Origin of the sequence: Enterococcus sp. DIV1937 (genome assembly GCF_050535975.1) — a bacterium.
Lineage (GTDB): Bacteria > Bacillota > Bacilli > Lactobacillales > Enterococcaceae > Enterococcus > Enterococcus faecalis.
This window is the reverse complement of record NZ_CP172909.1, coordinates 1,248,701-1,479,386: the sequence shown is the minus strand read 5'-3', so window position 1 is coordinate 1,479,386 and position 230,686 is coordinate 1,248,701. Positions and strand designations below refer to the sequence as shown.

At 37.7% G+C, this 230,686-nt stretch carries 224 protein-coding genes, 3 pseudogenes and 3 riboswitches (2 of these 230 cut by a window edge); of the genes and pseudogenes, 133 read left to right on the top strand and 94 right to left on the bottom strand.

The features are described from left to right. Positions 1–39, bottom strand: partial view of a GIY-YIG nuclease family protein gene (locus IGL13_RS07185; RefSeq protein ID WP_430604575.1) — the 5' portion only. The gene continues 924 nt to the left of window position 1, outside the view; 39 of the gene's 963 nt are visible here — the first part of the coding sequence; the start codon lies at positions 37–39; the stop codon falls past the left edge of the window. 209 nt (positions 40–248) lie between these two features. Between IGL13_RS07185 and hprK the strand changes: the two genes are divergently transcribed. The 6 genes from hprK to IGL13_RS07155 all read left to right on the top strand — a co-directional run bounded on the left by hprK (position 249) and on the right by IGL13_RS07155 (position 5,246). After that, complete coding sequence (hprK, locus tag IGL13_RS07180; protein WP_002357309.1) at positions 249–1,184, top strand: HPr(Ser) kinase/phosphatase; 936 nt, start codon at positions 249–251, stop codon at positions 1,182–1,184. A gap of 17 nt (positions 1,185–1,201) precedes the next feature. After that, positions 1,202–2,035 (top strand): prolipoprotein diacylglyceryl transferase, encoded by an 834-nt coding sequence (lgt, locus tag IGL13_RS07175; protein ID WP_002381830.1) that lies wholly within the window; start codon positions 1,202–1,204, stop codon positions 2,033–2,035. Between the two features lie 68 nt (positions 2,036–2,103). Further along, complete coding sequence (locus IGL13_RS07170; RefSeq protein WP_002357312.1) at positions 2,104–3,126, top strand: NAD(P)H-dependent glycerol-3-phosphate dehydrogenase; 1,023 nt, start codon at positions 2,104–2,106, stop codon at positions 3,124–3,126. Positions 3,127–3,137: 11 nt separating this feature from the next. Next, the gene (gene galU / locus IGL13_RS07165) at positions 3,138–4,034 is read left to right on the top strand and encodes a UTP--glucose-1-phosphate uridylyltransferase GalU (protein ID WP_002360159.1); all 897 of its coding nucleotides are present in this window, start codon (positions 3,138–3,140) and stop codon (positions 4,032–4,034) included. Between the two features lie 177 nt (positions 4,035–4,211). Then, positions 4,212–4,643 carry a DUF948 domain-containing protein gene (locus tag IGL13_RS07160; RefSeq protein WP_228076861.1) on the top strand — a complete coding sequence of 144 codons (432 nt, stop codon included), beginning with the start codon at positions 4,212–4,214 and terminating at the stop codon, positions 4,641–4,643. Positions 4,644–4,658: 15 nt separating this feature from the next. Next, complete coding sequence (locus IGL13_RS07155) at positions 4,659–5,246, top strand: YtxH domain-containing protein (RefSeq protein WP_002381831.1); 588 nt, start codon at positions 4,659–4,661, stop codon at positions 5,244–5,246. Between the two features lie 120 nt (positions 5,247–5,366). Here the strand turns inward: IGL13_RS07155 and IGL13_RS07150 are convergent, their stop codons facing one another. After that, entirely contained in the window at positions 5,367–6,470 is a 1,104-nt protein-coding gene (locus IGL13_RS07150; RefSeq protein ID WP_002361926.1) for an aminopeptidase P family protein, read from the bottom strand. Positions 6,471–6,684: 214 nt separating this feature from the next. Here IGL13_RS07150 and ccpA point away from each other — a divergent pair, with 214 nt between their 5' ends. From ccpA to IGL13_RS07135, 3 genes are all read left to right on the top strand, one after another. After that, on the top strand, positions 6,685–7,686 hold the full coding sequence (gene ccpA, locus IGL13_RS07145; RefSeq protein WP_002357319.1) for a catabolite control protein A: 1,002 nt from the start codon (positions 6,685–6,687) through the stop codon (positions 7,684–7,686). A gap of 189 nt (positions 7,687–7,875) precedes the next feature. Next, positions 7,876–8,568, top strand: a complete 693-nt coding sequence (locus tag IGL13_RS07140; protein ID WP_002378389.1) for an ATP-binding cassette domain-containing protein — start codon at positions 7,876–7,878, stop codon at positions 8,566–8,568. After that, positions 8,561–9,661: an ABC transporter permease gene (locus IGL13_RS07135; RefSeq protein WP_002378387.1), complete on the top strand. Its 1,101-nt coding sequence runs from the start codon at positions 8,561–8,563 to the stop codon at positions 9,659–9,661. The genes IGL13_RS07140 and IGL13_RS07135 overlap by 8 nt, the downstream gene beginning before the upstream one ends. A gap of 185 nt (positions 9,662–9,846) precedes the next feature. Here the strand turns inward: IGL13_RS07135 and IGL13_RS07130 are convergent, their stop codons facing one another. Beyond that, positions 9,847–12,243 carry a transglycosylase domain-containing protein gene (locus tag IGL13_RS07130; protein ID WP_002394503.1) on the bottom strand — a complete coding sequence of 799 codons (2,397 nt, stop codon included), beginning with the start codon at positions 12,241–12,243 and terminating at the stop codon, positions 9,847–9,849. A gap of 184 nt (positions 12,244–12,427) precedes the next feature. Between IGL13_RS07130 and tyrS the strand changes: the two genes are divergently transcribed. The 10 genes from tyrS (at position 12,428) to ybaK (ending at position 21,478) form a co-directional block, all read left to right on the top strand. Continuing rightward, positions 12,428–13,690 (top strand): tyrosine--tRNA ligase, encoded by a 1,263-nt coding sequence (gene tyrS / locus IGL13_RS07125; protein ID WP_002357324.1) that lies wholly within the window; start codon positions 12,428–12,430, stop codon positions 13,688–13,690. 4 nt (positions 13,691–13,694) lie between these two features. Next, complete coding sequence (locus tag IGL13_RS07120; protein ID WP_002365741.1) at positions 13,695–13,874, top strand: hypothetical protein; 180 nt, start codon at positions 13,695–13,697, stop codon at positions 13,872–13,874. Further along, positions 13,871–14,533, top strand: coding sequence for a YdeI/OmpD-associated family protein (locus IGL13_RS07115; protein WP_002369298.1), 663 nt, complete (start codon positions 13,871–13,873; stop codon positions 14,531–14,533). The genes IGL13_RS07120 and IGL13_RS07115 overlap by 4 nt, the downstream gene beginning before the upstream one ends. After that, entirely contained in the window at positions 14,533–15,000 is a 468-nt protein-coding gene (locus tag IGL13_RS07110) for a DUF1801 domain-containing protein (RefSeq protein WP_002378382.1), read from the top strand. Before IGL13_RS07115 ends, IGL13_RS07110 begins: the two co-directional genes overlap by 1 nt. A gap of 10 nt (positions 15,001–15,010) precedes the next feature. Beyond that, positions 15,011–15,904 carry a deoxyribonuclease IV gene (locus IGL13_RS07105; protein WP_002361913.1) on the top strand — a complete coding sequence of 298 codons (894 nt, stop codon included), beginning with the start codon at positions 15,011–15,013 and terminating at the stop codon, positions 15,902–15,904. A gap of 193 nt (positions 15,905–16,097) precedes the next feature. Beyond that, positions 16,098–16,316, top strand: coding sequence for a YneF family protein (locus IGL13_RS07100; protein WP_002357397.1), 219 nt, complete (start codon positions 16,098–16,100; stop codon positions 16,314–16,316). Positions 16,317–16,513: 197 nt separating this feature from the next. Next, positions 16,514–18,265, top strand: coding sequence for an ABC transporter ATP-binding protein (locus IGL13_RS07095; RefSeq protein WP_194180171.1), 1,752 nt, complete (start codon positions 16,514–16,516; stop codon positions 18,263–18,265). Further along, on the top strand, positions 18,265–20,049 hold the full coding sequence (locus IGL13_RS07090) for an ABC transporter ATP-binding protein (RefSeq protein ID WP_002374713.1): 1,785 nt from the start codon (positions 18,265–18,267) through the stop codon (positions 20,047–20,049). Before IGL13_RS07095 ends, IGL13_RS07090 begins: the two co-directional genes overlap by 1 nt. Positions 20,050–20,204: 155 nt before the next feature. Then, the gene (gene aroD / locus IGL13_RS07085; RefSeq protein ID WP_002357400.1) at positions 20,205–20,966 is read left to right on the top strand and encodes a type I 3-dehydroquinate dehydratase; all 762 of its coding nucleotides are present in this window, start codon (positions 20,205–20,207) and stop codon (positions 20,964–20,966) included. Then, positions 20,963–21,478 carry a Cys-tRNA(Pro) deacylase gene (gene ybaK / locus IGL13_RS07080; protein ID WP_002382387.1) on the top strand — a complete coding sequence of 172 codons (516 nt, stop codon included), beginning with the start codon at positions 20,963–20,965 and terminating at the stop codon, positions 21,476–21,478. The genes aroD and ybaK overlap by 4 nt, the downstream gene beginning before the upstream one ends. Positions 21,479–21,607: 129 nt before the next feature. On the opposite strand, the gene IGL13_RS07075 is transcribed toward ybaK, so the two are convergent. Further along, positions 21,608–22,015, bottom strand: a complete 408-nt coding sequence (locus IGL13_RS07075) for a ribonuclease HI family protein (protein WP_002364051.1) — start codon at positions 22,013–22,015, stop codon at positions 21,608–21,610. 99 nt (positions 22,016–22,114) lie between these two features. Between IGL13_RS07075 and IGL13_RS07070 the strand changes: the two genes are divergently transcribed. Further along, positions 22,115–22,576 (top strand): EbsA family protein, encoded by a 462-nt coding sequence (locus IGL13_RS07070; RefSeq protein WP_002357403.1) that lies wholly within the window; start codon positions 22,115–22,117, stop codon positions 22,574–22,576. Between the two features lie 104 nt (positions 22,577–22,680). Here the strand turns inward: IGL13_RS07070 and IGL13_RS07065 are convergent, their stop codons facing one another. Continuing rightward, positions 22,681–22,887 carry a cold-shock protein gene (locus tag IGL13_RS07065; protein WP_002357404.1) on the bottom strand — a complete coding sequence of 69 codons (207 nt, stop codon included), beginning with the start codon at positions 22,885–22,887 and terminating at the stop codon, positions 22,681–22,683. A gap of 178 nt (positions 22,888–23,065) precedes the next feature. Between IGL13_RS07065 and IGL13_RS07060 the strand changes: the two genes are divergently transcribed. The 16 genes from IGL13_RS07060 to IGL13_RS06985 all read left to right on the top strand — a co-directional run bounded on the left by IGL13_RS07060 (position 23,066) and on the right by IGL13_RS06985 (position 40,605). Then, positions 23,066–24,736 carry a formate--tetrahydrofolate ligase gene (locus IGL13_RS07060; protein WP_002378379.1) on the top strand — a complete coding sequence of 557 codons (1,671 nt, stop codon included), beginning with the start codon at positions 23,066–23,068 and terminating at the stop codon, positions 24,734–24,736. Between the two features lie 104 nt (positions 24,737–24,840). Beyond that, on the top strand, positions 24,841–25,545 hold the full coding sequence (locus IGL13_RS07055; RefSeq protein ID WP_002360173.1) for a CBS domain-containing protein: 705 nt from the start codon (positions 24,841–24,843) through the stop codon (positions 25,543–25,545). A gap of 5 nt (positions 25,546–25,550) precedes the next feature. Then, the gene (gene lspA / locus IGL13_RS07050) at positions 25,551–26,027 is read left to right on the top strand and encodes a signal peptidase II (protein WP_002360174.1); all 477 of its coding nucleotides are present in this window, start codon (positions 25,551–25,553) and stop codon (positions 26,025–26,027) included. Next, positions 26,014–26,919, top strand: coding sequence for an RluA family pseudouridine synthase (locus IGL13_RS07045; RefSeq protein ID WP_002378378.1), 906 nt, complete (start codon positions 26,014–26,016; stop codon positions 26,917–26,919). The genes lspA and IGL13_RS07045 overlap by 14 nt, the downstream gene beginning before the upstream one ends. A 338-nt stretch (positions 26,920–27,257) precedes the next feature. Continuing rightward, positions 27,258–27,797 (top strand): bifunctional pyr operon transcriptional regulator/uracil phosphoribosyltransferase PyrR, encoded by a 540-nt coding sequence (pyrR, locus tag IGL13_RS07040; protein ID WP_301280621.1) that lies wholly within the window; start codon positions 27,258–27,260, stop codon positions 27,795–27,797. A 16-nt stretch (positions 27,798–27,813) separates the two neighbouring features. Beyond that, positions 27,814–29,094, top strand: a complete 1,281-nt coding sequence (locus tag IGL13_RS07035) for a solute carrier family 23 protein (protein ID WP_002357410.1) — start codon at positions 27,814–27,816, stop codon at positions 29,092–29,094. A gap of 13 nt (positions 29,095–29,107) precedes the next feature. After that, positions 29,108–30,034 carry an aspartate carbamoyltransferase catalytic subunit gene (locus IGL13_RS07030; protein ID WP_002357411.1) on the top strand — a complete coding sequence of 309 codons (927 nt, stop codon included), beginning with the start codon at positions 29,108–29,110 and terminating at the stop codon, positions 30,032–30,034. Positions 30,035–30,042: 8 nt separating this feature from the next. Further along, positions 30,043–31,326 (top strand): dihydroorotase, encoded by a 1,284-nt coding sequence (locus IGL13_RS07025; protein ID WP_002364044.1) that lies wholly within the window; start codon positions 30,043–30,045, stop codon positions 31,324–31,326. Positions 31,327–31,328: 2 nt separating this feature from the next. After that, positions 31,329–32,408 carry a carbamoyl phosphate synthase small subunit gene (locus IGL13_RS07020; protein WP_002378377.1) on the top strand — a complete coding sequence of 360 codons (1,080 nt, stop codon included), beginning with the start codon at positions 31,329–31,331 and terminating at the stop codon, positions 32,406–32,408. After that, positions 32,408–35,590, top strand: a complete 3,183-nt coding sequence (gene carB, locus IGL13_RS07015; protein ID WP_002378376.1) for a carbamoyl-phosphate synthase large subunit — start codon at positions 32,408–32,410, stop codon at positions 35,588–35,590. Before IGL13_RS07020 ends, carB begins: the two co-directional genes overlap by 1 nt. Positions 35,591–35,697: 107 nt before the next feature. Next, complete coding sequence (locus IGL13_RS07010) at positions 35,698–36,489, top strand: dihydroorotate dehydrogenase electron transfer subunit (RefSeq protein ID WP_002365731.1); 792 nt, start codon at positions 35,698–35,700, stop codon at positions 36,487–36,489. Further along, entirely contained in the window at positions 36,486–37,424 is a 939-nt protein-coding gene (locus tag IGL13_RS07005) for a dihydroorotate dehydrogenase (protein WP_002369312.1), read from the top strand. The genes IGL13_RS07010 and IGL13_RS07005 overlap by 4 nt, the downstream gene beginning before the upstream one ends. Beyond that, positions 37,414–38,127, top strand: a complete 714-nt coding sequence (pyrF, locus tag IGL13_RS07000) for an orotidine-5'-phosphate decarboxylase (RefSeq protein ID WP_002374722.1) — start codon at positions 37,414–37,416, stop codon at positions 38,125–38,127. Before IGL13_RS07005 ends, pyrF begins: the two co-directional genes overlap by 11 nt. A 1-nt stretch (position 38,128) precedes the next feature. After that, entirely contained in the window at positions 38,129–38,761 is a 633-nt protein-coding gene (gene pyrE, locus IGL13_RS06995) for an orotate phosphoribosyltransferase (protein ID WP_002357418.1), read from the top strand. 182 nt (positions 38,762–38,943) lie between these two features. After that, positions 38,944–39,657 (top strand): carbonic anhydrase, encoded by a 714-nt coding sequence (locus tag IGL13_RS06990; protein ID WP_002401371.1) that lies wholly within the window; start codon positions 38,944–38,946, stop codon positions 39,655–39,657. 18 nt (positions 39,658–39,675) lie between these two features. Continuing rightward, positions 39,676–40,605, top strand: a complete 930-nt coding sequence (locus IGL13_RS06985; protein ID WP_002361904.1) for a LysR family transcriptional regulator — start codon at positions 39,676–39,678, stop codon at positions 40,603–40,605. A gap of 48 nt (positions 40,606–40,653) precedes the next feature. On the opposite strand, the gene IGL13_RS06980 is transcribed toward IGL13_RS06985, so the two are convergent. Next, on the bottom strand, positions 40,654–41,700 hold the full coding sequence (locus tag IGL13_RS06980; RefSeq protein ID WP_002374726.1) for a GntR family transcriptional regulator: 1,047 nt from the start codon (positions 41,698–41,700) through the stop codon (positions 40,654–40,656). A gap of 156 nt (positions 41,701–41,856) precedes the next feature. Between IGL13_RS06980 and IGL13_RS06975 the strand changes: the two genes are divergently transcribed. The 4 genes from IGL13_RS06975 to IGL13_RS06960 all read left to right on the top strand — a co-directional run bounded on the left by IGL13_RS06975 (position 41,857) and on the right by IGL13_RS06960 (position 48,189). Then, on the top strand, positions 41,857–43,146 hold the full coding sequence (locus tag IGL13_RS06975) for a glycoside hydrolase family 125 protein (RefSeq protein WP_002357422.1): 1,290 nt from the start codon (positions 41,857–41,859) through the stop codon (positions 43,144–43,146). Between the two features lie 11 nt (positions 43,147–43,157). Beyond that, entirely contained in the window at positions 43,158–45,848 is a 2,691-nt protein-coding gene (locus tag IGL13_RS06970; RefSeq protein WP_002401370.1) for an alpha-mannosidase, read from the top strand. 161 nt (positions 45,849–46,009) lie between these two features. Next, complete coding sequence (locus IGL13_RS06965) at positions 46,010–47,188, top strand: pyridoxal phosphate-dependent aminotransferase (RefSeq protein WP_002378373.1); 1,179 nt, start codon at positions 46,010–46,012, stop codon at positions 47,186–47,188. 110 nt (positions 47,189–47,298) lie between these two features. After that, the gene (locus tag IGL13_RS06960) at positions 47,299–48,189 is read left to right on the top strand and encodes a phosphate ABC transporter substrate-binding protein PstS family protein (RefSeq protein WP_002357425.1); all 891 of its coding nucleotides are present in this window, start codon (positions 47,299–47,301) and stop codon (positions 48,187–48,189) included. 41 nt (positions 48,190–48,230) lie between these two features. On the opposite strand, the gene pnpS is transcribed toward IGL13_RS06960, so the two are convergent. After that, positions 48,231–50,006: a two-component system histidine kinase PnpS gene (pnpS, locus tag IGL13_RS06955; RefSeq protein ID WP_002378371.1), complete on the bottom strand. Its 1,776-nt coding sequence runs from the start codon at positions 50,004–50,006 to the stop codon at positions 48,231–48,233. Then, positions 50,003–50,713, bottom strand: a complete 711-nt coding sequence (locus IGL13_RS06950) for a response regulator transcription factor (RefSeq protein ID WP_002357427.1) — start codon at positions 50,711–50,713, stop codon at positions 50,003–50,005. Before IGL13_RS06950 ends, pnpS begins: the two co-directional genes overlap by 4 nt. Positions 50,714–50,875: 162 nt before the next feature. Here IGL13_RS06950 and IGL13_RS06945 point away from each other — a divergent pair, with 162 nt between their 5' ends. The 3 genes from IGL13_RS06945 to ffh all read left to right on the top strand — a co-directional run bounded on the left by IGL13_RS06945 (position 50,876) and on the right by ffh (position 53,185). Continuing rightward, on the top strand, positions 50,876–51,340 hold the full coding sequence (locus tag IGL13_RS06945; protein ID WP_002364031.1) for a DUF523 domain-containing protein: 465 nt from the start codon (positions 50,876–50,878) through the stop codon (positions 51,338–51,340). Between the two features lie 83 nt (positions 51,341–51,423). Further along, a complete protein-coding gene (locus tag IGL13_RS06940) occupies positions 51,424–51,762 on the top strand; it encodes a putative DNA-binding protein (protein ID WP_002357429.1) in 339 nt (112 codons plus the stop codon). A 4-nt stretch (positions 51,763–51,766) separates the two neighbouring features. Beyond that, the gene (gene ffh / locus IGL13_RS06935) at positions 51,767–53,185 is read left to right on the top strand and encodes a signal recognition particle protein (protein WP_002360194.1); all 1,419 of its coding nucleotides are present in this window, start codon (positions 51,767–51,769) and stop codon (positions 53,183–53,185) included. Between the two features lie 74 nt (positions 53,186–53,259). On the opposite strand, the gene IGL13_RS06930 is transcribed toward ffh, so the two are convergent. Both IGL13_RS06930 and IGL13_RS06925 read right to left on the bottom strand, forming a co-directional pair. Further along, positions 53,260–54,015, bottom strand: coding sequence for a MerR family transcriptional regulator (locus tag IGL13_RS06930; protein ID WP_002357431.1), 756 nt, complete (start codon positions 54,013–54,015; stop codon positions 53,260–53,262). Between the two features lie 117 nt (positions 54,016–54,132). Further along, entirely contained in the window at positions 54,133–54,687 is a 555-nt protein-coding gene (locus tag IGL13_RS06925) for an NADPH-dependent FMN reductase (protein ID WP_002357432.1), read from the bottom strand. Positions 54,688–54,828: 141 nt separating this feature from the next. Here IGL13_RS06925 and IGL13_RS06920 point away from each other — a divergent pair, with 141 nt between their 5' ends. The 9 genes from IGL13_RS06920 (at position 54,829) to IGL13_RS06880 (ending at position 62,409) form a co-directional block, all read left to right on the top strand. After that, a complete protein-coding gene (locus tag IGL13_RS06920; RefSeq protein ID WP_002378368.1) occupies positions 54,829–55,632 on the top strand; it encodes a GNAT family N-acetyltransferase in 804 nt (267 codons plus the stop codon). A 146-nt stretch (positions 55,633–55,778) separates the two neighbouring features. After that, a complete protein-coding gene (gene rpsP, locus IGL13_RS06915) occupies positions 55,779–56,054 on the top strand; it encodes a 30S ribosomal protein S16 (RefSeq protein WP_002357434.1) in 276 nt (91 codons plus the stop codon). A gap of 11 nt (positions 56,055–56,065) precedes the next feature. Continuing rightward, entirely contained in the window at positions 56,066–56,311 is a 246-nt protein-coding gene (locus IGL13_RS06910; RefSeq protein ID WP_002357435.1) for a KH domain-containing protein, read from the top strand. Between the two features lie 120 nt (positions 56,312–56,431). Continuing rightward, positions 56,432–56,998 (top strand): hypothetical protein, encoded by a 567-nt coding sequence (locus tag IGL13_RS06905; RefSeq protein ID WP_002357436.1) that lies wholly within the window; start codon positions 56,432–56,434, stop codon positions 56,996–56,998. Between the two features lie 214 nt (positions 56,999–57,212). After that, on the top strand, positions 57,213–58,154 hold the full coding sequence (gene rnz, locus IGL13_RS06900) for a ribonuclease Z (protein WP_002361891.1): 942 nt from the start codon (positions 57,213–57,215) through the stop codon (positions 58,152–58,154). Further along, positions 58,155–58,943, top strand: coding sequence for an SDR family NAD(P)-dependent oxidoreductase (locus IGL13_RS06895; protein ID WP_002361890.1), 789 nt, complete (start codon positions 58,155–58,157; stop codon positions 58,941–58,943). A gap of 16 nt (positions 58,944–58,959) precedes the next feature. After that, positions 58,960–59,427 carry a LapA family protein gene (locus IGL13_RS06890; RefSeq protein ID WP_002357439.1) on the top strand — a complete coding sequence of 156 codons (468 nt, stop codon included), beginning with the start codon at positions 58,960–58,962 and terminating at the stop codon, positions 59,425–59,427. Positions 59,428–59,581: 154 nt separating this feature from the next. After that, positions 59,582–61,894 carry a single-stranded-DNA-specific exonuclease RecJ gene (gene recJ / locus IGL13_RS06885; protein ID WP_002401367.1) on the top strand — a complete coding sequence of 771 codons (2,313 nt, stop codon included), beginning with the start codon at positions 59,582–59,584 and terminating at the stop codon, positions 61,892–61,894. Between the two features lie 2 nt (positions 61,895–61,896). Next, positions 61,897–62,409: an adenine phosphoribosyltransferase gene (locus IGL13_RS06880; protein ID WP_002357441.1), complete on the top strand. Its 513-nt coding sequence runs from the start codon at positions 61,897–61,899 to the stop codon at positions 62,407–62,409. Positions 62,410–62,513: 104 nt separating this feature from the next. On the opposite strand, the gene IGL13_RS06875 is transcribed toward IGL13_RS06880, so the two are convergent. Both IGL13_RS06875 and trhA read right to left on the bottom strand, forming a co-directional pair. After that, on the bottom strand, positions 62,514–62,711 hold the full coding sequence (locus tag IGL13_RS06875; protein WP_002360203.1) for a hypothetical protein: 198 nt from the start codon (positions 62,709–62,711) through the stop codon (positions 62,514–62,516). A 193-nt stretch (positions 62,712–62,904) separates the two neighbouring features. Further along, positions 62,905–63,558, bottom strand: coding sequence for a PAQR family membrane homeostasis protein TrhA (gene trhA, locus IGL13_RS06870; protein ID WP_002357443.1), 654 nt, complete (start codon positions 63,556–63,558; stop codon positions 62,905–62,907). Positions 63,559–63,689: 131 nt separating this feature from the next. Between trhA and IGL13_RS06865 the strand changes: the two genes are divergently transcribed. The 14 genes from IGL13_RS06865 to IGL13_RS06800 all read left to right on the top strand — a co-directional run bounded on the left by IGL13_RS06865 (position 63,690) and on the right by IGL13_RS06800 (position 74,921). Next, positions 63,690–64,532: a DegV family protein gene (locus IGL13_RS06865; RefSeq protein WP_002357444.1), complete on the top strand. Its 843-nt coding sequence runs from the start codon at positions 63,690–63,692 to the stop codon at positions 64,530–64,532. Positions 64,533–64,635: 103 nt separating this feature from the next. After that, positions 64,636–65,535, top strand: a complete 900-nt coding sequence (locus tag IGL13_RS06860) for an SGNH/GDSL hydrolase family protein (RefSeq protein WP_002365717.1) — start codon at positions 64,636–64,638, stop codon at positions 65,533–65,535. After that, entirely contained in the window at positions 65,528–66,181 is a 654-nt protein-coding gene (locus IGL13_RS06855) for a YpmS family protein (RefSeq protein ID WP_002357446.1), read from the top strand. Before IGL13_RS06860 ends, IGL13_RS06855 begins: the two co-directional genes overlap by 8 nt. 16 nt (positions 66,182–66,197) lie before the next feature. After that, on the top strand, positions 66,198–66,713 hold the full coding sequence (msrA, locus tag IGL13_RS06850; RefSeq protein ID WP_002357448.1) for a peptide-methionine (S)-S-oxide reductase MsrA: 516 nt from the start codon (positions 66,198–66,200) through the stop codon (positions 66,711–66,713). A 5-nt stretch (positions 66,714–66,718) separates the two neighbouring features. Next, entirely contained in the window at positions 66,719–66,937 is a 219-nt protein-coding gene (locus IGL13_RS06845) for a YozE family protein (protein ID WP_002364020.1), read from the top strand. A gap of 87 nt (positions 66,938–67,024) precedes the next feature. Then, a complete protein-coding gene (locus IGL13_RS06840) occupies positions 67,025–68,467 on the top strand; it encodes a S41 family peptidase (protein WP_002378365.1) in 1,443 nt (480 codons plus the stop codon). Positions 68,468–68,485: 18 nt separating this feature from the next. After that, on the top strand, positions 68,486–69,040 hold the full coding sequence (lepB, locus tag IGL13_RS06835) for a signal peptidase I (RefSeq protein ID WP_002382369.1): 555 nt from the start codon (positions 68,486–68,488) through the stop codon (positions 69,038–69,040). A gap of 114 nt (positions 69,041–69,154) precedes the next feature. After that, the gene (locus IGL13_RS06830; RefSeq protein WP_002357452.1) at positions 69,155–69,604 is read left to right on the top strand and encodes a hypothetical protein; all 450 of its coding nucleotides are present in this window, start codon (positions 69,155–69,157) and stop codon (positions 69,602–69,604) included. A 148-nt stretch (positions 69,605–69,752) separates the two neighbouring features. After that, the gene (locus tag IGL13_RS06825) at positions 69,753–70,121 is read left to right on the top strand and encodes a GntR family transcriptional regulator (RefSeq protein WP_002357453.1); all 369 of its coding nucleotides are present in this window, start codon (positions 69,753–69,755) and stop codon (positions 70,119–70,121) included. Continuing rightward, complete coding sequence (locus IGL13_RS06820) at positions 70,118–70,972, top strand: ATP-binding cassette domain-containing protein (RefSeq protein WP_002364016.1); 855 nt, start codon at positions 70,118–70,120, stop codon at positions 70,970–70,972. Before IGL13_RS06825 ends, IGL13_RS06820 begins: the two co-directional genes overlap by 4 nt. Position 70,973: 1 nt before the next feature. Next, a complete protein-coding gene (locus tag IGL13_RS06815) occupies positions 70,974–71,705 on the top strand; it encodes a hypothetical protein (RefSeq protein ID WP_002366744.1) in 732 nt (243 codons plus the stop codon). 192 nt (positions 71,706–71,897) lie between these two features. Beyond that, positions 71,898–72,578 carry an ABC transporter ATP-binding protein gene (locus tag IGL13_RS06810; RefSeq protein ID WP_002357457.1) on the top strand — a complete coding sequence of 227 codons (681 nt, stop codon included), beginning with the start codon at positions 71,898–71,900 and terminating at the stop codon, positions 72,576–72,578. Further along, the gene (locus IGL13_RS06805; RefSeq protein WP_002378364.1) at positions 72,579–73,862 is read left to right on the top strand and encodes an ABC transporter permease; all 1,284 of its coding nucleotides are present in this window, start codon (positions 72,579–72,581) and stop codon (positions 73,860–73,862) included. Between the two features lie 90 nt (positions 73,863–73,952). Next, positions 73,953–74,921, top strand: a complete 969-nt coding sequence (locus tag IGL13_RS06800) for an NADP-dependent oxidoreductase (protein ID WP_002415541.1) — start codon at positions 73,953–73,955, stop codon at positions 74,919–74,921. 79 nt (positions 74,922–75,000) lie between these two features. Here the strand turns inward: IGL13_RS06800 and IGL13_RS06795 are convergent, their stop codons facing one another. The 4 genes from IGL13_RS06795 to IGL13_RS06780 form a co-directional block, all read right to left on the bottom strand. Next, positions 75,001–75,603: an alpha/beta hydrolase gene (locus IGL13_RS06795; protein ID WP_002378362.1), complete on the bottom strand. Its 603-nt coding sequence runs from the start codon at positions 75,601–75,603 to the stop codon at positions 75,001–75,003. 12 nt (positions 75,604–75,615) lie between these two features. Continuing rightward, complete coding sequence (locus IGL13_RS06790; RefSeq protein WP_228081666.1) at positions 75,616–76,578, bottom strand: ring-cleaving dioxygenase; 963 nt, start codon at positions 76,576–76,578, stop codon at positions 75,616–75,618. A gap of 10 nt (positions 76,579–76,588) precedes the next feature. After that, the gene (locus IGL13_RS06785; RefSeq protein ID WP_002366740.1) at positions 76,589–77,017 is read right to left on the bottom strand and encodes a MarR family winged helix-turn-helix transcriptional regulator; all 429 of its coding nucleotides are present in this window, start codon (positions 77,015–77,017) and stop codon (positions 76,589–76,591) included. Between the two features lie 128 nt (positions 77,018–77,145). Next, positions 77,146–77,940, bottom strand: coding sequence for an SDR family NAD(P)-dependent oxidoreductase (locus IGL13_RS06780; protein ID WP_002364009.1), 795 nt, complete (start codon positions 77,938–77,940; stop codon positions 77,146–77,148). A gap of 196 nt (positions 77,941–78,136) precedes the next feature. On the opposite strand from IGL13_RS06780, the gene IGL13_RS06775 reads away from it, so the two are divergent. Together IGL13_RS06775 and IGL13_RS06770 are read left to right on the top strand one after the other, a co-directional pair. Then, positions 78,137–78,889: a DUF7006 family protein gene (locus IGL13_RS06775; RefSeq protein WP_002385886.1), complete on the top strand. Its 753-nt coding sequence runs from the start codon at positions 78,137–78,139 to the stop codon at positions 78,887–78,889. A 104-nt stretch (positions 78,890–78,993) separates the two neighbouring features. Next, the gene (locus tag IGL13_RS06770) at positions 78,994–79,716 is read left to right on the top strand and encodes a TraX family protein (protein ID WP_002357468.1); all 723 of its coding nucleotides are present in this window, start codon (positions 78,994–78,996) and stop codon (positions 79,714–79,716) included. Positions 79,717–79,775: 59 nt separating this feature from the next. On the opposite strand, the gene IGL13_RS06765 is transcribed toward IGL13_RS06770, so the two are convergent. Further along, positions 79,776–80,810 (bottom strand): YdcF family protein, encoded by a 1,035-nt coding sequence (locus IGL13_RS06765; RefSeq protein WP_002382358.1) that lies wholly within the window; start codon positions 80,808–80,810, stop codon positions 79,776–79,778. Positions 80,811–81,092: 282 nt separating this feature from the next. Between IGL13_RS06765 and ptb the strand changes: the two genes are divergently transcribed. The 8 genes and pseudogenes from ptb to IGL13_RS06725 all read left to right on the top strand — a co-directional run bounded on the left by ptb (position 81,093) and on the right by IGL13_RS06725 (position 88,959). Further along, the gene (ptb, locus tag IGL13_RS06760) at positions 81,093–81,914 is read left to right on the top strand and encodes a branched-chain phosphotransacylase (RefSeq protein ID WP_002374765.1); all 822 of its coding nucleotides are present in this window, start codon (positions 81,093–81,095) and stop codon (positions 81,912–81,914) included. Positions 81,915–81,932: 18 nt separating this feature from the next. Then, positions 81,933–83,015 carry a butyrate kinase gene (gene buk / locus IGL13_RS06755; RefSeq protein WP_002378360.1) on the top strand — a complete coding sequence of 361 codons (1,083 nt, stop codon included), beginning with the start codon at positions 81,933–81,935 and terminating at the stop codon, positions 83,013–83,015. 5 nt (positions 83,016–83,020) lie between these two features. Beyond that, complete coding sequence (lpdA, locus tag IGL13_RS06750; RefSeq protein WP_010710191.1) at positions 83,021–84,430, top strand: dihydrolipoyl dehydrogenase; 1,410 nt, start codon at positions 83,021–83,023, stop codon at positions 84,428–84,430. Between the two features lie 10 nt (positions 84,431–84,440). Next, positions 84,441–85,433 carry a thiamine pyrophosphate-dependent dehydrogenase E1 component subunit alpha gene (locus IGL13_RS06745; protein ID WP_002360226.1) on the top strand — a complete coding sequence of 331 codons (993 nt, stop codon included), beginning with the start codon at positions 84,441–84,443 and terminating at the stop codon, positions 85,431–85,433. 21 nt (positions 85,434–85,454) lie between these two features. Next, positions 85,455–86,441 carry an alpha-ketoacid dehydrogenase subunit beta gene (locus IGL13_RS06740; protein WP_002357475.1) on the top strand — a complete coding sequence of 329 codons (987 nt, stop codon included), beginning with the start codon at positions 85,455–85,457 and terminating at the stop codon, positions 86,439–86,441. Between the two features lie 23 nt (positions 86,442–86,464). Continuing rightward, positions 86,465–86,635, top strand: a pseudogene (locus tag IGL13_RS06735) (biotin/lipoyl-containing protein); the annotation flags it as partial. A gap of 192 nt (positions 86,636–86,827) precedes the next feature. Continuing rightward, positions 86,828–87,763: pseudogene (locus IGL13_RS06730) on the top strand (dihydrolipoamide acetyltransferase family protein); the annotation flags it as partial. A gap of 143 nt (positions 87,764–87,906) precedes the next feature. Continuing rightward, complete coding sequence (locus IGL13_RS06725) at positions 87,907–88,959, top strand: PTS sugar transporter subunit IIC (RefSeq protein ID WP_002384478.1); 1,053 nt, start codon at positions 87,907–87,909, stop codon at positions 88,957–88,959. An 8-nt stretch (positions 88,960–88,967) separates the two neighbouring features. Here IGL13_RS06725 and IGL13_RS06720 read toward each other — a convergent pair whose 3' ends face one another. Further along, positions 88,968–89,858, bottom strand: a complete 891-nt coding sequence (locus IGL13_RS06720) for a LysR family transcriptional regulator (protein ID WP_002378358.1) — start codon at positions 89,856–89,858, stop codon at positions 88,968–88,970. A 176-nt stretch (positions 89,859–90,034) separates the two neighbouring features. On the opposite strand from IGL13_RS06720, the gene IGL13_RS06715 reads away from it, so the two are divergent. The 12 genes from IGL13_RS06715 (at position 90,035) to IGL13_RS06660 (ending at position 103,036) form a co-directional block, all read left to right on the top strand. Further along, positions 90,035–90,976, top strand: coding sequence for a 2-dehydropantoate 2-reductase (locus IGL13_RS06715; RefSeq protein WP_010711720.1), 942 nt, complete (start codon positions 90,035–90,037; stop codon positions 90,974–90,976). A gap of 275 nt (positions 90,977–91,251) precedes the next feature. Next, complete coding sequence (gene ylqF, locus IGL13_RS06710; protein ID WP_002357480.1) at positions 91,252–92,103, top strand: ribosome biogenesis GTPase YlqF; 852 nt, start codon at positions 91,252–91,254, stop codon at positions 92,101–92,103. A 1-nt stretch (position 92,104) separates the two neighbouring features. Further along, entirely contained in the window at positions 92,105–92,872 is a 768-nt protein-coding gene (locus IGL13_RS06705) for a ribonuclease HII (protein ID WP_002357481.1), read from the top strand. Positions 92,873–92,932: 60 nt separating this feature from the next. After that, a complete protein-coding gene (gene dprA, locus IGL13_RS06700) occupies positions 92,933–93,796 on the top strand; it encodes a DNA-processing protein DprA (RefSeq protein WP_002382350.1) in 864 nt (287 codons plus the stop codon). Between the two features lie 90 nt (positions 93,797–93,886). Beyond that, a complete protein-coding gene (locus IGL13_RS06695) occupies positions 93,887–94,540 on the top strand; it encodes a CPBP family intramembrane glutamic endopeptidase (protein ID WP_002407055.1) in 654 nt (217 codons plus the stop codon). 184 nt (positions 94,541–94,724) lie between these two features. After that, positions 94,725–96,803 (top strand): type I DNA topoisomerase, encoded by a 2,079-nt coding sequence (gene topA / locus IGL13_RS06690; RefSeq protein ID WP_002357484.1) that lies wholly within the window; start codon positions 94,725–94,727, stop codon positions 96,801–96,803. A 107-nt stretch (positions 96,804–96,910) separates the two neighbouring features. Next, entirely contained in the window at positions 96,911–98,218 is a 1,308-nt protein-coding gene (gene trmFO / locus IGL13_RS06685) for an FADH(2)-oxidizing methylenetetrahydrofolate--tRNA-(uracil(54)-C(5))-methyltransferase TrmFO (RefSeq protein ID WP_002357486.1), read from the top strand. Positions 98,219–98,429: 211 nt separating this feature from the next. Then, the gene (xerC, locus tag IGL13_RS06680; RefSeq protein WP_002357488.1) at positions 98,430–99,329 is read left to right on the top strand and encodes a tyrosine recombinase XerC; all 900 of its coding nucleotides are present in this window, start codon (positions 98,430–98,432) and stop codon (positions 99,327–99,329) included. A 28-nt stretch (positions 99,330–99,357) separates the two neighbouring features. Then, positions 99,358–99,906, top strand: a complete 549-nt coding sequence (hslV, locus tag IGL13_RS06675; protein ID WP_002357489.1) for an HslVU peptidase proteolytic subunit — start codon at positions 99,358–99,360, stop codon at positions 99,904–99,906. A gap of 14 nt (positions 99,907–99,920) precedes the next feature. After that, on the top strand, positions 99,921–101,324 hold the full coding sequence (gene hslU / locus IGL13_RS06670) for an ATP-dependent protease ATPase subunit HslU (protein ID WP_002360239.1): 1,404 nt from the start codon (positions 99,921–99,923) through the stop codon (positions 101,322–101,324). 20 nt (positions 101,325–101,344) lie between these two features. Beyond that, on the top strand, positions 101,345–102,127 hold the full coding sequence (gene codY, locus IGL13_RS06665) for a GTP-sensing pleiotropic transcriptional regulator CodY (protein WP_002357492.1): 783 nt from the start codon (positions 101,345–101,347) through the stop codon (positions 102,125–102,127). 33 nt (positions 102,128–102,160) lie between these two features. After that, positions 102,161–103,036 (top strand): aldose 1-epimerase family protein, encoded by an 876-nt coding sequence (locus IGL13_RS06660; RefSeq protein ID WP_002363997.1) that lies wholly within the window; start codon positions 102,161–102,163, stop codon positions 103,034–103,036. Positions 103,037–103,077: 41 nt separating this feature from the next. On the opposite strand, the gene plsY is transcribed toward IGL13_RS06660, so the two are convergent. Then, complete coding sequence (gene plsY / locus IGL13_RS06655) at positions 103,078–103,707, bottom strand: glycerol-3-phosphate 1-O-acyltransferase PlsY (protein ID WP_002360243.1); 630 nt, start codon at positions 103,705–103,707, stop codon at positions 103,078–103,080. Between the two features lie 205 nt (positions 103,708–103,912). Next, positions 103,913–104,072, top strand: a riboswitch (cobalamin riboswitch). 118 nt (positions 104,073–104,190) lie between these two features. Here plsY and IGL13_RS06650 point away from each other — a divergent pair. The 29 genes from IGL13_RS06650 to IGL13_RS06510 all read left to right on the top strand — a co-directional run bounded on the left by IGL13_RS06650 (position 104,191) and on the right by IGL13_RS06510 (position 133,555). After that, positions 104,191–105,219 (top strand): ABC transporter substrate-binding protein, encoded by a 1,029-nt coding sequence (locus tag IGL13_RS06650; protein ID WP_194180196.1) that lies wholly within the window; start codon positions 104,191–104,193, stop codon positions 105,217–105,219. Further along, on the top strand, positions 105,212–106,219 hold the full coding sequence (locus IGL13_RS06645; RefSeq protein WP_002361862.1) for a FecCD family ABC transporter permease: 1,008 nt from the start codon (positions 105,212–105,214) through the stop codon (positions 106,217–106,219). The genes IGL13_RS06650 and IGL13_RS06645 overlap by 8 nt, the downstream gene beginning before the upstream one ends. Continuing rightward, on the top strand, positions 106,216–106,983 hold the full coding sequence (locus IGL13_RS06640; RefSeq protein ID WP_002365688.1) for an ABC transporter ATP-binding protein: 768 nt from the start codon (positions 106,216–106,218) through the stop codon (positions 106,981–106,983). The genes IGL13_RS06645 and IGL13_RS06640 overlap by 4 nt, the downstream gene beginning before the upstream one ends. A gap of 141 nt (positions 106,984–107,124) precedes the next feature. After that, positions 107,125–107,568 carry a EutP/PduV family microcompartment system protein gene (locus tag IGL13_RS06635; RefSeq protein ID WP_002365687.1) on the top strand — a complete coding sequence of 148 codons (444 nt, stop codon included), beginning with the start codon at positions 107,125–107,127 and terminating at the stop codon, positions 107,566–107,568. After that, positions 107,565–108,146 carry a cob(I)yrinic acid a,c-diamide adenosyltransferase gene (locus tag IGL13_RS06630; protein ID WP_002371113.1) on the top strand — a complete coding sequence of 194 codons (582 nt, stop codon included), beginning with the start codon at positions 107,565–107,567 and terminating at the stop codon, positions 108,144–108,146. Before IGL13_RS06635 ends, IGL13_RS06630 begins: the two co-directional genes overlap by 4 nt. 44 nt (positions 108,147–108,190) lie before the next feature. After that, positions 108,191–108,340: riboswitch (adenosylcobalamin (AdoCbl) riboswitch) on the top strand. A gap of 292 nt (positions 108,341–108,632) precedes the next feature. Next, positions 108,633–109,763 carry a 1-propanol dehydrogenase PduQ gene (locus IGL13_RS06625; protein ID WP_002378260.1) on the top strand — a complete coding sequence of 377 codons (1,131 nt, stop codon included), beginning with the start codon at positions 108,633–108,635 and terminating at the stop codon, positions 109,761–109,763. Positions 109,764–109,922: 159 nt separating this feature from the next. Next, complete coding sequence (gene eutS, locus IGL13_RS06620) at positions 109,923–110,270, top strand: ethanolamine utilization microcompartment protein EutS (RefSeq protein ID WP_002345864.1); 348 nt, start codon at positions 109,923–109,925, stop codon at positions 110,268–110,270. Between the two features lie 27 nt (positions 110,271–110,297). Continuing rightward, on the top strand, positions 110,298–110,870 hold the full coding sequence (locus IGL13_RS06615) for an ANTAR domain-containing response regulator (RefSeq protein WP_002357503.1): 573 nt from the start codon (positions 110,298–110,300) through the stop codon (positions 110,868–110,870). Then, positions 110,871–112,304 (top strand): sensor histidine kinase, encoded by a 1,434-nt coding sequence (locus tag IGL13_RS06610; RefSeq protein WP_002357504.1) that lies wholly within the window; start codon positions 110,871–110,873, stop codon positions 112,302–112,304. Between the two features lie 66 nt (positions 112,305–112,370). Beyond that, positions 112,371–113,819 carry an ethanolamine ammonia-lyase reactivating factor EutA gene (gene eutA, locus IGL13_RS06605; RefSeq protein WP_194180166.1) on the top strand — a complete coding sequence of 483 codons (1,449 nt, stop codon included), beginning with the start codon at positions 112,371–112,373 and terminating at the stop codon, positions 113,817–113,819. A gap of 17 nt (positions 113,820–113,836) precedes the next feature. Beyond that, positions 113,837–115,201 carry an ethanolamine ammonia-lyase subunit EutB gene (locus IGL13_RS06600; RefSeq protein ID WP_002357506.1) on the top strand — a complete coding sequence of 455 codons (1,365 nt, stop codon included), beginning with the start codon at positions 113,837–113,839 and terminating at the stop codon, positions 115,199–115,201. A 17-nt stretch (positions 115,202–115,218) separates the two neighbouring features. Next, a complete protein-coding gene (gene eutC / locus IGL13_RS06595; protein WP_002363986.1) occupies positions 115,219–116,130 on the top strand; it encodes an ethanolamine ammonia-lyase subunit EutC in 912 nt (303 codons plus the stop codon). Positions 116,131–116,143: 13 nt separating this feature from the next. Further along, the gene (gene eutL / locus IGL13_RS06590; protein ID WP_002357509.1) at positions 116,144–116,797 is read left to right on the top strand and encodes an ethanolamine utilization microcompartment protein EutL; all 654 of its coding nucleotides are present in this window, start codon (positions 116,144–116,146) and stop codon (positions 116,795–116,797) included. Between the two features lie 13 nt (positions 116,798–116,810). Next, positions 116,811–117,329 (top strand): BMC domain-containing protein, encoded by a 519-nt coding sequence (locus IGL13_RS06585; RefSeq protein WP_002357510.1) that lies wholly within the window; start codon positions 116,811–116,813, stop codon positions 117,327–117,329. Continuing rightward, a complete protein-coding gene (locus IGL13_RS06580) occupies positions 117,320–118,798 on the top strand; it encodes an acetaldehyde dehydrogenase (acetylating) (RefSeq protein ID WP_002357511.1) in 1,479 nt (492 codons plus the stop codon). The genes IGL13_RS06585 and IGL13_RS06580 overlap by 10 nt, the downstream gene beginning before the upstream one ends. Before the next feature lie 123 nt (positions 118,799–118,921). Beyond that, positions 118,922–119,212: a BMC domain-containing protein gene (locus IGL13_RS06575; protein WP_002357513.1), complete on the top strand. Its 291-nt coding sequence runs from the start codon at positions 118,922–118,924 to the stop codon at positions 119,210–119,212. A gap of 67 nt (positions 119,213–119,279) precedes the next feature. After that, complete coding sequence (locus IGL13_RS06570; RefSeq protein WP_002378263.1) at positions 119,280–119,849, top strand: hypothetical protein; 570 nt, start codon at positions 119,280–119,282, stop codon at positions 119,847–119,849. A gap of 3 nt (positions 119,850–119,852) precedes the next feature. Further along, on the top strand, positions 119,853–120,488 hold the full coding sequence (eutD, locus tag IGL13_RS06565) for an ethanolamine utilization phosphate acetyltransferase EutD (RefSeq protein ID WP_002357516.1): 636 nt from the start codon (positions 119,853–119,855) through the stop codon (positions 120,486–120,488). 14 nt (positions 120,489–120,502) lie between these two features. Further along, positions 120,503–121,102, top strand: a complete 600-nt coding sequence (locus IGL13_RS06560) for a TIGR02536 family ethanolamine utilization protein (protein ID WP_002363982.1) — start codon at positions 120,503–120,505, stop codon at positions 121,100–121,102. 12 nt (positions 121,103–121,114) lie between these two features. After that, positions 121,115–121,378, top strand: coding sequence for a EutN/CcmL family microcompartment protein (locus tag IGL13_RS06555; RefSeq protein WP_002378264.1), 264 nt, complete (start codon positions 121,115–121,117; stop codon positions 121,376–121,378). A gap of 12 nt (positions 121,379–121,390) precedes the next feature. Continuing rightward, a complete protein-coding gene (eutH, locus tag IGL13_RS06550; RefSeq protein WP_002357520.1) occupies positions 121,391–122,491 on the top strand; it encodes an ethanolamine utilization protein EutH in 1,101 nt (366 codons plus the stop codon). 12 nt (positions 122,492–122,503) lie between these two features. Then, positions 122,504–122,947, top strand: a complete 444-nt coding sequence (locus IGL13_RS06545; protein WP_002357522.1) for an ethanolamine utilization protein EutQ — start codon at positions 122,504–122,506, stop codon at positions 122,945–122,947. Between the two features lie 87 nt (positions 122,948–123,034). Further along, positions 123,035–123,463, top strand: coding sequence for a CoA-binding protein (locus IGL13_RS06540; protein WP_002363980.1), 429 nt, complete (start codon positions 123,035–123,037; stop codon positions 123,461–123,463). A 204-nt stretch (positions 123,464–123,667) separates the two neighbouring features. Then, a complete protein-coding gene (parE, locus tag IGL13_RS06535) occupies positions 123,668–125,725 on the top strand; it encodes a DNA topoisomerase IV subunit B (RefSeq protein ID WP_002401497.1) in 2,058 nt (685 codons plus the stop codon). A gap of 12 nt (positions 125,726–125,737) precedes the next feature. Further along, positions 125,738–128,200 (top strand): DNA topoisomerase IV subunit A, encoded by a 2,463-nt coding sequence (gene parC, locus IGL13_RS06530; RefSeq protein WP_002357527.1) that lies wholly within the window; start codon positions 125,738–125,740, stop codon positions 128,198–128,200. 289 nt (positions 128,201–128,489) lie between these two features. Then, positions 128,490–130,736: a formate C-acetyltransferase gene (pflB, locus tag IGL13_RS06525; protein WP_002357529.1), complete on the top strand. Its 2,247-nt coding sequence runs from the start codon at positions 128,490–128,492 to the stop codon at positions 130,734–130,736. Between the two features lie 76 nt (positions 130,737–130,812). Further along, positions 130,813–131,577: a pyruvate formate-lyase-activating protein gene (gene pflA, locus IGL13_RS06520; RefSeq protein WP_002357530.1), complete on the top strand. Its 765-nt coding sequence runs from the start codon at positions 130,813–130,815 to the stop codon at positions 131,575–131,577. Between the two features lie 95 nt (positions 131,578–131,672). Next, positions 131,673–132,599, top strand: a complete 927-nt coding sequence (locus IGL13_RS06515; protein WP_002360265.1) for a manganese-dependent inorganic pyrophosphatase — start codon at positions 131,673–131,675, stop codon at positions 132,597–132,599. A gap of 71 nt (positions 132,600–132,670) precedes the next feature. Further along, a complete protein-coding gene (locus tag IGL13_RS06510; protein WP_002378265.1) occupies positions 132,671–133,555 on the top strand; it encodes a DUF1803 domain-containing protein in 885 nt (294 codons plus the stop codon). A gap of 58 nt (positions 133,556–133,613) precedes the next feature. Here IGL13_RS06510 and IGL13_RS06505 read toward each other — a convergent pair whose 3' ends face one another. After that, a complete protein-coding gene (locus IGL13_RS06505) occupies positions 133,614–134,165 on the bottom strand; it encodes a DUF2179 domain-containing protein (RefSeq protein WP_002378266.1) in 552 nt (183 codons plus the stop codon). A 180-nt stretch (positions 134,166–134,345) separates the two neighbouring features. Between IGL13_RS06505 and cls the strand changes: the two genes are divergently transcribed. From cls to IGL13_RS06485, 4 genes are all read left to right on the top strand, one after another. Next, positions 134,346–135,806 carry a cardiolipin synthase gene (gene cls / locus IGL13_RS06500; protein WP_002371124.1) on the top strand — a complete coding sequence of 487 codons (1,461 nt, stop codon included), beginning with the start codon at positions 134,346–134,348 and terminating at the stop codon, positions 135,804–135,806. Between the two features lie 282 nt (positions 135,807–136,088). Then, positions 136,089–137,969, top strand: coding sequence for a beta-glucoside-specific PTS transporter subunit IIABC (locus IGL13_RS06495; RefSeq protein WP_002365677.1), 1,881 nt, complete (start codon positions 136,089–136,091; stop codon positions 137,967–137,969). After that, the gene (locus tag IGL13_RS06490) at positions 137,969–139,378 is read left to right on the top strand and encodes a glycoside hydrolase family 1 protein (protein ID WP_002360277.1); all 1,410 of its coding nucleotides are present in this window, start codon (positions 137,969–137,971) and stop codon (positions 139,376–139,378) included. The genes IGL13_RS06495 and IGL13_RS06490 overlap by 1 nt, the downstream gene beginning before the upstream one ends. Positions 139,379–139,486: 108 nt before the next feature. Then, entirely contained in the window at positions 139,487–139,648 is a 162-nt protein-coding gene (locus IGL13_RS06485) for a hypothetical protein (RefSeq protein ID WP_002361843.1), read from the top strand. A gap of 59 nt (positions 139,649–139,707) precedes the next feature. Here the strand turns inward: IGL13_RS06485 and IGL13_RS06480 are convergent, their stop codons facing one another. Both IGL13_RS06480 and IGL13_RS06475 read right to left on the bottom strand, forming a co-directional pair. Then, positions 139,708–140,688, bottom strand: coding sequence for a LacI family DNA-binding transcriptional regulator (locus tag IGL13_RS06480; protein ID WP_002363973.1), 981 nt, complete (start codon positions 140,686–140,688; stop codon positions 139,708–139,710). 18 nt (positions 140,689–140,706) lie between these two features. Then, complete coding sequence (locus IGL13_RS06475; protein WP_430604643.1) at positions 140,707–142,167, bottom strand: sucrose-6-phosphate hydrolase; 1,461 nt, start codon at positions 142,165–142,167, stop codon at positions 140,707–140,709. Between the two features lie 242 nt (positions 142,168–142,409). On the opposite strand from IGL13_RS06475, the gene IGL13_RS06470 reads away from it, so the two are divergent. The 4 genes from IGL13_RS06470 (at position 142,410) to IGL13_RS06455 (ending at position 148,748) form a co-directional block, all read left to right on the top strand. Beyond that, positions 142,410–144,083, top strand: coding sequence for a glycoside hydrolase family 13 protein (locus tag IGL13_RS06470; RefSeq protein ID WP_002397320.1), 1,674 nt, complete (start codon positions 142,410–142,412; stop codon positions 144,081–144,083). 16 nt (positions 144,084–144,099) lie between these two features. Next, positions 144,100–146,028, top strand: coding sequence for a sucrose-specific PTS transporter subunit IIBC (locus IGL13_RS06465; RefSeq protein WP_002397318.1), 1,929 nt, complete (start codon positions 144,100–144,102; stop codon positions 146,026–146,028). A gap of 272 nt (positions 146,029–146,300) precedes the next feature. After that, positions 146,301–147,182 carry a helix-turn-helix domain-containing protein gene (locus IGL13_RS06460; RefSeq protein ID WP_002378272.1) on the top strand — a complete coding sequence of 294 codons (882 nt, stop codon included), beginning with the start codon at positions 146,301–146,303 and terminating at the stop codon, positions 147,180–147,182. A gap of 132 nt (positions 147,183–147,314) precedes the next feature. Then, positions 147,315–148,748 carry a cryptochrome/photolyase family protein gene (locus IGL13_RS06455; protein WP_002378273.1) on the top strand — a complete coding sequence of 478 codons (1,434 nt, stop codon included), beginning with the start codon at positions 147,315–147,317 and terminating at the stop codon, positions 148,746–148,748. Positions 148,749–148,960: 212 nt separating this feature from the next. On the opposite strand, the gene IGL13_RS06450 is transcribed toward IGL13_RS06455, so the two are convergent. The 5 genes from IGL13_RS06450 to IGL13_RS06430 form a co-directional block, all read right to left on the bottom strand. Next, positions 148,961–150,397, bottom strand: a complete 1,437-nt coding sequence (locus IGL13_RS06450) for a catalase (RefSeq protein ID WP_002379460.1) — start codon at positions 150,395–150,397, stop codon at positions 148,961–148,963. Between the two features lie 302 nt (positions 150,398–150,699). After that, positions 150,700–151,710 carry a hypothetical protein gene (locus tag IGL13_RS06445; protein WP_002378275.1) on the bottom strand — a complete coding sequence of 337 codons (1,011 nt, stop codon included), beginning with the start codon at positions 151,708–151,710 and terminating at the stop codon, positions 150,700–150,702. A gap of 139 nt (positions 151,711–151,849) precedes the next feature. Continuing rightward, positions 151,850–152,275, bottom strand: coding sequence for an 8-oxo-dGTP diphosphatase (locus tag IGL13_RS06440; RefSeq protein ID WP_002394459.1), 426 nt, complete (start codon positions 152,273–152,275; stop codon positions 151,850–151,852). An 88-nt stretch (positions 152,276–152,363) separates the two neighbouring features. Then, entirely contained in the window at positions 152,364–154,142 is a 1,779-nt protein-coding gene (locus IGL13_RS06435; protein ID WP_002378276.1) for an ABC transporter ATP-binding protein, read from the bottom strand. Then, a complete protein-coding gene (locus IGL13_RS06430; RefSeq protein ID WP_002357553.1) occupies positions 154,135–155,883 on the bottom strand; it encodes an ABC transporter ATP-binding protein in 1,749 nt (582 codons plus the stop codon). The genes IGL13_RS06435 and IGL13_RS06430 overlap by 8 nt, the downstream gene beginning before the upstream one ends. A gap of 136 nt (positions 155,884–156,019) precedes the next feature. Here IGL13_RS06430 and IGL13_RS06425 point away from each other — a divergent pair, with 136 nt between their 5' ends. Next, positions 156,020–156,838 carry a helix-turn-helix transcriptional regulator gene (locus IGL13_RS06425; protein WP_002357554.1) on the top strand — a complete coding sequence of 273 codons (819 nt, stop codon included), beginning with the start codon at positions 156,020–156,022 and terminating at the stop codon, positions 156,836–156,838. Between the two features lie 54 nt (positions 156,839–156,892). Here the strand turns inward: IGL13_RS06425 and IGL13_RS06420 are convergent, their stop codons facing one another. Together IGL13_RS06420 and IGL13_RS06415 are read right to left on the bottom strand one after the other, a co-directional pair. Continuing rightward, the gene (locus IGL13_RS06420; protein WP_002361836.1) at positions 156,893–157,420 is read right to left on the bottom strand and encodes a GNAT family N-acetyltransferase; all 528 of its coding nucleotides are present in this window, start codon (positions 157,418–157,420) and stop codon (positions 156,893–156,895) included. Positions 157,421–157,439: 19 nt separating this feature from the next. Continuing rightward, a pseudogene (locus IGL13_RS06415) lies at positions 157,440–157,544 on the bottom strand (GNAT family N-acetyltransferase); the annotation flags it as partial. Positions 157,545–157,777: 233 nt separating this feature from the next. Between IGL13_RS06415 and IGL13_RS06410 the strand changes: the two are divergent. Next, positions 157,778–158,386: an NUDIX hydrolase N-terminal domain-containing protein gene (locus IGL13_RS06410; protein WP_002361834.1), complete on the top strand. Its 609-nt coding sequence runs from the start codon at positions 157,778–157,780 to the stop codon at positions 158,384–158,386. Between the two features lie 50 nt (positions 158,387–158,436). Here IGL13_RS06410 and IGL13_RS06405 read toward each other — a convergent pair whose 3' ends face one another. The 4 genes from IGL13_RS06405 to IGL13_RS06390 all read right to left on the bottom strand — a co-directional run bounded on the left by IGL13_RS06405 (position 158,437) and on the right by IGL13_RS06390 (position 162,678). Next, on the bottom strand, positions 158,437–159,777 hold the full coding sequence (locus IGL13_RS06405) for an NADH oxidase (protein ID WP_002361833.1): 1,341 nt from the start codon (positions 159,775–159,777) through the stop codon (positions 158,437–158,439). A 297-nt stretch (positions 159,778–160,074) separates the two neighbouring features. Then, entirely contained in the window at positions 160,075–160,518 is a 444-nt protein-coding gene (locus IGL13_RS06400; RefSeq protein ID WP_430604636.1) for a Fur family transcriptional regulator, read from the bottom strand. A 138-nt stretch (positions 160,519–160,656) separates the two neighbouring features. Beyond that, positions 160,657–161,589, bottom strand: a complete 933-nt coding sequence (gene cysK, locus IGL13_RS06395; protein ID WP_002357561.1) for a cysteine synthase A — start codon at positions 161,587–161,589, stop codon at positions 160,657–160,659. Positions 161,590–161,817: 228 nt separating this feature from the next. Beyond that, positions 161,818–162,678, bottom strand: coding sequence for a glucosaminidase domain-containing protein (locus IGL13_RS06390; RefSeq protein ID WP_002357562.1), 861 nt, complete (start codon positions 162,676–162,678; stop codon positions 161,818–161,820). Between the two features lie 354 nt (positions 162,679–163,032). Between IGL13_RS06390 and IGL13_RS06385 the strand changes: the two genes are divergently transcribed. After that, positions 163,033–164,238 carry an MFS transporter gene (locus IGL13_RS06385; RefSeq protein ID WP_002401500.1) on the top strand — a complete coding sequence of 402 codons (1,206 nt, stop codon included), beginning with the start codon at positions 163,033–163,035 and terminating at the stop codon, positions 164,236–164,238. A gap of 36 nt (positions 164,239–164,274) precedes the next feature. Here the strand turns inward: IGL13_RS06385 and tkt are convergent, their stop codons facing one another. Both tkt and IGL13_RS06375 read right to left on the bottom strand, forming a co-directional pair. Further along, entirely contained in the window at positions 164,275–166,269 is a 1,995-nt protein-coding gene (gene tkt / locus IGL13_RS06380; protein ID WP_002378279.1) for a transketolase, read from the bottom strand. Positions 166,270–166,340: 71 nt separating this feature from the next. Continuing rightward, positions 166,341–166,583: a DUF896 family protein gene (locus IGL13_RS06375; protein WP_002384502.1), complete on the bottom strand. Its 243-nt coding sequence runs from the start codon at positions 166,581–166,583 to the stop codon at positions 166,341–166,343. Positions 166,584–166,733: 150 nt separating this feature from the next. Here IGL13_RS06375 and lexA point away from each other — a divergent pair, with 150 nt between their 5' ends. Beyond that, positions 166,734–167,354 carry a transcriptional repressor LexA gene (gene lexA / locus IGL13_RS06370; RefSeq protein WP_002357566.1) on the top strand — a complete coding sequence of 207 codons (621 nt, stop codon included), beginning with the start codon at positions 166,734–166,736 and terminating at the stop codon, positions 167,352–167,354. A gap of 13 nt (positions 167,355–167,367) precedes the next feature. Here the strand turns inward: lexA and queG are convergent, their stop codons facing one another. The 23 genes from queG to IGL13_RS06255 form a co-directional block, all read right to left on the bottom strand. Next, a complete protein-coding gene (queG, locus tag IGL13_RS06365; protein WP_002366694.1) occupies positions 167,368–168,537 on the bottom strand; it encodes a tRNA epoxyqueuosine(34) reductase QueG in 1,170 nt (389 codons plus the stop codon). 23 nt (positions 168,538–168,560) lie between these two features. Then, entirely contained in the window at positions 168,561–169,055 is a 495-nt protein-coding gene (gene dfr / locus IGL13_RS06360) for a trimethoprim-sensitive dihydrofolate reductase (RefSeq protein ID WP_002357568.1), read from the bottom strand. Between the two features lie 17 nt (positions 169,056–169,072). Beyond that, positions 169,073–170,020, bottom strand: coding sequence for a thymidylate synthase (locus IGL13_RS06355; protein WP_002378281.1), 948 nt, complete (start codon positions 170,018–170,020; stop codon positions 169,073–169,075). Between the two features lie 17 nt (positions 170,021–170,037). Then, entirely contained in the window at positions 170,038–171,927 is a 1,890-nt protein-coding gene (locus IGL13_RS06350; protein ID WP_002378282.1) for an ABC-F family ATP-binding cassette domain-containing protein, read from the bottom strand. 110 nt (positions 171,928–172,037) lie between these two features. Further along, positions 172,038–174,092, bottom strand: a complete 2,055-nt coding sequence (locus IGL13_RS06345; RefSeq protein ID WP_194180163.1) for a cation:proton antiporter — start codon at positions 174,090–174,092, stop codon at positions 172,038–172,040. 35 nt (positions 174,093–174,127) lie between these two features. After that, positions 174,128–174,460 carry an ACP phosphodiesterase gene (locus tag IGL13_RS06340; protein WP_002357572.1) on the bottom strand — a complete coding sequence of 111 codons (333 nt, stop codon included), beginning with the start codon at positions 174,458–174,460 and terminating at the stop codon, positions 174,128–174,130. 77 nt (positions 174,461–174,537) lie between these two features. Then, a complete protein-coding gene (locus IGL13_RS06335; protein ID WP_002357573.1) occupies positions 174,538–175,014 on the bottom strand; it encodes a hypothetical protein in 477 nt (158 codons plus the stop codon). A gap of 11 nt (positions 175,015–175,025) precedes the next feature. Continuing rightward, positions 175,026–175,220 carry a hypothetical protein gene (locus tag IGL13_RS06330; protein WP_002357574.1) on the bottom strand — a complete coding sequence of 65 codons (195 nt, stop codon included), beginning with the start codon at positions 175,218–175,220 and terminating at the stop codon, positions 175,026–175,028. Positions 175,221–175,413: 193 nt separating this feature from the next. Beyond that, positions 175,414–176,262: a DegV family protein gene (locus IGL13_RS06325; protein WP_002382324.1), complete on the bottom strand. Its 849-nt coding sequence runs from the start codon at positions 176,260–176,262 to the stop codon at positions 175,414–175,416. Between the two features lie 75 nt (positions 176,263–176,337). Next, positions 176,338–177,510: an LCP family protein gene (locus IGL13_RS06320; protein WP_002374848.1), complete on the bottom strand. Its 1,173-nt coding sequence runs from the start codon at positions 177,508–177,510 to the stop codon at positions 176,338–176,340. Positions 177,511–177,653: 143 nt separating this feature from the next. Beyond that, positions 177,654–178,502 (bottom strand): prephenate dehydratase, encoded by an 849-nt coding sequence (gene pheA, locus IGL13_RS06315; RefSeq protein ID WP_002377412.1) that lies wholly within the window; start codon positions 178,500–178,502, stop codon positions 177,654–177,656. 7 nt (positions 178,503–178,509) lie between these two features. After that, complete coding sequence (locus tag IGL13_RS06310) at positions 178,510–179,016, bottom strand: shikimate kinase (protein WP_002366687.1); 507 nt, start codon at positions 179,014–179,016, stop codon at positions 178,510–178,512. Between the two features lie 19 nt (positions 179,017–179,035). Then, positions 179,036–180,322, bottom strand: a complete 1,287-nt coding sequence (gene aroA / locus IGL13_RS06305; protein WP_002378283.1) for a 3-phosphoshikimate 1-carboxyvinyltransferase — start codon at positions 180,320–180,322, stop codon at positions 179,036–179,038. Positions 180,323–180,328: 6 nt separating this feature from the next. Beyond that, positions 180,329–181,423, bottom strand: coding sequence for a prephenate dehydrogenase (locus IGL13_RS06300; protein WP_002378284.1), 1,095 nt, complete (start codon positions 181,421–181,423; stop codon positions 180,329–180,331). 33 nt (positions 181,424–181,456) lie between these two features. Further along, on the bottom strand, positions 181,457–182,623 hold the full coding sequence (aroC, locus tag IGL13_RS06295) for a chorismate synthase (protein ID WP_002357582.1): 1,167 nt from the start codon (positions 182,621–182,623) through the stop codon (positions 181,457–181,459). A 1-nt stretch (position 182,624) separates the two neighbouring features. After that, positions 182,625–183,701 (bottom strand): 3-dehydroquinate synthase, encoded by a 1,077-nt coding sequence (aroB, locus tag IGL13_RS06290; RefSeq protein WP_002378285.1) that lies wholly within the window; start codon positions 183,699–183,701, stop codon positions 182,625–182,627. A 22-nt stretch (positions 183,702–183,723) separates the two neighbouring features. Next, on the bottom strand, positions 183,724–184,749 hold the full coding sequence (gene aroF, locus IGL13_RS06285) for a 3-deoxy-7-phosphoheptulonate synthase (RefSeq protein ID WP_002363948.1): 1,026 nt from the start codon (positions 184,747–184,749) through the stop codon (positions 183,724–183,726). Positions 184,750–184,785: 36 nt separating this feature from the next. Further along, a complete protein-coding gene (gene aroE, locus IGL13_RS06280; RefSeq protein ID WP_002378286.1) occupies positions 184,786–185,652 on the bottom strand; it encodes a shikimate dehydrogenase in 867 nt (288 codons plus the stop codon). 488 nt (positions 185,653–186,140) lie between these two features. After that, positions 186,141–186,596 carry a hypothetical protein gene (locus IGL13_RS06275; protein ID WP_002357586.1) on the bottom strand — a complete coding sequence of 152 codons (456 nt, stop codon included), beginning with the start codon at positions 186,594–186,596 and terminating at the stop codon, positions 186,141–186,143. 89 nt (positions 186,597–186,685) lie between these two features. Then, positions 186,686–187,060 carry a thioesterase family protein gene (locus tag IGL13_RS06270; RefSeq protein ID WP_002361804.1) on the bottom strand — a complete coding sequence of 125 codons (375 nt, stop codon included), beginning with the start codon at positions 187,058–187,060 and terminating at the stop codon, positions 186,686–186,688. After that, complete coding sequence (locus tag IGL13_RS06265) at positions 187,060–188,280, bottom strand: CCA tRNA nucleotidyltransferase (RefSeq protein ID WP_002378288.1); 1,221 nt, start codon at positions 188,278–188,280, stop codon at positions 187,060–187,062. The genes IGL13_RS06270 and IGL13_RS06265 overlap by 1 nt, the downstream gene beginning before the upstream one ends. Further along, entirely contained in the window at positions 188,277–189,056 is a 780-nt protein-coding gene (gene dapB / locus IGL13_RS06260; RefSeq protein ID WP_002357591.1) for a 4-hydroxy-tetrahydrodipicolinate reductase, read from the bottom strand. Before dapB ends, IGL13_RS06265 begins: the two co-directional genes overlap by 4 nt. Next, positions 189,049–189,399, bottom strand: a complete 351-nt coding sequence (locus IGL13_RS06255; RefSeq protein WP_002363944.1) for a nucleotide pyrophosphohydrolase — start codon at positions 189,397–189,399, stop codon at positions 189,049–189,051. The genes dapB and IGL13_RS06255 overlap by 8 nt, the downstream gene beginning before the upstream one ends. 123 nt (positions 189,400–189,522) lie before the next feature. Here IGL13_RS06255 and IGL13_RS06250 point away from each other — a divergent pair, with 123 nt between their 5' ends. Then, on the top strand, positions 189,523–190,407 hold the full coding sequence (locus IGL13_RS06250; RefSeq protein WP_002357595.1) for a YitT family protein: 885 nt from the start codon (positions 189,523–189,525) through the stop codon (positions 190,405–190,407). A 37-nt stretch (positions 190,408–190,444) separates the two neighbouring features. Here the strand turns inward: IGL13_RS06250 and IGL13_RS06245 are convergent, their stop codons facing one another. The 10 genes from IGL13_RS06245 to IGL13_RS06200 all read right to left on the bottom strand — a co-directional run bounded on the left by IGL13_RS06245 (position 190,445) and on the right by IGL13_RS06200 (position 201,035). Next, positions 190,445–190,984, bottom strand: a complete 540-nt coding sequence (locus tag IGL13_RS06245; RefSeq protein ID WP_002360333.1) for a ReoY family proteolytic degradation factor — start codon at positions 190,982–190,984, stop codon at positions 190,445–190,447. A 9-nt stretch (positions 190,985–190,993) separates the two neighbouring features. Then, positions 190,994–192,250, bottom strand: coding sequence for a tetratricopeptide repeat protein (locus tag IGL13_RS06240; RefSeq protein WP_002378289.1), 1,257 nt, complete (start codon positions 192,248–192,250; stop codon positions 190,994–190,996). A 9-nt stretch (positions 192,251–192,259) separates the two neighbouring features. Continuing rightward, positions 192,260–193,300, bottom strand: coding sequence for a hypothetical protein (locus IGL13_RS06235; protein ID WP_002401502.1), 1,041 nt, complete (start codon positions 193,298–193,300; stop codon positions 192,260–192,262). A gap of 306 nt (positions 193,301–193,606) precedes the next feature. Continuing rightward, positions 193,607–193,882 carry an HU family DNA-binding protein gene (locus IGL13_RS06230; protein WP_002357604.1) on the bottom strand — a complete coding sequence of 92 codons (276 nt, stop codon included), beginning with the start codon at positions 193,880–193,882 and terminating at the stop codon, positions 193,607–193,609. A 247-nt stretch (positions 193,883–194,129) separates the two neighbouring features. Beyond that, entirely contained in the window at positions 194,130–195,440 is a 1,311-nt protein-coding gene (gene der, locus IGL13_RS06225) for a ribosome biogenesis GTPase Der (RefSeq protein WP_002357608.1), read from the bottom strand. Between the two features lie 173 nt (positions 195,441–195,613). After that, entirely contained in the window at positions 195,614–196,825 is a 1,212-nt protein-coding gene (gene rpsA, locus IGL13_RS06220; RefSeq protein WP_002360341.1) for a 30S ribosomal protein S1, read from the bottom strand. Positions 196,826–196,938: 113 nt separating this feature from the next. Beyond that, positions 196,939–197,619, bottom strand: coding sequence for a (d)CMP kinase (cmk, locus tag IGL13_RS06215; RefSeq protein WP_002357612.1), 681 nt, complete (start codon positions 197,617–197,619; stop codon positions 196,939–196,941). Positions 197,620–197,855: 236 nt separating this feature from the next. Then, on the bottom strand, positions 197,856–198,482 hold the full coding sequence (locus IGL13_RS06210; RefSeq protein WP_002360346.1) for a LysM peptidoglycan-binding domain-containing protein: 627 nt from the start codon (positions 198,480–198,482) through the stop codon (positions 197,856–197,858). A gap of 75 nt (positions 198,483–198,557) precedes the next feature. After that, positions 198,558–200,000, bottom strand: a complete 1,443-nt coding sequence (locus IGL13_RS06205; protein ID WP_194180161.1) for a RecQ family ATP-dependent DNA helicase — start codon at positions 199,998–200,000, stop codon at positions 198,558–198,560. After that, positions 200,001–201,035, bottom strand: a complete 1,035-nt coding sequence (locus IGL13_RS06200; protein ID WP_002378295.1) for a helix-turn-helix domain-containing protein — start codon at positions 201,033–201,035, stop codon at positions 200,001–200,003. A 35-nt stretch (positions 201,036–201,070) separates the two neighbouring features. Here IGL13_RS06200 and IGL13_RS06195 point away from each other — a divergent pair, with 35 nt between their 5' ends. Then, positions 201,071–201,289, top strand: coding sequence for a ferredoxin (locus tag IGL13_RS06195; RefSeq protein ID WP_002357617.1), 219 nt, complete (start codon positions 201,071–201,073; stop codon positions 201,287–201,289). Positions 201,290–201,311: 22 nt separating this feature from the next. Here IGL13_RS06195 and IGL13_RS06190 read toward each other — a convergent pair whose 3' ends face one another. The 8 genes from IGL13_RS06190 to IGL13_RS06155 form a co-directional block, all read right to left on the bottom strand. After that, positions 201,312–202,643, bottom strand: coding sequence for a zinc ribbon domain-containing protein (locus IGL13_RS06190; protein WP_002398763.1), 1,332 nt, complete (start codon positions 202,641–202,643; stop codon positions 201,312–201,314). A gap of 255 nt (positions 202,644–202,898) precedes the next feature. After that, the gene (locus IGL13_RS06185) at positions 202,899–203,564 is read right to left on the bottom strand and encodes an ECF transporter S component (RefSeq protein WP_002384530.1); all 666 of its coding nucleotides are present in this window, start codon (positions 203,562–203,564) and stop codon (positions 202,899–202,901) included. Between the two features lie 71 nt (positions 203,565–203,635). Next, positions 203,636–203,755: riboswitch (FMN riboswitch) on the bottom strand. A 152-nt stretch (positions 203,756–203,907) separates the two neighbouring features. After that, complete coding sequence (locus tag IGL13_RS06180) at positions 203,908–204,624, bottom strand: pseudouridine synthase (protein ID WP_002357624.1); 717 nt, start codon at positions 204,622–204,624, stop codon at positions 203,908–203,910. Between the two features lie 3 nt (positions 204,625–204,627). Next, positions 204,628–205,233 carry an SMC-Scp complex subunit ScpB gene (gene scpB / locus IGL13_RS06175; RefSeq protein WP_002357625.1) on the bottom strand — a complete coding sequence of 202 codons (606 nt, stop codon included), beginning with the start codon at positions 205,231–205,233 and terminating at the stop codon, positions 204,628–204,630. Then, on the bottom strand, positions 205,230–206,024 hold the full coding sequence (locus IGL13_RS06170) for a segregation/condensation protein A (RefSeq protein WP_002381915.1): 795 nt from the start codon (positions 206,022–206,024) through the stop codon (positions 205,230–205,232). The genes scpB and IGL13_RS06170 overlap by 4 nt, the downstream gene beginning before the upstream one ends. Positions 206,025–206,088: 64 nt before the next feature. Next, on the bottom strand, positions 206,089–206,979 hold the full coding sequence (xerD, locus tag IGL13_RS06165; RefSeq protein ID WP_002360354.1) for a site-specific tyrosine recombinase XerD: 891 nt from the start codon (positions 206,977–206,979) through the stop codon (positions 206,089–206,091). Between the two features lie 169 nt (positions 206,980–207,148). Next, positions 207,149–208,078 (bottom strand): alpha/beta hydrolase, encoded by a 930-nt coding sequence (locus IGL13_RS06160; protein ID WP_002357629.1) that lies wholly within the window; start codon positions 208,076–208,078, stop codon positions 207,149–207,151. A gap of 194 nt (positions 208,079–208,272) precedes the next feature. Continuing rightward, the gene (locus IGL13_RS06155; RefSeq protein WP_002357630.1) at positions 208,273–209,364 is read right to left on the bottom strand and encodes a DUF871 domain-containing protein; all 1,092 of its coding nucleotides are present in this window, start codon (positions 209,362–209,364) and stop codon (positions 208,273–208,275) included. A gap of 181 nt (positions 209,365–209,545) precedes the next feature. On the opposite strand from IGL13_RS06155, the gene IGL13_RS06150 reads away from it, so the two are divergent. Then, positions 209,546–210,295: a peptidylprolyl isomerase gene (locus IGL13_RS06150; RefSeq protein WP_002374887.1), complete on the top strand. Its 750-nt coding sequence runs from the start codon at positions 209,546–209,548 to the stop codon at positions 210,293–210,295. Between the two features lie 43 nt (positions 210,296–210,338). Here IGL13_RS06150 and IGL13_RS06145 read toward each other — a convergent pair whose 3' ends face one another. From IGL13_RS06145 to obgE, 5 genes are all read right to left on the bottom strand, one after another. Beyond that, positions 210,339–210,713, bottom strand: coding sequence for a YxeA family protein (locus IGL13_RS06145; protein ID WP_002357632.1), 375 nt, complete (start codon positions 210,711–210,713; stop codon positions 210,339–210,341). Positions 210,714–210,855: 142 nt separating this feature from the next. Continuing rightward, positions 210,856–211,401: a TetR/AcrR family transcriptional regulator gene (locus tag IGL13_RS06140; RefSeq protein WP_002357633.1), complete on the bottom strand. Its 546-nt coding sequence runs from the start codon at positions 211,399–211,401 to the stop codon at positions 210,856–210,858. A 218-nt stretch (positions 211,402–211,619) separates the two neighbouring features. After that, entirely contained in the window at positions 211,620–212,918 is a 1,299-nt protein-coding gene (locus IGL13_RS06135; RefSeq protein WP_002363934.1) for a PTS sugar transporter subunit IIC, read from the bottom strand. Between the two features lie 26 nt (positions 212,919–212,944). Next, positions 212,945–213,247, bottom strand: a complete 303-nt coding sequence (locus IGL13_RS06130) for a hypothetical protein (RefSeq protein ID WP_002371168.1) — start codon at positions 213,245–213,247, stop codon at positions 212,945–212,947. 138 nt (positions 213,248–213,385) lie between these two features. Next, on the bottom strand, positions 213,386–214,702 hold the full coding sequence (gene obgE, locus IGL13_RS06125) for a GTPase ObgE (protein ID WP_002384537.1): 1,317 nt from the start codon (positions 214,700–214,702) through the stop codon (positions 213,386–213,388). Positions 214,703–214,989: 287 nt separating this feature from the next. Here obgE and gap point away from each other — a divergent pair, with 287 nt between their 5' ends. Then, entirely contained in the window at positions 214,990–216,000 is a 1,011-nt protein-coding gene (gap, locus tag IGL13_RS06120) for a type I glyceraldehyde-3-phosphate dehydrogenase (protein WP_002357638.1), read from the top strand. 50 nt (positions 216,001–216,050) lie between these two features. Here gap and IGL13_RS06115 read toward each other — a convergent pair whose 3' ends face one another. From IGL13_RS06115 to IGL13_RS06055, 13 genes are all read right to left on the bottom strand, one after another. After that, positions 216,051–216,500, bottom strand: coding sequence for a Fur family transcriptional regulator (locus IGL13_RS06115; protein WP_002357640.1), 450 nt, complete (start codon positions 216,498–216,500; stop codon positions 216,051–216,053). A 115-nt stretch (positions 216,501–216,615) separates the two neighbouring features. Then, entirely contained in the window at positions 216,616–217,497 is an 882-nt protein-coding gene (locus tag IGL13_RS06110) for a CvfB family protein (RefSeq protein WP_002361792.1), read from the bottom strand. Positions 217,498–217,570: 73 nt separating this feature from the next. Next, a complete protein-coding gene (locus IGL13_RS06105; RefSeq protein WP_002401504.1) occupies positions 217,571–219,655 on the bottom strand; it encodes a cell division site-positioning protein MapZ family protein in 2,085 nt (694 codons plus the stop codon). Between the two features lie 151 nt (positions 219,656–219,806). Beyond that, positions 219,807–220,913 carry an RNA polymerase sigma factor RpoD gene (gene rpoD / locus IGL13_RS06100; protein ID WP_002360364.1) on the bottom strand — a complete coding sequence of 369 codons (1,107 nt, stop codon included), beginning with the start codon at positions 220,911–220,913 and terminating at the stop codon, positions 219,807–219,809. A gap of 120 nt (positions 220,914–221,033) precedes the next feature. Next, a complete protein-coding gene (gene dnaG, locus IGL13_RS06095) occupies positions 221,034–222,908 on the bottom strand; it encodes a DNA primase (protein ID WP_002378297.1) in 1,875 nt (624 codons plus the stop codon). A 316-nt stretch (positions 222,909–223,224) separates the two neighbouring features. Continuing rightward, the gene (locus IGL13_RS06090; protein ID WP_002378298.1) at positions 223,225–225,561 is read right to left on the bottom strand and encodes a cation-translocating P-type ATPase; all 2,337 of its coding nucleotides are present in this window, start codon (positions 225,559–225,561) and stop codon (positions 223,225–223,227) included. A gap of 128 nt (positions 225,562–225,689) precedes the next feature. Then, positions 225,690–226,307 carry a lysozyme family protein gene (locus tag IGL13_RS06085; protein WP_002357646.1) on the bottom strand — a complete coding sequence of 206 codons (618 nt, stop codon included), beginning with the start codon at positions 226,305–226,307 and terminating at the stop codon, positions 225,690–225,692. 290 nt (positions 226,308–226,597) lie between these two features. Beyond that, complete coding sequence (gene alsE, locus IGL13_RS06080) at positions 226,598–227,287, bottom strand: D-allulose 6-phosphate 3-epimerase (protein WP_002371172.1); 690 nt, start codon at positions 227,285–227,287, stop codon at positions 226,598–226,600. 137 nt (positions 227,288–227,424) lie between these two features. Further along, positions 227,425–228,525 carry a PTS fructose transporter subunit IIC gene (locus IGL13_RS06075; RefSeq protein ID WP_002369426.1) on the bottom strand — a complete coding sequence of 367 codons (1,101 nt, stop codon included), beginning with the start codon at positions 228,523–228,525 and terminating at the stop codon, positions 227,425–227,427. Between the two features lie 109 nt (positions 228,526–228,634). Beyond that, positions 228,635–229,084 (bottom strand): PTS sugar transporter subunit IIA, encoded by a 450-nt coding sequence (locus IGL13_RS06070; protein ID WP_002365638.1) that lies wholly within the window; start codon positions 229,082–229,084, stop codon positions 228,635–228,637. 19 nt (positions 229,085–229,103) lie between these two features. After that, entirely contained in the window at positions 229,104–229,421 is a 318-nt protein-coding gene (locus IGL13_RS06065) for a PTS fructose transporter subunit IIB (RefSeq protein WP_430604632.1), read from the bottom strand. After that, complete coding sequence (locus tag IGL13_RS06060) at positions 229,421–229,873, bottom strand: PTS sugar transporter subunit IIA (protein ID WP_002365637.1); 453 nt, start codon at positions 229,871–229,873, stop codon at positions 229,421–229,423. The genes IGL13_RS06065 and IGL13_RS06060 overlap by 1 nt, the downstream gene beginning before the upstream one ends. Beyond that, positions 229,863–230,686: the 3' portion of a BglG family transcription antiterminator gene (locus IGL13_RS06055; RefSeq protein ID WP_194180159.1), read on the bottom strand. The gene runs 658 nt beyond the window's last position; the window shows 824 of its 1,482 coding nt (coding positions 659–1,482); the start codon falls outside the window, past its right edge — the gene reads right to left on this strand; it ends in the stop codon at positions 229,863–229,865. The genes IGL13_RS06060 and IGL13_RS06055 overlap by 11 nt, the downstream gene beginning before the upstream one ends.

Below are 230,686 nucleotides of genomic sequence, written 5' to 3'. Positions count from 1 at the left end.
CGGTAATTGATGGGCTTTTTCCTTTAAATATTCTTTCATAAGTTTCCTCTTTTCTTAAAAGGATCGGCTTCAAGTATACAAAGTTTTCTGAAATAGTCAAGTAACAGAAATAGCATAGGTAATTTCACTGAAAAATAGTTTCATTTTTTTGAAATATGATAATTCTAGGAATTATCTAGTGAATAGCTAGAAACTTGTATTTTTAAATGATAAAATATAACAAGTAGCAGAAAGGACTGACATTCGATATGACAGAAGTGGTAAAGATTTATCAACTGGTAGAAAATCTTTCTTTAGAAGTAGTATACGGAGATGAAGAAAGCTTAAATAGAACAATTAAAACTGGTGAAATTTCCCGGCCAGGTTTAGAATTAACTGGGTATTTTAATTATTATTCCCATGACCGTTTACAATTATTTGGGAGCAAAGAAATTACCTTTGCAGAACGAATGATGCCTGAAGAGCGTTTATTAGTGATGCGCCGTTTATGTGCGAAAGATACTCCAGCCTTTATAGTATCCAGAGGACTAGAAATCCCCGAAGAATTAATTACAGCAGCAAAAGAAAATGGGGTTTCTGTATTACGTTCACCGATTTCAACTTCCCGTTTACTAGGGGAACTATCCAGTTATTTAGATGGCCGTTTAGCTGTTCGGACAAGTGTCCATGGGGTTTTAGTTGATGTTTATGGACTTGGTGTTTTGATTCAAGGAGATAGCGGTATTGGTAAAAGTGAAACAGCTTTAGAGCTTATTAAACGTGGACATCGGCTAATCGCAGACGATCGTGTCGATGTTTATCAGCAAGATGAATTAACCGTGGTTGGAGAGCCACCAAAAATTTTGCAGCATTTAATTGAAATTCGTGGTATCGGAATTATTGACGTCATGAACCTGTTTGGAGCTAGTGCTGTCCGTGGCTTTATGCAAGTTCAATTGGTCGTTTATTTAGAGGCATGGGAAAAAGACAAGAAATATGATCGCCTCGGTAGTGATGATGCAATGGTTGAAATAGCTAACGTTGATGTCCCTCAGATTCGTATTCCTGTTAAGACCGGCCGAAATGTGGCCATTATCATTGAAGTAGCAGCAATGAACTTCCGCGCGAAAACAATGGGCTATGATGCAACAAAAACGTTCGAAGAGCGCTTAACCCGTTTGATTGAAGAAAATTCAGGAGAATAGAAGGAGAAGATGTGATGATGTTAGCTCAAGTAAATTCAATTGCATTTCGCCTTTTCGGTATTCCCGTCTATTGGTATGCAATTATTATTGTTTCAGGGATTGCTTTAGCTGTTTGGCTAAGTAGTCGTGAAGCCGTTCGTGTTGGTTTAAAAGAAGATGATGTCTTTGACTTTATGCTCTGGGGATTACCTGCAGCAATTGTTGGCGCGCGCTTGTATTACGTCGCTTTTCAATGGCAAGACTATGTAGACAATCCGATTGAAATTTTCTTTACTCGAAATGGTGGCTTAGCGATTTATGGTGGTCTTATTGGTGGGGGACTGGCGCTGTTTTTCTTTACGCGTCATCGTTTCATTTCTACATGGACTTTTTTAGATATTGCTGCACCAAGTGTGATTTTAGCGCAAGCAATTGGTCGCTGGGGCAACTTTATGAATCATGAAGCCTATGGGCCAGCGACCACCAGACAATTTTTAGAAAATCTCCATTTACCAACGTTTATCATTGATAACATGAATATCAACGGAACGTATCATCAACCAACATTTTTATATGAATCTGTCTGGAATGTTTTAGGCTTTATCGTTTTAGTGTTATTACGCAAAAAGCCACACTTTTTAAAAGAAGGCGAAGTCTTTTTAGGTTATATAATATGGTATTCTTTCGGCCGTTTCTTCATCGAAGGCTTACGGATGGACAGTTTGTATGCGTTTAGTAACATTCGTGTCTCACAATTGTTGTCTTTAGTGATGTTCGTAGCAGCAATTGTTATTGTGATCGTTCGTAGAAGAAATCCCAATTTGAAATTTTACAATCGGGAGAAACAAAAGAAAAAAATAACAACTTCTTAATCCAACTTGATTGAAGAATATGGTAAACTAAAGAAGTAACGTTGTTTAGCGAAAGGAGAGTTTCACCGATGAAACAAAAAGTCGCTGTTTTAGGTCCAGGTTCCTGGGGGACAGCTTTAGCTCAAGTATTAGCCGAAAATGGACACGAGGTCTGTATTTGGGGAAATAAACCAGAGCAAATCGATGAAATAAATACAAAACATACCAACAAACATTATTTACCAGAATTAATCTTACCTACTTCAATTCAGGCAACCACTGATTTAGCCACTGCTTTAGTAGATGTGGATGCGGTACTGTTTGTGGTACCAACTAAAGCCATTCGTTCAGTAGCACAAGAAGTGGCCCAACATTTAAAAACAAAACCAATTATTATTCATGCAAGTAAAGGGCTCGAACAAGGTACACATAAGCGGATTTCAGAAGTGATAGCGGAAGAGATTCCAGCAGAAAAACGGCAAGGGATTGTGGTTTTATCTGGTCCAAGCCATGCAGAAGAAGTCGCTGTTCATGACATCACAACCATTACAGCAGCAAGCGAAAATTTAGCAGACGCTGTGTATGTGCAAGAGTTGTTTATGAATGATTACTTTAGAATTTATACGAACGATGATGTGATTGGTGTAGAAACAGGGGCGGCCTTAAAAAATATTATTGCTTTGGGCGCCGGAGCGATTCATGGCTTAGGCTTTGGTGATAATGCCAAAGCGGCAATTATGACTCGTGGTTTAGCAGAAATTAGTCGTTTAGGGGTTGCGATGGGAGCAAACCCATTAACATTTATTGGTTTAAGTGGTGTTGGGGATTTAATTGTTACTTGTACAAGTGTCCATTCTCGAAATTGGCGTGCGGGTAATTTATTAGGAAAAGGCCATAAGTTAGATGAAGTCTTAGAAAACATGGGTATGATTGTGGAAGGTGTTTCAACAACTAAAGCAGCCTATGAATTGGCACAACAACTAGAAGTCGAAATGCCAATCACAGAAACAATCTACAATGTCTTGTACAATGACGAAGATGTACAACAAGCAGCAAAAGAAATCATGTTGCGCGATGGCAAAACCGAAAACGAATTTACACTTGATTTTTAGGAGGAAAAAAGATGAAAGTTAAAAAGGCAGTTATTCCAGCAGCTGGGTTAGGAACACGTTTCTTGCCGGCTACCAAAGCGATGGCAAAAGAAATGTTACCGATTGTTGATAAACCAACGATTCAATTTATCGTAGAAGAAGCACTGGCTTCAGGAATCGAAGATATTTTAATTGTGACAGGCAAAGCCAAACGTCCGATTGAAGATCATTTCGATTCAAATGTTGAATTAGAAAATAATTTAAAAGAAAAAAATAAAACCGATTTATTGAAATTAGTCGAAGAAACAACGGATGTTAATTTACATTTTATTCGTCAATCCCATCCGAAAGGCTTAGGACACGCTGTTTTACAAGCGAAAGCATTTGTTGGCAATGAACCTTTTGTCGTGATGTTAGGCGACGATTTAATGGAAGATAAAGTGCCATTAACGAAACAATTAATGGATGATTACGAAGAAACACATGCTTCGACAATTGCGGTAATGAAAGTACCCCATGAAGATACTTCAAAATATGGTATTATCAATCCAGAAAAAGAAATCGAAAAAGGACTATACAATGTCGAGAATTTTGTTGAAAAACCAAAACCCGAGGAAGCACCAAGTGATTTAGCGATTATCGGCCGTTATTTATTAACCCCTGAAATTTTTGATGTACTTGAAAATCAAAAACCAGGCGCTGGTAACGAAATTCAGTTAACAGATGCGATTGACACTTTAAATAAAACACAACGCGTTTTTGCTCGTGAGTTTAAAGGAGAACGTTACGACGTTGGCGATAAATTTGGGTTTATGAAAACAAGCATTGAATATGGTTTGACTCATCCAGAAGTAAAAGATAATTTGCGAGAATACATTATTAATTTAGGTGCTCAATTAGCGAAAAAAGAGCAACCAAAAGAAAAATAAATAAAAATAAGCGTAAAATTTCAATTCGTTAGAAGGAAATTTTACGCTTATTTTCTTAAAGAAAAGGGCATGAGAATTTTATAAAATAAATTGTCATTCTTAGCTTTATGAGTTGTGAAAAATATAAGTTGGTGTTATCCTAAGATTATAAATAAAATTTCAGAGGGGAGTAATGATATGTCAGGTGGGGAAATTGCTGCCTTAATTGCAGCGGTAGCATTTGTTGTTTTAGTCATCTTTTTAGTACTTGTGTTATATAAAGTCTCTCAAGTTGTTTCAAAAATTGAAGATACAATTGATGAAACAAATACAACAATCAAAGTCGTGACTAGCGATGTGAATGTATTGAGTCGCCAAGTGGAAGGCTTGCTTGTTAAAAGTAATGAACTATTGACAGATGTGAATCAAAAAGTGGCAACGATTGATCCGTTGTTTATGGCCGTTGCTGATTTAAGCGAAAGTGTCTCTGAATTGAACACCTCAAGTAAACATTTGATTACAAAGGTAGGAACCGTAGGGAAAGGCACAGCGAAAGCTGGTTTAGTGAGTAAAGTAGGCGGTTCTGCTTTTAGAGCAATGCGTTCAAAAAATAAAAAAACAAATAACTAATTGGAGGAGATTTTTATGGCTAAAAAAGGCGGATTTTTCTTAGGAGCAGTAATTGGTGGAACAGCAGCAGCCGTTGCCGCATTATTACTTGCACCAAAATCAGGTAAAGAATTACGTGATGATTTATCAAATCAAACAGATGATTTAAAAAACAAAGCGCAAGATTACACAGATTATGCTGTTCAAAAAGGAACAGAATTAACAGAAATCGCAAAACAAAAAGCCGGCGTTTTATCAGATCAAGCCTCTGATTTGGCAGGTTCTGTCAAAGAAAAAACAAAAGATTCATTGGATAAAGCACAAGGTGTTTCTGGCGACATGCTTGATAACTTTAAAAAACAAACAGGTGATTTATCTGATCAATTTAAAAAAGCAGCTGACGATGCTCAAGATCACGCAGAAGATTTAGGTGAAATTGCCGAAGATGCAGCAGAAGATATCTATATTGACGTTAAAGATTCTGCGGCAGCGGCCAAAGAAACTGTTTCTGCTGGTGTCGATGAAGCAAAAGAAACCACCAAAGATGTTCCTGAAAAAGCTGCAGAAGCAAAAGAAGATGTTAAAGATGCAGCGAAAGACGTAAAAAAAGAATTTAAAGGGTAACAAGCGTTTAGCTTATGAAAGTTAGCAACGGATCGTGTTGCTTTTGTTCAGCGGCTTACCTTAAAATTTAGAAATGAGGCCATCAGTCCGGTTGACTGATGGCCTCATTTTATTTTTATGCTATTGAATAATTTGCAATTCTTTGGTTGTCTTAGTGAATGGTTCGGAGCCTGTTTTCGTTACGTGTAAACAATCTTCAATACGAACGCCTACTTTTCCAGGAATGTAAATACCGGGCTCAATAGAGAAACACATACCTTCTTCAATGACTAAATCATTGCCATGAACTAGCGATGGGTATTCATGGACAGTGGTTCCAATGCCATGGCCTAAGCGATGGTTAAAGTATTCACCATAACCAGCTTTTGTAATTACACCTCGGGCAATATCATCTAATTCGCCTGCTGTAACACCAGGTTTCACCGCTTCAGTTGCTGCTAATTGTGCTTCTAAGACAATTCCATAAATTTCTTTTTGGAAATCAGAAGGTTCCAAGTAGCTGACTGTTCGTGTGGCATCACTACAATAGCCATTATGAACGACACCTAAATCAAATAACACTAAGTCATGGGGCTCAATTTTTGTTTCGCCAGGTACCCCGTGAGGACTAGCTCCGTTTTTTCCTGTTAAGACTAACGTATCAAAACTCATTGAGCGAATACCTTGACGTTTTAATTGATACTCGATTTCTGCAACAATTTCTTGTTCCGCAACGCCTGCTTGAATTGCTTTGAAGCCAATCTCAAAAGCGACATCAGCCCAACTACCAGCTTCTAGTAAACGTTGAATTTCAGGTTCTGTTTTAATTAATTGAAGTTTTTCAATTAAAGGCGTAACATCATGCGAAAAATCGCTAGCTGGGAAATAGGTTTTCAATTGATCGAAACGAGCTAAAGAAAGAGCTTGTTTTTCTAAAGCAAAGCGTGGTGTGCCTTGTGTTCGTTTATTTAATAAAGCCGCAATTTTTTCCCAAGGATTTTCGCTATCTAAATAACCATAAACGGGATAAGTCCAACTACTCTTTTCGGCATCTTCGACTTCCAATGCAGGTGTAAATAAAAATGATTGGTCGTCCGCAGCGATAAACAAAGCTAACACGCGTTCATGAGGTTCGCTTTCGTAACCGGAAAAGTAAGCGATATGACCAGGATCACTAATATAAGTGAAGTCAATCTTTTCTTGGTGCATCCAATTTTTTAAATCGGCAATTTTTTCTTGATTCATAAAACATCCTTCTTTCTTTTATTCTGAAGTGAATCACAGTACTATCATAACATGAAATGACAAAAAGTTCCTTTTGAAATGGAAAGTAAATTTTCATGAAAAAACGATAAAACGGTTGCAAAAATAGAAGAATTTTGATATTCTAGGCTAGGATAGAAATGTAAACAGTGTTTTCAGAAAATGAGAACAAATTCATATTTATAGGAGAAGAAACATGGAAAAACAAACAATTACAATTTATGATGTTGCTAGAGAGGCAAATGTATCTATGGCTACTGTTTCTCGTGTTGTCAATGGTAATCCCAATGTAAAACCAGCAACGCGTAAAAAAGTCTTAGAAGTGATTGATCGCTTAGATTACCGTCCTAACGCAGTCGCACGTGGTTTAGCAAGTAAAAAAACGACAACAGTGGGTGTCATTATTCCAGATGTTAGTAATGCATTTTTTGCTTCATTAGCACGTGGCATTGACGACGTGGCTACAATGTATAAATACAATATCATTTTAGCTAATTCAGATGGAGACGATCAAAAAGAAGTTACTGTATTAAACAATTTACTTGCCAAGCAAGTAGATGGGATTATCTTTATGGGTCATCGCATTACAGATGATATTCGTGGTGAATTTTCACGTTCAAAAACGCCTGTTGTCTTAGCAGGTTCAATTGATCCAGATGAACAAGTCGGTAGCGTTAATATTGATTACACAGAAGCAACGAAAGATGCAACAGCGACTTTAGCGAAAAATGGGAACAAAAAAATTGCTTTTGTTAGTGGTGCATTAATCGATCCAATTAATGGTCAAAACCGGATGAAAGGCTACAAAGAAGCTTTAGCGGAAAATGGCTTGTCTTATAATGAAGGCTTAGTTTTTGAATCTGAATATAAATTTAAAGCAGGTATTAATTTGGCTGAGCGTGTCCGTAACAGTGGAGCAACAGCTGCCTTTGTTACAGACGATGAGCTAGCGATTGGTTTATTAGATGGGATGCTAGATGCTGGTGTGAAAGTTCCAGAAGAATTTGAAATCATTACAAGCAATAACTCATTGCTTACAGAAGTCTCTCGTCCACGTCTATCAAGTATTACACAACCTTTATATGATATCGGTGCCGTGTCAATGCGCTTATTAACAAAACTAATGAACAAAGAAGAAATTGAAGAAAAAACAGTTGTTTTACCTTATGGAATTGATCAAAAAGGTTCAACAAAATAAGAGAAAATTCTACTAGAAATGCAAAAAAGTACAAGAAGAAATCATGAAAATGATTTCTTCTTGTACTTTTTTGCATTCTGCTATTAATACACAGTAAGATTGAAAATTAAAATAAGATTAAGTTGATTAGAAAATCGGTCGGTAAAGCATTGCTTATGGTATCTTTAGATTAAAAAAAGAGGTGTTTCTATGAAGGTAAAAGAATTAACTGTCGAGTATGGTAATAGAACAATTATAGAAAATTTATCTATGGAAGCTGAATTTGGTGAAATAATTGGCTTAGTTGCTCCTAATGGAACTGGAAAAACCACGTTCTTTAATGCTATATCTGGTTTAATCCCTAAAAAAAATGGAAATATTAGTTTAAATAAGATTGATTACAATAGTAGAGGTGCAACGTATTTAAAAGAACTATTTTTTCTTGAAAGTAGTAAAAATTTATATGATTATTTGACGCCGAAAGAACATCTTGAATATATTAAAGCCGCTTGGAAAAGTAATAGCGATATAGAGCATATTTTTGAACAATTAAAGATGAAAGAATATCAAAATAGAATAATAAAAAAATTATCTCTCGGAATGAAACAACATGTATTATTAGCGATGTACCTAGCAAGTGATGCAACAATACTTTTGTTAGACGAACCTTTTAATGGCTTGGATCCTACTAGTGTTAGTTTATTCATAATGTGCTTAAAAGAAATAGTTTCCAAAGATAAAATAGTTATTTTATCTTCTCATGATTTGTATAATGTTGAACACACATGTACACGTATTTTATTTATGAAAAATAAAAAGCTGGTTGAGAATGATCAACGTAACCTTTCTTTACGTGAACAATATGATAACTTATATTTAAGAGGAGAAGAAAGAAATGCTTAAGATAGAAACGATAAAAATATTGAAAGAGAAGAGTCTGTGGTTTGTGTTTGTAGCCTTTATTTTAATGTTAATTTATCCGCTGCTAGCTCAACCCCAACAACTTTCTTTTAAAGAAATGCAATATGAAAACCGAATCAAAAATAACGAACAAGCGAAAGAAAAAATGAAAAATGAACCTGCAGCAAAAGAAACTTTAAATGAGATAGAAGATGAAAGTGAGCAATTAAGGAAAGCAATTAATGCCATCAAAATTGGTGATGAATGGGCTTTATTAGAAGCTGAGAAAAAATTGGAAGAAAGTAATTTAAACGCAATGTTAAAAGGAACGTTGTACAGTATACCAATTATTGAGCAACAAAAAAGAGTCAAAGAATTGCAATATTTATCTGAAAACAGGATCAAACAAGTTGATTCTTCTGAAGTTGCTAAAATGCCTGCTTTGAATTACCTAGGTTTTCTTTTATCGATGGATTTTCCGTATACATTATTATTAATTATCCCTAGTTTAATGATTATAGCGCTCGCAACTTTAGAAAAAAGAAAAAATACTGTTTCTTTATGGAATGGCCTTCCCTTAAAACTATGGAAAAAATATTCTATTAAAATAAGTAGTATTTTGTTTACAGTCGGATTGGTTTCTTATCTGTCAATCTTTCTTTCTGTAATCAGTGCATTTTTCAAAAATGGTCTGGGAAACCCTGATTATCCAGTCGCGATTATTGAAAAGGGACAAAGTGTTACAATCATTTCTCTTTCTAACTATTTGTCGAGAAGCCTAATTATGTTTGGTATGCTGTTATTAGCATTGACAGTATTCAGTTTCTTGCTTTCGCTGTTTACTGGAAATTTGATTGTTCATAGCTTGCTAATTGTTGGTGTGGTATTATCTTCAGGAGTTAGCCTGATTTCCAATAAATTTTTCTTTACATCTTATATGAATTTTCCCAAAATTATTAATGGAGGAAATGGGTATGAGCCGATGGATGAGATAGGTCTCACATTTGATTTTTCTTTAAAGATGATAGTTGTCTATGTATTAATAAGTTTAATAGTATCTGCTATTGTTTTGAGAAACAGAAAGGGATTATTTTAGTTAAAATAGGTTGATTGCTGCATATTATTTCATTAAATGTAGGAGCTATTTTTGAATAGCTCGAGCTAGTATCGATGGTAAAGAATAAGAGAAACAATAAAAGTAGAGACGTAATCCATCAATTGATGAATTACGTCTCTACTTTTTTACATAATTTTGGTTGCAAGCTTAACTTACCAAATTCTTTAGTTGTTCTTTTTATTGTTATTGTTGTTGTTATTATTTGTAGTGGCACGTGGAGCAAGATTTCCCCAGTAAGAAGCGTAATTGCTGTCTGTTCCACCGATCCCAAATTTATAGGTACTTTGTGGTGCACCATCTTTGGCATAGTATGAAGTCGTTGTTTTGCCAGGTGTGTTGAACTTGGCACCATTATAGGTAATTGAGCCAGGCTTTTCACCAGTAAATTCAGAAACTTTTGATTTAATAACGCTTGGATCTAATTCAAATTTTTGACCAATGCCAAACAATTCTGGATTCGCATAGTACAGCGCATTAGCTAAGTTCGCCATATAATTCCCGTTATTGTCGCCGCTGGTCGTCGTCATTGGCGCTGGTAGATCATGTCCCGTCCAAGAACTTAGTGTCACAGTTGGAGTAGAGACAATCAGCCATGAATCTTTAAACTCATCAGTTGTCCCAGTTTTTCCGACCCAATCAGCACTGGCTAAATGAGGATTCAAGCCAGCTAACGTTGGTTTGAATTTTGTCGTATTCGCAGAATCCACCACTGAACGCAACAAGTCATTCATAATAGAAGCGGTCGCCGGTGAATAAACTTGCGTTCCTTCATCTTTGTGTTCGTAGACCACATGTCCGCTATTGTCTGTAATTTTTTCAATCATGTAGGCTTTTTGATATTTGCCTTTGTTAGCAAGTGCTTGGAAACCGTTTGTTTGAGTTACAACATTTGTTTCTACTGGACCCAAAGGTGCAGATTCGTAAGCCCAAGCATCTGAAGCTGGATAGTTCATTTTGCTTAAGTAGTGATTATAAGAAAAATTATCATCACCCATTTTTTTCCTTAGCTCATTATTAACATGAACGACAGGTATATTGAAAGACCAATTCAAGGCATTCCGAACAGTCACGAATTGATTTAAATCCACAGTTGTTGAGTTCACAAATTCACGACCATCAGCATAAGTCGTTGGGTAGTTGGCCAGACGACTTTCAGAACCAATGAGTCCTTGATCAATCGCAGGACCATAGACAGAAATTGGTTTAATCGTAGAACCAACTTGACGATCGGCATTAAAGGCATGGTTGTTTTGATTAATATCGAAGTTTCTGCCGCCGATAAAACCGAGGATACGACCAGTAGCGTTATCCATTAAAATATTGCCAGTTTCAATCATTGTATTCCCATTGACATCTGCAGTTCCATCATCAAGCAAATAACCATAATTTGCGACAGCGGTTTGCATCGTGTTATAAATGTTCTGATCAATGGTCGATTGGATTGTATAGCCTTGCGACTGGATTTCGCGACGTGCTTGTTCTTCATATTGATCTAAACCAACTTGATCTAAATCATCACGATTAACTTTAGCTTTTTTCATATCTAAATCCATGACAATCTCAACTGCTTTATCTAACACCGTGTAGTATAGATAGCCTTCTGTATTGACATTGGCCTGCTCTGTTGGTAAAAAGTCTTTTTTCAAGTCGTAAGCTTTGGCTTCTTCATATTCCTTTTGTGAAATAGCTTTTTCTCGGTACATACTGAAAAGAACAAAATCTTTTCTCTTCATTCCTAAAGACAAATCGTCTTTCAAGGCACCAGTGTTAGTATAGGGCGTGTAAACAATGGGACTTTGGGGAAGTCCTGCGATAAAGGCCGCTTGAGGAAGATTCAAGTCCTTGGCACTTTTACCAAAGAGTCCTTTGGCTGCTTCTTCCACGCCTGCAATATTTTCACCTTTGTTATTACGACCAAAAGGGGAGACATTTAGATAAGTTGTCACGATTTCGTCCTTAGAAAAGTATTTTTCAATACGTAAAGCTAATAAAATTTCGTTGGCTTTCCGTTTAAAGGTCGTTTCATCAGTTAAAATCTGTTGCTTGACCAATTGCTGAGTCAATGTTGAACCACCAGAAGAACCGCCGATACCTGTCGCATCAGAAATCAACGCTCGAACTAGCGCTTTTGGTACCACCCCATGATGTTCTTCAAAATATTCATCCTCTGTTGAAATAATGGCTTTTTTTAGCAATGGAGACATTTGATCGCCATTAATTCGTGTCCGAATTAAATCTGATTTGATGTTAGCAATCGGAGTACCATCTGCGTAAGTCATTTTTGACACTTCGGTAATATCACTGATTTCTTTTTGCAATTCTTCCTTCGTTGGGGGCTGTGTATCTTCAACTAGAAAAGCAAAATAGCCCATTCCAATACCTAAGCCAAGAGAGCCACCTAAGACAATCAGAATAACCCCAAAAACCACTAATGACTGAAAAACGCGAATAATGACATTTAAAATAAGTAAAAAGACATTGCCGCCAGAAGAGGTCGTTGGTTTTTGCTTATTGTTACTTGAATTATTTTTCAAAAGCTTCACCTCAATAAAATGATACATTCTGTGTTATTATAGCAAAAAAAAGCTTCTATGAATAGTTTCTACACCAATTGCCATTTTTTGTTGAAAAAACTTAAGAGAAAATAGGGAAATCTCATTTTTTGACTTTTCAAGTGTGACAGAATCGGTTACTATGAATAGGGGAATTTGATCTATTATTATGTTTTACTATAGGAGGAAAATCATGAATTCAGCTTTTTTTGAAGAATTAAAAGCCCGTGGGTTGGTCTACCAAGTCACAGATGAAGAAGCCTTACAAAAACAATTAAATGAAGAATCTGTTAAATTATATATCGGCTTTGATCCAACGGCAGACAGTTTACACATCGGGCATCTACTGCCAATTCTTATGTTACGTCGTTTCCAACAAAATGGTCATGTGCCCATTGCTTTAGTTGGTGGCGGAACAGGCATGATTGGTGATCCATCATTCAAAGATGCAGAGCGTAGTTTAAACACACTTGATACAGTGAAAGCTTGGTCTGAAAGTATTAAGGGCCAGTTGTCACGTTTTATCGATTTTGAAGATGAAAAAAATCCAGCGATTCTAGCAAATAACTATGATTGGCTTGGAGAGCTTTCATTAATTGATTTCTTACGTGATGTTGGAAAAAACTTTACAATTAACTATATGATGAGTAAAGAAAGCGTGAAACGCCGAATCGAAACAGGAATTTCTTATACTGAATTTGCGTATCAATTATTACAAGCGTATGATTTCTTGAAATTGTACGAAACAGAAGGTTGTTTATTGCAATTAGGCGGCAGTGATCAATGGGGAAACATTACTTCAGGGATTGAATTATTACGCCGAGAACAAGAAGTTCAAGGATTCGGCTTAACTATGCCTTTAATTACAAAAGCAGATGGTACCAAATTTGGTAAAACAGAAGGAAACGCAGTTTGGCTAGATGCGGAAAAAACTTCGCCATATGAATTTTATCAATTCTGGATTAACACAGATGATCGTGATGTCGTGAAATTCTTGAAATACTTTACTTTCTTAACATTGGATGAAATTGCAACAATTGAAGAAGAATTTACAGCGAACCCAGGTCAACGTGCTGCGCAAAAAGCGTTAGCCAAAGAAGTGACTACTTTAGTCCACGGTGAAGCAGCCTATCATCAAGCGGTTAAAATTTCAGAAGCTTTATTCAGCGGGGATATCCAAAGCTTAACAGCAGAAGAAATTAAACAAGGCTTTAAAGATGTACCGACGTATGAGGTGCAACCAGAGGATCAATTAAGTTTAGTCGACTTATTAGTTACCTCAAAAATAGAACCATCCAAACGTCAAGCCCGTGAAGATGTTCAAAATGGAGCGATTTACGTCAATGGAGAACGTAGACAAGATTTAGCAGCTGAATTGACAGAAACTGATAAAATCGAAGGACAATTTACTGTGATTCGTCGCGGTAAGAAAAAATATTTCTTGTTAAAATACTAAAAAAATGAAAGCTTGGGACGAAGGTCGTTTAGACAACAGGTTCCAAGCTTTCGCTTTTAAAAAAGATAAATTGGGATTAATTCTGTTACAAAAAACTCTTTTTTACTATTGGGCATATTCAATTACAGATAACTTGTGCTATGCTAGAATAAAAAGTGCAGTCGCTATAAGGAGTAGGTTATGAAATCAATTGTCGAAAAGTTAAACTTAACGAAGTATCAGCAACTAGTTATTTTAAATAGACCACAGGGAGAGTATCTATCTGAATTTGCTTCAGCCGCGCAGCAATTACCCTCAGAACCAGTTGAGCTGATTTTTGCATTTGTGAAAACAATGGCGGAATTTCAAGAGATTGTTTCAATGGTGATTGAAGGTCAACATTTAGTAGAAAATGGGTTGTTATATGTGGCTTATCCGAAAAAAGGCAATAAAATGTATCCAACCTTTGTCCACCGAGATGAAATTTTTCCAACATTACAAGTAAACGAGGCAGATGGGTATATTAAAGGCTCAACCTTAAAATTTAATCGCATGGTTAGTTTAGATGAGACTTTTACGGTTGTCGGCATGAAGAATGTTCTTAAAAAGCTAGCGAAGAATCAGACCAGTTCTGCTGTTGGGGATTATGTTCAATATTTACCGGAAATTGAAGCGTTGGTACAAACAGAACCAGCTGCTGCAGCGACATTCGCTGCATTAACGCCTGGTTATCAAAAAGAGTGGGCGCGGTATGTATTTAGTGCAAAGCGAGCGGAGACACGGAAAAAGCGGCAAACTGAAATGTTAGTCATTTTAAAAGAAGGCTATAAAACCAAAGCTCTTTATCAGCAAAGGAAGAAATAATGGCGCAGTCAATTGAAACAGTTACAGCATACATCGAAACAGTTGAACCAAAATGGCGAATTGCTTATCAGCAAGTATTAGACGTCGTTTCGCAAAATTTGCCAGCAGGATTTGAATTAACGATGCAATATGGCATGCCAACCTTTGTTGTGCCGCTTTCAGTATTTCCAGAAGGCTATCTTAACCGTGGTGATGAACCGTTACCATTTATCAGCTTAGGCGCTACTAAAAGGCAAGTAGCTTTATATCACATGGGATTAATGGGAAATGAAGCCGTCCGAAGTTGGTTTCAAGAAGCCTATCAGGAACAAGTGTCAACAAAGCTAAACATGGGGAAAAGTTGTCTTCGCTTCACTAATCCTAAGCGAATACCCTATGAACTAATTGGCGAATTAGTAACAAAAATCACGCTTGAAGAATGGCTGCAACAGTATCAACACTACCAAAAGAAAAAGAAGAATTATTAGGAGGAACCACATGTTATTAGGATCACACGTTAGTATGAGTGGCAAGAAAATGCTATTAGGCTCTGCCGAGGAAGCGGCTAGTTATGGCTCAACAACCTTTATGATTTATACAGGTGCGCCACAAAACACGCGTCGGAAACCGATTGAAGAAATGAATATTGAAGCTGGGCAAGCTTTTATGAAGGAACACAATTTAAGTAATATCGTCGTTCATGCCCCGTATATTATTAATTTAGGTAATACAATTAAAACGGAAAATTTCGGTTTTGCCGTAGACTTTTTGCGTCAAGAAATTGAGCGAGCACAAGCGTTGGGAGCAACGCAAATCACGTTACATCCAGGTGCGCATGTTGGTGCAGGTCCAGAAGCCGGCATTAAACAAATTGTTAAAGGTCTAAACGAAGTCTTGTGGAAAGAGCAAATCCCTCAAATCGCTTTAGAAACAATGGCTGGTAAAGGAACCGAAATCGGCCGTACGTTTGACGAACTAGCTGCGATTATTGACGGAGTTACGCTAAATGATAAGCTTTCTGTCACTCTGGATACTTGCCACATTAATGATGCAGGGTATAATGTAAAAGATGATTTTGATGGCGTATTAGTTGAATTTGATAAAATTATCGGATTGGATCGTTTAAAAGTTATTCATGTGAATGATTCTAAAAATCCTATGGGCTCACATAAAGATCGTCATGCCAATATTGGCTTTGGCACTATTGGTTTTGAAGCTTTAAACGGTGTGGTTCACCATGAAAAATTAGCTGCTTTACCAAAAATTTTAGAAACACCTTATGTCGGAGAAGACAAAAAAAATAAAAAGGCCCCTTACGGCTTTGAAATTGCGATGTTAAAAAATCAAACATTTGATCCAGAATTATTAGAAAAAATTCAAGGACAAAACTGAAGCAACAATCGCTCTTAAAGGTCCTATTGACATTTAAGAGCGTATATTTTTGACTTTTAATCACTATTTTGCAAAAAAATCAGACTTTTTTCATTATTTAAGAGAAATCCCGCAAAAAGAACTTTTCTTTTTTTGCTATTTCTAGTAAAATAATTCATTGAGAGCAAAACTATACGGAGAGGAGAGAGTTTCAATGGCAACAGGTTGGGTAGTATTAATCGCAGTAATCGCTTTATTAGTAGGCGCTGCAGGGGGCTTTTTCCTTGCACGCAAATATATGCAAGATTATTTCAAAAAAAATCCTCCCGTTAATGAGGATATGTTACGCATGATGATGGCATCAATGGGTCAAAAACCGTCAGAGAAAAAGGTTAGACAAATGATGCAACAAATGAAAAACCAAGGAAAATAGTAAAGGTTATTCAGGTAATCATGAATAAGTGTAAAAACGGGCTGATTTTCAGTCCGTTTTTTTGTTGTTTTGCGGGAGAATAGGATAATCTAGGAGGAAAAGAGCGAAACGTTTAATCAAAAACAACAATAACGAAGAAACCTTCTAGCTCGAAAGTAGTCTTCGTAGAACAACAAAGTAAAAGGAGGGACAACTGAATGTCCATATTCAAAAAATTAGGCTGGTTTTTTAAGCAAGAGAAAAAAAGTTATATTATTGGGGTTTTCTCATTAATGATGGTCGCTCTTGTTCAATTAGTCCCGCCCAAAGTTATTGGCGTCGTTGTAGATGAAATCGTTAACAAAGAAATTCGCTTAACGAAAATTATCGTGTGGGTTGCACTCTTGATTGGTGCTGGGCTTGCCCAATATCTTTTTCGCTATATTTGGCGGATGCATATTTGGGGGAGTGCGGCTCGTTTGGAAAAAGAGCTACGGACTCAATTATTTCATCATTTCACAAAAATGGATAGCATCTTTTATCAGAAATATCGGACAGGTGACTTGATGGCGCATGCAACCAATGATTTAAATGCCATCCAAAATGTGGCTGGAGCTGGGATTTTAACGTTTGCCGACTCTGTGATTACGGGAGGAACAACGATTATCGCAATGGTTCTATTTGTCGATTGGCGCTTAACATTAATTGCTTTATTACCGCTGCCTTTATTAGCCGTCACTTCACGAGTTCTAGGTTCTAAGTTGCATGATGCCTTTCGAGATTCACAAGCTGCTTTTTCAGCGATTAATGATAAAACACAAGAAAGTATTACTGGAATTAAAGTCATTAAAACATTTGGGCAAGAAAAAGAAGATCTTGCTGATTTTACAGAGAAAATTGATGATGCTATCGTCAAAAATAAACGAACGAACTTTTTAGATGCACTATTTGATCCGTTTATTACGCTGATTATTGGTGTTTCTTATGTTTTGACAATTATTATTGGTGGTCGTTTCATCATGAAAGGAACGATTAGTTTAGGTCAGTTGGTCTCTTTCATTGCCTATATTGGGATGCTAGTTTGGCCAATGTTTGCGATTGGGCGCTTATTTAATGTGTTAGAACGTGGGAATGCTAGTTACGATCGTGTGAACGAATTATTACATGAAAAAACGCATATTATCGAACGAAAAGATGCCATCAAAACAATGGCGCAAGGGACAATTTCAATGAAGATTGATTCTTTTTCTTATCCAAAAGAAGAGACGGTGGCGTTGGAAAATATCCAATTTTCGTTGCAAGAAGGAGAAACCTTGGGGATTGTTGGCAAAACAGGCGCTGGTAAAACCACTATTTTGAAATTGTTGATGCGTGAATATGACCAATACCAAGGAACGATTTCCTTTGGAAAACATAACATTAAAAATTACACATTAGATGCATTGATGGGTGCAATGGGGTACGTGCCACAGGACCATTTTCTCTTTTCCATGACGGTACGAGATAACATTCGTTTTGCTAAACCAGACTTGGAACAAGCAGCAGTTGAACAAGCGGCAGCATTAGCATTTATTAACCAAGAAATTAAAGCATTCCCTGAAGGCTATGACACAATGGTTGGGGAACGTGGCGTTTCGCTTTCTGGAGGACAAAAACAACGGATTTCTATTGCACGGGCCTTGATTGTTGAACCAGAATTGTTAATTTTAGACGATGCCTTATCTGCAGTCGATGCGAAGACTGAAGAGGCGATTTTATCAAATCTAAAAGAAACGCGCCAAGAAAAAACCACTATCATTACAGCGCATCGTTTAAGTAGTGTCATGTATGCAAAAGAAATCTTAGTGTTGGATGAAGGGAAAATTATTGAACGGGGGACGCATCAGGAGTTACTGGCTCAGAAGGGTTGGTATCAGCGGATGTGGGAAAAACAGCAATTAGAAGCGAAAATTGAAGGGAGTGAGAGTTAATGGAAGAAAAGTATCAATCCGAATGGTCCAGAGAGTTACCGCTGAAAGAACAATTAACGATTGTTCAGCGTTTGTTTCGTTTTGCCAAACCGTTTCGACGCATGTTTTACACAGCTATTCTCTTTGCATTTGGCTTATCAATTATCAATATTCTTTTGCCTAGAGTCATTCAAGTTTTTATGGATAATTATTTAACGCCTAAAACTGCTACAATGCAAGTGATTCTAACTTTTGCTGCTATTTATTTCTTTGGTGTCATTGTCAAAAGTATTGTTTGGTTTTTCCAATGGTATTTGTATTCGATGGCTTCTTTAAAAACGTATCAATATATACGAGTGAAATTATTTGAAAAATTACACACTTTAGGTATGCGTTATTTTGATCAAACACCAGCGGGTTCGACGGTGTCTCGTGTTACAAATGACACAGAAACATTGTTTGAATTCTGGTATGTATTCCTAATGGTGATTACAGGAATTTTTGCCGTAATCTCGTCATTTTTTGCAATGTTTCAACTCAGTCCAGAAATCTCATTTTATTGTCTAATTTTCTTGCCGATTTTATTAGTTGTGATTTGGTATTACCAAAAATTTAGTTCAAAATTATATCGCAGTATGCGGGAAAAATTAAGTCAATTAAACACCAAACTAAATGAATACATCTCTGGTATGCAAATCATTCAACAATTTCGCCAAGAAAAGCGTTTGGAAAAAGAATTTGAGGAAACCAATGATGATTATTTAAAAACACGAGTAGCAATGATTCGTATGAATTCGTTATTATTAAGTCCCATCATTAATTTGTTGTATACGTTAGCGATTGCATTGGCCTTAACTATGTTTGGCATCGATGCTTTACATTCTCCTGTAGAAGCGGGGATGATTTATGCTTTTGTAACGTATGTCCAAGCTTTTTTTAATCCGATGACGCAAATGATGGACTTCCTAAGTATCTTTACAGATGGGATTGTCGCAGGTAGTCGTATTTTAAAAATTATGGATACGGAAGAATTAACGCCGCAACAATCAGTAGGTGCGAATGGGGAAATTATTCGCGGGAAAATTGAATTTCGCAATGTTACTTTTTCTTATGACGGCAAAAACGAAGTATTGAAAAATATTAGCTTTGTCGCAAATCCCGGGGAAACCGTCGCTTTAGTCGGTCATACAGGAAGTGGTAAAAGTTCAATTATTAATGTACTCATGCGTTTCTATGAATTTTATGAAGGGCAGATTTTAATTGATGATCGAGACATTCGTGATTTTCCCATGACAGAATTACGGGAAAAGATGGGCTTGGTATTACAGGATGCTTTCATGTTTTATGGAGATATTGCTGGAAATATCCGTTTACTGAATCCCAATATTACAGATGAACAAATTAAACAGGCTGCGGAATTTGTTCAGGCAGATAAATTTATTCACACGTTACCCAATACCTATCATGCGAAAGTCATTGAACGAGGAGCGAGTTATTCTAGCGGGCAACGTCAATTAATTTCGTTTGCACGAACGATTGTGACTGATCCCAAAATTTTAGTTTTAGATGAAGCAACCGCTAATATTGATACAGAAACAGAAGGATTGATTCAAGAAGGATTAGCCAAAATGCGTCAAGGGAGAACGACAATTGCGATTGCGCATCGCCTTTCGACGATTCGTGATGCAAACTTGATTTTAGTTTTAGACAAAGGGCAGATTGTAGAACGAGGAACGCACGAAACGTTACTGGCAGAAGGTGGCCTTTATGCGGATATGTATCAGTTACAAAGTACGGAAGTTTAACGTAACAACAGAAAGAGTTAAATAACCCAAACAAAGGCATTTAGTGTTAGGAAATTCCTAATTCTAGGTGTCTTTGTAGCTCTTTAAATTGCAAAAAAGAATAGAAATGGTATGATATGAAGAGAGAAAAACAAACGAGGAAGTTAGGTGGAACTGTGAAGCCAGTTATAGTCAAAAATGTACGAATAGGTGAAGGGAATCCCAAAATTGTGGTGCCCATTGTTGCTCCAACAGCCGAGGATATTTTGGCCGAAGCAACGGCGAGCCAAACACTAGATTGTGATTTGGTAGAATGGCGTTTAGACTATTATGAAAATGTCGCTGATTTTTCCGATGTATGTAATCTTTCACAACAAGTAATGGAACGGTTGGGGCAAAAACCGTTATTGTTAACTTTTCGTACACAAAAAGAAGGCGGCGAAATGGCTTTTTCTGAGGAAAATTATTTTGCTTTGTATCATGAATTAGTGAAAAAGGGTGCGTTGGATTTATTAGATATTGAATTATTTGCGAATCCGCTGGCGGCAGATACGTTAATTCACGAAGCTAAAAAGGCGGGGATTAAAATTGTTCTCTGTAATCACGACTTTCAGAAAACACCATCGCAAGAGGAGATTGTCGCGCGGTTACGCCAAATGCAAATGCGTCAGGCAGATATTTGTAAAATAGCTGTGATGCCACAAGATGCGACAGATGTGCTTACGTTACTTTCAGCAACCAATGAAATGTACACCCATTATGCATCCGTTCCAATCGTTACTATGTCAATGGGACAGTTAGGGATGATTAGTCGCGTAACAGGTCAACTGTTCGGATCGGCACTAACTTTTGGCTCAGCCCAGCAAGCGTCTGCACCAGGCCAACTATCCGTACAAGTATTAAGAAATTATTTAAAGACATTCGAACAAAACAAGTGATTCAGAAGGTGAAAAAAGTGGCAAAGAAAAAAACACAACAAAAAACGAATGCGATGCGCATGGTAGAACAACATAAAGTACCATATAAAGAATATGAATTTGCTTGGAGCGAAGATCATTTAAGTGCAGAAAGTGTCGCTGAAAGTTTAGGTATTGAAAAAGGACGAATTTTTAAAACCTTGGTTACAGTAGGTAATAAAACAGGTCCAGTCGTGGCTGTCATTCCTGGTAATCAAGAATTAGATTTGAAAAAATTAGCGAAAGCTAGTGGCAACAAAAAGGTAGAAATGCTTCACTTAAAAGATTTAGAAGCAACCACAGGCTATATTCGTGGGGGCTGTTCACCAATTGGGATGAAAAAACAATTTCCCACCTATTTGGCTGAAGAAGCTCAACAATATTCTGCAATTATTGTTTCTGCAGGCAAACGTGGCATGCAAATTGAATTAGCTCCTGAAGCAATCCTTTCGCTAACCAATGGACAATTTGCGGAAATAACGACAAAAGAATAAGTGGCTATAAGAAGAAGTCGAGACAGAACCGTTTATCTGTTTTTAAACGTGGAGCAAAAATCACTTGGAATTTTTGCTCCACGTGTTTAATTATCAAATTAATAAAGGAAAAGCATTAAGTAAACAGTGCTACTTTTTATTGGAATAAAATTTTTGTAATGCTTGCCGTGCAAGCATATCGGCCGCTTTGTTTTGACTTTCAGGTAGCCATTTGATTAAGAGCAAAGGAAAATTCTTTTCTAGTTGTTGATATTCTGCTAAATAAGGCTGGTACTTTTCGTTTTTAGCATAGTTTTTTTCAATTGTTTGGACAACAATTTTACTATCTGAGTGGAGAAGAACGGTTTGTTGATTGTCTTCATTGGCAATCGCTTGTTTTAAAGCTTCAATCAGCACTTTAAATTCGGCTTCGTGATTACTAACAATGCCTAAAGGCACATGCAATTGTTGCCGCGATTGGTCGGTGAGGTAAACGATACCGCCGCCAGATTCACCTGGATTGCCTTTTGTTGCAGCATCTACATAAATTCTTAACATAAAATTACTCCTAATTTCTTTTTGTTCTTAAAAAAAGTATGTTACTATTATAACATATTAAATTTAGCGGCGTTGATCCAGAAGTAGTGAGGGCACTTTATGAAAAAACAGAAATTTTATTGGCAGCCAGAATTAGCATCAACAATTATTTACTGGTCTTGCACATTTTGTATATTATTTATTAGTTTAATTTTAGCATTGGAAAATAATGGTCCTTACTTGATTAGTAATCTGGTGATGGTTCCATTTTTTGTGTTTGCTTATCTAGGAATTGCGCGGTCTTTTAACATGACAGAAACATCTTTAATTGTCAGAGATGTTTTGTGGTTTCGCAAAAAAGCACTTCCACTTTCTCAGATAGAAAAAGTAACCTACAATGAAAAAAGCATCGAAATTTTTTCCTCAGAATTTAAGGAAGGCTCAAAAGTCTTTTTAATGAAAAAGAAAACGATTCCGTTATTTCTTGAGGCACTTAAGGTAAAAAAGCCTGAATTGAAGGTAGCAGAAGATCATTCTTTGGGCCTTCATAAAAAAGAAGAAAAAAACAAGAGTGAGTCATAAGTCGAAACGACTGGTGACCCACTCTCAAAATCTTAAAAGAATCAGCTGAAACAAACGCTACGTTTACTTACTTTTTGGAGCAAAGCGTTGATGGTTCAGCTTTTTTAGTTATCTATTTTTTTGACATGTGCTGCTTGTAGCCCACGATTGCCTTCCATTATCTCGAACTCTACAGATTGATTCTCATCAAGTGATTTGAATCCGTCACCTTCTATAGCAGTGAAGTGGACAAAAATCTCATCTTCTTCGTTGTAAACGATAAAACCATAACCTTTTCTGTTATCGAACCATTTGACAATTCCTTTTTGCATCCAATTCACGCTCCTTTTAGATTTGTAAAGACACTTTCATTATACGAGAAAAGGCTACCAAACGTCAATGGTTGGGTTGTTTAAAAAAGGTTATTCTAGCCATTCTATTCAATACAAGCTATAATTTAAAAGAAACAATGTGTCACAAAGACGATAAAGAATTGAAAAGGGGTCCGTTATGAAGACAGATATTAACATTGCACAAGCAGCAACATTAAAACCTATTCAAGAGATTGCCGAAACAATCGGTCTTTCAGAAGATTCGCTAGAACTTTATGGGAAATACAAAGCGAAAATAGATTTTCCAACGCTTCAATCCTTAGAAGCGCAACCAGAAGGTAAATTAATCCTCGTTACGTCGATTAATCCAACGCCAGCAGGAGAAGGAAAGTCAACCGTGACCATTGGTTTAGGAGATGCATTAAATCAAATCAATAAAAAAACAGTTATTGCCCTAAGAGAACCATCATTAGGTCCTGTGATGGGGATTAAAGGTGGCGCAACAGGTGGTGGTTACGCACAAGTATTACCAATGGAAGAAATCAATTTGCATTTTACTGGTGATATGCATGCGATTACGACAGCCAATAATGCCTTAGCTGCGTTACTAGATAATCATTTACAGCAAGGAAATGAATTAAAGATTGATTCTCGACGGGTGATTTGGAAACGGGCAGTGGATCTAAATGATCGTGCGCTCAGACAGGTCGTTGTTGGTTTAGGCGGTCCTTTCCAAGGTGTACCAAGAGAAGACGGTTTCGATATTACTGTGGCAAGCGAAATTATGGCGATTCTTTGTTTAGCGCAAAATTTAACGGACTTAAAAGAACGCTTAAGTCGGATTATTGTCGCCTATAATGACCAAAGAGAGCCGGTGACGGTTAAAGATTTAAACGTGGCAGGTGCCCTGACTTTATTATTAAAAGACGCCTTAAAACCTAATTTAGTTCAAACGATTGAAGGAACTCCAGCTTTTGTTCACGGTGGTCCTTTTGCCAATATCGCTCATGGATGTAACAGTATTTTAGCGACAAAAACAGCTTTGCATCTAGGGGATTATGTCGTAACAGAAGCAGGTTTTGGTGGCGACTTGGGTGGCGAAAAATTTTTAGATATTAAAGTACCTTCTTTAGGAAAAGCACCCGATGCCGTTGTGATTGTGGCAACGATTCGCGCGTTGAAAATGCATGGCGGTTTGGCGAAAGATCAGTTAGCAGAAGAAAATTTACCAGCGTTACAAAAAGGCTTTACCAACTTAGAAAAACATATTCAAAACATGCAACGTTATGATGTACCAGTAGTTGTTGCAATTAATGAGTTTACACAGGATACAGAGAAGGAAATTCAACTGTTGAAAGAAGCTTGCCAAGCGTTAGGCGTGCCCGTCGAGTTAACAAGTGTTTGGGCGCAAGGTGGCGCAGGTGGCACGAACCTAGCGAAAACAGTAGTAGCAGAGATTGAAGCCAATACAAAACAGTTTCAACCTTTATATAATCATCGCCAAACTATTGAAGAAAAAATTCAAGCCATTGTACAAACGATTTACGGCGGGGAACAGGCGATTTTTTCTCCGAAAGCGCAAAAGCAAATCGCAGACTTTACAAAAAATGGTTGGGATCAATTACCAATTTGCATGGCGAAGACACAGTATTCACTTTCTGACGATCCTCAAAAATTAGGACGGCCAGAAGGATTTACGATTACGATTCGTGAGCTAGTTCCAAAAATCGGTGCAGGGTTTATCGTGGCGTTAACGGGTGACATTTTAACGATGCCTGGCTTGCCGAAGGTTCCTGCTGCGTTAAATATGGATGTGGACGAAACGGGTCAAGCGAGCGGTCTCTTTTAAAGCCGCTCTTTCCTGAGACCTATTTTTAGTATATACTTGAAAGTAGCTCAATAAAAAATAATGACGGAAATTTATTGCGTAGTTTATTATAAGGAGCAACGACTATGGGGGAACGAGCAGATACATTTTTAGCACACTTTAATCGCATTGAAAAGTGGATGAGAGAGAGACTGAACAATCCTGTCAATATGGGATTCAGTGAAATGACAAGACGTCTTTCCCGAAAAGAAAAAGGACAGATTGCTCAATTTGAAGAGGATTTGCTTCAAATGGCTCAGTTAAGAAATGCCATCGTTCATGAGCGAATTGCTGATGATTTTGTAATTGCAGAGCCAAACGAATGGGCAGTTCAACGAATTGAAACGATTGAACAAGCTTTAACAAAACCAGAAAAAGTAGTGCCTAAATTTGCGAAACGTGTTACAGCTTTTGAAATCACCACTTCTTTAGAAACGTTATTAACGATTATTGCAAAAAAACAATATTCCCAATTTCCGATTTATGAAAAAGGTGTATTTAAAGGATTAATCACGGTTCGAGGGATTGGTGTATGGTTTGCCATTGAGAGCACCAAAGGCGAAGTTCACATTGCCAACCGAACGGTGCGAGAATTGTTGGCATCAAATTATAAACGCAGCAACTATCAATTTGTTTCAATTGAAGCAACCGTTTTTGAAGTTGAACAAATGTTTCGGGAGCAGCCACGCTTAGAAGCTGTGCTTATTAGTAAAAGTGGCCATCCTAATGGTGAGTTAGTAGGCATTGTTCGACCAAGAGATTTAGCAAGTATTCATAGAGAAAAGGAATGACGCGATTGTTAGTAGTATATTTTTTAATCAGTGCCTTATTAGTAGGGCTTGACCAATGGAGCAAATATTTGACGGTCCAAAACATTTCTTTGGGTGAAACAAAAGAATTCATTCCTGGATTTTTGTCGCTGACCCATTTAAGAAATACCGGAGCCGCTTGGAGCTTATTAGAAGGAAAGATGATATTCTTTTATGTCATCACAGTAATTGTTAGTGTCGTGATTATTTATTTATTAATTAAGAATTATAAAAAAAGTATCTGGTATTCTGTAGGTTTATCTTTTGTCTTAGCAGGTGCCATTGGGAATTTTATTGATCGTGTACGTTTAGGCTACGTGGTGGACATGCTCCAAACGGATTTTATGAATTTTCCTATTTTTAATGTTGCAGATAGTACGTTAGTGGTCGGCGTTATTTGTATATTTATTTATTTGATTTTAGATGAAAAAGCAGCAAAGGAAGGCAAAAATGGAACAAATTAACGTAACGATTCAAACAGAAAAAGGCCGGATTGACAAAGTATTAAGTGAACATTTACCCAATCATTCCCGCTCGCAAATTCAACAATGGTTAAAAGAAAAACACGTAACAGTTAACGGTGAAACGGTCCGCGCAAATTACAAAGTTACAGCAGGCGATGAAATTGTTGTAACAATTCCTGAACCAGAAGTTCTAGATATGGTAGCAGAGGATATTCCTTTGACCATTGTTTATGAAGACAATGATGTGATTGTCGTCAACAAACCTCAAGGCATGGTTGTTCATCCTTCGGTAGGGCATCCCAATGGTACATTAGTGAACGCGTTACTTCATCATGCGGATCACTTATCGGCGATTAATGATGTGGTGCGACCGGGAATTGTTCATCGAATTGATAAAGATACTTCGGGGCTATTGATGGTGGCTAAAAATGATCAAGCCCATGAATCATTAGCGAAACAGCTAAAAGAAAAAACATCATTACGTAAATACGTTGCCTTGGTCCACGGTGTTATTCCTCACGATAAGGGAGAGATAAATGCGCCTATTGGTCGTTCCAAGGTTGACCGCAAAATGCAAGCGGTCATTGAAGGCGGTAAAGAAGCAGTCACGCATTTTACTGTTTTAGAGCGTTTTGATGCATTTACCTTAGTTGAATTACAACTAGAAACAGGCCGGACACATCAAATCCGTGTTCACATGAAATATATCGGTTATCCATTAGCTGGAGATCCATTATATGGACCGAAAAAAACATTGCCTGGCAATGGACAATTTTTACATGCGAAGTTATTAGGCTTTACACATCCTACTACAGGTGAACAATTAGTCTTTGAAGCACCTTTACCAGAAGTTTTTGAAAAAACTTTACACCAATTAAGAAATAATCATTGATTTTTTTCTGAAGAAGAGGTAAACTCTTTTTTAAGAAGAAAAATAACTAAATAACTGTAACCTTTAAGTTTAGTCCCGTGAGGCTAAGAAGGAATCATGCAAAAGAACACTAGGTGCGCTTAGTTAGTAAGTTGTGTGGGCTACATGGTACCCTTGTACCTTTTTAAACTGTAACCAACATCCTCCTATCCTCATACGGGTAGGAGGATTTTTTGTTGGAAAAAATAACAGGACAATTTCAATAAAAATCCACTTATTTTTCAGCTGCTCAATTGAAGGAAGAATCGCTGACCCCAAGACAGCGAGGACGTAGATAAAAAAGAAATGAGGAGGAAATTATTATGCCAAAGAAAGAAGTTGTTGACGCAGTCACAATGAAACGAGCGCTTACTCGAATCTCGTATGAAATTATTGAAAGAAACAAAGGAATTCAAGACATTGTTTTAGTAGGAATTAAAACGCGTGGGATATACATTGCACAACGTCTAGCCGAACGCTTAAAACAATTAGAAGATATTGACGTGCCAGTTGGTGAATTAGATATTACTTTGTATCGTGATGATGTGAAAGATATGGAGGAACCTGAATTACATTCTTCTGACGTACCAGTCTCAATTGAAGGTAAAGAAGTTATTTTAGTGGATGATGTCTTGTACACGGGCCGGACCATTCGTGCTGCGATGGACGCTGTTATGGATTTAGGTCGTCCAAGAAAAATCTCTTTAGCAGTCTTAGTAGATCGTGGGCATCGGGAACTACCGATTCGTGCCGATTATGTAGGGAAAAATATTCCAACATCAAAAACTGAGGAAATTATTGTGGAAATGGAAGAGCGTGACGGCGCAGATCGTATTATGATCAGTAAAGGAAACGAATAAAAAGGAGTGAACAACGTTGTCAGAAAAAGAATTTCGAAATGAGGATGCAGTCTTAGATATTAAAGACAGACCGCAAGCTTTTCACTGGGTTGGCCTAAGTTTACAACATTTATTTACGATGTTTGGTGCAACGGTTTTAGTACCAATCTTAGTAGGAATTGACCCAGGGATTGCGTTAGTCAGTTCAGGATTAGGAACAATGGTCTATCTGATTACTACAAAAGGAAAAATCCCCGCTTATCTTGGCAGTAGCTTTGCTTTTATTGCAGCGATGCAGATGTTAATGAAGAGTGATGGTTATCCAGCCATTGCCCAAGGTGCTATGACAACCGGCTTGGTATACCTAATCGTTTCATTAATCATTAAAAAAATTGGTTCCGACTGGTTGGATAAAATTTTACCGCCTATCGTTGTAGGACCTGTCGTGATGGTTATCGGTTTAGGCTTGGCAGCTAATGCCGCAAATAACGCAATGTATAACAACAACGTTTATGATTTTAAATATATTGCCGTAGCCTTAATTACTTTAGGCTTAACCATTTTTTACAACATGTTTTTCAAAGGCTTCCTAGGATTAATTCCAATTCTTTTGGGAATTGTTAGTGGGTACCTAGTCGCTTTAGCTTTCGGAATTATTGACTTAACCCCTATTAAAGAAGCTGCTTGGTTTGCTTTACCGAATTTTGAAGTACCTTTTGTTCAATATGAACCGAAATTGTATTTAAATGCCATTACAACAATGGCACCAATTGCTTTTGTAACAATGACAGAACATATTGGTCATTTAATGGTCTTGAATAAATTAACCAAGCGCAACTTTTTCCAAGACCCAGGCTTATCTAAAACTTTAATGGGAGATGGCTTAGCGCAAATTGTAGCAGGTTTTGTTGGTGGACCACCAGTTACAAGTTATGGTGAAAATATCGGCGTGCTGGCAATTACAAGAGTACACAGTGTCTTCGTGATTGGTGGAGCCGCGGTGTTCGCTGTAGCTTTAGGATTTGTTGGAAAATTAAGTGCCTTGATTCTAAGTATCCCAGGACCAGTTATTTCAGGAATTAGTTTCGTCTTGTTCGGTGTGATTGCCGCAAGTGGTTTGAAAATCTTAATCGATAATAAGATTAATTTTGATAAGAAAAAGAATTTATTGATTGCTTCAGTAATTTTAGTCATCGGCATTGGTGGCTTAGTCTTCAAAGTAGGAACCTTTGAATTGTCTTCAATGGCATTAGCAACTGTCTTAGGAATTGTTTTGAATTTAATTTTACCGGAAAACGCACGTAGCGAAGAACAGTAGGAGGACTGTACGAATGATTATTACATCTGAACGAATTAGTTTAAAACATCTTTTAACTGCTGAGGCTTTAACCGACCGTGAAGTCATGGGGTTAATCCGTCGCGCAGGAGAATTTAAACAGGGGGCAAAATGGCACCCAGAAGAACGTCAATATTTTGCAACAAACTTGTTTTTTGAAAATAGTACTCGAACACATAAAAGTTTTGAGGTAGCTGAGAAAAAATTAGGCTTAGAAGTGATTGAGTTTGAAGCAAGTAGAAGTTCTGTTCAAAAAGGAGAAACGTTATACGACACAGTACTAACGATGTCGGCAATTGGTGTAGATGTAGCAGTCATTCGTCATGGTAAAGAAAATTATTACGATGAATTGATTCAAAGTAAAACGATTCAATGTTCTATTATTAACGGTGGGGACGGGAGTGGACAACACCCTACACAATGTTTATTGGATCTGATGACCATTTATGAAGAATTTGGTGGATTTGAAGGCTTGAAAGTGGCGATTGTGGGAGATATTACACATTCTCGCGTTGCTAAATCAAATATGCAGTTATTAAACCGTTTAGGCGCTGAAATTTATTTTTCAGGTCCAGAAGAGTGGTACGATCATCAGTTTGATGTCTATGGACAATATGTGCCATTAGATGAAATTGTTGAAAAAGTCGATGTGATGATGTTGCTTCGCGTGCAGCACGAACGTCATGATGGTAAGGAAAGTTTTTCAAAAGAAGGCTATCATTTGGAATATGGTTTAACCAACGAACGGGCAACTCGTTTACAGAAACACGCAATTATTATGCATCCAGCGCCAGTCAATCGGGATGTTGAACTGGCAGATGAATTAGTGGAAAGTCTGCAATCAAGAATCGTCGCGCAAATGAGTAACGGAGTCTTTATGCGCATGGCAATTTTAGAAGCAATTTTACATGGAAAGGCCTAGGTGGAGAAATGAAGACGTTAATTAAGAATGGAAAAATCATCAAAAAAGAGAATCAATTGATTGAGGCAGCACTTTGGCTAGAAAATGGTGTGATTCACGCAATCGGAGAATCGTTTGACGAAGCAGATTTTGAGCAAGTGTTTGATGCGAAAGGGCAACTAATCACGCCAGGCTTGGTGGATGTGCATGTTCACTTTAGAGAACCAGGCTTTACGTATAAAGAAACGATTAAAACGGGTAGTAAAGCTGCTGCTCGCGGTGGTTTTACTACGGTTTGCGCAATGCCCAATTTGAATCCAGTACCAGATACGGCTGAAAAATTAAGTGAGGTTTACGACTTAATTCAAAAAGATGCAGTCGTGAAAGTTTTACAATATGCCCCCATTACAGAAGAGCTACGGAGTGAAGTTTTAACCAATCAGAAGGCCTTAAAAGAAGCGGGCGCCTTTGCATTTACGAATGATGGTGTTGGTGTCCAAACGGCAGGAACGATGTACTTAGCCATGAAAGAAGCGGCTGCATTAAATATGGCGCTTGTTGCGCACACGGAAGATGAATCTTTATTATTTGGTGGTGTGATGCATGAAGGAGAAGTTTCTAAGAAATTAGGCTTACCAGGGATTTTAAGTGCAACGGAAGCTTCACAAATTGCTCGGGATATTACTTTAGCAAAAGAAACAGGCGTTCATTATCATGTTTGTCATGTTTCAACAGAAGAAAGCGTGCGCGTTATTCGAGATGCTAAAAAAGCAGGGATTCACGTAACAGCCGAAGTTTCGCCACACCATTTAATTTTAGTCGATGAGGATATTCCTGGTGACGAAGGGTTTTGGAAAATGAACCCGCCATTACGTGGTTTAGCAGATCGACAAGCATTGATTGACGGCTTGTTAGATGGCACGATTGACTGTATTGCTACCGACCATGCGCCCCATGGTTTAGAAGAAAAACAACAATCATTTTTAAACGCACCTTTTGGCATTGTCGGTAGTGAAACGGCCTTCCAATTGATTTATACGAACTTTGTCGAAACAGGCATTTTCACATTAGAACAAGTGATTGATTGGATGGCAGTGAAACCGGCAGAAATTTTTGGATTAAACGCAGGAACACTAACAATTGGTGCACCAGCAGACATTGCAGTTTTTGACTTAGCAACAGCTGCACCAATTGATGCAGAAGCATTTGAATCAATGGCTGTCAATACACCATTTACAGGGTGGACAGTCAAAGGAAAGACACTTATGACATTTGTTGACGGAGCATTAGCTTGGTCGGAGGAGGCGCAGTAGGTTTGAAAAGGTTATTGATTTTAGAAGACGGAACAGTATTTGAAGGAAAAGCGTTTGGTGCAGAAGGCAATGTAGTAGGAGAAGTTGTTTTTACTACTGGCATGACAGGTTACCAAGAAGCAATTACTGACCAAAGTTTTAATGGACAAATGATTACTTTTACGTATCCATTAGTTGGAAATTACGGGGTCAACCGAGATGATTATGAATCCATTGCACCAACCTGTAAAGGTGTCATTGTTAAAGAGCATGCGCGGGTTGCTTCAAATTGGCGTCAACAAATGACCTTGGATGAATTTTTAAAGCGCAAAGGGATTCCGGGAATTTCAGGAATTGATACGCGTGCGCTGACTCGTAAGTTACGATCAGTTGGAACAATGAAAGGGAGCATCATTGATGCCGTGGATGATTTGCCGCATGCGTTTGATCAATTAAAAGCGACAGTCATGCCGAAAAATCAAGTGGCACAAGTCTCCACCACTAAGCCTTATCCGAGTCCAGGTATTGGGCGTAATGTAGTCGTCGTTGATTTTGGGTTGAAACATAGTATTTTGCGAGAATTATCAAAACGGCAATGCAACTTAACCGTGTTGCCTTATAATACAACGGCCGAAGAGATTTTAGAATTAAGTCCCGATGGTGTCATGTTGACAAATGGGCCTGGAGATCCCAAAGATGTGCCTGAAGCTATTGAAATGATTCAAGCAATCCAAGGAAAAGTTCCAATTTTCGGCATCTGCTTAGGTCATCAGTTATTTTCATTAGCAAATGGTGCGGATACGTATAAGATGAAGTTTGGACATCGCGGTTTGAATCATCCTGTACGAGAAATTGCAACAGGACGCATTGATTTCACTTCACAAAACCACGGATATGCCGTAGATGAAGCAACAATTGATCCAGAAAAATTACTTGTGACCCACGTGGAAGTCAATGATGGAACGGTTGAAGGCGTGCGTCATCGAGATTATCCAGCTTTTACTGTGCAATATCACCCAGATGCGGCTCCAGGACCGCACGATGGTCTTCATTTATTTGACGAATTTATGGAATTAATGGATGCATGGAAGGAGCAAAACTAATGCCAAAACGAACGGACATCAAGAAAATCATGGTGATTGGTTCAGGACCAATCATTATTGGACAAGCAGCAGAATTTGACTATGCAGGCACACAAGCCTGTTTAGCGCTAAAAGAAGAAGGGTATGAAGTTGTCTTAGTAAACTCAAATCCAGCGACTATCATGACCGATAAGGAAATCGCGGATCATGTTTATATCGAACCGATTACTTTAGAATTTGTTTCAAGAATTTTGCGAAAAGAACGTCCTGATGCTCTTCTACCAACATTAGGTGGTCAAACTGGATTAAATATGGCGATGGAATTATCGGAATCAGGAATTTTAGATGAGCTAAATGTAGAATTGCTAGGAACAAAGCTCAGTGCGATTGACCAAGCGGAAGACCGTGATTTATTTAAACAATTGATGGAAGAATTAGAACAACCGATTCCAGAAAGTGAAATTGTCAATACGGTGGAACAAGCCGTGGCTTTTGCCAAACGAATTGGCTATCCAATTATCGTTCGTCCCGCATTTACTTTAGGTGGAACAGGCGGCGGCATGTGTGATACAGAAGAAGAACTCCGTCAGATTGCCGAAAACGGTCTGAAATTATCACCAGTTACACAATGTTTAATTGAAAAAAGTATTGCTGGTTTTAAAGAAATTGAATATGAAGTGATGCGTGATTCGGCTGATAATGCGATTGTGGTTTGTAACATGGAAAACTTTGATCCTGTCGGCATTCACACTGGGGATTCGATTGTTTTTGCTCCGAGTCAAACCTTATCAGATTATGAATACCAAATGTTGCGAGATGCGTCCTTGAAAATTATTCGTGCATTAAAAATTGAAGGTGGCTGTAATGTTCAATTAGCTTTGGACCCGCATAGCTTTAATTATTATGTGATTGAAGTTAATCCTCGTGTTTCTCGCTCATCTGCACTTGCTAGTAAAGCCACAGGGTATCCCATTGCGAAGTTAGCTGCAAAAATTGCTGTTGGTTTAACATTAGATGAAATGAAAAATCCAGTTACTGGAACCACTTATGCCGAATTTGAACCGGCTTTGGACTATGTTGTTTCCAAAATTCCTCGTTGGCCTTTTGATAAATTTGAAAAAGGTGCTCGAGAACTAGGAACGCAAATGAAAGCAACCGGGGAAGTCATGGCAATTGGCCGCAATATTGAAGAATCCTTATTAAAAGCAGTTCGTTCTTTAGAAATTGGTGCTTATCACAACGAGTTAGCAGAACTAAGTCATGTCAGTGATTTAGAATTAACGAAGAAAATGGTCCATGCGCAAGATGATCGATTGTTCTACTTATCAGAAGCCATTCGCAGAGGATATAGCATCGAAGAATTACAAAGTTTAACGAAAATTGATTTATTCTTCTTGGATAAACTTTTACACATTATCGAAATTGAAACGACCCTTGAAAGTCACGTGGACAACGTAGCTGTTTTGAAAGAAGCCAAACAAAATGGTTTTTCTGATCGGAAAATTGCGGCACTTTGGGGCCAAACAGAACAAGCCATCGCTGACTTCCGCAGAGCCAATCAAATTGTGCCCGTCTATAAAATGGTGGATACGTGTGCTGCAGAGTTTGAATCACATACGCCTTATTTTTATAGCACGTATGAAGTGGAAAACGAAAGCAATGTTTCGAAAAAGCCTTCTGTACTAGTATTAGGTTCTGGTCCCATTCGCATTGGTCAAGGGGTCGAGTTTGATTATGCAACGGTTCATTCTGTCAAAGCGATCCAAGCGGCTGGTTATGAAGCAATTATTATGAATAGTAATCCTGAAACAGTTTCAACAGATTTCTCTGTTTCTGATAAATTATACTTTGAGCCATTAACTTTAGAAGACGTCATGAATGTGATTGATTTAGAAAATCCGATTGGCGTGATCGTCCAATTTGGTGGACAAACAGCGATTAATTTAGCTGAGCCGCTCACAAAACAAGGCGTTAAAATTCTTGGAACAACGATTGAAGATTTAGATCGTGCGGAAAATCGTGATTTATTTGAACAAGCTTTGCAAGAGTTAGCGATTCCTCAACCACCAGGAGATACGGCCACAAGTGCAGAAGAAGCAATCGTGATTGCTGATCGTATCGGCTATCCCGTTTTAGTGCGTCCAAGTTATGTTTTAGGTGGTCGTGCAATGGAAATTGTCGAAAATCAAAAGGATTTGGAAGATTATATGCGACATGCAGTCAAAGCTTCTCCAGAACATCCTGTCTTAGTTGATAGCTATTTATTGGGACAAGAATGTGAAGTTGATGCCATTTGTGATGGTGAAACAGTACTAATTCCAGGGATTATGGAACATATTGAACGGGCTGGCGTTCATTCTGGTGATTCAATGGCGGTTTATCCACCGCAGTATCTTTCTCAAGAAATTCAAGCAACGATTGCCGATTATACAAAAAAACTGGCACTTGGTTTAAACTGTGTAGGCATGATGAATATTCAATTTGTTATTCATGAAAATCGTGTTTATGTGATTGAAGTGAATCCTCGTGCGAGTCGAACAGTTCCTTTCTTAAGTAAAATCACAGGGATTCCGATGGCCCAAGTTGCTACAAAAGCGATTCTTGGTGAGAAACTGACTGACCTAGGATATCAAGATGGATTATATCCTGAAAGTAAACAAGTTCATGTGAAAGCCCCTGTATTCTCCTTTACGAAACTACAAAAAGTAGATACGTACTTAGGGCCTGAAATGAAATCAACTGGGGAAGTTATGGGTAGTGATTATTATTTAGAAAAAGCCTTGTATAAAGCCTTTGAAGCATCTGGCTTGCATTTGCCAAGTTATGGGGCTGTACTTTTCACCATTGCTGATGAAACAAAAGAAGAGGCGTTAGAAATTGCTAAGCGTTTTTCAGCAATTGGCTATAGTTTAGTCGCAACGGAAGGAACCGCTGACTTTTTAGCGAAGCATCAGTTGCCTGTTAAGAAAGTGACGAAAATTTCTAATCCTGAAGGGGAAACCGTGCTGGATGTCATTCGTAATGGGAATGCACAAGTGGTAATCAATACCATGGATAAAAATCGTTCCAGTGCCAACCAAGATGGGTTTTCAATCCGTCGGGAAGCAGTCGAACATGGGATTCCATTGTTTACCTCGCTTGACACAGCGAATGCGATTTTAAAAGTTTTAGAATCAAGAGCCTTTACGACAGAAGCCATTTAAGCAAAAATCTGGAACAATCGTCTGAGGAGGACTGTTCCAGATTCTTTTACGAAGAAATAGAAAATCATTTATAGGGGAATCAGAGAATAAAGGAGTGAAGGATACTGATGCAGAGAAAGCAAGAAATGATGACCATTGTAGCTCAAAAACAGTTAGCGCCACGGATTTATCAGTTAGACTTACAAGGCGAGTTAGTGAAAGAGATGACACGACCTGGACAGTTTGTGCATATCAAGGTTCCGCGTGCAGATTTACTTTTGCGGCGACCGATTAGCATCAACCAAATTGATCATTCGAATGAAACCTGTCGTTTGATTTATCGAGTCGAAGGCGCTGGAACGGAAGTGTTTGCCACCATGAAGGCTGGTGAACAATTAGATATTTTAGGTCCTTTAGGAAACGGCTTTGATATAACTACCGTAGCAGCTGGTCAAACTGCTTTTATCGTTGGCGGAGGAATCGGGATTCCCCCATTGTATGAATTATCAAAACAACTCAATGAAAAAGGCGTGAAAGTGATTCATTTTCTTGGTTATGCATCAAAAGAGGTTGCTTATTACCAACAAGAATTTATGGCATTAGGAGAAACACATTTTGCCACAGATGACGGCTCGTTTGGCGCTCATGGCAACGTGGGCCGTTTATTGTCAGAAGCGTTAGCAAAAGGACGGATCCCTGATGCAGTGTATGCTTGTGGTGCGAATGGTATGTTAAAAGCAATTGATTCTTTATTTCCAACACATCCACACGTTTACCTTTCTTTAGAAGAACGGATGGCCTGTGGAATTGGGGCCTGTTATGCCTGCGTTTGCCATAAAAAAGGAGACACTACTGGAGCAAAAAGTGTCAAGGTCTGTGATGAAGGTCCGATTTTTAAAGCAAGTGAGGTTATCTTATGATGAAAAATCCTTTAGCTGTTTCAATTCCAGGTTTAACATTAAAAAATCCAATTATTCCCGCCAGTGGTTGCTTTGGGTTCGGGGAAGAATATGCTAACTATTATGACCTTGATCAATTAGGTTCAATTATGATTAAGGCAACAACGCCCCAAGCACGATATGGAAATCCCACACCACGTGTAGCTGAAACACCTAGTGGTATGCTAAATGCCATTGGATTGCAGAATCCAGGTTTAGAAGTGGTTATGCAAGAAAAATTACCGAAATTAGAAAAATACCCTAACTTACCGATTATCGCAAATGTTGCAGGTGCTTGCGAAGAAGACTATGTGGCTGTTTGCGCAAAAATTGGGCAAGCGCCTAACGTCAAAGCAATTGAATTGAATATTTCCTGTCCTAATGTGAAACATGGCGGCATAGCTTTTGGTACAGATCCAGAGGTTGCTTTTCAATTAACACAAGCAGTCAAAAAAGTCGCCTCTGTTCCGATTTATGTTAAACTATCACCAAACGTAACGGACATTGTGCCGATCGCCCAAGCAATTGAAGCAGGGGGCGCAGACGGTTTTTCTATGATTAATACATTGCTAGGGATGCGCATTGATTTAAAAACGAGAAAACCTATTTTAGCCAATCAAACTGGCGGACTATCTGGCCCAGCCATTAAACCTGTTGCCATTCGCTTAATCCGACAAGTAGCCAGTGTTTCTCAGTTGCCAATTATTGGAATGGGCGGTGTTCAAACAGTGGACGATGTCTTGGAAATGTTCATGGCAGGTGCTAGCGCTGTCGGGGTTGGTACGGCCAACTTTACAGATCCATATATTTGTCCGAAGTTGATTGACGGATTACCTAAGCGAATGGAAGAGTTAGGTATTGAATCGTTGGAACAATTAATTAAAGAAGTGAGAGAGGGGCAGCAAAATGCACGATAGACCAATTATTGCGTTAGATTTTCCCACGCAAAAAGAAGTGGCTGTTTTTTTAGAAAAATTCCCTAAGGAAGAAGCCTTGTTTGTTAAAGTGGGGATGGAACTTTTTTACGCAGAAGGACCAGCGATTGTTCGCTGGCTTAAAGAACAAGGACACGATGTTTTCTTGGATTTAAAATTACATGATATTCCGAATACTGTGGAAAAAGCGATGACAAATTTAGCAAAATTAGGCGTTGCCATTACCAATGTCCATGCAGCAGGGGGCGTTCGAATGATGCAAGCAGCTAAGGAAGGTCTAATCAAAGGGACTCAGCCAGGCGCTAAGGTTCCTGAGTTAATTGCTGTAACCCAGTTGACTTCTACTAGTGAAGAAGAGATGCAGCACGATCAATTAATCAACGTTCCTTTAGAGACAAGTGTCATTCATTATGCTAAATGTGCGGAAAAAGCGGGTCTGGATGGCGTGGTTTGTTCAGCATTAGAAGCACGTGGTATTCAAGAAGCAACCAAGCAAACGTTTATTTGCTTAACACCTGGTATTCGTCCAGCAGGAAGTGCAGTAGGTGACCAACAACGGGTCGTTACGCCGCAACATGCTCGCGAAATCGGGTCCACATATATCGTTGTTGGCCGACCTATTACCCAAGCAGAAAATCCTTATGAAGCCTATCAAGAAATCAAAAAAGACTGGAGCGGAAAGTAACATGACAAAAGTAGCAAAAAAGATTGCCAAAGATTTATTAGATATTGAAGCGGTATTTTTAAACCCTAATGAGCCTTTTACTTGGGCTAGTGGCATAAAAAGCCCGATTTATTGTGATAACCGTATCACGATGAGTTATCCTGCTGTGCGTAAAGAAATTGCAGAAGGCTTAGCGGCAAAAATTAAAGAGACTTTCCCAGAAGTCGAAGTGATTGCTGGGACAGCTACCGCAGGGATTCCACATGCGGCATGGGTAGCCGATATTTTAGGATTACCAATGGTTTATATCCGCAGTAAAGCCAAAGATCACGGCAAAGGGAATCAAATTGAAGGCCGAATTTCTGAAGGACAAAAAATGGTAGTTATCGAAGATTTAATTTCAACCGGCGGTAGCGTGTTAGAAGCGGCAGAAGCGGCGGAACGTGAAGGAGCAACGGTTTTAGGCGTTGCGGCAATCTTCACTTATGAGTTACCCAAAGGAACGGCAAATTTTGCAGATAAACAGATGACGTTACTAACGTTAACCAATTATTCAACTTTAATTGATGCTGCATTAGAAGCAAATTATATCGAAGAAAAAGATGTTACCTTATTACAAGAATGGAAAAAAGATCCTGAAAACTGGGGCAAATAACCGTTGAACTAAAGATAGTTCTTGTCGTCTGATTTTTAGTGTCATTTTCAGTAACCAGATTTAACGGTAGGAGAACTTAGGTCATTTGCCGAGGAGCGTAATGATCTAAGTTCTTTTGTTTGACGTAGAAAAGATGTTAGGATAGAGTTTTAACATGAGTTTTACCTGATTACTATGTGGAAATGAAGGAAGAGTGTATGAAAAAAATAAAAAATATGGACGTTGAATGGAGCTATACAGGCAACGATGGACCAGAACATTGGCATACGCTATGTGACTGGTTTGCAGAAGGTGCTAAGTTTGCTTATCAATCGCCAATTGCTTTAGAAAAAGAAAGTGCTGAGACAATAAATTCTCAGATTACGTTTCATTATAAAAAAGAAGAATTCACTGAAAAGGAATTCAAAAATACGTTTCATTTTGTACCACCAAATATGGAAAGTTACGTAATGTTTGAAAATGTTGCGTATCATTTAACCGATATCCATTTTCATATGCCTAGCGAACATTTGCTATCGGGAAAGCAGTATCCGCTAGAATTCCATTTGGTTCATATGAACGACGCTGGCGAAAATTTAGTTGTCGGTTGCCTGTTTACCATCACTGAGGAAGAAAATCGTTTTTCAGAAGCGAATCATCCGATGGACTGGGAAAACGGCACGCACCAACAATGGTTTAATCCGTCAATCTTTTTACCAGAGGAGCGTCTACACTACCATTATGTAGGCTCGTTAACAACACCGCCAACTAAGGGTCCAGTGAAATGGTTTGTATTTGATACCATTCAAAAAATGGATCAAGCTTTTTTAAATAAGATCAAGGAAGGTATGTTGGCCTTTAACAATCGGCCCCTTCAGCCGTTGAATGGGCGTAAGATTTATTTTTCAAATGATTAGTGTGTGGAGGAAAAAGTGTTGAATATTCAACAAATGAAGTATGTTGCTGCCATAGCTAACAATGGGAGTTTTCGGGAAGCAGCCAAAAAACTATTTATTACACAACCTAGCTTGTCAAATAGTATTCGAGAATTAGAAGAAGAACTAGGGATTTCCCTCTTTTTACGTACCAATAAGGGCGCTTTTTTAACAGAAGAAGGAATGGTTTTTTTAGAACAAGCAGAGAAAGTCTTAGTTCAAATGGAGTTATTGGAAAATCGCTATCGCGAGACAGTGACCAGCGAACGATTCTCCATCTCTTCGCAACATTACGATTTTTTAGGTGAGGTAATTGCCAAAGTTCTTAAAAAGTATGGGGATCAATATAAAGATTTTCGTGTCTTTGAAACCACAACCTTAAAAGTAATTGAAGACGTCAAAGGATTTCACAGTGAATTGGGGATTATTTATTTAAATGAACAAAATAGTGTCAGTATTGAACGGTATTTAGAACAAGCTAATCTAGCCTACGAGGTAATTAGTACCTTTAATACACACATTTTTTTAGGAAATCATCATCCTTTAGCCAAGCAAAAAGAAATTCATTTAGAGGAATTAGTTCCCTATCCACAAGTTCGCTTTAATCAAGAAGGAAGCAATTTTTCCTATTTTTCTGAAGATTTAGTTGAAATTCCTGAACAGGAATCGGTCATTCATACTACAGATCGTGGAACCTTGATGAATTTGTTGGTAGAAACCAATGCTTATGCTTCTGGTTCAGGAGTCGTAACGGGTTTTACGAAGAAAGAAATTCGGTTAGTGCCATTGGCGCCAGCTTTGGAAAATCGTATTTGTTTACTCTTTCCCAAAAATCGGGAAATCAGTCCAATTGGTCGCTACTTTATCAAAGAATTAAAAGCGTTGTTTAAAAAAGAGGTAGATACCAAAACATTTAGCACTAAGGAATAAAAAGAAGGGACTATCAGTGATTTGACTGATAGTCCCTTCTTTTTTGGCTCATTTTGAAACAGTAGAAATGGTTTCTCTTTCAATTAATGTGACAGGCACTTGAATGTCTTCTATGATTTGAAGGTCTTGTTGCATCGTTTGTAATAACACTTCACCAGCTAGTTTTCCCATTTCTTTAAAGTCTTGCGCCATGGTTGTTAATGGCGGTTCGACAAATGCTGCTGCTTGAATATCGTCAAAACCAATAATCGATAATTCTTCTGGCACATGAATACCTAGGTTTTTACAGTTTCGTAAACAATGTAACGCGCTGAAGTCATTATCGCAGACCACGGCTGTGAGTTGGTGTGCCTCAAAATACTGTTTAAAGTTGTGTTCATCTAAGAGATTGGTTTCCGTGATTGCTGTATGAAACGCCAGATTGGCTTCTTTTAAAGCTTGGAGATAACCTAAATAACGTTGCCGAACGGATTGTAGGGCTGGACTTCCTGAAAGGATATATCCAATTTTTGTATGTCCTAAGCCAATTAAGCGTTCGGTTGCTGTTTTACCACCAGCAAAGTTGTCTGATTGAATGGTTGCAAAAGGTAAATCATGGATCTTTTTATCCAAGACAACGACTGGAAAATTCATCAAAGCCAACTCAAATAATAAGTCGAGGTAGTCATTACTAGTAGCAGCATAATAGACAAGCCCGGCAAACTCATTCACAATGTCCGCAGCATTTTTCTCTCTCAAAAAATTAGGCGAGGTCATAAAGACTTCTAAACCAGCTGCTTGAATAGTAGGGGCCAAACCGCTATAGAAATTTCCTACTGATAAATCGTCTGCAAAAGGCAATAAAAAAAGAACTTTATTTAAAGAGGTATGAAGAGGATGCTTTGGTGCTTGAACAAAACTTCCTTTTCCTTGGTGACGTTGGATTACGCCTTGCGTTTCCAACTCAGTTAGCGCTCGTTTGGACGTAATTCTACTGACGTTAAACTGAGCCGATAATTCTTTTTCGGTAGGAACTTGCGCTCCAACAGGCAATCGCCCTGAATCAATTTCATTTTGTAAATAATCAATAATTTGTTGATATAATGGTTGCTTCATTCATTTCACCTCACAATAAGATATATCTTATTTATAGTTTACCATAAATTAATTGGTTTTAAAATGAAAAAAATGATTGAAATCACTAGACAAAATGAAATGTAAACGCTATAATTCAATTGTGAAATGATATATCAAATTTAAGAGGTGACGAGAATGGTTTATACAGAAGTTCCAAAATCCGTAGCAACATTTATGGAGACAATTACAGAAAAATGCGGTGAAGCACATCAAGATTGGGCAAAAAACTTTCAGGCGGCCTTTGCCAATACTTTACTAACAACAGTGAAACGTCAAGAAGATGGTACTACCTTTTTATTAACAGGCGATATTCCAGCAATGTGGTTGAGAGACTCAACAGCGCAAGTTCGTCCCTATTTAGTGATTGCGAAAGAAGACGAAGACCTTGCTCAAATGATTGCTGGGTTGGTTAAGCGCCAGTTTCGTTATATTTGCATTGATCCTTATGCCAATGCGTTTAATGAAACAGATAATCATGCAGGCCATCAAACTGATAAGACCGAAATGAATGGCTGGATTTGGGAACGGAAATATGAAATTGATTCATTATGTTACCCGGTCCAATTAGCCTATTTACTTTATAAAAATACTGGGATGACCGAACAATTTAATTCAGATTTTGTGGAAGGCGTCAAAAAAATTCTCAACGTTTTCACAACAGAACAAGATCACGCACAGTCACCTTATTTATTTGAACGAGATACGTGGCGTCAAGAAGATACGTTGGTTGAAGCAGGGAAAGGAACGCCAGTCGGCAAAACAGGGATGACATGGTCAGGCTTCCGTCCTAGTGATGATGCCTGCCAATATGGTTACTTAGTTCCTTCTAATATGTTTGCAGTCGTAATTTTAGGCTATATTCAAGAAATTTTCTCTGATGTTTTAGAAGATGCTACGATTGTGGCGATTGCTAAAAAATTACAAGAAGAGATTGAAGAAGGCATTCAAACATTTGGACGAACAAAAAATCAAAATAACGAAACGATTTATGCGTATGAAGTGGATGGCTTAGGCAATGCAAGCGTGATGGATGACAGTAATGTTCCCAATTTAGTAGCAGCCCCTTATCTGGGTTATTGTTCAACAGAGGATGAACAATATTTAACAACCCGTCAAACCTTATTAAGTAAAGAAAATCCTTACTTCTATGAAGGTAAATACGCGAAAGGGATTGGTAGCTCGCATACACCAGAAAATTACGTGTGGCCGATTGCTTTAGCAATGGAAGGAATGACAACCAAAGATAAAGCAGAAAAAGAACGGATTTTAGATTTATTAGTTGCCACAGATGCGGGGACTCATTTGATGCATGAAGGTTTTGACGTAGATAATCCTGAAAATTATACAAGAGAATGGTTTTCATGGGCTAATATGATGTTTTGTGAATTAGTTATGGATTATTTTGACATCCGAGTGGAAAAATAGGAGGAAAAGTGATGACAAAGAAAAAAGTCTATATTGTTTCCCATAGTCATTGGGATCGTGAATGGTATCTTCCTTATGAAGAACATCATATGCGCTTAATTGAATTAGTGGATAATGTATTAGATTTAATTGAAAATGATCCAGAGTTTAACAGTTTCCATTTAGATGGACAAACGATTATCTTAGACGACTATTTACAAGTTCGCCCAGAGAAAAAAGAAGCCGTAAAAAAAGCTGTCCAAGCAGGCAAACTAAAAATCGGACCATTTTATATTTTACAAGATGACTTTTTAATTAGCTCTGAATCCAATGTTCGAAACATGCTGATTGGGCATTTAGAAAGTCAAAAATGGGGAGCACCAGTTCAATTAGGTTACTTCCCGGATACATTTGGGAATATGGGTCAAACGCCTCAAATGATGCAATTAGCAAATCTGCCTGCGGCTGCCTTTGGACGCGGGGTGAAACCGATTGGCTTTGATAACCAAGTCTTAGAAAGCGACTATAGCTCACAATATTCTGAAATGTGGTGGGAAGGTCCTGATCAAACGAAAATTTTCGGCTTGCTTTTTGCTAACTGGTATAGTAATGGGAACGAAATTCCTTCAGAAAAAGAAGCAGCAATCGCTTTTTGGAAACAAAAATTGGCTGATGTGGAACGTTACGCTTCCACAGACCATTTATTGATGATGAATGGGGTCGACCACCAACCGGTACAAAGAGATATTACTAAGGCCATCGCTTTAGCCAATGAACTATTCCCAGAATATGAATTTATTCATTCCAATTTCGATGACTATTTGAAAGCTGTTCAAGAGGAGTTACCAGAAGATTTAGGAACAGTAACAGGTGAATTAACGAGTCAAGAAACGGATGGCTGGTACACATTAGCCAATACTTCTTCTGCTCGCGTCTATTTAAAACAGTGGAACACAAAAGTCCAACGCCAATTAGAAAATATCGCAGAACCTTTAGCAGCGATGGCTTACGAAGTAACTGGCGACTACCCACATGACCAATTTGATTATGCTTGGAAAACATTGCTTCAAAACCATCCGCACGATAGTATTTGTGGCTGTTCTGTCGACGAGGTTCACCGAGGCATGATGACTCGCTTTGAAAATGCCAATGATGTCGGGCATTTCTTAGCAGATGAAGCAACACGACAATTAACAGAAGCAATTGATACAAGTGTTTTCCCAGAAAAAGCGCACCCGTTTGTTTTATTTAATACTAGTGGCTATCAGAAAACGGAGGTTGTCACTGTGGAAGTGGAGATTGAACGATTGCCATTTTATACAGGAAAACCTGAAGATCTTTATCATGAATTAAAACAAAAAGCCACCCCAGATTATCAAGTGATTGATCCAACTGGAAAAGCCGTTGCAAGCCGTATTGTCAAAGAAGATGTTCGTTTTGGTTACGATTTACCTAAAGATGCTTTCCGTCAACCGTACATGGCCAAATACTTAACGGTCGAATTATCTGTCAAAGAAATGGCGCCATTCTCTTGGGATAGCTTTGCATTGATTCAAGGAGAAACGAAAGCTTTTGAAGGAAGTCTTTTGGCTCAACCAGCAATAAATGAAATGGAAAACGAATTTATTCAAGTGAAAATTGAAAACAATGGTAGCTTAACCATTGCTGACAAAAAAACAGGAGAAACATTTTCAAAATTGTTAACATTTGAAGATACTGGCGATATTGGGAATGAATATATCTTTTTCAAACCGACCGAAGACCAAGGAATTACAACTGAAAATGTAACGGCTGAAATTATGAATAAAGAAAATTCCCCTGTAAAAGCAAGTTATCAAATTAAACAAACCGTCATGTTACCAGTTTCAGCAGATGAACGATTAGAAGAAGAACAGAAGGCTGTTCGTGAGTTTAGAGAACGCCAAGCACAACGTTCAACGACGCTTCGCCCGTTCGAAATAACGACAGTGGTTACAATGATCAAAGAAAGTAACCAATTGTTCTTTGAAACAACCATTAATAATCAAATCAAAGATCATCGTTTACGCGTGCTTTTCCCAACTGGCATGGTCACAGAAACACACGAAGCGGATAGTATTTATGAAGTCGTGACACGACCAAATCAAGTAAGCGACACATGGGAAAATCCAACAAACCCGCAGCACCAACAAGCGTTTGTGAATGTTCATGACCAAAACAAAGGCGTGACTATCTTCAATGAAGGCTTAAATGAGTATGAAGTCTTAGCAGATGGAACCATTGCGGTCACATTAATTCGTTGTGTTGGCGAACTAGGTGATTGGGGCTATTTTGCGACACCAGAAGCACAATGCCAAGGAGAATATACCTTTAAATATGGTTTGTCATTGCATGGAAAACCAGAAGAACGCTTTGCTACGTATCAACAAGCCTATAGTGCACAAATTCCTTTTACTGCAGCTACTACTGCGCGTCATGAAGGTAAACTAGCACCGAACCATGTTTATTTGACAACGGCAGAAGGACCGATTGGTTGGACAGCCGTTAAACGTCAAGAGCAAACGAATCATTTAGTCGTTCGTGGCTTTAATCTAACAGCGCAAAATATTCCTTGTGAACTTCACAAAGAGACACAACCAGCGACTTGTTTAACAAATGTATTAGAAGAACCGTTGACACCAGCGATAGAAGTTGATGCACCATTACGTCCGTTTGAAATTCGGACATGGCGTTTCGAAAAATAAATAAATAGGAGAACTTTGTTGAAAAGGACAAAGTTCTCCTATTTTCTTCTCTGTCGTTTTTTTGAGATATTTATAATAAAAATCTAGCGAAACAATGAGAAAATCATTCATTTTACGGTCAATTTGTGCTACTATAACGTCAACTGAAGGAGTGAAGCTAAATGGATTTAACCAATCGTTTTAATCGTCAAGTAAATAAAATTGCTGTTTCTTTAATTCGTCAATTTGACGAACAAGTCTCAGGAATTGAAGGTATTTTAAAATTAACGCTAGGAGAGCCGGATTTTAACACACCTGAGCATGTCAAAAAAGCAGCCAAAGAAGCAATTGATGCGAATTTTTCTCATTATACAGGGATGTCTGGTTTATTAGATGTCCGTGAAGCAGCCGCTTATTTTATGAAAGAAAAGTACCATTTGACTTACCAGCCTGGGACAGAAATTTTAGTAACAGTTGGAGCAACAGAAGCGATTTCAGCTTCGTTATTAGCAATTTTAGAACAAGGTGACAAAGTGCTATTGCCAGCACCTATTTACCCAGGGTATGAACCAATTATTACATTGGCGGGGGCGGAACCGGTATATTTGGATACACGAGACAATGATTTTGTCTTGACCCCTGAAATGATTGAAGCGGCAATGGCCGAGCATGGGGAACAAGTCAAAGCAATTATTTTAAATTATCCTAGCAACCCAACTGGTGTCACCTATAACCGCCAAGAGTTGCAAGCAATTGCTGATGTTCTAAAAAAATACGACATTTTTGTGATTAGCGATGAAATTTATAGTGAGTTAACTTATGATGAGAGTCATGTTTCGATTGCTGAAATGTTACGTGACCAAACGATTTTAATTAACGGTTTGTCGAAATCACATGCCATGACAGGCTGGCGGATTGGCTTTATTTTTGCACCAGCGATTTTAACAGCGGAGATCATTAAAGTTCATCAGTATTTAGTTACTGCGGCTGCAACAGTGTCTCAAAAAGCGGCTGTTCGTGCCTTAATCGAAGGAATGCATGATGCTGAAATTATGAAAGAAGAGTATCGGAAACGGCGCGATTTTGTTTATGAACAGATGACTCAATTGGGGTTTGAGGTTGCACGTCCAAATGGCGCCTTTTATATTTTTGCTAAGATTCCTACTGGTTATGAACAAGATTCTATGAAATTTTGTATTGATTTAGCGCAAAAAGAAGCAGTAGCGTTGATTCCAGGTATTTCTTTTGGTCCAGAAGCAGAAGGATACGTCCGAATTAGTTATGCGTCCGATATGGATAAATTAACAACGGCCATGGAACGAATCGCACATTACATGGCGACACAACGCGTAACGCACTAGCCTTTATAGATTCTTTACACACCTTTACCTTTTATTTACATTTAATTGAAACAGAATTAACAGAGTCTTGGTAGACTAAACTTGTAACTAATTGAAAAGGAAGTGCAAAGATGAAAAAACGTGTAATTGCAGCAACTATGCTGAGTCTAGGGTTATTATTAACTGGGTGCGGAGCTCAAGGAGGCACAACTGAAAAATCCAGCGAAGCGGATAGTAACAAACCAGTTAAAATTGTCGCTGTTGGTTCCACCGCTTTACAACCGTTAGTAGATGCTGCGAAAGATCAATTTACACAAGAACATCCCAATTATACAGTTTCTGTCCAAGGTGGCGGCAGCGGAACAGGACTTTCGCAAGTTGCAGATGGCGCAGTGACCATTGGAAATTCCGATGTGTTTGCCGAAGAGAAAGATGGCGTGGATGCCTCTAAATTAGTTGATCATCGGGTGGCCGTGGTCGGTATGGGACCAGTGGTCAACAAAGAAGTCGGCGTGAAGAATTTAACGAAGCAACAATTGATTGATGTCTTTACTGGCAAAGTCAAAAACTGGAAAGAAGTGGGCGGCAAAGATCAAGAAATCGTCGTAATAAACCGCGCAAACGGAAGTGGCACCCGAGCAACATTTGAAAAATGGGGCTTAGATGGAGCTAAACCAGTTCAATCACAAGAACAAGATTCTTCGGGAACAGTTCGTAAAATTGTTGAACAAACACCAGGAGCAATCAGCTATTTAGCTTTTTCTTATATGGATGATTCCACCGTTGCCTTAAGCATTGATGGTGTTGAACCAAAAGAAGAACACGTGAAAGACAATTCATGGAAAATCTGGTCTTATGAACATATGTATACAAAAGGGGAGCCTAATAAAGAAGTAAAAGCCTTCTTAGACTATATGGTCACCGATGATGTTCAAAAAACAATTGTCAAAGACTTAGGTTATTTAGCCATCACAGATATGCAAGTAGAACGTGATGTAAATGGAAAAGTAACTGAAAAATAAACAAAAAAACTCAGCCAATAAACAGGATTGGCTGAGTTTTTTTAGGCTTCTTTTTTTGTTAAAGGCAAGGTGATTGTAAAAGTGGTCCCTAAGCCTAAGTGACTGTCAATGGCGATTTTACCGCCTAATAATTCTGTGTAATTTTGGACAATAGCTAGACCTAGACCGGTGCCACCAGAATGACGGCTACGTGCTTTATCGACACGATAGAACCGTTCAAAGATCCGTTCTTGGTCTTTTTGACTAATGCCAATGCCAGTATCTTGAACAGATAAACGTAATTGCTGATTTTCAATAGCATAAGAAATAGTAATCTGACCATTTTCTTGGGAATACTGAATGGCATTTTCAATTAGATTCTTCACGATTGGATAAAACAATTCGTATTTGGTGAAAAACTGGCTCTCTGGCAGACCATGAACGACTGTTTTCAGCTGTTTTGCTGCCAATTGTTGCTGATAAGAACCGAGAATTTCTGTAATAAATTTTTCTAAAGTAATTTCTTGTTCTGCATAAGGAATTGTTGCGCTGCCCCGAGAAAGTTCTAAAATTTCTTGAATTAATTGTTGCAGACGCTGGGCATCTTTTTGCATGATGTGCAAAAATTGATTAAGGACTTCCGGATCTTCTTTGGCACCGTCTATGAGTGTCTCGGTAAAGCCCAAAAGAGAAGTGACAGGCGTTTTTAATTCATGAGACACGTTTGATACAAAATCTTTTTGCATTTTTTCTAGTTGGCGAACGCGCGTTAAATCATAGGCAATTCCTAACACTTGATAATCATTGGCGCTTTGATCATCCAAGTAACGAAGAGAAAGATCTAATCGTAAAGGTGTTGGTCCTTGTGTCACAGTGATTTCTTGATGTAAACTGTTTTTTTCAGCGACGACTTGATGGATTAAATGAATCAAATCGGCGTCTTGAATCACTTCGAGATAATTGCTTTGCATATTTTTAGCAGAGAGTCCTAACATTTCCTGCATTTTAGGGTTCAACAGACGAAGCCGTCCTTGCGTATCAATGATAAAGACACCAATCATCAACTCATCTAAAAGTTCGTGAAATTGCTCATCCGCAGACGTATACGCTTTATACGTTTGACTTACTTGTTGACTCAGTAGGTTAATAGTTTCGTAAAGTTCATTCCATTCAGAAGATTGCTGGATAATGGATCGATTTTCATCTGGATGTTTAAGCATTCGTTTCAGAATCGGTAAGACAGTCACTAGCGGTTGATTTTTTTGCCGTAACAGTAAAAAGATAAACAAGGTAATTAGTAGGAACAAGATGCCAAATGTAAAGATAATATAGCGACGAAAAGATTGGATATTTTTAGAAAATAGCGCGGTTTGTTCCGAAATCCGAATAATGCCAACGATTTCTCCTGATTTTAAAACAGGCGTGGCAACGTACAGAAGTTCTTTATTTAACGTTTTACTCTTTCGTAAAGCTGAACCATAGGCAGCTCCTGATAGAACCGCAGCGATTTCAGGTCGTTTTTTGTGCGACTCTAGCGGTTCATTTTGGCTGCTGTCAAAAAAGACGGTACCATTTTTTTGCAACAAAGTTACCCGTTCTTCTGCATCATCTAACGCATGGGTGACAAGGAGTTGTTGTTGGTTTGTCAGTTGCCCTTTTTCGAAAACGGAAGGGGGCAACTGGTCTGTTAAAAGGGTATTTTTTCTTCTTAAATAGGTTTCTTGCTGAGCAACCATTTCTTTTTGAAAGAAAAAATTGGTCGCTGCAATACTTCCGACAAATAATAAAAGCATGACTGCCGCAACTAAAAAATATTCAATCCGCAGTCTCTTTTTCATCGTTTTGGCTCCTGAAAACGGTAGCCAAAGCCACGGACAGTTACTAAGTAAACGGGCCGTTTGGGATCGGGCTCGATTTTATCACGTAAATGACTAATGTGGACATCGACGATGCGACTTTGTCCAGCGAAGTCATATTGCCAAATTCGTTCCAACAAGGTTTCCCGATTAATGACCCGATCTTTGCGTTTCATGAAGTAAACGAGTAATTCAAATTCTTTCGGTGTTAGCTCAATGGGCTGATTGCGCACAAAGACTTCATAATTTTGTTCATCTACACGAATCTCGCCAATCACAAGCGGAGCTTTAGGTGTGTCCTCTTGAAGCGTTTCGGTCGTGGTAGGTTTTAAACGACGAAAAATAGCTTTCATGCGTGCTAGGACTTCTCTGGGACTAAAAGGTTTTGTTAAATAATCATCTGCCCCAATTTCTAAGCCGATGATTTTATCTACTTGTTCATCTTTGGCAGTTAAAATCAAAATAGGCGTGTCAATTTTTTCTCGACGAAGTGCTTTGGTAATTTCTAAGCCATCCATACCAGGAAGCATTACATCTAAAATTATAAAATCATATTGATTAGACAAAGCTAATTCGAAGCCGTTTTTACCATCTTCGGAAGTAGTCACCTGATAGCCTTCTTTTTCCAAATTAAAGGTTAACAAAGTTAAAATCGATGGTTCATCATCGACGACAAGAACTTTTTTCATTTACATAACTCCTTCAAGAAATTTCTGAAAATAAGTGTATATTTCACTATTGTTAGTTTAACATATTTTTAGAGGAAGAACGTACTTTAAAGTAAGCGAGAATGCTACTTTTGAGAAAAGTCAACTCATGGTATAATAGAGAAATGAAATGAGGAGAAGCGAATGATTGGTATTAGTAGTTGCTTAGGTGGGATTTGTTGCCGTTACGATGGAAAATCTCAAGAACAAGAAGCGTTAAAACAACTTGTAACTAATGGAAAAGCAATAATGATTTGTCCCGAAGTTTTAGGAGAGTTGCCTATTCCACGTCCGCCAGCAGAAATCATTGGCGGGGATGGCTTTGATGTTTGGGCGAATACTGCTTATGTATATACGGATAACGGGGAAGATGTGACTGAGGCATTTAAAGCAGGGGCACAACGCGCGTATCAAAAATTAAAAGCCCAACAAATTACAACCTTGATTTTGAAAGAAAAAAGTCCCAGCTGTGGCAGCCAGCTGATTTATGATGGACAATTTTCTGGCATTAAAAAAGCTGGAGTTGGAGTCGCAACTGCTTATTTTATTCAACAAGGAATGACCGTTTATTCTGAAGAAACATGGCAACTTGCGGACATTTCTTTTTAAAAGGTAAAAACTTAGTAAAAAAAGATTGACTATTCCCTATGAAATCGGTAACCTATAAGGGATTGAAGATGGGAGCACGGCTCATGGAAATGGAAAAAACAAACCGCATGAATGCGTTATTTGAATTTTATTCGACATTATTAACGGAAAAGCAGATGAATTATATGGAGCTTTACTATGCTGATGACTTTTCTTTAGGAGAAATTGCGGAAGAATATGAGGTTAGTCGCCAAGCGGTTTATGATAATATTAAACGAACCGAAAAAATTTTAGAAGAATACGAAAAAAAGTTACATCTTTATTCAAACTATGTTGTACGGAAAGAATATCTTGAACAACTACAGCAGTATGTTCAAGAAACTTATCCCAAAGATAGTGAAATCAAAAAATATATTGAACAAATTCAAGAAATAGAGGAATGAAACTATGGCTTTTGAGAGTTTAACAAACCGCCTACAACAGGCAATGAGTAAAATCCGTCGTAAGGGAAAAGTTTCCGAAGCCGACGTAAAAGAAATGATGCGAGAAATCCGTTTGGCTTTATTAGAAGCCGACGTTAATTTACAAGTGGTCAAAGATTTCACAAAACGCGTCAGAGAACGGGCAGTAGGAGTCGAAGTATTAGAAAGCTTATCACCAGCCCAACAAATTGTAAAAATTGTTGATGAAGAATTAACGAAAACGTTAGGTTCAGAAACGGTTGAACTGAATAAATCTCCAAAAATCCCGACAGTGATTATGATGACAGGGTTACAAGGGGCTGGTAAAACAACTTTTACTGGTAAATTAGCCAAACACTTAATGAAAACTGAAAACGCTCGTCCGCTTTTAATCGCTGGTGACGTTTATCGTCCAGCAGCGATTGATCAGTTGAAGGTTTTAGGTCAACAATTAGAAGTTCCCGTTTTTGATATGGGAACCGATGCTAATCCAGTGGAAATTGTTCGTCAAGGGTTAGCGTTAGCAAAAGAAAAGAAAAATGATTATGTCTTAATTGATACGGCCGGCCGTTTACACATTGATGAAGCTTTAATGGACGAATTGAAACAAATTAAAGAGTTGGCTAATCCCAATGAAATTCTGTTAGTTGTTGATGCGATGACGGGGCAAGATGCTGTCAACGTTGCAGATAGTTTTAATGAACAGCTTGGAATTACTGGGGTTGTTATTACCAAAATGGACGGCGATACTCGTGGGGGGGCTGCGCTGTCAATTCGGGCAGTAACGGGCGCTCCGATTAAATTTGTCGGTTCTGGTGAAAAATTAACCGATTTAGAAATTTTCCATCCCGATCGTATGTCGAGTCGTATCCTAGGTATGGGGGACATGTTGACGCTAATTGAAAAAGCGCAACAAGATTACGATGAGAAAAAAGCAGAAGAACTTGCTCAAAAAATGAAAGAAAACAGTTTTGACTTTAACGATTTTATTGAGCAATTGGATCAAGTTATGGGCATGGGACCGATTGAAGACTTATTAAAAATGATTCCTGGAATGAGTAACATGCCTGGTATTGAAAATGTCAAAGTCGATCCAAAAGATGTGGCACGGAAACGGGCGATGGTCTTATCAATGACCCCTGCAGAACGTGAAAATCCTGATCTATTAAATCCTAGTCGCCGCCGCAGAATTGCAGCTGGTTCAGGAAATAGTGTGGTTGAAGTCAATCGTATGATTAAACAATTTAAAGAATCCAAAAAAATGATGCAACAAATGTCCAAAGGGGATATGAACATTCCTGGTATGGATCAAATGTTAGGTGGCGGCGTTAAAGGCAAGCTAGGTAAAATGGCCATGAATCGTATGATGAAGAAAAACAAAAAGAAGAAAAAGAAAAAAAGATAAACAGGCTTTAGTTAATTATTGGAAGAAACAGAAAGTGCGCTATCAGTCGAAGAGACTGATGGCGCACTTTCTGTTTAAGCGTAGTTTTGGATAATTGCGTTTAACGCTTCGGCAAAACCAGCGCCGTGTTGTTCATAATATGACGTAAATCGTTCATCACCAACATACATAAGCCCTAACCCTTTATGTGCTTCTGGCGAATAGCTTGACCAAGAGTACATTAACCAATCTTTGTGTAATTGGAAAATTTCTTGCGCAAGTTGGCTAGTCAATTTGGGTGATTTTTGATACATGGCTAACTTAGAAAATAAATCTTTTTCCACGTTCTGCATTGCTTGCATGTCTTTTTCCGTCAAGTTTAAATATTTTTTGTTGGCTTGTTCAATCGTTTCGTTGCCATATTTTTCCCGAATCTCTTTACCATATTTTTCTTCGTTTTCTTGAACTTTTTGTTGTTTGAATGCTTCGAATTTTTGCTGATCTGACATGTTTATCTCTCCTTTGTAATGGTGTAAGGTTTGTTGAACAGAGGCTAAAAGACGATCAATTTCATTGCGCTTTTCCAATAGTTTTTGTTGATGCTCGTATAAAGCCTGTTCAACATTAAAGTCAGGTTGCTCCAAAATTTCTTTAATTTCATCTAGTTTCAGATCCAATTCACGGTAAAAAAGAATTTGTTGCAAACGATTCACCTCGGCTTGCCCGTAAATTCGATAACCAGAAGAATTAATTCTGGCTGGTTGAAGAAGACCAATTTCATCATAATATCGTAACGTCCGTGCACTGACGCCAGATAGTGAAGCCATTTTTTTAATTGTATATTCCATCATTCATTCCTCCTGACAAAATCTATCATAAACCTTTACGTAACGAGAGGGTCAAGCAAAAAAATAAAAAAAGTGAGACAACCTGTAAAAAGTTGCCTCACTTTTTCTCGATTGATTCAATTAGGCAGTTAAGCGATTAAAGAAATCCACGTAAGCATCTACAATTGATTGTAAGAAGCCAACAGTGCCATCAATAATTTTACCATCTTCACCAATTAAGTTCGTAATACCGCCAATATAGGCTTCAGGTTGTTGTAAAGTTGGAACATTTAAGAAGACTAATGATTGTCTTAAATGATGGTTTGCACCAAATCCGCTAATTGCACCTGGGGAAACACTCACCACAAGTCCTGGTTTTTTATCCCAAACGCTTTCGCCATACGGACGTGAACCGACATCCAATGCATTTTTTAAAACAGCTGGTACTGAACGGTTATATTCTGGTGTTACAAACATCACACCATCTACTTGTTTGACTTCTTCACGGAATGTTGTCCAAGCTTCGGTGGGGGTTCCTTCATCATCCAAATCTTGATTGTATAATTCTAAATCACCAATGTTAATAAAAACAGGTTCGAAATCAGCTGGAAATAAGTCCGCCATTGTTTTTGCTACCAATTTGTTAAATGAATCTTTTCTTAAACTCCCTACAAAAATACCAATTTTTTTTGTCATGTAAATCCCTCCATTTTTCTTTTACTTACTTTATGATAGTACTTTTTCAAAAAAAGCGCAAACGTTTTATCCTTGTACATTGTTGAACTTCGTAACTTCACGTATAATAGCTAGTAAAAGGATGAGTAAAGGAGCAACTGCTTGAATAAAAAAATAAATTGGCGCCGACAGTTAACACAGTTGGAGAAACAAACATTGACTGAATTAAAAAACAAGGAAATGATTAAACAAGGAACTTTTTATAAATTGGAACAAACATTTCCTGAGGAATCAGCTTATACTTATTATGGTTTATACAGGAAGGAACAAACCATACAAGCGTATATCGTAGGGTATTGTTTTGATGGGGAAACCTTGGAAGCGACGATTGTTGCGCCAAATGTAGGGCCATTTTTTGAAGAACTTGTTCAAGAACTCGAAAAGCAAGCAGCTTTGTGGGGAATGAAAGAAGTCTTTCTCGTGATGGACGACAAGCAATCTGTTGGCCTGAATTATTTTAATAGACAAGGAATTGTGCCAGCTTTTTCAGAACAGTATCTGGTTTTTCAAAGAGAAACTTACTCACAGGATTTGGCGAAGCTGACACTTCTCCGACCACAAGTGGCTGATTTGCATTCCTTGGCTAGGTTACTAGAAGGTACGCCTTTGCCGGAGGACCTTCAACGAACACTTATTTATAAAGAAAACAATCAACTTTTAGCCACGCTACGTTTGGATCATTTTGAAAACGAATGGGGGATTTATGGCTTTGTTGTGACAAAAACGCAACGAGGTCGCGGTCTTGGCCGTCAAGTGTTACAGTCTGCGCTCCGAATGATTTTAGAAAAGTCAGCCTCAGCGACTATTTTTTTAGAAGTTGAAACAGAAAATCAAGCAGCGCTTCATCTCTATCAAACAGAAGGCTTTCAAGTGAGAAACCAGTACAACTATTATCAAATTTTGTAAAAATTCTTCATTATTTCGTTTGTTTTCCTGCAAATTGGCTAAAAAAATTGAAAAAAAGTAAAGGTGTCAAGAAAAAACTCTTTACAGGTTGTTGTTAATCTGTTAAACTAACTCTTGTGATTAAGTTAATGGAGGTGTATTTAATAATGGCAGTTAAAATTCGTTTAAAACGTATGGGTTCTAAAAAGAGTCCTTTTTACCGTATTGTAGTAGCTGATTCTCGTTCTCCTCGTGATGGACGTTTCATCGAAACTGTAGGTACTTACAACCCTTTGAAAGACCCTGCAGAAGTAGTTTTAAAAGAAGATTTAGTTTTAGATTGGTTATCTAAAGGTGCGCAACCTTCTGATACAGTTCGTAACATCCTTTCAAAAGAAGGCGTTATGAAAAAACATCATGAAGCTAAAAACGTTAAGAAATAAGGTGATTGAATATGGCAGATGTGAAAGAGTTAATTTTAACTATTGTCCGTCCGTTAGTCAGTCAACCTGAAGCAGTCTCATTAGAAATTGAGGAATCAACTGATTTCCTCGAGTATAATTTGACTGTGGCCAAAGAAGATATTGGACGTATCATTGGTAAACAAGGGCGTGTTGCAAAAGCAATTCGGACAATTGTTTATAGTGTACGTATCGATGGTCCGAAAAAGGTCCGCTTAAATATTCTTGATGGTAAATAAGCATTAACAAGGAGGTAGCCTAGCTATCTTCTTTTTTTATACATAACCAAAAAGTTTTCATTGCTAGAGACAGGCCTTTCTTGCTAAAATAGATGTATCCAGAATAAAGGAGCGATTTGTATGGCAAAACGAATTATCATTATGAACTTTGATATTGAAAGTAAATCGTACCAAGCATTTTCCGAAATAAAAAAGATGCAGGCAGAAAGACAGCTTAAAGGTGAGCAAATGGCGGTTGTTACGCATGTTAATGATGGCCAGCATCAATTTAAAATCAATGATTTTATCGATTTTACAGGCAACAATCATACATCAAAAGATAGCATGATTGGGATGCTAGTAGGCATATTAGGTGGTCCTCTGGGCATTCTTTTTGGCTGGTTTGCTGGAAGTATGTATGGTGCAAGCAAAGACGCCAAAGAAATTCAAGAAGCACAAACGGTTTTTGAACATGTGATTCAAAAGATTGATGAAGGACAAACGGGATTATTATTAATTGCAGAAGAAGAAGACAACCGTCCGCTCAACCAATTGGTTATGTTTGACTTAGGTGGCGAAATCACGCGGCTTGATTTAGAGGAAGTCCAACAAGAAATTAACGATGCGAACGAAGTTGCAAATGAAGCGAAACAATCGTGGCAAGCAAAAAAAGAACAACACAAAGAAGCAACATCGAAAGAAGAATAAGGAGCAAAGACTGTTTTCTGAATAAAGGAAAACAGTCTTTTAAAATACTAAGAAATCACGGTTTTTTATGGTAGTTTGCTAATTTTTTGTTATTTTATCGTAAAATACGGTAAACTAAGAAGAAAACTTTGAGAAAATAGATAAATTATTATTTGCTAAAGGAGCAAACTTCTTCTAAAATAAAAAGGAAGTTTAAAAGAAAGTATGGTAGCAGATGGAAATACAATTTTTAGGAACAGGCGCTGGTGTACCAGCAAAACATCGCAATGTCACAGGAATTGCGTTGAAATTATTAGATGAACGAAATGCAGTTTGGCTCTTTGATTGTGGTGAAGGGACGCAATTGCAAATTTTAAAAAGTAGTATTCGCCCAAGAAAAATTGAAAAGATTTTTATTACACATTTACATGGGGATCATATTTTTGGTTTACCTGGTTTGTTAAGTAGTCGTTCTTTTCAGGGCGGGACAGAACCTTTAGAAATCTATGGACCAGTTGGGGTTGCTGACTTTGTCAAGACTTCTTTACGGGTCTCGCAATCGCGGTTGTCCTATCCACTGAAATTTATTGAATTAACGAAAGAAAATGACGTTATTTTTAAAGATAAACAATTCACTGTTCGCTGTAATATCTTGGACCATGGCATCACGAGCTTTGGCTATCGAATTGAGGAAGCAGCGCATGAAGGAGAATTACAAGTAGAGAAACTTCAAGCTTTAGGGATTCCTTCTGGGCCGTTGTATGGCAAACTCAAACGTGGTGAAACGATTGTTTTTGATGGACAGGAAATTAATGGACAAGCGTTTGTGGGAGAGCGTAAACCTGGACGAATCGTGACGATTTTAGGAGACACTCGCAAAACTAAAAATAGCGTAACCTTAGCACGACGAGCGGATGTTTTAGTCCATGAAAGTACGTTTAATAAACACGAAGCAAAAATGGCAAAAGCCTACTTCCACTCAACCAGTCAACAAGCAGCTGAAGTTGCAAAAGAAGCGCAAGTAAAACAACTTATCTTAACGCATATTAGTGCCCGTTATTTAACCAAAGAGGCCTATCAGCTTCAAGAAGAAGCCCAAGAAATTTTCCCCAATACAAAAATCGTAAAAGATATGGATATCATTGAGATTCCATTTGCCAATGAAGGAGGAGCTTAGATGGATTTAACAAATAAAGTCGTTGTCGTAACTGGAGGTTCAGCTGGTTTAGGTGAACAAATTTGTTATGAAGCAGCTAAACAAGGGGCGGTCGTCGTTGTCTGCGCCCGCAGAATTAATTTGATTGGTAAAGTTCGCGAGCAGTGTGCTGTTTTAAGCGGACGAGAAGCATTTTCTTATCAATTAGATATTGCCGATCCAGAAAGTGTTGAACGTGTGGTTGAAGCTATTTCAGCAGAAGTTGGTTCTATAGATGTTTTAGTCAACAATGCTGGTTTTGGCTTGTTTGAAAATTTTGTTGAAATTGACTTGGCTGTTGCACGCCAAATGTTTGATGTCAACGTTTTAGGAATGATGACGTTTACTCAAAAAGTAGCTATTAAAATGATTGAAGCTGGGCAAGGACATATTATCAACGTTGCTTCAATGGCTGGGAAGATGGCTACAGCTAAATCAACCGTTTATTCTGCAACGAAATTTGCTGTGTTAGGTTTTTCAAATGCTTTACGTTTAGAATTGAAACCGTTGGGTATAGCAGTAACGACTGTTAATCCAGGACCAATCCAAACAGAATTCTTTGATAAGGCGGACCCGACAGGCACTTATCTAGCTGCGGTGGATAAAATTGTTTTAGACCCTACGAAATTAGCGAGAGAAGTGGTTGGGAGTATGGGGACTTCTCGACGTGAGATTAATCGTCCGTTTGTCATGGAAGCGGCTGCCCGCTTTTATACATTGTTTCCACATTTAGGAGATTTCATAGCGGGAAATATTTTAAATAAAAAATAGAGGAGTCGATCAAGTCATGAAAAATCAATGGCGTGTTATTTTGGGCCTTGTGTTGGTCTTAATTGTTGTTATTTTTGCTGTTTTAAATAATCAAGCTGTTCCAGTAAACTTTGGTTTTACTAAAATTAGTGGACCGTTAATCTTAATTATTTTAGGTTCTGCAATTATTGGCGCACTAGTTGGATTACTAACCTCCACAACCACCATTTGGAACCAACGTAAGGAATTAAAAGCTGTACAAAAAGAGTTGGATATTTATAAAAATGATATGGATAAATTAGTCAAAGAAGAAACGGAAAAAGTTCAACGTTCTTTTGATAATCAATTGGCTGATTTGCAAGCCAAACAAGCGGCAGCACCACAAGTCGCAGAACCAGTGGTCAACGAACAAACATCAAACACAGAAGTAGACGCAACGCCTGTGTCAGGTAGTCGTATTGATCGTTATGTGAAACCTCGTGTGAATGAAGAGGAACAAAAATAAGGAAGAGACTTTATCACTAAGTTTCTTTTAAAATAAAACTGTGATATCTGCTATTTATCTAACAGATATCACAGTTTTTTTCTCAGATTTAAAAAAATGCTTTCTTTAGTTTTTGGAAAAATTTTGCTATAATTACTTGGTTAGGAGTGACGTCGTGAAAAAATCAAACTATCAATGGCAGTTACAGACAAAGACAGAATTACCTGTAGAATTTATAGAACAATTAAAAAAAGAACAAATTAATCCATTAATTGGCCAACTTTTATGGCACCGCAATATCCGGACAGAAGAAGCATTACGTAAGTTTCTACATCCGACTATCGAAGATATTTATGATCCGTTCTTAATGCATGATATGGAGAAAGCGGTAGCCCGCATCCAGCAAGCCGTCGAAGCGGGTGAACAAATCCTTGTCTATGGGGATTATGATGCAGATGGCATCACTAGTACCACGGTTATGAAAGAAGCAATCGAATTAGTCGGTGGCATGGTTCAGTACTTTCTACCGAATCGTTTTGTTCATGGATATGGGCCTAATAAAGACGTATTTGCTGAACAAATTGAACAAGGAGTCCAATTAATTGTAACCGTTGATAATGGTGTAGCCGGACATGAAGCAATTAACTACGCTATGGCTCAAGGGGTAGATGTAATCGTTACTGACCATCATGAATTGCCTGAACAATTACCAGAAGCCTATGCGATTGTCCACCCTAGACATCCGCAAGGAGACTATCCTTTTGGAGATTTAGCTGGTGTTGGTGTGGCTTTCAAAGTCGCTACTGCGTTACTTGGTGAATTGCCAATTGAGTTATTAGATTTGGTAGCAATTGGGACAATTGCTGACTTGGTTTCATTAACCGATGAAAATAGAACGTTTGTCAAAATGGGCCTTCAAATGATTCAAACTGGTGATCGAATTGGTTTAGACGTTTTACTACAAGAAGCGGGTGTGAAAAAGGAAGCTGTTTCAGAAGAATCAATTGGCTTTACCATCGGACCTCGTTTAAACGCGTTAGGTCGATTAGGGGAAGCCGCACCAGGTGTTGAATTAATGACTACATTTGATGAAGAGCAAGCGCTGGAAATCGCTAAATATATTGATCAACAAAACAATGAACGAAAAGACATTGTAACGACGATTGCCAAAGAAGCGCTGGATTTAATCGACCCGAATGCGCCGGTCCATATTTTAGCGAAACAAGGCTGGCATGAAGGCGTCTTAGGGATTGTCGCGGGCCGCATTATGCAAGAAACGGGGAAACCAACCATTATTTTAGCAATAGATGAATCTGGTACGACCGCTAAAGGCTCTGGACGTAGCATTAGCGCATTGAATCTCTATGAGGCGTTGAACGAAGTGCGTGAGCAATTCACTCATTTTGGTGGGCATCATATGGCAGCGGGAATGACTTTACCTGTTGAAAATATTCCTTTTGTTCAAGAACATCTGGTACACTTTATTGAAAAAAATCAAATTGATATGGCTAATGGACAAGAGTTACTCATTAGTGAGAGCTTAGCGGTTTCGCAGGCAACGACTGCTTTTATTGATCAATTGCGTATTTTGGCGCCTTTTGGGACTGATAATACTGTGCCAACTTTCGTATTTAAGGAAATCACGCCTACGCAAATTCGGCAAATTGGTGCAGATAATGCACATCTGAAATTTCAAATGAATCAAGAAGGGGCACAATTGGATGCAATTGCTTTTCAAATGGGGCCTCAAGCGGATGAACTAGCACAAGGAACCGCCGATGTGGCAGGCCAACTTTCCATCAATGAATGGAATGGTCGTAAGAAACCACAATTAATGGTGACTGATTTTGCTGTATCGGGAAGACAATTATTTGATTTTCGTGGCAAAAATAATCAAACGAAACCAATTCCTTCAGAAGCAACAGCTTATCTTTTGTTTGATGAAAAAAATCAAAAATTCATTTCAGATCCAACCGCTAATATTATTGTTTGGTCAAACCAAGAAGAATTGGTGGAAGCTGTTTCTCAAAATCAAATCGAACAACTGGTTTTTGTCGACTGTCCTGTGGAAGCAATCACGGTTAAAGAAATTGTTGAAGCAACTGAGATACAACGTATATACATGATGTTTATTTCACCAGAAGAAGCTTATTTAAACGGTATGGCTTCACGTGAACAATTTGCAACATTGTATAAATTTATTTTACAGCAAAAAGAAGTAAATCTACGTTCCCAGCTATCGAAGGTGGCAAATTACTTAAATATCCAAGAAAAATTATTAATTTTCATGATACAGGTGTTTTTTGACTTAGGATTTGTTACAATAGAAAGCGGTGTTTTAAACAGTATTGAGAAACCCGACAATCGACCATTGACTGAAAGTCAAGTGTACCAACAACGATTGAAAAAAATAAAAACAGAAGAATTTCTACTTTACAGTGATTGTCAAACAATACAACAATGGCTGTGGAATGAGGAGGACAAATAAAAATGGATTTAAGAGATTACATTGCAAGCATTCCAGATTATCCTGAGAAAGGGATCGTGTTCCGTGACATTTCTCCATTAATGGCTAATGGGGATGCCTATCGTGAAGCAACGAAACAAATCGTGGATTACGCGAAAGAAAAAAGAATTGATATGGTTGTAGGACCGGAAGCTCGTGGCTTTATTGTCGGCTGTCCAGTGGCTTATGAACTAGGGGTTGGCTTTGCTCCGGTTCGTAAAAAAGGAAAACTTCCTCGTGAAACCATCGAAGTGACTTATGACTTAGAATATGGTTCAGATACATTAACGTTGCACAAAGATGCCATCACACCAGGTCAACGTGTTTTGATTTGTGATGACTTGTTAGCAACTGGTGGTACAATTAAAGCAACCATCGAATTAGTCGAACAATTAGGTGGTATTGTGGTTGGTTGTGCGTTCCTAATTGAATTAATGGATTTACATGGCCGTGATAAAATTGATGGCTACGATATTGTTACCTTAATGGAATACTAATCTAATTTAATTAGAAAGAGCGAAGGATTTAATCCTTCGCTCTTTCTTTGACATATTTATAAAAACGGAGCATAGCTTGGGGGGACACACCGTTTTATTATTTATTAAGGGAACTTACGATAAACGTATCTTGCTTGCTGTTGTTTACGTGTACGTGTATAACGCTTCTCATCCCATGACATAAACCAAAGAATAAATAACGGCGTCACGATCATAAAAGCAAGACGTAATCCTAATGTTCCCAAAAAAATACCTATAACCAATACAAAAAATAAAAATCCAACACGACGAATTGCTTCCATGTGTATCACCTCTTCATTTGATTCGAACGAGTGTTCGTATTGTTATTATACGAATGTATGTTCGTTTTGTAAAGTCTTTTCTACTAATTTATGTTAAAATAATTCGAAAAGAAGAATAATCCTTTATAATAAAGAGATTTAGGGCAATAAAAGAACACGATGCTTTGAGCATCGTGTTCTTATTGTGCTGTGATTACGTATAAAAGAGAACAGAAAAATACATGAGGATCGCTGCAAGCATGACGAACAAATGCCAAACCACATGCATAAACCGCACATTTTTCAATGAATAGAAGGCTGCACCTAATGTGTAAGACACACCCCCTGCGACCAATAACGCTGTTCCTGTAAACCCAAGAGATTCATATAACGGACGAGCAGCGATGATACAGAGCCAACCTAAAACAATATAAATAATCGTTGAAATGTTTTTCACTGTTTCTTGTTTATGCAACGTGAGGGATTTATAGACAATACCGACGATGGCGATTAACCAAACTAAACTGAATAAAGTCCAACCTAACCAGCCGCCAATACTAATTAAGCAAAATGGCGTATAGCTACCAGCAATCAATAAGAAAATAGAACTATGATCGAAGACCTGAAAGACCTTTTTGGCTCTTGTAAAAATTAAACTATGAAATAACGTTGAAGATAAAAAAAGTAGAATCAACATGGAGCCATAAATAGCATAAGATACCACGTGAATCGGTGAGCCTAAACGAGCTCCTTTAACAAGTAAAATGACTAAGCCAGCAATACTTAAACCTGCGCCTATGCCATGTGTAACTGCATTCAAGACTTCGTTCACGATTAGGTATTTTTTTGAGAAATGCGTTTTTTCCAATAAATTCACTTCCTTTATTTTAATTTGATGAAAAATTCGGCAGTGTCTGTTATACTATAACTAGATAATTAACCGTTTAATGGTATTCTACCATGAAAACAGGTTCCTTTTAAAGAAAGAGTGATAAATTTATGACAAACGTTAAAATCGTAACGGATTCTTCATGTACGATGGAAAAAAGTCTTAGAGATGAATTAAATATCCATATGATGCCTTTATCAATTATGGTTGATGGCGTTGTTTATCCAGATGATGATCATTTGCCAGGCGAAAAATTTATGGACATGATGGCTAATGCGAAGGCCTTACCCAAAACGAGTCAACCACCAATTGGTGAATTTGTAGAATTATATGATCGCTTAGGTGAAGATGGCAGTGAAGTAATTTCGATTCACATGACAAAAGGCTTAAGTGGAACGGTTGAAGCGGCCCGTCAAGCTAGCAACTTATCATCAAGTAAAGTAACGGTGATTGATAGCGATTTTACAGACCAAGGTTTGTCTTTCCAAGTCATTCAAGCAGCAAAATTGGCACAAGCGGGAGCGGGTGTTCCAGAAATTTTAGCTGAAATTGAACGCGTCAAACAAAATACTAAATTATACATTGGCATTTCAACATTGGATAATTTGGTTAAAGGTGGACGAATCAGCCGTACAACAGGATTATTATCAAACATTTTTAATATGAAAGTTGTCATGGACTTTGAAAATACGGAATTGATTCCTGTAGCGAAAGGCCGCGGCGTTAAAACGTTTAATAAATGGTTTGACGAATTGAAATCAGAATTAAGTAAGATTCCAAATGTTCGACAAATTGGCATTTCTCATGCGGATGGGCTAGAACTAGCAAATGGATTCAAAGAAGGATTACAAGCAATCTTTAAAGACATGGATATTCCCGTATTACATACGAATCCAGTCATTGCAACACATACAGGAAAAAATGCCTTTGCTATTATGTACTATACAGACTAAGAAATAACGAGGTTGGGTCTCACTCTTAAATGAGTAGACGCAACCTCTTTCTAACAAGAAAAGGAAAATTTCTTGTTGGTTTATTTAAAAGGAAGTGACGAAGATGAAAAAACAAACACAGCATATTTTGCTGACCGTCTTAACACCTATCCTCATTGCGCTAGGTGTTTTTACATTGTTAAGTGTGGCCATCCCCAAAGCAAAGCCACTATTAAAGCAAGAGAAAGTGGCCACAACTGCTCAAAAAAATCAAAAAGAAGTCATTCATTATACAGCAATCGGTGATTCTTTAACTGAAGGAATTGGCGATTTGACGAATAGTGGAGGTTTTGTTCCTATTGTGGCAGATGATTTAAAAGAACACTACAACTTGAACGGTGTTCAAACAGACAATTTTGGGAAAAATGGGGATCGTAGTGATCAAATTTTAAAACGAATCAAAGAAAAACCTGAAATTCAAAAAGGCCTTGCCTCTGCGGACGTGATTACGCTAACGGTTGGCGGAAATGACTTAATGAAAGTAATTAGTAGTAATATTTTCGACTTGAAAGTCAGCTCGTTCAATCGTCCACAAAAAGCCTATCAACGCCGAGTAAGACGACTACTTGAAGAAATCCGAGAGTACAACGAGAAGGCCCCTATTTATGTCTTAGGAATTTACAATCCCTTCTACTTAAACTTTTCCGAAATTACAGAAATGCAAGAAATCGTTGATAACTGGAATCAAGCAACCGAAGAAATGGTTCAAGAGCAAAAACGAGCCTATTTCATTCCTATCAATGATTTACTCTATAAAGGTCGTGGCGATGAAGTTGGCGTAACTGGTGGTGACTCAGAAACTACAGGAAGTAGTGCTAGCAAAGAGGATTTAAACAATTTGTTATATGAAGAAGATCGCTTCCATCCGAATAATCTTGGCTACCAAATTATGGCCGGAGCTGTCCGGGATGAAATGGTCAAGACAGAGAAAGAATGGATAACCAAATCAGAAGGTAGTGAATAAAATGAATGAAGAAAAGCCAAAAACAAGTAAATCAATTAAAAAGACACAACCAACCAATCTTAAACGAAATCCCTGGAAAATCGCTTTTCTTGTTCTAGTGGGTTTAGTCATTGGTAGTGTAGCTTTCGTAACATTTCGAGCAACACAAGTTCGCGAACCAGATTTAAAGAAAATACCAGCAATTGTTGAAAAAGAAGGCGAGCCAGTCGTCACCATTCAGTCAAAAAAACAACAAGTGAACAAACTGATTGACTTTTATTTAGCCGACTTTCAAAAAGGTTCGGAGATCAAATATAAATTTTATTTAGAAAATGATGCTTTATTAAATGGAACATTTCAGGTGTTAGGGCATGACATTCCTTTTTACTTATATTTTGATCCTTACGTGATGGCGAATGGTAATGTACAATTAAAAGCAAAAAGTTTATCTATAGGAACGTTAGGCTTGCCAATTAAAGAAGTATTGAAATTTGCTAAACGTTCTTACAAACTACCTAAATGGGTTGAAATCAATCCAGATGATCAAACTGTTTTATTACGTTTAGATCAGTTTAGAATGCAAAATGGTCTATTTGTTCGAGCAGAAAAGATTAATTTAGTTGACGATGACATTCGGATGAATATATACTTGCCAAAAGAGAAATAAAAAAGGAGTGTTAGAGATGGAAGAAAAAGCAATTTTTGCAGGCGGCTGTTTCTGGTGTATGGTGCAGCCTTTTGATACACAACCAGGGATTATCTCAGTTGTTTCGGGTTATACAGGTGGGCACGTGCCTAATCCAACATATGAACAGGTTCTAACACACACAACAGGCCATACGGAAGCAGTAGAAATCACTTTTGATCCAGCGATTATTTCTTACGAACAATTAGTGGATATTTATTGGCAACAAACAGATCCTACTGATGCTTTCGGTCAGTTTCAAGACCGCGGCGATAATTATCGGCCAGTTATTTTTTATCGTTCCCAAGAACAAAAAGAAATTGCTGAGAAAAGTAAAGAACGTCTAGCTAATAGTGGCCGTTTTACAGAACCAATTGTTACCACCATCGAACCAGCAGCACCATTTTATCCTGCTGAAGAATACCATCAAGACTTTTATAAAAAAGACGCTTTGCGTTATGGATTGTCCCATCAACGTAGAAGTGAATTTATTGAAGAAAAATGGAGTGATTAATTTACATGAGACGAAGCTTTTACCATTACTTAATGACATTAAAAGGTCCGGCTAAAGATTCTGAAACTGATTTTGCCAATGAAGCGGCCAAAGATATTCAGTTTCCAAAACAAACCGAGGATTATCATGAACTTTCTTCTTATTTAGAAATGAATGCTGACTATTTAAGCAACATGGACATCTTTGATGAGTTATGGGAAAAGTACCTTGAAAACAATAAATAAATCCAGAGGAAAAGCAAACAAAGCTTTTCCTCTTTTTTCATTCATGTTATAGTAAACAAAAGTAGTGACGAATTTGTTAGAAATGAGATGAAATCTATGAAGAACAAACGAACTGTTCCTTTTTATCAATATATTATTTCGCTCCTCTGTGTCGCATTTTTAGCTGGAGGAAGTAGTTATATTTATTTTGATCATCGTGTTAAAAAGATGAGTCAAGAAGGGGCAATTACCAATGCTGATTTAAGCAAAGTGCAGGATTTATATAATGAAATTAGTACCAATTATGTAGGTGAAGTAGATAAAAATGAATTAGTTGAAGGCGCCTTAAAAGGCATGTCTGAAGCTATTGGAGACCCATACTCAACTTATCTAAATGAATCTGCTGCCAATGATTTAAACGAAAGCTTATCTGGCGATTTTGAAGGAATTGGTGCCACTATGACAATGAAAGATGGCGAACCAGTTGTAGCAGAGGCCCCTGTAGCAGATTCCCCAGCTGAAAAAGCGGGAATCAAAGAAGGCGATATTATTGAAAAAGTTGATGGTACAGCTACAAAAGGGATGAAACTAGCAGAAGTCGTCTCAAAAGTCCGAGGTAAAAAAGGAACTTCCGTTGAATTGACTATCCAAAGAGAGGGAGAAACTAAAAATATCTTAATCAAACGTGGGAAAATTCCCGTTAAAACAGTGACAGGTGAGTTAGACAAAAAAGATGCACAAATTGGCTCGATTAAAATTACGTCCTTTGGTAAAAAAACATATCAAGAATTGAAAGAAACAATCACGAATTTACGTGACAAAGGAGCTAAATCCTTTGTAATTGATGTACGCCAAAATCCTGGTGGACTGCTAGATCAAGCAGAGCGAATGGCCAGTATGTTTTTAAAAAATGGCGAAACAATTGTTCAATTTGAAGACAAAAAAGGTCGTACGATGAAAGAAGTTGCTTCCAAAGAATTAGACGACGGCTTTAAAGTAAAAGAACCTGTTGCAGTTATCATTGATGGCAATAGTGCCAGTGCATCCGAAATTTTTGCTGCAGCACTGCATGAATCTGCGAATGTCCCATTAATTGGAACGAAAACATTTGGCAAAGGAACGGTCCAAACGGTGAAGGATTTAAATGACCAAACCGAAATAAAATTGACTGTTTTAAAATGGTTAACACCAAAAGGCGAATGGATCAACGAAAAAGGAATTGAACCAACCATCAAAGCTGATTACCCCGAGTATGCCTATTTAAAATTGATTCCTCGCGATAAAACGCTAAAAGAAGGAGATCAATCTGAAGATATTCAGAACTTAAATGCTATTTTAGCTGTATTAGCGTATCCTGTTGATGAAAACAATGCAAACTACACCGCAGAAACAAAAGCAGCGGTTAGCGATCTTCAACAGAAAAATGGCTTGCCTGTAACTGGAGAAATCGACAATGAAACAGCCACAAAAATTGAAGCCACTTTAGGTAAATTAATTCTTGAAAATGACGCTGCCTACGATACAGCAGTCAAAGAAATTCAAAAAAACTAGAAAAAAGGTGGCACGAAGTTGAAGAAGAAACGTGATTATGTTGGGTATTTAATGTACTTTCTGAAAATCTTAGTACCAGCAATCGTAGCCGTTTTTATTTTAAGAGGATTTTTCCTGATTCCTGTTCGGGTGGATGGCCATTCCATGCAAAAAACCTTGAATCAAGGAGATATGATTGTGATGGAAAAATTCTCCGCCATTAAACGGTTTGATGTGGTGGTCTTTAAAACAGACACAGGATCGATTCTGATTAAACGCGTGATTGGTTTACCAGGAGAAGCTGTGCGTTACGAAAACGATCAATTATATGTCAATAATCAGCCAATCGCTGAACCCTATTTAACTAAAAACAGAAAAAAAGATCATGAAACGATGCCTTATACTACGAATTTTGATTCAAAAGAATTGTTAATGCAAGAAAAATTACCTAAAGATAGCTATTTTGTGCTTGGTGATAATCGCCGTATGTCCAAAGACAGCCGTTCTTTTGGTGCAATACATGCAGATCAAATCTTAGGGAAAGCACAATTTGTTTATTACCCACTCACTCATATGAAGATCATTCCTAAATAAGTAAGACCACTAGTTCGTTTATTTAAATAACGACTAGTGGTCTTTTCTAATCTGAAAAATTGTTCTCTTAGCTGAAAAATGTTAAGGTTAAAGTAATGATAGATGTAGGAGGTCATGCAAATGATTAGAAAAACAATTTTAGCAAGTTCTATCTTAGGCGTTGGGTTGCTAATTGGTGCATGTGGGAATCAAACCCAAACTCAAATGAATTCAACTAATACCAGTGAATCATCACAGCCTAAAGTAACCGAATCAAGTCGCAAGTCATCTGAAAGTGCGTCTAATAACGAAGGTGTATCAAGCGATTCTAGTAAATCCACAAGTTCCACTACAGAATCAGAAATCTTAAAAGGTCTGGCGGAAGAAAAAACGCTAAAAGAAAAAATCCCGTCCTTAAATCAAACAACGATTAAGAAAGTCACTGATAATGAGTATAAACGCATTCTTGTGATGGAAGAAAAGGCTACAGGAACGACCTATAAAAGTATTTTGATAAAAAAACAAAATCGCTTAAAAATTGTCAACGAAACAACCGATGAATTGTTGTACAATGGAACCCTATAAGAACGAAACCATTCAATAAATTCAAAAGTATAGCCATTGTTTTCAAAGAAAAATTTCTTTGGAAACAATGGTTTTTTTATTGACAAAAGAATTTCTAAGATATATAGTTAGTTACATAAGTAGTTAACCGTTTAAGCGAGGTGTAAAAATGGAATTTAATTTTTCGGGGGAAAAGCCTTTATTTCAGCAAGTAGCCGATCAGATTGCCGAAGGAATTTTTAATGGCGCTTACTTAGAAGGCGAACAAATTCCCTCAACCACAGAAATATCAAAAAGTTACCAAATCAATCCAGCCACCGTTTTAAAAGGAATGAATTTATTAGTAGAACGACAGTTGATTGAAAAGAAACGGGGGATTGGCATGTTTGTTTTACCAGGCGCTCAAGAGAGAGTAAGAAGTGCACGGAAAGAAGAATTTTTAAATAAAGAAGTCTTAGAAGTTGTCGCAGAAGCTAAAAAATTAGGGATTACAGCTGAACAATTAAAACAACTAATTGAAAGAGGGTATGACGCATGAGTTTGCGGGTGGAATCAGTAAGCAAAAAATATCATCAAAAAAAAGCACTAGATAATATTTCAATTACTTTTGAAAAAGAAACGATTTATGGGCTCTTAGGCAGAAACGGGGCTGGTAAAAGTACGTTATTAAATATCATAAATAATCGAAGTTTTGCCACTTCAGGTTCCGTTCAATTGGCGGGAGAAACAGTGACCGATAATGAGACTGCTTTGAATCATATTTACTTAATGAGTGAAGATAATTTGTTTCCTCCTCAGTTAAAAATTAAAGATATTTTTAAAACGACTGAAGGTTTTTATGGATCCTTTGACTGGTCTTTGGCCGAACAAATGTTAAGCGATTTTGGTTTAGATAGTAAAAAGACATTCAAAAAATTATCAACTGGTTATCGGAGTATTGCTAAATTAATAGTGGCGCTATCCGTCCCCTGTGAGTATATTTTTTTAGATGAGCCAGTCTTAGGTTTAGACGCCAATCATCGGGAATTATTTTATACTTATTTAATTGAGACATACCAAGAACGTCCCCGTACGTTTGTGATTTCTACCCATTTGATTGAAGAAATTGCGAATTTATTAGAAGATATTATCATCATTGATCAAGGAAAATTGATTCGCGCAGAATCTATTGAAACAATTTTGAAAAACGGTCGCATTGTTTCTGGGCCGAAAGAACAAGTAGAGCGCTATACTCAGTCATTGGAAATCTTAGGCATGGACACTTTAGGTGGGGCAGTTACGGCTTACGTGTACGGCGACTTGCCGACTGAAAAAGCAGAGGTTCAAATTGCGCCGCTAAATTTACAAACATATTTTGTGCAATTAACCAATAGAAAGAAGGAAAAGTAAAATGAAATTTAAAACAGCTTTGCAGTATCGTGTTATTTATCAAGTCCGTTCTTTAGCAATTTATTTTGGCTTTTATGCTTTGTTCGGCATTCTTTTTCCTCTTATTGGCTTGCTCTTTTCTAACGACGTAAATACTGTCAGCTCTGATGCAGTAATTCCTTGTCTGGTTTTTATGGGGATACTATCATTTTTAGGGGTAAACACAGATTTTAAACTGTTTATTCAAAACGGGCTTTCCCGCTGGACAATTTTTTTGGTGAATTTTGTAAGTAATGCTATTTTATCTTTGGTTGGATCCTTGGCTGTACTTGTACTGATTAAAGTATTTAGCGGCAATTTCATTTCTCATTTTCAATTATCAATGAAATTAATTGATGTCTATGCGCAAGGAGACTTTTTCATGTCGTGGTTGCTCTTTTTTATCTTACTAATGCTTAGCGGCTCACTTGGCTTGTTAGCAGGTGTCTTTAATGATCGGATAGATGGCGTAAAAAAACTCATTGTTTTATTGCTGTTATTAATGATTCCTATTTTACTGGGCACGATTGCACAATTAGGGGGGGCACCAATGCGCCTGAGAATGCTCCATGTCTTGCAAGCAATGGTTGGTTATCAATCCACTGGTTTTACTGTCCTACCACTTCTTCTGACAATCAGTTGCTTTGTGGGTATTAATCTTGGCTTGGCCTATTTATTGAATAAACATCGTGAAATTAAACGCGTAAATGCATAACTAATTAATAAGAACATGTTCAATGAGGTGAATTTGGAACATGTTCTTATTGTTTTAATTGAGAGATACATCGGAAGTACCATGACAAAGGAAAGGGCTTCCGTCAAAATAGAAAGAGAAGAAAGGAGTATGAAAAGAGTAAAAAACTTTGTAAATAAGTAAACGACAAAGAATGAAAAATGGAGGGGTAACATGGCGGTAATTGAAGCAAAAAATATTAAAAAAAGTTATGGAAAGAACGAAACAAAATTTGATGCGTTAAAAGGTGTTGATTTAAAAGTTGAAAAAGGTGAATCTGTGGCCATAATTGGTAAAAGTGGCTCTGGGAAATCAACATTTATGCACATTTTGGCATTGTTAGATCAACCAACTTCAGGAGATATTTATTTAAATGGTAAAAATGTTACTAGTATTAGAAAGAAAGTGCTGAATAAAACGAGAAATGAAGAATTTGGTTTTGTTTTTCAACAATTCTTTATGAATGCCAAGGATACAGTTTTAAATAATGTTCTTTTACCATTAAAAATTGGTGGGATTTCCGGTAGCAAGAGGAAAAAGATGGCTTTAGATGCGTTAAAAGCAGTCGGTTTGGAAGATAAAGTTCAAAATAAAGCGAATAATTTATCTGGTGGCCAAAAACAACGGGTATGTATAGCGCGTGCTTTAGTTAATAATCCGCAAATTATTTTTGCAGATGAACCTACAGGGAATTTAGATTCTGCCACTGGGAAGAAAATTGAAGAATTGTTATTTGATTTAAATAAAAATAAAGGAATTACCTTAATTATTGTGACACATGATCCAGACTTAGCAGCACGTTGTGATCGGCAAGTTCATGTTCGAGACGGCTTGATTGTAGGAGGAGATGAGTAAATGAAATTTAGAGATATTTTAAAATCAGCTAGTACCAATTTAATGCGTAATAAAGGTCGAACCGTATTGACCATTATTGCAATCTTTATTGGAGCATTTACCATAGCTTTAACTACAGGAGTCAATATTGGTGTAAATGATTATATTGACAAACAAGTCGGCAGTGTCGGTGGTGCAAATCAGCTATTTATTCAGCCAAAAATGGAGATGAATGTTGGTAACGGAACAGAACCAAGTAAATATAATCCAGAGAAAAAAACCAGTACGATTCAACAACAAAGTATGCTTGCTGAAAAAGATATTGAGAAGATTAAAAAAATCTCGGATGTTACATCAGTGGAACCAATGAAATCCGTTGCTATCGATTATATAAAAGGAGCAGATAAGTATAAATATGTATTTTCAGCTACTTCTGCGCTAGATGAGATGACCATTGATTTAGCGGCTGGCCGTAAAGTTTCGCAAACGAGCCAGGACTTCGAAATTAATTTGTCACCAGAATATGTAAAAGCGCTCGGCTATACATCTAGTAAAGCTGCCGTGGGAGAAACAGTTCAATTAGGTATCTCAAGTTCCTTGAAAGGACAAGAGCAAGTTATTGAAGCAAAAATTGTTGGCGTTAGAAATGCCAGTGTCATTCAAAATGGGCTCTCGTTGATGAATAAAGCATTGATTGATAAAGTTGTCTCAATCAATCAAGCAGATCTTCCAGAACATTTAAAAAATCAATACGCGATGATTATTGCTGAAGTTAAAAAAGACAGCACGCCAGAGCAGATTAAGGACATCAAAAAAGATTTAGACAAAGCTGGCTATTTAGCGACTACTGTCGAAGATGAAATTGGCATGATTCGTAATATAATCAATGCAATCACTGGCGTTTTAACCATGTTTGGTGCAATTGCCTTGTTAGCTGCAAGCTTTGGCATTATTAACACGCTGTATATGTCTGTCCAAGAAAGAACGCGAGAAATTGGTTTAATGAAAGCCATGGGACTTAGCAACGGGAAAGTCTTTACAATTTTTAGTGTTGAGGCGGCTTTAATTGGCTTTTTTGGCTCAATATTAGGCATTTTAGGAGCTGTTGGGGTTGGAAATTTAGTTAATCGTTTAGCAACGGATTCTTTTTTAAAGGCTTTAACAGGATTTAAATTAATTCAATTTTCATTGCCATCTTCACTAACGATTATCTTAGTTATTATGTTTATTGCTTTTTTAGCAGGAACTTTACCAGCTCGAAGAGCAGCAAAATTAGATCCAATTGAATCTTTACGTTATGAATAATAGACTAAAAACAGCCACTTTCTCTCAATTTAACTAAAGCATATTCTTATATAAAAAGAAGGCAATAGGCATATACTAAAAGTGTGAAAAATGAAACAAATGAGAGGAAGTTGGTTTATGAAAGCTGTTGTGATTAATCAGTACGGAAGTAAAGAGGTACTTGAAGAAGCAGAAGTAACACTACCGAAATTATCGGAACATCAAGTGTTGGTAAAAGAATACGCGACATCAATTAATCCGATTGATTGGAAATTGCGTGAAGGATATTTAAAACAGATGTTTGATTGGTCCTTTCCGATTATTCTTGGTTGGGATGTCGCTGGTGTGATTACAGAGGTGGGGAGTCAAGTAACGGATTGGCAAGTTGGCGATAAAGTTTTTGCTCGTCCTGAAACTACTCGTTTTGGTACCTATGCAGAAGTAACGATTGTGGATGATCATTTATTAGCAAAAATCCCTGAAACAATTAGTTTTGAAGAAGCTGCTGCCGTTCCGTTGGCTGGTTTAACCGCTTGGCAAGCATTGTTTGATCATGGTCACCTTAAAGAAGGAGAAACTGTTTTAATTCATGCTGGTGCAGGTGGGGTCGGTACTTATGCGATTCAACTAGCAAAAGAAGCGGGCGCACATGTCATCACGACCGCTAGCGCAAAAAATCATGCCTTACTGAAAAAAATTGGTGCAGATGAAGTGATTGATTATCATACAACGAATTTTGCAGAGGTATTAGCTGATGTTGATTTGGTTTTTGATACAATGGGTGGTGAGGTTCAAAAAAATAGTTTTGACGTCTTAAAACCAAACACAGGTCGTCTTGTTTCAATTGTGGGCATTGAAGATAAACAATTGGCAGCCGAAAAAAATATTACTGCTGAAAGTATTTGGCTTCAACCAAATGGAGAACAATTACAAAAAATTGCTGATTTGATGGCAGCTGGAAAAGTGAAATCAATTATTGGTGAAGTTTTCCCTTTTTCTAGACAAGGGATTTATGATGCACATGCACTCAGTGAAACGCACCATGCAGTTGGTAAAATAGTTGTTCAAATGGCAGAATAAAAAGAAGCTCAGACAGTGAATTATCTTAAAATAGAAAAAGTGGGTCCTAAGTCATTTCGACTTAGGACCCACTTTTTTGTTAAGAGGACAGATGTGCCAACCAAGTTTGTGTTTCCTTAATTTCTTGATAAGTTAATTGATGACTTTGTGTCCAAACCTCTTGTACGGTTGCTCCATGATTCTGAAATAGTTGAATCACACGCATACTCTCAGGAAGTGGGACAATCGGGTCATGCTCTCCTAGAGATAATAAAACAGAAGTGTCGGTCAAGTCTGGTTGATTGGTCAATTCAACAGGAAACATGGGATGATAGAGGACAGCTTGATGGTAGCTGTCGGGGTGAGTAAGCAATAATTGAATAGCGATATTGGCCCCATTTGAATAGCCAATAAAAATAATTTTATCCAATGAAAATTGATGCTCGTTAGCGGCTTGTTGAATAAACTTATGAAGCGCCTCGCCGCGTTTTTCTAGATCTTCTAAGTCATAATGACCTTCCGCTAGGCGCTTAAAATAACGATTCATTCCATTTTCTGAAACATCACCACGAATACTTAGCACAGTAGCTTGTTTATTTAGTTCTTGAGCAATTGGTAGGAGAGCTGTTTCATCACCACCTGTACCGTGAAGTAGCACAAAGACAGGTGCTTCAAGATGTCCTTTTTTAAAAATTGAATGCATGTTTTTTCCTCCTTAGGCTCGTTTTGTATTGAACGGCTTGATAACACTCTCAATATACTCACGACGGTTTTCTAAAAATGGCGCAAGAGATAACTTTTCTCCTAATGTTTCGTAAGGTTCGTCCCCCATAAATCCTGGTTCATCGGTGGCTAATTCGACTAAAATATGTCCAATGCGAACATACAATGATTCAAAGTAATAACGATCGACATAGCCAGAGTTTTGTAAGCCTAAATGATCAAAGAGCGCTTGCCAAGTCCCAAGTGATTTACGATCCGCTAGGCGGAATGCAACGTGATGTACTTCACCATATCCTTGTTGCGCTTGTGAGCTAGTATCATCGTCTACCAAAATGACTTGAGCACCATTGCCACCTTGGCCAACTTCTAGTAAATAGCGATTGCCTTCTTGTGCCACTACGTGAAAGCCTAGAATTTCTTCAAAGACTTCTTTGAATTCATGAAAATAGGAAATAGCTATTTCGACAGGTCCTAAGCCATAAATCGCAAATTCTGTTGGAACAGGTCCTTTTTTCCAAGGGATGCCCGCTGCAACGCCCTGATTTAATTCATCAGAGATTAATTGATACGCTTGATCATCAAAATCCCAAAAGCGAAGGACCTTTTTCCCGAATTCTTCAGAAATACCTGTGTGTTTGACAGCAAATTCATTGAAGCGATTTTCATAATAAGTCAAAGCTGCATCTGAAGGAACCCGGAACCCTGTTCTTGAAATTGTATTGGTTCCTTTTAATCCTTTAGGGTTATTGGAAAAATCGAAAAAGGTCATGGTTGTACCTGGTGTACCCAAATCATCGGCAAAATAGGTGTGGTAAGTATAGATATCATCTTGATTCACTGTTTTTTTGACTAAACGCATCCCTAAAACATCTGTAAAGAAGTGATAGTTTTTTTCTGCATCACTTGTCATAGCTGTAACGTGGTGGATTCCTAATAATTGATCTTCTTTTTTCATCATTATTTCCTCATTTCGTTTCATTTGTTATTTTTCGTAAAGTTTTTTGAAGAAGTGTTAATTCTTCGGAAGAGAGTTGTTCAAATGCTTCTGCAATTCGCTTTGCATGCGTCGGGAAAATTTCTTCAATTAATGTTTTTCCAGCTTCTGTTAATTCAACGTAAGTAATGCGTCGGTCTTTTTCACTGGGGGTGCGCGTTACATAGCCTTTTTTATGTAATTGGTCAATAACATAAGTGGTGCTACTGCTAGCGATTAAAATTTTCTCCTTAATTTTTTGGATGGTCTGAGGACCTTTATGGAGTAACAGCTCTAATACTGAAAATTCTGTAATGTTTAAGTCATAACAAGTGACATCTTGCTTGGCAAGTTGCTCTAGTCGATGGCTGGTTCTTAATAAACCGATATAGGCTTTTAAAGCTTCTTGCTGTTGGTTCATTGTTTCACCTCTTTTTATTTCGAATTCGAGATAAATATAACTTACTTTTGGTAAGTAATCAATTAATATGCTTAAAAAGACAGCCAGCAAAAAATGTGAATTTTTGCTGGCTGTCTTTTTTGTTTATTTTAGAAGATTGTTGGAACTAAGCCGCCATCGATTCTTAAGGCTTCTCCTGAGAAAGAAGAAGAATCTGGGCTGGCCACAAAGGTAACAAAACGACCAATTTCTTCTGGTCGAATGAGACGTTGGATTTGTGAACGAGAACGATGATTTTTCATGAAATCTTTTTCCCAATCCTCTTTGGGAATGTCTGAATCAGCGTACATATCTTCCAACATTTTTTCTACACCTTCGGTAAGGGTTGAGCCAGGCATAACCGTGTTAACGGTGACATGTGTGCCAACAGTTAAGTTGGATAAACTTTTAGCTAAAGAAAGATTCATCGTTTTTGTCATGCTATATTGGGGCATTTCGCCAGAAGGCATCACCGCTTCTTCGCTAGCGATGAAAATAATGCGACCAAAATCTTGTGCAAGCATTTTAGGTAGATAAGCTTTTGCTAATGCATTGCCTGACAACACGTTCACAGTAAAAAATTTTTCCCAAGTGGCGTCATCGATGTCCCAGTATTCCATTGGCTCAAAAATCCCCATATTGTTCACTAAAATGTCGACTTTAGGGAATTTTTCAAGCAAAGTAGCTCGTTGACTTTCAATGGAAATATCGGCAGTCCCTGCTTGAGGATGAGTGTCTGGAAACATTGTTTGTATTTCTTTAACAACTTTAGTTACTTCGGCTTCATTGCGCCCATTGATAATGACATCGGTCCCTTCACGAGCCATTTCAATCGCAATTGCTTTGCCAATTCCTTTGGTTGAACCAGTAATTAATGCTAATTTATTCGTTAAGTGTAAATCCATTTAAATCCCTCCAACGTTTGTCTATCTCTAGTGTAGGTCTTTTTCTGGACTTTTAAAAGGAAAAAGTTTTTTCGGCCCGCGAGAAACAAGCCCCAATAATTACTTAACAGCTGAGTTTTCACTTTTTGGGCGTAAAACGAGTAATTATTGTCAGTAAAAAAGCGTCACTTTTTTGATAGAATAACTAGAGACGAAATTGGCTAAGACCAATTTTGTAAAATTGTACATAAAAAAGAAGAGTGGGAATGCTATGAAGAAACAATATTACTGGAATATACCCGATAACTTATTAAACTCGTTAAAACAGCGGAAAAAGTTATACAACTTTTATAAAAATGAACAAAATAAGGCAAGAGAATTAGTAGAGAATTGTCAGTCGGTTCTTTTTCCTGAATTAGTCGCTTCGCTGAATAAAATAGATGAGCGGATTAAATTATTGATATTCTATCAAAATTTAGAAGATTGTGAGCTTTCAGAAGAAGAAATTATTACTGTGATTGAGCGAGAATATTTTGTGACTTTTTATGAAACAATTGAAGAACCGACCACTGAAATTATTAGTAGTCATTCTATGTATTATTTATTGCAACAGCCGACTAAAGAAATGCTTTGGGATTTAGACTTTAGTAACATGTTAAAACAAGGTCAGTTAGTTGATTTAATGGATTATCAAAAATTGACCAAATGTTATCAAAAGCTGCAGAATCAAGCTAAAAATTTGATTGAAAAATTAAATAAAGAAACATTTTACACATTCTATAGTCAACTTTTATTGATTGATTGCCAATGCAAATTGTTAATAGAAGAGGCGCTTCTGAAAGAAGAATCATTGATGACGGTCGATGAATGCTTAATAGCCATTAAGCAAGAAATTCGAAAAATTCATTTTGAACAATTTAAATACCAACATTATTTATTTGAAGATTTATCTTTGCGGTACCAAGTTTAACGGAAGTGACAAAAAGAATGGTTGAATCTAACAAGAATGTTCGTTGTTTTCTGTTATATAAAAAGATATGATAGTTTCTGTAGAAAAAATAAAGGAGACGATTCATGAACGCAAATCGCTTAAAGTTATTGATGATGGGGTTAATGGTTCTTGACCATATTAGTTATTTTGTTCCACCAGAATGGGCACTGATTTTTCATGTAATTACTCGTTGTGTCGGTGTTTTTTTTGGTTACATGGCTGTAGAAGGGTTCAACTATACACGGAATGTTTATCGTTACAATGGTCGTTTGTATATTTGGGCAGCAATCATGTTTGTTGGAAATACGCTTCTAAATCATTTAGTGAATAATCCAGCTGTCGCTGTTCACAACAATATTTTCTTCACCTTAGCCCTTGGTGTCAGTATGTTAATTGTGACAAAAGCGATGCTAGAGATGCCAAAAATCAGTTTAAAAATTGTTTTATTGATTAGTATATTAGCAATTTTAGGAATAGGAGCAATGTTTGCTGAAGGTGGCATTGTGATGTTACCTTTTATGTTGATTACGTATTTAGCCAGAAAGAGACTTGTCTTACGGAACTGTTTATATGGTGCATTAGCGCTCTTTTTCTTAGTTACAAGTTTTCAATGGTTGGGAGATTGGCCAACGACAATTGAAATGTTAGCTTATAATTCTGATTTTATGTTTATCACTGTGTTACCATTTATATCGCTTTACAATGGTGAGAGAGGGAGCAAAGCACCATTTTTCAAATATTTATTTTACGGATTCTATCCGCTTCATTTATGGCTGATTGCATTGATAGCCAATTACGTTCATTAAACCTTTTTATATTAAAAAAATAAAAACAGCGACTCACCAAAATGTGAGTCGCTGTTTTTTTAGATGGGTAAGATACTGATTCCTAAAAGAAGAGTGACAAGTAGAAAAACAAAAAGCACAATTCGCTTATCATGAACCAGTAAGGCAATGTATTCTCGGATTAGAGCAGTTGGTAAAAAATATAAGGCAGTTGGCGCCCCGACACCTTCAGCTTTTAAGCCAACACGATGGGCATACATAGCTCCTCGTAAGACATGATAGTTATTTGTTGAAAAAATAACAGAGGGTTGTTTAGAATCAGACGGCATCTTTTGCCAATCTGCCTGAATTATTGCTTTAGAAAACAACATATTTTCATAAGTGGTTGTAGATTGGTCCTCCATCAAAATTGCTTCTGCAGGAATATTTTGTGAAAGCAAATATTTTTTCATTGCGAAAGCTTCGGCCACAGGTTCGTCAGGACCTTGACCACCGCTGACTACAAATTTAGCGGTGGGATTTTTTTCATAATATTCAATCCCTTTATCTAACCGACTCTTCAAAAGTGGAGGTACTTCCTCGCTACGAATTCCCGAACCTAAAACAATGATATAATCAACCGCTTTTTTTAAAGGAATCATTTGGTACATCCATGAATACAAGACGTAAGCAGCAAATAGAAAGGTCAGCAAAAGATCCATTAACAATAGAAAAAGTAAGAACAGAAAAAGCACATAAGGTATTTGCGCTGTGCCAACTGATAATAAATATAGAAAGGCTGGTAAAGCAATTAATAAGTTCAGCCCTAAGCCCGCCGACAATTTAGCCGTGACACTTTTGCCTTCTTTCGTTTGCATCGTACGTGAGTTAAAAATAAAGTAAAGGCAAATGCCGATAAACACAGCGGGAATTAATAGATAAGCAATTGCCAAGGTAATTAGGTCGCCATTCTTAAAATGTAAATAAATTTTGTCTAGTCCGATAAATAGTAAGGTGACTAATGACAATAAGGTGCCAGAAGCCAGAGTGATACCGCCGAGGATACTGCGGTTATTAATTTTTAATATACCAAATCCTAGTAGGGCGATAAACAAAAAGAATAGTAGTAGTGCCATTTAATTCCTCCTAAAAATAAGTATCTAAAGTATAACATGCTTTAGGATCGGACATAAATAAACAGCTGTGCCGAAGCATAAGTTTTCCTTTCATTCTTAGAAAAGAAGTTTTTTCATGAAAAGTAAATTAGATAACAATTGTTTAGAGAAAGAAAAGCTTGATTTACTAAGCTTTTCCTTCTCTATAAAAAATATTAATAAGGACATAAAAATTAACAATTTGTATGCGCTTACATACTAAGGTAGATTTAAAGTGTAAAGAAGAAAAAATGAGGTGAGAAAATGATCACTGTTTCAATTGCAGGAGGTTCACAACCAGAGATTTTACAGTTAGTTAAAAAAGCACTAAAAGAAGCCGAGCAACCGTTACAGTTTATTGTATTTGATACAAATGAAAATCTTGATACTGAAAATCTCTGGAAATATGTTCATTGCTCAGATGAGGCCACGGTAGCACAGGAAGCTGTCAGTTTAGTTGCAACTGGTCAAGCACAAATTTTATTGAAAGGAATTATTCAGACCCACACATTACTAAAAGAAATGTTGAAAAGTGAGCATCAATTAAAAAATAAACCGATTCTTTCCCATGTAGCAATGGTGGAGCTGCCTGCAGGAAAAACCTTCTTGTTAACCGATTGTGCGATGAATATCGCTCCCACTCAAGCGACCCTCATTGAAATTGTTGAAAATGCTAAAGAAGTCGCCCAAAAATTGGGACTGCACCACCCGAAAATTGCTTTGTTAAGCGCAGCGGAAAATTTCAATCCTAAAATGCCTTCGTCTGTTTTAGCAAAAGAAGTCACGGCACATTTTAATGATCAACAAGAGGCTACGGTTTTTGGTCCACTTTCGCTTGATTTAGCGACCTCTGAAGAAGCGGTTGCGCATAAACGTTACAGCGGTCCTATCATGGGGGATGCAGATATTTTAGTGGTCCCAACTATTGATGTTGGAAATTGTTTATACAAATCATTAACCTTGTTTGGGCACGCCAAAGTGGGAGGAACGATTGTTGGCACAAAAGTCCCAGTCGTTTTAACATCTAGAAGCGATTCAACAGAAAGCAAATTCCATTCATTAAGATTTGCCATGAGACAAGTTTAAAAAAAGGAGCAGAAAAAAATGGAAACAGTATTGGTTATTAATCCTGGCTCGACCTCCACGAAGTTAGCGCTTTTTGCTAATCATGATTGCTTGGCAGAAGAAACGCTTAGACATAGCGTCCAAGAATTGGCCCCTTTTGAAAATGTTGTCAGTCAAACACCATTTCGAAAACAAATGATCGCGGAATTTTTAGAAACACATAACATCACACAATTAGCCGCTGTCGTGGGGCGTGGTGGTTTGCTTAAGCCTATTCCTGGCGGTACGTATCTTGTCGACCAACAAATGCTAGAAGACTTGCGGACAGAACGCTTTAATACCCATGCTTCAAATTTAGGGGCGATTTTAGCTAATGAGTTTGCAGAAAAATATCACGTGCCAGCCTTTATTGTCGATCCTGTTGTTGTAGATGAGCTACAGCCATTAGCCAGGATTTCTGGATTAAAAGGCATTCAGCGGCGTAGCGTTGGTCACGCCTTAAATCAAAAAGCGGTCGCTCGAAAAATCGCTGAGGATTTAGGGAAAACATATGAGCAAAGCAATTTTATCGTTGTTCATTTAGGTGGGGGCATTAGCTTGGGGGCGCATCAAAAAGGCCGCATGGTGGATGTGGTAAATGGGCTTGATGGTGAAGGTCCTTATACGCCAGAACGCAGTGGCGCCTTACCGCTCGTTGAATTTGCGCAATGGATACTTGAACAGGAGTTGACGATTAGCCAAGTGAAAAAGCTAATTGCGGGGAATAGCGGTCTTAAATCATACCTAGGTGAAACAGATTTACGGCATATCCAAGTACAAATAGCTGCAGGTGATCAAACAGCAAATTACTATTTAAAAGGAATGTGTTACCAAATCGCAAAAAGTATTGGCGAGATGGCCGTAGTTCTTGAAGGCACAATTGATGCAATTATTTTAACAGGGGGCGCAGCCTACTCGCAAACCGTTGTTCAAGAAATTAGTCAAAAAATCACTTGGATTGCACCAATTAAGGTTTACCCAGGTGAAATGGAGATGGCTGCTTTATATGAAGGCGTCAATCGAGTATTAACAGGGGAAGAACAAGCTTTAAATTATAGTGAAGCAAAAATTGAGCAGGAGTGATCAAAATGGCGGAACAAACAGATTTACTGATTTTAGGTGGCGGAACAGGAGGCTATGTAGCAGCAATTCGAGCTGCACAAAAAGGGCTAAACGTCACAATTGTTGAAAAATACAAATTAGGTGGCACTTGTTTGCACAAAGGCTGTATCCCTACAAAAGCTTTATTAAGAAGCGCAGAGGTTTTTGATACCTTAAAACAAGCGGCTTCTTTTGGGATTGAAACAGAGGCAGCGTCCATTGATTTTTCTAAAATACAACAACGGAAAGAAGGAATTATTGAGCAGTTACACAAAGGTGTTGAAGGCTTATGCAAGAAAAATAAAATCAAAATTTTAGCAGGCGAAGGTGCAATTTTAGGTCCCTCTATTTTTTCACCAGTCTCTGGCGCAGTGGCAGTTACGTTTAATGATCCAACACGGGAAGAAGAAATTATCGTTCCTAAAAATGTCATTATTGCGACAGGCTCTAGTCCTAAAACGTTACCTAATTTGCCACTGGATGAAGAATTTATCTTATCTTCTGATGGGATGCTTGAATTAGAAGAATTACCAGAATCAATTGCAATTATTGGTGGTGGCGTTATTGGTGTCGAGTGGGCTTCTTTATTAAATAGTTTAGGTGTCAACGTAACTATCATTGAATTTTTGGATCGTTTACTTATAAATGAGAGTGCAACAATTTCTAAAGAATTAAAGAAACGTTTAGAGCAACGAGGAATTAGCATTTTATTAGGTAGCAAAGTCCAAGAAGCGAAAGTTACCGGGCAGAAGGTTCAAATAGAAGTTGCAGGACAAGAAAGCCTCGCTGTTGACAAAGTCATGGTAGCAATTGGGCGTCAACCCAATATCAATAAGTTAGGGTTACAGAATACGTCAGTGAAATATACTGACAAAGGCATTGAAGTAAATGAATTTTATCAAACCACAGAAGGACATATTTATGCGATCGGTGATTGTATCGATACACTCCAACTAGCCCATGTGGCTATGAAAGAAGGAGAGTTAGCTGTTCAGCATCTTTTAGGCGAGACAGTTGAACCTTTAAATTATACAAACGTGCCTCGAGGTGTTTATACAAATCCTGAAATAGCAAGTGTCGGCTATACTAGAGAAACTTTACCAGCAGATAAAGAAGTAGTGATTGGTACCTTTAATTTTAATGGTAATGGTAAATCACTTGTTTATGGAGAAACAGATGGCTTTATAGAAGTAATTCGTGACAAGAAGACCGATGATTTATTAGGGGTTTCTATGATTGGGCCACATGTCACGGATTTAATTGCCGAAGCAAGTACTGCCATGTATTTAGATGCCGCGCCCATTGAAATTGGTGAAGCAATCCATGCGCATCCAACAATGACAGAAGTATTGCAAGAAGCAGCCTTAGATACTTATGGCTTAGCGATTCACAAATAGAGAAAGGTTGATGAAAATGAAAACGCTTAAAAAATCGGGTTTATCAAAAGAAGAATTGATTCAGGCATATCGTCAAGTACTACGAGGACGTCGTTTAGACGAACGGTTGTGGCAATTAACAAGGATTGGTAAGACCTCTTTCAATATTTCTGGTCAAGGGGCAGAAGTTGCACAAGTAGCGATGGCGATGGCTTTTGATCCTCAAAAAGATTATTTTTTACCGTATTATCGTGATATGACCGCGTGCTTGGTTTGGGGCATGACCTCCAAAGATATTTTAATGGGTTCTTTTGGAAAAGAAGCGGATCCTTCTTCCCATGGTCGTCAAATGCCGAATCATTATGGTTCAAAAGAGCATAATATTGTTTCCTTCTCTTCAACAGTAAGTACACAAATGCCATTAGCGACAGGTGTTGGTTATGCAGCGCAACTTCAAAAAGCTGATTTTGTTGCATTGACCACCACTGGGGAAGGCTCTGCCAATCAAGGAGAAGTCCAAGAAGCTATGAACTTTGCAGGCGTAAAAAAATTACCAGTCATTTTTGTTGTTGAAAATAATGAATATGCGATTTCTGTCCCAATTGAAGAACAGTATGCCAATAAACGAATGGCCGATCGCGCGAAAGCTTATGGCTTTGAAGGTGTAACCGTTGATGGTAGTGATTTTACTGAAGTCTATCTAGCATTTAAAGAAGCAGTAAAAGCGGCTCGCGGGAAAAAAGGACCAAAATTGATTGAATTAATGGTTTCTCGCTTGACTTCTCATTCCGCTGACGATGATCAATCTGTTTATCGTTCAAAAGAAGAAATTGAAGAAATGAAAAAGAACGATGCAGTGAAGCTTTTTGAAAAACAATTATTAGAAGAGGGCTATTTAACAGACGAAGACATTGCCAAAATTGATGAAGAAATTCGTGCAGAAATCAATCAAGCAACGGATGAAGCAGAAGCAATGCCAGATCCTGTACCGACATCCATTTTAGAAGAAGTGTATGCAAAATAAGAGAAGAGGAGAAGAAATATAATGGCTGAGATGACTTATTTAGAAGCAATTAACTTAGGAATTTCTGAAGAAATGGCTCGTGATGAAAAAGTAGTTATTTTTGGGGAAGATGTCGGCGGCGACAAAGGCGGCGTGTTCGGTGTAACAAAGGGCTTGGCTGCTAAATACGGTGACGAGCGTTGTTTTAATACACCGTTAACAGAAGGCTTAATTGGTGGTTTAGCTGTCGGCTTAGGTTTAATGGGCTATCGCGCAATTGGTGAATTTCAATTTGCGGATTACATTTTGCCTGCAACCAATCAATTGTTATCAGAGGCTCGGACAATGCGCTATAGAACAAAAGGCGATTGGACTGCGCCAATCGTTTATCGGACCCCTTATGGCGGCGGTGTTCGTGGTGGGCTGTATCATTCTCAGTCTACAGAAAAAGTTTTTTGTGGACAACCAGGATTAAGAGTGGTGACCCCCTCTAATCCTTATGATGCAAAAGGGATGATTAAAGCAGCGATTCGTTCCGATGATCCAGTCATTTTTTACGAACATAAGCGTTTATATCGTTTACTAAAAGATGAAGTGCCTGCAGATGATTATATCGTACCAATTGACAAAGCCAATGTCGTTAGAACGGGTAGTGATTTAACCGTGATTAGTTACGGCATGACCTTGCAATTAGCTTTAGCTGCGGCGGAAAAACTAGCCGCTGAAGGAATTGATGCCGAAATCGTCGATGTTCGCTCATTATATCCTTTAGATCGCGAAACATTAGTAGCTGCAGCTAAGAAAACAGGGAAGGTTTTACTCGTAACAGAAGACAATAAAGAAGGCAGCGTGATGAGTGAAATTGCGGCAATGATTTCAGAAGATGCTCTCTTTGATTTAGATGCACCGATTCAACGACTTGCAGGACCTGATTGTCCAAGCATGCCTTATGCATTACCTTTAGAAAGAGAATTTTTAATCAATGAAGAGCAAGTATTAGCAGCAATGAAAGAATTAGCAGAATTTTAATTGAAGCAAGGAGGAAAAAATAAATGGCCACAAAAGAAATCAAAATGCCTCATCTAGGCGAAAGTGTCACAGAGGCAGCCATTGTCCAATGGTTAGTTAAACCAGGAGATTCAGTGAAACGTTATGATCCCTTAATGGAAGTCGTTTCTGATAAAGTCACCACGGAAGTCCCATCAGATTTTGATGGTGTAGTAAAAGAATTTCTGATTTCTCTAGATACAGATGTGCCCATCGGAACAGCGGTGATGACGTTAGAGACAGAAGAAACAACCGAAAAAACAGAAGAAGCTACTTTAGCACCAGTGAAAGAAGCAAGTGCGGAACAAGCACAAGAACATGAAACGGTTGAAACAACAAGCACTGCGACGTCCCATCAAAAAAATAATGGTCGTTATTCCCCAGCAGTCCTTAAAATTGCCCAAGAAAAAAAGATTGATTTAACACAAGTTACAGGGACAGGTCGTGATGGTCGAATTACTAGAAAAGATGTTACAAACTTTACACCAACACAGGCAAGAACGCCTGAGAAAACAGTGAGTCCAGGAACTAGCCCTTCAATTTCAGAGGAGCCAGTTGCTTCGCAAAATGAAAGCGCCGCAACAGCTAGTCCAACTGAAACAACCACAGATAAAATTGTCTCTGCAGATCCTGTACGTAAAGCAATTGCTAAAAAAATGGTCCAAAGTGTCAACGAAATCCCTCACGCTTGGTTAATGGTGGAAGCGGATGTGACCAACTTAGTCCAACTTAGAAATTCATTAAAAGATGAATTTAAACAACAAGAAGGCCTGTCTCTAAGCTTCTTCCCATTTTTTGCCAAAGCAGTCATTCAAGCGTTAAAGAAAAATCCAAAAATCAATACATCTTGGGATGATGGCTCAATTATTTATCATAAAGATGTTAATTTATCCATAGCTGTAACGACAGACGAGCATCTTTATGTGCCAGTGATTCAACAAGCGGATAACTATTCGATTGCAGGGCTAGCCAAAGAAATCAATCGCTTGGCACAAGAAGTCCGACAAGGAACGCTAGCAAGCAAAGAAATGCAAGGAGGGACCTTTACTCTTAATAATACTGGAACACTAGGTTCCGTCCAATCGATGGGAATTATTAACCATCCACAAGCTGCGATATTACAAGTAGAGTCAATTAATAAACGCCTTGTGCCAACCGCAGATGGAGGCTTTAAAGTGGCAGATATGGTTAATTTATGTCTTTCTATTGATCATCGAATTTTAGATGGACAACAAGCAGGTAAGTTCTTGCGAGATGTTAAAGATAATTTAGCGAAATATAATGCGGATACGGATGTATATTAAAAATCGTTCCTTGCTTTAGTTAAATAAAAAGCGCCTCAAAGAAATAAGCGCTCTTCTTTGAGGCCGCTCTTTATCTAACAGAAAGTTCAATCATTCTCAAACTTGTTCTAAAAAAACAAAAATAATCAATAGGAGTGTTGAAAATGCCCACTGATAAACTGGATGCTCAATTAACCCCAAGAATATTTTTTAACAAAGTGTTAGCTGGAACAGCTTCCGGCACCATTATCGCCTTAATTCCCAATGCTGTATTAGGAGCCATTTTAAAATATTTTGCAGAATACAAGATTATCGAAATGATTATTCATGCGGCGCAAATTTTCCAACTAGCCACCCCTTTAATTATTGGTGGACTGATTGCTTTTCAATTTGGCTTAACGCCACAGAAAATGATGATTGCTGGCGGTGCAGCATTTGCTGGCTCTGGCGTGATTAAATTTAATTCAGAAGTGAAAGGCTTTATTGGTGCAGGCACTGGTGACATCATTAATATTATGATTACCGCTTCTGTTGCAGTCTTACTTTTATTAGTCATCGATAAAAAATTCGGTTCAGTGGAAATCATTGCTTTACCGATCGTTGTTGGAGTAGGTGCAGGTTTGTTTGGCATGTTGATTTATCCATATGTGACACAAATTACGGTTGCCATCGGGAAAGTGATTAACAATTTTACTGATTTTCAGCCAATTATCATGAGTATTTTAATTGCTTGTTCATTTGCTGCACTGATTATTTCGCCAATCACTACTGTGGCAATTGGTTTGGCGATTCAGTTGAATGGCTTGTCTGCAGGTGCTGCTGCAATGGGAATTGCAGCCACAACTGTTGTTCTTGTGATTAATTCTTGGAATGTCAACCAATCGGGAGTGACACTGGCTGTCTCTTTGGGCGGCATGAAAATGATGATGCCTAACTTATTTAAATACCCAATTATTTTAATTCCTTGTTTATTTACAGCGACTATTTCAGCAATTCCTGTGGTTCTATTCAACATTTCAGGAACCCCACAATCGGCTGGATTTGGCTTGGTTGGACTCGTGGGACCACTTGCTTCATTGGATGCGGGCTTAGGGATCTTACCCTTACTCTTTTCTTGGTTTGTTGTTCCAATTGTCGCGGGTTTATTCTCAAAATTCTTATTTGAAAAAGTGTTGAAACTTTATGATAGTAAAGTCGTCTTTGCTTATCAAGGCTAGGCTATCCATTAATTTTCTTTAATGATTCGTATAAAATCTCTAACATCTTCTGTCATACTAAAATCGCGGCGCAAAGCAATGCCGATGGGGAAATAGTCAAACTTATCTTTTAAAGGAATCCATTTCAGTCCCTGACTTTTTCCCACTTCATAATATTCAATCGGCAGCAAACAAATCGAATTATTTTTTTGTAAACTATAAAGAAGTACTTGTAAATCATCGTTATGCAAAATGATATTCGGCTCATAACCGAAGCTCCGAGTCCGATCTAGTAGTAGGCGACCAATCATAAAATTATCACTTAACGATGAAAATCGTTGATCTTTCAAATCTTTAAAAGTTAATTTTTCATATTGGGAGAGAGGATTTGATTCTGGTACCACGACATAAACATGGTAGCCTTTGGTAGTCGTTTCTAAAGGTTCAATATGAATAATTTCAGGTAAGGTATTTGGGAAAGAAATTAGTCCCATATCAATTTCTTTATTTGCTAACATCGTTTGTAATTTTGGCGAGCCATCTTGCTGTAATATTAAATTCACATGTGGATGGGTTGTTAAAAATCGTGAAATTTCTTTCATAAATTGTACAGCAAATAAAGTAGTTAAGCCTAAACGCAATTGCTTTTTAACTGGTTTCTGGTTCATTTCACGAATATCTGTTACCAATTGATCGAATTGAAAAACAACTTCTTGGCCATGTTCATATAAATAAACACCTGTATCGGTTAATTGAAACGGTTGATCAGAATGATCAAACAACGCTGTGCCTAACTCAGATTCCATTTTTTTCAATGCTAAAGAAAGTGTTGGTTGGGTGACAAATAAATTGCGAGCGGCCGCCGATAAACTGCGGGTATTAACAATTTCAATGAAGTACTTTAAAAGCTGAATATTCATCAGAAACTCCCCTTCTTTTTAAAAGCGCTTACATAAATGCACTTGGATAAAAAATAATAAATAGATCACTTATAATATAACATATGTATTGCCTTTTTATTGCTATAAAAGTAAGAGATAGAGATTTTCTTAGCAGATTTTTACCTAAAAATAAAAAATTGAACGGAGGAAAAGAAATGAAGATTATTATCGCAGGTGCTGGCGCTATGGGCAGTCGCTTTGGACTAATGTTACATCAAGCAGGAAATGACGTTATTTTTGTCGATGGTTGGCCAGAACATATTGAAGCAATAAGAAAAAACGGGTTAGTTGCTGATTTTAATGGCGAAGTGGTGACCGCTAAAATTCCTATTTATCCTCAGACAGAAGTAGCAAGCATCGATTTTACAGCAGACTTAGTTATCCTATTTACAAAAGCAATGCAACTGGCAGGAATGCTTGAAGCATTAGAACATTTCCTTAATAAAAATACGAAAGTTTTATGCTTGTTAAATGGAATTGGTCACGAAGATATTATCAAAAAATACGTGCCTTACGAAAATATTTTATTAGGAAACACAATGTGGACCGCTGGGTTAGAAGGACCTGGCAAAGTAAAATTATTTGGCAATGGTTCGATTGATTTACAAAATTTAGGAGCGCAAAGTGAACAAGCAGTAGAAGCAGTCATTAAGGTATTAAATAACGCTGGCTTAAATGCTCGTTATTCTGAGAATATTTTATCATCCATTTATAAGAAGGCCTGTGTGAATGGAACAATGAATGGTTTATGTACTTTGTTGGATTGTAATATGGCAGACTTTGGCGAAACAGAGCAAGCAGATCAAATTGTTCAACAAATAGTTAATGAATTTTTAGCAGTCGCTGAAGTGGAACAAGTTACGTTAGATAAACAAGCAGTGCTTCAACAAATCCGCTCGTGTTATAATCGAGAAACAATTGGTTTGCACCATCCATCGATGTATCAGGACTTAATAACCAATCATCGTTTAACCGAAATTGATTATATCAATGGAGCAATTGTTCGCAAAGGGAAAGTCTATGGGATTGCTACACCGTACTGTCAGTTTTTAACAGAGTTAATTCATTGTAAAGAAAATTTACTTCATGCTAAATAACAAGTAAAAACAGAAATATTCTTGAGTCGGTCTTGAGAAGAGCTTGACCTACTTCTTTCTATACTTTGCCAGTGTACAAGGCTGAGACAAAATCCAAAGTGAGTTTGGCTCAGCTTTTTTGTTTTTTAAAGAACACTACAGAAAATAAATCAAATCCGTGAAAAATATGTTAAACTAGAGAAGGTGTTTTTTCGCAAGAATCTACGCGGAACACAGGACTCGTTGAAGAATTGAATCAAAGAAACAATGTGTTAAAGAAGGGATTTGAACAGATTATGACCATTCAATGGTTTCCCGGCCATATGGCCAAAGCAAGAAGAGAAGTTTCGGAAAAAATCAAATATGTCGATATTGTATTTGAACTAGTTGATGCGCGGTTACCGCTTTCTTCCCGTAACCCAATGATGGACCAAATTGTCCAACAAAAACCACGATTAGTCCTTTTAAATAAAGGGGACTTAGCAGATAACGACCAAAATAAAAAATGGCAACATTACTTTCAAAAGAAAGGGTACCAAACCCTAGTCATCAATGCCCAACAAAATAAAGGAATCAATAAAATTGTGCCAGCAGCCAAGGAAGCGTTAAAAGAAAAATTGGCTCGTGAACAGGCGAAAGGCTTGAAACCGCGTGCGATTCGCGCCATGTGTATTGGGATCCCCAATGTTGGTAAGTCAACCTTAATGAATCGTTTAGTCGGAAAAAAAATTGCGCAAACTGGGAACAAGCCAGGCGTGACAAAAGGACAACAATGGTTACGCTCTGGTTCCCAATTGGAATTACTGGATACACCAGGAATTCTTTGGCCAAAATTTGAAGATGAAGAAATTGGGAAAAAATTAGCTTTAACTGGCGCTATAAAAGATCAATTATTGCATCTAGATGATTTGGCGATTTATGGATTAGAATTTTTTGCACGTTTTTATCCGCAACGTTTGACGGAACGATATGGTTTAACAGAGGAAGAGCTATTTTTACCTGCCCCAGAACAGTTGATGTTAATTAGCCAAAAACGTGGTTTTAGAGATGATTATAATCGAGCCAGCGAAATGATTATTTTAGAAATTCGCAGTGGAAAATTAGGTACGTATACTTTGGACCGCTGGGAAGAACTAGGAGACGAATAACATGGCAAAAGAGTCGATTCAGGCAATCAAAGAAGCGTTGTTAACTGTCACTGATGCAACCGATGAACGATTAGCAAGCTGGCGAGAAGATGAACGTTCAGGAGTGCAACAAGCGATCAAACAATGGGAACGTCGCCAGTTAGCCAAAGAAAAAGAGTGGCAACTTTTTAAAGAAATGAGTCAATTTGAGGAAGCGGCCTATAAAAAAGGCCATCGTTTAATTGCAGGAATTGATGAAGTAGGCCGCGGACCATTAGCTGGCCCTGTTGTGACAGCTGCAGTTATTTTACCGAAAGATTGTCAGTTATTAGGCTTAAATGATTCAAAAAAACTATCTGCTAAAAAACGGGAAACGTTATATAACCAGATTCAAGAACAGGCTGTCGCTATCGGGTTAGGTATCGCTGATCAAGGAGTCATTGATCAAATTAATATTTATCAAGCAACTAAACAAGCGATGAAGATGGCAATTGACGATTTAGCTTTTGCACCAGATTATTTATTAATTGATGCAATGCAGTTAGACGTTCCCCAACCACAAGAAAGTTTGATTAAAGGGGATGCACGCTCCATTTCGATTGCAGCAGCCAGTATCATTGCAAAAGTAACAAGAGATCGATTAATGGAAGAATATGATGAATTATATCCTGGATATGGATTTAAAAACAATGCAGGCTATGGAACAAAAGAACATCTTCTCGGGTTAGAAAAATACGGTGTAACACCCATTCATCGACGTACGTTTGCGCCAATAAAAGATATGATTTAAAAATAAAACACTTTTTTTACGTATTCTTATTTTAAGAAGATGTGAAAGAGGTGTTTTTTGTTGGAAATTTTACAACGACAATTATTATTTAAATTAGCGGTATGCCAAGGAATTGGCAATTTAGGTATCTTAAAAGTGTTACAAGAAGCTATCGCACAAAAGCGTGTTGATTTTTCCAGTACAGAAATTATTAGAATTGCTGAAATCAAGAAATATCGTGAATTATTTGAACAATCTTGGTTACACCATACGATTCATAGTGAAGCGTTATATATACGACAATGCCAACACCAATTTATGACAATTTTAGATGCCGTCTATCCTAAATTATTACGAGAAATTTATAATCCACCAGCAATTCTTTTTTATAGAGGAAATTTACAATTGTTAAGTAGAAGGAAAATTGGCATCGTCGGCGCTCGCTATGCCACTTCGTATGGGTTAAGAGTGACTGAAGCTCTGGTTCCTAAAATAGTCAAAGAAGGATTCACAATCGTCAGTGGTCTTGCCAAAGGCATTGATAGTCGTAGCCATGAGATGGCCATCCAGAACGGGGGTCAGACAATTGGAATTTTAGGCACTGGATTAGATGTATATTATCCGTATGAAAAGAAAGAATTACAGCAAACTATGAAGCAGAATCAGCTTGTTTTAACAGAATATGTGAATGGGAGTGGGCCGAAAAAATATCATTTTCCTGCACGTAATCGCATTATTGCTGGATTATCTTTAGGGGTCTGCGTGATGGAAGCTCGTAAGAATAGTGGCTCTTTAATTACTGCACAAGCGGCGATGGATTACGGGCGCGAGGTATTTGCCGTACCGGGAAGTATTTTCCAGTCTTTTTCAACAGGCTGCCATGAATTAATTCAGGACGGCGCTAAATGTGTTCAGACAATTGATGATATTTGTGAAGAATTGTGACTTTTACTAATTGTGAATTGACAACCTACGTTCACTTCGGTACTATTTAATCAGATTTTAATCTTTTGGTTGGTAGTTAGGAGTGTCTAAATGGAAACGGTTGTTAGAAAAAGATGGTTGTTTGGTATGCAGCTACTGGGCTTTTTGATTTTGGATCAAATTCCTTTGATGATGGTCTCAGTTGTTCAATTTTCTACAGAAAATTTTTGGTTTCGCTTTGTTAGTGGATTAGTGGCTGTTGGACTTGGTGCCTATTTCGTCTATCTATTTGTTGCTTTTTTGAAAAAGAAAAAGCTCATAACTTGGACTTTTTTAGGAATCAAAGAAACCTTGCCAGTGGTCTTGTTAGGTTTGGTGATAATCTTTTGTGTGGGAATACTTGGTGATTTCTTATTACGTCTGGAAGGACTAGAGACGACCTCTAACCAACAAAGTGTTGAAGAAATTGTCCAAGCCATTCCTAAAGGGCTTATACTTATTTTTGCAGGTGTGATTGGGCCAATTTTCGAAGAGGGAATTTTTCGTGTCGGGATTCAAGCGTTTTTCAAGCCAGCTTCAAAAATAGGCATACTCGTTTCTTCTATTTTATTTGCACTTGTGCACACGCCGACAGATATAGGTAGTTTTGTTATTTATTGGGGCATGGGTTTAGCTTTAAGTTGGGTCTATCTACGCACGGGTCGCTTTGAAGCTGCTGTCTTGACTCATTTTGTTTGGAATGTTATAGGTATTTTAATGCTTTAGGATAAAATCTATAAATCATAGGCATTTTTTATTTATAAATTCGGACAGTCAAACAGAAATGACAGAAATGTTAGAAAGCCTAGTCTTGACAAACCTATTCTATATAGCATATGATGTATTACGATTTGTGCGTTTTTTACATATATTATATAGTAGGAAAGCGAACGCGAAAGGAGCTAATTGAATGGCCTATAAGTATCTCGTGATTGTAGAATCACCTGCCAAAGCCAAAACAATTGAAAAATATCTAGGAAGAAACTACAAGGTGGTTGCCAGTGTTGGTCACATTCGCGATTTACCAAAAAGTAAAATGGGGATTGATATTGAAAATAATTATGAACCTCATTATATTTCGATTCGCGGAAAAGGCGATGTCATCAAAAGTTTAAAAGCGGCTGCAAAAAAAGCTGAAAAAGTCTATCTCGCAGCCGATCCGGACCGAGAAGGTGAAGCAATTGCTTGGCATTTAGCTTATCTTCTTGGCCTTGATTTAAAAGATAAAAACCGTGTGGTATTCAATGAGATCACTAAAGAAGCGGTAAAAGCGGCATTTAAAGAACCTAGAACCATCAACGTTGATTTAGTTGATGCACAACAAGCACGGCGCATTTTAGACCGTTTAGTTGGATATTCGATTAGTCCTATTTTATGGCGTAAAGTCAAAAAAGGTTTGAGTGCTGGTCGTGTGCAATCTGTTGCTTTAAAAATGATTATTGATCGAGAAAATGAAATTCGAGAATTTAAACCTGAAGAATATTGGAGCATTGATGGGAATTTCCAAAAAGGTCGCAAGAAATTCAAAGCAAATTTCTGGGGCGTAGATGGTAAAAAGAAAAAATTACCAAATGCAGAAGCGGTGAAAGAAATCACTTCTCGAATTGACGGTAAAGATTACGATGTTACAAAAGTTGAGAAAAAAGAACGGAAACGTAATCCTGCATTACCTTTTACAACCAGTAGTTTACAACAAGAAGCGGCACGTAAATTAAATTTCCGTACCCGTAAAACCATGATGGTTGCGCAACAATTGTATGAGGGAATTGCTTTAGGGAAACAAGGCACTGTGGGGCTGATTACCTACATGCGTACAGACTCAACCAGAATTGCCGATTCCGCCAAAGCAGAAGCTGCTGAATTCATTGAAAAGACCTACGGAGATGAGTTCTCAGCACATGGCGGCCGCAAAGCAAAAAATACGCAAGGTGCACAAGATGCCCATGAAGCGGTTCGTCCGTCAAGCGTTTTAAGAACACCTGATGAAATGAAGAAGTATTTAGATAAAGATCAATTAAAATTATATACTCTTATTTGGTCGCGCTTTGTTGCTAGTCAAATGACACCAGCGATTTTAGATACCATGAAGGTCACGCTTCAACAAAACGGCGTAACGTTTATTGCCAATGGCTCCAAAGTGAAATTTAAAGGGTTTATGCAAGTATACGTTGAAGGACGCGATGATGGTAAAGAAGACAAGGAAAATATTTTACCTGAATTAGTGGAAGGTGACGTTGTTAAATCGGTCGATATCGAACCGAAACAACACTTTACTCAACCACCGGCTCGTTTTAGTGAAGCCACGTTAATCCGGACTTTAGAAGAAAATGGTGTGGGCCGACCATCAACGTATGCGCCAACATTAGAAACCATTCAACGGCGTTATTACGTGAAGCTAACCAATAAACGGTTTGAACCAACGGAATTAGGTGAAATTGTGAATTCCCTAGTTTCAGAGTTTTTCCCACAAATTGTCGATACACATTTTACAGCGACAATGGAAACGGACCTAGATAAAGTCGGTGAAGGCCAAGAAAAATGGGTTGAAGTTGTCGATCGCTTCTACAAGCCCTTCGAAAAAGAATTAACAAATGCCGAAGAAAAAATTGAAAAAATCCAAATTAAAGATGAACCAGCAGGCTTTGACTGCGAACTATGTGGACATCCAATGGTGATTAAACTGGGTCGCTACGGAAAATTTTATGCATGTAGTAATTTCCCAGATTGTCGGAATACAAAAGCGATCGTTAAAGAAATTGGCGTGACGTGTCCTGTGTGTCACGAAGGACAAGTTATCGAACGCAAATCAAAGAAAAATCGGATTTTCTATGGCTGTAGTCGGTACCCAGAGTGTGACTTCACTTCTTGGGACAAACCAGTAGGCCGACCATGTCCAAAATGTGGGCAATATTTAGTAGAGAAAAAAGTTAAAGGCGGCAAACAAGTCGTTTGTATCAATGGCGATTATGAAGAAAACGTCCAAAAATAAGAAAAATTGAGACCGAAGAATTTACTTCGGTCTTCTCTTTTAGTAAAATGAATTGAGTTTGTAAGAGACAGCTCTTAACTTCTTGACATAGAAAGGAATTTTTATACATGACAAAAAAAGTCACAATTATTGGTGCCGGTTTAGCCGGAAGTGAAGCGGCATGGCAAGTGGCCAATGCTGGCGTACCAGTTGATTTATATGAAATGCGCCCTGTCAAAAAGACACCAGCGCATCAAACAGAAAATTTTGCAGAGTTAGTTTGTTCTAATTCATTACGTGGAAATAGTTTAACCAATGCGGTAGGTGTTTTGAAAGAAGAAATGCGCCGTTTAAATTCAATCATTATTGGTAGTGCAGATCAAACCGCTGTACCAGCTGGCGGCGCCTTAGCAGTTGACCGTGATTCTTTTTCTGAAACAATCACTGAAAAAATTAAAAGTCATCCATTAATTACAATCAAAAATGAAGAGATCACCGATATTCCGGAAGGGATTGTAATTATTGCAACGGGTCCCTTAACCTCTGAAAGCTTATCTCAAAAAATTCAAGAATTTAATGGTTCTGAAGGCTTTTATTTTTACGATGCAGCAGCACCAATTATTGATAAATCAACAATTGACATGGATAAAGTTTATTTAAAATCTCGTTATAACAAGGGAGAAGCGGCTTACTTAAACTGTCCGATGACTGAAGAAGAATTCAATGCGTTTCATGAAGCACTAGTCAATGCAGAAGTGGTTCCTTTACGCACGTTTGAAAAAGAGAAGTTTTTCGAAGGCTGTATGCCCATCGAAGTAATGGCGCAACGTGGCATTAAAACCATGTTGTTTGGCCCAATGAAACCTGTCGGACTAGAAGACCCTAAAACAGGTAAACGCCCTTATGCTGTAATTCAATTACGTCAAGACAATGCTGCAGCTTCTTTATACAATATTGTTGGTTTCCAAACGCATTTAAAATGGGGCGAACAAAAACGAGTATTCCGTATGATTCCGGGATTAGAAAATGCTGAATTTGTTCGCTATGGCGTCATGCATCGTAATAGTTTTATGAATTCTCCAGAGTTGCTAAAACCAACCTACCAATCAAAAAAACGTGACGACCTGTTTTTTGCTGGACAAATGACTGGTGTTGAAGGATATGTTGAAAGCGCGGCAAGTGGTTTACTCGCAGGTATTAACGCAGCTCGTCTTGCCAAAGGGGAAGAGCCGATTGAATTCCCTCGCGAAACGACTTTAGGAAGTATGGCTTATTATATTACACATGCAGAAGGCAAACATTTCCAACCAATGAATGCAAACTTTGGGCTTTTCCCAGAGTTACCTGAACGAATTCGTGACAAAAAAGAACGCTATGAAGCAATTGCTAATCGGGCCTTAGATGTCCAAGCTCAAGTTATCCAATCCTTAGACTAAAGTAGAAAAAATATGAGAAAAGACCGAGCATCATTGCTAAGAAATGCGATGATACTCAGTCTTTTAATTTTTAGAAAAAAATAACAAAAGCTAAAGAATAGTTAAAATTGTGAACATATTTAGAAATATTGATTAAATTCTGACAACTTAATTGTCTTTTGAAAAAGGTTATGCTAAAGTTACTTTGTAATCGAATGAGGAGGGCTATCACATGGAAGAAAAGAATTGGCCTGAGTTATTTGCTCGTTATCTTATTGTCGAAAGAGGCTATTCAGAAAAAACAAAAAAAGCATATCAAGAAGATATACAACATTTTTTTTCGTTTTTAAAGACTTCAGGTAATGACAATTATTTGACTGTGGAACATTTGGATGTTCGGGCTTATTTGAGCGAATTATACGATCAGGAATATAGCCGCAATTCGATTAGTCGAAAAATTGCCAGTTTGCGTTCTTTTTATCAATTCTTATTAAAAAATGAAGCAATCCAAGAGAATCCTTTTTCCTATGTTCATATGAAAAAGAAACAGTTACGGTTGCCCCGTTTTTTTTATGAAAAAGAAATGGATGCATTATTTGAGAGCGCACAAGGGGAGCAACCGCTTGATTTGAGAAATCAAGCGTTGCTAGAAGTTCTGTATGGGACTGGTATTCGGGTCAGTGAATGTGCGAACTTAACGGTGGACGCAGTTGACTTTCAAGCTTCTGTTTTATTGGTTCACGGAAAAGGAAATAAAGATCGCTATGTGCCTTTTGGTTCATTTGCACAAGACGCCTTAAAGGATTACTTAGAGAATGGCCGCGCGCTATTAATGACAAAATATCAAAAAAAACATCCGTATGTCTTTGTTAATCATCATGGTGAACAAATCACGCCAACAGGGATTGAATATGTCTTAAACCAACTAATTAAAAAAAGTTCATTAAATGCGGAAATTCATCCCCACATGTTACGCCATACATTTGCGACACATTTATTAAATAATGGCGCCGATATGCGGACAGTTCAAGAATTATTAGGACATGCTAATTTATCAACAACTCAGATATATGCGCATGTGACAAAAGAAAGTTTACAAAAAAATTATCGAACGTTTCATCCTCGTGCATAATGGAGGTAAACGTCTAGGAGGAACAATAATGGTTGAATCACAATTTCACTCTACAACAATTTGTGCAGTCGAAAAAGATGGAAAATTTGCAATGGCTGGTGACGGCCAAGTAACAATGGGCGAATCTGTCGTTATGAAAGGTACGGCCAAAAAAGTGCGCCGTATTTACAATGATGAAGTCGTTGTCGGTTTTGCAGGAAGTGTGGCAGATGCCTTTACATTAGAAGAAAAGTTTGAAGGAAAATTAAATGAATACAACGGAAACTTAACGAGAGCTGCGGTTGAGTTAGCCCAAGAGTGGCGTACACAACAGTCTATGCAAAAATTAGAAGCTATGCTGATTGTGATGAATAAGGAAGAAATGCTCTTAGTTTCAGGAACTGGGGAAGTCATCACACCAGACGATGGTATTTTAGCAATTGGTTCAGGCGGTAATTTTGCTTTGTCCGCTGCAAGAGCCATGAAAAACTTTGGCGATAAAGAAATGCCAGCGAAAGAGATTGCTAAAAATGCCTTAAATATTGCTGCAGATATCTGTGTATTTACGAATCATAATATCATTGTAGAAGAATTATAAGCGAGGGAAAATCCATGAATGAATTAAACAAAACACCAAAAGAAATAGTCAAAGAACTAGATCAATATATTGTTGGACAGCAAGCTGCCAAAAAATCAGTGGCGGTAGCTTTACGTAACCGCTATCGTCGCTTGCAATTAGAAGAAAATATGCAACAAGATATTACGCCTAAAAACTTACTAATGATTGGACCAACAGGTGTTGGTAAAACTGAGATTGCTCGTCGTCTCGCAAAAATTGTCAATGCGCCTTTTGTAAAAGTTGAAGCAACCAAATTTACAGAAGTAGGCTATGTTGGTCGGGATGTCGAATCAATGGTGCGGGATTTAGTAGAAAATGCGATCCAAATTGTTGAAAAACAACAATACAGTCGCGTGTATGCGCAAGCATTAAAAAAGGCCAATCAACGTTTAGTCAAAGTATTAGTGCCTGGAATTAAAAAAGAACAAAAACAGGCTGGCGGTAATCAATTTGAACAAATGATGAACATGTTTAACATGGCTCAGCAACAGCAAGAAGCACAAGAAGAAGTAACGGAAGATATTCGAACGAATCGCCGAACAATTTTGGAACAGCTGGAAAAAGGTCTATTAGATAATCGTGAAGTAACAATTGAAATTGAAGAACCGAAGAAAACGATGCCAGCTATGAACAATGGCCTAGAACAAATGGGTATCGACTTAAATGAAACGTTAGGCGCTCTGTCACCAAAGAAAAAAATCGAACGTACTGTAACGGTGAAAGAAGCACAAGAATTATTAGTGAAAGAAGAATCAGCAAAAATTGTCAATGACGCTGATATCCATAGTGAAGCGATTCGTTTAGCTGAATCAAGCGGAATTATTTTTATCGATGAGATTGATAAAATCACCTCTAAAAGCCAACAAAATTCGGGCGAAGTCTCTCGTGAAGGAGTACAAAGAGACATTTTGCCGATTGTTGAAGGCTCTCAAGTTAACACGAAGTATGGTCCTTTACAAACGGATCACATTTTATTTATCGCTTCAGGTGCTTTCCACTTGTCAAAACCAAGTGACTTGATTCCAGAATTACAAGGCCGCTTCCCAATTCGAGTTGAATTAGATGATTTAACGGCGGATGACTTCGTAAGTATCTTAACTGAGCCAAACAATGCTTTAATTAAACAATATGTAGCATTAATTGGCACAGAAAATGTTTCAGTCATCTTTACAAAAGAAGCAATTGAACGGTTAGCACACATCGCTTATGATGTAAACCGTGATACAGATAATATTGGGGCGCGTCGTTTACACACAATTTTAGAGCGTTTATTAGAAGATTTATTATATGAAGCACCAGATATGCAAATGGGTGAAATTACGATTACCGAAGCATATGTCAATGAAAAATTGAATGACATTGTTCAAAATGAAGATTTAAGTCGTTACATCTTATAAAAAAGGCTGGAGGAGAAAAGATGGCTACATTATTAGAAAAAACACGTCAAGTGAACGAGCTTTTGCAAAAAAATAATCTGTTTGACGTACAAGCAGAACTTCCGTACAACAAAATGGCAATGATTTTAGGGGATATTTTAGAAAGTAATGCGTATATTATTAGCAGTTCAGGGGATTTGTTGGGGTATACTGAAAAATTAGATGTTAATAATGCCCGTATCAAAAATATGTTTAAAGAGAAAAAATTTCCTCAAGGATACACCGAGGCCGTGGATATGCTCAAAGTAACCGAAGCAAATATTCCAATAGATAGTGATTTAACTGCATTTCCTTTTGAATCACGAGAGCTGTATCCGTTTGGGTTAACCACTATTGTGCCTTTGTACGGTGCTGGCAAACGCTTGGGTACGATTATTTTAGCGCGTGTTGAAAAATCCTTTAACGAGGATGATTTAGTGTTAGCTGAATATAGTGCGACCGTTGTCGGCATGCAAATTTTGTATCATCAATCCAGAACAATTGAAGCAGAAGTTCGCAGTGCGACTGCCGTGCAAATGGCCATCAACACTCTTTCCTATAGTGAATTAAAAGCCGTCCATGCCATTTTTGAAGCCTTAGATGGCGAAGAAGGTCGTTTAACTGCTTCAAGTATTGCAGATGAAATAGGCATTACTCGTTCCGTAATTGTGAATGCCTTAAGAAAATTAGAATCAGCTGGAATTATTGAATCACGTTCTCTTGGTATGAAAGGGACTTATTTAAAAGTGTTAAATCAACAATTTATTAAAGAGTTGGAAAAATAAGCAATTGCTCGTATCAACTAGGAGGACAACGCAATGACTGTACAAATTGAAAATGAATTTCTAATCGCAACATTTGCTGAAGAAGGAGCAGAATTAGTAAGTTTACAATCAAAAGAAACCGGCATTGAATATATTTGGCAAGGAAATCCTGAATTTTGGGCCCGCCATGCGCCCGTACTTTTTCCGATTGTCGGTCGTCTAAAAGAAGATACGTATATGTACCAAAATCAAGCGTATCATTTAACTCAACATGGTTTTGCTCGTGATCAAGTATTTGATGTGATTGAAAAAGGTGGAGAAGAAGTTTCTTTTTCACTAAAATCAACAAAAGAAACCAAGAAGAAGTATCCTTTTGATTTTGAACTAGTGATTACTTATACATTAGAACATCAAGAATTGACTGTAAACTACCAAGTAGAAAACACAGGGAAAGAAGAGATGTATTTTGGGATTGGTGGTCATCCAGCCTTTAATGTACCTTTAGAATCTTCACTAACGTTTGAAGATTATTATCTAAGTTTTTCACCTAAAAAATCACGGACACAGATTCCCTTAGCAGGCCCGTTTATTGATTTAGCGAATAAAACGCTAGCCCAAACGAATACCAGCTTTGACTTAACGCATCAATTATTTGAAAATGATGCAATGATTTTTGAAACAAAAGGTCAAACAGCAATTACGATTGCCACAGACGAAAGTGACCATCAAGTCACTTTGAGTTATCCAGAAATGCCTTTTGTGGGGATTTGGTCACCGACACCGAAAGAAGCGCCTTTTGTCTGTATCGAACCTTGGTGCGGGATTGCTGATGCTGTCGACGCAACTGGCCAACTCGCTGAAAAATTTGGCATCAATAAGTTACCAGCTAACGAACTATTTAAAACACAGTATATGATTAGTGTAAAATAAAGAAAAAGGCTGTGAACATTATTTGTTCACAGCCTTTTTCTTTATTTTTTTGCACGTAAGCCAAAAGAAAGGCGACTTTCTGTTCCATTTTTAATTCGCTGAATGTTTTCACGATGACGGACAAAGATAAAAGTAGTCAAAGCAATCGCAATCACGGTTAATAACCAGTTAAATGTTGGTAAAATAGCTGGGACAGTGAAAGGCAAAATAATAGTAGAAAGTGTAATTAGTACAGCGCTAATCATACTTGTTAAACTCACCATACTGGTTAGATACAGACAAATCACAAAAATAAGAGCAGAATAAATAAAAAATGTGGGGCTGTATGCTAATAACATGCCAGCGCTAGTGGCTACGGCTTTACCACCTTTGAAATTGGCAAAAATAGGGAAGGTATGCCCTAAAACAGCTGCTACCCCAAAGAAGAGCGGATTCACGCCTTGTAAACCAAACAAATAGGGTAATGAAGTGGCTAACGTTCCTTTCAAGATATCCATTAATAATACCGTAATTCCGGCAGGTTTCCCTAAGACACGAAATGTATTGGTTGTTCCTGTATTCCCACTCCCAAATTGGCGTATATCTTTTTTAAAGAAAAGTTTACCAATCCAAACACCTGAGGGAATCGAACCTAATAAATAGGCAACAAGTAACAAAATGACGATTTTCATCAAGTTAACCTCTTTCTTATTCAAACTAGGATTTATTTTATCATGAATAGAAAAACGGAACAACGTCTAATAACTAAAACAAGAAAAGTTTTTCTTTTGCTTGAGGAAGCGTTGACAAATGATTGATAACCGTTATAATAAATGTGTGTCATTAGACAAAGACGTCTAATCACTGGTTTGAAAATTAGTTATCAACGAAGATACAATATATATGTACTTATGAAGTGTCAGGGAAAGAGGTGCGAATCCTCTACAGACCTACCTACTGTATGGTGGATGAAACCAATAAGACCACAGATTATTCTGGAAGGATTGGGAGTAAGAAGAAGCTAAGTCAGGATACCGGCTTGATAAGTCTAATCATTCTTTTGTAGGAAAAAGAAGGGGCTTTGAAGATAACTGGCTGAGTATATCATTAGCATAGTTAAGTGACTGCTTTTTTTCTATTGGAGAAAAAAGTGGTTTTTTTGTATTGTTTTGACGTTGAGACAAAGGAGGTTCATTTCAGAAAATTTTCCCCAAAATAAAATAGACGAATGCGAGGATGAAAAAATGAAAAAATTTACTTTAACAATGATGACTTTAGGTTTAGTAGCAACACTTGGCTTAGCAGGGTGTGGTAAACAGGAAAAGAAAGCAACTACCTCTTCTGAAAAAACAGAAGTAACGTTACCAACCAAAGACCGTAGCGGCAAAGAAATTACTTTACCCAAAGAAGCAACCAAAATTATTTCCCTAGTGCCATCAACAACAGAAGTGATTGAAGACTTAGGTAAAACCGACCAATTAATCGCAGTTGATACTCAAAGTAGCACAATGATGACTGATTTAAAAAAATTACCACAAATGGATATGATGGCTGTCGATGCCGAAAAATTGATTGCCTTGAAACCACAAATTGTTTATGTGAATGACATCAATTTAGCTAGCTCAGAAAGTGTTTGGAAACAAGTGGAAGATGCTGGAATTACAGTCGTTAATATCCCCACTAGTACAAGCATCAAAGCAATCAAAGAAGACGTCCAATTCATCGCGGATAGCTTATCTGAACATGAAAAAGGACAAAAGTTAATCAAAACAATGGATCAAGAAATCGACGAAGTAGCCAAAATTGGTAAAACCATTAAAAAACCAAAAACTGTTTTGTTTGAAGTAGCTGCCTTACCAGACATTTATAGTTTTGGTAATGGGACATTTTTAAATGAAATGATTGAAACAATTGGGGCAAAAAATGTTTTGGCAAATGAAAAAGGCTGGTTACCAGTGACAGAAGAAGCGGCCATTGCTGCAAAACCAGAAGTCATTTTAACCAATGTTAACTATATGAAAGATCCCGCCAAAGAAATTTTAGCTCGTAAAAACTGGGAAAGCGTTACTGCAGTTCAAAACAAAGAAGTTTTCGAAATTGACAACATGTCTAGCTCTTTACCAAATAACCACATTACCAAAGCATTAAAACAAATGGCAAAAGCTGTTTATCCAGAGGAATACAAGGATTTAAAAGATGAGTAAAAAAACGTGTCTCATACTGATGCTCTTGATTAGTATGAGCATGCTCTTTTTGGGTATTAAAATTGGAAGTGTTCAGATTTCGTTAACGGATTTGCTTCAAATTTTAGTGAAAAAGACGGTTTCAGAAGACGGGATTTTAGAGGGAATCATCTGGAATGTACGGTTACCGCGTGTCGTGATGGCCTATCTCGTGGGCGCAGGCTTAGCAGTAAGTGGCACGGTGATGCAATCACTCTTAGGTAATCCTTTAGCTTCTTCGTATACTTTGGGCGTATCAGCGGGAGCATCCTTAGGCGCTGCGTTAATCATGGTAACTGGAGTAACTGCTTCGATCTTAGGGGCATTTTTATTGCCTTTAACTGGTTTTATCTTTGGCTTAGCAACGGTCTTTTTAGTTTTGTTATTTACGCAAACAATGGATAGTCAAATGTCCAATCAAACAGTTGTTTTAGTGGGAATGATTATGACCTTGTTTGTCGGTGCTATTTTGACGTTGATTACAGCACTTTTCCAAGATTATTTGAAACAATTAGTCTTTTGGCAAATGGGTAGTTTTTCTGGCAGTAATTGGCAAAAAATTGCTATTTATTGTCCAATCTTGCTTGTCAGCAGTCTGTTTCTTTGGTTTGATGCCAACGCATTGGATGTTCTCGGTTTAGGAGAAGAACATGCGATGTTAGCGGGAGTAGAAGTCAAAACAGCAAAACTACGCATTATTCTTTTGGCTAGTTTACTAGCAGGAAGTGCGGTTTCATTTGTCGGTGTGATTGGTTTTGTTGATTTAATAGCACCACATATTGTCCGTCGCTATTTAGGGGCGACTCATCGCTGGCTGATTCCCGGTTCAGCAATCTTAGGTGGGACCATCATGGTAATAGGGGACACAATTGCTCGCACGATTTTATCACCAAGAGAAATTCCCATCGGGGCCGTAACAGCCTTGATTGGAGCGCCATTCTTCTTGTATATTTACTTTAAAAAAAGGGGCGTTGCTGCATGATTGAATTAAAAGAAACAGCTGTAACGCTCCAACAAACCCCCATTTTAAAAGATATTTCCCTCGTTTTTCCGACAGGTAGTAAAACTTGTATTTTAGGTCCAAATGGTTGCGGTAAAACGACACTTTTAAAAACGATTGCCGGACTTGTCCCTTATAGTGGTTCTGTTTTAATTGATGGTCAAGAAGTTCATGGACAAAAGCGGAAGGAATTGGCAACGAAAGTAGCGATGATGAGTCAATTCACGACAGTTGCTTTTGATTATACGGTTTACGAAACAGTTTTGATGGGGGCGTATCGACAACAAGCACAACGTTTTTTACCTATTGTTTCTAAACAAGAAAAAGAACGAGTCCTTTATTATTTAGAACGCACGGGTTTATTGCCTTTAAAAGATAAAGTTGTCAATCAGCTTTCAGGAGGACAACAACAACGAGTATTTTTGGCTAAATTATTTGTACAAGATCCAGAAATTATTTTATTGGATGAACCCAATAATCATTTGGATATTCGGTATCAACAAGAATTGATTCAGCAGTTAAATGAGTGGAGTGCGCAAGAAGGGAAAACGTTAATCGGGGTGTTTCATGATATCCGTTTAGCGTTAACGCTAAGTGAAAAAATTGTGTTTATGAAGCAAGGGAAAGTGGCCGCGCAAGGTGATTTTCAAACGTTGGCTTCCAAAGAATTTTTACAAACGATTTTTGAAACAGATATTGTCTCCTATTTTCAGAAACAACATAAAGTTTGGGAAACTATTCAATAATTTTGACAAGTTTTTTGGAAACAGGTAAGATAAAGGCAAAGAAGCAGAAACACAATGGCGTGTTTTAACAAATCGGCAAAGGAGCCCAAGACTAAGTACGTGATGGTACTTGCTTTGGGCTCCTTTTTTATGGAGGTAGCGATGAAACGAATCATTTTAATGGGAGCTATCGGTTGTGGCAAAACCACGTTATGTCAAGCTCTGCAAGGCAAAGAATTAATTTATGATAAAACACAGGCGGTGGAATTTCATACAGAAATGATTGATACACCAGGTGAGTTTATTTTGCATCGACAATATTATAATGCGTTAAACGTCACAGCGGCAGAAGCAGATGTGATCGGTTTGGTTCAAAGTGCTGTAGAAACACAACAAGTTTTTTCACCAGGATTTGGTAGTATTTTCCCGAAAGAAATCATTGGTATTTTAACCAAGATTGATTTAGCACAAGATTCTCAGCAGTTAGATATTGTTCGGCAACAATTAAAAAGTGCGGGTGCAACAAGAATTTTTGAAATTTCTTCTGTTGAAAAAATTGGCTTGCAAGAATTAGTAGATTATTTAGAGGAGGATGAAGCAGAATGAAAATTTATACAAAAACTGGCGATAAGGGAATGACGAAATTAGTCGGCAGCTCAACCGTCGCTAAGGATTCTGATCGAGTTGAAAGTTATGGAACGATTGATGAATTGAATTCTTGGGTGGGCTATATTATCAGCCAACTTCCACAAGAAAATCAAGAAATTAAAGAAGAACTAGAAGCTTTACAACATTTACTTTTTGATGCGGGAACAGATTTGTCAACACCGATTGAAGCACAACGACCATTTAAATTACAAAAGGAAAGTGTGCATTGGCTAGAACAGCGGATTGATTTCTACACTGCACAATCACCAGATATTGATCGTTTTATTTTACCTGGCGGAACCCCAGCAGCCAGTATGGTTCATGTAGCTCGGACGATTGCACGGCGCGCAGAACGCATCATTGTTCGTTTAAATTGGACAGCCAAAATTAACGAAGAGGTATTAATTTTTACCAATCGTTTATCAGATTATTTTTATGCGTTGGCTCGCTATTTAAATGTTCAAGCACAACGACCTGATGTTTTTTATGAACGAAGCGAAATGGTTTTCCATAAAATTAAAGAAGATGGATTGTAAACAGTTGCTTTTCTAAAAAACTTATGGTAAATTTCAGATAGATTAAACGAATATTTTATGAAAAATATGAATGGAAGCCAGTGAGAATCTGGCACGGTCCCGCCACTGTGAAGAAGCAAGGTTGCTTTTAAGTCAGGTCTTTTCATTTTTTCATTATTGGGCATGCTGTTTCGAGGCAAAACAGGATGTTTCTTAACAACGCTTGTGTTGAAAATCCAGCCCAAGATATTTGTATTAATCCAATTAATGGCACGAGGAAGTGCTTTTGGGAATTTTGGGCTGGTCTTTCAATGTTGAAGGAGATTTCAGGTACAATGACGTACTGCTATATTCCCTTTTTTTATTGACAATTAATTAAAGGCGTTGTACTCTATGGATAAGGTTTCGTGTACAATGGCGTATACATAAGGAAGCAAAGACGCTTCAGACAGATGATTTTTCGTTTGTTTGAAGTGTCTTTTTGTATTTTATTAAGGAGGAATTGAGATGAAAACAATTCATTTCCCTACCGAACTATGGGTAGGAGAAGGCGCATTAGCCAATTTGGAAACACTTCATGATAGACGTGTTTTCATTGTCACAGATCCATTCATGGTTGACTCTGGATTTGTGAATGAAGTGACAAAGCATTTAACAAAAAGTGAATGGCAAATTTTTAGTGATATCATCCCCGATCCACCAATTGATAAGATTGCTGCGGGAATTAAGCATTTAGCGACATTTCAAGGAGATACGATATTAGCTTTAGGTGGGGGATCCGCTATTGATGCGGCCAAAGCAATGAAATTTTTTGGCAAACGTACTTTGCAAACTCAGATTGCTGAGTTTATTGCGGTTCCTACAACTAGTGGGACTGGTTCAGAAGTTACGAATTTTTCAGTGATTACGGTTGCTGAAACTGGCACCAAAATCCCGCTTGTAACGGATGAAATTCAACCAGAAATTGCGATTTTAGATACAAATTTAGTGATGAGTGTGCCACCAAAAATCACAGCGGATACAGGAATGGACGTCTTAACACATGTTATTGAAGCGTATGTTTCAACAGAAGCAAATCCGATTTCAGATGCGTTGTGCGAAAAAGTCGTTCGCTTAGTATTCGACAATTTAGAAATAGCCTTTAATGAGGGTAGCAACCAACAAGCCCGTGAAAATATGCATTTAGCTTCATGTATGGCAGGGATGGCGTTTAATGTTACTTCGTTAGGCTTGAATCACGGTATTGCTCATGCGGCCGGTGCGCGTTTACATGTGCCACATGGACGAATGAATGCGATGCTCTTACCGGAAGTCATTGCATATAACAGTGGCTTAGCGAATGGCAAAGTCACCAACGAACCAACAGCTAAACGTTATGCGCAGTTAGCAAATTGTCTAAATGATACACAGACAACCAATGCACGGATTGGTGTTCAACAATTTATTCGACAAATCAAGCAACTCCGTCAAAAATTAAACATGCCTGCCACTTTTAGTGATTATGGTTTACCAAAAGAAGAAGTCCAAGCTGCAATCCCAAAAATAGCTGAAGGCGCATTGATGGATGGCTGCACCAAAACAAATCCTGTCCAACCAACAACAGAAGAAGTGACAAAAATTTTAAATTCTATCTTATAAGCGATTGACAGGATGAAATCGATAACATATAATGTGGGTAGCACAACGGCGTGCTTCAAAATTTAAGAGCAAAGAAGCTCCTTAGTAGAAAGCGAAAGTGGAACCTTTACGTTTTTTATTGAGGATTTTTTATTTGCTAAATTAAAGGAGCGAGTCTGGTTGGAAGAAAAACAACGAATGATTCAAGAATATGTTCCTGGGAAACAAGTAACGTTAGCGCACATCATTGCTAGTCCTAATAAAGAAATTTATACAAAATTAGGATTGCCAGAAGGCACCAGCAATGCACTAGGTATTTTGACAATCACTCCGAGCGAAGCGGCAATTATCGCTGTTGATATTGCGACTAAAAGCGGAGATATCCAAATCGGTTTTATTGATCGTTTTTCTGGATCGGTAGTCATTTCTGGTGACGTAAGCTCAGTGGAAGCAGCCTTACAAGCGGTGATTGAAGGTTTACAACAGATTTTAAACTTTTCTGTAACTTGTAAAATTACCAGAACATAGCGTTGAAAGGACAAGGGCGTGAAGAAAATGGATGGACGAATTGTAATAGTCGATGATGAACCTATTACGAGACTCGATATTCGTGATATTGTGATAGAAGCAGGGTACGAAGTAGTCGGTGAAGCAGCTGATGGTTTTGAAGCAATTGAAGTATGTAAAAAAACACAACCTGACCTAGTATTAATGGACATTCAAATGCCAATTTTAGATGGTCTAAAAGCAGGTAAAAAAATTGTTCAAGACCAACTAGCCAGTAGTATTGTCTTTTTATCTGCATACAGTGACGTACAAAATACGGACAAGGCTAAAAAATTAGGCGCACTGGGTTATTTAGTTAAACCTCTAGACGAAAAATCATTAATACCTACAATTGAAATGAGCATTGAACGAGGCAAACAAACGCAGCTGTTACTAAATCAAATCGATAAATTAAGTTTAAAATTAGAAGAACGTAAAATTATCGAAAAAGCCAAAGGTATTCTTGTAAAAGAAAATCATATATCGGAAGAAGAAGCCTACCAAATGTTGCGTACGTTAAGTATGAACAAACGCGCACGTATGAGTGAAATTGCAGAATTGATTGTAATGGATGATGAATAAATGAAACGATTAGAGCAATTATGTCACCAATATACCAATCTTTCAGAATCAGACATTAAAGAATTACAACGTACAGCACGTTATCTTTCTTCGACGACACTCTATCAAAGTGCAGATGTTTTTATTGATGTGTATAAGGAAATGTCACAGCAAGCACTAGTCGTTTATCATAAGCCGCCTGCGAAGACAACTTCTTTATATAGCGGAGATGTCGTCGGGATGGAAGCTTTATTAAAAAATGAACCTGGTGTTCTGCGTACCATGCAAACTAGCTTAAATAGCATTGGTTTGTTAGCAGTGACTCAGGAAAATCGTTTGATTAAGCAAAATATCTATCCCATTCGCAATGAACATCGAACGATTGGTGTCATTATTGTCGAGATTGCGGCAGATGAAGAGATTCAAGCGGACTTACAAAAAGAGGAGCTAAATAACTGCCAGTTAGCAAAAGTAGCGAAATCAACTAGTCAAGTCGACGCATTATTTATTGATCAATTGGCAGAAGCCGTTTTGATTTTTGATGCGGCGGGTCACTTATTAATTACCAATCACAATGCACAAGAGCTTTATCGCAAACTTGGTTATCGGGATAATATCATTGGAATGAGTTATGACAATTTGTCCATCGATTATACAACTTTTGAATATGTGTTGTATCAAATGAAATATAAAATGAGTAATCAACCAATTGAAAGCAAAACGACCTACCTTAATTATTATTTTAAGGTTCGGAAAGTGTGGTTGGCATCAGAAGAACAACTGATTATGATTATTCAAGACAATACAGAATTTAAAGAAAAAGAAGCGGAAATTATTTCCAAATCTGTTGCGATTCGTGAAATTCATCATCGTGTTAAAAATAACTTGCAATCGGTGGTTTCCTTATTGCGTATTCAAGAACGGCGAACGCAAAGCCCCGAAGCAAAAAAAGTCCTTCATGAAAGTGTCAATCGAATTATGGCGATTGCAGCCACCCATGAATTGCTGTCAAAACAAGTCAAAGATGACGTTGCTTTACGGCAAACATTGGAAGCAGTGATGTATAATTTTAGACATCTTTTTCAAGGCGCACAACCCATTGAGATGATGATGGATGTTGATCCAGCCATTATGGTTTCTAGCGAACAAATGGTTACCATTTCCCTTGTTGTCAACGAACTATTACAAAACATTTTTGATCATGCATTTGAGCCACAAACAAGTGGCGTTGTTAAACTTAGTGGAACATTAGATAATAAAATGATTACCATTACTGTTACAGATAATGGTAAAGGCTATGATGTTCATCAAAGTAACGAGACCAGTTTAGGTTTGATGATTGTCAAAAGCTACGTAAAAGATAAACTAAAAGGAAAAATTACAATTGAATCCAATAAACAGGGAACTAAAACCTGTTTCTATTTCGAACAGAACACCAGTGATGTTGTTCATTGATTAAGCAAAGGCGCTTAAAGAAAAGTAGAAAGAAATTTTCTAACGATTCTTTAAGTGCCTTTTTGTATGCAAAAGGAGGCGAGTCAGGCGATGTCGAAGGAAGCACTTTTAACCGTAGGGATTGATTTAGGGACGTCTACAACCCAATTAGTCTTGTCAGAATTAACTGTTGAAAATTTTGCCTCTGCGTTTACAGTACCACGTATCAGCATTTCTGATAAAAAAGTCATTTACCGAAGTGACATTATCTTTACACCCTTACTTAACCAATCAGAAATTGATGCAGAACCTATCAAAGCGTTTGTAGCGGAGCAATATCGCCAAGCAGGCATTCATAAACAAGATATTCAAATGGGTGCGGTAATTATCACAGGTGAAACTGCTCGAAAAAGCAATGCCAACAATGTGCTACGAGCACTTAGTGGCTATGCAGGTGATTTTGTCGTTGCTACGGCTGGTCCTGATTTAGAAAGTATCATTGCCGGGAAAGGCGCTGGTGCTCAAGCTTATTCTGAAACGAAACGCAAACCAGTGGTTAATTTAGACATTGGTGGTGGAACGACAAATTTAGCTGTCTTTAAAGATGGTGAAGTGATTGATACGGCTTGTTTTGACATTGGCGGACGCTTAATTAAATTAGATCAACAACAAAAAATCACCTATATAGCTCCGAAGATTCAAGAAATTATAAATAAAAAAGGGCTAACCTTGCACCTTGGTGACCAAGCCACCGAACAAAACTTACTGCCAATTATTTCGGAATTAGTTGCCGTGTTAGAAAATAGCATTGGCTTGGGGACACAAAGTCCGTTCTACCAGTTATTAGTAACCAACCATCCACTACGAAAAGCTGAGGAATTACCAATTGTAACATTTTCTGGTGGTGTGGCTGATTGCTTAAATACGACAAGTACGAATCTCTTTAAATATGGAGACATCGGCTTGCTTTTAGGAAAATATCTGAGAAAGTCACTGATTTTTTCGGAAAAAGAAGTCTTAGAAAGCGCAGAAACAATCCGAGCGACGGTCGTCGGAGCAGGTTCACACACTGCTGAAATTAGCGGAAGCACGATCGCTTATCGTGAGCAAATTTTGCCGGTAAAAAATATCCCAATTCTAAAATTAGCGCAAGAGGATGAAACCCTTACTGTGACAGAACTAGGCCAGCGAATCCAAGAAAAACTCAATTGGCATCGTATTGAAGAAACGCCCCAGATTGCCCTAGCAATTAGAGGCATGAGCAATCCAACATTTGCTGATATTCAACGCTATGGTCAAGGGATTGTGGAAGGATTAGCTAGTTTAGTTGCTGAACAAATTCCCATTATTGTTATGGTGGATGAAGACATGGCGAAAGCTTTAGGGCATGCCTTAAGTGCCCATCTGCCAAAAGACTATCCGTTTATCTGTCTTGATTCGGTCAAAGTAGAAAACGGTGATTATGTAGATATCGGTTTACCAGTGGCAGAAGGAGCCGTCCTTCCAGTCATTGTTAAGACCTTAGTATTTAATTAAAAAGGAGCGACACAAAGATGATTTTAAAAACCAAACTATTTGGCAAAGTCTATCAATTTACATCCGTTAAAGAAGTCTTAGCCAAAGCCAATGAAGAAAAGTCTGGCGACAAGTTAGCTGGCGTAGCTGCTAATTCAGCCGAAGAACGCGTGGCGGCGAAAGTCGTTTTATCAGAATTGTCCTTAAATGACTTGTTTAACAATCCCGTCGTTGATTATGACGAAGACGAAGTGACACGCATTATTATTGACCAAGTCAATATGCGAATTTTTGAAAGTATTAAACATTGGACAGTTGCAGAATTACGCGAATTTATCTTATCTTCGGAAACAACCGATTTTGATATCAAACGAATTTCCCGTGGACTCACTTCTGAAATGATTGCTGCTGTCTGTAAATTAATGTCCAACATGGATCTAATTGTTGGCGCAAAAAAAATCAATATTGAAAAAACCGCCAACACAACGATTGGCCGTCCCGGAACTTTTTCAAATCGTTTACAGCCGAACCATCCAACCGATAATGTCGATGGCATTATGGCTTCAGTTATGGAAGGTCTTTCTTATGGCGCCGGTGATGCGTTAATTGGTTTGAATCCTGTTGATGATTCTACAGAAAGTGTTAAACGGATCTTAAACAAATTTGAAGAGTTCCGCAGCGAATGGGAAATTCCAACACAAACTTGCGTGCTTGCTCACGTAACGACACAAATGGAAGCCATGCGTCAAGGCGCGCCAACTGGCTTAGTCTTTCAATCCATCGCTGGTTCAGAAAAAGGGAACACAGCATTTGGTTTAAATGCAGAAATTTTAGCTGAAGCACAAGATTTAGCGCTTCACAGTGGTCAAGCAGCTGGTCCTAATGTGATGTATTTTGAAACAGGTCAAGGCTCAGAACTTTCTTCTGAAGCGAACTTTGGCGCAGACCAAGTCACAATGGAAGCGCGTTGTTATGGCTTAGCCAAAAAATTTGATCCGTATATTGTAAATACTGTTGTCGGCTTTATTGGACCAGAATATCTTTACGATTCAAAACAAGTCATCCGCGCTGGTTTAGAAGATCATTTCATGGGCAAATTAACTGGAATTTCAATGGGCTGTGATGTCTGCTACACCAACCATATGAAAGCTGATCAAAATGATATGGAAAACTTAGCAATGTTATTAGCAACAGCTGGTTGTACGTATATCATGGGGATTCCTCATGGCGATGATGTCATGTTAAATTATCAAACAACTGGGTTCCATGAAACTGCGACGATTCGTGAAACATTAGGCTTACGTCCAATTAAAGAATTTGAAGAATGGATGGAAAAAATGGGCTTAATGGAAAACGGAAAATTAACAAGTCGCGCTGGCGATGCATCTGTATTTATTAAATAAACGAGGTGAGAATACAAATGAACGAAAAAGAATTAAAAGAAATGATTGCCGGAATTTTAACAGAAATGGTCGCTGACAATCAAGCGGTTTCGACTGCCACTGTGACTGCTGAAGAAAAACCAGTCACAACACACGTCACTGAAACGACAGAAATTGAAGAAGGCCTAATTCCTGACATTACTGAAGTAGATTTACGTAAACAATTACTATTGAAAAATGCCGTTGATCCTGAAGCACTATTAAAAATGAAAGCTTTCTCGCCAGCTCGTTTAGGCGTTGGTCGTGCAGGGACGCGTTATATGACTAGTTCAACATTACGTTTCCGAGCGGACCATGCGGCAGCACAAGATGCGGTCTTTTCAGACGTAAGCGAAGACTTGGTAAAAGAAATGAATTTTATTTCTACAAAAACAATCTGTAACAGTAAAGATGAATATTTAACACGTCCAGATTATGGTCGTCAATTTGATGAAGAAAATAGTGAAATCATTCGGAAAAATACGACACCAAAAGCCAAAATCCAAATGGTCGTAGGGGATGGCCTTAGTTCAGCTGCTATCGAAGCGAATATTAAAGAAGTCCTACCAGCAATTAAACAAGGATTAAACATGTACAACTTAGATTTCGACAATGTAGTTTTTGTTAAATATTGTCGCGTGCCAGCAATGGATAAAATTGGTGAAATCACTGACGCTGATGTTGTTTGCTTGCTAGTTGGCGAACGTCCTGGTTTAGTAACAGCTGAATCTATGAGTGCCTACATTGCCTACAAACCAACTGTCGGTATGCCAGAAGCACGGCGGACAGTTATTTCAAATATTCACAAAGGTGGGACACCGGCTGTTGAAGCAGGGGCCTACATTGCCGAAATTATCAAAAAAATGTTAGACAAGAAAAAATCTGGTATTGATTTAAAAGAAGCTGAATAAAGGAGGATTTCTCATGAAAAATGATCGTCTAGGCGCAAATGTCCTAAGTATGAAAGTCATTCCCAATGTCGATCCGGCATTAGCAAAAGAATTATCATTGAAACCAGAACATCGCTCATTAGGAATTGTTACTTCCGATTGTGATGATGTCACTTATGTTGCATTAGATGAAGCAACTAAAGCCGCCGATGTTACTGTAGTTTACGGTAAAAGTATGTATGCTGGCGCAGCAAATGCTTCAACCAAATTAGCCGGTGAAGTGATTGGCATTATTGCTGGTCCGAGTCCTGCCGAAGTCAATAGTGGCTTGAGTGTCATTACGCAAGTCATTGAAGAAGAAGCCAGCTTCTATAGTGCTAACGAAGATGACAGTATTGTTTATTTTGCACATGTAGTATCAAGAACGGGTAGCTTTTTATCTGAACAAGCGAATATTCCTGAAGGTGAAGCGATTGCTTATCTGATTGCACCACCGCTAGAAGCAATGGTTGGCTTAGATGCAGCAATGAAAGCTGCCGATGTTCAAATGGGTGTCTTTTATGGACCACCTTCTGAAACGAACTTTGGCGGCGCCTTATTGACAGGTAGTCAATCTGCATGTAAAGCTGCTTGCAGTGCGTTTGAACAAGTCATTCAAAATATCGCTGACAATCCGTTGAGTTATTAAGGATGTGACCTGAATGAAAGCATTAGGAATGGTCGAAGTCAAAGGATTTTTAGGTGCCATTAGTGTGGCCGATGCGGCATTGAAAGCCGCCGACGTTACTTTGTTAAAAGCTGAAATTATTAATGGCGGTTTAACAACTGTGGAACTGATTGGTGACGTTGCCGCGGTCCAAGCTGCCGTTGAAGTAGGCACGGAAGTAGCTAAAGAATTAAATTGTTTAATTGCTCATCATGTGATCTCACGGGTTGATGCTCAAACGGAAGTAATTTTATCAGATCCAGAACCCAAGTCAGCACCTGAACCGATGGAACAAGTAGAAGTAATTGAAGAAGAGATTGAAACACCAGATTTGGAAGAACACACAGGCACACGCCAAAAATTAGAAACACAACGCGTGGTTGATTTACGCAAACAAGCCTACAAAATGAACCTAAGTAGTTTAAAGAAAAGTGAGATTAAATTTGCCAATAAAGAAGCTTTAATTCAAGCAATCATGGCTGAAATAGAAAGAAGTGAAGACGAGTGGAATTAGTAGATAAAGACTTACGTTCCATCCAAGAAACAAGAAATTTAATCAGAAAAGCCAAAGAGGCACAGCAAGTATTAGCAACATTTTCGCAAAAACAAATCGATGCGATTGTTCAAGCGGTTTCAGAGGCTACATTTAACCAACGAGAAAAGTTAGCGAAAATGGCCAATGAAGAAACAGGATTTGGTATCTATGAAGATAAAATCATCAAAAATGCTTTCGCTTCAAAAGTAGTATATGACGAAATGAAGGACAAAGCTACAGTTGGTGTGATCCATGATGATGCTGCCAAAAAAGTCACTGAAATTGCTGTCCCAGTGGGTGTAATTGCAGGATTAATTCCTTCTACCAACCCGACATCAACAGTCATTTACAAAGCATTAATTTCATTAAAAGCTGCCAACAGCATTGTTTTTTCACCACATCCCAATGCGTTGAAATCGATTATTGAAACAGTGGAAATTATCCAAAAAGCGGCTATTGCTGCAGGGGCACCAGAAGGTTGTGTCTCGGTCATCAAAACGCCAACCATGCAAGCGACCAGCGAATTAATGAAAAATAAAGAAACAAATTTAATTTTAGCTACTGGTGGAAACGCAATGGTTAAAGCCGCGTACTCTTCTGGAACACCAGCAATCGGTGTTGGGCCTGGTAATGGACCAGCCTACATCGAACGAAGCGCAAATGTTCCTCATGCAGTGAAACAAATAATGGATTCAAAAACTTTCGATAACGGTACAATTTGTGCATCGGAACAATCAATTATTGTTGAAACTGTCAACCGTGAAGCGGTCAAAGAAGAGTTAATTAAGCAGGGAGCGTATTTCTTAAGTCCAGCCGAAGCCGACAAATTAGCTAAATTTATTTTACGACCAAACGGTACAATGAACCCGCAAATCGTGGGTCGTTCCGTTCAACATATTGCTTCATTAGTTGGTTTATCTATTCCAAAAGATCGCCGCTTAATTGTTGCCGAGGAAACACATGTAGGCTTGAAATATCCATTTTCAAGAGAAAAATTGGCGCCGATTATTGCTTTCTATACAGTTGAAAACTGGGAAGCAGCTTGCGCGTTATCAATTGAAATTTTGAAAGGTGAAGGTGCGGGTCATACAATGGGCATTCACACAGAAAACAAAGAAGTCATTCGTGAATTTGGCTTAAGAAAACCCGTCTCTCGTTTGCTTGTTAACACCTCTGGTACACTTGGCGGAATTGGTGCTTCAACTAACTTAGTGCCAGCATTAACACTAGGTTGTGGCGCAGTTGGTGGCAGCTCAACTTCTGATAATATTGGGGTTGAAAATCTGTTCAATTTACGTCGTGTTGCTTATGGCGTGCGTGATTTAGAAGAGATTCGTCAAGAATTTGGTCAAACATCAACCACATCTGTGGCTACTTCTTGCGAAACAACCAATCAAGAAGAACTAGTAAATGCCGTGGTAGCTCAAGTTTTAGCTCGCTTAAACTAACAAGAAACGAGCGAGTAAGAGTAAAACAAATAAATTATTGGATTTAGGGTTTGGGACCTAAGTCAAATTGCTAATTGTCCCAAATTTTTAAAAATAAAACATACATCTTAGGAGGAAATTATAATGTCAAGTACAAATGCTTTAGGAATGATCGAAACTCGTGGTTTAGTAGGTGCTGTTGAAGCAGCCGATGCAATGGTGAAAGCGGCAAACGTTACTTTAATTGGAAAAGAACAAGTCGGTGGCGGTTTAGTTACAGTAATGGTTCGCGGTGACGTTGGTGCCGTAAAAGCAGCAACAGATGCTGGTGCTGCTGCAGCAGAACGTGTTGGCGAATTATTATCTGTCCATGTAATTCCACGTCCACATACAGAAGTAGACGCTATTTTACCACACGCAACAACTGAATTATAATTTTGATTTTTTGGGGCAGAGGTAGGTTCATTACTTCTGTCCTAAACTTTCATTGAGGAGGGGTGTTATGACAGTTATTACAGAAGATATGCTTCGCATCAAAAGGCTTAAAAAAGAACTAGAAGATGGCACGGATTTTGTGTTTCCTGTAGGCAGTTTTCTGACGCCAGCCGCCAAAAGCTATCTACGCGAGCATCGGATTAATAGCAGCTTCTCTTCAACAAACCCATTGCTTTCTGAGGTTCATTCAGTGAAGGCCTCCTCACAAAAACAAAAACAAGAACATTTATCAAAAGAAACAATTTATGAGATTCGGCACTTAAGCCATCTATTGTATTTGCCTTTCTTAACGAATGAAGCGTTATCAACAGAAGGTTGGTTATATTTCGAACAACAACAACAGTGGTTAGAGAAATTTATTTTAGAACAGTCGCTTGTAATGGAACCAGTCATTTTGGAATCAAAGGTAACTATTCTAACTAACCAACAGAGACAATGGCGCTATTCCTCAAAAGAAATTCAATTACAACTAGATAAAATTATTCTCCAGTTAAAAGGAGAATCACAACTGTTCGGACTTTTTCAAGCTTGGGCTACAGAATTAATTAGCACCATGGCTGAAATATCACGAAACTAGGAGATGAACAAATTGGATTCAATGAATGAAATTGTTGAAGAAGTTGTTAAACGAATTCAGCAACAACAACAAAATACTTTTGAAGTTGAAGCTTCTGGCCGACATGTTCATTTGTCTCGTCAAGAGATTGATGCATTATTTGGACCAGGATATCAACTAACAAAAGTGAAAGATTTATCACAACCTGGACAGTTCGTTTGTAAAGAACGAATTACGGTTGCTGGACCTAAAGGACTTTTTCAAAATGTGGTTATTTTAGGCCCTGAACGTAGCGAATCACAAGTTGAAGTCTCTATGACGGATACACGTATTTTAGGAATTAACGCCCCGGTTAGAGAGAGTGGCAAGACAGAAGGGACACCCGGCGTCACGTTGATGAACGGATCAGCAGTTGTGACATTAAGTCACGGCTTAATTGTTGCCAAACGTCATATTCACATGACACCAGAAGATGCCTTAAAAAATAAAGTAAGCAATAGCCAAATTGTGCAAGTCAAAGTGGAAGGCACACGTCCGTTAATCTTTGATGATGTAGTTGTGCGAATCAGTCCGCGATTTGCAACGTACATGCACATTGACTACGATGAAGCCAACGCTTGCGGCTTAACCAAAGGAGCTCGTGGCTATATTCTTAAGTAAAAGGAGGAAGGACAATGAACGTTTCTGAAATGGAAAATTTGATTCAACAGATTACTGATCAAATTTGTCAACAATTGCTGTCGTCGTCTTATTCAGTGGCTTTAGCAGAAGCAAAAGAAGCATTTCCTGAAGAAATGTTTGTTCGTTTTCCTGATGTAAATTGGGTAACCAAGGAGCAGAAGCTAGCACGAGGCTTGGTTGTAAAGAGGCTAACGATTTCCCAAGTAAATGCGATTGCGCATTTACAGGAAACGGATGAATTAGTCAAAAACATCTTAGCATTCTTATTTGAAGGTAAGCCGGTATTGGTTTTAACCCCAATACCTTCAGTGACTAAAAATTCACGATTGAAGTATCGTTTGAAACAAACGATTCAGGAAAACGTGGACATGTGCCAACAGTTTGGGCTGATTTTTTATCATGATTCAGAAAATTACGCTGTGTTTCAGGCGGCCTGTCAAAAACAACTTCGTTCTTTAGCTGAGACCAAACGAACCTACATTACTGAAAAACAATTGATAAGAATGACAGAATCAGGTGTTTCTTTAAGTAAAAACGCCTATTTAACCCCGTTAGCGAAAGATTATGCTAGGAAACATCAATTGCTGACGTAAGGAGGAAAAACGATGCTTTTAGGAAAAGTGACTGGTAGCCTTTGGTCAACAAGAAAAGATGAAAAATTAAATGGCTGGAAATTTATGATGGTTGATATTTTGAATCAAGGGGACGAAAAGCAAGGATTTTTAATTGCTGCTGACAACGCTGGAGCTGGTGTCGGGGACAAAGTGTTAATTAGTCAAGGCAATGCTGCCCGTATTTCGGCAGAAGATCCGAATGTCCCAATTGATGCAATGATTGTTGGTGTCATTGATTCTACAGAGGAAGAATAGGGAGGACGAGACATGAGCATTAATGAAATTATTATGTATATTATGGTTCTTTTCATGATTATTGGAGGAATCGATAAATGTATTGGCAACAAACTAGGTTTAGGGGAGCAATTTGAGGAAGGGATTATGGCTATGGGTTCTCTAGCGCTTTCTATGGTAGGGATTATCACTTTAGCGCCTGTCTTAGCCAATCTTTTAAGTCCGATTGTCGTTCCTGTCTATGAATTACTAGGGGCTGATCCAGCAATGTTTGCCACAACCTTATTGGCCAATGATATGGGCGGCTTTGCGTTAGCGCAACAATTAGCCAATGATCCGCAAGCTGGTTTATTTGCGGGGGCAATCTTAGGTGCAATGATGGGACCAACGTTAGTCTTTACAATTCCAGTAGCGCTTGGCATTATCCAAAAAGACGACCAACAATTCTTAGCAACAGGTGTTTTGAGCGGGATTATTACAATTCCTTTTGGTTTATTAGCAGGTGGTTTAACAGCTGGCATGCCATTGTCATTGATTATTCCTAACTTAATTCCAATTATTATTGTTGCCGCTTTAATTATTTTAGGTTTATGGTTAGCGCCAAAGGGCATGATTAAAGGCTTCCAAATTTTTGGTCAAGGCGTAGTGATTGTCGCTATCTTTGGTTTAGTTGTGGGGGCGATTCAACTATTATTAGGAATTACAGTGATTCCTGGCATTGCACCAGTTACTGAAGGAATTGAAGTCGTTGGCGGGATTGCTTTAACTTTAGCTGGCGCTTTCTGTTTAGTAGCTGTGATTACGAAAGTCTTTAATAAACCATTGATGAAACTAGGAAAAGTTTTAGGAATGAATGAAGTAGCGGCTGCAGGAATGGTTGCTACATTAGCTAACAATATTCCCATGTTCCAAATGTTAAAAGACATGGATAATCGAGGAAAAATTATTAATATCGCTTTTGCTGTTTCGGCTTCTTTCGTTTTAGGTGACCACCTTGGTTTTACTGCAGGCGTAGCAAAAGAAATGATTTTTCCAATGATTGTTGGCAAATTAGTTGGAGGGATTACCGCCATTTTTGTGGCTATCTTTATGGCAAATCGAATGCTAGGGAAACCCGAAACAGAAGTGAAATAATGAGGTGTAAATATGACAGAATTAAATCGTGAAATGATTGAAACGCTTGTTCGACAAATTGTCACAGAAAAATTAATGCCGACTAAACAAGTGGATCCAAGTGGAATTATGTCCATCAAATTACCCGAAATCGACGTAACAGAAGACGACCGCTTAGATACAGGCAACCCAGCGGACATTGTTTACACAAAAGATCTGTTTTCTTTAGAAGAAAGCCCGCGCCTTGGTTGCGGTTTAATGGTGATGAAAGATACCACCTTCGACTGGACACTAGAATACGATGAAATTGATTATATTATTTCAGGACAATTAGATATACTGATTGACGGACGTAAAATTTCTGCAACAGCCGGCGAAATTATTTTAATCCCGAAAAGTAGCAAAATTCAATTTTCAGTGACGGGTGATGCTCGCTTTGTCTACGTGACTTATCCAGCAGATTGGCAAAGCCAATAATTATTTTATCGGCAGTCAGAGAATAATTTTGCCAAAACCCTTTACTCAGCGTTATAATAAATAAGAACGAAAAAAGGGGTTGAGTGAATGACATTTGAGAATCCAAGTCAAAATCAAATTTTTGATATTTTAAAACAAGCAAAAAATATTGCGGTGGTTGGTTTGAGTAACAAGCCCGACCGCACAAGTTACAAAATTGCGGAAATTTTACAGCAACATGGCTATCGTGTATTGCCTGTCAATCCAGTTTTAAAAGGTGAAACGGTGCTTGGCGAAACGGTTTATGGGACATTAACAGAGATTCCTGAAAAGATTGATATTGTTGACGTCTTTCGGCGGAGTGAATTTTTGCCAGAAGTGGCCGCAGAAACATTGAAAACAGAAGCGCCTGTCTTTTGGGCCCAACTAGGTTTGGAAAATGAAGAGGCAGCGAACTTGTTATTAAATGAAGGTCGTCAAGTTATTATGAACCGTTGTATTAAAATTGAATTGGCAAAAATGGCAGATGCTGAATAAACACGTGTAATTTTATAAAGAAAGAGCGTCCTGAACGGAAAGCTCTTTTTTTTTTGACCCAGATAGAGTATTATTGTAATGATGGTTTTAGAAGGAGCGAACGGAAAACGCAAGAAACCCGCTCACTCTTCTTCTAATTCTTTAAGAAATAGTTAATGTACGCTTATTAACTAAACGAGAATCTAAGTATAAGGAGTTTTTTCTTTGGCTAAAAAAATTAACAATGAGTACAATGATGCCTCTATCCAAGTCCTAGAAGGATTGGAAGCAGTGAGGAAAAGACCTGGTATGTATATCGGTTCAACCGATAGCCGTGGACTCCATCACTTAGTCTATGAAATTGTCGATAACGCAGTCGATGAAGCGTTATCTGGCTACGGGAATGAAATCAACGTAACTATCCAAAAAGATAATAGTATTTGTGTTGCAGACTCTGGCCGCGGAATGCCAACAGGGATGCATGCTTCTGGTATCCCAACAGTAGAAGTAATTTTTACTGTCTTACATGCGGGTGGTAAGTTTGGCCAAGGTGGCTATAAAACTTCAGGCGGACTCCATGGGGTGGGTGCCAGTGTTGTTAATGCCTTATCGAAGTGGTTAGAAGTTCATATTGTTCGTGATGGCGTAGAATACATGGAACGATTTGAGGACGGCGGTAAACCAGTTGGTACCTTAAAAAAAATCGGCAAAACAAAAAAACGCAACGGCACCTCCGTTACTTTTTTACCTGACGACACCATTTTCTCTACGACAAATTTTTCTTACGAAATTTTAGCAGAACGTTTGAGAGAATCAGCTTTCTTATTAAAAGGCGTCAAAATTACTTTAACGGATGAACGTGGGGAAGAACCCAAAGAAGAAGTCTTCCACTACGAAGAAGGCATTAAAGAATTTGTTGCCTATCTAAATGAAGAAAAAGATACATTAACACCCGTTGTTTATTTTTCAGGAGCCAAAGAAGGTATTGAAGTTGAATTAGCTTACCAATACAACGATGGCTATTCTGAAAATGTTTTATCTTTCGTTAACAATGTCCGCACAAAAGATGGCGGTACCCACGAAGTCGGTATGAAAACGTCAATGACAAAGGCGTACAATGAATATGCACGTAAAGTAGGACTATTAAAAGAAAAAGATAAAAATTTAGAAGGTAGCGACTTCCGTGAAGGCTTAGCAGCCGTCCTTTCTATTCGAGTACCAGAAAACTTACTACAGTTCGAGGGCCAAACCAAAGGAAAATTAGGTACACCTTTAGCAAGAACCGTTGTCGATAACGTCGTAGGCGAACAAATGGGCTTCTATTTACAAGAAAACAGTGAAATGAGTCAATCATTAATTCGGAAAGCGATTAAAGCCCGTGAAGCCCGTGAAGCGGCTCGCAAAGCTCGTGAAGAAAGCCGGAACGGTAAAAAACGGAAAAAAGGTGAATCGTTACTTTCTGGAAAATTAACACCGGCTCAATCTAGAAATCCTAAGAAAAATGAACTATATCTTGTCGAAGGAGACTCGGCCGGTGGCTCAGCAAAACAAGGACGCGATCGGAAATTTCAAGCCATTTTACCGCTACGAGGAAAAGTCATTAATACGGAAAAAGCGAAAATGCAAGACATCTTGAAAAACGAAGAAATCAATACTATGATCTATACAATTGGCGCAGGCGTCGGTCCTGAATTTTCAATTGAAGATTGTAATTATGATAAAATCATCATCATGACCGATGCGGATACCGATGGTGCCCATATTCAAGTGTTGCTATTAACGTTCTTCTATCGTTATATGAAACCATTAATTGAAGCCGGCAAAGTCTACATTGCCTTACCACCACTTTATAAAGTCTCTAAAGGAACTGGAAAAAAATCAGTCATTGAGTATGCTTGGACCGATGGTGAATTGGCAGAAGTGATTGATAAAGTTGGTAAAGGCTATATGCTCCAACGCTATAAAGGTCTGGGGGAAATGAATGCAGAACAACTTTGGGAAACAACGATGGATCCTGAAACTAGAACCTTAATTCGTGTTCGGATTGATGATGCAGCTCAAGCAGAACGCCGTGTGACCACATTAATGGGCGACAAAGTCGAACCTCGTCGAAAATGGATTGAACAACATGTTCAATTTACGTTGGAAGAAGATGGCAGTATTTTAGATCGTTCAGAAGAAGACACTTCTACACCAACAGGAGAAAGTCTTTTAGATGCGGAAAAAACAAAAGAAGCAGAACAAACCGATGACACTGAAATCAGTTTGTTTGACATAGAGTAGGGAGTGACAATTTTGGAAAAACGCCAAGAAGTTCAAGAATTAACCCTTGAAGAAGTAATGGGCGATCGTTTTGGAAGATATTCCAAATACATCATTCAAGAACGGGCCCTACCAGATATTCGAGATGGGCTAAAACCAGTACAACGCCGCATTCTCTTTTCAATGAATAAAGACGGCAATACCTTTGATAAAGGCTTTCGTAAATCAGCAAAATCTGTCGGAAACATTATGGGGAATTATCATCCCCATGGCGACAGCAGTATTTATGAAGCGATGGTCCGTCTAAGTCAAGACTGGAAATTACGGGAAGTACTAATTGAAATGCACGGAAACAATGGAAGTATGGATGGCGACCCGCCAGCGGCGATGCGTTATACAGAAGCTCGTTTATCACAGTTAAGTGGTGAGTTGTTAAAAGATATCGACAAAAATACCGTCGATTTCGTCTGGAATTTTGACGATACAGAAAAAGAACCCACTGTTTTACCAGCCAAATATCCTAATTTATTGGTAAATGGCTCAACGGGGATTTCAGCAGGTTATGCAACAGAAATTCCTACACATAATTTAGCGGAAATTATTGATGGGACCGTGTATTTAATTGATCATCCTAATGCAAGTTTAGAGAAATTAATGGAATACATTCCAGGACCAGATTTTCCAACAGGTGGGATCTTACAAGGAAAAGCAGAAATTAAAAAAGCCTACGAAACCGGCCGTGGTAAAGTAATTTTACGTGCGAAGACAAAGATTGAGCCCTTAAAAGGCGGCAAACAACAAATTGTCATTTCTGAAATTCCTTATGAAGTCAACAAAGCAACGCTAGTGAAGAAGATGGATGAAATCCGTTTAAATAAAAAAGTAGACGGCATTGCCGAAGTTCGTGACGAAAGTGACAGAACTGGCTTGCAAATTGTTGTTGAACTAAAAAAAGATGTCAATGCAGAAGGTATTTTAAATTATCTATTTAAAAACACTGAATTGCAAATCAATTACAACTTTAACATGGTAGCCATCGACAACATGACCCCGCAACAAGTGGGCCTAAAACGGATTTTAGAAAGTTACATTACTCACCGCAAATCAGTTATCATTAACCGTTGTCAATTTGAGTTGGACAAAGCTCGCAAACGTGAGCACATTGTTGCTGGTTTAATTAAAGCATTGTCTATCTTAGATAAAGTGATTGCAACAATCCGTGGCAGTAAAGATAAAAAAGATGCGAAGAAGAACTTAGTATCCGACTATGCGTTTACTGAAGAACAAGCTGAAGCAATCGTTACTTTACAGCTATACCGTTTAACCAATACGGATATTACTGATTTACAAGAAGAAGCGAAAACTTTAGAACAACAAATTGCTGAGTTATTGAACATTTTAAACAATGAAAAAGAACTATTCTCAGTCATGAAAAAAGAACTTCGCGAAGTTAAAAAGCAATATGGCAATCCGCGCTTAACTCAAATTGAAGAGGAAATCCAAGAAATCAAGATTGAAACAGCCGTGTTAGTTGCACAGGAAGACGTGGTCGTAACCGTGACGCACGAAGGCTATATCAAGCGGAGTAGTATTCGTTCTTATACAGCATCAAAACCAGAAGAAATCGGCATGAAAGAAGGCGACTTTTTACTATATGCTGGCGAAGTCAATACATTAGATCATCTTTTACTAGTAACAAATAAAGGAAATATGATCTATCGCCCCGTCCATGAGTTGCCAGATTTACGCTGGAAAGAAATTGGCGAACATATTTCTCAAACCATTTTAAATCTTGCTATCGATGAATCGATTATTGCTGTATATCCTTATAAAGAGTTAAGTCCGACAAAAACCTTTGTTTTCATTACAAAAGCTGGCATGATTAAACAAACCAAAATGGCTGATTTTGAGCCTTGGCGCACTTATAAGAGCCGCCCGACATCTTGTATGAAATTAAAATCAGACCAAGATGAAATTACCAATGTTTATTTAACAAATGATCAAGACTTATTGGATGTTTTCCTCGTTAGCAATCGCGGTTTTGGCTTACGCTATCCATTATATGAAGTACCTGTTGTGGGTAGTAAAGCGGCTGGAGTTAAATCAATGAACCTCAAAGAAGACGATTATGTCGTTAATGGTTTACTGGTTCATTCTGAAGGGGATACACCGATTGTCATCGTTACCCAACGTGGCGGTGTTAAACGCATGTTAGCCCAAGAATTAACACAATTAGGACGAGCAAAACGTGGATTAATGGTCTTACGGGAATTGAAGAAAAATCCACATCGTGTTGTCTTTATGTCTGAAAGTACCGATTTAGATTTATTAGTTACTACGCAAAAAGGCACACAAGAAGTTATTCAGTCGAAAAACTATCCAATCAGTGAACGAACATCCAACGGTTCCTTTGTCATCGATGAACAAAAAGATGGCCAAGTAATGGAAGTCCACGAGATGCATTCTGCAGTGATTGAAGAAGAACAAACAAACTGAACTGTGTTATAAATATCTCCACAGCAGCTATCTGTATTAATACAGATAGCTGCTGTTTTTAATACAGAAGTACATTTTTCACAAGTGATAACAACTATAAATCGTTCTTATTTTCACAAGTATAAATGTTTATATATCAGCATTTAGAATCTTTGATCCCCATTTATTTATTAAGAAAGTGCAATAAATAATAAAAAAACGCTTGCATCTAAAAGGTTATGTGTTATACTAATCACATAAAGCTGTTACATACAATCAAGTAGCAGTTAACTAAGGAGGCAAACACTTCATGAAACAATGGGAAGGCTTTAAAGGCGACAAATGGAGAACAAGCGTTGACACTCGTGATTTTATTCAAAACAACTACACAGAGTACAAAGGCGACGACAGTTTCTTAGAACCAATCGCTCCGAGCACTGACAAATTATGGACAAAACTACAAGAATTATTTGAAATCCAACATGAAAAAAATGGCGTTTATGACATGGATAGCGATATCCCAGCAACTATTACGTCACATGAACCTGGTTACTTAATCAAAGAAGAAGAAAAAATTGTCGGTTTACAAACAGATGTACCATTAAAACAAGCATTTATGCCATTCGGTGGTATTAAAATGGCGAACAATGCCTTAGTTTCAAATGGTTATGAAACTGACGAAGAAATGACAAAAATCTTCACAGAATACAGAAAAACACATAACCAAGGTGTTTTTGATGCCTACACAGCTGAAATGCGTTTAGCACGTAAAAACAAAATCATTACTGGTCTTCCAGATGCTTATGGCCGTGGCCGTATTATCGGTGACTATCGTCGTATCGCATTATATGGTATCGACTACTTAATGGAACAAAAGAAAAAAGATCATGATAACACTGGTAACAAAGAAATGACAGACGATGTTATTCGCTTACGTGAAGAAATTTCTGAACAATACCGTGCGTTAAATGACTTAAAACAAATGGCTGCTTCTTATGGTTTCGATATTTCTCGTCCTGCTGCAAATGCGCAAGAAGCAATCCAATGGTTATACTTTGGTTACCTAGGTGCCATTAAATCTCAAAATGGTGCGGCAATGTCAATTGGTCGTATCTCAGCATTCTTAGATATCTATATCCAACGTGACTTAGAAGCTGGTTTAATCACTGAATTCGAAGCACAAGAAATGATTGACCATTTAATCATGAAATTACGTATGGTTAAATTTGCACGGACACCAGAATACAACCAATTATTCTCTGGTTATCCAATTTGGGCAACATTATCTATTGCTGGTATGGGTATTGACGGTCGTTCATTAGTTACCAAAAATGACTTCCGTATCTTACACACATTAACAAACATGGGACCATCTCCAGAACCTAACTTAACTGTATTATATTCTTCTCACTTACCAGAAGGTTTCAGAACATATGCAGCTAAAATCGCGAAAGAAAGCTCATCTATCCAATTTGAAAACGATGACTTATTACGTGAAAACTGGGGCTCTGACGACTGTGCAATCGCATGTTGTGTTTCTGCAACAGTTATGGGTAAAGATATGCAATTCTTCGGCGCTCGTGCGAACTTAGCGAAAGCTGTTCTTTATGCAATTAACGGCGGGGTCGACGAAAAAACTAAAATGCAAGTAGCACCAAAATATCGTCCAATGACTGGTGACAAATTAGATTACCACGAATTCATGGAACGCTATAAAGACATCTTAGACTGGTTAGCTGAATTGTACGTTAACACATTAAACATTATTCATTACATGCATGATAAATATGCATATGAAGCACCACAATTAGCTTTAATGGATACTGATTTACAACGGACATTCGCAACTGGTATTGCCGGAATCTCTCATGCGACTGATAGTATCATGGCAATTAAACACGGTGAAGTAGAAGTAATCCGTGACGAAGATGGTATGGCAATTGATTATGTACCAACAAAAGAATTCCCAACATACGGAAATGATAACGAAGAAGCCGATGCAATGGCTAACTGGATTTTAGATTACTTTATGACACAAATTAAACGTCAACACACATACCGTAACTCTAAACCAACGACTTCATTATTAACAATCACTTCAAACGTTGTTTATGGTAAAGCAACAGGGAACACGCCTGACGGACGTCGTGCCGGCAAACCTCTTGCACCAGGTGCGAACCCAAGTTATCAAGACGGTAAATTCTTAGGTGAGAAAAATGGCTTATTAGCTTCATTAAACTCAACAGCTCGTTTAGAATATACAATCGCTTTAGATGGTATTTCTAATACACAAACCATCAACCCTAATGGTTTAGGTAAAGACGACGACACAAGAATTAACAACTTACGTAACGTATTAGATGGCTACTTCGATAAAGGTGGTTACCACTTAAACGTAAACGTATTTACAAACGAATTATTATTAGATGCACAAGCACATCCAGAAAAATATCCAAACTTAACTATCCGTGTATCTGGATATGCCGTGAAATTCCGTGACTTAACTCCTGAACAACAAGCAGACGTTATTTCAAGAACTTCACACGACAGACTATAAAAAACATTTACATTATTTAACTGAAAGGGTGACATTTAACGTGTCATCCTTTTCATTTGAAAGAAGAGGGATCATTATGACAACACCAGTTACAGGTAGAATTCATTCAACAGAAAATTTTGGTACCGTTGATGGCCCAGGTGTCCGTTTTATCGTATTTACACAAGGGTGTCGCATGAGATGTCAATTCTGTCATAATCCAGATACTTGGAAAATTGGTTCCGGTGGTCGTGTGGTGACGACTGACGAAGTATTAGAGGAAGCATTACGTTTTCGCTCTTATTGGGGCGAAAAGGGTGGTATCACTGTCAGTGGTGGTGAGCCGCTATTGCAAATGGACTTTTTGATCGATTTATTTAAAAAAGCCAAAGCACAAGGCATTCATACAACCTTAGATACGTGTGGCAAGCCTTTTACTCGGGAAGAACCCTTCATTAGTCAATTTGATGAATTGATGAAGTATACAGATTTACTCTTATTTGACATCAAACATATTGATAACGAGCAACATAAACTGTTAACAACGCAATCAAATGATAATATTTTAGAGATGGCTACCTATTTATCTGAAATTGACAAACCTGTTTGGATTCGCCACGTATTGGTGCCTCAACGTAGTGATTACGACGAATATTTAATCCGTCTGGATGCCTTCATAAAAACATTAAACAATGTAGATAAAGTTGAAGTGCTTCCTTACCATACGATGGGCAAGTACAAATGGGAAGAACTAGGTATTCCTTATCCATTAGAAGGAATTGAGCCTCCTAAAAATGATCGTGTTGAAAATGCGAAAAAACTACTACATGTCGAGGACTATCAAGGTTATCTAGCACGTTAACAAACGAAAAAATAGAAAAGAAGACAATTTTTTTGTTGTTTCTTTTCTATTTTTTGTTATCATTAAGAGTGAATCAAAACCAAGGAGTGTGTATTATGTCAAAAATTTTAGTTTTTGGACACCAAAATCCTGATACAGATGCTATCGGAGCAGCAATTAGTTTTGCTTACTTACAAAAAGAATTAGGAAAAGAGACAGAAGCTGTCGCTTTAGGAACACCAAGTGAAGAAACTCAATATGCCTTAGATTATTTTAATATTGAAGCACCACGTGTTGTCACTGAAGCAGCTAGCGAAACAAACCAAGTCATGTTAGTGGATCATAACGAATTCCAACAAAGCATTTCAGATATCGCTGAAGTAAACATTTTAGCAGTAGTGGATCATCACCGGATTGCCAACTTCGAAACAGCAGATCCATTGTATTATCGTGCAGAACCAGTAGGGTGTACCAGTACAATCATCTATAAAATGTTTAAAGAAAATAACGTGACAATTCCAGCTCAAATTGCTGGTATGATGGTCTCAGCGATTATTTCTGATACATTATTATTTAAATCACCAACTTGCACACAAGAAGACATCGATGCAGCGCACGCCCTAGCTGATATTGCTGAAATTAATTTAGAAGGCTATGGTCTTGACTTATTAAAAGCAGGAACAAATTTAAGCGATAAATCAGCTGAAGTTCTTTTAGATTTAGATGCTAAAAGCTTCCCAATGAACGGCAAAACAGTTCGCGTTGCTCAAGTAAATACCGTCGACTTAGCAGAAGTTTTAGATCGTCAAGCTGAATTAGAAGCAGCTATGGCCGCAGAAAATGCAGCCAATAATTATGACTTGTTTGTCTTAATTATTACGAATATCCTAGACAGTGATTCTGAATTATTAGCGATTGGTGCGGAACAAGCCAAAATTGAAGCAGCGTTCAATGTAACATTAGTTAACAATCGTGCGTTCTTACCAGGCGTTGTTTCTCGTAAAAAACAAGTAGTACCACAATTAACAGAAGTCTTTAACTAAAACCGTAAGCGCCTAAGCAACGCGATAAATTCCTTGTTGCTTAGGCGCTTCAATAGTAAAGGGGCGTTAACATGAATGATTTAGCAATTTACTATCATTCTCCGCAACAAACGAAACAATACAATCATTTGCTCAACCAATCACTTTTTTTCCCTCTTGTTACTTTTATGTATGAACATCGGGAAGAAAGAATCATTTTAAGACAATTAAAAGCGGCTTTTGCAACAGAAGCCAAGTTAGAACAATTTTTATCAGAAATGATTGATTGTCAGTTAATCATTCGGGAAAATCGTCAATATCGTTTGAATTTTCCTATTTATACGGCAGCTGAAGTTGCGAGTTTGACCTTGGCTGAAGACGAACTTCCTAAGTTTAAAGGAACTGTAACAGAGCAATTATTTTGGCTAGCTGAATCTTTTTGGCCACAAGTGTTTCCAGAAGAGGAAGACTATTTTTTTGGCGTGAGCGGTGGCCTCTCATTTTATCAAAAACAAAGATTGGCCTCGGCACAACTATCTATAATTACGCTTGAAAAAGAAAAGACAGAGGTTCCAACAATGCCTCGTTATTTTGATTATTTGGGCAAAGAGGAAGCCTTGCCAGAAGCCTTCAGCGCTTTATATGACTTGCTAGGGGACGTAAATCCTGAATACTATCTTTCGCAAGCGAGAAGAGTCATTAAACAAGCTCTGCGAGGCCGCAAAGTCAGTACTGTGCCTAATATTTTTCAAGAAAGTTTGCACTTGACCCAAGTGATTACGATTGACCAGGACCACTTAAAACTCCTTTTACCAGTAGCAACGGAACAAGCCGAGCCTTTAGAAGCACAGTCGGATATTCTAGCATTTTATTATGGAAAAATTGCTAACCGATCGGCCATCGAACGCTTAGTTTTTATGCAACAATTGATTGAGCAACTAGGTACGAACTCTCTAAGTTATCTTAGAATAAATTAAAGTTACGATAATTTTATTATGTAAACTAAAAATCAATAACAAGAAATGACGCCGCTTCTTAGTGAGAAATGGCGTCATTTCTTTTACGAACTTTTTTCGTCCAAAAACCACCAGAAATGAACTTAGGCTCATAGGAAATGATAAATGCTCTCGGCTCTAATTGATTGATTAATTTGTACAATGTACGTTCGTTTTTTCTTGGGGAAAGGATTTCTAAAACCATTCGTTCTCCTTCGCGTCCGTAGGCGACACTTTGTGTAACACCATAGCCGTGTTCACGAAGTGTTTCTGGTAAATGAAATTGTTCAGTAGTAGAAGGGAGGATAACCGATACCATCATATAACCCAAGGCCAAATAGTCTTCGATTTTAATTCCTACACTAATGCCAACAGCGTAACCAAGCGCATAAACAAGTAAATTTAAAGGATTGTCTAACCGATTCAGAACCATACTCAGCCCTAAGACATAAATTGTTATTTCAGCCATACTAACCAGCGGTGCAATAACCCGATAACCTTTCATCGTTAACATAAAACGAATAGTATTTAAGGTAATATACGCAAAATTAATGATAAAAATCATAGCTAACATTTTCAAATCAACGACCATAAAATAAGTACCTCTTTTCAAAATCTTTACATCCAGCCCTCATTATAGTACAGAAAAACTGAGAATCAAAGGCGAAACACTTATAGAAATGAATTCTTTTTTGAATACTCGCTCATATTATTCGCCTAATTTAACTGTTATTTGATATAATCTTAGTATGAAGTAAAAAGGAGGTAAGCGATGAAAATTTTTGTTTGGATTTTGTTATTTTTATTAGTAATTAACGTTATTGCTGCCTTAATTACTGTTTTTAGAAAACCTCGTAGTATTTCCAGCGTTTTAGCATGGATGATGACGTTGATTTTCTTGCCTGGTATCGGCTTTATTATTTACTTATTCTGTGGGCGAGGTATCGATGGACAAGAAGTTTTTAAATTGTCTGATGATGAAAAACAAATGGTTCAACGAATTAAAGAAAAAGTGGACGTTGATAACAAAAAAGCAGGGCGCGATAAACGTTATGATTTACTTTATGATGCGAAAGTTTTAAATCGTTATTTCCGGAATATGGACGCATCACCGTTGGCCAAAAGAAATAGTTTGCAATTATTCACAGATGGCCAAGAAAAATTCCAAGCATTATTTGAAGATATTCGTGCAGCGAAAGAAACCGTTCATGTGGAGTATTATGCGTTTTTTAATGACACAATTGGCAATCAATTTTTAGATGTATTAATCGAAAAGTTGCATGAAGGCGTGGAAGTTTACTTAATTTACGATCCTTGGGGTTCACCCGGCGCAAATAAAAAGTTTTTTGCTCGTTACGTTGACGCTGGAGGAAAAGTAGCTCCCTTTATTACTTCTCGCGATATGATCCGTAAAACACGTCTAAATTATCACTTGCATCGGAAAATTGTTGTCATCGATGGGAAAATTGGCTGGACCGGCGGGTTCAATGTTGGGGATCAATATTTGAATGTCACCGAAAAATTTGGTTACTGGCGAGATACCCATATTCGTTTGGTCGGGACGGCCGTATTTTCATTGCAAGAGATATTTATCATGGATTGGAATGCTTCAGTCAAATATCCTGAAGAACGTATGACGTATCATGAAAAATATTTTAAATTACCAGAAGATCATGAAGTGGAGCATTTGTCCTTACAAGTTGTTTCAGATGGTCCTGATTCAGAAGAAGAAATTTTGAAAAGCGGGTTTGTTCGGATGATTTTTTCTGCAGAAAAGAGTGTCTGGATTCAAACACCGTATTTAATCCCTGACGATAGTATGATTAATGCGTTGTTAGTGGCGGTTCGTTCAGGTGTCGACGTGCGAATTATGATTCCTTGTATGCCTGACCATCCCTTTATTTACCGCGCAACACAATATTACGCGAATTACTTACACAAACGCGGCATTAAAATTTATATTTATGATAGTGGGTTTATTCATGCAAAAACAATGGTGATTGATGATGAATTAGCTATGGTTGGCACAACAAACCAAGATATTCGCAGTTATTCATTGAATTTTGAGGTGAGTACGTTTATTTACAATCCCGACATTGCGTGGATGTTAGCGCAAGTCTTTGAAGAAGATATAGAAAAAAGTGTCTTACTAACCGACGAGATAATTAAAAAACAAGGGTACTGGCTACGCTTCAAGCAAAACTTTTCACGCTTGTTGTCCCCAGTCTTGTAATCAAATAAATCAGCAGTGAATGTAGTAAACTACTATTTTCACTGCTGATTTTAGTAACAAAACACTGAGGTGGTCTACCTAATTCATTGATAATCCCTCTAAATAATGGTAAATTAAAAATAAATTCAATCAGCTATTCTATCGTGAGAAACATAGTTATTACGTAGATCAGATCAAAGGGACATTCACGACGAGCAAATATTGAGTGTGTTTGCTGAAACGTGCATGTGTGATTTGGTCTTTTTTATTGAGCTGTTATTTTATAGATAAGGAGTGGTCACCATGGACTACCAAGCAATAGCAAAAGAAATTTTGAAAGACGTAGGTGGCAAAGACAATATCGTGGATGTCACACATTGTTATACACGATTGCGTTTCGTATTGAAAGATACGAAACAAGCGAACAAAGAAGCCTTACTACAAACAGAAGGTGTCATTTCTGTTGTTGAAAGCGGCGGGCAGTATCAAGTGGTTTTAGGCAATAAAGTCGCGCATGTCTATAATGCTCTAGAACCTTTGTTGGCTCAGCAACTTACGACCAAAACATCTACAAAAGAAAAAAATTCATTAGGTAATCGAATTTTAAATACTGTTGCCGCGATTTTCACGCCTGTCGTACCAGCAATTGCCGCTTCAGGCATGTTAAAAGGAATTCTAGCCATCGCTGTGATGGTCGCAAACAATTTTTACCAGGTCGATTTAAAACCTTTGAATACGTATATTATTTTAAGCGCCGCTTCCGATGCACTTTTTTATTTTATGCCAGTTATTTTAGGTTATTCAGCTGCTAAGGTTTTCAAAACAAACGAATATATCGCCATGGTAATTGGTGCCACCTTATGTTATCCAACCATCGTTTCATTAATGACTGAAGAATCAGCGGTTACCTTGTTTGGATTACATGTGACCAAAGCCAATTATGTTTCCACAGTAATTCCTATTATTCTTGCAATTTTTATTTTAGCTTATGTGCAACGCTTTTTGGAAAAAGTCATTCCAGAAGTTCTAAAAATTATTATGGTTCCTACGCTATCATTACTTTTAATGATTCCAGCCACTTTATTATTATTTGGACCGATAGGGATTTATTTAGGTGACGGCGTGAATTGGTTGTATTATTATATAATGAATTTGAGTCCCATCTTGTTAGGCGGTTTTATCGGCGGAATTTGGTGTGTCTTAGTCATTTTTGGGGCTCACCGTGGGCTTGTGCCAATTGGGATTAATGATGTCGCTCGAACAGGACGGCAAAATTTGCTAGCGTTTGCTGGTGCAGCGAACTTTTCTCAAGCGGGCGCCGCATTTGGCGTGTTTGTCCGTACAAAAAATAAAGACTTGAAAGCTGTTGCTGCCTCTGCAACAGTGACTGCATTATTTGGTATCACAGAACCAGCCATTTATGGGGCAAACTTGCGGTTAAAAAAACCGATGATTTATGCGGTGGCTAGCGGAGCAGCAGGCGGGGCCTTAATGGGCTGGGGCGGTTCCTACGGGACAGCCTTCGCTAACCAAGGACTCTTGACCATCCCAGTTTACGCAGAAGCAGGAACCAAAGCCTTTATTTGTTATTTATTAGGTTGTGGCATTGCTTTTTTTGGTGCATTTCTATTAACGATTTTTCTAGGCTTTAATGATTTACCGCTTGACGAGTCACGTCAAGAACCCGGCTTAAAGACAGAGGCAGGGACAGTCAAAGAAAAACAACGGATTCAAGCACCTGTTCAAGGACAACTCGTATCTTTAGACCAAATCAACGATGAAGTCTTTGCTTCTCAACAAATGGGAAAAACGCTAGCTATTTATCCGACAGAGGAACAAATTGTTTCACCAGGAAATGGGCAAGTGACGGCTTTATATCCAACTCATCATGCAATTGGCTTAAAGTTAGACAATGGTGCTGAAATCCTCCTTCACATTGGAATCAATACCGTCGAATTAAAAGGGCGGGGATTTGAAACGTTCGTAAAAGTAGGAGAAAGAGTCAGGCTAGGACAAAAGCTGCTTTCTTTTGATAAACAAATCATCCAAGCTGCTGGTTATGATCCAACCGTCTTAGTCATCGTAACAAATACTGCGGAAATGGCTGTAATTGAGACAACCAAACAAACAGAGATTACACCACAAACAAATTTATTTTTCATGCAAGTAAAGGAGCAAAACTAATGGTTAAACAATTTAAGAACGATTTTTTATGGGGCGCTTCTTCCTCCGCTTTTCAAATTGAGGGCGCTTGGAATGAGGACGGCAAAGGCCTAACAGTTGCTGATTACAATTCTTTTAAAAAGTCAGCTGTACAAGCAGATACGAAAGTCGCCAGCGATTTTTATCATCATTTCAAAGAGGACATTGCGTTAATGAAAGAATTAGGCTTAAAAACCTATCGTTTTTCTCTTTCATGGGCACGAATCATTCCAACAGGTGATGGCGAAATCAATCAAGCCGGCATCGATTTTTATAATGCCGTCATTGATACACTTTTAGAAAACGATATTTTGCCGTTTGTCACACTTTATCATTTTGATTTACCTTTTGCATTGGTGGAAAAATACAATGGTTGGGCGGATCGTCGCTGCGTTTCCGCATTTCAACGCTATGCGCAAGTTTGTTATCAAGCGTTTGGTGATCGAGTCAAAAATTGGCAAGTTACAAACGAACAAAACTTAATGATTCGTGTTGATGAACGAATGAATATGTACGATGTTGCACCAGAAAATGCTGAAAAAATTCGTGCACAAATGGATTACCATATGTTTGTTGCCCATGCGTTAGCGACGAATGATTGTCACCAATTGGTCGCTGGGGGAAAAGTCGGTCCCTCTGTTTCCTCAACGATGACTTATCCTAGTTCTAATAAGCCTGAAGATGTTTGGGCGGCTCGTATGAATGATAACTTTAAAACGAATTACGCTCTAGAAATGTATTGTTTTGGCGAATACCCAGGTTACTATCAAGAGTATTTGACCAAATGCGGCATTTATCCCGAAACACAGCCAGAAGATCAAGCAATTTTGAAAGCCGCTAAACCAGATTTTATCGCTCTTAATTATTATCGGACGTTAGTCGCTAGCTATTTACCGACAGATGAGCAACACCCATTGGGTACGAAAGAAAAGGACATTGATTTTGATCTATACGGTTATTTTAAAATCGAAAAAAATCAACATTTAAAAACCTCTAAGTATGGTGCCCAAATTGATCCAACTGGTCTACGTTTAGTTTTAAATGATTATTATCGTCAATACCGTTTGCCATTAATCATTACAGAAAACGGTTTAGGCACACCCGATCACCTAACAGAGGACGGAAAAGTTCATGATGACTATCGAATTGCGTATTTGCATGATCATATTGCTGCTTGTCATGCGGCTATTTCTGACGGTGTTGAGTTGTTTGGCTATTGCCCTTGGTCGGTCATGGATATTTTAAGTTCTCATCAAGGATTCAAAAAACGCTACGGTTTTATTTACGTCAATCGTGAAGACCATGAGTTAAAAGATTTACGACGCATTAAAAAAGATAGTTTTTATTGGTACCAATCAGTAATTAAAAATAATGGGTTACCAGAAGAATAGTGCCCAAAAAGGATCATCCATTGCATACGCGGGTGATCCTTTTGTTTTCAAGTTCTGTCATTCCGTGTTAGATTTAAGTTAATAAACCCATTAAAGGTGGTGAGAGAGATGAATAATTACGATTTATGGAAATGGGCTGCCGGGAAACGAACCGAAAAAGATAAAAATGAAACCTATAGCGCCAAAAATTGGTGGTATGTTTTACTAATGCTCGGTGTATTTGTAGGGATCATGTTGTTGTATTATTTAATCTCTGTACTTTGGAATTAAGGGAAAATAGGCAAATGAGGAATTAAGAATAAAAAAAGACACCTGAAAAGGTGTCTTTTTTAACAGGATTCAGACAATGATAGCTGAATTGGAATAGGATAATTTTCCTCGAGTGCAACATCAGGATCCTTCATTCTACGAAGCAGTAAGTCAATCATAACGTCACACATCTCGTCGATTGGCTGCACAATGGTTGATAGTTGTGGGGCAATTCTTTTGATTAATTTTGTCCCATCATAACCAATTACTTTTAATTCTTCAGGAATGGATATCTTCAATTTTTGAGCAATATTCATAACTGTAATTGCTGTCAAATCATCGGTACAAAAGATGCCGTCTACAGTTTTATTTTGAAGCAAACGTTCGATTTCTAGATTTTTTAATGTTGTTGAGGTTCCATTATCAATTTGTAGAATCGTTTTTTCTGCGCCATATTTTTCCATCGTTTGTTTATAACCAGCCAATCGATAATCGCTAGGTGCGCCTGTGTTATTAGCACCAGTAATAATTGCAATCTTTTGTGCACCACTTGCAAATAAGGCTTCAGTGGCTTTTTGGCCACCTTGAAAGTTTTGCGAAGAGACAATTGGAATGCCAGGTGCCAAGAAACGGTCAAAGGAAACAATAGGTAGTGAAACATTTTCATATTCGTTAATAGCTAAGTTATGGCTACCAGTGATTACACCGTCCACTTTATTTGCAGCGAGCATTCGTAAATAGGCGCGCTCTTTTTCTGGATCTTTTTCACTATCACATAAAATCACTTTATATCCTTGAACAAAGAGCTTTCTTTCCAGTGTTTCAATTAATTCACCAAAAAATGGATGACTAACAGAAGGGAAGACTAAACCAATCAGCTGCGTACTTTTTCCTTGGAGGCTTCTGGCTAATCCATTAGGTTGATAATTTAATTCTTCCATCGCTTGATGAACTTTATCAATTGTTTTTTGACTAAGATAACCATAATTATTAATCACGCGGCTTACCGTTGTCGGGCTCACCCCAGCAAGCTTAGCTACATCCGTTAATTTAACCACCATCAAAATTCACCATCATTCCTAATTATTCGTATTTTCCAGCTCATAAAAACAAGCTTTTGCCGTCTTGGATAGATGAAGATACTGTTGCGCTTTATCTGGAAAGAAGCGACCAGTCATCGTTTTTTCACCTTTATTTACATAGATTTCTGCAACAGAACAATCAACAAAAATAGTTAACTGAACTGACTTATTTTTCCTAATTTTAGTTTCACGAATTGTGCCATACTTTTCAGCAAAAGATTGGCCAGCAAATGTTCGATCAAAGGTTATTTTACCATGAATCGTATCAATTGTAATTAAAAGTCCTTTTGAACCCGTTTCGTTCGCTAAAAGCCGAATAAAAGCAATCTCATTTTTGGGAATATCCACTTCTAATTCAAAAGAAGCAGTAGATAAAAAATGGCAGCCATTTGATAAAGTAGTGGCGGATTGACGAAGCATTTCTGTTTCAGAAACTGGATATTGAAATAGTTTCCCGTTGTGAATTGTGAGTTCTTTAACCAGACTTAAGCCATTTGCCCAACCCTCCACATCACTTGGGTAAGTGATTTCTGGCAACCCAATCCAACTGACCGCAAGTGCACGACCATCTGGCGCATTAAAGGCTTGAGTGGCGTAGACATCAAATCCTTCATCTAAATTTTCAAAAGGCCCAGCCTGAACTAAAGAAAGATTCTCCAAATCAAACGTTTCGGCCAATGTGTGCATATTCGGATAGATATTCTGATAACTTTTTACAGATGGAGATAGACCTTGTGGGCAAAATAATAAGACAGGCTGGCCATCAATAAATACCAAATTGGGGCATTCAACCATGTAGCCTAATTCTTGGTCGGTGAACGTCAATTCGCCAAGTTGATGAAAATTGTGTACGTTTCGATCTTTAGAAAAATAGACCACAATTTTTCCTTGTCTATTTAAATCACTAGCACCAATTAATAAAACAAGTCCTTCTTGATAAGGAAATACCATCGGATCACGAAAATGGGAAGAATAATTGGGGTCAATTGGTAGGAATGGTGTTGATTCCTTTGTGATCGCACCTAAAGAATTCAGCCATGCAATATTTTGATATGCAAATCGTTGCCAAGTTTGATCACGAACATTCCCTGTATAAAATAAACATAGTTGGTTATCTATTGGTAAAGCTGAACCTGAATAGACGCCGTGAGAATCATATTGAGAGTCGGGATAAAGGGCAATTCCTTCATAATCCCAGTGAATTAAGTCGGAGGAAGTTAAGTGGGCCCAACTTTTTAGTCCGTGAACACTCCCGAAAGGAAACGCTTGATAAAATAAATGCCACTGGTTATTGAAATACGAAAAACCGTTGGGATCATTTAGTAGTCCTGTCTGTGGTTGAATATGATACTTAAAACGCCAACTAGATTGCGCGATAATAGAAGTTAGATTTTCGAGGTGAGCAGATGTCCAAGAAGAATAAGGCGCATAACGTAATTCATCAGTCCATTGGTTCATGATGCTTGACATAAGTAATGTCTCCTTTATTAGAAAATAGTAGTTAGTCTAATAGTATAAACAAATCAGAAAAAAGTCAAACGTATAACATATATAAATCTATTTAAATCAAAAGAATATTATAATTTGCATTTATTTATGATAAACGTTTGACATATCACGCAAAAACGAGTATCATACAAAATGTAAAAACGGTTACAGAAAAAATTAACAGGACTAGTTTAAGAGTGAGGAGAACCAGAATGAACAGAAATTGGTGGCAAAAAGAAGTGGCCTATCAAATTTATCCACGTAGCTTTTCGGATAGTAATAATGACGGAATTGGTGATTTACAAGGCATTATTCAAAAACTGGATTACTTAGAAAATTTAGGAATTACGCTGATTTGGCTGAGTCCAATGTACCCGTCGCCAATGGCTGACAATGGATATGATATTTCAGACTATTATGGTATTTCTAGCGATTTTGGTACAATGGCAGACTTCGATGAACTCATTGAAGAAGCAAAAAAACGAAACATAAAAGTTATTTTAGATTTGGTGGTAAACCATACATCTGATGAACATGCTTGGTTTCAAGATGTTTTAAAAAATCCTCAAAGTCGTTTTCGAGACTTTTATATTATAAAAGAAGGACGAGAAACACCTACAAATTGGCGGTCTAACTTCGGTGGTAGTGTTTGGGAAAAATTACCTGGGGAAGATGCATACTACTTTCATGCCTTTCATAAAAAACAGCCGGATTTAAATTGGGAAAATCCTGAACTACGCAAAGAAATCTACCAAATGATCCGTTTTTGGTTAAACAAAGGAATTGCTGGTTTTCGTGTAGATGCGATTAATTTTATTAAGAAAGATTTGACTTGGACAAACTTACCTGCTGATGGGGCAGATCAATTAGCCAAAGTAACAAAAGCTAGTAGAAACATGCCAGGAATGAGTGACTTTCTGAACGAATTAAAAGAAAAAGCTTTTGCTGGCTTTGATATTGTCACAGTTGCCGAAGCGGCCGGCGTCAATTATCCAAATTTATCAGAATTTATTGGAGAAACAGGGTATTTCGACATGATTTTTGACTTCAAATGGGCTGATTTGGATGTGAAATCAGGAAGCGAATGGTTTTATAGAATCGATTGGTCTTGGAATGATTTACGCACATTAATTTTCAAACAGCAAGAAGCCATGCAAGAGGCTGGTTGGAGTGCAAATTTTATTGAAAATCATGATCAACCTCGAGCGACAACGAAATATTTAAAAGAACAGGCTCAACAGCCAAATGCGGTTAAAACATTCGGCGCCATGTATTTCTTTTTAAGGGGCACGCCTTTTATTTACCAAGGACAAGAATTAGGAATGACCAATTTTGAAAGGGGTTCGATTGATGAATTCGATGATATTTCTAGCATTGATCAATACTATCGAGCAATAAAAGAAGGATTTACGCCCAAAGAAGCCTTGTCACTTGTCAATTTGCGTAGTCGAGACAATGCCCGCACGCCTTTTCCATGGAATGATTCTATGTATGGCGGTTTTTCAAGCGTCAAGCCTTGGTTAGGAATGGTGGATAATTATAAAGAAATCAATGCCGAAGCAGAAATAAAAAATAGTCAAAGTATTTTTCATTTCTATAAGCGGATGATTGCATTTCGTCAAAAGAGTCCCTATACAGACATCTTACTTTATGGAACATTTGAGGGTCTATCAAATCTTCCAGATAATGTTATTGCTTATAAACGCAAATTAAATGAAAAAACGATTTACGCCTTTTTTAATTTTGGTGAGGCGGTTCCAATCCCTCATTATTTAGTTAATGGCACAGTTATTTTTGATACACAGTCTGAAGAACGAGAGCAGTTAGTTCAGCAGGGAACATTATTAAAAAGCTATCAAGGACTATTGATTACTATAAATGAGTAGCTAGGAGGAGTATAACATGGCAGAAAATTATCAGCAGGCAGCCAAAGACATTATTCAATTAATCGGTATGGATAACATTATATCGGTCACCCATTGTCAAACGCGGTTACGTTTTATTTTGAAGGACCATGAACAAGTAGATGGTAAACAACTAGAAAAAATTGATTTAGTAAAAGGTGTCTTTTATAATGGTGGTCAATACCAAGTGATTTTAGGAACTGGTATTGTGACTAAAGTGTATGATGAAATAGAAAAACTTGGAATCAATGTTGTGTCAAAAGCAGAGCAAACAGCAATTTTAAAAAATAATGAAACAGGCATGCGCAAAACAATGCGCATTTTAAGTGAAATATTCATTCCAATTGTTCCAGTAATTGCAGCAACAGGATTGTTCCTAGGGTTAAAAGGTGTTATTTTTAACGATACTTTTTTACAATTATTCGGAGCAAGTGTAGCCAATATTCCTGAAAGCTTTCAACAAATTGTCTCTGTCATTACAGATACCGTCTTTGCCTTTTTGCCAGCTTTGATTGTTTGGTCTACCTTTAAAGCATTTAATGCGACACCTGTAATCGGGATTGTTATTGGTTTAATGATGGTATCACCCATTTTACCAAACGCTTATGCAGTTGCAACACCAGATTCTGGCGTGAAAGCTATTATGGCTTTTGGTTTTATCCCAGTTGTCGGTGCACAAGGATCCGTTTTAAGTGCAATTGCTGCTGGTATAATTGGCGCAAAGATTGAACTTTTTTTCCGAAAAAAGATGCCGAATATTCTCGATCAAATTTTTACACCTTTTATGACTATGTTAATTACTTTTTTAATCATGATTCTCGGAATTGGCCCAATTTTGCATACCGTTGAGTTAGGCATGGTAGATGTTGTCCAATGGTTGATTGGGTTACCCTTAGGATTAGGTGGTTTCGTGATTGGTGCCTCATATCCTTTAATGGTTTTGATTGGTATTCATCATACACTAACTATGGTAGAAACATCATTATTAGCAAATACAGGATTTAATGCATTGATTACAATATGTGCCATGTATGGGTTTGCCAACGTTGGCAGTTGTTTAGCTTTTGCGAAAAAAGCGCAAGATAGCAAAGTGAAGTCGACAGCCATTGGTTCTATGTTGTCTCAATTATTTGGAGTTAGTGAGCCTGTGTTATTTGGATTACTTATTCGTTGGAACTTAAAACCGCTGCTATGTGTCTTGTTTACATCAGGTTTAGGCGGAGCAATTTTAGCTATTTTTCATATTCAATCAAATTCTTATGGCTTAGCCGTTATTCCTTCTTTCTTAATGTATATCTATAGTGCACATCAATTAGTGATCTATTTATTAGTCGCACTTTTATCTGTCGGTGTATGTTATGCATTAACCAGTCTATTTGCAATTCCGCAAGAAGTTTTGATTTCAGATAAAGTAATCGAAGAGGAAGAACGCGAAGTCTTTGAAATGCAACACAATACCTTAGATGAACAACTTTTTTCTCCGGTAACTGGTTACGCCATGAATCTTACTGCTGTTAATGACCCAGTATTTTCAAGCGAGATGATGGGCAAAGGTTTAGCAATCATGCCAACAGCGAACAAGGTTTACGCGCCTGCAGATGGTTTATTAAACTTGGTTGCAGAAACTGGGCACGCTTATGGTATCCAAACGGACGCAGGAGCTGAAGTATTAATTCATATAGGAATTGATACTGTCACATTGGGGCAGGAGGTCTTTCGGACACAAGTAACCCAAGGTCACCGTGTTAAAAAAGGAGATCTTTTAGGAACGTTCGATCGAAAAGCCATTAAAGAAGCTGGGCTTGACTCAACTGTCATGGTTATCATTACAAATACTTCAAGTTATTTAAGCGTAGAGCCAATGATGTCAGATCATAATGAAATTACGCCGGAACAAATCATTTTAAATCTAAATACACCTAACTAAACAAAAGAACAGCAAGAAGTAGTTATCACTTCTTGCTGTTCTTTTTCTTAATAAAAAACCAATGATTTTCGGTTGTATTTGTCTATCCGTTTGTAGTATGATTGAGTCAGTTTTAAAGGAAACATGCCAAGTATGGAAGACCATACTTGACACGCATTGACTAATTAAACATGGGGAACGTTGCCATAAGTTGATGTTCCAGTCAATAATGCAAGTAAATCAAACATAGCATGTACCTCCTTTAATTGATAATCAAAGTATAACATTTTTTAATGAATTTACATAATAATACAAGTGGAGGTCTGTTCGTGAAGGTAGCAGGAGACAAAATAAAACAAGCGAGAAAACTTAAAAAAATCACACAATCAGAGCTGGCTAACGGCATCTGTACGCAAGCAACAATTAGTAATATTGAAAACCGTAATCTATGTGACAGTTTAGATATTTTCTCATCTATTTGCCTCCGATTAGATTTAGAAGTAGAAGAATGTATGATGATTTCTGAAGAAAAGAAAATTGAAAATCTACTAAACAAAGTCGAGGATTTATCTTTACGGTTATTTCACTTAGAGGCCTACAAATTATTACAAGAAGTGCCTGAAGGTCTTATCTTATCTAATAATGAACTAACGACTAAATTGTTATATTATAAGGGAATTACTTGTTTATTAGGAAAAAAAGATAAAGCAGAGGCCTTGTTTTACCTATACCGGGGCGCGGAAATTGACCGTAAAGTCAATATTTACAACATTTTAAGCCTGAATGCGCTAGGTACGCTATACGAACTGGAAAAAGATATGAGAAAAGCGCAAGTGTATTACGAAAAATCATTACAAGAATTGGAACAATTTAAATTAGAATGTTCCTTGGAGCGTTGTAGAATTTATTATAATTCTGCTAAATTCTACTCGGAAATAAAAGATTACCAAAAAAGTGTCATTTTAAGCGAAAAAGGGATTCAGATTTGTCGTGACAAACACTCCATTTATTTGCTAGATTATCTTTTATATGAAAAAGCCTTTAACAAACAAATGCTCGGGGAAGACACAGCCGATGACTATCGTCAAGCCTATTATTTTACACAATTTTTTGGCAATACAGAAGTCCTGCAATATATTGAGAAAGATATGAAAGCTTTTAATATTTCCTATTAATTTAATCAAAAAGCCGGTAAAAACTGAGTTTTCAGCTTTTACCGGCTTTTTGAAAAGTCTAGGCAAGTTGCTTTTAAAAATCAGCAGTCACGGTTACGATAAGCAAGACGAAGTATTTAGGAGGATTTAAAAATGAAAAGAGTAATGTGGTTTAGACGTGATTTACGATTACAGGATAATAAAGCATTAGCGCACGCGTTACAAAATTCTGCAGCTGATGAATTGATTTTATTATTCCAAATGAATCCTCAACAATTTATTCAAGAAAGTGCTAATCATAACGCTTTTTTTGCAAGTTTAGCCTCGTTTAAAGAACGAATCGATCAAGAGGCACATTTACAAATCATGGTCGGCGAACCATTAGATTTATTTTCACGTTTGAAACGCAAATTACCCGATTGGCAGGCCATTTATTTTAATGAAGATACTTGTGGCTTTGGGGCAAAGCGGGACCAGCAAGCTATGCGCTTTTTTGAAGAAAATAATATTCAGTCTTTCTCTTTTCAAGATGCCTATTTGCATGGCTCTGAAGAAATTAAGAAGAACGATGGCAGCAAGTACCAAGTGTTTACGCCCTATTACAATAAATGGAAAGAGGCGCCTAAAGAAACACCGATTCCTGTTTCCTATACAGCTGAAAAAATTTTTAGTGCGTGTCTTTTTCCAGAAGAGGAAGCAGCTTATCGTGAACAGATTGCGAGGATTCCTTTAACACACTATAGTGTCGGCGAAGAAACAGCCAGAAGGCGCTTAAATACTTTTATTAATCAAAAACTTCGATCCTATGAAAATAAGCGTGATTTCCCTTATCAGGATCAAACGAGTCATCTGTCTACTTTTTTAAGAACGGGAGAACTTTCGATTCGCACTATTTGGCAAGAGCTTGCATCTGCGCCTTCTAGCTTAAGTAAAGAAACCTTCAAAAAAGAATTAGCTTGGCGCGACTTTTACAATATGATCTATAGTACGTTTCCACAACAAAAAGAGGAAGCTATTCAAGAAAAATTTCGTTATATTCAATGGACAAATGACCCAGAAATGTTTGCCAAGTGGCAAAAAGGGGAGACGGGGTACCCTATAATTGATGCCGCAATGCGACAACTGAATCAAACTGGTTGGATGCACAACCGCTTAAGAATGATTACTGCCTCTTTTTTAGTTAAAAATTTACACATCGATTGGCGTTGGGGTGAAAAATACTTTCAAAAAATGTTGATTGATTATGATGCTGCCAATAATATTGGTGGCTGGCAATGGGCTGCCTCGACAGGAACGGACGCTGTCCCGTATTTTCGGATTTTTAATCCAATTATCCAGTCAAAAAAATTTGATAATGACGGCCAGTTCATCAAAAAATATGTTCCAGAACTTAAGCAAGTGCCACAAAAGTATATTCATCAACCAAATCTAATGAACGAAGCCTTACAAACGCAATATCATGTACATTTAGGAGAAAATTATCCAAAACCCATTGTCGATTATGCATCAAGTAAAAAACAAACATTATTTCTATATGAAGCGAGCAAAGAAATTCATCAAGAAATGAACAATCCAACGTTTCAATAAACAGTAAACCCAACTAGCTTAGCAAACAACTTGTAAGGTTAGTTGGGTAAATTAATTAGTCGAAAGAGAAGTGCAATTTATCGTCTAAAGTTTTTTATTCTATTCTAGTTAACATAATATACATTATACAAAGTAGAGTAAAAAGCATTGAAAAGCAAACAAAACCAGTCTTTAGTTTATCTAGACTGGTTTTGTCACATACGTTATATAAATTATGCTTGTTGCTTGATGGCTTGTGCGACACGTGCTCCATATTCTGGATTTACTCTAGTGAACAAATCAATTTGACGCGCGATGATTTCTTGATTTTTCACTTGACCTAAAGATGCCGCTATATTGTTAATTAAGTTTTCTTTTTCTTCGCTTGGCAGCAAATTATACAAAGCGTTTGCTTGTGTAAAGTGATCTTGATTATAGCTATAATTACCAACATTTCCTTCAACTTCAAAGGAACTAATTTTCGCTGTAGGATCTTCTTTTGGTGTTTCAGTATAACTATTTGGTTCGTAATTAATTTCGCTATTGCCATTGTTAAAACGCATATTGCCGTCTTTTTGGTAGTTATTTACAGGCGCTTTTGCTTGGTTGATCGGCAATTGGTGACTATTAGCGCCCACGCGATGACGATGCGCGTCCCCATAAGCGAACAAACGTCCTTGCAATAATTTATCTGGAGAAGCTTCAATACCAGGAACGAAATTCCCTGGTGAAAAGGTTACTTGTTCAACCTCTGCAAAATAATTCTCTGGATTTCTATTTAAAGTCATCGTGCCAACTTCAATCAGCGGATACTCTTTTTGAGAAACCGTTTTTGTTACATCAAAAAGAGTTTCTTTCATTGTTAACGCATCTGCATACGGGATAATTTGCACAGATAATGTCCAAGAAGGAAATTCTTGATTTTCAATTGCATTATGCAAATCTTCAATATGGAAATCTGGGTTTTTCCCAGCAATTTCTTCTGCTAATTGACTCTCTAGATTTTTGATTCCTTGATTCGTCTTGAAGTGATATTTAACAAAAAATACTTCTCCAGCAGCATTGACCCATTTGAATGTATGGCTACCAAAACCATGCATATGACGGAACGACAACGGAATGCCACGATCACTCATTAAAATTGTTACTTGATGAAGGCTTTCCGGTGAATGAGACCAAAAATCCCAAACAGCTTCTGGACTTTTCAAATGCGTCCGTGGATTTCTTTTTTGGCTATGAATAAAATCTGGAAACTTAATTGCATCACGAATGAAAAAAATGGGCGTATTATTGCCAACTAAGTCGTAATTTCCTTCGTCTGTATAGAATTTAAGCGCAAAACCGCGAGGATCACGCAATGTATCTGATGAACCTAACTCTCCAGCTACAGTTGAAAAACGAGCGAATAAAGGTGTTTCTTTGCCAACTTCAGATAAAAAATCGGCTTTAGTATATTGTGCCATTGATTGGCTCACCTTGAAAATTCCATGAGCACCAGCACCTTTGGCATGAACAACCCGTTCTGGTACGCGCTCACGATTAAAATGAGCTAATTTTTCTAATAAATGAACGTCTTGGATTAGGACAGGACCAAATTCTCCTGCAGTTAGCGAATTTTGATTATCGCCAACTGGACTTCCTTGTGACGTAGTTAAATGTTGATTTTTCACCTAAAACACTCCTTCATCTAAAATTATACTCATTGTATAAAAAAACCACTCTGCATAACAAAAATAATGCTTAAAAACACTCGAAAACATTTGTTATTTAATAGAATGATTAAAAATAGCAGTAGAATTTAAATCAAAAACAAATGTATTAACTTTAAACTGTTTACACCACCAAAAATAACAACCAATAATTCAAAGAAAACTAAAATGCTGTTTTTTTATTCAAAAAAGACCTAGCATCCCAATCATGCTAGGTCTTTCGTTACTTTTTTTGAGCGACCGTTTTTATTGGTCATTCAGCGTTATTGATTGATCGCAACAGTCGTGTCTTCAGTCGATAGGCCTGTCATAGAGGTGCTATCGGAAAATATTTTTTCAACTTCTTGTTCTGATAAAATATTTTCTTTCTTAGGCATTGAAATCGTCACTTTTTTGGCTTTTTGTGTAATGCTAATTTTACTAGATAATGATTCAAGTCCCATGTCAACGTTCTTGTCTTGCTGCGGTTTCACATTAATCAACATATTTGTTTTATTTTCTTTTGTATTAACAGAAACTTTGGCAGAAACATCTTTGATTTTTTCGAAAGGATCTTGTTCTTTACCTTTTTCAGATGTTTCTGTCGTAATTTTGATTAACTTTTGTAATTCTTTTTTTGTAAACGTATGGGTAATGGTATCCCCTTTTTTCTCGAACGTATCCTTGTCTAATCCTTCTAAAAACTCTTTGTATTCCTTAGCAGACTGTTTTCGTTCTTTTTCCGATTCTTGATACTCTTTGATTGTATCTTGCCATTCTTTCGTACTTTCCTCGTTCATGGCTAAAAGATCAATGTATTTTCCTTTTAGTTTTTCTGTATCTAACTGAGAACTATCGATAGCACCGTCAGTCATTGAGTCTGCGACAGCAACAATATATTCCATCATATCTGTTGCTAAATAGAGTTTTGGCTCTTTGCCTTCGTTATCTACTGATCCAACCAATGAAATCGGTACATCCATTCCCATCGCTTTTAATTTCATCTCTAAGTTGAATGCTTTTTCTTTTTTGGCATCTACTTGAATCTTCCCAGAAAGCGATGCGTCTTTGATTTGCGTGATGAGCATCCCAATCATAGGATTCGTTTGTGCACTATCTTCTTGTGAAAATTTCATGTCACTAATTGACATAGAGAAATCCCAAACCCCAGATTCTTGTGCGTTTTGATTGCCAATCCCTTGAATGAACTCATCTTTCGCACTTTTGCCACAACCTGTCAGTAACAAAGCTGAACAGAAAACGCCTGCGACAATCCCCACTTTTCTTTTTAACACACTTTTTCCCCCTCATTATATAAAAAATTAATTCCCTTTTATTAAGAATAGCAAACATTGCTTATAAATAGCAATGTTTAATTTTAGATTTCCTCTCTTTTAATAAGTGGGATTGATTTAATCTTTTAGGTTTGAATCATTAAGCTGTATTATTTTTAAAATAAAATTGCTTTTCGCCAAAAAATACTGGGAAAAGTTCTGCTAAACTGCCAGCTAAAGGACCTTCTCGCAATTCTTTTTCAGTGACCCAAAACAAGGGTTGTTCCGTTTCTTCTGGTAGTTCATCCGCTGTTTCTGCAATGAATAATGTGGCTAATTCCCGCGCACCTGAACAATCATTCAGCCATTCTGCAACACCTACTAATTGTGGCTTCAGCACTAATCCTGTTTCTTCAAGGAGTTCGCGAACCATGGCTGTTTCCATGCCCTCGTTTTTTTCAACATGTCCGCCAGGGAACGTCCAACCAGGCCAATCCTTTTTTTGTCGTTCTTGCACAAGGATTTCATTTTTCTGATTTCTAATCATACATAATGTTGTTAATTCCACTTCAAAATTCCGTTTCATTTGGCACCTCATCATTTTTTCCTTTGTTAAGGTTACGATACAGAAAAACAGAGAAAGATTCAACTAAGAATTTTCTCTGTTTTATCATCTAGCTCTTTAATAAGTCGTATTGCGATTGATATAAATGATGATATAACGCATGTTTTGCCATTAGTTGATCATGAGATCCTTCTTCCACAATACGACCACCATCAATATAGAAAATTTTATCGCTATTTTTGATGGTAGAAAGCCGATGAGCAATAATAAACGATGTCCGTCCTTTTAGAAGTTGTTGTAGTCCCTCTTGTAACAATTCTTCTGTTTTTGTATCAATACTGGAGGTTGCTTCGTCTAAAATTAAAATTTTGGGATCTGCCAGTAACGCACGAGCAAATGAAATTAATTGGCGTTGTCCTGCCGAGAGTGTACTACCCCGCTCTTCCACAACTGTTTCATAGCCATCTTTTAAATCCTTGATAAAGTCGTGCGCACGAACAATTTTTGCGGCTTGGATAACTTCTTCCTCTGTGGCTGCTAAATTTCCGTACCGAATGTTTTCAATAATTGTTCCTGAAAAAATAAACGTATCTTGAAGCATTACCCCCATTTGTTTTCTTAACGAACGGAGTGTCACATCGCGAACATCATAACCATCAATTTTAACGGCCCCTTCATTCACATCATAAAAACGACTTAACAAATTGATGATTGTTGTTTTACCCGCACCTGTTGGCCCAACCAAGGCGATTGTTTGTCCTGGCTCAATATGAAAACTAACATCGGTCAAAATATTTTTTCCTTCTTCATAACGGAAATAAACATGCTGAAAGTCGACGGTTCCTTTAATTGGCGGCAACGCAATAGCGTGCGGCGCATCTTGAATTTCTGGAACAACATCCATCGTTTCAAAAATCCTTTCCAAATAGGCAGTTGCAGTAATCAGAGAATTGTAGAAGTTACCAATATTGATGACTGGATTCCAAAAGTTATTGATATAACCGATAAAAGCAATTAGCGTCCCAGTGGTAACGGACACACCTAATTGACGGATTCCTACGAAATAGATAAAACAAGTCGTAATGACGGATATATTTTGCACTGCTGGCCATAATAAATACTGGACACGCACAGCTTTCATAAAGGATTGACGATATTCTTCGCTTACCTCGTTAAAAATCTGGAAATTTTCATCTTCTCGTGCAAAAGATTGTGTAATTTTAATTCCTGAAATACTTTCATGAATATAGGCATTTAAGTTTGATTGTTTATTGCTAAGCTCTTGGTAAGCTTTCCGTTGTTTCCCTTGGATAAACAGAACCATCACGAACAACACAGGCAATAGCAGTAAACTGTATAAGGTTAATTTCACATCAATAAATAACATGAAAATTAAGGTAATAATCACATTAAATAAATCAGAAATTAAATTGATCAATCCGTTACTTAATAAATCACTTAACGTATTGATGTAATTGACCACCCGAATTAAGATTTTTCCATGCGGCCGACTGTCAAAGTAAGAAAATGGTAATTTTTGTAGATGCTCAAAAATTGAAAAACGCATATCTTTTAAAATATCTTGTCCAATTTCTGTGATGGCATATATCCGATAACGCATACACCAACCAATAATCACCAAGGAAAATAGGAAAATAGCTCCTAGTATCAAGAGTAACGAGAGATTCTTTTGTGGAATTACTTGGTCAATCGCAATTTTAGTAAAGTAAGGGCCTAACATACTTGCCAGATTAGCTAATATGATGACAAATAATGTTTTAAAAACAGCTTTTTTGTAAGGCTTAATATAGGCGCCTAATCGTTTATAGTGAGACCAATTAAATTCTTTTTCTAAAGTCTCATCCACATCAAACGTATTTCTAGCCACGCGACTCACCTTCCTTTGTCAGACCTAATTGTTTTTGATATACGTCAAAATATTTGCCTTTTTGTTCGACTAATTCGCTATGCGTACCGCTTTCCACCACACGGCCTTTTTCCATCATCAAAATTAAATTGGCCTCTCTCACAGAAGAAATTCGGTGGGCAATAATAAATGTCGTTTTCTTTTCCGTCAAACGACCTAGTTCTTTTTGAATTTTTGATTCTGTTTCCATATCAACAGCGGAAGTTGTGTCATCTAAAATTAAAATAGCTGGATCTTTGGTTAAAGCACGGGCTAGTGAAATCCGCTGTTTTTGGCCACCAGATAGGCCAACGCCGCGTTCACCAACAATTGTTGCATAACCTTCGGGCATTCTGGAAATAAAGCTATGGGCATCAGCAATTTCAGCCATCATTTGCACTTGTTCCAAGTTAGCCAATGTGTTACCAAAAGCAATGTTATCTTCTATTGTATTGGAAAAAAGAAAGACATCTTGCATAACCATGGAGATATTTTCTCGCAATTTACGAACAGAATAGCTTTTAGCATCTTTTCCATCAATATAAACAGTGCCTTTGGTTGGATCGTAAAACCGAGCGATTAAGTTAACTAAAGTGGTTTTGCCTGAACCAGTTTCCCCTAAAATACCAATTGTTTCACCAGGTTTTGCTGAAAATGAAACATCCGATAAAATGGGGGTTTCTGGATCATCTGAAAAATGAAAGGACACGTGATCAAACGTCACATAGCCTTGGATCGGTTCTGCTTCTTTTTCCCGAGCGATGGGAATCTTCGGTTTCGTTGCTAATAACTGACGGATTTTAATAGACGATGCCGTAAAGCGTTGCACATCATTGATCAACCAGCCACTCATTCGCATCGGCATGTTCAACATCCAGAGAAAACCGTTAAAGGCCACTAAATCACCAATTGTCATCCGACCTTGAATTACAAAGAGGCCACCAAGAACTAAGGCAATAACATTTAAACTACCTGCAAAACCGTCTAACCACGGTAAATATTTTTTTGAGACATCTGCAGAAGCCATATTCCATTTTTTATAGTCTTCATTGTGCTTGTTAAACTTTTCAATTTCATAAGGTTCTTGAGAAAAAGCTTTAACCACCCGATTTCCACCAATATTTTCTTCGACCATCGAATTTAGCCGAGAAAAACTTTCCCGGATCTCAAAAAATACCGGATGCGATTCCTTCGACATTTTTTGTGTTAACAGAAAAATCAAAGGTGTAATTAAAATTAATGCTAGCATCAATTGCCAATTGATCGTCCCCATCACAATCACGGCTGCGATGAACCATAAAATACATTCTAAGAGGTTATAAGTGACCCAAGAAACAAAATGGCGGATAGCGTCTGTATCCCCTGTCATTCGCGCCATAATATCGCCAACACGTGTATGATTAAAGAAATCAAAATCTAATTCTTGAAGTTTGACATACATATCTTTTCTTAAGTCAAATAACGCAGATTGTCCAACCGATTCAAACAAGACTTGATAACTATAACGAACAACTGTCCGAATAACGGTCACCCCAATCATAATCCCAAGAATTGGGACAAGCTCTTCAGTTTTCCCCTGATTGATTACTTGGTCTACAATTCTGCCAGATAACAATGGAATAATAACAATTAAAATAGCGTTAATAACGACAAAAATAACAGCTAGCAGTAACTTATTCTTATTTTTTTTAGCATATTGCCAAATCCATTCAAAACTATTCATTTTCTCCCCTACTCTCTCTTGTTTTTATGGACGTGTATAAGATTACTGTTTTTTTATAGGAAAAGAAATGGGCATTCTTGTATATTTTGATGTACAATATAGTATAGAAAGCGGATACAAGTAGGAGTGATTTTTTATGAACTACACAAATAGTCGAACGTTTAATCCTGAAATTTTATATGCCTTCGATCCTTGGAACGAAGAGACCCACCCTTATAATTGTCATCATCATGAATTTCTGGAAATATCTATTCTTTTAGAAGGTGAATCTGAATATATTGTTCAAGGGCAACAGTACCATGCCACTGCTGGTACGGTGTTTCTTTTTAATCCGCGAACGGAACATGGTGAGCAACAAAAAGCAGGAACTTACTCACATCAACTACACATTGGCATTTCAAATCTCTATTTAGAAGGCTTAGCGCGAAACGTATTTCCAAATAAATCAGCTTTATTAGATTTAAGTCATTTACATGGTGCTTTTTTAGAAAAAGCTTGGCAAATTGTTCATGAATTAAACCATCAAGAAGTTGAATCAGCGTTACAAATTAAAGCTTTAGTTATTGAACTATTGGTCTATATTTTAAGAAGTTTAGCAGTTGATCAAGAAAATAAAATTGAAACTCGGCTATCGAAAACGGAAAAAAGAAAAAGAAATTTAGTCAATCATACGATTTATTATCTGGAAACCCACCATGACGAAGAAATTACTTTGGAACAGTTAGCTGAAATGTTATATGTTACCCCGACTTATTTGTCGAAAACCTTTAAAGCGGCCACAGGCGTTGGGCCAATCAATTATTTAATTCAAATCCGCTTAAACCATGCGAAAGAATTGCTGAAAAATGATTCCTTAAGTGTCAAAGAAGTAGCAAAAACGGTTGGTTACGAAGATGCCTATCATTTTAGTAAATTATTCAAAAAATATTATGGAAAATCCCCTTCACAATTTTAAGATAAAAAAACAAGGAATCGTCGGCTTCATTGCGTCCGTTTCCTTGTTTTTGCTTTACGTTGACTCTTTTAACTGTTTCGTCATTGTATAATCGGTATGGCGTTCATTTCCCATATAAAAATCATGTTCATCTGTTTTGACGAAGCCCAATGATTGATAAAATTTTTGCGCTGGATGATTATGTTCCCAAACACCTAACCAAACCGTCTCTTTTTCTGCTTCTTCCGCTAATTCAATTGCTTTCGTAATCAAATGTTTGCCTAAGCCTAAACGCTTAAAAGATTTACGAATATAAATGCGCTCAACTTGTAACGCTTGTGGATGTTGATAGGTAATCTGAGCATCACCGTGATTTAATTTCACATAACCTGCAAGTTCATTATTATAAAAAGCAAAGAAATATTGCGAATCTTTATGTAAGATTTCGCTTTCTAAAACTGCTGGACTAAATTTCCTCTCATAATGTGCCTGTAAATCCTTTTCGTTTTCGCCATCTCCATAAGTATCTGCAAAAGTCTCTTGGCAAATGGCCTCTAATTCTGGTACGTCTGCGACGGTACACTCTCTAATAAATACTGACATACTAAAACTCCTTTGTAGATTAAATCAACTGTTTAATTAAAATTAAACAAGGATTCCAAGCGTCCCATAATGTCGGAAAAACCTCAAGGCGCTTAAAACCCAATGATTCGTAAAAACGAATAGTATGATATTAACCTGTCTAGCGAATGACGTCAATCTTTTTGCTTTGTTTACATAACAAAATTATTGTATACCCAATCTTTTTTATTAAATAATAGCATAGGTAGTTTAAAAATGTAAGTTAGTCATTTATTCTTTATTATTTCCTTAAAACGACGCCTTTTCTCGCTAAATCTGCCCTTCCTTTGTTTTTTTCTGTTAAACTAAACGTATTAAGTCTATGAGGAGCGTGCGTATATGGATTATCTGAACACCTATAAGCGGTTGCTAGCATTGGCAGATGCAGGTCTTTTTTACGGGAAAGATGCTTTTGATCAAGAACGTTACCAAGAACTACGAGAACTTACGTTACAACTTATTAGCACAACCGGACACGAAGCGGCTGTTTTGCCCGACTTAGAAAAAATCTTAACTAAAGAGGAAGGTTATCCAACACCGAAAGTAGATGTTCGCGGTTTAATAAAAAAAGAGAATCGTTTTTTATTAGTTGAAGATTTACGGACCAAAGAATGGTCATTACCTGGTGGCTATGCCGAAATTGGCTGCTCCCCTAAAGAAAATATTGAAAAAGAAGTATTGGAAGAAACTGGCTTAGTTGTTACAGCAAAAGAATTGCTTGCTGTTTATGATACAGATAAACGAAAAGACATTCCTCAACTATTTCAGTACTATAAAATGATCTTTTCTTGTGAGATTTTAGAAAATCATCCCTTTGAAAAAAACATTGAAACCTCGAATTGTGCTTATTTTTCTTTAGATAATCTCCCCCCTCTTTCTATCAAACGAACAACGAAAGAGCAATTAATGGCATTAATGAACCAAACAACTGGAGCGCTTAGTGACTAACAAAAAGGATGAAGAACTTCTGTTCTTCATCCTTTTTCTATCATTATTAATTACATATTTTCTAAAGCGGCTTGGGCTAATAAGTTTAAGTAGTTCCAAGGGCGATCAAAATGTGGTTGGAAGAAGAAATCAGAAATCGCTAAATCTTCGACAGTCATTTTATTTTGGACCGCTAATGATAAAGTATTGGCAGATTGTGTGATATCATATTTAGACATCAATTGACCACCAACAATGCGTTGTGTTCCTTTTTCATAGACTAATTCCATCAGAACTTTTTCAGTTGTTGGCATAAACTCTGGACGATAGTTATCTTCGAAAACAGTTGCTTCGACATCTAGTCCGTTTAATTTGGCACTTTCTTTTGTCACACCTGTTGAACCAATTTTCCAACCGAATAAATATAAGCCAGAAGTTCCCTGTGTGCCACGATAAGCCAATTTTTGTTCAGTCAAATTACGACCTACTAGCATACCTTGACGAACAGCATTCGTTGCTAATGGGATATAATTTTTTGTTTGACTTGGGTTGTAGTGAACAACTGCACTATCACCCGCAGCAAAAATATCAGGATTGCTTGTTTGCATATACTCATTGACTTCAATTGCACCATTTGGTAACATGTCAACTTTATCTTTTAATAATTCTGTATTTGGACGGAAACCAACACACATAATCACCATATCTGCTTCGAATTCTTGACTTGGTGTAATGACTTTTGCTACTTTTCCTTGCTCATCTGCTACGAATTGTTGGACATTTTCACCTAAAGCTAAATTAACGCCACGATCAACTAATTCTTTTTCTAGAACATCTGTGAATGGCTTATCTAAATATTTATTTAAAATGCGGTCTAACCCGTCAACTAAAGTAACTTGTTTACCTGATTCTACAAAAGCTTCTACTAATTCAATACCAATATAACCGCCACCAACGACAACGACACGTTTGGCATCTTTCGCTTTTTCGATGATCACGTTGGCTTGTGAATAGTTCTTACATAATAAAATATTTTCAGCATCAATTCCTGGAATTGGTGGAATAATTGGCCAAGAACCAGTTGTCATCACTAATTTATCATAAGAAACGGTCTCAGTTGCGCCCGTTTGTAAGTTTTTCGCTGTAACAGTTTTGTCGTCCACGTTGATTTCTTCAACATTGTGTTCCATCTTCACTGTTGCTCCTAAAGAAGCCAGTTCTTCTGGATTTGAATAAAATAAATCAGCAGCATTTTTAACTACGCCTCCAACGTACAAGGCAATTCCGCAAGATAGGAAGGAAATATTGTCATTTCTTTCATATACAGTGACTTCCGCCTCCGGGTGATTTGCTAAAATACTTTTAACTGCTGAAGTTCCAGCATGGGTACATCCTACGACTACGACTTTCATGTTGTAAATCCCTTCTTTCACAATCTTTGTTTTGCAGAGGTGACGTCTCCCTCTGTCTGTTTAAAATATATCAGAGGAATCAAGCTTATTCGAGTTCTATGCTTGTGAATCGCATATAAAAAAATTCACAAACTGTTGCTAATTCTTAATAATAGCTAGTTAATTTTTTGTTTTTAAGAATTTAAAAGTCAATAACCACACAAAAAAACAAGCATAAGAGTGAAAACTCTTACGCTTGTGAAATTTGCCTAGACAAGTGACTTATCTTTTGATAAATTTTTAACAGTATGTAATTTTTTACACATTCTCCTGTTGTGCTTGTTGGCAATCTGGACATAATCCATATAATTCTAAACGATGTTCATTAATTTCGAAGCCTGTTAATTTACTAGCGGCCATTTCAACGTCCTCTAACCCTGGATAATAAAAATCAACGATTTTACCACATTTTTGACAAATCACGTGATAATGTTTCTTCGAACTAAAATCAAAACGACTAGATGCATCGCCATAACTCATTTCTTGAACGAAACCGATTTCAGTAAATAAACGTAGATTGTTGTAAACCGTTGCTACACTCATATTTGGAAAATGATCTTCTAGTGCGCGATAAATTTCATCAGCTGTTGGGTGTGTATGATTTTCGATTAAATATTCCAAGATAGCATAACGTTGCGGAGTAATTCGGATATTGGCTTCTTTTAATTCAGCAAGTGCATTTTTAACCAATACGTTGTCCATCTTTGTATCCCTCCCCTGTCTATCTTTCTTAAATAATACTATTTCTTATTACGATTGACAAGAATTATTGTAGGATTCTCGTGGAAAAAACGAGCATTTTACTAAACTAAGAGAAATGCTCGTTTTTTGGCGTGTTTTTTATTCTGGAAATTCGTAAAGAGCTGTCGAAAGATAACGTTCGCCGTTATCCGGAACCAGCGCTAAGACACGTTTGCCTGCGCCTAATTCAACTGCCAAATCAATGGCAGCTTTAATTGCTGCCCCTGCTGAGATCCCCACAAGGATGCCTTCTTTTGGCCCCATTAAACGAGCAGTTTCTAATGCGTCTTCACTAGAAACAGCGGCAACTTTTTGATAAACGGTGGTGTCTAAAACTTCTGGGACAAAACCAGCGCCTATTCCTTGGATTTTATGTGGACCTGGTTCGCCACCTTCTAAAACAGGCGACTCCGTTGGTTCTACTGCAACAATTTCAATGTCTGGAAAAATCCGTTTCAATTCATGGCCAACTCCTGTAACGGTTCCTCCAGTGCCAACACCAGAAACAAACGCATCTAAGCCACGTTTACCAAAGACATCAACAATTTCTTTTCCTGTTTTTTGTTCATGTACCATTGGATTAGCTGGATTATTAAATTGCAAAGGCATGAAGTATCCGTGTTCTTCTGCTAATGCTGTGGCTTTTGCAATTGCCCCTTTCATTCCTTCGGCACCAGGGGTTAATAATAAATCAGCCCCATATGCTTGCATTAATTTGCGGCGTTCAATACTCATAGTATCTGGCATCACAATCTTAACTGGATATCCCAACGCAGCACCTACCATTGCTAACCCAATGCCTGTATTACCACTAGTCGGCTCAATAATCGTTTGTCCAGGTTTTAGGCGACCATCTGCTTCGGCTTGTTGGATCATGCTTAAAGCAATTCGATCTTTCACACTGCCACCAGGATTAAAGAACTCTAGTTTAACAAAAACATCTGCAGCTCCTTCTGGTACCATCCGTTTTAATTTCACAACTGGGCTTTGACCAATTAACTCTGTTACTGATTTTACATAACCTTTAGTCATAATCCTACATCCTCCAATTTTACAAACAATATAATAATTCTTTCTCTAAGCATAGCTCAAAAAAACGATTTCTACCAGAAAAACGAATTTTAGTTTGTGAAAAATTAAATAAAAAAACGGATTATGCTCATCAAATAATTGCTGCTAGCCCTACCTATTTTCACGATAAAAGACCTTACAAAAACTGTCGCTTTTGTAAGGTCCTTCTTCAACTAAATAATTGCAAAATTAACCGATTTGGATGGTTTGACCCACCGATAAAACAGAATCCAATGTTAATCCATTTAGTGACATTAAATTATCAACTGTCGTTCCAAAACGTGCAGCAATGTCCCACAATGTGTCGCCGTTTGCGACAGTGTAACTTTGACTAGCTACAGTTTCTGCTGTTGCTGTTGCAGAAGCCGCTGTATCGATTGTTGTATCAACGGTTCCCGTTGTATCTGAATAACTAGTGGTTTGAGCGACTGGTGCTCCCCAATCATATTGAGTTAAATTATATGCTTCAATTAACCAATTCAATTTTTCGGCATAGCCTGGATCAGTTGCATAACTTCCAGCTAAAGCGGCTGTTGCATCGCGATAACTGCTAGTATTACTCTTCCAAACGCCTGAATAATGGTATGTATCCCCAAAAGCAGTGGAACGAATAACATTGGCATGATCTTGGAACGATTCCGCATAAGAATTATAACTTCTAAATGCTGCTGTGACGGTCACCCATTGTCCGTCTAAATATTCTTTTGTTGGCATATAAACAGATTGTCCATTATAACTTCCTTTTACACCAAACAAGTTATAGTTCGGTGCAGATGCTAACCCAGAACTACCATAACTACTTTCTAGCAACGCTTGAGCAATCATGACGGAAGCATACATATCATTGCTATTGGCAACGGCTGCTGCTGAATTTCCGATTTCATTAATAAATGCTTGCTGGCTTGATTCTGCTTGGGCAGGTACCGCAGCACCAACCACAGGTGCTAAAATCATTGAAGTCCCCGCAACGGCGGTAGCACGTTTATAAGCTTTTTGCTTTTTAAGAGCTTTTTGAATATGTTTACTACTTCTTGTTAACTGTTCGCTCATTCATTTTTCCTCCTCACTGTCTCACTTTTCTATTTTACCGTTAATTTCCTATTGAAACAAGAAATAAACGTATTAAATTTTGAGTTTTAAAATTTCTGTAATGTAATTGAAATCTTGTTTGTATTTAATTAACCCTCTTCACACTTGTGAAAACAACCACTTCTTCTTTTCAATTTGATGAGATTTTTGTTATTTATCCTCTTACTTTTCTTTATTTATTGTGATAAAATTTTTAATGGACTTGTCACTTTTTGAACAAACTTTATAAGAGAAGTCTGTTTTTGTAATCAAAACAACTATTGCCGAGTAGTTGTTGTATTACAAAATGAATTACATAGAAATGTAGGTGGTTAGATGAAGAAACAACAATCGGGTTTAACAAATCAAGTGACGTTTTTATTAGCGTTAACTTGCGGGGTCGTGGTCGCCAATATGTATTATATTCAACCAATTGGCACCCAAATTGCTCAGGCCTTTCAAGTCAGTATTGGTTCTATTGGTTTTGTTACTATGCTGACCCAATTAGGCTATGCGCTAGGCTTACTTTTTCTTGTTCCATTAGGCGATGTCGTTGATCGTCGCAAATTAATCATTCGAGTAGCCGCGCTCTCCTCGCTGTCTCTAAGTGCTGCGTTTTTTGCACCAAGTTTTCTCCTTTTTGCACTCTCTTCTTTTTTTATCGGGCTGCTCTCTATTGTCGCCCAAATTATTATTCCTTATGCTGCGGTCATGGCGGGACCAGCGAACCGTGGTAAAGTAACAGGTCGAATGCTGGGCGGACTATTGACAGGAATTTTATTGTCTCGAACGATCTCGGGTTTCATTGCTAGTGCAGCTTCTTGGCGAACAGTCTACCTAATCGCCGTAATATTCGTGTTAGCATTGGTCGTTCTACTTCAATTAAAATTGCCCAAAACAGTGATACATACTCAAACTTCAAATCGATTAACTTATTTAGGTTCTTTGAAAAGTCTTCCTAAGCTAATCAAAGCGCAACCTTTGTTAAGAGAAGCAACTGTCAATGGCTTTTTTATGTTTGCAACCTTTTCAATCTTTTGGTCTACATTAATTTTCTTTGTTAGTAGTCCAGCTTATTATTGGGGACCGAAAGAAGTCGGTATTTTAGCAATTTTTGGTTTATCGGGAGCATTCGTAGCACCCATCATTGGTCGTCTATCCGATTATTATCCAGAGCGGAAGATTGTTTTGATTGGCCTGTTGATGCAGTTCGGTAGTTTTATCTTACTTTTTCTAGGTGGAACACATGTGGTCTTACTAATCTTAGCAATTATTGTTTTAGATATCGGTACTCAATTTGGGCAAGTAGCCAATCAAACACGCGTCCAAAATTTGGGAGAAGAAGCCAGCAATCGTAACAATACCGTCTTTATGTTTTTCTATTTCATCGGCGGTTCACTGGGTTCATTGATTGGTACATTAATGTGGCAAAACTATGGTTGGTCTGGTGTTACTTTAACTGGTATTGGGTTCCAATTGTTCGCATTATTTTTTCACTTTATGCTCTTTGCTCCCAAAAAGAAATGGAGCAAAAAAACCTGAATGCTATCACAAGCATTCAGGTTTTTTAATGTTTATTTATAGTGATTTATAGGTATTAACCACATTTTCAGGAGTAAAGCCGAATTTTTCAAGAACTAGACCGCCAGGTGCAGAAGCGCCGAAGTGATCAATTGTAATTGTTTTGCCTTCCGTTCCTACATAGCGTTCCCAACCAAAGCTTGCTGCAGCTTCAATTGCCACACGTTTTGTCACAGCTTTAGGTAACACACTTTCTTTATATTCAGCAGATTGTTTTTCAAACAAATCAAAACTTGGCATTGACACGACAGATACATCGATGCCTTCTTCCGCTAATTTAGCTTGTGCTTCCACTGCTAGATTTACTTCAGAACCAGTCGCAATTAAAATCCCTGTTGGTTGTTCACCTTTTTGTGGTGACAATACATAAGCACCTTTTTGAACAGAATCAGAAGCGTGTTCTAACGTTCCTTCTAAAACAGGTAAGTTTTGACGACTTAGAACTAAAATAGTTGGTGTTTCCGTAGAAGTCATAGCAATTTTCCAAGCAGCAACAGTTTCATTGCCGTCTGCTGGACGAATCACATGAACATTTGGAATGCAACGAACACTTGCTAATTGCTCAATTGGTTCGTGTGTTGGCCCATCTTCACCCACCGCAACAGAGTCATGCGTTAAGACGTAAGTTACAGGAACTTTTTGTAAAGCGGCTAAACGGATTGCTGGACGTAAGTAGTCAGTAAAGACGAAGAATGTCCCGCCATAAACATGACTACCACCGTGTAATTGAATCCCGTTCATTGCTGCAGCCATTGCAAATTCGCGAACACCAAACCAAATATTACGGCCTTCGTATTGACCAGGTTCGAAATCTTTTTCTGCAGCAACCATTGTATTATTTGAGGCTGATAAATCAGCTGAACCGCCCCAGAAACTTGGAACAACTTTTGAAATAGCTTGAATCGTTTCTTTACTTGTTACACGACTTGCGGCACTTGTTCCTAGTTCATATTTAGGTAATTCTTGTTCCCAACCTTCAGGTAATTGGTTGGCAAAAGCTTCTTTAAATTGTTTGGCTAATTCTGGATGCGCATGTTCATAGTTCTTAAACATCTCATTCCAAGTCTCTTCAGCTTTTTGGCCTTCGTCAATCATCGTTTCTTTAAAACGAGCAGCGACTTCCTCTGGCACAGTAAAGTCAGGATATTCCCAACCATAAACAGCTTTAGCCGCTGTAATGCCCTCTTCACCAATTGGCGCGCCGTGAACGGAAGAAGTTCCTTCTTTTGGTGCTCCGTAACCAATGACTGTTTTAACTTCAATCAATGTTGGTTTATCTGTTTCAGCTTTAGCCGCTTCAATCGCAGCCTCTATTTCATCTAAATCATTGCCATCTTTAACTAAAATATGTTGCCATCCGTATGCTTCATAACGAGCCCCAACATTTTCAGTAAAGGCTTTAGAAGTTGGTCCATCTAATGAGATGTCATTTGAATCGTACAAGACAATTAATTTACCTAATTTCATATGACCAGCCATTGAACTTGCTTCTTGGGAAACACCTTCCATTAAATCGCCGTCACCACAAATTGCGTACGTATAATGATCCATAATAGGGAAACTATCACGATTATAAGTTGCAGCTAAATGCGCTTCAGCCATTGCCATACCAACAGCCATAGCAATCCCTTGTCCTAGAGGTCCCGTTGTTGCTTCAACACCATCTGTGTGGTGCACTTCTGGATGCCCTGGTGTTTTACTATCCCATTGACGGAAATTTTTCAAATCGTCAATTGTTACGTTGTATCCTGATAGATGTAATAAGCTGTACAACATTGCAGAGCCGTGGCCTGCTGAAAGTACAAAACGATCACGATCAACCCAGTTTCTAGAAGTTGTTGGGTTCACCTTTAAATGTTTTGTCCAAAGTGCATACGCCATTGGGGCAGCACCCATTGGTAAACCAGGATGTCCTGAGTTCGCTTTTTGTACGGCTTCAATACTTAATGTCCGGATTGTATTAACGCCCAATTGATCTGTCTTGTCAAACAAAAAAATCATCTCCTAATTTAGGTTTTTTTTACCTTTATTCATAGTGTAGCTTATTTCGACAATGAAAGCAATTACTTTCTGTTGTGAAGTCCTTTTTCACGTTGAATTTGTTTTAGTTTTTCAGGAGTCACATCGGTCCCTTCTTGATCCACGACCTTCATTCCTTCGATATGGTGACGCATCCCTCCACGAAATGCTTCTAAATACTCTTTACGTAATTCTTGTTGTTCGACTTTTTCTTTCGCACTAAGTTCTTCCACTTTTGCTTTATTCGCTAATTCATTTATACGGGCAATTTTTTCTTTCGATAACATCAAAATCCCTCCTTACTCTCACTGTCTATATTATAAGAACTGCCTTAAAAAAACAACTATATTCTGATATTTATAAAACACGAACGCTTGTTTGATTTCGTTCGCATTTTATGGTACACTAATTTTATCAATTGAAAGAAGGTGCGGGTTTTGGCGAAACGTACAGAAACAAGACAATTAGAAGTACTTAAATATATATACGAACAAGTCGAATTAAAGGGTTATCCGCCAACCGTTCGCGAAATTGGGAAGGCTGTTGATTTATCCTCAACTTCTACCGTTCACGGACATTTAGCTCGTCTTGAAAAAAAGGGTCTAATCTTACGTGACCCAACAAAACCGCGAGCAATCGAATTAACACCAGAAGGCTTGGAAAAGATCGGAATTCAGCCGACAACTATTCCGATGTTAGGTGTCGTAACTGCTGGTGAACCAATTTTAGCGGTGGAAGAAGCATCAGATTTCTTCCCGTTACCTCCTGATTTACGTACAGAAGAAAATGCTTTATTTATGTTGACGATTCGAGGAGAAAGTATGATTAACGCAGGTATTCTAGATGGCGACCAAGTGATTGTTCGTAAGCAATCGAATGCCAATAATGGCGACATCGTAATCGCAATGACCGATGAAGATGAAGCAACCTGTAAACGATTCTTCCGAGAAGTAGATCATATCCGCTTGCAGCCTGAAAATGATGCATTAGCGCCTATTCTTTTAGATAACGTTACAATTTTAGGTAAAGTTGTTGGTTTATATCGCAATCATATTTAATAAAAAAAGGAAGTCACTCCGTTGAGCGGCTTCCTTTTTTGCTTGTTAACAAGTGAATAGCCTTTTGAGCTTCCTCGATAACCTCTTCTTCAGTTTCTACAGAAAGTAGATAATTTAAAGCTTCTAAACTTTGCTCAGGTTCTCTTTTTGCGAGCTGACCTAACGACCAAGCAGCTGTTCCGCGAATGACAGGACGCTGATCATTTAAACAGAGAATAATTTGTGGGATAGCTTCACGGCCGCCCAAATTCGCTAACGCAATCAAGGCATTCCGTTGCAATGGTTTTTTACCACGCCAAGAGCCTGCTAAGTGTCCGAATTGCTGTTTAAACTCTTTATTGGAAATAGTTAATAACGGTGCCAATTTGGGATAAACTTCTTCAATCTTTGGCTCCATCTCTTCATGAAAATGAAAATCTTTTCCTTTATTATAAGGGCAAACCAGCTGACAAATGTCGCAACCATAAATGACGTTACGCATTTTTTTTCGATACTCTTCAGGCATCATGCCTTTTGTTTGCGTTTGATAAGACAAACATTTTTGAGCATTCATTCGACCGTCCCCTAACAAAGCCCCTGTAGGACACCCTGTGATACAACGAGTACAATCACCGCAACCGTTTGGAACAGGTTCATCTGGCTCAAATTGAATGTTGGTGGTCACCTCACCTAAATATACAAAGGAACCAAATTCTTCGGTAATCAGTAGACCATTTTTACCAATGAATCCTAAACCCGCCCGCTGAGCAACAGCGGTGTCGACATATTCGCCAGTATCCACTTGCGGCCGAAAGCGCCAGTGTTCTTTTTCTGCTTCAGTGGCAGCTTGCTCTTCAATAAAAGCAATTAATTTTTGCAACCGATCCTGCAAAATGTGATGATAATCAATTCCCCAAGAGGCTCGCGCAAATTGGCCACGCTTTTCATCTCTAGGCATTTTTTCCTGAGCTTTGGTGGGATAAGCTAAAGCAATGGAGATAATGCTTTTAGGATGCTCAAACGTTTTTTCTGGGTAAATTCGTTCTTCCACATTTTGATGTTCAAACCCCGAGTTATATCCTCGCTCTCGTTGTTCATGCAGAGAATCTTCTAATTCAATAAATGGTTCAGCATGAGTAAAGCCAATTTTATCGATGCCTAAACGTTGACTCTCTTGAATAATTTTTTCTTTCAATGTCGGCATTGCTCATGCCTCCCTTCATTTTATTATTTATCGTTTCGATGATACGTTTCATAGTCATGTGCATAGAGATTTTTCTCGTCCACGACGCCGGGAACAGTGGCAACTTTTTCCCAAACAGACCAGTCAATTTCTGGAAAGAAGGTGTCGCCTTCAAACGTTTCATGAATCATCGTCCGATATAAGACATCGCATGCGGGAATCAGTTCTTTAAAAACGACAGAACCTCCACCAATAACGGTCACACCTTCATAGTTGTCAGCATACGCAAGAATCTCCTCTACGGAATGCATAACCAAAACGCCTTCAGCTTGGTAATCCGGATTACTGGTAAGAACAATCGTTGTTCGATTTGGTAACGGACGACATCCCATACCTTCGAAAGTTGCACGTCCTAAAACCAATGTATTATGAATTGTTTTTTCCTTGAAAAATTTCAAGTCGTTGGGTAAATGCCAAGGCAATTTGCCTTCTTTACCAATCACGCCTTGTTCATCTTGGGCCCAAATGGCTGCTAACATAGCTTCTCTCTCCTTTTTTATACGGCAATCGGCGCTTTAATCGTTGGATGTGGGTCATAGCCTTCTACTTTAATATCTTCCATATCAAAATCAAAAACAGAAGCCTTGTCTGGATTCAAAACGAGCGTTGGGAAAGAACGAACTTCTCGTGATAATTGTTCTTGCATTTGCTCCACATGATTTTGATATAAGTGGGCATCTCCTAGCGTGTGTACAAACTCGCCCACTGCTAAACCTGTTTCATGTGCAATCAGATGTGTCAATAAAGCATAGCTTGCAATGTTAAAAGGAACACCTAAAAAAACATCGGCACTGCGCTGATAAAGTTGACAGCTTAATTTTCCTTCATTTACATAAAATTGAAACATAGTGTGACAAGGCGGCAACGCCATTGAAGGCACATCTTCTGGATTCCAAGCAGAAACAATTAAACGACGAGAATCAGGATTGGTTTTAATCATTTCAATCACATTAGCTAATTGATCAATAAAGCTACCGTCTTTGGTTTCCCAGTGACGCCATTGTGCACCATAAATATTCCCTAATTCACCATATTTTTCTGCAAATTCTGCATCATTTAAAATGGCGTCACAGAATTTTTGATGTTCTTCTTTGTATTGTTCTGCAAATGCTGGATCTTGTAAGACACGATGCCCAAAATCCGTCATGTCTGGTCCTTGATAATCTGCGCTTTTTACGTAACGTTCGAACGCCCATTCATCCCAAATATGATTATTTCGCTCTAACAAATAGCGAATATTCGTGTCGCCTTTTAAAAACCACAATAACTCACTTTTAATCAAGCCAAACGGTACTCGTTTGGTTGTTAGTAAGGGAAATCCTTTGGCCAAATCAAAACGCATTTGATAGCCAAATAAACTATACGTCCCAGTTCCTGTACGGTCTTCTTTAAAATGACCTTCTTCTAAAATCTTTTTTCCTAGCGCTAAGTATGCTTCTTCCATCTTATTCCCTCCGTCTCTTAATCCGCGTATTCACTCAAGTATTCCCAACGATTCATTTTTTCTTCTAACAATTGTTCCGTTGCTGTTACCGCTTCTTGTAGTTCTTGTAAACGAACAAAATCATCACCCTGATGATTCATTTCTTCAGTTAATGTTTCTAATTTCGTTTCTAATTGTGTGATGTCTTCTTCAATTGTTGCCCACTCTTTTTGTTCCATATAAGTCAGCTTTGTTTTTTCTTTCTTTTCTGTCGATGCTTCTTTTAATGGTTTATTGAGCGGTTTTTCTTTGACCTTTTCTTGTTCTTTTTGGTTCGTCAAATATTCACTCATCGTGCCATAAAATGATAGGATCTGACCATTTCCTTGAAAAACTAACAATTTATCCATTGTTTTATCCAAGAAATAACGGTCATGAGAAACCGCAATTACCGCTCCTTTGAACGTTTGAATATAATCTTCTAAAATGGTCAACGTATCAATGTCCAAATCGTTGGTTGGCTCATCCAATAATAACACGTTAGGCTGACTAATTAATAATTTTAAGAGATATAACCGGCGTTTTTCTCCACCAGACAGTTTGCCAATCAGTGTGCCATGCATAAAACGAGGAAATAAAAAGCGCTCTAACATTTCAGCGACCCCAACGCTGCTTCCATCACTGCGTTTCACTTCTTCTGCTGCTTCTTGCAAATAAGCAATCATCCGTTGATTAGGATCCATTTCTTCGTTTTGCTGGGTATAATAGCCAATTCGGACGGTTTCACCGATACTATATAGGCCACTCTCTAAAGGAATGCGTCCAGCTAAAATATTTAATAACGTGGATTTGCCTGCACCATTTTTACCAGTAATGCCAATTCGATCGTTTGCTTGAATGAGTAAATTAAAGTCTTTCAAAAGCTGTTTATGATCAATGGCATAATTTCCTTCCTTGATTTCCAGAACTTTTTTCCCTAAACGCTGCGTGGCAAAGTCTGCTTCTAAGGTGCCATTGGTTTGTACCTGATGCAAGTTTTCTTTTAAATCCTGAAACCGATCAATTCTTGCTTGCTGTTTCGTTCCTCGTGCTTGAACGCCTGCTCGCATCCACGCAAGTTCTTGTTTGAAGAGGCGTTTTCTTTTTTCTTCTTGTTCTACAGCGACACGTTCACGTTCGGCTTTTTCCATCACATACGTTTCATAGTTTCCTTTGTATTCATACAGTTTTCCAAAAGAAAGTTCGAAAATCCGATTGGTTACTCGATCTAAAAAGTAGCGGTCATGGGTCACCATTAAAACCGCACCACGATAGTTATTTAAAAAGTTTTCCAGCCATTCAATCGTTTCATAATCCAGATGGTTCGTTGGTTCATCCAATAACAGTAAATCAGGCGCTTCAATTAAGACTTGCGCCAAGCTTACTCGTTTTAACTGCCCACCAGAAAGCTCACCTATTTTCTTTTCCAATGTGGGAATACCTAATTTTTGTAAAATAATTTTTGCATTGGTATCTGCTGTCCAAGCATCTTGTTTATTCATGGCTTCTTCTGCTTGCGTGTAACGTCTTTGAACCCCTTCGTCTAAACCATTCTCACTTAAAGCAGCTAACGCTAATTCATAATTTTTGACTGCTTTTATGATCGGGCTGTCTCCCTGAAACACGGCTTCTGCAATCGTAATATTCTCGTCAAATGTTTGATTCTGGGAAAGGTACCCAATTTGATAATCACTTGGCTGCTGAATCGCAGCAAGATCACCATCACCGCTATCTACGCCAGCAATAATATTTAATAAACTGGTTTTCCCTGTGCCGTTAATCCCAATTAAACCAATGCGATCTTTTTCATGAATCAAAAAAGAAAGATGATCAAATAGTGTTTTTTCCCCATATGTTTTGGTTAAATCTGTTACTTTTAATTCTTTCACCGACACTACCAACTCCTTCTATTTTGGTCTTGCTTATTGTATCAAAAATTGGATTATAAAAAAAGTGCATGAGATAAAAATCGTCTTGGTTTCATCTCATACACTATTACTTATTCTTTATTAAAATTTTTAACAAATCGTTTCAGCGGAACATTATTCACTTCGCCGCTAATCGAATAACTCTCTAATAAATTGACATTTTTTCGTAACTCGTTCGCTTCGATAATTGAAATGCGTTCAGATTGTTCGTAATGATCAATCATCCGTCGTTCTTCTTGGAAGCCTAATAATAGGTCTTTGACATAGTCTGTCTCCGTATGAACAATATATGAATCAATAAATTCGCCTTTTTCAAACTTATGGGCTAAATCCAAGCGTCCGTCAATGAAGAAATCAATTAAATCATCATCATAGACACCGCGCAAATTATCTAAACTCTTCAGAATAACTTGAGAATTTCTTAGAAAAACTTGGCGAATATTTTCTAGTTCTTCATTTCGTAATTCTTTTTCTTCTTCAGAAGCTTCACCACGATTGAAAAATAACTTAGGATGTAAAAGAATCGAAATGATTTGTCGAGCAAATAATAACCAAAAGCCTACAATCGATAATAATTGTTTGGCAATCGACCGTTGCATCCGTGTAATTAATCGTTGATACATACGATAACTTCTGACACTAATTTCTCCTTGTTTCAGACTTTCTTCTAAGCCGTCCCGTTCAATGGACACAATTAACGTCCGCAACTCTTGCACTTCTTGTTTTCGTTCCGCACTTAGCTGCTCGGTATACAATTCTTTTAAACGATCTTGATAATTTTCAATGACCGCATTCATTTCACCACGAGGATTCTCTTCATTTTGCTGTTTTAAGACATCAATGACATCACGTAATAAATCAATTTCGACTGACTCTTCATTTTCCACTTCCGTCTCTGAATCAGTTAAAAATGGTAAAACTAGAATCCCGCCAATCAGAGTCACCAAAATAACACAAGCCGTAATGAATAGTAATAACGGTCGTTCTTTAAAATGCTCGCCGTTAATCGCTGTTGGCAAAATAAAGATGGTGGCTAAACTCACTGTTCCTTTAACACCGCCAAAAGTTAAAATCAGCATTTCATTCATTGCGTTTTTAACTTTCTTAAGGCCATGTTGAAGCGTGTAAACACTGAAAATGGCTAAGAAACGAATCAAAAAGACAACGGCGCTAATAATTAGAACAACCATTAGTAGGAACCAGTTTGAATATTGTTGGTCAATCCAAATTGGCGAAAACACTTGAGAAAGTTCAATTCCTAAGAATAAGAAAACTAAGGCATTTAAAGTGAACTCAATCATACTCCAAATACTTTCGCCAACATTTGACAGCTCTGCTTCAAAAAGCGAAACTTTTTTCAAACTAGATGCTTGCATAATTCCAGCAATCACAGCAGCAATAATTCCAGAAACGCCAATCAACTCTGAAATTAAATAAGCAATAAATGGCAAGAGTAATTCAATCAACAAGTAGCCTGTAACATCTTTTGCCACTGCGGTTTCAAGCAAATGAACAATTTGCTGTTTTAATAAAACTAACACGATTCCGACTACCGCTCCACCAATACTGGAAATAACCAAGGTCCCTGCCGCTTCCACCGGCGAAAATGACCCCGTTAATAAAGCCGCTAACGCAAATTGAAAGGCTGTAACGCCTGATGCATCATTAATGAGCCCTTCACCAGATAAAATGTTCATCGAACGTTCAGGAATGTCAATTCGTCCTGATAACGAACCTACCGCCACCGCATCCGTTGGTCCTAGAGCCGCTCCAAAAGCGAAGCAAGCGGCTAATGGTAAAGTAGGCAAAATCATATGCAGGGTCCATCCGACTCCGACTAAGGTAATTAACACACCAAAAAAGGCCAAGAAAAGAATCATCCCGAAATTTTTCATCATTGCTTTCAGATTGATTAGCTCCCCTTCTCTAAATAAAAGCGGTGCAATAATCATTACTAAAAACACTTCAGGCTCAAATTCAATTTCCTGCCCCATTTTAGTTAAACCAATTAGAATGCCTACAATAATTTGCACAATTGGCAGCGGAATGACGGGAACAATCCGGTTGAATATGTTTGAGAAGGTAATAGACAGTGCAAAAACAATGATTAGAAAGGTAAATTCCATCCTATCATTCCCTTCTATATTAAATTTTTATTGACTTACCGATCAAAACATTTAAGTAATTTTTTCTTTTTAAGAATAATTTTCTTTTCAACTTCTTCTAACTCAGAACTGCGTTCGCAAAGTTCCAATTGAGCGCGTCGTGCTTCTAAACGAAGAAGTTCTCCTTTAATTAATTCAATTTTTTTGTAGCGTAAGAAATTTTTCTTTTGCATACGTTCTGCAAAGTGTTGTCGTTTTTCTTCAGGGATTGCTTGATATTTCTTTTTCAAGTCAGCGACACACTTTTCAAATTCTTCACTCACCGAAACAACTTCCTTCCAAAATTTAATCTGACTAATTATAACAAATTTTACCAAAAGTACAAGCAAAATTGCTTTCTTTTTTTCAAAAGAAATTCAGACAAAACTTAACGCGGGAAAAGCTGATTTCTAGGAGCTGAACATGGTTAATCTTCATTAACAATAATATCAATTTCTGCCTCTTCATTCATCCGTGTTGAAAGAAAAAGAACCATTTCTTCTAGTGGCGCAGAAAAGCGTAAAACCACCCCTCTTCTGCCTTTTTTTAAATACCCTAAACGAATACCGTTCGACTTTTGAACAAGGACAATCTTTTCGATATCTTTAAAGGCCGTGCCCCGATTGTCAAAAGGATGCGTAATAATACAGTCCTCCGCAAAACCTCTTGCATCGTAAAGAAAACTGAAGATAATCAAAATATATAACACACTTCGAATCATTTCAATTTTATCTCCTGCCGAAAATGCATTGGCCAGAATCATTAAACTAAAAAAAGCAACTAAATATTTTGTTGTAGGATGTTTTGCAGCCGGAATTACAATACTTTTACGTACGAAGTAAAAGTAACCATACATAACGACGACAAATAAAAATAGCAATAACGTAAATCCATCGATAATCACAAACGACTCCTTTATTTCTTTTTCTTTTGAATATCTGTTAATATATCATTTATTTCTTTAATTTCTTTTTTTGATTCGTTAATCTTTTTGATAACCGCCTCACGGTTTTTTCCAGGCGGTAAGTCAATTGATTCTTGGTAGTAGTTTGCTAAAGCTTGAACTTTTTTCATTTTTTCGCTTTGCAACAAGGCTATATTTCTTTTCATTTAACCGCCTCCTCTTCCTTAGTATACATTACTTTGTAAGGAATTGCTTAATTTGCAAGATATTTTCTAATAAAAAGGAGTAATTTTACATTTTCTTATAAACAAAAAGTATTCGGCTGAGTAACAGCAGCGAACGATAAAATAATAGAATAAAAAATGAGACAGAAGTAGTTTACTTTTGTCTCATCTTTTATTATTGAGCTGAAATCGCTAAACCAATTGCTTTTTCCCCTAGGTGGGTCCCGATAACTGGACCAAAATGACCGATTTCAATTTCTGCATTTGGGTATAGCTTTTGTAATTTTGCTTGTTCTTTTTCAGCAACGATGCGGTTATTGGCATGAATCACGTACAGTTTAACTGGTGCTTCAATCCCTGCGTTTCGTTCACCAATAATCTTTTCTGCACGAGCAAAAGCTTTCTTTGTTGAACGGATTTTTTCAAATAATACAATCTTTCCATCTTCAAAAGTCAAGATAGGTTTAATCTTCAATAGTCCAGCAATCAAGGCTGCGCCATTCGTTAAGCGACCGCCACGAACTAAGTTGTTCAGATCTTCTACAATTAGATATGCATACGTATTGTCACGAATTAAATCTAATTTGGCAAAAATTTCTTCTAAGCTGGCTTTTTCTTCTGTTAAATCTAAAGCAGCTTCTACCATGTGTCCCATTGGCATACTTGTAATTTTTGAGTCATATGGATACAAAGCAACGCCTGGGATTTCATCGGTAAGTCCGTGCAATGTATGAACAAAACCAGAGATTCCTGAAGAAAGATGAATGCTGATGATGGTGTCGTACCCTTGTTCAGCGATTGATTTGTAAAGCTCTAACACTTCTCCTAAAGCAGGTTGTGAAGTCGTCGGAAATTCTTTACTATTATTTAGCAATGCATAATATTCATCTGCTTCAATGTCAATGCCTTCGTTGTATATTTTTCCATCTAAAATGACTGGGATGGGAATTACAAAAAGATTCGGATGATCTTTAATGCGCTCGGGTAAATAAGCTGTACTATCTGTCACAATAGCAATTTTCATTTTGTAACCTCGTTTCACTAATTTTCCACGTTGTTTCTAATATAGCATAAAAAAGGATATTTTAAAATGCTTTCCTTATTCGTTCAGGAATTTTTCGATGGCGTCAGCATTTTTTTGTTCATCTACTTCTAAAATACTGCCTGCATAAGAGGATTCACCAAAATTCCAAGAATCTGGTACCGGAACCGATAATGACTCAACCCCTGCTTTTCCTTTAATCAACAATGATGGTCCATTCGTTAACATGAAACTAACAGGCACATCTGTCGACATATAGCCGACTAATTTCCCAAGTGATTCTGGGGTTCTTAATAAAGTCATTGGGTTTTTCATTTGGCTCATTACAGCTGACATAACTTGTTGTTGGCGACGAACCCGACCAAAGTCGCCTTCTTCATCCATCCTAAAGCGAGCGTATTGAAGTAAGACATGTCCATCCATGACCTGTTGCCCTTTTTCAATATCAACACCATCTAAATTCAGTGATTTTTCTGCATCGATTTTGACACCTTTTGGAAACATAGAGTCAACAATTTTTTCAAATGATTGGAAATCTACCTTAGCATAATATTTCGTATCTAAATTAAAGTTTTGTTTTAACGTTTCACGAACCAATTCAGCACCGCCATAAGCGTATGCGGCATTAATTTTATTCGGCCCGACACCAGGAATGTCCACGAATGTATCACGCATAAATGAAATTAATTTCGGTTTTTTTGATGGTCCATTTAGTTGGAGAACCATTATTGTGTCGGCTCGTCCAGCATCTTCCCCACGTGTATCGCTGCCAAGAATTAAAATATTCTTAGCCCCGTTGCTACTTTTGACACCATTAAATGTTTCTACTTTTTCTTGAGGCAACGAGTCATCATGTTCTGCTGCAGATTTTCCTTTTAAAAACATGACTGTACTATAGGCAAATAACAGAATCAATAGGATTACTAGCCATTTGAAAAAGCGTTTTGTTTTTGATTTTTTACGTTTCTTTTTTGGTTTCTTGTCTTTTTTTCCGCGGGGTGGTTGGTCAGAACCGTTGCCACCACCTGAATCTGTTTGATGTCGCCTCTCACTTCTGCGACTGTCCTCAGTATAGCTGTCTTCGTAAACTGTCTCTTGAAGGCTTTCAGCTAGTTCTTCTGGTTCTTCTTCTCTATGTTCACCCATTGATTTTCGGGGATTAAAGGTCTTTTTATGCTCTGCTGGTCTCGATTTTTCATGAATATGTTTATAACGATCTACACGACTCATCGTGTCACTCCTTTACCTCTGTGTTTTATCACCTTTCTTAGGATACCTCATTTCGCAGGAAATTCCTATTACAAATATGTAATTTAATAAAAAATGAAACTCACTTTATCTAATAAGTAAGCTTCATTTTCATTTTTAACTCTTTAAAGTGTGGACAAAACATAGATCGGGTAATCCCCTAAAATTTTTATTTCTGCGCCAATCAGTTCCAGTTCTGTTAAAGCTGCTTCAATTAATTTTTCTGGTTGATCTTTCACTAAGTCCATTAAAAAGAAGTACTCTCCGAGCTTTGTTTTCAACGGCCGCGATTCTATTTTGCTAAGATTAATCCCTCGCCAACTGAACACGCTTAATGCTTTGTGTAAAGAGCCAGGAACATTACTTGGCATCGTAATCGCCAGCGTTATTTTTTTCTCAGATAGCGGGAAAGAAATCGCTAAATTTTCAGAACCAAGAACCCAAAATCGGGTTTGATTTACCGATAAATCTTGTATATTTTTTTCAACAATGGTCAAATCATACATTTCCGCAGAAAGTTTTGGTGCAATAGCTGCAAAAGGTAATTCTGGATGTTCTGCAATGTATTTGGCGGCGTAAGCTGTTGAAGGTGTTGCTTCTAAAATCGCTTCTGGAAAGTTTTTCTCTAGAAACATCTGCGATTGAGCTAATGCTTGCGGATGTGATAAAATTTTCTGACTTTGTTGCCAGATCGCTTGATTCTCTTTTGCCACCATTAATTGTTGTTGAATCGGTAAAACTAACTCTGCTTGGACAGGTAACTGCGCTTGATGATACAAATAATCTATCGATGCGTTAACAGTTCCTTCAATCGTGTTTTCTATTGGGATAATACTACATGCCACTTCTTGCTGTTCAATTGCTTTCAAGCAAGCTGGAATCGATGCGTACGGTATCAACGTAGCATCAGGAAAAGCAGCCAACGTTGCACTGTACGTAAAGGAACCAATCGGACCTAAATAACCAACTTTCATCGTTTCTCTACTCCTTTAATTGTTGCAGAATTTCATTGATAATTTCTTCTGGTGAGCGATTGGTCGTATCAATTGTCATCTTCGCACATTCTTCGTAAAAATTTTTACGAGACTCAAACAAAGCAATGATTTCTTTTGAAGAACGTTCTATAGCTAAGGGTCGTTGGTTTTCAGTATCTTCTTTGATTCTTTTTAACAGCTCTTCTGGTGTCGCATGTAAATAAATCACTTGCTGAAAAGATTTTAATAAGCTACGATTTTCTGGTCCGACAACAATCCCGCCCCCAGTTGAAAGGACGGCTGTATTTTTTGACAGCTCCTTTAAAAGTTGGGTTTCCTGTTCTCGGAAAGCTGCTTCACCATATTTTTCGAAATAGTCAGGAATTGAGCGTCCTATTTTTTCAATTAACGCTGTATCTAAATCAAGATGAGGCATCTTTAGTTTATTGGCCAAACTTTGGCCGATAGTTGTTTTACCCGCACCCATGAAACCAATTAAAACAATGCTTTCCATGGTTCGTTATCCTCCTTCGTTAACAACTTAAACGTTCTAAGTCGTCAAAAAATGCTGGATAAGAAACTGAAACTGCTTCAGCCTTATCTAATTCAACAGTGCCTTCTTTTACAAGTAATGCAGCAATTTGTAACATCATCCCGATACGATGATCCCCATAACTGGTAACTCTTCCACCATGTAAAGAAGTTGGTCCATGTATAATTAAGCCATCATCAGTAGGCGTGATGTCGGCGCCTAAAATTGTTAATTCTTTCGCTACTGCATCAATCCGATTGGTTTCTTTGACTTTCAATTCTTCTGCATCTCGAATGATTGTCGTGCCAGTAGCCTGAGTAGCTAACAAAGCAATAATCGGTAACTCATCAATTAAACGTGGGATAATAGCGCCACCAATCTCTGTAGCTGTTAATTGACTCGTTTTTACAAGTAAATCGCCAGAGTGATTGGCCTCATCTTCATTTAAAATAGTGACGGAACCACCCATGTTTTTAATCACATCTAAAATACCTGTCCGCGTTTGATTTAAGCCAACATTTTTCAGAAGTATCTCGCTATCTGGGACTACTAAACCCGCAACTAAAAAGAAAGCTGCAGAAGAGATATCACCAGGAACTACCACATTTTGACCTGTTAATTGTTGCGGTCCAGTTAACATAATTTTTTTACCGTCTACTTCAAGTGTCCCACCAAATTGTCGAATCATCTCTTCTGTATGATCACGTGTCTTTTCTTTCTCAACCACTACAGAAGTGCCCTCGGCTTGCAAAGCGGCGAATAAAATAGCCGATTTAACTTGAGCACTTGCAACAGGCATTGTGTAGTCAATCGGTTGCAAATTTTGAGTCCCGCGAATAGAAATTGGCGGAAACTCCGTTTGCTGAACCCCTTGACATTCCGCTCCCATTTGGTTTAAAGGAAGCATCACACGATTCATCGGTCGTTTGGCAATAGACGCATCACCAGCTAGGCGCGTTTCAAAGGGACAGCCAGCTAAAATGCCCAGCATCAGACGAATTGTTGTCCCTGAATTTCCAACATCAATTGTATTCCTCGCCTTTTTTAAACCTGCAAATCCTTGCCCCTCAACGGTGATTGTCGTCCCGTCATCTTCAATGTTCACACCCAAAGAACGAAACGCCGCTAAGGTACTTAAACAATCTTCGCCTCTTAGAAAATTTGTAATCGTCGTTTTTCCAGAAGAAATCGCTCCAAACATAATACTTCTATGGGAAATCGATTTGTCGCTAGGAACCATCAGAGTCCCTTGTAAATGTTTCACATTTGTACGTAGTTGCACCCTCATCACCTCTTATTTTTCGTAACACGTATAGTTCGTTTTTTTAGATAAAATTTGTTTTGCAGCTTGGCAGTCTGATTGATTTTTAAAAGACAATTGAAGAATCCCATAGATTTCTTCTCTCGTTTCTAAAATTTTAATATTTGTAAGAGAAAGGTCCGCTTCGCCTAAAATTTGCGTAATTTCAGCAATGATTCCTGGTTGATCTGGTACATCAACAAACAGATCATAGAAAGCTGGGATTGCGCCTTCTTTATGAATGGGCAACTGAGCACGTGTTTCTTTGGCCTTATCAAAAAAATTACGAATAGCTGGGGCATTTTTTTCTGTTAACCATTGGCAAACAGTAGTCATCTCTTTTTGCCAATTTTCTAGTAAGTCCAATAATACTAAGCGATTGCTTAATAAAATATCCGTCCACATCGTTGCATCAGAGGAAGCAATTCGAGTAATATCTCTGAATCCTCCAGCCGCTAGCTGCTGCGCTCTAGGGTAAGTGGTATTCAGTTGCTGACTTTCGTTCACTAACGCTGCGGCAACAATATGTGGCAAGTGACTTAGAGCACCAGTAATTTCATCATGTTCCTGTGCAGGCATCGTAATAAACTTCGCATGCGTTCCTTTTAGTAACGTTTGTAACTCCTGAATCTGTTTGTTTTTTTCGCCATGGTCATCGGTAAAAATATAGTAGGCATTTTCAAACAAACGTTCATCAGCGGCTGTTACGCCGGATTTATGTGAACCAGCCATTGGATGACCACCAATAAAATTTTTCATGTTAAGCTTTGTTGCTAACTGATTAATTTCCATCTTGGTACTACCCACATCTGTGATCAGAGCTGTTTCTAGTGATAATTGGTTTAATTCTTCTAGTTGTACTAAAGTTGCTTTAACTGGGGAACAAAGAAAAATAATCTCTGCTCGTCTTGCCCCACTTGTTAAAGATTCAGCTATCTCATCAATTAGACCCGTTTTCTTAGCAAATTCAGTTGCCTCCGCTTGATTATCGAAACCGATAATCTCACTGCTGGGATGTCCTTTTTTGATACACAAAGCCAGTGAACTCCCGATTAGCCCTAATCCTACGATTAAAATACGTTTCTTCATTTTTTCCCTCCATATACTTGCGACTTTCTTTCATTAAAAGTTTTGAGTATATAGACGATAACGTTTCACTGCTTCTTTCATTTGTTCAAATGAGTCACTATCAAATTTTTCGAGCATAGCCTTCGCTACTTCCGTTGCAACAACGGCTTCACAAACAACGCTAGCGGCCGGTACCGCCGTGCTATCAGAGCGCTCAACACTGGCCTTATAAGGCTCTTTTGTATCAATATTCACGCTTTGTAATGGTTTATAAAGGGTTGGAATAGGTTTCATGACACCACGAACGATGATTGGCATTCCATTGGTCATTCCTCCTTCAAAACCGCCTAAATTGTTGGAAGTTCTGGTATAACCAGTACTTTCGTCCCAAACAATCTCGTCCATCACTTGACTACCAGGGCGTTGCGCCATTTCAAATCCAATGCCAAACTCAGCACCTTTAAAAGCATTGATGCTTACAACAGCTTGCGCAATTTTGGCATCTAGTTTACGATCCCATTGAACATAGCTACCTAAGCCAGCTGGAACGCCACCCACAAGTACTTCTACTACCCCACCAATTGTATCGCCATTTTTCTTGGTTTGGTCAATTAGTTCTTTCATTTTTTCTTCTACGGAAGGATCTAATACGCGAACGGCAGATTGTTCAGACCGTTCTTGAATTTCACGGATCGTTAAATTTTCAGGAATCGTAGCTTCAATCCCGCCTAATACCGCGACATGCCCAGCGACTTGGATATCCAGTTCAGCTAAGAGTTTTTTAGCAACCGCACCAATCGCCACACGCATCGTTGTTTCTCGTGCCGAAGACCGTTCTAAAACATTCCGTAAATCATCATGTTGATATTTCATGCCACCGACTAAATCAGCATGTCCTGGACGTGGTTTGCTGACGCGGCGGATTTTCTTTTGTTTTTCAGGAACTGGCTCTACTGACATCACGGAGGTCCAATTTTTCCAGTCTTTGTTTTCGACAATCAACGTTACTGGTGAGCCAAGTGTTTTACCATGCCGAATACCCGAAGTAATACGTACTTGGTCTTTTTCAATTTTCATCCGTCCCCCACGACCGTAACCGCCTTGACGTCTTGCTAATTCTCGGTTAATCTCTTCGCTACTTAAAGGCAAGCCGGCTGGTAAGCCTTCAATAATAGCAGTTAATTCAGGTCCATGTGATTCGCCTGCTGTAATAAAGCGCATCTTAAATTCCTCCTTCTCTGTTTAAAAATGCTCGAATTTCTTCCGTTGGTAAAGAGACAATTTTCGCTTGACCAATTTTTTCTAAGACAATGATTTTAATCTGTCCCCCACGTGTTTTTTTATCATGTGTAATTGCTTGATAGAGACGTTCTTCTGACCAACGATCTGTGGTTACTGGTAAATGGAACTTTTCTAGCATGGTGACCAACTCTTGGGTAATCCCAAGTGGGGAAAGCCCTTGTTGTTCTGCGACTTGAGTTATTTGAATCATTCCTAAAGAAACGCCTTCACCGTGAGCAATCACCCCGTAACCAGCTGTATTTTCTAATGCGTGGCCGATCGTATGCCCAAAATTCAGAATCAAACGTAAGCCCAAATCTAATTCATCTTCTTCGACGACATCACGTTTAATCTTGCAACAGGCCGTGATAATTTCTTCTGCATGTGCCACTAAATCTTGTTCATTTTCCAAAGAGGATAAACGGTGCCACAATTCAACATCAGCGATAGCTGCTGATTTTACAATTTCTGCAATTCCTTCACGCACACGTCTAGGTTCTAATGTTTTAAGTGTATTAGGATCAATTAAAACCCCATCTGGTTGGGCAAAAGTACCGACAAGATTTTTGGCTTTTTTAGTATTAACCGCTGTTTTACCTCCAATGCTACTATCTACTTGTGCCAGTAAGGTTGTTGGTACTTGCAAAAAGTGAATACCGCGCATATAGGTTGAAGCGACAAATCCAGCTAGATCTCCCACAACGCCTCCACCTAAAGCAATTAGACCATCACTTCGAGTCAATTGCTGTTCCGCTAAAAAATCATAAAGCAGTTGAGCTATTTCGAGGCTCTTACTTTGTTCACCTGCCGCTACAGCAATCAATGATGTTTCAAAACCAGCAGCTTGCAATTCTTTCTCAACAGCTGCGCCATATAATTTATTCACCGTTTCATCGGTAATAATCGCTACCCGTTGTGGCTGCCACAGGCTACGTACCCAGGTGCCAATTTTATCTAAGGCACCTGTTTCGATGGTTAAATCATATGAATGTGTAGGTAACGTTACGGTTAATTTCATGTCCTCTACTCCTCTGTCTTTACTAATCTTCTAAAGCATTAATTTCTTTCATTGCTTTTTCGATGATATGAACTTCTTTCATCATACGTAGGTAAGTTTTTTCATTCAAGGATTGTGGCCCATCTGACCACGCATTCGCTGGATCTGGGTGAATTTCTACAATCAAGCCGTCCGCACCTGAAGCAACACCTGCTCGGGCCATTGGCGGTACTAAATCCCAGATACCAACACCATGACTCGGATCAACAATAATTGGAAAATGACTTAATTTTTTAATTAAAGGCACCGCACTTAAATCAAGTGTATTGCGCGTAGCGGTTTCGTACGTACGAATCCCACGTTCAATGAAGATCACATTGAAATTTCCTTGCGCAGCAATGTATTCAGCTGCGTTTAGCCATTCATCAATCGTACCAGCAATCCCGCGTTTTAAGCCAATAGGTTTTCCAGTTTTACCAACCGCTTGTAATAACTTGAAATTTTGCATGTTGCGCGCACCGATTTGTAAAATGTCACTGTATTTTGCGACAAGTTCTAAATTCGCTTCATCCATCACTTCTGTAATGACTTGCATATCTAATTCATCAGCCGCTTGGCGAATGTATTTTAGTCCTTCTTCTTCTAGTCCTTGGAAAGCGTATGGCGACGTTCTAGGTTTGAATGCACCACCTCGTAAAATTGTTGCACCGCCAGCTTTAGCAATTCGCGCACATTCACGAATCTGATCTAAGCTTTCGATTGAACAAGGGCCCGCCATCATGGTCATACTGCCGTCACCGATTTTAACACCGTTCACATCAACCACTGTATTCTCTGGATGAAATAAACGACTCGTTAGTTTGTATGACAACGAAATGCGGACACTTTTCTCCACGCCTTCTAATGCTGTTAACTCTGCTTCAACTAATTTTTCTGTATCACCAATCAAGCCTATCACTGTTTTTCCATTATCTTGACTTGTTTGAGTAGTTAAGCCTGCACCTGTTACTAAATCAATGACTTGTTTCATTTGCTTTTCGGTTGCATTTTCTTTCATAATTACGATCATTATATTCTCTCCTCATGCCTTTAAACGGCGCTCTTTTTATCTATTTTCAATTTTACGTTTTACGACTGATACAGGCATTTTTTGTCCTGTCCATTGTTCAAAAGCAACAGCGCCTTGATAAAGTAGCATGTCCAAGCCGTTGCTTGTTTCTGCGCCACGTAAACGGGCTTCTTTTAATAACTGTGTTTCTCTGGGATTATAAATAGCATCATACACAAATAACTTCGGTTGAATCATTGCATAATTTTCTATAGGACTACTATGCGCATGTGGATGCATACCCACACTCGTTGCATTAACTAACAAGACGCTTTCAGCAACATCTTTTGCTAGTTTTTCAGTATCCGCTAAATCATTTAAATGGATTACACAGTTGGTTCGTTCAGTGAAATTTGCCAGTTTTTTTTGACTGTCGTTAAAGCCCGCGCTTTTCCTGTTGTAAACGGCGATTTCTTTCACGCCATCTAAAGCAGCTTGGGCAATGATTGATAAGGCTGCACCACCTGTTCCTAAGATGGTCATTTTATTCTGAAAAACGTCAACCTTTTTCTCTTTCAAACTCCACATAAAACCAGTACCATCCGTGCTGTCTCCGTAAAGTTTTCCATCTTTGTTGACAATCGTATTAATCGCGCCAACCAGTTGGGCGGTAGGACTTAGTTCATCCATATAACTTACAGCCGCCACTTTATTGGGCATTGATAAGTTGGCCCCTAACATGTGAAACGTTCGAATCGCTTCAATTGCTTGTGGCAATGTCTCTTGTCCAACGTCAAACGCCAGATACCGAGCATCAACTCCTAAATTTTGAAATGCTGTATTATGAATCAACGGTGAAATACTGTGTCGGCTGGGTTTCGCGAATAACCCAGCTAAACGAGTAGCTCCAGTTATTTCTTTCATCCTGTGTGCTCCTTTACGAAATTTTTTTAGTAAGTTTCTGAAATCCTAATTTTTGGCCAAACAAAAAGGATATTCACAGTAAATTTTAAGAAAAATCTACAGTGAATACCCTACAAAAAAGCAATATAAAAGCCACTATAGATTTTCTTAAATCTACATGGCTGAAAGTCATCTTAAATTTCCCTAGCCATTATAGATACAAACGTTTGTTGTCTGTACCCATAATGTTATGAATACAAACCTATCTAAAATAGCTAAAGTAAAAGTTATTCAGTTGTGTATGGTTTTTCTTCGTTGTTGTCATAAGAATCACTCCAAAACTGATTTAATTAAGAATTGTTAACAGTATACCGCTAGAAAAAACATGTGTCAACACTTATTCGCTTATTTTTTCGACTATTCCATTAAAACCAATGTTATTTTATTCGTCAAAAGACTGAAAAAAGCCACAGGAACCAGTCATTTCACTGATTCCTGTGGAGCAAAAATTATTTTAATTCTTCAGCGTATACATCATCAACTGTTTGTGTTGGGTCGATAACAATGTATAAGTTTTTAGTTTTTTCGCTGACTTTTGTAGATTGATAGATGTTATCCAAGCCCTCATCTGTTTTATCTTTGTAAGGGAAATAAACTAAATCTGGTGTGCCATTTTTGTAAAGAATTTCCATACGTTCGATATCTTCATATTTTAAAGCACGAGAGAACATCCCTAATTCTAAGCCACCTAAGTTAATATCGTGGGTTTGAACATGATCTCCTTCTTGGAAAATTTCAATTTTGAACCCTTCACATGGATGAATTTCAACAAATTCACTACCATGGATACGGCCAAAACTTGTTGTAATATGTTTGATCCATAAATCACCAATAAAACGACGATCAATCGTCCAAGTTTCACCATTTCTGAAATAAAATTTAAGTCCTGTCATTTCTCTAGCCATAGCACAAATCTCCTTACTTAAAAATAATTTCTTACATTATTAGTTTACCATACTTTTGATAAACGGTCACAAACTTTCGCTGTAGATTCTTAATCTTTTGTTATTCTTTTTAAAAAAGAATCAATCTCAACTACTGCACGTTGGTGAGAACCTTTGGCAATTTGTCGTTCTCCTTCATAAGCAACAAATTCATAGCGTATTTTGTGTGCAGTCTGTTCAATGCTGGTCATCGTAACAACGATTGTCGCCCCTACCGCGGATGGATATAAGTGGCGCAATTCTAACACCGTTCCGACAGTTGTTTCCCCAACTGATAATTGGTCCTTCACAGCTTCTTTGGCTGTTTGTTCAATCATGGCAGCTAAAGCAGGGGTTCCTAAAACTTCTAAGTCACCAGAACCGAGCATTTTAGCCGTTTGTGATTCTTTCACCAAAAATTCTTTTGTAAACATTTCTGTTGGCATTATGCTTTCTCTCCTTTTGAACGTTGTTTTTTGGCAAACGAAAGCAGAACTTCTTGTTTATTCTCTAAGCTACCTTCAACAACGTGTTGCTCGATTTCAGCAATCAGTTCCCCTAACCATTTGCCTGGTGTTTCTTCTAAGACGGCTAAAAGGTCTTTTCCTGTGATGGCCAATTCATGTCTTTGATGGATGGGTAATGCCTTAACTAACTCTTTTGTTACTTGTACTTGACTGTCTTGTTGGTAATAATATAAAAGCCTTTCAACAAGTACTGCTGATTCTTCGCCTAATTCATAAAGCATCATTGGCTGCCAGTCGTTACTCAAGCGAAAACGCAAACCGCGTACTAATTGTGAAACGTTTTGAATTAATTGATTTGAAAGTTTCCAAGCCTTTAAGAAGGAGCGAATTTCTGCTTCTGGTAAATTCAACGATTGGATAAGTAACGTCCACGCTTCTGCTTCTGTTTCAATTTGACGAGCAGGCAAGTCCATTAAACGAAAAAGTCCAGCCCCTTGTTCTCGTAATTTTGGACAGTATTGATAGCATTCTGTTTCAATAAACGGAGCTAAGCCACCTTGTCGATTAACCCCTAAAAGCATTTTTACAAATTCAATCGTAATGCGTTCTACTGAAATTTTTTCTAATAAAGGATGAAATTCAGCGATAGCGGCTAAGGTTTTTTCTTCAATTTTAAAATCTAATTGGCTAGCAAAGCGTAAGCTCCGCATCATCCGCAGAGCATCTTCATGAAACCGCTCATGGGGATTACCGACTGCACGAATGGTTTGATTAGTTAAATCTTCGATACCATCAAACAAATCAATGATTTCGCCTGTGCTGTCAAGTGCCAAGGCATTAATCGTAAAATCTCGCCGTTTTAAGTCTTCTTTCAAGGAGCGAACAAAGGTGACTTCATCTGGTCGACGAAAGTCTTGATAAGTTGACTCGGTACGAAAGGTTGTTACTTCATACTGTTGGTCTTCCATCAATACAAGGACTGTACCATGTTCGATACCCACATCAACGGTTCGTTTAAAAATTTGCTTAATTTCTTCTGGATAGGCACTTGTCGCAATATCGACATCATGGATTGGTTTATTTAATAAAGCATCACGGACACTGCCCCCGACAAAATACGCTTCAAAGCCCTGTGCATTGATTTCACGAATAACGGGAGCGGCTTCTTTAAATTCGTTTGGAATAGTTGTCAATTTCATAGCATCTGTTCCAATCCGTAAAGTAGTTCTGTTCTCTGTACCACTTGCCGACAAGCTAACGCTACTCCTGTCATGAAGGAACGCCGATCATAAGAATCATGCCGAATAGTGAGCCCTTCACCTACACTGCCAAATTGGACTTGTTGGTGTGCCACTAAACCAGGTAAGCGGACACTATGGATTCGCAGACCCTCGAAATCAGCCCCGCGTGCCCCTGGTATTGATTCTACCTCTTGCGGATTCCCTTGTTTTTTTGCTGGCCGAACTTCTTGAATCATTTCTGCAGTTTTTATAGCCGTTCCACTCGGTGCATCCAATTTGTTATCATGATGTAATTCAATGATTTCCACATCTGGAAAATACTGCGCCGCTTTTTGGGCAAATTGCATCATTAAAACTGCCCCAATTGCAAAGTTTGGCGCAATTAAGCCGCCGATGGCTTTTTCTCGAGATAGGTTTGTCAATTCGTTGATTTGTTCCTCCGTAAAGCCTGTCGTCCCAACAACTGGCGCCATACCGTGTTCCAACGCAAAACGCGTATTTGGATAGGCGGCTTCAGGAACCGTAAAATCAATCCAAACATCTGGTTTGACAGCTAGGACTTCTTCTAAGCGTTGAAAAACGGGAATTGCTGTTTCATCATTGAAAGAAACAGTTTCTTGTGCTTCATGAGGATCATACACACCTACTAATTCAAAGTCTGCGGTTTCTAAGACCATTTGTGTAGCAGTACTGCCCATCCGTCCTTTAAACCCGGCGACAATTATTTTAATCATGTGTTTTCCCATCCTTTCTTTCAAAGCGATAGCGATCCCGCTTGTTAAATTTGGCCATATTTTCTTCAAAAACTTCGGTTAAATCAATCTCTAAAGAATTTGCCATGCTAATCAATACAAAAAAGACATCTCCAAGTTCCTCTGATACTGTCTTTGGTTTTTCGTCTGCTTTTTTCTGTTTTTCACCATAATAATGATTGACTTCACGGGCTAATTCTCCGACCTCTTCCGTCAAACGAGCCATTTGTCCTAATGGTGAAAAATAGCCTGTTTTAAACTGTTGAATATAATCATCAACTTCTGTTTGCATCGATTGCAAACTACGTTGTTCTGATTCTGACATTTTACCCCAACCTTTCTTACTCTACCTCCTACATCTTATCAAAAACTTGGCTATCTGGAAAGGTTCTACTTGTTGTTTTATATAGAGAATGATACAGTTTATACTGTAAAAGGACGTGATTAAATGGAAGAACAAAGATTTTATTTTAAAGATGTGTTATTTATTGTATTAGGAAGCTGTATCTATGCCTTTGGTTTGGTTACTTTCAATATTGCCAATGACCTGGCCGAAGGTGGTGTCACGGGGATTACTTTGATTTTAAGGGCCTTATTTCATTTTAACCCAGCATATACGACATTATTAATCAATATTCCGCTCTTATTAATTGGTGGTAAAATTTTAGGCAAACGTTCCCTCTATTATACGCTAATTGGTACCGTGTCGTTATCGGTATTTTTGTGGTTTTGGCAAAAATTTCCTGTTGAAATTAATTTAGATCATGATTTATTGATTGCTGCTCTCTTAGCTGGTTTGGCCGCAGGATTCGGTAGTGGCCTTGTTTACCGCGTAGGCGGAACCACTGGTGGGACCGACGTCATTGCCCGCATTTTCGAAAAATACTTTGGGATTAGCATGGGCCGCTCGTTGTTACTTTTTGATGTTGCAGTCTTACTCCTCTCGTTGACCTATATTGATGTCAAACGAATGATGTATACTTTAATTGTGTCCTTTGTTTTCAGTCGTGTTGTTGATTCTGTACTCGATGGAGCCTATGCTGCGAAAGGAATTTTAATTGTTTCCAATCATTCCGAAGAAATCGGTCAAAGTTTAATGGCTTCTTTAGAACGCGGGGTAACATATTTAAATGGTGAAGGTGCTTATTCACAAGTGGAAAAACGGGTTCTCTACACGGTAGTCAGTCCTCGAGAAATAATGGAGGTCAAAAGGATTGCTAATGAAATAGATGAAAAAGCCTTTGTGTCCATCATTAACGTACATGAAGCAATTGGCGAAGGCTTTACTTATGCAAAACCCAGCAAACAACGGCGCTTTAAATTAAAACAATAAATAAAACCCAGCATTTATTGAAAATGCTGGGTTTTATTTATTGTTGCTTCAAACGATTTAATTCATCGGATAATTCTAAAAACGCTTCTTTGTTGCCTGTTTCTAAAGCATCATCAATTTGAGCTTTAAGTAATGCCATTCGTTGCGTTTGTTCTTCTTGCTTAAAGTATTGATCAATCGCTCTGGCAACTTCCTGATCCACTTGTTCATTCCATGGCGCAAACGGATTGTCTTCTAAAACAGATAAATACTGGCTCGTTTGCCAAGCCTCTGGAAATACACATTCTAAATAAAGAGCTTTCCGCCAATTCATCCGAATCTCATGAAAAATTTGTTCCGGATCTGTAAATTCTTGTGCTTGGATAAAAAGCAATAACGGCTCCTTACCTAAACCATCCGCTACCACACGGATCCCCCGATCGGTTTTCTCTACGTTCTCAACAAAATGAACATTATTTAAAATCGCATCATGCGTTAATAAGTAATTTAAAATCCACAGTACTTCTCTTCTTCCAAAAGGCACGGTATTAACTAACCAAGTTAAAAATTTTTTCTTTTCTGATAAACTAACAAACATCGTCGTTTCCTATCTTTCTTCCATATCTGCTAGCACAGATTGCATGTCGACATCACCAGGTTCATGTTCCAAATAGTGGTATAACAAGTGTTTTGCTTTTTCAAGTTCGCCTTCTTCTCGTAAGAACAATGCGTATTCTTTTAGAAATTCTGGTTCGTGAGACAATTCTTGCGCTGCTTGTTCATAATGAACTTTAGCGACGGCAAAGTCTTCTAATTCGTTGTACGCTTTTGCTAAGTTCCATTCAGCATAAGGATGATCCGTTTCCTCTAAATCATTTAAGATAGTAATTACTTCCTCAAAACGCTCTTCCGTGATGTAGAGATTACTTAAGGTCAAACGACTTTCATCTGTTTTCTCACCTAATTCCAAAGCTTTTAACAACCAGTTTTCAGCACCAGCAATATCGTGTAAGCGATAGGCATTTTCAGAGGCAAATTGGTATAACTCTACTTGGAAGGGGTTTTCCGCAATTCCTTCTTCGATCACCGCTTTTGCTTCATCTAATTGCTCTTCTTCTTGGAGCGCTTCCGCTAAATATAGATAAAGTGATTGATAATGTGGGTTTAGTGTTTTTAATTGCTGGAACAATGCAATGGCTTTTTGATTCTCATGTAGCTGTAAATAAGTGAAAGCTAACTGGAATAAACGATCGTCTGTTTGTTCTTCTTTGACTGCGGCTTCCAAATAAGGAACTGCTTCTTCAAAATCACCTAACATGCTGTAACTACTTCCTAAGCGTTCATTCAAGGAAATAGCAGAGATTTGCGCTGTCCCACTTTCTACAATGCTTTGATAACGAGTGATAGCCTCGACAAATTGTCCATTTGTAAAATATAGTTCTCCCAAAGCAAATTGAATTAACGGCTCTTCTGGCATAAGATTGGCTGCTTCTTTTAATTTCGCTTCACTGACTTCTGGAATCCCTAAAACTTGGTACAAATCCGCAGTAACTAAGAGGCTTTGGACATAACTGTCACTAGTTTCTGGAATTTTTTCTAAATAGATGAATGCATCATCTATTTCATTATTTTCAATGGCGATTTCTGCTAATGGAATGTTTAAGCCATCTGCATCGGGAAATTGTTCCAACAACTGTTGGAAAATTTGTTTGGCTTCTTCTAGAAAACCTAAAGATAATAACGTTTCCCCTAAATCAGCTAAGGTATTTTCATCATCTTTCTTTAATGCTTCTTCAAACATCAACTGTGCTTCTGCTAAATTTTCAGCTTGTAATGCTTGAACCATTTTTTCACTATATGACATAATTTCCCCTCAAATCTCTTTTAAAATTTCTTGGTATCTTTCAATCGTTGTTAACAGTTGATCGGGCGTTGGCTTTAAAGCTGCTCCTAGTTGACCGATTTTTTCCAACACCATAGGAGGACCTAGTGTTTCTGTGTGAGTCAAGACTTGTTCTGCGTAATCAGCACTTAAAATTTCTTTTGGAAACGCCACCGGAAAACCTAAGCGAATAAACCAAACGATAAAATTTTTAAATTGAAAGTCAAAGTGATTGACTTGCTGGCTCCATAAAACTTGTAACAACAATCCCAATAATCGTTTCATGGGACCTGATAACAAATGGCCATTTTCGGTTGTAGCAAAGGCCACTTCAAAAACTCGGCCAAATTGATCCACTTTTTCCCCTGCTTGTTCATAAAAAGATAACAACTCGTCTAAAATACCATTAAATGACGTTTGATTCAACCGTTTTTTATCTGGATACGTTTGGTATAGCATTTGTAAATAAGCATAATCACAGACAAGACCCGCTCGAATAAAAACGAGCAAATCAATTAAAGGAGCGGCACCTTTTTTATTGGTCAAGGTACTATCAAACAAAATTTTTTCTGAATGATTTTCTATATGCATAGTTGCATGCTGTGCTTGCTGAATTGTGACACTTGGTAAAAGTCCTTGCCGTAACGCTTGAACAGACACAGGCATCAGCCAACATTTGGAGGAACACTTACTTACTTGGTGCAAAAATGCGGTTAATTGTAGTACCCCTTCATTACCTAAACCGATCAATAAAACATCCTGATTTTCTGGCCAATCAGCTAAGAAACGTAACACACTTTCTAATTCTAATAAGTCATTGCAATGAACATCATTGCGACAAATATACCAGTTTAATCCCAACTGTTCCCCAAAGGCATAATTAATCTTCTCCGAAAAAAGATCATAGTAACGCTGATTCGCCAAAACAACGATTGACTCCGTCGTTACTGGTCGTTTTTTTAGGACGGAAGCAAATGTTTCTCCATAAATAATAGCGACCTTGTTTTCCCCTCTAGAATAGTTGTATTTCATTGATTCACCACCTTAAGACTGTTTCCTCTTCCTTCACCCCAAGTCTAGCATAACCACTAAAAAACAGCTACTGGCAACAACTTATTTTTGTCCTTCATTCATATATCTTTCTCTTTTTATCAAAAAAGCAAGGAGCGAGTGTCGAACCGTTCCCGCTTGATTCTCGGAGCGAAGCACGTTTTTCTCACCTAAGGTTCGTTACAATTTAGCCTTTTAGCGTACTGTTTCGACCACCTCTTAAAATAACATTTTTTATGTATGATTCAAAAAAGAACCCTTGGAAACCAAGGGTTCTAATTGTCTGTCTTATTTCACTGCATCTTTCAATGCTTTACCTGGTTTGAATGCAGGTACTTTGCTTGCAGCGATTTGAATTTCTTGTCCAGTTTGTGGGTTACGTCCTTTACGAGCTGCGCGTTCGCGAACTTCAAAGTTACCAAAACCGATTAATTGAACTTTTTCACCTTTAGCAAGAGTTTCTTGAATTGTTGAAAAGACAGCGTCTACTGCTGCAGTAGCATCTTTTTTAGTTAAACCAGTTGAAGATGCAACGTTTTCGATTAATTCTGCTTTATTTGCCATGGATCATTTCACCTCCTCTATAAGAGATACGATGTTTTTACACACCTAAAGTTCCGTCTATTTTTGAGTGGTCCAAAAACAGACAGCAAATATTGATCTGGTTCAATATTCTGTTAACAAGATAGCATAAGAAAGTTGTAATAGCAAGGTTTTTAGTGTATTTTAACCAGTTTTTTCAAAAAATAATCATTTTTTCTCAAAGTTGATAAATTTATTTGAATATCTAAAAAAAGTATGGTAGAATGCACTATTTTCGGCGTCGCGGAATGATTTTAATCGGCGTGCCCTCAAACGTAAATGCTTTTCTGATTTGATTTTCTAAAAACCGGGCATAAGAAAAGTGCATTAGTTCTTCTTCGTTGACAAAAATAACAAATGTAGGTGGTTTGACTGCCACTTGTGTTGCATAAAAAATCTTCAAACGTTTTCCTTTATCGGTTGGTGTTGGATTAATTGCTACAGCATCCATTACAACGTCATTTAACAACGCTGAAGGAATCCGTAAGTTTTGATTCATACTTACTGTTTCAATTAGTTCAGGCAGTTTGTTTAAACGTTGTTTGGTTAATGCAGACACAAAAATAATGGGTGCATAATCTAAATATTGGAATTCATCACGAATTTCCGCTTCAAAATCACGCATTGTATTTGTATCTTTTTTGACTGTATCCCATTTGTTGACCACGATAATAATACCGCGACCTGCTTCATGGGCATAGCCCGCCACACGCTTGTCTTGCTCACGAATACCTTCTTCTGCATTCAAGACCATTAAAACAATGTCTGAGCGTTCAATCGCCCGCATTGCGCGCATGACGCTATATTTTTCAGTTGATTCGTATACTTTTCCACGTTTACGCATACCAGCTGTATCAATCATTAAGAACTTTTGACCTTCTTCAGATTCAAAATACGTATCGATTGCATCTCGCGTTGTTCCTTCAATATCTGAAACAATCACACGATCTTCACCAAGAATAGCATTAATCAATGATGATTTACCGACATTTGGACGCCCGATTAAACTAAATTTAATTGTATCTTCGTCCTCTTCTTCTGAAGTGTTAGGAAAATGTTTAACTGCTTCGTCTAACACATCGCCAATGCCTAAACCATGACTACCAGAAACTGGGAAAGGATCCCCTAGTCCTAAAGCATAAAATTCATAAATATCATTACGCATTTCAGGATTGTCAACTTTATTAACAGCTAAGATCACTGGTTTATTACTACGATATAAAATTTTTGCTACTAACTCATCTGCATCAGTAATTCCTTCACGGCCACTAGCAACAAAGATAATCACATCTGCTTCATCAATCGCAATTTCTGCTTGGTGTTTGATTTGATCCATAAATGGTTCGTCACCTAAATCAATCCCACCTGTATCAATAATACTAAATTCACGCCCTAACCATTCTCCAGTTGTATAAATACGGTCGCGTGTTACGCCAGGAGTATCTTCTACAATCGAGATACGCTCACCGGCAATGCGGTTAAAAATAGTCGATTTACCGACATTCGGTCTACCGACAATCGCAATAGTTGGATTTGCCATTTGATTCCCTCCTTGAGAATTTCAATCCTTACTAGTTTACCTAATCAAACCTTAAAGTGCAAGAAAAGTTTTAGTTTCTGCTGATTTTCTAACCAATTCAAGAAAAAATGAGTTTGACATAGCCGATCTGTTTACGGCTATGTCAAACTCATAAATTTCAAGAAAGTAACGGGTTATTCCTCTTCTTTCGCATCAGATAAAGCGTCACCTAAAATATCGCCCATGGTAAAGCCAGTATTTTCTTCAGGCAATTCATATTCCTGTTCTTCTTTTGGTTCTTCTTGAGACTCAGGTTTTGGTTCTAACGCTTTGATACTTAAAGCAATACGATGTTCCTCTGGATTAACTTCTAAAACTTTCACTTGTACTTGATCCCCTTCATGAAGGACTTCATGAGGCGTTGCAATGTGCTTGTGAGAAATTTGAGAAATATGCACTAATCCTTCCACACCAGGGAAAACTTCCACAAAGGCACCGAAGCTTGTTAGGCGTTTTACTGTGCCATCTAAAACAGTCCCAGCGGCTGCTTTTGTTTCGATATCTGTCCATGGTCCAGGCAATGTTTCTTTAATAGATAAAGAAATACGTCCTTCTTCTGGATTAATTGAAAGAATTTTTACTTGAACGTCTTCGCCAACAGTTAACGCATCACTTGGTTTGCCCACATGCTGATGAGCAATTTCAGAAACATGAACTAAACCATCCACGCCACCTAAATCAATGAATGCGCCGAAATCTGTTAAACGAGCTACTTTCCCTTCAACAACGTCTCCGTCATGTAAAGAAGAAAGTAATTCTTCTTTTTTCGATTCTTTTTCAGCTTCAACAACTGCTTTATGTGAAAGAATTAAGCGGTTTTCTGAAGGTTCGATTTCAATAATTTTAAATGCTAGTGTTTGACCTTTATATTCAGAAAAATCTGCAACAAAATGATCTTCAACCATTGAGGCAGGAACAAATCCGCGAACACCAACATCAACAACCAAACCACCTTTAACAACATTTGTAACAGGTGCTTCGATTACTTTGCCCGCTTGGAAATCTTGTTCAATTTCTTCCCAAACTTTTTTAGCATCTAAACGGCGTTTTGACAGTAAATAACTGCCGTTTTCTTTATCTTTGCCAATTGATGTGATAACAACTAAATCTAACACATCACCGACTTTCACAAGTTCGTGTACATCTTCAACTGGTAAAGTCGATAATTCCTTTGCAGGAACAACGCCTTCAACGCCCGCTCCTTCAATGCCGACAACAACTTGTTTGTCTTCAATGGCTAAAACTTCGCCTTTAACAATATCGCCAACACTGACTTCTTGAACGCTGTTCATTGCATCTTCCATTGTTTCGTTGTTTGCTACTTGTTTGTCTTCAAAATCTGTCATGCCTCTTATCCTCCTATGCCAACAAAAATTCCAAAACTTAGCTATATATACTTACATAGTACGAGATTTTTGTAAAAAAATAAAGCGATTTCTTCTATTTTTCTTAAAATTCTTTAAAAAAGTTCAAAACCTTTTTGTTTAATCACATTTTGTATGGCGGCGACGACTTCTTCAATCGTCAACCCTGTTGTATCGATTTTCACAGCATCACTTGCTTGGACAAGGGGTGATACTTCTCTGGTTGAATCTAAATAATCCCGACGTTCAATCTCCGCCTTCAAGGTTTCAAAATCCGTCTCAATCCCTTTTTCTTGATTTTCTTTAAAACGACGTTCTGCACGTTCTTCAACGCTAGCCACCAAGAATATCTTTACTTCGGCCTTTGGTAAAACTGCAGTACCAATATCTCGACCATCCATGACAACTCCGCCGGCTTGACCAATTTTCTGTTGTAACGCCACCATTTCTTCTCTAACTTTTGCATGTTTTGAAACAGCTGAAACAGCATTCGTTACATCTGGCTGGCGAATCGCTTCGGTCACTTCATGACCGTCGATAAAAACACGTTGGCCATTCTCTGCTTGCTGAAAAGAAATAGTGTGGTTGACACAAAGCGCTACTAATGGCTCTTCCGCTTGAATGTCGATTTGATTTTGCAAGGCCAGATACGTAATCGCTCGGTACATGGCACCCGTGTCACAATACACATAATTCAATTGTTTTGCTAAAATTTTTGCAACTGTACTTTTTCCTGACGAAGCTGGTCCGTCAATAGCAATACTGATTTTTCCCATGAAAAAACTCCTTAACTGATATGCATCCTTTAAAATGCGCTTCTTCTTTTATATTAAAATCAGAAGAAAAGAACTTGGATTTAAACTGATGACGAGTCTCTAACGAAAAAGCAATAAGCCGAAATCCCTCGAAAGACGCAAAACATCTTTCGGAAATTTCTGCTTATTGGCATTCTCATGTAATCATCCGTCGCGGTTTAGCCCTTGAAAGTGCTGTCCAAACCTCTTTTTCTGGATTATTTAATACGTAATGGTTGTCCTGGATAAAACACAGATGTATCAATCCCAGGATTTAACGCTAAAATTTGTTCTAATGTCATTCCGTTACGTTCGGCAACTTGACGTGCCCCTTCGCCACTTTGAACGGTATCATAAACAGGTTGTTGGTTCTGCGCTTGTTGCTGTTGTTGATTTTGAGCTTCTTGTTGTTGTTGCTGCTCTTGTTGTTGCTGTTGCTGTTGTTGTGCTTGTTGGTCCTGTTGTTGCTGTGCAGCAGCATCTGAACTTGAAGGTGTTGTATTTTCAGCTGGTTGGCTGCTTGCTGGTTCTGAGCTTTCCACTGATTTTGACGTACTTTCTTTTTTCTTCTCTTTTGATGATGATTGGACTAATGAAGAAGATGGCTGGCTATTTTTGCTAGCACTTTCGTTCGGTTTCTTGTCTTGCATCATCCATAAGAAAGTCCCAATTGGAATGGCAATAATTAATAATAGCAAAATAACTAAAACAGTTAGAAATAATGAATTTCCTCGTTGCTGTTGGCGTTTTGCTAAACGAGAACCACCACCATTTTGATCAGGTTCATAAATTGATTGTTCCCATGGCTCACGAGCTTGGTTTTTCTTTTTGTCCTTTTTACTCACTGCTAATTTCCTCCTAAACTTCTCTCGCTTGTTATTATATCATAGCTTTTGCCAACTGCCGACTAAAAAAATGAATTAATCACGTTCTTTAAATAATTTTAGAAATTTAGAACGCCAATCTTCTTCATTTTGATTGCTGGTCTTGTTCGATTTTACTATTGAATCTTGGTAAATGTCAAAGAATAACGCACAATTATCACAACAAGTTTCCGGTGATTGTTTGACAATCGGTTCTTGAAAATAAGTTTGAATCAACGTTCTTCGACAGGTTGTGGTTTCAATATACGTCAGCATCCCTCTTAATTGCGCTTGACGATCTTTTTCTTTCTCCTCTAAACGATGCTCTAGCTCTTCAAAAGAATAATCCTTGGCTAAATAGCCTTCGACCCATTTTTGTTGTAACTCGTTGGCATTTTCTAACAAACCTGCTTGTTCTTCTCCTTCAATCAGCGATTTTAAGGTCGCTCGATTCGCTCTTGTCTCTTCTAAGAAAAACCGATGAATAAATTCATCCCCTTTTTTATACAATAATAGCGCCCAACTTTTTTGACCATCACGTCCAGCTCGCCCGATTTCCTGCAGGTAATTTTCTAAGCTATCAGGCAAATCAAAATGAATCACTCCACGAACATCAGGTTTGTCGATCCCCATCCCAAAAGCATTCGTTGCACAAAGAATATCGATTTGATTATCAATAAATTGTTCTTGCAAGCGACTACGTTCACTAGCCTCCAAGCCCCCATGATAATAGGCCACCTTAAAACTGGTTTTTGCCTGAATAAGTTGACTGATTTGTTCTGTTTTGTTGCGCGTGGCGCAATAGATAATGATTTTACCAGCCGTTTTAGATAAGTAATCTAGTAACACTTCTTCTTTTTCTGACGTTTCCTTCACGAACAAGCCAATATTTTTTCGATTCACTGAAGAAAGAACTTCTTGATAGCTACCATGAGAAAATAATTGTTTTATAATTGCGTGCTGTACAACAGGTGTCGCTGTGGCAGTTAACGCCAAGGTCAAAGGAAAGTCTAGCTGTTTTTGGACCAGATCTAATTTACTATATTCAGGGCGAAAATCGACGCCCCACTGATAAACACAATGGGCTTCATCCACCACAAATAATGCAATTTTTTGGCGTTGTAACACACTAAGTACTTCTTGCTGCAAAAGCATTTCTGGGCTTAAAAACAGATAATCGTATTGGAACATTTTCGCTAAAATATAACGCTTTTCTGAATACTGTAACGTACTGTTTAAGGCAACCGCACCTTTAATTCCTTGTCTTTGTAATTGACGCACCTGATCTTCCATTAACGAAAGTAAGGGAGAAACAATTACCGTTAGCCCCTCTAACTTCTGACCCACAAATTGATAACACAATGATTTGCCAGTGCCTGTTGGCAAAACAGCCAATGTATTCATACCGTCAAGTAAGTTTGTAATCACTTCTTTTTGACCAGGCTTAAACGCTGCGTAACCAAATCGAGTGAATAATTCTTGTTCTAATGTCAACAACACTCACTCCTTTTTTTGCCAAATTTGTTGGATTTGATATAACCGAAAATCTAAATAAGAAAGCGTCGCTTCTTGCGCTCGCCAATCCCGATACACCCACAACCGCGGATCTTGTTCTGTTTGAGCCAAGTTTTGGAGTATTGCCTCCTTTTCAAGATAAACAGACGCCTGCAGCTGCCCTTGAATAGCCAACTCTAATAGATGGTCATGAATGGTACTCGGTTTTATTTTTCGCTGCTCAGCAATTTCTTGAAGCGTCTTGCCTTCCGTTAACAATCGTTGGGTTTCTTGCATACTTTGGTTTAGATTTTTTTCTAGATACGGCCATACAAGCGTTTGTAAAGCAGGATAGTTTCCTCCGTACATTATCAACTGCAGTAAATGATGAACCGCTTGCGTATGCCATAAACGCTGTTCAAGAACTGTCTTATGGCTTGTTAATTGCTGAGGAACTTTGCCAGTTTGCTGATAACCAGAAAGTTGCGCAACCAAATAGTCGCTTTCTGCTTCAGGTAGTAACTCAAACCCTCGCAACAGTTCTTCTTTGATTGATTGAACGCGCTGCTCTTTCTTGTCTTGTTGTAACCATCGTTTCAAATATAGTTGCGGAATCGGTGTTGATAAAAGTGGAATATACTGTTTTTCCTCAAATGATAAATACGAAGTCACTTGCACGGCAAATTGAATGAGTTGCCAACTTTCTCGATCACTTCTGCCAAAACGATAAAGATCAATTGCAGGATAATCCAGCAACGAAAAATGGTGCTCCTTTAAAAATAGTTGCCCTTCTTTTGTTAGTTGAATCTCATTTGTCTCTTTGTGATACTGAATTTGTTTCGCCTTCGAAAGTTTTTCAAGAAATTGAAAAAAGGCTTGTTCGGAAATCGTTGGCCACCAGCCAATGAACCGTAAACAATCATATAAAAAACCATAAATCAAAACAGAACTAGTCCGTTTGCCTTTTAAAAGATGATACAAAGTTGATGCACGTACCTTGTATCCATGAGATAATAACGCTAAAATAAAAGTTGCTTCCATAGTAAACCTCTTTTAGATAGGATGTGTCACTGTTTATGCAATCACGTTTAGTTCCTGAAAAATGTATTGCTTGTGGACTTTGTCAAGTTTATGCGCCCAATATATTTGATTATGATGATCATGGGATTGTCCTTTTTAAAGACGAGCCGCATGCTCGACAACAATTTATTCCAGAAAACGAACGCGAGAATGTGTTAAAAGCGTACCGCAAATGTCCCACGCGTGCAATAGAAATAAGCAAAAATGAGTGCTAAATAATTTAGCACTCATTTTTGCTTAGAGTATTTTTTCGAGCCAAGCAAGTGTTTGTTCATCTATCGAAACAAACTGTAATTGTCCTTCTTTTAGCGGTTCTTTGACTAGATGAATTTGATCATTTAGGCCATTGATCCATTCATAACGAAGACCATTTTCTTTTGCTTTAGAATTTTTAGCTTCTAAATAATAATTGACATGGTAATTTTCTTTACCATCCAATTGTAGCGTATTAATGGTCACTTCAAAATCTGGTGAAACATCGGTCGATTTCTTTTCACGTAATCGTTCAAGTGATTCTATAAAAGAAGGAAATTGAGGATTATTTTCCCCACCAACGAGATATTTTTTAGCAAATTCTGTACTATCCGTATGACTTTTCACTTGTTTGGCAAATGCTTGATAAAAGGTTTCTAGCGCTTTGCGGGCATCATAGTCGCTAGCTAACGGAAAATTCAATTGTAGCGTTGGATTATCGGAGAGCGCTTCGACAAAATCATTTTCACCAATCGTTTCTTTTGATGTTTGAATTTCTTCTCCATTAATCGTCTTTTTAAGTTGAATCGTCATCCCTTTGGACCAGAACAAAGGGCCAATCGTTTTGCTTCCATTCGTTAGCGTACCAACTTTCCGATCATTAATATAAATATCTGCGTCTGGCAGATTGCTTTCCACAACAAAATTCATTCGTTTAAAATCTAAAGGAATACTAGAAATATAATTTTCCTCTTCTAATAAACGATACTCTTCTGTGATAACAGGTTCACCGGTGCTATCTTTCACTGTGGCTGTAAAGGTATATTGTCCTGGCGCTAAGGGTCCCAATTCCTTTTGATAAGTGGTTGAGTCGGAAGTGCCCACTTCCCGCCCGTTCATTGCCAGCGTCACACCGCGCTGATTCGTCGTTAACTGAACAGAAACAGGCGTTAAAATGAATTGATAACGGTGAAAGAAAAATGCTGTTTGACTTGTTTCACGAATAGTTAAACCATGTAGCTTTTTATCCTTTAATAGCGCTTTTTCTAATTTTTTTAGCTCAGTTGGATTTTTTTGATAATAAGTGATTAAAGGCTTAATGCTTTGCGGATTCACTTGAAATTCAGACTCGTTCGTCCTCATTTTTTTACTTAATTCTTGGGCATCACCATTCTCAATCGCTTCAATAAAATGAGAAATTTGTTGTTCCTTAGAAAAATAATGCGTCCCGAGAAAATAGCTACCCGCTCCAAGAACGATGAACACAAAAAGAAACACCCAGATCCAGCTTCTTTTTGATCTGAGAGGAGTAGATTCGTTCCCTTTATTCATTGATGGTTGTGCTTGGTTTTCCTCTTGATGCATTGATTCATTCATTAGCGGAGCGCCGCATTCTTCACAAAAGGACTCCGTATCACGATTCACATGACGACAATTTTTACACTTTTTCACTCAGGAAAACTCCTCTTTCTTTGATGATTTCTATCATACCAAGGGAAAGTTAAAATTACAATGCAGATGGTTTAGTATTTTTTAACAGAATGATGACAGATTATGACAACCTCTTTTCTTTTAGGCGTAAATTTTAAAAACCCACTGTCAAACATTGTTCAACAGCAGGTTTTTTATCATTTATTTTGTTAACGGTGTTTTTTTCTGAATAGTATGTTGTTTTTTTGATAGCCATGGCAATAACTTCGCATGTAGTACTAGAAAAACACCACTGACTAAGAGGCCTTTAATAAGGTTGAATGGCACAATACCAATCGCCACATAGCTTGCTAAAGATGTTCCTAAAAATTGTTGTGTGGTCACACCATATAATTGTAAGTAAACTGGTGTAATGACAAAATAATTCGCAATACTCATGAAAATCGTCAAGGCTAAGATCCCACTTACTAGGCCCACTATCCGATTTGTACGGATATTTTTCTTTTTACCAAAGAAATAAAAAATTGGCAAGGTGAAGATACTACTTGCTAAAAAGCTAGCGAAATCTCCCACCATATTTTGCGGTGCTAGTCCGGTTAAGAACAGGTGTAGCAACGAACGAACAAAAGCAGTAATTACTCCTGCTAACGGTCCGTACAAGAACATTCCGAGTAAAATCGGAATATCACTAAAATCGATTTTCAAAAAACTAAACGCCGGCATAATCGGAAATGCCACAAATTGTAATACTGTACCGATTGCGGCCAACATTGCAATGCTGACCATTTTTTGTACCTTGTTGTTCATCTGAAATCCTCCAATTAAGGACCCATCTTCAACGAACTTTTTGATTCGCTTCTTTGTCATACAAAAAAACCCTATTTTTCTGCAGGGAAAAATAGAGTAGGATTATCTGATGAAAAAGCGTCTCAAATAAGCCCTATCTTCTTTATCCAGACTATACTGTCGGTATTGGAATTACACCAATTCAATCGTTAAAAACGAGTCGTGGACTATAACCACCGGTCGGGAATTACACCCTGCCCCTGAAGACGAACCTTGTATTATATTTTTTTACTTACTTAGTGTAACCCATTTGAACAATGAATGCAACTAACTAAGCTTTTTTATTAAATTTCATTGATTGTTTCATTTCTCAAAAAAAAACAATCCCTTCGCCATAAGCGCGAAGAGATCGAGTCATTTTATCTTATTTAGCTTGATTTAATAATTGACTGATTTCTTTTTTAGTTAAATCACGATATTGCCCTGGTCGCAAACCTTGTAAGGTCAACTCACCGTAACGTTCACGTTTTAATTTTTGAACAGGGAAACCAACAGCTTGAAACATTTTCTTCACTTGATGATTACGTCCTTCATGAATCGTTAATTCCACGACACTGCTACCTGTTTTAATATCCGCTGAAAGAATTTGAAAATTGGCTGGTGCTGTGCGTTTGCCATCAATGCGAATGCCTTTGGCTAATGGCAATAGATCCCGTTTAGTAGGTACACCTTTAATTTTTGCTACGTAGACTTTATCTACTTCATGTTTAGGATGGGTTAATTTTTGTGAAAAACTTCCATCATTCGTTAAAAGTAACAACCCAGAAGTATCATAATCCAGACGACCGACTGGATAAATTCGCTCAGTAACATCTGTAAAATAATCCGTTACTACTTTACGGCCTTTATCGTCAGACACCGCAGAAATAACCCCTCTTGGTTTATAGAATAAATAATAACCATATTCTTCTTGATAAATTGGTACACCATCAACCTCAACAGTATCTTGTTTACTTACTTGCGTTCCTAATTCTTTGACCACTTGGCCATTGACTTTTACGCGGCCTTTGACAATTAATTCCTCTGCTTTGCGACGCGAAGTCACCCCAGCATGAGCAATTGCTTTTTGTAATCTTTCCATTGTTTAAGCTTCCTCGCCTTCTGTTGTTTCAGACATTGGGTTCGTTTCTTGATAACGATCAAAAAATAGATCCATTGGTAGTTCTTCTTCTAATTCATCTTCCATTTGTTGGATATCTGGTAATTCATCTAAACTTTTCAACCCAAAGTAATCCATAAAATACTTCGTTGTGCCATACAAAATCGCTCTACCAGGACCATCGACGCGGCCTTTTTCTTCTATCAACTGACGGGCAACTAACTTTTGGATAGAGCCAGAAGTCTGTACGCCACGAATTTCATCAATTTCAATACGCGAAATTGGTTGCTTATAAGCAATAATGGATAATGTTTCTAGCGCCGCTTGTGATAAGGCGTTCGACATAGGCGATTGCGCATATTTTTTTAGTAATGAGGCATATTTTTTCTTCGTTGTTAAGACAAAATGATTGCCGACTTCTAAAATATTTAACGCCGATTTATTGTCAGAAGCATAATGTTCTTTCAATTTCGTTAATTCTTCATAGGTTTTTGCTGTTGACTTCTCTAATAAGTACGCCAGCTCTTCCAAGCCAATTCCTTCTTCGCCAACCACAAATAAAATTGCTTCAATTTGACTAACTAATGTCACTGTGTTTCCTCCACCTCTGTTGTATCTTCCTGCTGGGTTTCTGTATTAAATAACAAAATTTCACTATAATTATTTTCTTGTTCAGCATAAATCACGCCTGTTTTCATTAATTCTAAAAGAGCCATGAACGTTGTCACAATTTCTTGTTTGGAATAAGAATCGAAGAAAGAATCAAACGACACTGCCTTCCCTTTCTGTACTTGACGCATACGCTCTGAAATAGCGGTGATTTTTTCTTCGATGGAAACATCGTCACTAGCAACAGTTGTTTCAACAGGCTGGCGATTTTTTTTCTTTTCTAACATGGCGTGAAAGGCTAGAAATAAATCAATTGTATTGATTTGATTAGGCGGTAGTGTTGTATCTTCCTCTTTATAATCATCCATATCCATTGGTTCTTTTGTATAATAGAGTTTACGTTCTTCTTCTTTTTCATGTAAAACAGTCGCTGCATATTTAAATTTCCGATACTCCAATAACTGAGCTACTAAAGCTTCCCGTGGGTCTTCCTCTTCAAAAAAATTTTCATCATCAATGATTTCAAGCTCTTGTTTTGGAAGCAACATCTGACTTTTAATAGCCATTAAGGTGGCAGCCATGACTAGATATTCTCCAGCGACTTCTAACTCTAAGGTTTGCATCGCATGAATATAAGACATGTATTGTTCAGTTACTGCTGTAATGGGAATGTCATAGATATCGATTTCTAATTTTTGAATTAAATGTAGTAGAAGATCCAGTGGTCCTTCAAAGACATCTAGTTTTAAATTAATTTCTTGCAAAAACGACACCTACTTTCTTTTCTCGACTTCCTAGTTTACCATAAATTTATTCGTTTGTGGGCATTCTCGCAAATTAAGCCCGAGGAAAATGTTCCTTATAAACATCTGCCATTCGTTGTTTGGTAATATGTGTATAAATTTGTGTCGTGGAGATATCTGCATGTCCTAATAATTCTTGAACGATTCTAAGGTCTGCGCCATTTTCCAACAAATGTGTCGCAAAGCTATGCCGTAATGTATGCGGCGTAATATTTTTCTCTATCTGGGCTTCTCGGACAATCTGTTTTAAATTTTTCCAAATGCCCTGTCTAGATAACGGTTCGCCATGATGATTAACGAACAGGTGTGTTTCATTCGGATGGTTTTTAATCAATTGAGGTCTGGCTTCGTTCATATAGCGCTCAATCCATTGAATCGCATAATCGCCTAAAGGGATAATTCGTTCTTTGTCCCCTTTTCCGATTGTTTGCAATAAACCAATGGATAAATGCAGATCCCCTAATTTTATTTCAATTAGTTCACTAACTCGCAGGCCAGTTGCATACATCACTTCTAAAATAGCACGATTCCGCATACCTAGTGGTTTACTTGTATCAGGCGTTTCAATTAATCGAGTCACTTCGTCAACAGATAATGTACTTGGCAATTTTTGAACTTTCTTGGGGGAGTCAATATGTTGCATCGGATTATGTTCGCTTAAGCGTTCTTGACGTAAAAATTGATGAAATCCTCTCAAACTAGAAATCATCCGAATCACACTTGCTGAAGCTTGCTGTTCTTCGTGAAGGGATTGCAAAAATTCTGTAATCATGTAACGGTCAACTTCGTCCCAAGAATGCAGGCCTTGTTCTTGTAAAAAGGCTACGTATTTTTTTAAATCTCGTTCGTAACTCCGTCGTGTGTTATTTGATAAGCCCCGCTCTATTTGTAAATAGTGTAAATAATCGACTAATTGTTCTTCCATTATCCTTCCCTCATTTCTAGTACTATCCTATCAGATTATGCCCTAGATTGCATGGGTAAATTCCAACTTATTAAAAAAAAATCAACTGACAACAAAAGACTTGTTCACTAAGTCGTTAACTTAAGAACAAGTCTTTTGTTGTTGCTACTATTAGTAAAGAATAAATTTGTTATTTTATATATTTATCTAGAAAAGCAGCTACTGTTTCCTTATATTTTTCTGGGTTTTTATTATAAGCTTTCGCATGCTCTGCTCCAGGCACGACATATTTCTCTTTAGGTCCTTGGGTTGCATTATAAACTTCGTCTAACATACTAAACGGCACAAACGTATCATTTTCACCATGAATAAAGAGCATTGGTAAATGATTCTTTTGCAATTGCTTAACAGCACTTGCTTCCCCAAAGAAATAGCCAGCTCTAAGTTTCGTAATCCCGCTAGTAACATTAACTAATGGGAAACTTGGTAAATTGAAAAGCTCTTTCAATTGATATTGCAACTCCTGATTGACTGTAGAATAGCCACAATCTTCCACAATGGCTTTCACGTTATCTGGTAATTTTTCCCCGCTCGTCATCATGACTGTAGCAGCACCCATACTGACACCGTATAAAGTGATTTGTTCTTGCTGACCATTTTCGGTTAAAACTTTCTCAATCCATTGGACATAATCTTTACGATCGGGCCAGCCGAACCCAATATAATCTCCTTGACTTTTCCCGTGACCACGCGCATCTGGCGCTAACACATTGTATCCCCAATCATGATACATTTTCGCAAAGACAGACATCGTTTCTGCCGAACCCATATAACCATGCGCCATAATAACGGTACGATTACTTTTTTTGTCGGCTGGTAAATAAATGGCCTTTAGACGTAGCCCATCTTCCGAAGTAATTGACCATTCTTGTCGATTTTTGTCATCTTTAAACCACGCGCCTTCAGGTGTCTGGACCACTTTTGACCCTGGGGTATTCTCATTTATAAAGTCTTTCTTTCCTGGAACTACTGCATAATTATAAAAATATAAGCCTGCCGCAATTAAACCAATTGCAATTACTACAATAAGCGCAATCAAAATTTTTAACCATCGATTCATCTACGTACTCCTTTTATTTAAACTGTATGATTCATTATAAGTTGTCGCCCTTTTTTTGACAACTACCATTCAAAGATTCAGCCATCTTTCTTTACCACTACAATGAGACAATTTTGTTGCGACAAAAAAAGCATAGCACAAAAATGTTACCTTTTGCGCTATGCTCCACTTATCTATTTATAGGAAACTAAAAATTATTTATTTTCAATAAGTTTAAAACTTGACCATGGTTTCAAAAATTCTAATAAGAAACGTTCGTCATCAGAAATACGACCAACCACATTTACACGGCCATCATTTTTCATTTCTTTTAAAGCAATTTGTGTTTCCCCTTTGTATTGTCCATAGCCAACGTTGTCAATCAAGACATCGCCTCGAACAATATCTCTCGTTGTATGAGCTGGGAAAGGACGATCTTTATAGTAAACACGTGTCATTGTTGAACGCAAAACGTAATCAGAACGATCTCCACGATAACTGTGTAAGTTATCGAACAATGCAATTCTTTCATCTTCTGTGATTTCTGGTTCTGTATCCACTTTGATCGAAGGATACGGTGCATGAAAGGCTTCTGCCATTGCTGCTAATTCTGCTTCTGAGGCATAAGCATTTCCGACAGAAATATCATCGATTAATCCTGTTAAAACTAAATGCTTAACTTGCGTTGCAATTTCTAAATCGCGGTGGTCTTCCAAAGAACATAACCCATCTTGTGTCGGCCATGGCCCAAATGTAGCATCGTGTGAGTTCACAAACGCCATCGTATTTAAATTATATTTTCTAAATTTTTCTGAACAATAAACAAAATGATCATAGCCTAAGCCTGTATAGCGATGTGGATAGAAATTATGTGAGCCTAGTAAATTTTCTGTGTTTGGTGAGTAGGCCATAATATTATCTACATAACTTGTCCCTGAACTCATATTAATTTCAATTTTAATACCATAAGGGTTTCTTGTCATATTCGCCTCTTCTTGCCCAGTAAAACCAAGATCTAAACGAATACCGTAAGCGCCCATATCATGGAAAAATGATAAATCATCATAAGAGATGCCTAATTGTTCGAACAATGCAGGATTAATATCGACCATCACTTCCATACCTAATTGGTTGGCGTAATCTACGACTTTTTTAAACTCTGCTAATACCTTTTCCCGATCATCATTGATTTGCAATAAACTAGTAAAGACACGCTTAAAGCCGTATTTATGAGCCAAATCCAAATATGCTTTGTCCTTTTCAAATGTTGAACGTTCTGGATAAATTGAAATACCTAATTTTCCCATGTGATTGCCTCCTAAATTGTAAAACATAATAATGTATCTGCTTACATTGTAACAAAAAAAACAAAAGTGGTCTACACCTTTCCTATAGGAAATCTTATAAAAATTCCACTGGTTTGTTATCTTCTCTTTTGTTATGATAAAAAAGAACCTAATTGTCAGTGTGAAAGGAAGAGGAAAACAGATGAAACATAAGAAAATGCTTGCTGTTGCTTCAGTTGCAGCATTCACCTTGCTTTTAGCAGGCTGTAACACAACCAATAATAAAGGCACGACCGCAACGAGTGATTCTGTCGCTAAATCCAGTGAAAGCAAAACAAAGGATTCGGTCGACTTAAATTCACTAGATTTACCACAACTAGATGACAAAGTTGCCGAAGATCAAGACTTAGTCCAAATGGTTACTTCAATGGGAAATATTGAAATCAAACTATTTCCTAAACAGGCTCCAAAAACTGTCGAGAACTTTATGAAACATGCCAAAGATGGCTATTATGATGGCTTGACTTTCCACCGCGTCATCAATAACTTTATGATCCAAGGTGGCGATCCTAGCGGTGATGGAACTGGCGGAAACAGCATCTGGAATAAACCATTTGAAGATGAATTTTCAAACCAGTTATATAACATTCGTGGCGCATTATCAATGGCGAATGCAGGACCTAACACTAACGGCAGTCAGTTCTTTATTGTCCAAAATACAGATGATCAATCTGATGGTCTTTTATATGATGATTATCCAAAAGCAATCATTGATGCTTACAAAAAAGGCGGCTATCCTTCTCTTGATAAAAAACATACTGTTTTCGGTCAAGTTACCAAAGGAATGGATATTGTCGATAAAATTGCCAAAGTCGAAGTTGGTGCCAACGATAAACCAAAAACTGATGTTAAAATTGAAAAAATCAATATTCTTCAAGAAGCAAAAAAATAACAAAAAGTCAGAACGTACGCTGAAGATACGTTCTGACTTTTTGTTATTTTTGAATCGCTTGTAATGCCTTTTCTGGTACTTGGTCTTGATTGACCTCTTCATACGTATTGATGTGGGCCCCTTTATTTGAGACTTTTAGATAATGATCTGTTTTTAATTCATGGTCCGCTGTGAAAGTTATTTCTCGCGTTTTGCCTTCCTCATCTGCGGCTACTTGCGTATAACTAGCAATTCCATAGCCATTAACGCTATCGGCTTTCTTTGTTTTAACATACACATTTCCTTCTTTAACCAATGGATTTAATTGATCTAACACACCAGCTAATTCGCCAGAGTTCTTCTCTGCGTAAAACTTGGCCCCAAATAAACCACCACCAATAACAATTGCTGTCACCACTAAAAATTTAATAAATTTCATCACATAAATCCTCCCGAGTAATTATTCTCTGTTACTTCTTCCAAAGTATAGCAAGTTTTAAACAATCCTTCCTCGGGCGCAACGACCAGTTTTTTCTCAGACTTATGTCGTATTTTTGTTATTTTGAATAAATAACAAAACACTACTCTTCTATCAATAATTGACTTAATAATTGAATTTCTTGATTCTTAGTTAAGTCAATTGTTTTCATTGTAACCGCTGTGGCTAAACCTAAATAGATTACCACCATTTTAGGAAATAATTCGACAAATTTTCCTTTGTCCATTTGTACATATTTTTTATCCAATAATAAACGCTCTTCAAAAAAATCTTGAAGCATTTGCTGCAATTCTTCTTCATAACCATGTGCTTTCATAAATAACGCCGTATAGATTTTTTGATGTTTTTGGGCAAATAATATAAAGTTCAGACCCAATGCAATCACTGGGTCTGAGGCACCGACATCTACTTTATAAAATAATTGCATACGATGAAATAACGATTTAATTAAGGTTCGTTTTAAATCGTCCATGTTGACAAATTCTAAATAAATTGGCTGCGTAGAAATCCCCATAGTATCTGCAATATTTCTAGCAGTTAAATTAGAAAAACCTTTATCTACTAAAATTTTTTCAGCTACGTTTAAGATTTTTTCCTTTGTATATACCTTCGTTCTAACCATTTTCATACCCCTTTTCTCTTTTAGTTAACAATAACTTTATTATGTTCACACAAAAGAAAACCATTTTCATTATATATATAATATTTTACACTTTTTTATGCGTTTCTTTTCTCAAAATTTTCTATACATTTCAAAAAAATTGAGAATTTTCATCACCTATAAACAAATAGGTCCAGAACAAAAGGTCATCACCTTTTGTTCTGGACACTAAACGGCTGCACTCTTTATTCTTCTATTTGTTTGCCTTGTTCTTTGGCAAGCTCATTTTTATCATAAGCTACAAAGAACGGATAGTAAATCAAGATGGCCACTAGAATTAAAACAATATTCAAAACAGCAGCACGCCAATCGCCGCCTGTCGCCATAAAGGCGCCAATTGGTCCTGGTAAGGTCCAAGGAGCGGTAAAGACAACTTCACTTACTAAACCTAATTTTGTGGCAAACCAAGCAATCGTTGCTAAAACCATTGGTGCAAAGATAAAAGGAATCATTAAAATCGGATTTAAGACAATCGGTACACCGAAAATAACTGGCTCATTAATATTAAAAATAGACGGTGCTAAAATAGCTTTTCCTAGTTTTGAACCATATTCTGATTTTGCCCGAAAGGCTAATAATATAGCTAAACCAATTGTGGCTCCAGCACCACCAATCCAAATGAACCATTGGTAAAAAGGTTCTGCCGCAATCCGAGGTAATGCTTCGCCAGCTGCTTTAGCAGTCGTGTTTTCCTCTAATAGTTGTAGCCATAGAGGACGCGCCAACGATCCTACGATTGAAGCGCCGTGAATCCCAAAGAACCAGAAAAATGTTGTTAAAAAGACTAACAACAAGACACTCAATAAAGAGTCCGCTGCTTGAACTAGTGGTCCTACTAAGTTCCCTACAAATGTGTGCCAATCAAAGCCTAAATAATAAGTGATTGAACCAATCAATAACATGACAATTAACGTCGGAGTCAACGATTCAAATGAACGAGCAACAGCAGGTGGAACGTTATCAGGCATTGTAATTTTGAACTTAGACTTATCTGTTACTCGATAGATTTCGACAGCAATAATTGACGTCACAATCCCGACAAACATCCCTGCACCACCCAAATTAGCCATTGGTAAAACAAACCCAGAAACGCCAGCTGCTTTACTGGCTTCTTCAGGAATCGCTACAGGTACTAATGTTAACAAAAAAGCAATCGTAGCCAAAATCCCTCCAGAGACTTGATCAAGATTATATGATTTCGCTAAACTAGCGCCAATGCCAAAAGTCGCATATAACGCCATAATGTACATTGTCATTCGGTAAGGCAATAAGATTGTAGCAGCATTACTTGTTAAAAATTGAGTAATGCCCCAAGATTCTGGTAACGGCGGAAACGCAATAATTAGAAAAAAAGAACCGACAATAATTAAAGGTAATGTCGCAATAATCCCATCCCGCACCGCACGTAAATGGCGCTGATTGGCAATTTTAGCCATTGGTCCAGCTAGATGATTTTCAATCCAAACAGTCAGTTTATCTAACATAAATAACACTCTCCTCTGTTTTTCTCTTAAAAAATAACTCCTTTAATCAGCCATAAATAAGAGATAAGCTCTAATAAAATAAGAGAAATTAAAAACAACCAAATAAAACGCTTACAAAAACCTGTTTTCGTTTCAATAAAATAATGACTATACGCTAACGCAAAAGCAATCCCAACAGGCAAAAAAATCATGGCACCAATATTAAACGGCAGACTGAAAGTCCATAATAAAACACTCGGCAACAGGACACCACATAAGAGCCCCATACTAAAAAGAAAACCGGCACTTTTAACTGAAAACTTAGGAACAATTGCTTGATTGTTTTCCATTTCAATTTCGCTCCTTTCGTTTGTTATTTTGTTACATTTAAAATTATAAGCTATTAAAAATATTATTTCAATCTATTCGGTGATTTAATACTAATTTTAAAATAAAAAACCAGTTCACTGAGTGAACTGGTTCTATGCTTATTCGACAAATTCAAATTCAAAATTACCAATCCGAACAATGTCGCCATCTTTCGCGCCACGTGCTCGTAATGCCTCATCGACACCCATACCACGTAATTGACGTGCAAAACGCATTACTGTTTCATCATGATCGAAATTCGTCATTTCAAATAATTTTTCTAATTTTTCACCAGATAAAACCCATGAAGCATCTGGTTCACGATCAATCGTAAATTCTGGACCTTCTGGTTGGAAGCCATAACGAACGGTTTCTTCCTCTACCACTTCATCTTCATATAATGGGAATTCAGGCGTTACTTCCAACAAGTCAGCTGTTGCATTTAATAAAGGTTCAATACCTTTACGAGTAACCCCAGAAATTGGGAAAATAGGTAGCTCATCGGCATACTCATCGGTGCGTTCCTTCGCAAGTTGCTCTTTAAATTTCGCTAAATTCTCTTCTGCTTCAGGCATGTCCATTTTATTGGCAACAATAATTTGAGGTCGCTCCATCAAACGTAAATTGTGTGAAGCCAATTCTTTATTGATTGCCAAATAATCTTCATAAGGATCGCGTCCTTCCATGCCACTCATATCAATGACATGTAAAATAACACGCGTCCGTTCAATGTGGCGTAAGAACTGTGTTCCTAAGCCGACACCTTGAGAAGCTCCTTCAATTAAGCCTGGCAAATCTGCTGCAGCGAAGCTTCGACCATCACTAGTAGTCACCATCCCTAAGTTTGGAACTAATGTCGTAAAATGATAGGCACCAATTTTCGGACGAGCGGACGAGATAACAGAGAGTAACGTTGATTTCCCTACAGAAGGAAACCCAACTAAGCCAACATCTGCTAAAACTTTTAATTCTAATTCGATTTTACGTTCTTGGCCAGGTTCGCCGTTTTCAGCAATTTCTGGTGCAGGGTTTCTTGGGGAAGCAAAGCGAATATTCCCACGACCACCGCGTCCGCCTTTTGCTACTACTAAGGTCTGACCATTCTCAATTAAATCCCCAATTAAGGCTCCAGTTTCTGCATCACGAACTGTTGTACCTGGCGGAACTTTGACAAGTAAATCTTCTGAACCACGACCGTGCATTCCTTTACTCATACCATTTTCTCCAGGTGTCGCCTTAAAATGACGATTAAACCGGAAATCCATTAATGTGCGTAATCCTTCTTCAACAACTAAAACAACGTCGCCACCGCGACCGCCATCACCACCAGCGGGACCCCCGTCTGGTACATATTTTTCTCTACGGAAAGCAACCATTCCGTCGCCGCCTTTACCAGCTTTGACATCAATCGTCACTTGATCTAAAAACATGGACATATAATTTGTCCTCCTATTCTACTTCTACTATCTTTAATCACCTCAAAAAGCGTGATTCGAAAGTCTTTATTATTGTATCGGGAAAACAACCGTTTGTCTAGCAATTCTAGTTAGTTATCGTTGGAAAAAGCAAAATTTCTCATGAATCTTTCGCTTTCTTTTTGTCGCTTCGCTATCAGTCTTTTGACAAAAAAATTTTAGAGGTTCATACTATAGATAGTTGAAGAAAATCACTTTTTCAGCAAGGGTCCAAAGAAACACAAACATCTAAAGGAGGAATTTTTGTTATGACAGTCAAAGTAGGAATTAACGGTTTTGGAAGAATTGGTCGTTTAGCCTTTCGCCGAATAAAAGAAGTTTCTGATGATATTGAAGTTGTGGCTATCAATGATTTGACTAGCCCAACAATGTTGGCTCACTTATTACAATTTGACTCTACGCATGGCACCTATCCTGGCACCGTGACAGCCACTGAAAATGGCATTGTTGTTGACGGCGAAGAAACCCGTGTCTACGCAGAACCAGATGCAAGTAAAATCCCTTGGGTTAAAGAAAACGGAGTAGACATTGTCCTTGAATGTACAGGTTTTTATACCTCTGAAGAAAAAGCACAAGCTCATTTAGATGCAGGTGTGAAACGTGTGGTTATCTCTGCTCCTGCAGGCGCAATGAAAACAATCGTTTATAACGTCAATGATGATACACTTGATGCCAACGATAAAATCATTTCTGCCGGCTCATGTACGACAAACTGTCTAGCACCGATGGCTTACTTCTTAAATAATGAATTCGGTATTGAAGTTGGTACCATGACAACTGTCCATGCCTACACATCAACACAAATGCTATTAGATGGCCCTGTTCGTGGCGGAAATCTTCGTGCGGCACGCTCTGCTGCAGACAATACTATTCCCCATTCAACTGGTGCTGCTAAAGCAATTGGCTTAGTTATTCCAGAACTTAATGGAAAATTACAAGGCCATGCCCAACGTGTTCCCGTTGTGGATGGATCCTTAACAGAATTAGTTAGCATTTTAAAAACAAAAGTAACAGCTGATCAAGTAAATGAAGCAATGAAAAAACACACCATTGATAACCCTTCTTTCGGTTATGATGATCGTGAAATTGTTTCTGGAGACATAATCGGCACGACAGAAGGTTCGATTTTTGACCCAACGCAAACAGAAGTAACGACAGCTGGCGATTTCCAATTAGTGAAAACTGTGGCTTGGTATGACAATGAATATGGTTTTACTTGCCAAATGATTCGCTTATTGGAAAAATTCGCTAATTTATAATTCCAATGAATAAAAAACTGCCTTGCATAAATTAATGCAAGGCAGTTTTTTTAATGTTTACTTTGACAACTTTGACAAATACCATGAAAAGTTAAGCGATGATCTTTGACTAAAAAATGATACCGACTTTCAACAATTTGCTCTACTTCACCAAGCAAGTCTTCTTCCACTTCCTCAATTGTGCCACATTCTAAGCATAACAAATGGTGGTGAAAGTGTTTGGCGCCTTCTTTTCTTAAATCATAGCGAGCTAAACCATCGTTAAAGCTCACTTTATCAACGACTTTTAAGTCTGTTAAAATTTCTAGCGTTCGATAGACTGTTGCTAGACCAATTTCCGGACTTTTTTGTTTTACCAAGAAGTAAATTTCTTCTGCTGATAAATGATCTTTTTCATTTTCCAATAATACAAGTACGGTTGCTTCCCGTTGTGGTGTTAATTTAAAGCCTGATTCATGTAATTGTTTTTTTGTCTTTTTTAAAGCAGCAGTCGAATCCATTATTACAGCTCCTTGTTTAGAATGATTACAAATTAAGAAACTTAATTTATCAATCAAATTAAAATAATTATAAAAGAAATAACTGTAATTTGCAAGATATTCTCAATTAGCTACCTTAATTTTTTTCTTTTGATTGTTCCAACGAGCCAATTAGAATTGTTTTACCATCTTCTTGTTTAATTAATTTTTGTTTCATTAAATGGCCTAAGGCGCGTTTAAATTGAGCTTTACTAATGCCAAAGGTTTGTTTAATTTCATCAGGGCTTGATTTATCGGTGAAAGGAATTTGGTGATCGTTTGCTCTTTCTAAGAAAGTTAGAATCATTAACGCATCATCGCTGATTACTTCATGACTTCTTGGTTTTAATGAAAGATTCAATACGCCGTCCGGCCGCACGCCAATCACACGCCCCACTACTTTTTCACCTAAACGTGGTTCCTGGAATCGTTCAGAAGGATGGATAAATCCAATGTATAAATCATCAGTTAAAATATACGTTCCTGCAAGTTTCAGACGATACACATGCCCGGTTAAGTTTTGGTTTTGCATTTCAGCATTCCCACGTTTTGCCATTGCTTTAAAGACTTTTTCATCTGCTAATTCGCCCCAAATGCGGTCTTTACTGTCCACTTTTAAAGTAACCATTACTCGGTCTTCTTTTTTAGGCCAAAGTTCCCGCATGGTTGGTAATTCATCCAACGAAATAACGACATCTTTATCTGGTAAGCCAACATCCACAAAGACACCTAAATCACGTCTCGTTCCTGTGACAGTACCAAAGCCATAGCTACCAATGCGCACAGTAGGAATTGTAGTTGTCAGTGCTGGCTCTTGTTTTTGATTTAAATAACCAAAGCCTTCTACAGCCTCTCCTATGGCATGCGTACCTTCTTCTTTTTTTAAACGGAATGTGATGCCATTTTTTTGAACAAAATAAAATTGTTCATTTTCATCGACCACAATGCCGGTAAATGTTGTTGCTAGTAATTCTCTCATTTATCATTAACTCCTCAAGGAAAATCAATCGAACAAAAGATTTCCGCTTTTGTTCGATTGTTTCTATTTTCTTTTATTGCCCTGCATTACGAGAAGCGTTCCCTTTGAACCAACCTGTTTTAGCATTGATTGTAACTAAATACATGTGAACATTTTTCTCTGTAGTACCTTCTAATAATTTTGATTGATTGTTTGTTGCATAAAGATTGTAGTAACCTTCGCCATTCACAATTTTGGCAGGTTCTAAAGAATATCCGCCAGGAACCACATAGCCACGAGCAATCACTGTGTCTAAGACTTTTTCTTTCACACCTGGTGCCCATGTCCACGCTGGATTGCTACTATCAGCGATATCGGCAGCATCTGGCGCATAAAGCGGACTAGTGTAAACCCCGTCACTATTCGGCGCCGTGTAGCCATTCGCTTCTGTTTTTGCTGTTTCTTCCTTCTTAGCGTTCTCTTTTTTTGCGGCAGCAGCTTGTTTCGCTTGTTCTTCTGCTTGTTTCGCTTGTTCTTCTGCTTGTTTTGCTTGCTCTGCGGCAGCTTGTTCTTCTGCAATTCTTTTCTGTTCTTCTTCAACCTTGGTTAACGCTTGGTCAGCTGTCGTGACTTGTTTGACCAGTTCTTTTTTCAGCTTATCACTTGTTACTTTATCTACTTCTGCCTTAGCCGCTTGATACGTGTCTCGATTCAGCTGATTGGTAGTTTTTCCATCTTTATAAATGACCTCAACCGCTTTTTTAGCTTTTTGTAATTGGTTGTATTGTTGGTTCGCTTGATCGATTGCTTGGTTCATCAATTGGTCAAATGGATCATTTCCTGTTAATTTCTTTACGGAAATTGGTTGATCAGCAGCTAGAATCGCCGGTTTCAACTCATTGCCATTGACAATCGGCGCCTCAAATAATTGGTTGATTTGTTGAATGGTTTGTTGCTTCTCTTTCAATGTTTGAATTTGTTTATTTAATTGAGAATACTCTTCTGAATCTTTAATTTCCGCGACTTGTTTTGAGAGTTTTTCTGGACTAACAGTCACCATATCGGGTTTAATAAAAACTTGCTCCTTCGTGGTATAAAAGGCTGCTAGTTCATCTTTCAGCGTATCTGTTTTCTTGGTTAGTGCCGCCGCCTCTTGTGCGGCAGCTTTTTGCGTTTGATCATGATACGCCCAAGCACTACCTCCAGCTAATAAAACAACCGCAAGCGCAACGAAAGCCACTTTTTTTGATGATTTCTTCGGAGCAGGCGCTGGTTGAGCATTCCCAGTTTCATTCATCGGTGGTATCACACCTGAATCTGAAACTTTTTCCTCGGTTGCATCAGCTTCACTCGGTGCTTCTAGCGATGCTGCACTTGTTAACCCTTCTTCAGAATCTGAAATGGATTCAGTTGGTGTTTCGGCTTGGGTTAATACTGCCTCACCGCTGTTTTCTAACTCTTGGGTCTCTGCTGTTTCTTCTGATGGATTTTCAGACATTTCTGTACCTGCTCGATGCGCTTGAATATAAGCTTGCAAAGTTTCGTTTGGTGTTACATCTTGATCTTCTATCGGTGGTTGTGAAAAAATTTCTTCTTCAGAAGTGGTAGAGATAACTTCAGTTCCTGAAATCTCTGTTAAAGCTTCCTCTTCAGACTTCACCGTCTCAGATACCTCAGCTGTTTCTGCTTCAACAATAGTTGTTTCTTCCGTTGTTTCTTCTAAATTAACTGCTTCGTCCGTTGCTAGTTTTTCTTCTGTTGAATGAGTAGGCGTCTCTTCTGTCGCTGGTGTCGACTCCTCCACCGAATCATGAGTCTCCTCACTAGCCCCTTCTTGAAGCGATGTTTCTAGACCAGAAACATCCTCTGAATCAGAGACTATTAAGTTATCTTCTGTTGACTCTTCTTTTTTGTCATCATTACTTTCTTCTTCTGGTGATTCGCCAAACAGTTCCATCACATGGCCTAAGCTCATATCTTTTAACTCAGACCATTCAATATTCTCATTTAATTGATCTTCGTGTTGTTCATTTTCCTGTGTTTCAAAATCTATATTTGTTGAAGTCGTTTCCGCTTCTTCTTTATCAACTGTTGTGTCAGTTAGTGAATAGCCACATGTTGGGCAGGTCGTTAATTCTGCATCGAATTCGTTCCCGCACTTCGGACATTTTTTTGTCATTCTTCCGCCTCACATTCTGCTAATATTCCATTACTTCTAATTTACCACAACTTGCGCCTTCTTCCAATAACTAGCAATGACATTTAGAGACTTTTTAAAAATCAAAAGCGGCTCTTCTCGCATGCACGAAAAGAGCCGCTAAACGGTATGTTTATTCTAAAAAGTCTTTTAATTGTTTTGAACGAGAAGGATGTCTTAGTTTTCTTAACGCTTTTGCTTCAATTTGACGAATACGTTCGCGAGTGACACCGAAAACTTTTCCGACTTCTTCTAGCGTACGTGTCCGACCATCATCTAAACCAAAACGTAAACGTAAAACATTTTCTTCACGGTCTGTTAAAGTATCCAGAACATCTTCTAGTTGTTCTTTTAACAATTCGTAAGCTGCATGTTCAGCAGGACTGGTAGCATCTTGGTCTTCAATGAAATCACCTAAATGTGAATCATCTTCTTCACCAATTGGTGTTTCTAAAGAGACTGGCTCTTGTGCGATTTTTAGGATTTCACGAACTTTTTCTGTTGGTAAATCCATTTCCGCACCAATTTCTTCTGGCGTTGGTTCTCTACCTAAATCTTGCAATAGTTGGCGTTGAATCCGAATCAATTTATTGATTGTTTCAACCATGTGAACAGGAATTCGAATCGTTCTAGCTTGGTCCGCAATTGCCCGCGTAATCGCTTGACGAATCCACCAAGTAGCATACGTAGAGAATTTGAATCCTTTACGGTAATCAAATTTTTCAACAGCTTTCATTAAGCCCATATTACCTTCTTGAATTAAATCCAAGAATTGCATACCACGACCTACATATCGTTTGGCAATTGAAACAACCAAACGTAAGTTAGCTTCTGCTAAACGTTGTTTTGCTTCTTGATCGCCTTCTTCAATTTTAAGTGCCAATTCAACTTCTTCTGCGGCAGTTAATAATTGAACGCGCCCAATTTCTTTTAGGTACATACGCACGGGATCATTAATTTTAACACCTGTTGGCGCAGATAAGTCTTCTGCTTGGGCCTTTTCCGCTTCTTTTTCATCTTTTTTCAAGCTATGTTCACTTGGGTCTCCATTTTCATCGACCACGCTGATACCAGCATCTTCAACTTTTTGGATCAATTTTTCCATAGCTTCTGCATCCAAAGTATACGGTGTGGCTAATTGATTCGCTAAATCATCATAAACCACTGTTCCTTTAGGCTTGTTTTCTTTGATAAATGCTGCCACTGCAGCTTCATATTTTTTACTTGTTTCTTTTTCCATGAAAGAAGGCCCCCTTCATTTTTCGGTTCACGCTTGAAATAACTGATAAATCACTGGGACTTATCAAAATAAAATGAACAAAACGCTTAGTTCTATTCATTATATTGCTTAAGTAAATGTTCATTGAGCTTTAAGCTGTCGAGCCAATTGGATAATCTCCATTGTTAATTCGGCTTCAAGCTGTTGGTTGCCCACTCGTTTTGCTTCTTGCTGTTGAATCTTTTTCTGCTCAATTGCCTCTGCAATACTTGATAAGGCAATTACATGTAATAAATCGGCAACTTCTCGCTCAGAGCTTTCTTCTGATAAATTCTGATACGCAATTTCAATTGCTAATTGTTTGGTTTGATTATCTTGCAAGAAATTAATAAAATCGGCAATGTCGAAACTTTGATGCAGTGTCGCATAACTTTCTAGCAAGAAATATAATTCTTGGTATTCATCATGAGCGAATGAAAAATCTGGCAATTGTTGAACGGTTTGCCGTACTCCTTGTTCATTCATTAAACGAAATAATAAAGAACGTTCTGCTTTTTGAACTTGGGTTAACGGTAACTTGTTCTGGACGTGATTCTCTTCAAAAACAGGTTCTTCCATTGGTGGTGGCATCATTTCATCTTGATAAAATTGTTGCCTTTCTTGTCGTTGGACTGAACGTTGCTCTTGCTTCAATTGATTGAATTGCTCTTCCAAACTATGAACAGAAAGTTGAAATTCCTGAGCAATTTGGTTTAAATAACGATCACGTTCCAAGGGAGATTGAACATTGGTTAACTCCCGTAACAATTCGTTCACATAATCCAATTGTTCTTTTTCGTTATTCATGTTTCTAGTTAACCGATGATAGTTCATTTTAAAACTAAAAACTGTTTCTCGGCCATGATTGGCTAAATTTTGAAAAGCTTCTGCGCCATATTTCCGCACATATTCATCAGGATCCAGCTTTTCAGGGATGCTGACAATACTCAAGTCAAAATGACTGTTTTCTTGCAATAATTGAATCGCACGGTTTGTGGCTTGAACACCGGCATTATCGCCATCGTAACAAATAACTACTTCCTTAGCGACCCGTTCCAAACGCCGAATTTGTTCATTGGTCAAACTAGTCCCCATTGAAGCCACCCCACTTTTTACGCCTGATTGCCAAGCAGCGATAACATCCATGAATCCTTCAAAAAGCAAGACTGTATTTTCTTTACGAATTTCTTTTCTGGCTTTATCAAAGTTAAACAGCGTTTCTCGCTTATTAAAAAGTGTTGTTTCAGGACTATTCAAGTATTTAGGCATCTCATCCCCTGGAAAATCAGCTGTTTTTAACAAGCGACCAGAAAAGGCGATGACATTGCCTTGGGGATCATTAATTGGAAACATGATTCGTTGATAGAAACGATCCAAAAACGTACCGTTATCTCTTTGGACAAACAGCCCAGAAGGCTCAAAAAGCGTTTCATCCAATTGTTCATTTTTAAAAACTTGACTTAAGAAATCACGTTTTTGCGGCGCAAATCCAATTTGAAAGGTCTCAATTAGTTCTTGTGTTAACCCCCGCTCTAATAAATAGTTTAATGCGGGTTCGCCAATTTTAGTATTCACTAAAATATGATGGTAAAGTTCTGCGGCTTTACTATGCAGTTGTAACAAACTCCGTCTTTGTTGGTTTTCTGGGGTATCCGCTACTTCACGCGGCTCTGACCAATCAAAGTCCACAGATAAATGTTCCAAATCTGCAACACGTTTCACGGATTCTGGAAAACTAATGCCTTCAATTTCTTGCAAGAAATTAAAAACAGTTCCACCTTTCCCGCAGCCAAAACAGTGAAAAATTTGTTTGTCTTCTGCTACTGAAAATGAAGGGGAACGTTCTTCGTGAAACGGACATAAACCCATATAATTTTTACCGGATTTTTTTAACTGGACATACTGCCCAATAATATCTACTATATTCGTTCGGTGACGAACTTCCTCAATGACTTCCTGAGGAATGCGTTGTGCCATTGTCCTCACCTCCTAAGAATAGCATTGTGCTAACTCATGTGATTGACCGTTTAAAAAACGCACTGTCATTTCAGTGCGAATTCCAATGGACACATTTACACATGATTTATTGTATCACATAATCTCTGTTTTTCAAGTATCTTGTTTCAACTCAACAAAAAAAGAAAGTATCTAGGACAAAAGTCATCCTGACTCCTGCCCCAGACACTAACTCTTAAAATAATCAGTTAAACATCAAACTTGCTCCGACTTCCTTCAAGATTTAAAGAAGAACTGCATTTCTGGAGACGAATGCTTTTAGCTCAACCTCCGCTTTTTATAAATCTTTAATTGTTTTTCCAGCACGTTTCATTTGTACGAAACCAATTGTTACACGCACTACAATATTAATGGCCATCATAATAAAGAAGAGACCCATTGTTTGCGAAGTTAAGAAACCAATTTCTAAAATGTTGTGGAATAACATAGCTGCTACATAAATACCAATAATGGTACTGAAAACCAAGAAAATGCGTAATGGATTTAAAGGCAGACATGCTCGAACAACAGCCATACAGCTAATTCCAACTAATAAATAATACATTAACGTCGTGGTGTCTAAAGAAGAAAATCCTTGATTTTGTCCAATCAGATAAACAGCAATGATATTCACTACAACTAAAAGCGCATTAACAGACGCATTTTTCAAAGCCGTTGGTAAAAACTTCCCGACAACTTTTCGTTTGTCCCCTTCGAAAGATAAGAAGAAAGCAGGATACCCTTCAATTGCTAAATCAATCAAGGTCACTTGAATCGGAATGAACGGGAACGCAATGGCCGTTAAGGCACAAATGATTGAGAGAATAAACGAATAAATCGTTTTAATGAAGAAAACGCTGGAAACTCGAGTTACATTATTTACCACACGCCGTCCTTCAAACAAGACATCTGGTAACGTTGTAAAATCAGAATCTAGCAAAACTAGATTAGAAATTTGCCGAGTAGCGCCATCTCCTTCTGCCATAGCGATACTACAATCCGCTTCTCGTAACGCTAAAACATCGTTGACCCCATCGCCGGTCATCGCCACCACATGCTCTGTGTCTTTCAACTCACGTACAATGGTTCGTTTTTGCTGAGGCGATACACGTCCGAACACTGTGTATTGCTGAACCGCTTCACGCACTTCTGCTTCTGTCGTTTTGGTCGACAAATCAATATAAGACTCATAACCGGGTAGCCCAGCACGACGAGCAATATTTGAAACAGTCACCGGATTATCACCAGAAATTACTTTTAAGTCGATTCCTTCTTCTTTTAGATAAGCCAGTGTTTCTTTGGCATTTTGGCGAATTGGATCGTCAATTTCTAGAATTGCTAATGGCTCTAAATAAGGCATTTTGGTTTCGTTTAACGGTTGTTGTTCCGCAATGGCTAACATCAAGACGCGATAACCATTCTCTTGTGCTGTAAAAACAGCTTCTGGCAACCGACTATCGTCTACCAAACGCTCAGGAGCCCCTAAATAAACTGTCCCAATTTCTGGAAATTCAATAGCCCCCCATTTTCGTTCAGAAGAAAAAGCCAAGACTTCTTTTGCGCCAAATCGATTGGATACTTCATAATGATCACGAATTGCTTGCATTGTAATATTATTATCCGTACTTTCAGATAGGTAGCTTCCGATAATCTGCGGGAAGAGTTCTTCATATTTGTCATGCAAGATAATCGCCTTTTGCACTTTCATTTTACCTTCTGTAATCGTTCCAGTTTTATCTAAACACAAAGTGTCCACATGGGCCAATGTTTCAATTGAGTACATATCTTGTACTAGAATACGTTTTTTGGCTAACTTAATGACACCTGTTGTCAGCGCAATACTAATTAATAGTACTAATCCTTTTGGTAACATCCCTAACAAAGCAGCTGCAGAAGCAACAACAGATGTTTTAATGCCAGCATCTCTTAACCAAAAAGCTTCAACAAATAAAATAATCCCTAGAGGAATAATCACCCAACTTGTAAATTTAGAGACTTTACGAATCGAATTGACTAACTCTGATTGAATTGGTTTATGCACTTTGGCTTCTTGGGTGATTTTCACAGCATAGTTTTCGGCACCAACGTGGATAACACGGGCATAGGCTTGTCCGCTAACAATGAAACTTCCAGAAAGCAAGGTATCGCCGATTTCCTTTTCAATTAAATCTGATTCACCTGTTAACAACGCTTCATTCGCTTCGACTTTACCGTCAATAACTTCCATATCAGAAGGAACTTGTTCCCCTGCAGAGATAATAACAATATCTTCCATAACTAGTTCTTTTGTATCAATTTCTTGTTGTACGCCATTTCGAACAACATGAACATTTTCTTTTGCCACAATAGATAATTTTTGAACTAAATTACGGGCATGAATTTCTTGGAAAATCCCGATTGACATGTTCACAATAATAATCGCTAAGAAAGCCAGATTGGAATACGCTCCGACAAATAGTAAACAAACAGCGATTGCAAAGTTTAAAAAGTTGAATAACGTCATGACGTTATCAAAAATAATATCTTTTGTAGATTTTGCTACATTTTCCTCATAATTATTTTGAAGGCCTAACTCTTTCTGCTTGGCAACTTCTTCTGTACTTAACCCTTTTTTCAGGTCGACTTTATTCAACATCCAGCTCTTTCCCTACCTTTTCAATTAATCAGTTACATCCCTTCTAGTTTACTTGCATTTTCATGAAACTGCAAGAAAAGCCTAAAAAATTCCTGTAAGTTGAAAGAATTCTTTAGACTTTTCTCGTTTTAATTTAACTTTTCAATAAACCAACGATTCATTTTGACAATTTCCGCATAGAACATATTGCCACCATTTTGATAAAGGTAACCACCATTGTAAACTAACGCTTGCCAACGATAATAACGATATTTCGTATTTTGGTCATTTCCTAGCAACGGTGAAAGGACTTCTCTTGAATATTCTTCTGCTAACTCTGTCGTGTGTTTCCCGCCGCGTTCTTTAACAAACTGAATATAATCCAGTCCATAATTATATGCTTGTACGCCTGTCCACTCATCACAGCCAGCTTCTTTTGCTTTCGCTAACGCTTCCGCGAGAAATTTGACGCCATGTGCGATACTTTCCTCTGGTGTTTCAATCACTTCTTGTTGTCCATAAACACTTTCACTGCTCTGCATAATATCGCCAGATTTCCCTTTAGATTCTGTATAGATAATCGCTAAAGCTAATGTTTTGTATTCAGGTATTTTATTTTTTTTGACTTCTGCTTCTACTTGTTTTTCAAAGGTCATTACCGTTTCAACATTTTGATGTATTTTATAGCCAAGATAGCCAAGACCAGCAACTAAACCAACAAACAAAAGTAGCATGATTTTATAAATTATTTTTCTTACTCTACGCATCGAATCATCCAAACTTTTTCTTTTAAGATACGTTCTATGTTACTTGAAATAACTGAAAAAAGCGAAGTTTTTGTTACTTCTTTAGTTTTATTTAATAAAAGTAACTTTTTTGTGAACAAACCGTAACTTCGCAAGATTGAACGTTTTCACCTAGAATAGAATAACAAGTAATTTTCTTCTATTGACGCTTATTTATTGCATCAAAAAAGCCCAGATAAGAATGAACAAAATTCTTTTCTAGGCTTGACTTTATACAACTTATCTATTCTTTTAACAAACAGTCAAATGTTTTATGGAATTTTTTTCCCAGTCATTTCTTCATAGTCTCTACTCATCATTTTCCAAGCTTTTTCAATATCTTCATCTAATCCAAATAATCCGCTTCTACCAACAATATAAATATCAGGTCCTGCAGCATCAATTCGCTTAAATGAATTTCTATTCGATGAGCCATCCATTTCAATTACATAACGATACCCTTTTTCTTCACGTAAATTACGAAGAGCAACAATTTTATCAAGTGTTCCTTCAATAAATCGCTGGCCAGCAAAGCCTGGATCAACGGTCATGATTGTGATTTTATCCAACAATTCAATATATGGAAAGATTGATTCAATAGGCGTTTCGGGATTAAGGACGATCCCTGTTTTAAGATTAGCATTGTGAATTTGGTCAATTAGGCGAAATGCTAGACCATCTAAAACCTCTGCATGCATACAAATCCATTCACATTTGATATCTACTAGTTGTTGTACCCAAAAGCTTGGATTCGTAACCATTAAATGGGCAGATACTGGGAGCTTCGAAATTTTTCTTAACTCCTCAATAAACCACGGAGATAATGTAATGTTTGGCACATAGTGACCATCCATAATGTCTATGTGATACGAAGCAACATGATCATTCAAAAAGGTGATTTGTTGTTTAAACTTGTCCAAATCCATCGTCATTAGTGACGGAGAAAATTCAACTTTGTTCATTCTAATTTTCAACTCTTTCTATCTGATTATTTGGTTGATGTTTTTGAAAATTTTTCTAACTCGTTATATTCAGACGTTGACACATCTCTGACAGGCAATATAAATTGCATTAATTTTGTTGCGCTTTTTCATTTTGTTTAGAAAATCTGAATATCTTCCAAGTTTATCTCCTCTTCTTCTTTTTCTACTAACGCTTCCATATCTTTCTCAGTTACATCTTTCTTAATAATAGCTAAAACTAAACCGGTAACCACAGCGTTTACAACAATTGCAATAATGCCAGCCAGCGGTTTACTCATTGTTGGAATCATTAAAACACCGCCAAATGGAACTGTCGCATCTGCCCCTAAGATCATTGTTGTTGCGCCACCCACGAAGCCGCCAATCGCTGTAGCAATGACTCCTCGGACAATATCATTCATAACTAAAGGAATAACACCTTCAACAATGTTAATCACTCCCATTGGTACGGCAGACTTTAACGTTTCAACTTCTAGTTTTGTATAAATATTTTTTCTAAATAATTTAGCAAAGAAGAAAGCTAATCCAAAGCCTATTGGCGTTGCTGTATTTACTAATTGCAATGCTGTAATTGGTCCATTAAGTCCTTCCGCTTGCATTGTCAAAACAAAGGCAAAAACAGTTTTGTTAATGGGTCCGCCATAGTCTATACCACTTAATAAACCAATTACACCACCAAAAATTAATAATGACGAGTTACCTAAGCTATCTAAAAAGTTCGTTAATAATGAAGTAAATGCCGTTATTGGGGTCCCGATAATATATACCATGATTAATCCACCAGTAATTGAGGTTAAAAATGGAATAATTAATGTTGGCATTAACCCTCTCGCCCAGTTTGGTAATTTCACATATTTTAAAATAGCTAATACAAGATATCCTGCCAAGTAACCACCTAAGATACCACCAATAAAGCCAGCGCCAACTGCATTCGCAGTTAAACCAATAATAAAGCCCGGAGCAATTCCAGGTTTACCAGCGATTGAAAAGGAAATGCCAGTAGATATAACAACCGGCAGTAAGCCTAAGCCAGCGCCACCCATAGTAGCTAAAGCATCCCAAAGCGAAAATTCACCTGGCACCAAGGTTCCTTGACTTGAGCCACCAAACCCCATACCAATTGCAATTAAAAAGCCAGCGCCACAGACAATTGGAATTAAATATGAGATTGCTGTTAATAAATGACCTTTAAGATTTAACTCTTTTAGTTTTTTCATTTTTATCCTCCTAAACATTGTTCTTTTCATTTTATTTTCTATTTAAAAAAATTACTGTTGTGGATTCTTCTGTAGAAAATATCCACAATATGCTGTCTCTGTAATTTCATTAAGAGAATGCCTTCACTACATCCTCTGGCGATTTTGATTGAAGGAATTCTCTCACTACTTCATCATTTCCGAGTTTTCTGGCAAACAATGATAATAGTTTAAGATGGCTAGTTGTTTCTTTATGATCATTACCCACAGCAAAAAGAATGATTCCTTTTACGCCATTATCATCTAAAGATTCCCAAGGAATTTCTGTACTATTAATACCAATGGCCACGCCTATTTTTTTTACATACGCACTTTTGCCATGTGGAATGGCTAGATAGTTTCCGATGCCTGTTTGGCCTTCCGCCTCTCTATCATAGATATCTTTTATAAAACCTTTTTCCTCTGAAATATTGCCATTTTCAAGCAAAAGATTGGCTAATTCTTTTAACGCTTCCTCTTTTGTATTTACATTCATATTCGTTTTAACGGTTTTTAAGTCAATGATATCCTTTACTTCCATTACAATTCCTCCTAGAAGATTACTTTTCTTGTGTCATAACTTCTTCTGCTTTTTCAATTAGTTTAGTGGGTGATTTTACAGCAACTTCTGTAGGTACTTGAATGATTCGTTTCCCATCAAAACGCTCGCTTCCAGAAATTTTTACATCAATGGCTAATATAACAATGTCCGCTTCCTTAATTTGTTCATCCGTTAGTTTGTTTTCAACCCCAATGGTCCCTTGTGTTTCTACATGGATCTCAACTCCTGCTTTTTTTGCAGCGTTCTCCAATTTTTCTTGTGCGATATATGTGTGAGCAATTCCTACTGTGCAGGCTGCTACGCCGACTATCTTCATTATTTTTCCTCCTCAAATTTTTCTATAATTTTATAAAAATCTGTTTCTGTTTTTAAACGCAACAACTTTTCTAAGAAGTCTTCATTTGCTAATTTTCTAGTAAATCGACTGATTTCTTTTTTTACTTTTAACTGTTCATTTTCTTTTAGTAAAATGACAATAATTAATTTCACTTGCTTAATGTCTGCCGTCCATTCTTGGATTTCTGTTTTTAAGCCAATCAGATATATTTCACTTTTTTTCAAGAGTGCATTCTCTAAATGTGGCAAGACAATTTGCTCTGCAATCTGATTACTTCCCATCTTCTCACGATTTACCAAAGATTCCTCAATCTGCTTTTTTTCTTCAGGCGTTAACCAAGGTGCTGCTGTTTCTGCAATGAATTGATATACTTGCTGTTTTGAAAGAAGTTCTTGGTTTAGGAAAACTTGGTATAAAGGATTAACGTTCATGATAGATTTCCTCAACTTTTCTTTGTAAACGATACTGATCATCCATTGTAAACATGGCACTTACCAACAATGATTTAATGGGGACCTTTTCCTGTAAATGAATCGTTGTAAGAATCAATTCAATATCAGAATAATCTTTTAATGATTTCTTTATATTTCGTGTGGCAATAATTTCAACAATTTGTAATTCAGGGAATTTCTTTTCAACTTTTACTCTCAATAGTTCTGAAGTTCCAATTCCAGTGGTACACATAATCAAAGTACGAATAGGTAACTGATTGGTTTCAATCATTCGCGCAAAATACAATGTAATAAACCCATTCTCATCTTCGTTTATAGCCGGCAGTTGATAGTTTTTACTTACTTGCTTAGAAACTTGCGCAATTTTTCCGAAAATTGTTTCATACGTCATTTTTATTTGATCCAATAAACTATTCTTAACATGTATGCTGTTTTCAAGACGATTTATCATTGGTTTTATATGACTAGCCAATTCAAGAAATAGCTGATCATTATCAGTTAAAATTTTTAGTTGTGCACTCATTTCCTCTAAATAAAATTGAGTAACTTGCATTACTTTGAAAGAAAAATTAGTTACTTTACTAAACGAACCTTGCATCCTAGAAGAAACCAAATATTGATATAAGTAATAAATTTCAACGTTAGGCAGTCTCTTATTTAAATAAGTTTCAATCTGTTGAATCGTTGTTTGCGCGACCTTTTTGAGTACTAAGTCCTTTGTTAATTCTTGTTCTTCTTCGTTAGATAATTGGTATTTTTCAGAAATAGCTACTTTTCGTGAACGACTAATTA

Excerpts from the sequence above, each read along its gene's own strand:
- hprK (WP_002357309.1), top strand. The coding sequence starts at position 249 with ATGACAGAAGTGGTAAAGATTTATCAACTGGTAGAAAATCTTTCTTTA.
- lgt (WP_002381830.1), top strand. The coding sequence starts at position 1,202 with ATGTTAGCTCAAGTAAATTCAATTGCATTTCGCCTTTTCGGTATTCCC.
- IGL13_RS07170 (WP_002357312.1), top strand. The coding sequence starts at position 2,104 with ATGAAACAAAAAGTCGCTGTTTTAGGTCCAGGTTCCTGGGGGACAGCT.
- galU (WP_002360159.1), top strand. The coding sequence starts at position 3,138 with ATGAAAGTTAAAAAGGCAGTTATTCCAGCAGCTGGGTTAGGAACACGT.
- IGL13_RS07160 (WP_228076861.1), top strand. The coding sequence starts at position 4,212 with ATGTCAGGTGGGGAAATTGCTGCCTTAATTGCAGCGGTAGCATTTGTT.
- IGL13_RS07155 (WP_002381831.1), top strand. The coding sequence starts at position 4,659 with ATGGCTAAAAAAGGCGGATTTTTCTTAGGAGCAGTAATTGGTGGAACA.
- IGL13_RS07150 (WP_002361926.1), bottom strand. The coding sequence starts at position 6,470 with ATGAATCAAGAAAAAATTGCCGATTTAAAAAATTGGATGCACCAAGAA.
- ccpA (WP_002357319.1), top strand. The coding sequence starts at position 6,685 with ATGGAAAAACAAACAATTACAATTTATGATGTTGCTAGAGAGGCAAAT.
- IGL13_RS07140 (WP_002378389.1), top strand. The coding sequence starts at position 7,876 with ATGAAGGTAAAAGAATTAACTGTCGAGTATGGTAATAGAACAATTATA.
- IGL13_RS07135 (WP_002378387.1), top strand. The coding sequence starts at position 8,561 with ATGCTTAAGATAGAAACGATAAAAATATTGAAAGAGAAGAGTCTGTGG.
- IGL13_RS07130 (WP_002394503.1), bottom strand. The coding sequence starts at position 12,243 with ATGTATCATTTTATTGAGGTGAAGCTTTTGAAAAATAATTCAAGTAAC.
- tyrS (WP_002357324.1), top strand. The coding sequence starts at position 12,428 with ATGAATTCAGCTTTTTTTGAAGAATTAAAAGCCCGTGGGTTGGTCTAC.
- IGL13_RS07120 (WP_002365741.1), top strand. The coding sequence starts at position 13,695 with ATGAAAGCTTGGGACGAAGGTCGTTTAGACAACAGGTTCCAAGCTTTC.
- IGL13_RS07115 (WP_002369298.1), top strand. The coding sequence starts at position 13,871 with ATGAAATCAATTGTCGAAAAGTTAAACTTAACGAAGTATCAGCAACTA.
- IGL13_RS07110 (WP_002378382.1), top strand. The coding sequence starts at position 14,533 with ATGGCGCAGTCAATTGAAACAGTTACAGCATACATCGAAACAGTTGAA.
- IGL13_RS07105 (WP_002361913.1), top strand. The coding sequence starts at position 15,011 with ATGTTATTAGGATCACACGTTAGTATGAGTGGCAAGAAAATGCTATTA.
- IGL13_RS07100 (WP_002357397.1), top strand. The coding sequence starts at position 16,098 with ATGGCAACAGGTTGGGTAGTATTAATCGCAGTAATCGCTTTATTAGTA.
- IGL13_RS07095 (WP_194180171.1), top strand. The coding sequence starts at position 16,514 with ATGTCCATATTCAAAAAATTAGGCTGGTTTTTTAAGCAAGAGAAAAAA.
- IGL13_RS07090 (WP_002374713.1), top strand. The coding sequence starts at position 18,265 with ATGGAAGAAAAGTATCAATCCGAATGGTCCAGAGAGTTACCGCTGAAA.
- IGL13_RS07075 (WP_002364051.1), bottom strand. The coding sequence starts at position 22,015 with ATGTTAAGAATTTATGTAGATGCTGCAACAAAAGGCAATCCAGGTGAA.
- IGL13_RS07070 (WP_002357403.1), top strand. The coding sequence starts at position 22,115 with ATGAAAAAACAGAAATTTTATTGGCAGCCAGAATTAGCATCAACAATT.
- IGL13_RS07065 (WP_002357404.1), bottom strand. The coding sequence starts at position 22,887 with ATGCAAAAAGGAATTGTCAAATGGTTCGATAACAGAAAAGGTTATGGT.
- IGL13_RS07060 (WP_002378379.1), top strand. The coding sequence starts at position 23,066 with ATGAAGACAGATATTAACATTGCACAAGCAGCAACATTAAAACCTATT.
- IGL13_RS07055 (WP_002360173.1), top strand. The coding sequence starts at position 24,841 with ATGGGGGAACGAGCAGATACATTTTTAGCACACTTTAATCGCATTGAA.
- IGL13_RS07045 (WP_002378378.1), top strand. The coding sequence starts at position 26,014 with ATGGAACAAATTAACGTAACGATTCAAACAGAAAAAGGCCGGATTGAC.
- IGL13_RS07030 (WP_002357411.1), top strand. The coding sequence starts at position 29,108 with ATGATTATTACATCTGAACGAATTAGTTTAAAACATCTTTTAACTGCT.
- IGL13_RS07025 (WP_002364044.1), top strand. The coding sequence starts at position 30,043 with ATGAAGACGTTAATTAAGAATGGAAAAATCATCAAAAAAGAGAATCAA.
- carB (WP_002378376.1), top strand. The coding sequence starts at position 32,408 with ATGCCAAAACGAACGGACATCAAGAAAATCATGGTGATTGGTTCAGGA.
- IGL13_RS07010 (WP_002365731.1), top strand. The coding sequence starts at position 35,698 with ATGCAGAGAAAGCAAGAAATGATGACCATTGTAGCTCAAAAACAGTTA.
- IGL13_RS07005 (WP_002369312.1), top strand. The coding sequence starts at position 36,486 with ATGATGAAAAATCCTTTAGCTGTTTCAATTCCAGGTTTAACATTAAAA.
- pyrF (WP_002374722.1), top strand. The coding sequence starts at position 37,414 with ATGCACGATAGACCAATTATTGCGTTAGATTTTCCCACGCAAAAAGAA.
- pyrE (WP_002357418.1), top strand. The coding sequence starts at position 38,129 with ATGACAAAAGTAGCAAAAAAGATTGCCAAAGATTTATTAGATATTGAA.
- IGL13_RS06990 (WP_002401371.1), top strand. The coding sequence starts at position 38,944 with ATGAAGGAAGAGTGTATGAAAAAAATAAAAAATATGGACGTTGAATGG.
- IGL13_RS06980 (WP_002374726.1), bottom strand. The coding sequence starts at position 41,700 with ATGAAGCAACCATTATATCAACAAATTATTGATTATTTACAAAATGAA.
- IGL13_RS06975 (WP_002357422.1), top strand. The coding sequence starts at position 41,857 with ATGGTTTATACAGAAGTTCCAAAATCCGTAGCAACATTTATGGAGACA.
- IGL13_RS06970 (WP_002401370.1), top strand. The coding sequence starts at position 43,158 with ATGACAAAGAAAAAAGTCTATATTGTTTCCCATAGTCATTGGGATCGT.
- IGL13_RS06965 (WP_002378373.1), top strand. The coding sequence starts at position 46,010 with ATGGATTTAACCAATCGTTTTAATCGTCAAGTAAATAAAATTGCTGTT.
- IGL13_RS06960 (WP_002357425.1), top strand. The coding sequence starts at position 47,299 with ATGAAAAAACGTGTAATTGCAGCAACTATGCTGAGTCTAGGGTTATTA.
- pnpS (WP_002378371.1), bottom strand. The coding sequence starts at position 50,006 with ATGAAAAAGAGACTGCGGATTGAATATTTTTTAGTTGCGGCAGTCATG.
- IGL13_RS06950 (WP_002357427.1), bottom strand. The coding sequence starts at position 50,713 with ATGAAAAAAGTTCTTGTCGTCGATGATGAACCATCGATTTTAACTTTG.
- IGL13_RS06945 (WP_002364031.1), top strand. The coding sequence starts at position 50,876 with ATGATTGGTATTAGTAGTTGCTTAGGTGGGATTTGTTGCCGTTACGAT.
- IGL13_RS06940 (WP_002357429.1), top strand. The coding sequence starts at position 51,424 with ATGGAAATGGAAAAAACAAACCGCATGAATGCGTTATTTGAATTTTAT.
- ffh (WP_002360194.1), top strand. The coding sequence starts at position 51,767 with ATGGCTTTTGAGAGTTTAACAAACCGCCTACAACAGGCAATGAGTAAA.
- IGL13_RS06930 (WP_002357431.1), bottom strand. The coding sequence starts at position 54,015 with ATGATGGAATATACAATTAAAAAAATGGCTTCACTATCTGGCGTCAGT.
- IGL13_RS06925 (WP_002357432.1), bottom strand. The coding sequence starts at position 54,687 with ATGACAAAAAAAATTGGTATTTTTGTAGGGAGTTTAAGAAAAGATTCA.
- rpsP (WP_002357434.1), top strand. The coding sequence starts at position 55,779 with ATGGCAGTTAAAATTCGTTTAAAACGTATGGGTTCTAAAAAGAGTCCT.
- IGL13_RS06910 (WP_002357435.1), top strand. The coding sequence starts at position 56,066 with ATGGCAGATGTGAAAGAGTTAATTTTAACTATTGTCCGTCCGTTAGTC.
- IGL13_RS06905 (WP_002357436.1), top strand. The coding sequence starts at position 56,432 with ATGGCAAAACGAATTATCATTATGAACTTTGATATTGAAAGTAAATCG.
- rnz (WP_002361891.1), top strand. The coding sequence starts at position 57,213 with ATGGAAATACAATTTTTAGGAACAGGCGCTGGTGTACCAGCAAAACAT.
- IGL13_RS06895 (WP_002361890.1), top strand. The coding sequence starts at position 58,155 with ATGGATTTAACAAATAAAGTCGTTGTCGTAACTGGAGGTTCAGCTGGT.
- IGL13_RS06890 (WP_002357439.1), top strand. The coding sequence starts at position 58,960 with ATGAAAAATCAATGGCGTGTTATTTTGGGCCTTGTGTTGGTCTTAATT.
- IGL13_RS06880 (WP_002357441.1), top strand. The coding sequence starts at position 61,897 with ATGGATTTAAGAGATTACATTGCAAGCATTCCAGATTATCCTGAGAAA.
- IGL13_RS06875 (WP_002360203.1), bottom strand. The coding sequence starts at position 62,711 with ATGGAAGCAATTCGTCGTGTTGGATTTTTATTTTTTGTATTGGTTATA.
- IGL13_RS06865 (WP_002357444.1), top strand. The coding sequence starts at position 63,690 with ATGACAAACGTTAAAATCGTAACGGATTCTTCATGTACGATGGAAAAA.
- IGL13_RS06860 (WP_002365717.1), top strand. The coding sequence starts at position 64,636 with ATGAAAAAACAAACACAGCATATTTTGCTGACCGTCTTAACACCTATC.
- msrA (WP_002357448.1), top strand. The coding sequence starts at position 66,198 with ATGGAAGAAAAAGCAATTTTTGCAGGCGGCTGTTTCTGGTGTATGGTG.
- IGL13_RS06845 (WP_002364020.1), top strand. The coding sequence starts at position 66,719 with ATGAGACGAAGCTTTTACCATTACTTAATGACATTAAAAGGTCCGGCT.
- IGL13_RS06840 (WP_002378365.1), top strand. The coding sequence starts at position 67,025 with ATGAAATCTATGAAGAACAAACGAACTGTTCCTTTTTATCAATATATT.
- IGL13_RS06830 (WP_002357452.1), top strand. The coding sequence starts at position 69,155 with ATGCAAATGATTAGAAAAACAATTTTAGCAAGTTCTATCTTAGGCGTT.
- IGL13_RS06825 (WP_002357453.1), top strand. The coding sequence starts at position 69,753 with ATGGAATTTAATTTTTCGGGGGAAAAGCCTTTATTTCAGCAAGTAGCC.
- IGL13_RS06820 (WP_002364016.1), top strand. The coding sequence starts at position 70,118 with ATGAGTTTGCGGGTGGAATCAGTAAGCAAAAAATATCATCAAAAAAAA.
- IGL13_RS06815 (WP_002366744.1), top strand. The coding sequence starts at position 70,974 with ATGAAATTTAAAACAGCTTTGCAGTATCGTGTTATTTATCAAGTCCGT.
- IGL13_RS06810 (WP_002357457.1), top strand. The coding sequence starts at position 71,898 with ATGGCGGTAATTGAAGCAAAAAATATTAAAAAAAGTTATGGAAAGAAC.
- IGL13_RS06805 (WP_002378364.1), top strand. The coding sequence starts at position 72,579 with ATGAAATTTAGAGATATTTTAAAATCAGCTAGTACCAATTTAATGCGT.
- IGL13_RS06800 (WP_002415541.1), top strand. The coding sequence starts at position 73,953 with ATGAAACAAATGAGAGGAAGTTGGTTTATGAAAGCTGTTGTGATTAAT.
- IGL13_RS06795 (WP_002378362.1), bottom strand. The coding sequence starts at position 75,603 with ATGCATTCAATTTTTAAAAAAGGACATCTTGAAGCACCTGTCTTTGTG.
- IGL13_RS06790 (WP_228081666.1), bottom strand. The coding sequence starts at position 76,578 with ATGAAAAAAGAAGATCAATTATTAGGAATCCACCACGTTACAGCTATG.
- IGL13_RS06785 (WP_002366740.1), bottom strand. The coding sequence starts at position 77,017 with ATGAACCAACAGCAAGAAGCTTTAAAAGCCTATATCGGTTTATTAAGA.
- IGL13_RS06780 (WP_002364009.1), bottom strand. The coding sequence starts at position 77,940 with ATGGATTTACACTTAACGAATAAATTAGCATTAATTACTGGTTCAACC.
- IGL13_RS06770 (WP_002357468.1), top strand. The coding sequence starts at position 78,994 with ATGAACGCAAATCGCTTAAAGTTATTGATGATGGGGTTAATGGTTCTT.
- IGL13_RS06765 (WP_002382358.1), bottom strand. The coding sequence starts at position 80,810 with ATGGCACTACTACTATTCTTTTTGTTTATCGCCCTACTAGGATTTGGT.
- ptb (WP_002374765.1), top strand. The coding sequence starts at position 81,093 with ATGATCACTGTTTCAATTGCAGGAGGTTCACAACCAGAGATTTTACAG.
- buk (WP_002378360.1), top strand. The coding sequence starts at position 81,933 with ATGGAAACAGTATTGGTTATTAATCCTGGCTCGACCTCCACGAAGTTA.
- lpdA (WP_010710191.1), top strand. The coding sequence starts at position 83,021 with ATGGCGGAACAAACAGATTTACTGATTTTAGGTGGCGGAACAGGAGGC.
- IGL13_RS06745 (WP_002360226.1), top strand. The coding sequence starts at position 84,441 with ATGAAAATGAAAACGCTTAAAAAATCGGGTTTATCAAAAGAAGAATTG.
- IGL13_RS06740 (WP_002357475.1), top strand. The coding sequence starts at position 85,455 with ATGGCTGAGATGACTTATTTAGAAGCAATTAACTTAGGAATTTCTGAA.
- IGL13_RS06725 (WP_002384478.1), top strand. The coding sequence starts at position 87,907 with ATGCCCACTGATAAACTGGATGCTCAATTAACCCCAAGAATATTTTTT.
- IGL13_RS06720 (WP_002378358.1), bottom strand. The coding sequence starts at position 89,858 with ATGAATATTCAGCTTTTAAAGTACTTCATTGAAATTGTTAATACCCGC.
- IGL13_RS06715 (WP_010711720.1), top strand. The coding sequence starts at position 90,035 with ATGAAGATTATTATCGCAGGTGCTGGCGCTATGGGCAGTCGCTTTGGA.
- ylqF (WP_002357480.1), top strand. The coding sequence starts at position 91,252 with ATGACCATTCAATGGTTTCCCGGCCATATGGCCAAAGCAAGAAGAGAA.
- IGL13_RS06705 (WP_002357481.1), top strand. The coding sequence starts at position 92,105 with ATGGCAAAAGAGTCGATTCAGGCAATCAAAGAAGCGTTGTTAACTGTC.
- IGL13_RS06695 (WP_002407055.1), top strand. The coding sequence starts at position 93,887 with ATGGAAACGGTTGTTAGAAAAAGATGGTTGTTTGGTATGCAGCTACTG.
- topA (WP_002357484.1), top strand. The coding sequence starts at position 94,725 with ATGGCCTATAAGTATCTCGTGATTGTAGAATCACCTGCCAAAGCCAAA.
- trmFO (WP_002357486.1), top strand. The coding sequence starts at position 96,911 with ATGACAAAAAAAGTCACAATTATTGGTGCCGGTTTAGCCGGAAGTGAA.
- xerC (WP_002357488.1), top strand. The coding sequence starts at position 98,430 with ATGGAAGAAAAGAATTGGCCTGAGTTATTTGCTCGTTATCTTATTGTC.
- hslV (WP_002357489.1), top strand. The coding sequence starts at position 99,358 with ATGGTTGAATCACAATTTCACTCTACAACAATTTGTGCAGTCGAAAAA.
- hslU (WP_002360239.1), top strand. The coding sequence starts at position 99,921 with ATGAATGAATTAAACAAAACACCAAAAGAAATAGTCAAAGAACTAGAT.
- codY (WP_002357492.1), top strand. The coding sequence starts at position 101,345 with ATGGCTACATTATTAGAAAAAACACGTCAAGTGAACGAGCTTTTGCAA.
- IGL13_RS06660 (WP_002363997.1), top strand. The coding sequence starts at position 102,161 with ATGACTGTACAAATTGAAAATGAATTTCTAATCGCAACATTTGCTGAA.
- plsY (WP_002360243.1), bottom strand. The coding sequence starts at position 103,707 with ATGAAAATCGTCATTTTGTTACTTGTTGCCTATTTATTAGGTTCGATT.
- IGL13_RS06645 (WP_002361862.1), top strand. The coding sequence starts at position 105,212 with ATGAGTAAAAAAACGTGTCTCATACTGATGCTCTTGATTAGTATGAGC.
- IGL13_RS06640 (WP_002365688.1), top strand. The coding sequence starts at position 106,216 with ATGATTGAATTAAAAGAAACAGCTGTAACGCTCCAACAAACCCCCATT.
- IGL13_RS06635 (WP_002365687.1), top strand. The coding sequence starts at position 107,125 with ATGAAACGAATCATTTTAATGGGAGCTATCGGTTGTGGCAAAACCACG.
- IGL13_RS06630 (WP_002371113.1), top strand. The coding sequence starts at position 107,565 with ATGAAAATTTATACAAAAACTGGCGATAAGGGAATGACGAAATTAGTC.
- IGL13_RS06625 (WP_002378260.1), top strand. The coding sequence starts at position 108,633 with ATGAAAACAATTCATTTCCCTACCGAACTATGGGTAGGAGAAGGCGCA.
- IGL13_RS06615 (WP_002357503.1), top strand. The coding sequence starts at position 110,298 with ATGGATGGACGAATTGTAATAGTCGATGATGAACCTATTACGAGACTC.
- IGL13_RS06610 (WP_002357504.1), top strand. The coding sequence starts at position 110,871 with ATGAAACGATTAGAGCAATTATGTCACCAATATACCAATCTTTCAGAA.
- eutA (WP_194180166.1), top strand. The coding sequence starts at position 112,371 with ATGCAAAAGGAGGCGAGTCAGGCGATGTCGAAGGAAGCACTTTTAACC.
- IGL13_RS06600 (WP_002357506.1), top strand. The coding sequence starts at position 113,837 with ATGATTTTAAAAACCAAACTATTTGGCAAAGTCTATCAATTTACATCC.
- eutC (WP_002363986.1), top strand. The coding sequence starts at position 115,219 with ATGAACGAAAAAGAATTAAAAGAAATGATTGCCGGAATTTTAACAGAA.
- eutL (WP_002357509.1), top strand. The coding sequence starts at position 116,144 with ATGAAAAATGATCGTCTAGGCGCAAATGTCCTAAGTATGAAAGTCATT.
- IGL13_RS06585 (WP_002357510.1), top strand. The coding sequence starts at position 116,811 with ATGAAAGCATTAGGAATGGTCGAAGTCAAAGGATTTTTAGGTGCCATT.
- IGL13_RS06575 (WP_002357513.1), top strand. The coding sequence starts at position 118,922 with ATGTCAAGTACAAATGCTTTAGGAATGATCGAAACTCGTGGTTTAGTA.
- IGL13_RS06570 (WP_002378263.1), top strand. The coding sequence starts at position 119,280 with ATGACAGTTATTACAGAAGATATGCTTCGCATCAAAAGGCTTAAAAAA.
- eutD (WP_002357516.1), top strand. The coding sequence starts at position 119,853 with ATGAACAAATTGGATTCAATGAATGAAATTGTTGAAGAAGTTGTTAAA.
- IGL13_RS06560 (WP_002363982.1), top strand. The coding sequence starts at position 120,503 with ATGAACGTTTCTGAAATGGAAAATTTGATTCAACAGATTACTGATCAA.
- IGL13_RS06555 (WP_002378264.1), top strand. The coding sequence starts at position 121,115 with ATGCTTTTAGGAAAAGTGACTGGTAGCCTTTGGTCAACAAGAAAAGAT.
- eutH (WP_002357520.1), top strand. The coding sequence starts at position 121,391 with ATGAGCATTAATGAAATTATTATGTATATTATGGTTCTTTTCATGATT.
- IGL13_RS06545 (WP_002357522.1), top strand. The coding sequence starts at position 122,504 with ATGACAGAATTAAATCGTGAAATGATTGAAACGCTTGTTCGACAAATT.
- IGL13_RS06540 (WP_002363980.1), top strand. The coding sequence starts at position 123,035 with ATGACATTTGAGAATCCAAGTCAAAATCAAATTTTTGATATTTTAAAA.
- pflB (WP_002357529.1), top strand. The coding sequence starts at position 128,490 with ATGAAACAATGGGAAGGCTTTAAAGGCGACAAATGGAGAACAAGCGTT.
- pflA (WP_002357530.1), top strand. The coding sequence starts at position 130,813 with ATGACAACACCAGTTACAGGTAGAATTCATTCAACAGAAAATTTTGGT.
- IGL13_RS06515 (WP_002360265.1), top strand. The coding sequence starts at position 131,673 with ATGTCAAAAATTTTAGTTTTTGGACACCAAAATCCTGATACAGATGCT.
- IGL13_RS06510 (WP_002378265.1), top strand. The coding sequence starts at position 132,671 with ATGAATGATTTAGCAATTTACTATCATTCTCCGCAACAAACGAAACAA.
- IGL13_RS06505 (WP_002378266.1), bottom strand. The coding sequence starts at position 134,165 with ATGGTCGTTGATTTGAAAATGTTAGCTATGATTTTTATCATTAATTTT.
- cls (WP_002371124.1), top strand. The coding sequence starts at position 134,346 with ATGAAAATTTTTGTTTGGATTTTGTTATTTTTATTAGTAATTAACGTT.
- IGL13_RS06495 (WP_002365677.1), top strand. The coding sequence starts at position 136,089 with ATGGACTACCAAGCAATAGCAAAAGAAATTTTGAAAGACGTAGGTGGC.
- IGL13_RS06490 (WP_002360277.1), top strand. The coding sequence starts at position 137,969 with ATGGTTAAACAATTTAAGAACGATTTTTTATGGGGCGCTTCTTCCTCC.
- IGL13_RS06485 (WP_002361843.1), top strand. The coding sequence starts at position 139,487 with ATGAATAATTACGATTTATGGAAATGGGCTGCCGGGAAACGAACCGAA.
- IGL13_RS06480 (WP_002363973.1), bottom strand. The coding sequence starts at position 140,688 with ATGGTGGTTAAATTAACGGATGTAGCTAAGCTTGCTGGGGTGAGCCCG.
- IGL13_RS06475 (WP_430604643.1), bottom strand. The coding sequence starts at position 142,167 with ATGAACCAATGGACTGATGAATTACGTTATGCGCCTTATTCTTCTTGG.
- IGL13_RS06470 (WP_002397320.1), top strand. The coding sequence starts at position 142,410 with ATGAACAGAAATTGGTGGCAAAAAGAAGTGGCCTATCAAATTTATCCA.
- IGL13_RS06465 (WP_002397318.1), top strand. The coding sequence starts at position 144,100 with ATGGCAGAAAATTATCAGCAGGCAGCCAAAGACATTATTCAATTAATC.
- IGL13_RS06460 (WP_002378272.1), top strand. The coding sequence starts at position 146,301 with ATGAATTTACATAATAATACAAGTGGAGGTCTGTTCGTGAAGGTAGCA.
- IGL13_RS06455 (WP_002378273.1), top strand. The coding sequence starts at position 147,315 with ATGAAAAGAGTAATGTGGTTTAGACGTGATTTACGATTACAGGATAAT.
- IGL13_RS06440 (WP_002394459.1), bottom strand. The coding sequence starts at position 152,275 with ATGAAACGGAATTTTGAAGTGGAATTAACAACATTATGTATGATTAGA.
- IGL13_RS06430 (WP_002357553.1), bottom strand. The coding sequence starts at position 155,883 with ATGAATAGTTTTGAATGGATTTGGCAATATGCTAAAAAAAATAAGAAT.
- IGL13_RS06425 (WP_002357554.1), top strand. The coding sequence starts at position 156,020 with ATGAACTACACAAATAGTCGAACGTTTAATCCTGAAATTTTATATGCC.
- IGL13_RS06420 (WP_002361836.1), bottom strand. The coding sequence starts at position 157,420 with ATGTCAGTATTTATTAGAGAGTGTACCGTCGCAGACGTACCAGAATTA.
- IGL13_RS06410 (WP_002361834.1), top strand. The coding sequence starts at position 157,778 with ATGGATTATCTGAACACCTATAAGCGGTTGCTAGCATTGGCAGATGCA.
- IGL13_RS06405 (WP_002361833.1), bottom strand. The coding sequence starts at position 159,777 with ATGAAAGTCGTAGTCGTAGGATGTACCCATGCTGGAACTTCAGCAGTT.
- IGL13_RS06400 (WP_430604636.1), bottom strand. The coding sequence starts at position 160,518 with ATGGACAACGTATTGGTTAAAAATGCACTTGCTGAATTAAAAGAAGCC.
- cysK (WP_002357561.1), bottom strand. The coding sequence starts at position 161,589 with ATGACTAAAGGTTATGTAAAATCAGTAACAGAGTTAATTGGTCAAAGC.
- IGL13_RS06390 (WP_002357562.1), bottom strand. The coding sequence starts at position 162,678 with ATGAGCGAACAGTTAACAAGAAGTAGTAAACATATTCAAAAAGCTCTT.
- IGL13_RS06385 (WP_002401500.1), top strand. The coding sequence starts at position 163,033 with ATGAAGAAACAACAATCGGGTTTAACAAATCAAGTGACGTTTTTATTA.
- IGL13_RS06375 (WP_002384502.1), bottom strand. The coding sequence starts at position 166,583 with ATGTTATCGAAAGAAAAAATTGCCCGTATAAATGAATTAGCGAATAAA.
- queG (WP_002366694.1), bottom strand. The coding sequence starts at position 168,537 with ATGCCGACATTGAAAGAAAAAATTATTCAAGAGAGTCAACGTTTAGGC.
- dfr (WP_002357568.1), bottom strand. The coding sequence starts at position 169,055 with ATGTTAGCAGCCATTTGGGCCCAAGATGAACAAGGCGTGATTGGTAAA.
- IGL13_RS06355 (WP_002378281.1), bottom strand. The coding sequence starts at position 170,020 with ATGGAAGAAGCATACTTAGCGCTAGGAAAAAAGATTTTAGAAGAAGGT.
- IGL13_RS06345 (WP_194180163.1), bottom strand. The coding sequence starts at position 174,092 with ATGGAATTTACCTTTCTAATCATTGTTTTTGCACTGTCTATTACCTTC.
- IGL13_RS06330 (WP_002357574.1), bottom strand. The coding sequence starts at position 175,220 with ATGAAAAGAAATATAGCCTTGTTGCAAAGCGAAAAAATGAAAAAAGTT.
- IGL13_RS06325 (WP_002382324.1), bottom strand. The coding sequence starts at position 176,262 with ATGAAAATTGCTATTGTGACAGATAGTACAGCTTATTTACCCGAGCGC.
- IGL13_RS06320 (WP_002374848.1), bottom strand. The coding sequence starts at position 177,510 with ATGAGTCGTGTAGATCGTTATAAACATATTCATGAAAAATCGAGACCA.
- pheA (WP_002377412.1), bottom strand. The coding sequence starts at position 178,502 with ATGAAAGTTGGTTATTTAGGTCCGATTGGTTCCTTTACGTACAGTGCA.
- IGL13_RS06310 (WP_002366687.1), bottom strand. The coding sequence starts at position 179,016 with ATGGAAAGCATTGTTTTAATTGGTTTCATGGGTGCGGGTAAAACAACT.
- aroA (WP_002378283.1), bottom strand. The coding sequence starts at position 180,322 with ATGAGGGTGCAACTACGTACAAATGTGAAACATTTACAAGGGACTCTG.
- IGL13_RS06300 (WP_002378284.1), bottom strand. The coding sequence starts at position 181,423 with ATGAAGAAACGTATTTTAATCGTAGGATTAGGGCTAATCGGGAGTTCA.
- aroC (WP_002357582.1), bottom strand. The coding sequence starts at position 182,623 with ATGCGCTTTATTACAGCAGGCGAATCACATGGACCTGAATTAACTGCT.
- aroB (WP_002378285.1), bottom strand. The coding sequence starts at position 183,701 with ATGAAATTAACCGTAACGTTACCTACACATTCATATGATTTAACCATC.
- aroF (WP_002363948.1), bottom strand. The coding sequence starts at position 184,749 with ATGATCGTAATTATGAAAGAAAATGCAACCGAAAAGCAAATGAAACAA.
- aroE (WP_002378286.1), bottom strand. The coding sequence starts at position 185,652 with ATGAAAGAAATAACTGGAGCTACTCGTTTAGCTGGGTTATTCGCGAAA.
- IGL13_RS06275 (WP_002357586.1), bottom strand. The coding sequence starts at position 186,596 with ATGGCTAGAGAAATGACAGGACTTAAATTTTATTTCAGAAATGGTGAA.
- IGL13_RS06270 (WP_002361804.1), bottom strand. The coding sequence starts at position 187,060 with ATGCCAACAGAAATGTTTACAAAAGAATTTTTGGTGAAAGAATCACAA.
- IGL13_RS06265 (WP_002378288.1), bottom strand. The coding sequence starts at position 188,280 with ATGAAATTGACAACTATTCCAAACGAATTTAAAGAAGCCGCTCCCGTT.
- dapB (WP_002357591.1), bottom strand. The coding sequence starts at position 189,056 with ATGATTAAAATAATTGTCGCCGGGTTTAAAGGACGGATGGGCAGTACT.
- IGL13_RS06255 (WP_002363944.1), bottom strand. The coding sequence starts at position 189,399 with ATGTCAGAATCAGAACAACGTAGTTTGCAATCGATGCAAACAGAAGTT.
- IGL13_RS06250 (WP_002357595.1), top strand. The coding sequence starts at position 189,523 with ATGGAAGAACAAAGATTTTATTTTAAAGATGTGTTATTTATTGTATTA.
- IGL13_RS06245 (WP_002360333.1), bottom strand. The coding sequence starts at position 190,984 with ATGTTTGTTAGTTTATCAGAAAAGAAAAAATTTTTAACTTGGTTAGTT.
- IGL13_RS06240 (WP_002378289.1), bottom strand. The coding sequence starts at position 192,250 with ATGTCATATAGTGAAAAAATGGTTCAAGCATTACAAGCTGAAAATTTA.
- IGL13_RS06235 (WP_002401502.1), bottom strand. The coding sequence starts at position 193,300 with ATGAAATACAACTATTCTAGAGGGGAAAACAAGGTCGCTATTATTTAT.
- IGL13_RS06230 (WP_002357604.1), bottom strand. The coding sequence starts at position 193,882 with ATGGCAAATAAAGCAGAATTAATCGAAAACGTTGCATCTTCAACTGGT.
- der (WP_002357608.1), bottom strand. The coding sequence starts at position 195,440 with ATGGCAAATCCAACTATTGCGATTGTCGGTAGACCGAATGTCGGTAAA.
- rpsA (WP_002360341.1), bottom strand. The coding sequence starts at position 196,825 with ATGACAGATTTTGAAGACAAACAAGTAGCAAACAACGAAACAATGGAA.
- cmk (WP_002357612.1), bottom strand. The coding sequence starts at position 197,619 with ATGGGAAAAATCAGTATTGCTATTGACGGACCAGCTTCGTCAGGAAAA.
- IGL13_RS06200 (WP_002378295.1), bottom strand. The coding sequence starts at position 201,035 with ATGGAAGCAACTTTTATTTTAGCGTTATTATCTCATGGATACAAGGTA.
- IGL13_RS06195 (WP_002357617.1), top strand. The coding sequence starts at position 201,071 with ATGCAATCACGTTTAGTTCCTGAAAAATGTATTGCTTGTGGACTTTGT.
- IGL13_RS06190 (WP_002398763.1), bottom strand. The coding sequence starts at position 202,643 with ATGAATGAATCAATGCATCAAGAGGAAAACCAAGCACAACCATCAATG.
- IGL13_RS06185 (WP_002384530.1), bottom strand. The coding sequence starts at position 203,564 with ATGACAAAGAAGCGAATCAAAAAGTTCGTTGAAGATGGGTCCTTAATT.
- IGL13_RS06180 (WP_002357624.1), bottom strand. The coding sequence starts at position 204,624 with ATGGAAAGATTACAAAAAGCAATTGCTCATGCTGGGGTGACTTCGCGT.
- xerD (WP_002360354.1), bottom strand. The coding sequence starts at position 206,979 with ATGGAAGAACAATTAGTCGATTATTTACACTATTTACAAATAGAGCGG.
- IGL13_RS06160 (WP_002357629.1), bottom strand. The coding sequence starts at position 208,078 with ATGAATCGATGGTTAAAAATTTTGATTGCGCTTATTGTAGTAATTGCA.
- IGL13_RS06155 (WP_002357630.1), bottom strand. The coding sequence starts at position 209,364 with ATGGGAAAATTAGGTATTTCAATTTATCCAGAACGTTCAACATTTGAA.
- IGL13_RS06150 (WP_002374887.1), top strand. The coding sequence starts at position 209,546 with ATGAAACATAAGAAAATGCTTGCTGTTGCTTCAGTTGCAGCATTCACC.
- IGL13_RS06145 (WP_002357632.1), bottom strand. The coding sequence starts at position 210,713 with ATGAAATTTATTAAATTTTTAGTGGTGACAGCAATTGTTATTGGTGGT.
- IGL13_RS06140 (WP_002357633.1), bottom strand. The coding sequence starts at position 211,401 with ATGAAAATGGTTAGAACGAAGGTATATACAAAGGAAAAAATCTTAAAC.
- IGL13_RS06135 (WP_002363934.1), bottom strand. The coding sequence starts at position 212,918 with ATGTTAGATAAACTGACTGTTTGGATTGAAAATCATCTAGCTGGACCA.
- IGL13_RS06130 (WP_002371168.1), bottom strand. The coding sequence starts at position 213,247 with ATGGAAAACAATCAAGCAATTGTTCCTAAGTTTTCAGTTAAAAGTGCC.
- obgE (WP_002384537.1), bottom strand. The coding sequence starts at position 214,702 with ATGTCCATGTTTTTAGATCAAGTGACGATTGATGTCAAAGCTGGTAAA.
- gap (WP_002357638.1), top strand. The coding sequence starts at position 214,990 with ATGACAGTCAAAGTAGGAATTAACGGTTTTGGAAGAATTGGTCGTTTA.
- IGL13_RS06115 (WP_002357640.1), bottom strand. The coding sequence starts at position 216,500 with ATGGATTCGACTGCTGCTTTAAAAAAGACAAAAAAACAATTACATGAA.
- IGL13_RS06110 (WP_002361792.1), bottom strand. The coding sequence starts at position 217,497 with ATGAGAGAATTACTAGCAACAACATTTACCGGCATTGTGGTCGATGAA.
- IGL13_RS06105 (WP_002401504.1), bottom strand. The coding sequence starts at position 219,655 with ATGACAAAAAAATGTCCGAAGTGCGGGAACGAATTCGATGCAGAATTA.
- rpoD (WP_002360364.1), bottom strand. The coding sequence starts at position 220,913 with ATGGAAAAAGAAACAAGTAAAAAATATGAAGCTGCAGTGGCAGCATTT.
- dnaG (WP_002378297.1), bottom strand. The coding sequence starts at position 222,908 with ATGGCACAACGCATTCCTCAGGAAGTCATTGAGGAAGTTCGTCACCGA.
- IGL13_RS06090 (WP_002378298.1), bottom strand. The coding sequence starts at position 225,561 with ATGTTGAATAAAGTCGACCTGAAAAAAGGGTTAAGTACAGAAGAAGTT.
- IGL13_RS06085 (WP_002357646.1), bottom strand. The coding sequence starts at position 226,307 with ATGCGTAGAGTAAGAAAAATAATTTATAAAATCATGCTACTTTTGTTT.
- alsE (WP_002371172.1), bottom strand. The coding sequence starts at position 227,287 with ATGAACAAAGTTGAATTTTCTCCGTCACTAATGACGATGGATTTGGAC.
- IGL13_RS06075 (WP_002369426.1), bottom strand. The coding sequence starts at position 228,525 with ATGAAAAAACTAAAAGAGTTAAATCTTAAAGGTCATTTATTAACAGCA.
- IGL13_RS06070 (WP_002365638.1), bottom strand. The coding sequence starts at position 229,084 with ATGGAAGTAAAGGATATCATTGACTTAAAAACCGTTAAAACGAATATG.
- IGL13_RS06065 (WP_430604632.1), bottom strand. The coding sequence starts at position 229,421 with ATGAAGATAGTCGGCGTAGCAGCCTGCACAGTAGGAATTGCTCACACA.
- IGL13_RS06060 (WP_002365637.1), bottom strand. The coding sequence starts at position 229,873 with ATGAACGTTAATCCTTTATACCAAGTTTTCCTAAACCAAGAACTTCTT.